This window comes from Streptomyces sp. M41(2017) (genome assembly GCF_002078175.1).
In the GTDB taxonomy this organism is placed as follows: Bacteria; Actinomycetota; Actinomycetes; order Streptomycetales; family Streptomycetaceae; genus Streptomyces.
In genome coordinates, this window is record NZ_MWFK01000001.1 from 2,579,247 (window position 1) to 2,806,292 (window position 227,046).

A 227,046-nucleotide genomic window follows, 5' to 3' on the forward strand; every position below is an offset into this window, starting at 1 on the left:
CGGAGAAGGCCGACCCCGAGCTGCTGGCCACGCTCGACGCCATCGAGATGGTCCGCTACCGCGACATCAACGACGTGACGGACGCGGACATCAACGTGTACGTGGCCACGGGCGTCAAGCCGTAGCCGACGGACACCCGCACCGGACGGAGACCGGGGCGCGAGCTCGCCCCGGTCTCCGTCCGGATGCCGGAATTGACGGGTGTAGACGGCACGTATCCGCCTAGGGTGCGGGCACGAGCGGTCCCGGGGCGACGGGGCCGCCCGCCCGCACCCCGGGAGGGCCGCCGGCCCCCGCGAGGTCTCCGCCAGGACAAGGAGATGTCATCGTGACCGTCATCGAGCCCGCCGCCACGACCGCCCCCGTGCCCCCGCTCGCCGCCCGGGCGACCGCGATCGGAGGCTCACCGGTACGGGACATCCTCGCGGTCACCGCCCGCCCCGAGGTGATCAATTTCGCGGGCGGGCTGCCCGCCCCCGAACTGTTCGACGCGGCCGGTATCGCCGCCGCCTACCGGGACGTCCTCGCCGAGGAAGCCGCACGGGCCCTGCAGTACTCGACGACCGAGGGCGAACCGGTGCTGCGGACGGCCCTCGCCGCGCGGACCGCGGCGCGCGGTCTGCCGACCGGGCCGGACGACGTGCTCGTCACCACCGGTTCGCAGCAGGCGCTGTCGCTGCTCGCCACGGCCCTGCTGGAGCCGGGGGACACCGTTCTCGTCGAAAGCCCCTGCTATCTCGCGGCACTTCAGGCGTTCGCCTTCGCCGGCGCCCGCGTGCTCGCCGTGCCGGGCGACGAGGACGGCATCGACCCCGAGGCACTGGACACCCTGGTCGCCCGGGAGCGGCCGAAGCTCCTCTACACCGTGCCCACCTTCCAGAACCCCACCGGCCGCACCCTCCCCGCCGAGCGCCGCGCCGCCGTCGCCCGCGTCGCCGCCACCCGCGGGCTGTGGATCGTCGAGGACGACCCCTACGGCGAACTGCGCTTCGAGGGCGAGCGTGTTCCGTGGATCGCCTCCCACGAAGGCGCGGGGGACCGGACCGTGCTCCTCGGCTCGTTCTCCAAGGTGATGGCACCCGGGATGCGGCTGGGCTGGCTGCGGGCGCCCGCGGCGCTCCGGCGGGCCTGCGCGGTCGCCAAGCAGGCCGCCGACCTGCACACCCCGACCGTCAACCAGCTCGCCGCCGCCCGGTACCTGGCCGACCAGGACCTCGACGCCCATGTGGCGCGGGTCGCCTCCGTCTACCGCGAGCGGCGCGACGCCATGCTCGCCGGGATCGGCGACGCCCTCCCGGCCGGGTCGACGTGGACCCGGCCCGAGGGCGGCATGTTCCTCTGGGCCCGGCTGCCGGAGCCGTACGACACGACGGCACTGCTCCGCGCGGTCGTGGAGCACGGGGTCGCCTACGTGCCCGGCGCGCCCTTCTACGCGGGCACCCCGGAGACGTCGACGATGCGCCTGTGCTTCGTCACGCAGACCCCGGACGAGATCGCGGAGGGGCTGCGGCGGCTCGCCCCGGGCCTGCGCGGCTGACCCCGGCGGCGGTCACCCCGTCACCGGGGAGGTGCCGGCGGCGCCGGTCAGTCCCACCAGAAGGACCAGACCGGCTCGTTCAGCACCTCCTGCTCGGCATACGTCCGCAGCGCCGTGTGACTGCCCTGTGTGATGTTGTCCGGGCAGAACGCGAAGTGCTCGGCGGCGACCGCCTCGGCCTCCGCCAGGGTCGTCGGCGGCGCCGCCACCGACACCACCAACTGGTCGAAGGTCAGCGCCACCACCCGTATCCCGAAACGGTCCTCCCAGGACCGCAGGACCGCGCACAGGCGCGCCACGTCGTTCTCGTGGTTCAGCGGTCCCGTCCAGCCCAGCGCCGCCGGGATGTCCGCGCTGCGGCGCGCCGGAATGAGCGCGAGACGCGGTTCCTTCAGCCACGAGCCGCGGGCCGCGAGGATCTCCGCGATCTCCGCGGCGCGGGCGTCCGGGTCCGCCTCCGGGACCGTGGCGGCGGCGAGCCCCGGCCAGGACGCTCCGTGCGGCGCGACGACCGCGTCATAGGGCTCCGGCCTGCCGAAGAGGCTCTCCACGACCTCCCGGCTCGCGTAGTCCCCGTCGTCCCCGAGCTCGTCCGCCGCGTACCGCTCCCAGAAGTCGGCCAGCACCTCGTCGGCGTCGTGATCCCCGGCGTACGACATCGCGTCGGGCATCAACTCCCAGCCGCCCGGGCCGTTCTGCGGGCCGCCGACGTCCAGCAGCACCGGCAGCAGGCCGAGCGTGCGGGCGGAGTCGGCCGCGCTCCAGGCTCCGTCGGCCGGCCGCTCCTCGGCATGCCACACCAACGGCTCGTGCCACGTGCCCTCGTGGGTCGCGTCGATCAGTCTTCCGGCGGGGAGGTCGAGCCCGAGGGCGCGCCCGCTCGGGTCTGCCACCAGCCGCGGCAGCGGGTTGGGAAGAGTCGCCATGCCGGTGACTGTAGGGGCCCCCACTGACAACGGGGCCGCTCCGCTCTCCTACTGGGCTGCGGTGAACGCGGCCCAGGCCCGCGCCGACACACGGAGACCGGGCTCCGCCGGGTTCTTGGAGTCCCGCAGGTGAACGGCGGACACTTTGCCGGACTGGGGCCCGGAGTAGGCGACTTCGAGGCACTCGCCCTCGTCGCTGCTGTAGGTCGACTTGAACCAGCGCAGTTCGACGCTCATTGCACTCCCAGCATGTGGTCCAACAGGCCTTTGCTGTCTTCGGTGTTGAGGGCCTGCGTTCGCAGCATCGCATATTTTTGCGAAAGGGCGGACACCTCGCCGGGGTCGGCCACGAGTTGGCTTCCGCGTTGGGTCTCGGCGTAGGCGAGACGCTGATGGTCGTCGGTCTCCAGGAGGATGAAAGGGCCGGCCAGCCCGGCGTGGGCGGGCCGGCCGAACGGCAGGATCTGCAAGGAGACCCCAGGGAGGTCGGAGTCCGCGCGCAGGTGGCGCAGTTGCTCGTCGAAGACCTCCTGCCCGCCGATGCGGTCCATCAGGACGGCCTCCCAGATGACGAAGCTGACGGTGGTGGGGGTCGGGCGGCGCAGCAGCTCCTGCCGGGCTGTGCGGGCGGCTGTTCGCCTTTCGATCTCTACCTCGCTGTACGCGGGGACGCGGCTCCTGAAGACTGCGCGCGCGTAGCTCTCGGTCTGGAGGGACCCTGGAAGGACCGCGTTGGCGTAGAAGCTGAGCGCGGGTGCCGTCCTTTCCAAGTCCAGGTACTCATCGACCCAGCGGGGGACGAGGTCGATCTCAGGCATGTTCTCCACGGCGACGGCCAACACCCCCTTGGTGTCCAGGAAGACGTCCAGCTCCGCAGCCAAGGAGTCCTTCAGAGGGCGCCGCCCCTGCTCGATCGAGGCGATGGTCTCCTCCTGCGCGCCCACGTGACGGCTGAGGGAGGCCTGGCTGTGCCCCGCCGCTCGCCGGAGCGTGGCCAGCATGGCGCCCAGCATCTTCATCGCCGAAGCGTTCTTCTTGTAGTGGCGCCTTGGGCTCACGATGCATCAACTCCGTTGTGAGGGCGACGCATCCCGTACGCATAATCCGTACGGGATAGCACACTGCACCAGTGTGACCACGGAGGGTCACTCTTGTCCCGTGAACGAGACCATCCACCTCCCGCCCCTGCGTGAGCGCTTCTTTCGACGGGACCGGCGGGCCGTGGCCGCTGCCAGGCGGTTCGCCCACGAGACGCTCACCGGATGGGGGCTCGCCGGCACCGAACAGGCCGACGACGTGTTGCTCTGCGTCAGCGAGCTCGCGACCAACGCCCTCGTGCACGCCGTGCCGCCGGGACGGCACTTCCGCGTCTTCCTGCGCTACGACGGCACCGTCCTGCGAGTCGAGGTCCACGACAGCGGGCCGGGCACGCCGAGGATCGCCGACCGGGCCGACGAGGGCGGCCGGGGCCTGCTGCTGGTGGCCGCGTTCGCCGACCGGTGGGGGGTCGACGCGCGCGACCCGGGCAAGGCGGTGTGGTGCGAGTTCGGCGGACGCAAGACCCCAACGCCGTTACGGCCGAAAGAAGTTGATGGTGGGAGGAAATAGTTCGACGGGCGTGTGCGGTGCTGGTTACTTGTGGGGCACGGGTGCCCGGACGGGGTGCCCGCTCTCATGGAGGGGGAGACATCCGTGCCCAGAAGCACTGGATGGAGACGCGTCCTGACCGGCGTCCTGGCGGGGCTGACCGCGACGGTGGGCCTCACCACGGCGCTCGCCGCGCCCGCCGCGGCAGCCACCGGCACGCCGGTGGCGGTGACCAAGTACAGCCACAGCAGCAGACCCGGCGACTACATAGGCCAGGGGACCACCGCGTCGTACACGCCGAAGACGGCGACGGTCAGCGCGGGCGGCTCCGCCGAGTACGTGCGCTTCCGGGTGTCGACCGACGACACCTGGTGGGACGTCGACCTCGCCGCACCGCAGGGGGAGAAGCTCCACCCCGGTGTCTACCGGAACGCCGAGCGCGCGGCGTTCCGCACCGGACGCTCACCGGGACTCGACGTCTCCGGGGACGGGCGCGGCTGCAACGAGGTGTACGGGCAGTTCTCGGTCAACCAGATCGAGACCGACGCCGACGGCACGATCACGGCGCTCGACGCCACGTACACCCAGCACTGTGAGAGCGCGACCGCCCCGGCACTGACCGGGGTCGTCAAGTACCGTGCCTATCCGCTGGGTTACTCCTACACGAGTGACGCCGGGGATTGGATCGGCCAGGGTGTGAGCGCCACCCACACCGGGTCCACCAGCACGTTCTCGCTCAGCGGGGGTGCCGACGGCGTCCGGTACGGCGTCTCCGGCAAGCGTGAGTACTGGTCGGCTTCCATCGCCCCGCCCGTGGGGGAGCGGTTCGAGGTCGGGACGACCTACGCCACGGAGCGCTTCCGTACGGCGGAGGTCGGCGAACTCGACCTGGGCGGGAACGGCCGCGGCTGCAACAGCAGCACCGGTGAGTTCACCGTCGGCAAACTGGCGTTGAACGACGACGGCACCGTGAAGGCGTTCGCCGCGACGTTCGTCCAGCACTGCGAGGGCGGCACCCCCGCGCTCCACGGCACGATCCACTACTACGCCTGACAGGCGGGCCGACAGCCGGACGGCCCCGGCGAGACAGTGGTGTCACCGTCCCGCCGGGGCCGCGAGGTCCGCGCGTCCCGCCCGGGCGTCAGAGCCGCTCGGGCGTCCGGATGCCCAGCAGGGACATGCCCTGGTGGAGGGTCCGGGCCGTCAGGTCGCAGAGGAACAGCCGGTTCTCCGCGACCTCCTGCGCCGGGGCCGGCTTGATGACCGGGCACTGGTCGTAGAACGTCGTGTAGAGCGAGGCCAGCTGGTACAGGTACGCGGCCAGCTTGTGCGGCGCGTACTCCGCGGCGACCTCCTCCAGCGTCTCCCCGAACCTGTCCAGGTGCAGACCCAATGCCCGCTCCGCCGGGGCCAGTTCCAGCTCCGGGTGCGCCACCGGCGTACGGTCGCCCGCCTTGCCGAAGATCGACCGGACCCGGGCGTACGCGTACTGGAGGTACACCGAGGTGTCGCCGTTCAGCGAGACCATCTGGTCCAGGTCGAACTTGTAGTCCCGGACCGCGGAGGTCGACAGGTCCGCGTACTTCACGGCGCCGATACCGACGTACCGGCCGTTCTCCTCGATCTCCGACTCGCTCAGGCCCACCTTCTCGGCCTTCTCCCGCACGACGGCCGTGGCCCGGTCGATCGCCTCGTCCAGCAGGTCGACCAGCCGCACCGTCTCGCCCTCACGGGTCTTGAACGGCTTGCCGTCCTTGCCCAGCACCGTGCCGAACGCCAGCTGGTGCGCCTTCACGTCGTCGTTCAGCCAGCCCGCCCGGCGCGCCGTCTCGAAGACCATCTTGAAGTGCAGGGACTGCCGCGCGTCCACCACGTACAGCAGCGTCGACGCCTTCAGGTTGAACACCCGGTCACGGATCGCCGACAGGTCGGTGGCCGCGTAGCCGTAGCCACCGTCCGACTTCTTCACGATCAGCGGCACCGGGTTGCCGTCCGGGCCCTTCACGTCGTCGAAGAACACGCACAGCGCGCCGTCCGAGCGGACCGCGACGCCCGACTCCTCCAGCAGCCGGCACGTCTCGTCCAGCATGTCGTTGTAGCCGGACTCGCCGACCACGTCCGCGTCCCGGATGTCCATGTCGAGCTTGTCGAAGACCGAGTAGAAGTAGATCTTCGACTCGTCCACGAACTTCTGCCACATGGCCAGCGTCTCCGGCTCGCCCGCCTGGAGGTCCACCACCCGGCGCCGCGCCCGCGTCTTGAACTCCTCGTCGGAGTCGAAGACGGTCCGCGCCGCCTTGTAGAGCCGGTTCAGGTTCGACATGGCCTCCTCGCCGGAGACCTCGCCGCCCTGGTGGTCCAGCTCGTGCGGGTGCTCGATCAGGTACTGGATGAGCATGCCGAACTGGGTGCCCCAGTCGCCGATGTGGTGCCGCCGCACGACGGACTCGCCGGTGAACTCCAGGATCTGCACCACCGCGTCACCGATCACCGCGGACCGCAGGTGTCCGACGTGCATCTCCTTCGCCACGTTCGGCTGGGCGTAGTCGATCACCGTCGTGCCCGGGTGCTCCGCGAGGGGCACACCGAGGCGCGCGCCGTCCGCGTACCGCTCCGCCAGGTTCCGGACGATCGCGCCGTCCGTGACCGTGATGTTCAGGAAGCCGGGTCCGGAGACCTCGATGTCCTTGATCACGTCACCGGACGCCACCTGCGCCACCACCTGCGTCGCCAGGTCGCGCGGGTTCGCCTTCGCCTTCTTCGCGAGGGCCAGGATCCCGTTGGCCTGGAAGTCGGCCCGGTCGCTTCGGCGCAGCAGCGGGTCCGCGGAACCGGCCTCCGGCAGGGCTGCCGAGAGGGCGTCCGCGAGGCGCTGGTGGACGGAAGCGGTGAGGGACGTGACCGAGGCCATGGAGTGGCTGCCGTTCTAGTCGGGTTCCGGGTTCGTGCAGTACAGGAAAGCCAGTATCCCACGCGGTGAAAAGCCGTTTTCGCGGTTGCGGCCCGAGCTGGGAGAATGGTCCCGTCAGCCGTACTGGCGTATGAGAAAGAAGGACGTGCCGATCGTGGCTCAGAGCACCGAGACCACCGACTGGGTCTCCCGTTTCGCGGACGAGGTCATCGAGGAGTCGGAGCGTCGGGCCCCGGGCAAACCCGTCGTCGTCGCGTCCGGCCTCTCCCCCTCCGGCCCGATCCACCTCGGCAACCTCCGCGAGGTCATGACCCCGCACCTGGTCGCCGACGAGGTCCGCCGCCGCGGGTACGCCGTGCGCCACCTGATCTCCTGGGACGACTACGACCGGTACCGCAAGGTCCCGGCCGGCATCGCGGGCATCGACGCGTCCTGGGCCGAGCACATCGGCAAGCCCCTGACCTCCGTCCCCGCCCCGGTCGGCTCGGCGTACCCGAACTGGGCCGAGCACTTCAAGGCCGCGATGACCGAGGCGCTCGCCGAGCTCGGTGTCGAGTACGACGGGATCAGCCAGACCGAGCAGTACACCTCGGGCGCCTACCGCGAGCAGATCCTGTTCGCGATGAAGCACCGCGGTGACATCGACGCCATCCTGGAGCAGTACCGCACCAAGAAGGCCCCCGCCAAGAAGCAGCAGGGCCAGAAGCCCGTCGACGAGGCCGAGCTGGAGGCCGCGGAGGGCTCCGGTGCCGCCGCCGAGGACGACGGCAGCTCGACGTCCGGGTACTACCCGTACAAGCCCTACTGCGGGCAGTGCGGCAAGGACCTCACCACCGTCACGTCCTACGACGACGAAACGACCGAGCTGACCTACACCTGCACCGCCTGCGAGTTCTCCGAGACCGTCCGCCTCAGCGAGTTCAACCGCGGCAAGCTCGTCTGGAAGGTCGACTGGCCCATGCGCTGGGCGCACGAGGGCGTCGTCTTCGAGCCCAGCGGCGTCGACCACTCCTCGCCCGGCTCCAGCTTCCAGGTCGGCGGGCAGATCGTCGGCCTCTTCGGCGGCAAGCAGCCCATCGGCCCCATGTACGCCTTCGTCGGCATCAGCGGCATGGCGAAGATGTCCAGCAGCAAGGGCGGCGTCCCCACCGCGTCGGACGCCCTGCGGATCATGGAGCCGCAGCTGCTGCGCTGGCTGTACGCCCGCCGCCGTCCCAACCAGTCGTTCAAGATCGCCTTCGACCAGGAGATCCAGCGGCTCTACGACGAGTGGGACAAGCTCGCCGGCAAGGTCGCCGACGGCTCGGTGCTGCCCGCCGACGCCGCCGCGTACAGCCGGGCCGTCGGCACCGCGGCCGGGGAACTGCCCCGCACCCCCCGTCCGATGGCCTACCGCACCCTGGCCTCCGTCGCCGACATCACCGCCGGCGCCGAGGACCAGACCCTGCGCATCCTGAGCGAACTCGACCCCGAGAACCCGCTCGCGTCCCTGGACGAGGTCCGGCCCCGGCTCGACAAGGCCGAGACCTGGATCAACACCCAGGTCCCCGCCGAGGAGCGCACCGTCGTCCGCGAGGAGCCCGACGTCGAGCTCATCACGTCCCTCGACGACCAGGGCCGCGAGTCGCTGCGCCTGCTCCTCGACGGACTGGAGCGCAACTGGTCCCTGGACGGCCTCACCCACCTCGTCTACGGCGTTCCCAAGGTCCAGGCCGGCTTCTCCGCCGACGCCACCGCCAAGGAACTCCCCGCCGAGATCAAGGTCGCCCAGCGCACCTTCTTCGCCCGGCTCTACCACCTGCTCGTCGGCCGCGACACCGGGCCGCGTCTGCCCACGCTGCTCCTCGCGGTCGGCCAGGACCGGGTCCGCAAGCTGCTCTCCGCGTAGGGAGTCCGGCTGTACGACGAAGGGGGCGCCCGGTGATCACCGGGCGCCCCCTTCGTCCTGGGCCGTTCGTGGTTACGCGATGTGGTCCTCCTGCAGTTCCGCCGTGTGGCGGTTGGTGAAGCGGTTGACCATCCGCTCCGCCTCGCGCTGCGGGAGCGTGGTGCCGTACGTGGCCTCCACATTGCCCCTGAACTGGCCCGACGTCGGATAGCTGCCGTCTATCGACTTCTTGAAGACCAGGTAGTAGTCGTTCTCGGTCGGCTCCGAGCCGCCGCCCGCACCCATCTCACGGGTACGGCCCGGGCCGGCCGGGATCGGGAACGTGCCGGTGTCCTCCGGAGACGGCTCCGGCGCGGGAGCGTCCGCGGCGACGGGGTCGGGCTGCTCCGCGTACTGCTGCTGAGGGAACGCCTGCTGCTCGAACCGACGCTGCTGCTCGAACCGCCGCTGCTCCTCGTCGTACTGCCGGAACCCGTCGGCCTGCCGGAACCTGTCGGCCTGCCGGAACCCGTCGGCCTGCTGAAACTCCTCGGCCTGCCGGGACGGGTCGGCCTGCTGGAACTGCTCGGCCTGCTGCTCCTCGTACCACTGCTGGTCCGCGTCATCCGGGTCGTACGACGGGTCGTAGCCGCCCTGGTAGGCGACGGCCTGGGGGCTGCGTGAGTGCAGCCACGGATTCTGCGGCTCGGCGTGGCCCTCCACGCGGTCGGGGGACTCGCTCGCCCCGCCGGCGGGAAGCTGCTCCCGGACAGGTGTGGCGTCGCTCTGCACGGCGGGTGCCGCCGGCTCGGGCTCGCGCGCCACCTCCAGCCGCGGCGGGGGCGGCAGCAGCACCGGCTCGATGCCCGCCGCGGCGAGACCCGAGGGGGCCGTCTCCGCGAGGGGGACGCCGTAGCGCGCCAGGCGCAGCGGCATCAGGGACTCCACGGGGGCCTTACGGCGCCAGGCGCGGCCGAAGCGGGAGTGCAGGCGGGCCTGGTAGACGAGGCGGTCCTGCTCCAGCTTGATGACCTGCTCGTAGGAGCGCAGCTCCCACAGCTTCATCCGGCGCCAGAGGAGGAAGGTCGGGACGGGGGAGAGCAGCCAGCGGGTGAGGCGGACGCCCTCCATGTGCTTGTCGGCCGTGATGTCGGCGATCCGGCCGATCGCGTGCCGGGCCGCCTCGACCGAGACCACGAACAGGATCGGGATGACGGCGTGCATGCCGACACCGAGCGGGTCCGGCCAGGCCGCCGCGCCGTTGAAGGCGATCGTGGCGATCGTCAGCAGCCACGCGGTCTGGCGCAGCAGGGGGAACGGGATGCGGATCCAGGTCAGCAGCAGGTCCAGCGCGAGCAGGACGCAGATCCCGGCGTCGATGCCGATCGGGAAGACGTACGAGAAGTTCCCGAACCCCTTCTTGATCGCCAGCTCACGGACCGCCGCGTACGAACCCGCGAAGCCGATCCCGGCGATGACGACCGCACCGGCGACGACCACACCGATGAGTATCTTGTGCATCCGAGTCAGCTGTATGGGCGCGGACACCTGTACTCCCCTCCCCTTGCGTGTTGTTGCGCGCAACAGAGTGGCACATGTGTGCGGCGTCCGGGTGCCCGGCATGGGAGGAGCCCGGTCCCCTCGGGTACCGGGCTCCCGCAACTGTCCAGCTCAGACCGGAAGTTGGGCCTCCGGAAGGATCGTGGTCGGGTCAGCTCTTCGCCGCCGCGGCCTTGGACGCGGACTTCGACGGGGACGCGGAGTCGCTCCCGGAGCCCGCCTTCGCATCACCCTTGGAGTCGTCCTTCGAGTCGCTCTTGTCCGCGCTCTTGGACGGCGAGGCCGACGTCGCGCCGGAGGAGGGCTTCGAGGACGAGCCCTTCGACGGGGACGAACCGGTCGAGCCACCGTCCTTGTTCGCCGCGGACACCGCCGTGACGGCCTCCTTCGCGGCCTTCTCGGCCGCCTTCAGCAGATCACCGGAGTCCGGGGTCTTCTCTCCCGCGAGACCGGCGCCGTTGTAGTCGATCGTGACGACCACGTTCTCCACGCGTGCCACGATCGTCTGCTGCTTGAAGGCGCCTTCCTTCTTCTTCAGGTCGTAGTGCACGGCCGTCGCCTCGTCGCCCGTGCCGGCGACCGGAGCCGCCTTGGCGCCCTTCGCGCCCTCGACGGCCTGCGCCGCCGTGACCTGCTTCTCGAAGTAGGCGTGCGCCTGCTCGTCGCCCGCGCCGCGCGCGTCCGAGTCGAAGCGCAGCAGGGCCACGTTCAGCCAGCGGAACTGCGAGCCCTTCACGCCGTTGTTGTCGAGGCTGCTCCAGTTGCAGTTGCCGCGCTGGGCCGCATCGTCCGATGCGCCCTTCTTGCCCGACTTGCCCGCCTTGGGGACCAGTTCGCCCAGCGTCTTCTTCGACAGCACCGAACACGGCTGCGGAAGCGTCCCGTACGCGGCCGGCTGCACGGCCTCGGCCGTCGGGCTCGCGGACTTCTTCGCGTCCGGTGTCGCGCCGGCGCTCTTCGCGGCGTCGTCCGTGGAGCCGGAGTCCGAGGAACAGCCCGCGGCGACGAGCGCCACCGGGATGGCTGCTGCGCTGACAAGGATGCGGGTGAGTCGCGGTGCTCGGCCTACTCGCTGTACTGGTCGGTGCATGGTTCCTTCACTCGAGGCTCGTGGTACGACCGCACATGGGGCGTGCGGCCGGTCGGGTCCGAGGGGCCACGGTACGCGGTGATCCGCCGGGCCGGTTCCCGTTCGGGCGGTTCGTGCAGGGGTGCCCGAGGGGGTCGCCGAGCCGTCAGCCGTCGAGCTTTCCGGCGAGCACGTCGGCCAGTTTCCGGGCCCTGTCCTGCATTTCCTCGCTGTCGGGGACGCCCCCGGAAGCCGTCGGCTGCTCCGCGTACTCGATCGTCACGATGACGTTCGACGTGCGGAACACCACAGTCACCGTGCGCTGCCGGGCGGTCGAGGAGCCGGCGCTCAGCTTGTCGTCCAGGAACGCCTGGTCCGCCAGGTCGTCGAGGACGCGGGGCTGGAGCGCGGCGGACGTCTGGGTGGGGGAGGCGGAGCCGGACGGCGTGGGCTCGGAGCCGCTTCCGCCGCTGTCGTTGCCCTCGCCGCCGTCGCTGCTGCCGGCGTCACCGCTCGGCGTGCCGGCGTCGCCGCCCGGACTCGACGAGGCGTCGCTGCCGGTGGCCGCGGGCTCGGGAAGGTCCGCCGCCGTCTCCTGGGTGGAGTACAGCTCCTCCGCCTTGTTGTCGTCGCTCACCGTGTTGTCGTAGGACACGACCCGCTCGAAGTCGACGGAGAGATGGTCGGTGGCGGAGGCGGACTCCACCTTCCAACTGCAGCCGTCACGCCGGTCCGTGTCGTACGTGAGGGCCGCCTCGCCCTCGTACGCCTGCTCCTGCTGTGCCGCGTCGGTGAGTTGTCCGATGCCCGGCAGCAGGGCGTCAAGGGTGTCGTGATCGACCGCGCCGCACGCCTCCGGCAGGGTGCGGTACTTGCCCGGCTGGGCCGCGACGGCCGTCGTGCCGGTGTCGCCGCCCTTGGAGTCGATCGGCGAACCCCCGTCGTCCGAAGCGCCGGTGCAGCCCGCCAGCAAAGCCGCGAGGAGCACGGCGGCGCCGGGTACGTACGCCTTCCGCTGCACGGTCAGGCTCCTCTCGACGGTTCCCCGGCGCGCTTCCGCCCGGGTGTCCTGTGGTTATTCGGTTGCCGCACAGGGGCGACCCCTGGAGACAATGTGTATCGCACGCACAGCCGTGGACGCCGGTCCGTTGTCCCATACGTCGACCTAGGCGCCGGTTTTGCGATTAATGACTTCTGTTGGTTCCCGGGGGATTGAGGGCGATATGTCGTACGTAGAGGTGCCGGGTGCGAAGGTTCCCATCCGCATGTGGACCGACCCGGCGTCGGTCGAGGACGTGGCACTCCGTCAGCTCCAGAACGTGGCGACCCTGCCCTGGATCAAGGGGCTCGCCGTCATGCCGGACGTGCACTACGGCAAGGGTGCGACGGTCGGCTCCGTCATCGCGATGCGGGACGCGGTGTGCCCGGCCGCGGTGGGCGTCGACATCGGCTGCGGCATGTCCGCCGTCCGTACGTCCCTCACGGCCAACGACCTGCCGGGCGACCTGTCCCGCCTCCGCTCCAAGATCGAGCAGGCGATCCCGGTCGGCCGCGGCATGCACGACTCCCCGATCACCCCGGACGCCTTCCACGGCCTGCCCACCGCGGGCTGGGACGACTTCTGGGGGCGGTTCGACGGAGTGGCCGATGCGGTCAAGTTCCGTCAGGAGCGGGCGCTGAAGCAGATGGGAACGCTCGGATCCGGAAATCACTACATCGAGCTTTTGTTCGATTCTGATGGCGTCGTGTGGCTCACGCTGCACTCCGGATCCCGGAATATCGGCAAGGAACTGGCCGAGCACCACATCGGCGTGGCCCAGAAGCTCCCGCACAACCACGGGCTTGTCGACCGTGACCTCGCCGTCTTCGTCGCCGATACCCCTCAGATGGCGGCGTACCGCAACGACCTGTTCTGGGCCCAGGAGTACGCGAAGAACAACCGGACGCTCATGATGGCGCTTCTGAAGGACGTGGTCCGTAAGGAGTTCAAGAAGGCGAAGCCGACGTTCGAGCCGGAGATCTCCTGCCACCACAACTATGTCGCGGAGGAGCGGTACGAGGGCATGGACCTGCTCGTCACGCGCAAGGGCGCCATCCGTGCGGGCTCCGGTGAGTACGGGATCATCCCGGGCTCAATGGGCACCAGTTCGTACATCGTCAAGGGTCTCGGCAACGAGAAGGCCTTCAACTCGGCGTCGCACGGTGCCGGTCGGCGCATGAGCCGTAACGCCGCGAAGCGCCGCTTCACGACGAAGGACCTGGAGGAGCAGACGCGAGGCGTGGAGTGCCGTAAGGACTCGGGCGTCGTGGACGAGATCCCGGGCGCCTACAAGCCGATCGAGCAGGTGATGGAGCAGCAGCGGGACCTCGTGGAGGTCGTGGCGAAGTTGAAGCAGTTCATCTGCGTGAAGGGCTGAAGTCGTGGGGCCCTCGCTGCCGGGGGCCCCACGACTCTTCGTCGGTCAGACGGAGTTCGGCCGGACGGTCGGCATCGGTGTTTTGCCGGTGCGGAGCCGCCAGAGCCGGATGTAGCAGCTCTTCTCGGTCCTACCGAGTTCCCTGGCCGCCGCGGCATCGTCGTTCAGTGCCAGCAGCACGCGGTCCTCCGACTCTGTCCAGCGGCGGCGGTCGGGTGCGACGCGCATGTTCGCGGGGCGTGACCACGTGGCCAGAGCGGCGGCGGCAATCCGCTTGCGCTCTAGGGCCAGGCAATCCGTGTAGTACAGGTGGGCGCTCAGCTTCTGGGCCGCTTCCTTCGTGTACAGGATGTTGAAGATGCCGTCGCGGGTGTTGCGCCTGATGGACCGCTCGGCGCCGGTGATCTTGCCCGCGTAGAAACAGAGGTAGGCGCCGACGGCGGTGCTGGCAGTGGTCAGTGAGCAGAAGGGAAATCCTTGGGCCGTGAAGCCCACCGAGCCGTCTGCGTCGATCACTCCTCGGAGATAGTCGCGCGGCGAGAACGGGACCTGGGGAGGCGCGATGCTCGTGGACTTTCGGCCGTACGGCAGCCCGAGTTCGTTGAGCCTGGTCCTGGCTTCGAGGGCGCAGAGGTTCCAGCTGGCGGACTTGTGCGACGCGGCGAAGTTCGTGGTCCGGGTCCGTCCCGTGATGCTGCTGTTGTACGGGGTCAGGCGTTGGAACTCGCGCAGAATTCCCACGTCGCGAGCGCTGAGCTCGACAGTCAGGCGCCCTTTCTGGCCCGTCCCCTTCGAGAGGTGCCCGTCGGCTTACAAGAAGCCGAACATGTAGGCGTACTCGGGGTCTTCGAGGTCCATGAAACCGGTTGTCGTACAGCGGGTTTCGTCCACAGGCCGGGGGACAGCGTTAGGCTCGCGTTCAGCCACGAGGAAGGCTCACTTCCGTGCTGGTCAGGCCCTCGGCCGGGATGGCAGTCCCGGCCGAGGGCCGTCGCTTTCGATGATGCGGCTGAGCCTAGATCGCGAGTTCTGTCCACGTATGGGTGATCGATTCGGTTCATTCTTGTGGGTTACATGAGGGCCTTTCGGCTGTTGTCTTCGATCGGTTCCTCACTTCGCGTGCAGGACCGCGTAGATCATGACGAAGGCGATGATGTGGATGCCGAAGAGGAAGTACGCGAGGTAGTACCAGACGAAGCGTTCGCGTTTCTTCTCCAGGGCGAGGCGGGCCTTCTCGCCCTCGTCCGCGGGGAGCCGGTCCTCGGGTGACGCCGGGGTGGGCATCACTGCTCCCGGTGGACCTTGGTGTTCGACGCCTGGGCGCGGGGGCGGACCACGAGCAGGTCGATGTTGACGTGGCTCGGGCGCGTGACGGCCCACGTGATGGTCTCGGCGACGTCGTCCGCGGTGAGGGGCTCGGCGACACCCGCGTAGACCTTCGCCGCCTTCTCCGTGTCGCCGCCGAAGCGGGTCAGCGCGAACTCGTCCGTCTTCACCATGCCGGGAGCGACCTCGATCACCCGGACCGGCGTGCCGACGATCTCCAGGCGCAGCGTCTCCGCGAGGACGTGCTCGGCGTGCTTGGCGGCGACGTAGCCACCACCCCCCTCGTACGTGCCGTGGCCCGCCGTCGAGGAGAGGACGACGACCGTGCCGTCGCCGCTGGCGGTGAGCGCGGGCAGCAGGGCCTGGGTCACGTTCAGGGTGCCGATGACGTTCGTCTCGTACATCTGGCGCCACTGGGCCGGGTCGCCCGTCGCGATCGGGTCGGCGCCGAGCGCGCCGCCCGCGTTGTTCACCAGCACGCCGATCGTCCTGAACGCCGTCGCGAACTCGTCGACCGCCGCGCGGTCCGTGACATCCAGGGCGTACGCCGTCGCCTGGCCGCCCGCCGCGGAGATCTCCTCCGCGAGCGCCTCGATACGGTCCTTGCGGCGGGCGGTGATCACGACGCGGTAGCCCTCGGCCGCCAGCTGCCGGGCCGTCGCGGCGCCGATTCCGCTGCTGGCGCCGGTGATGACGGCGATACGGGATGCGGCGGCGGGGGTCATACGGCTGCTCCTGCTCCTCGGCGGTGGCTCGCGGGCCGTCGGGCGGCGGCTCGGGCGGGCCGGCTGGTGTCTCCGGCAAGGATAGGTGGGTGCGGGCGGGACGCGGCCGGGGGTGAGGCGGGTCTCAGGCGCCGTTGCGGGGGCCGTACATGATCACGGCCATACCGGCCAGGCAGATCAGGGCGCCGGTGATGTCCCAGCGGTCGGGGCGGTAGCCGTCGGCGACCACGCCCCACGCGAGGGAGCCGGCCACGAAGACGCCGCCGTACGCGGCCAGGATGCGGCCGAACTCGGCGTCCGGCTGAAGGGTGGCGACGAAGCCGTACACGCCGAGGGCCATCACGCCCGCGCCGATCCACAGCCAGCCGCGGTGCTCCCGTACGCCCTGCCAGACCAGCCAGGCCCCGCCGATCTCGAAGAGGGCGGCCAGGACGAACAGGGCGGCGGAGCGGGCGACGAGCATGCGGTCACTCTGACATGCGCGGATGGGGGCGGTGGGGCCGTGGGGTGGCGGTGGCGGTGGGTGCGGGGCACGGGGCCGGTTCCGGGGTGTCACCTGTTGGAGGGCGCCTGGGGCGCGGCCAGGGTGGGATACATCCCGGGACGGTGGGTCGACGACGACTCGATGATCGTGATGGGTTCGTGCCGGCGGAGGAAATGGCCATGTGGTTGATGACTGCGGTGGGTCTGTTGGGTTCGGGGGCTGTGCTGGTCGGAGGCGTGGGAGGGGCGGGAGCCGTGGGAGGCCCGGGGGGTCTCGGGGGTGCGGTGGCTCCTGAGGCCGATCTCGCCTATCACGGGACCGCGTCCATGGCCTCGGGACGGGTCGACGTCCGCCTGACGCCGCGTAACCACGGGCCCGACCCGGTCGACGACGCGACGGTGCGGCTGCGGTGGTCGGCCGCGCTGGGCGACGCCCAGGTGCTGCCGGTCGGGTGCGCCCGGTCGGGCGAGCGGGTGGTGGTGTGCCGGACGGGGGCGCTGCCGGCGGACGGTCCGGGGGAGGAGATCCGGATGACGGTGCGGCTGCGGGAGGTCGCGTCCGAGGTGACGGTGGGGCTGGACACGGTGTGGGGCGGGGGGTCGGTGGACCGGAACCATGCGAATGACCGGCAGCAGGTGTTGGTGCTGGACACGGGGGACGCGTACGCGTTCTAGGCGCGGCGGCGAGGGTGCCTCCGGCTTCGGCTCCGGCTTCGGCTTCGGCTTCGGCTTCGGCTTCGGTCCGGTGGGTGGGTCGGGGCCGTGCCGGTACATCCGCCCGTCGCCGTTGGATCAGACGTGGGTCGAGGGGCGGGAGCTGCTCGATCCGAACGTAAGCGACGGGCATCTGATGTACCGGCACGGCCCCTCGCGTCGGATGCCGGGTGCGGGCAGCGACTCGCCGGGCGCGTCCCTTTCGTCGGATGCCGGGTGCGGGCGTGAATTTCAGCCCCTCCGGCGATTGAGGAGCGGGGTCCGGGGCGGAGCCCCGGGTACGGGTCGGGTAGGGGCGGAGGGGGCGAACGAAGGCTGGTCGCGGTGCCGGAGGCGGGGGGCGGCGTAGGATTTCTGGAAGGCTTGGGAAGGGGCGGGATGGCTGGGGACGGGCGCGAGGGGCTGCTGGGTGAACTGGCGGTCGTGTCGCGGCGGTACATGGCCTCGTACGCCCTGTTCAACCAGGCCCTCGCCGACCACCTCGGCCTGCATCCGACGGACGTGCAGTGTGTGAACCTGCTCAGCCTGGAGGCGGAGCCGGTGACCACCGGCCGGATCGCCGAGATGACGGGGCTGACGACCGGTTCGGCCACGCGCCTGGTGGACCGGCTGGAGAAGGCGGGCTACGTCGTCCGGGAGCGCGACGTGGTGGACCGGCGACGGGTGCTGGTGGCGACCGTGCCGGAGAAGATCGCCGAGTTCGGCCGTATGTGGGACCGGCTGGGCGGCGGTTGGTACGCCCTGTTCGACGGGCTCGACGACGCCGAAGTCGCCCTGATCATCGGGCACATGAGGCGCACGGTCGACTTCAGCGCGCAGCAGGTCGCCCGGCTTCGGGCCGGGGACCTCCAGCAGGACGCGTCGTAGCGCTCGCGGGCCTCGACACCCTCTTGCGACGGCTCGGGGCGCCGGACACGGCCTAGTGATGCTGGTCCTCGGGTGCCTTCAGCGGGAGCAGGCGTACGAGGGGGCAGCACAGCAGGGTGATGGCGGCGACGACGGTGAGGCTCACCGTGGTGGCGTGCGTCTCGCCGCCGCCGGAGTGGAAGTAGACGCTGGTGACGGCGGCGGCTCCGACGGCGTTGGCCAGCTGCTGGACCGCGGCGAGCGAGCCGCCCGCGCTGCCGGCCTCGGCGGGGCCGATGTCGCCGATGGTCACGTCGTAGAGCGAGCCGAAGCAGGCGCCCATGCCCAGCCCGATGACGAACAGGGGCGCCACCAGGGCCCAGCGGCCGGTGCCGGTGCCGGAGGCGGCGACCAGGGCGAGGAGGTGGAGGCTTCCGGCGAGCGTGACGAGGAAGCCGATGAGGACGAGGCGGCGGCCCAGCCGGGCGATCAGCCGGTAGCAGGCGATCGAGGCGATGACGATGCCCGCGGACAGGGGCATGAGGGCGAGTGCGGCGCCCGCGGGGGAGCGGCCGAGGCCCTGCTGGAGGAAGAGCGAGACGACGTAGAGGAGACCGGAGACCGCGGCGAAGAAGACGATGCCGAGGACCAGTCCCGAGGTGAAGCCGCGGTTGCGCAGGAGCGAGGGCCGGATCAGTGGGCTGGGCGCGGTGCGCTGGCGGTGGCAGAACGCCGCGAAGAGCGCGAGACCGGCGAGCGACGCGAGAACGGGGAACGCGGTCCAGCCGTGCGCCGAGCCCTGGATGAGGCCGGTGAGCAGGGCGAGCATGGTGGCGCCGAGGAGTGCGGAGCCGGGGACGTCGACGGTGGTCGTGCGGTCGCCGGTGTCGTGGGGGAGCAGGCGGGCGGCGGCGAGCAGGGCGGCGCCGCCGAGGACGAGGTTGATGAGGAACATCGGGCGCCAGCCGAGTCCGGCGAGGTCCGCGTCGATGAGGAGTCCGGCGAGGATCGGGCCGCCGACGGCGGACAGTCCCATCACGGGTCCGAAGAGGCTGTAGGCCTTGCCGATCTGGGCGCGGGGCCAGGTCGCGCCGAGGATGCCGAAGCCCTGCGGGACGACGAGCGCGCCGAAGGCGCCCTGGACGAGGCGGGCGGCGACGAGGGTGCCCGGTGTCGGGGCGAGGCCGCAGGCGACCGAGGCGGTGGTGAAACCGGCGAGCCCGGTGAGGAAGAGCCGCCGGCGGCCGTACAGGTCGCCGAGCCGTCCGCCGAGCACGAGCAGGACGCCGAGCGCGAGGGCGTAGGAGGCGCCGAGCCACTGGACGAGGGAGGTGCCGCCGCCGAGGTCGTGGGCGATGGTCGGGGCGGCGATGTTCGTGATGGTGCCGTCGAGGAGGTCCAGGACGTCGGCGGCGAGGACGACGCCGAGGATCGCCCAGCGGATGCGGGCGGGTGGATGAGGGGTGCCGTGCAGATCGTTTTCGTCTGCGTCGCGCAATGTCTGTGTCACGCAGATAAATGTCGGGCATGCGGTGGGGTGCGGTCAAGCCGGTTTGCGCGTTCGTGCGGGGAGGGGTGCCGGTGCTTCCGGTGGCCGAGGAATACCTGGGGCGCGGTGACGGTTCGAGGGTATAGTTGAACCGTCAACAACTTGGAGGGTGAGCGACCATGCAGTTCGGGATCTTCAGCGTCGGCGATGTGACTCCGGACCCGACCACGGGCCGGGAGCCGAGCGAGCACGAGCGCATCAAGGCCATGGTCGCCATCGCGCAGAAGGCCGAGGAGGTCGGCCTCGACGTCTTCGCGACCGGCGAGCACCACAACCCGCCGTTCGTCCCGTCGTCCCCGACCACCCTGCTCGGCTACATCGCCGCGCGCACCGAGAAGCTCGTCCTGTCCACGTCCACCACGCTGATCACCACCAACGACCCGGTGAAGATCGCTGAGGACTTCGCGATGCTCCAGCACCTCGCGGACGGACGCGTCGACCTCATGATGGGCCGGGGCAACACCGGTCCCGTCTATCCCTGGTTCGGTCAGGACATCCGGCAGGGCATCAACCTCGCGGTCGAGAACTACGCGCTGCTGCACCGCCTGTGGCGCGAGGACGTCGTGACGTGGGAGGGCAAGTTCCGCACGCCGCTCCAGTCCTTCACCTCGACACCGCGACCGCTGGACGGCGTCGCGCCGTTCGTCTGGCACGGTTCCATCCGCTCGCCGGAGATCGCCGAGCAGGCCGCCTACTACGGCGACGGCTTCTTCCACAACAACATCTTCTGGCCTGCCGACCACACCAAGAAGATGGTCGAGCTCTACCGCGAGCGGTACGCGCACTACGGGCACGGCACCGCCGAACAGGCGATCGTCGGCCTCGGCGGCCAGGTCTTCATGCGGCCCAACTCGCAGGACGCGGTACGGGAGTTCCGGCCGTACTTCGACAACGCGCCGGTGTACGGACACGGGCCGTCGCTGGAGGACTTCACCGAGCAGACCCCGCTGACCGTCGGTTCGCCGCAGCAGGTGATCGAGAAGACGCTGGCGTTCCGCGACTACGCCGGTGACTACCAGCGCCAGCTGTTCCTGATGGACCACGCCGGGCTGCCCCTCAAGACCGTGCTGGAGCAGCTCGACCTCCTCGGTGAGCAGGTCGTGCCGGTGCTGCGCGAGGAGTTCGCCAAGGGGCGGCCGGCCGACGTGCCGGACGCGCCGACCCACGCGGCCCGGGTGGCCGCCGCCCAGGAAGAGGTGACCGTCGCATGAAGCTCGTCGTCGTCTCGGCGGGACTGAGTGTTCCGTCGTCCACCCGGCTGCTGGCCGACCGGCTGGCGGCCGCGACCGCCGGCCGGGCCTCCGGAGCCGTCGACGTCCGCGTGGTCGAACTGCGGGATCTCGCCGTCGAGATCGCGCACAACTTCACCAACGGGTTTCCCGGGCGGGGCCTGTCCGCCGCGATCGACGACGTGACCTCGGCGGACGGGCTGATCGTCGTCACCCCGGTGTTCTCCGCCTCGTACAGCGGGCTGTTCAAGTCCTTCTTCGACGTGCTCGACAAGGACGCCCTCGTGGGCAAGCCCGTGTTGATCGCGGCGACCGGGGGGACCGGGCGGCACTCGCTGGTCCTCGAACACGCGCTGCGGCCGCTGTTCGCCTATCTGCGGGCCGTTGTCGTGCCCACCGGGGTGTACGCGGCTTCGGAGGACTGGGGGGCCGAGGGGTTGGCCGAGCGGATCGAGCGGGCTTCGGGGGAGTTGGCGGTGCTGATGTCCGCCCTTGCGGGTGGGTCGGCGCCCACTGTCCAGGGCCCGGCCGGGACCACTGCCCCGGCTCCGGTCCCGGCCGGCTCGTCCCTCCCTGCTCAGGGGAACGTCGATGCCCGCGAGGACGGGTTCCGGGTGGTCCCGTTCGCCGAGCAGCTCGCGGCGCTGCGGCCGTAGGCGTTTCCTCGCCCCCTCCGCCCCTGCCCGACCCGTACCCGGGGCTCCGCCCCGGACGCCGCTCCTCAAACGCCGGAGGGGCTGAATTTCCCGAGCGCCGGAGGGGCTGAATGATCAGCCCGCAACGACCCGCAGTCGGCACGGCCCCGACCCACCCACCGGACCGCACCGCACCCGAAAACGCGCGCCGCCCCCCGCCTCACGTGTTCGTCGTGAAGCCGATCACCGTGCCGCCTCCGGGGCGGGCGTGGGCGAAGGGGGTGCCTCCGTGGGCTGTGGCGATCTCGCGGACGATGGAGAGGCCGAGGCCCGAGCCGGGGAGGCTGCGGGCGTCGGCGGCGCGGTAGAAGCGGTCGAAGACGCGGACGAGGTCGTCCTCGCCGATGCCGGGACCGCGGTCCAGGACCTCGACGCGCACCGGGCCGGGGCGGCCACCGGTTTCGCCGGGGCGGCCGGTCACCACCACCTCGATCGGTGCCGTGCCGCCGCGGTCGAACTTGGCCGCGTTCTCCACGAGATTGGAGACCGCGCGCTGAAGGGCGGTGGGGCGGCCGTCGACCGTGGTGTCGCCGGTGACGTCGAGGGTGATCTCCCGGCCGGTGCGCCGGCGCGCGACGACCACGGCGTCCTCGGCGAGGTCGGCGAGGTCGAGGCGTCGCACGGGCTCGGTGTCGGACTGGCCGGCGGCGAGGGCGACCAGTTCGTTGACGAGGTCCGTCAGCTCGCGGGACTCCAGGGCGAGATCGGCGACGAGTTCCTCCCGGGCGTCCGGCGGGAGTTCGTCGATCCGGCGGAGCATGGAGATGTTCGTCCGCAGCGAGGTCAGCGGCGTACGCAGCTCGTGGCCCGCGTCCTGGACCAGGCGGCGCTGGTCCTCCTCGGACTGGGCCAGCCGGCCGAGCATCCGGTCGAAGGAGCGCCCGAGCCGGCCCACCTCGTCGTAGCCGGTGACCGGCACCTGGATGCCGAGATGCCCGGTGCGCGCCACGTCCTCGGCGGCCCCGGCGAGCCGCACCAGCCGCCGGGTGATGCGCCGCGCCAGCCACCAGCCGAAGAGCCCGGCGGCGATGACGACGGCCCCGACGAGCAGTACGGTCCGCTGCTGGAGTTCCCGCAGCAGGTCCTCCGTGTCGCTGAACTGCTGGGCGACCTGGACCGCGCCGCGGCCGCCGCCGAGGGAGACGGTCGCGAGCCGGTAGCGGTCGCCGGCGACGTCGACGTCCTTGTGCTCCTCGACCTTTCCGGCGACGGCGTCGTCGGAGACGGCCCGGTCGTGGCGGTCCACGGGCAGGGGCGGGGTGCCGCGGTCGACGACCCTGCCCCCCTCCCCGAGCACCTGCACGTCGGTGCGGCTGGGCCGGATGATGTCGTCGAGCGGGCCGTCGTGGTCGGGGTCGGAGACGGCGAAGTCCTGTGGTTGCAGGGGGTGCGCGCGTACCTGGTCCCGCAGGTCCTGGACGACTTCGGCGAAGACGGTCTGCTGGTCGACGCGCACCAGCCGGGCGGCGGCGTCGTAGCTGAGGAAGCCGACGAGGACGGTGACGGCGGCGGCGACGGCCGCGAAGGAGACGGTGAACACGGCGCGCAGGGAGGACAGCCGCCGCAGCCGTCCGGACGTGCCGGGGAACCGGGATGTCCAGGAGGGTCCCGGCCCGGCGGTGCGGCGCTGCGGGGTCGTGCCGGGCGCCGGGGGTCCTTCGTCCCCGGGGCGGGCCGCCCGGCCGGGCCCCGGGTCCGCCGGACCCGGTGGCACTCAGTCCTCCCGCAGGACGTAGCCGACACCCCGGACGGTGTGGATCAGGGACGGGCTTCCCGGCTCGTCGAGCTTGCGGCGGAGGTAGCCGACGTAGACGGCGAGGTTCTTGGAGCCCGGGCCGAAGTCGTAGCCCCAGATGCGGTCGTAGATCGTGGAGTGGTCGAGGACGATGCCGGCGTTGCGGACGAGGAGTTCGAGGAGTTCGAACTCGGTCCGGGTCAGCTCCAGCTCGCGCTGTCCGCGCCAGACCCGGCGGGCCTGGATGTCCATGCGCAGCCCGGCCACGGAGATCTGTGCGGTGGCGGCGCGCTGCTCGCGCGGCGCGGTGGGCGCGCTCTCGTCGAGGGCGCCGTTGCCGGTGCGGCGCAGCAGTGCGCGCAGCCGGGCGAAGACCTCCTCGACGTCGAACGGTTTGACCACGTAGTCGTCGGCGCCCGCGTCGAGGCCGGCGATGCGGTCTGCGGTCTCGACGAGTGCGGTGAGCATCAGGATCGGGGTGCGGTCGCCCTCGGCCCGCAGGACGCGGCAGACCTGGAGGCCGTCGATGCCGGGCATCATCACGTCGAGGACGAGGACGTCCGGTGGGGTGCGGTGGGCCTGGGCCAGTGCCTCCACCCCGTCGGCGACGGCCGTCACCTGGTAGCCCTCCAGGGTCAGCGCCCTTTCCAGGGCGTGACGGATGGCGCGGTCGTCCTCGGCGAGCAGCACAGTCTGGGGCACCCGGCCAGTCTGCCAAGCATCGGACGGGTGCGGCCTGGCGGGCGGGTCCCGGGGCGGGCTTCTTACCGGCCTCTCACTCCGTCGGGCGGGTCAGCCGACGTGGACGCGGGGGCGGCGGGCGCGGTCGGGTTCGGCCTCGCGGAGCACCTCGCGGGTGACCGGGGCGACCTCCCCCTGGCCGAAGAGGAAGAAGCGCAGGAAGTTGGTGAACGGATTGCCCTCGGTCCATTCGAAGTAGACGTGCGGGATGCAGCCGGTGGTGTCGCGGACGTGCAGGAGCAGGGCGGCGAGCGCGTTGGGGATGGAGGAGGACTCCAGGGTGAGGATGCGGTAGCGGCCGTGCAGCACCTCGCCGCGTACGTTCATGACCGACTCGAACTCGGAGGGGTCGAGGACGGTGACCTCCAGGAAGACGAAGTCCTCCTGGGCGGGCAGGTCGTGGTCGGCGCGGATCTGCTCGATCTTCTCGCGGTACTCGGTGAGGTCGCGGTTGTCGGGTTCGTTGGCGATGAACCGGATGCGCCGGCTCGCGATGTCGCGGATGAACCGTTCGGCCATCGGGTCCACGGTCACGCTGGTGACGCGCAGCTCGAAGGCGCGGGCGAGGCGGGAGAGGAAGGAGACGAGGATGATGCCGGCGATGAAGCAGGCGCCGATCTTGACGCCGTCGGGGCGTTCGATGACGTTGACGACGGTCGTGTAGAGGAAGACCGCCGAGATGACGGCGAAGGCGATGGTCCAGTGTTTCTGGCGGGCCTTGCGGGCGGCGATGGTGACGGCGATGGCCGCGGAGCTGATCAGCACGAGGACGCCGGTGGCGTAGGCGCCGCCCTGGGCGTCGACGTCCGCGTCGAAGATCCAGGTGACGAGGAACGCGATCAGGATGAAGACGATCACCATGGGGCGGACGGCGCGCGCCCAGTGCGGGGCCATGCCGTAGCGGGGGAGGTAGCGCGGCATGAGGTTGAGGAGGCCGGCCATGGCGGAGGCTCCGGCGAACCACAGGATGGCGATGGTGGAGACGTCGTAGACGGTGCCGAAGGCGTTGCCGAGGTACTCGTGGGCCAGGTAGGCGAGGGCGCGGCCGTTGGCCTGGCCGCCCGACTCGAACTCCTTCTCCGGGATCAGCACGGTGGTGATGAAGCTGGTCACGATGAGGAAGACGCTCATGATCACGGCGGCGGTGGTGAGCAGTTTCTTCGTGCCGCGGATGCGTCCCGCCGGGTTCTCCTCGGTGTCGGCGGTGTCGCCCTCGACATGGGGCATGACGGCGACGCCGGTTTCGAAGCCGGAGAGGCCGAGGGCGAGTTTCGGGAAGACGAGCAGGGCGACACCGACCATCGCGAGGACGTTGCCGTGCTCGGCGGTCAGGGCGGTGGACCAGTCGGTGACGACGTGTCCGTGGGTGGCGACCTGCCACAGGCCGGTCACCGCGACCACGACGTTGAGGCCGAGGTAGATGCCGACCAGCACCACGGCGACGCCGATGGCCTCCAGGAAGCCCTTGAGGAAGACGGCGCCGAGCAGGGCGACGAGGGCGAGGGTGATCACCATCTGCTTGTCGTGCAGGACGCTGTTCAGGTGAGGGTTCTCCACCAGGTGGGTGGAGGCGTCGGCCGCCGAGAGGGTGATGGTGATGAGGAAGTCGGTGGCCGCGAACCCGAGCAGGGTGAGGACGAAGAGTTTGCCCTGCCAGAAGGACAGGAGCCGTTCGAGCATCGCGATCGAGCCTTCGCCGTGCGGGCTCTCCTCGGCGACGCGGCGGTAGACCGGCAGTGCGCCCGCGAGGGTGACGACGACGAGCACGACGGTGGCGACGGGGGAGAGCAGGCCGGCGGCGAGGGCGGCGATGCCCGGCTGGTAGCCGAGGGTGGAGAAGTAGTCGACGCCGGTCAGGCACATGACGCGCCACCAGCGTTGGCCCTTGTGGACGGGCGCCGGCGCCGCGGGGCGGGGCAGCTGTCGGCCCTTGCCCTTGCCCATGTCGGACAGGCCTTCCAGCATCCAGGCGCGCAGCCGGCTCGGCGGGGCGTGCTCGGGGCTGGCCATCGGTGGCTCTCCTGACGTACGGCTCGGCGATCGTTTCCGGCCATCGAGGAGACGGCGTCATCAGCGTATGCAGAGAGTGATCCCTGGGCCCACGCCTGCCGGGGGCCTCCGCGTCAAGCTTGCGTTAAGACCCGCCGGTCGCGCATCACGGGGACGCCGCGGGGGCGGTCACGGGCGTCCCTGCCGAGTGGGCTGCGGTGGGACCGGCTCGCCCCGGCGGACCGCACCGGGCGCACGGCCCGTCGGCCGGTTCGCGTGGGCGGAGGAGGTGAGCTGCCAGGGCACGCTCGTCACCATCACGCCCGGGGTGAACAGCAGCCGGCTCTTGAGCCACAGGGCGGACTGGTTGTGCAGGGCGTTCTCCCACCAGTGGCCGACGACGTACTCGGGGATGAAGACGGCGACGACGTCGCGCGGGCTGTCGCGGCGCACCGAGCGCACGTATCCGACGACCGGTCGGGTGATCTCGCGGTAGGGGGAGTCGACGACCTTCAGCGGTACGTCGATGGCGAGCTCGTCCCAGCGCCGGCGCAGCTCGTCCGTGTCCTCCGCGTCGACCGAGACCGTCAGGGCCTCCAGCCGGTCGGGGTGGATGGCGCGGGCGTAGGCGAGGGCCCGCAGGGTCGGTTTGTGGACCTTGGAGACGAGGACGATCGCGAGGACCCGGCCGGGCGGTACGAGTTCGGCGTGCGGGTCGGTCACCGCCAGCTCGGCCGCCGTGGCGTCGTAGTGGCGTCGGATCGCGCGCATCAGCACCCACAGCACGGTGGCGGCGAGGACGGCCAGCCACGCTCCCTGGGTGAACTTGGTGACCAGGACGATGAGCAGGACGATCCCGGTGAACACCGCGCCCACCGCGTTGATGACGCGGGCCGTGTGCTGACGGCGTCGGGCGGCCTGGTCGGGTTCTCCGCGCAGCGCGCGGTTCCAGTGCCGGACCATGCCGAGCTGGGACAGGGTGAAGGAGGTGAACACGCCGAGGATGTACAGGTGGATGAGGCTGGTGACGTTCGCCCGGTAGCCCCACAGCAGCAGGCCGGCGACGATCGCGAGGGCGAGGATGCCGTTGGAGAAGGCCAGTCGGTCGCCCCGGTTGTGCAGCTGGTGGGGCAGGTAGCGGTGCTGGGCGAGGATCGAGGACAGCAGCGGGAAGCCGTTGAAGGCGGTGTTCGCGGCGAGGATCAGGACGAGGGCCGTCACGGCCTGGATGAAGTAGAAGCCGAAGCTGCTCTCGCCGCCGAACACCGCCGCCGCGATCTGTGCGATGACCGTGCGCTGCGTGTAGCCGGCGCAGTCGCTCAGGCCGGTGAGGCGGCAGGAGTCGTCCGTGATGTGCACCTTGGCGACCAGCGCCAGGGTGGTGACCCCGACGAACATGAGGATCGCGAGGCCGCCCATCGCCGCCAGCGTCGAGGCGGCGTTGCGCGACTTGGGCTTGCGGAACGCCGGCACTCCGTTGGAGATCGCCTCCACGCCGGTCAGCGCCGTACAGCCGGAGGAGAACGCGCGCAGCACCAGCATCACCAGGGCGAGGCCCGTCAGATGGGCGTCGGAGGGGGCGGGCCGGATTCCGTAGGCGGCGCTCTCGGCGACCGGCGCGTCCCCGAGGGCGTACCGGATCAGCCCGGTGATCACCATGATCAGGACGCCGCCGATGAACAGGTACGTCGGTGCGGCGAAGGCCCGGCCGGACTCGCGCATCCCGCGCAGGTTGATGGCGGCGAGGACGGCGACGAAGACGAGGGCCATCAGGACGCGCTGATGGGCGAGGGCGGGGATCGCCGAGATGATGTTGTCCACGCCGGAGGCGACGGACACGGCGACCGTCATCACGTAGTCGACCAGCAGGGACGCGGCGACGACCAGACCGGCCGAGGGGCCGAGGTTCGTGGACGCCACCTCGAAGGAGCCGCCCCCGCTCGGGTAGGCGTGCACCACCTGCCGGTACGACAGCACCACCACCGTCAGGAGCACGACCACGGCGCCCGCGATCCAGGGCGTGAAGTGCAGGTACGTCAGGCCGCCGAGGGTGAGGACGAGCAGGATCTCCTGCGTCGCGTAGGCCACGGACGACAGGGGGTCGGAGGCGAAGATGGGCAGGGCGAGCCGTTTGGGCAGCAGGGTCCCGTGCAGCTCGTCGCTGCGCATCGCCCTGCCGATCACGAGCCGTTTGAGCATCCCCGTCACGTTCAGCACGGGCGGAGGGTAAGCCGGGACAGGGGGGTGCGGGCGCTCCCGACACTCAGTCCAGCCCGGACACCTTGAACACCGCCCGTGCGGCCTCGTCGTCGACGCGCTCGCTCAGGCGGCGCAACGCGGTCGCCCCGCAGACGAGGGAGCCGCGCAGCGCGGAGGTGCGGGCGTCGTCGTCGAGGCGGTGCCACAGCGCCGGGTTGGCGACCAGCAGCCGCGGGTCGATCTCGACGCGAGCGCCGGAGGTGTCGCGCAGGACGAGCCGCTGCCCGACCCCGTCCAGGCAGCGCACCGACACCAGGTGGTCGGTGCGGACCCGCCGGGTGCCGAGGAGTCCGCGGGTGCTCAGCCAGCCCTCGCCGACGGCGACGCGGGCCGGGTACAGGACGAGGAGGAGCAGCGCGGCGAGCCCCGTCCACAGCAGGACGCGCGGGCCGGTGAGGGTGCCGGCGGCGCGGTCGATCAGCAGCAGGAGGGCGAGGAGGAGGGCCGAGCAGCGGACCGCGCTGCGCAGGTCCCGGGCCCAGTGGAGGTCGTGCGCCACCTCGGGGGAGGGAGAGGGCTCGGGGGAGCGCTCCTGGGAGGTGTGCGGGGCCGGTGCGGGGGCCCGGTGCGGGGGCAGTCCGACCGCTTCACGCGGATCGTCGCGGCGTTCCATGTCCTCGACGGTAGGCACCCGCGCGGCCGGATTGGGCATGCCTTGACGGGTCTCTGACGTGCCGCCGCGTCAAGGACGTGACAGCGCCCGGGCGCTCGCCGCCTGCCGGCGGGGCGCGGCCCGGCGCGGGTTCCGGGCCGCCCCGTAAGAGACCCGTCAAGGGGACGCCGTGCCCCGTATGGGAGGCGTCAACGGTGGCCGAAACGAGTCGTCGGGGCGGTTTCCTCTAGTCGTCAGTTCGATCCGAACCTCATCTAGGAGCTCACGATGGCCGACGTGGCCTTCGTCGTCACCACGATCGCGGTGTTCGCGCTGGTGGCCCTCGTCGCCAAGGGGGTGACGAAGCTGTGACCGCCGAGAACATCGTCGGCCTGATCGTGGCCGTCGCCCTGCTGGGCTATCTCGTCCTCGCCCTCGTCTTCCCGGAGAGGTTCTGAGCACTGTCATGAGCCCCGTCCTCGCCGGCGTCCTCCAGCTCCTCGCCCTCATAGTGGCGCTGGCCCTCGCCTACCGCCCCCTCGGCGACTACATGGCCCGGGTCTACTCCTCCGACAAGCACCTGCGCGTCGAGAAGTGGATCTACAAGGGCATCGGCGCCAACCCGGACGCCCAGATGCGCTGGCCCGCCTACCTGCGCGGTGTCCTCGCCTTCTCGGCGGTCAGCGTCCTCTTCCTCTACCTGCTGCAGCGGCTCCAGGGCCATCTGCCCGGCTCGCTCGGCTTCGCCGCGATCGACCCGGACCAGGCGTTCAACACCGCCGCGTCCTTCGTGGCGAACACCAACTGGCAGTCGTACTACGGCGAACAGGCCATGGGCCATGTCGTGCAGACCGGCGGCCTCGCGGTGCAGAACTTCCTGTCCGCCTCGGTCGGCATCGCCGTCGCCGTCGCCCTCGTGCGCGGATTCGCCCGGTCCCGCACCGGTGAACTGGGTAATTTCTGGTCGGACCTGGTGCGCGGCACCGTCCGCATCCTGCTGCCGATCTCGGTGATCGCCGCGATCGTGCTCGTCGCGTGCGGCGCCCTCCAGAACTTCTCCGGCATCCACGCGGTCGGCCAGTTCTTCGGCGGCTCGCAGCAGTGGAACGGTGGTGCGGTCGCCTCGCAGGAGGCCATCAAGGAGCTGGGCACCAACGGCGGCGGCTACTTCAACGCCAACAGCGCCCACCCCTTCGAGAACCCCACCCCGTTCACCAACCTCTTCGAGATCTTCCTGATCCTCCTCATCCCGTTCGCCCTGACCCGCACCTTCGGCCGCATGGTCGGCTCACTGCGCCAGGGCTACGCGATCCTCGCCACGATGGTGACCATCTGGATCGGCTTCACCGCGCTGATGATGTGGACCGAATTCGCGCACCACGGACCGGCGTTCGACATCGCTGGCGGGGCCATGGAGGGCAAGGAGACCCGCTTCGGCGTCGGCGGCTCGTCGATCTTCGCGGTGGCCACGACCCTGACGTCGACCGGCGCGGTGGACTCCTTCCACTCCTCCTTCACCGGCCTCGGCGGCGGTATCACCATGCTGGGCATGCAGCTCGGCGAGATCGCCCCCGGTGGTACCGGGTCCGGTCTCTACGGCATGCTCGTCATGGCGATCATCGCGGTGTTCATCGCCGGCCTGATGGTCGGCCGCACCCCCGAGTACCTGGGCAAGAAGATCGGCACCCGCGAGATCAAGTTCGCGGCGATCTACATCCTCGTCACCCCGGCACTCGTGCTGGTCTTCACCGCCGCCGCGATGGCGCTGCCCACCCCGGGCAACTCGATGACCAACAGCGGGGCGCACGGATTCTCCGAGATCCTGTACGCCTACACGTCCGGCGCCAACAACAACGGCTCGGCGTTCGCCGGTCTGAACGCCGACACGCAGTGGTTCAACAGCACCATCGGACTCGCGATGCTGCTCGGCCGCTTCCTGCCCATGGTGTTCGTCCTCGCCCTCGCCGGATCGCTCGCCGAACAGAAACCGGTCCCGGCGACCGCGGGCACCCTGCGCACCGAAAAGCCCCTGTTCACCGGGCTGTTGGTGGGCGCGATCCTGATCATCACCGGTCTGACCTACTTCCCGGCCCTCGCCCTGGGCCCGCTGGCCGAGGGGCTGGCGTCATGACCACTCGTACCGAGAACCAAGAGGACGCGATGTCCACAGCCACTCCGGCCCGGGCGCCGCACAGCGACCTGCCGACCGGCCACCACCAGGACGAGGGAAAGGTCGGCGCCGGCCTGTTCGACCCGAAGCAACTGCTGCGGTCGCTGCCCGACGCCTTCCGCAAGCTGGACCCGCGGATCATGGTCAAGTCGCCCGTGATGTTCGTGGTCCTCATCGGCTCCGTGCTGACCACGGTGTTCTCCTTCAAGGACCCGGGCGACTGGTTCGGCTGGGCGATCAGCGCCTGGCTGTGGCTCACCGTCGTCTTCGCCAACCTCGCGGAGGCGGTGGCCGAGGGGCGCGGCAAGGCGCAGGCCGACACCCTGCGCAAGGCCAAGACCGACACCGTCGCCCGCCGGCTCTCAACCGACGGCCGCACCGAGGAGCGGGTGCCCGGCACCGAGCTGCGCATCGGTGACCTCGTGGTCTGTGAGGCGGGCGACATCATCCCCGGCGACGGTGACGTCGTCGAGGGCGTCGCGTCGGTCGACGAGTCCGCCATCACCGGCGAGTCCGCCCCGGTCATCCGGGAGTCGGGCGGCGACCGCTCGGCCGTCACCGGCGGCACGAAGGTCCTCTCCGACCGCGTCGTCATCAAGATCACGACGAAGCCCGGCGAGACCTTCATCGACCGGATGATCGCCCTCGTCGAGGGCGCCGCACGGCAGAAGACGCCCAACGAGATCGCGCTGAACATCCTCCTCGCGTCCCTCACCATCGTGTTCCTGCTCGCGGTGGCGACCCTGCCGCCCTTCGCCGACTACGCGGGCACCCACCTCACGATGATCGTCCTGGTGGCCCTCCTGGTCTGCCTGATCCCCACCACCATCGGCGCGCTGCTCTCCGCGATCGGCATCGCGGGCATGGACCGGCTGGTGCAGCGCAACGTCCTCGCCATGTCCGGCCGGGCGGTCGAGGCCGCCGGTGACGTGTCGACTCTGCTCCTCGACAAGACCGGCACCATCACCCTCGGCAACCGCCAGGCCGCCGAGTTCGTCCCGGTGACCGGCACCACCGAGGCCGAGGTCGCCGACGCCGCCCAGCTCTCCTCGCTGGCCGACGAGACGCCCGAGGGCCGCTCCGTCGTGGTCCTCGCCAAGGAGAAGTACGGGCTGCGCGAACGCCACCAGGGCGAGCTGTCCGGCGCCGAGTGGATCGCCTTCACCGCCCAGACCCGGATGTCGGGCGTGGACGTCGACGGGCGCAGCATCCGCAAGGGCGCGGCGGGTTCGGTCGTGGCCTGGGTCGAGGAGAGGGGCGGCACGGTGTCCGAGGACGCCGCCGCGCTCACCGACCGGATCGCCGGGGCGGGCGGCACTCCGCTGCTCGTGGCGGTCGAGGACGCGCGCGGCGCCCGTGTCCTGGGCGTCATCCACCTGAAGGACGTCGTCAAGGACGGCATGCGCGAGCGGTTCGACGAACTGCGCCGCATGGGCATCAGGACCGTCATGATCACGGGTGACAACCCGTTGACGGCGAAGGCCATCGCCGACGAGGCGGGCGTCGACGACTTCCTCGCGGAGGCGACGCCCGAGGACAAGATGGCGCTCATCAAGCGGGAGCAGGCGGGCGGCAAGCTCGTCGCGATGACCGGCGACGGCACCAACGACGCGCCCGCCCTCGCACAGGCGGACGTCGGCGTCGCGATGAACACGGGCACGTCGGCCGCGAAGGAGGCCGGCAACATGGTCGACCTCGACTCGAACCCGACCAAGCTCATCGAGATCGTCGAGATCGGCAAGCAACTGCTGATCACCCGGGGCGCGTTGACGACCTTCTCGATCGCCAACGACGTCGCCAAGTACTTCGCGATCATCCCGGCGCTGTTCGCCGCGGTCTACCCGGGCCTGGACAAGCTCAACATCATGCACCTGTCCTCGCCCGACACCGCGATCCTGTCCGCGGTGATCTTCAACGCGCTGATCATCATCGCGCTGGTCCCGCTCGCCCTGCGGGGAGTGCGGTACCGGCCGGTCAGCGCCGACAAGCTGCTGCGGCGCAACCTCGGGATCTACGGCCTCGGCGGGCTGGTCGCGCCCTTCGTCGGCATCAAGCTCATCGACCTGCTCATCTCCCTCGTCCCCGGGCTGTAACTCTCTGAAAGCGTGCTGATCCCATGAACAACTCGGTTACGAACACGGCCCGGTTGCTGGGGGCCGGACTGCGAGCGCTCCTGGTGCTCACCGTGGTGACGGGGGTGATCTACCCGCTCGCCGTCACCGGGGTGGCCCAGGGCCTGTTCCCCGGCAAGGCGAACGGCTCGGAGATCACGGCGAACGGCAAGGTCGTCGGCTCGTCCCTGATCGGCCAGGCCTACAACCTCCCGCTGAAGAAGGGCCAGGAGACCCCGGAGCCCGACCTGAAGTGGTTCCAGGGCCGCCCGCAGAACGGCCTCGGCACCAACAGCGTCAACACTCGGTACAAGCTGATCCTGTCCGGGGCGACCAACCGCTCCGGTGACAACGCCGACCTGATCAAGTGGGTCAAGGACGCCAAGGCAGCCGTCGTCAAGGACAACTCGACCGCGGACTACAAGGTCAAGCCCTCCGACGTACCCGCCGAGGCCGTCACGTCCTCCGGCTCCGGCCTCGACCCGGACATCTCCCCCGCCTACGCGGACCTCCAGGTCCACCGCGTCGCCGACAAGAACGGGCTTCCGGTCGCCCAGGTGGAGAAGCTGGTCGGTGAGCACACCGACGGCCGCACCCTCGGCTTCGTCGGTGAGCCCCGCGTCAACGTGCTCGAACTGAACATCGCGCTGAAGGACCTCATGGCGAAGGGCTGAGCGCCGCGGGCCGGCAGGCCTCACGCACCGGCGGGAGCCGGCGATCCGGGACACCTCCCGCGACCGCCGGCTCCCGCCGCCCGGAGGGTTCGCAGGTCCGGAGGGTTCGCGGGTCCGGAGTCCGGAGGTCCGGAAAAAAGGGGAGGCGTCGTGCCGGACCGCGTTGAAGACTCACCCCCATGACCGAACTCACCACGCCACCCCGTCTCGTGGCGCCCACGCCCGCCGTGCGGGACTCCTACCTCGCCGGTGAACGCGCCGACTGCGCGGCGGAGAACAGGAGCACCGACTCGCTCGACCTGGCTGCGGAGGACTTCGCGGCCTACGTGGAGGAGCGGCGCGGCACACGCACCCGCTGGGGCGTCCCCTCCACCGTCTTCTGGTACGTCTCCGGTACGCACTACCTCGGCAGCCTCGTCGTCCGGCACGAACTGACCCCGGAACTGGCGGAGGTCGGCGGTCATGTCGGCTACCACGTCGTCACTCCCTGGCGGCGCCGGGGCCACGCCACCCGGATGCTCGCCGCGGGCCTCACCGAATGCCGCCGCCTCGGCCTGGACCGCGTCCTGCTGACCTGCGATTCGGACAACGAGGCCTCCCGCCGGGTGATCCGCGCCAACGGTGGCGTCCCCGACGGCCGGATCCGCGGCGAGGACCGCTTCTGGATCGGTGTCGGGGACGCGTGAACGGGAGTCCCGGACGAGAGCCGGCGTCCGGTCGCCCGTCCGTCACACGAGGTGGGCGAAGACCACCAGGTTCTCGGTGTAGTCCTTGGCGGTGCGGTCGTAGTTCCCGGCGCAGGTGATCAGGCGGACCTGGGCGTCGGGGGTGTCGGCGTACACCCGCTCGTCGGGGAAGTCGTCCTTCTCGAAGGTGTCCGAGCTGTCCACGACGAACGTCGCCGTGCGGCCGTCGGACCGCTTGACGCTGAACTTGTCGCCCTTCTTCAGGTCGCTCAGACCGGCGAACACGGCGGCGGAGGTCTTCGTGTCGACATGCCCGGCGATGATCGCCGCACCGCGCTCACCGGGCGAGACACCCTTGGCGTACCAGCCGACCAGGTTCACGTCGTCCGCCGGCGGCGGTTCGAGCCGGCCCGAGTCGTCGATGGTGAGCTCGGTGAACGGCGCGTCCACCTCGATCTTCGGGATGAGCAGCCGCGTCGGCTCGGCACGGGGCAGGTACGTGCCGGACGGGTGGGCCGCCGAGGACGCGGAGGACGACGCGGCGGGGGCCGCCGCCGCGCGGGACGCACCGTTGGTGCCGCTCGCGTCGTCGTGACCGCGGAACATGCTCGTGGCCATGACGATCGCGATGCCCGCGCACCACACGATCCAGGTCAGGCGCCGCCGGGGATTGCGGGTCTCGGCGGGAAAGGACGACCGGGCTGCCATCGGGTACCACCTCATCGGGTCGGGCAGCGGAACGAACAAGGGGCAGTCAGGCACCCCCGGGCGTACGGCGAGCGCGGTGACTGCGGGAGAAGCGGTGGAGCGGACTCGGCGGGAGGAGCGGCGGGGGCGCGCCGCACCGGGCGCGCCCCGTGCGGCCCGGAGCCAGGCGTAGGCAGCAAGGGGGGCTGACGGGAAGCCGGCCGGGCCGCCACGGAGTACGTGGGGTGGCGGCCCGGGCCACTATGTCGTCAGGCATGGTCAGGCCACACCGCCCTCGGCGTTCCTACGGCGCACCACGTAGACGCCCGCGGCCGCGAGACCGAGGACCGCGACACCGCCGGCCGTGACACCCGGCGTGGCGAGCCCGCCGCCACCGGTGTGCATGCCGCCGTGCGGCTTCTCCTCCTCGCCCTTCTCCCACGAGCCCTTGTCGCCCTTGTCCTGCTCGGAGTCCCAGGACTTCTCCTGGTCGGAGCCCGAGGACTCCTTGTCCTTGTAGGTCTCCGGGTCGTACTTCTTGTCGCCCTTGGACGAGTCGTCGGTCTTGACGGCCGTCAGCGCGCCGCCACCGGTGTGCATGCCGCCCTGGGGCTTCTCCTCCTCGTCCTTGCCCTTCTCCCACGAGCCCTTGTCGTGCTCCGAGTCCGAGGACTCCTTGTCGCCCTTGGACCAGTCGCCCGACTCCTTGTCCTTGTCGCCCTTGGACCAGTCGTCGCCGGTGACGGTCGTCAGCGCGCCGCCGCCGGTGTGCATGCCGCCATTCGGCTTCTCGTGCCACGAGCCCTTGTCGTGGTCGGCGTCCTTGTCGTGCTCCTTGCTGTAGGAAGAGGAGGAGTCGTCGTGCTCCTTGGTCGAGGAGGACGAGGAGTCGTGGTCCCAGTCGCCGGCCGTGACGGCGTAGGCGCCGGGGGCGGCGATCGCGAGAGCGGCGGTGGCCGTCGCGGCAGCGAGGAGCATGCGGGCAGATCGCATTGTCGGAGTCCTTCCGTCAGGACCGGGCAGCTGACCTCTTGTCAGCACACGTGAACCCGGCCCGACGTGATCCACCGTCATTCCGATCCACCCGGCCCACCACTCGGGACGCACGCTCGGCCCACTCCCACGGCCGTCCCCGTCGGCCGTCCCGTTCACCCACCCGGGTACGGCCGCCCTTCTCTGACCTGCTCGTTCGACGCGGGCCCCCGGCGTGTCGCGGAGCCCGCGGGGCGCTCTGTGCTTGACCCGATCGGCGGCGACACGTCTGCTCACCGTCCCGGGCGTGGCGCGGACCCGCCCCGTGGCCGATCGCGACGTCGGGATCGGCCACGGGGCGTCAGCTCCCCTCGTCCGGGGCGGACACGGGCGTCGGATCGGGGCGCCCGGGGCGGGTGGGTACGGGCCGTCAGATCCCGACGTCCCGGCGGTTCATGTCCTCCGGTGACTCCCGGCGGACGAGGAGGCGCGCCACGCCGTCGGACACCGCGACCACGGGCGGACGGCCGACCAGGTTGTAGCCCGACGCCATGGAGAGGTGATACGCCCCGGCCGCCGGGACGGCGAGCAGATCACCGGGGCGCACGTCCCCGGGAAGGGCCACCTCGTCGGCCAGGACGTCGCCCGCCTCGCAGTGCCGGCCCACGACGGTGACCAGGCGGGGCGGGGCGCCGGAGGCCCGGCCCACGAGCCGGGGCGCGTACCGGACGCCGTACAGCGCGGGCCGTGGGTTGTCGCTCATGCCGCCGTCGACGGCGACGAACGTGCGGCCGCTGGTGCGCTTCACCGAGAGGACCCGGTAGACGGCGACCCCGGCCGGCCCGACGATGGCCCGACCCGGCTCCAACGTGAGCCGGGGGACGGGCAGTCGGGCGTGGGCGCAGCCCTCCTCCAGTTCGGCGCGGACCCGGCCGGCCAGGGCCGGGACGTTCATGCTGTCCTCGCCGGGGCGGTAGGCGATGGCGTGGCCGCCGCCGATGTCCAGCTGGGGGAGGACAATGCCGTGTTCGTCCCGCACCCGGGCCATGAGCCCGACCAGCCGGCGTACGGCACCGACGTACGGCTTCACCGAACCGATCTGCGAGCCGATGTGGCAGTGCAGGCCGACGAGTTCGAGATGGGGCTGGCCGAGGATCCGGGCGATGGCGTGCCGCGCCGATCCGTCCGTGATCGACAGGCCGAACTTCTGGTCCTCCGTGCCGGTGCGCACCTTGGTGTGCCCGCCGGCGGCGATGCCGGGCACCACCCGCACCATGACCTTCTGCCGGTCACCGTACGGGGTGAGCGCGGCGAGGCGCGCGATCTCCGAGGTGCTGTCCACGACGATGCGTCCGACCCCGAGGCGGAGCGCGGTGCGCAGGTCCTCGGGGCTCTTGGCGTTGCCGTGCAGCACGATCCGTTCCGGCGGGAAGCCCGTGGTGACGGCGAGGGCGAGTTCCCCGGCGGAACAGACGTCGAGGCCGAGGCCCTCCTCCCGTACCCAGTGCGCCATCGCCCGGCACAGGAAGGCCTTCGCCGCGTACACGACGTCGGCGTCGGGGAACGCCGTGCGGTACGTGCGGCAGCGGGACCGGACCTCCTGTTCGTCCAGGACGTAGACCGGGGTGCCGAAGCGGTCGGCGATCTCGGCGAGGGGGACACCGGCGAGGGAGAGGTCGCCGCCGGGGGCGGGACCGGTGGAGCGGGGCCAGACGGTGAGACCGTCGGCGTCCCGCGCGTCGGCCGGGACCTCCGGGGGGAGGGGGGACGCGACGATCGCGGGCAGTTCCTGGATGGACATGACGCCTCCTCAGCCGATCAGCAGGTTCGGACGGACGACGTCTGCCGCGGCGCCGGTCGTACGCGGGTCGGCCACGTGCCGGGGGTGCCACCGACGCCAGGAGTTGTCGCGCTCGCGGACGGTCGCGGCGGCGCGGTCGGCCGCTGGGGCGGAGAGCTGGGGGTCGACGGTGAGGGCGGTGACGCCCAGCGGCGCGGCGAGGGCGCGCAGCGCGGGTTCGGAGAGCCTGATCCAGGCCTGTCCGGCGCCGAGCGCGGCGGTGAGGCGCGCGGCCGAGGTGAACCCGACGGCCGTACGGCCGCCGACGGGGGTGCGGAAGAGGCGGGCCGTGCAGCCCGTGGGCCCCGGCCGGACGGGGACGAAGAGAGGTCCGGAGGATCCCTGCCCGTGACGTCCGGCCGGGAAGGGTTCGGAGGGCTCGGGGTCCTCGGAGGGGTCGAGTGGAGACATGTCCTGCTCCTCGAAGAGGGGGGCGCCGCCCGGCCCGTTCGCCGGACGCCCCGGTGACGCTATGCCCGTCCGGCGGGGGACCGGGCGACTCCCTGACGCATGCTTGACGGCTGACGCCGGGGTCGTTACGGGATGCTGACGGGCGGCTGCGCGCACCGGGCGTTCCGGCTCCGGCTCCTGTCCGGTGAGTGGGTCGGGGCCGTGCCGGTACCTCTGCCCGTCGCCGTTGGATCAGACGTGGGTGAACAGGTGGGACCTGCTCGATCCGGGCGTGAGCGACGGGCATGTGATGTACCGGCACGGCCCCTTCCGCCGGATGCCGGGTGCGGGAAATTCAGCCCCTCCGGCGATTGAGGAGCGGGGTCTGGGGCGGAGCCCCAGGGATGGGTCGGGTAGGGGCGGAGGGGGCGAAAAGGCCGTCCGGCCCCCGGGGTCAGATGGTCCGGCGTCCGGGTGGGGGCGGTCGGTGGTCCGCGGGGCGAGGGGCGTTCAGCGGCTGTCGGCCGTCAGTTCCCGTGCGTCGAGGGGCAGGTGGAGGCCGATCCTCCGCTGGACCGCCGCGAGATCGCTCACCAGGGGAGAGGGCGGCACGGCGAGGACGGGGCAGTCGGCGTGGGCGACGCAGTACCGGGCGACGGAGGGGAGCAGCGCGCGGCGCAGGGGGCCGCGGCCCCCGGTCCCGACCACCAGGAGATCGTCCTCACCGGCGGCGCTCTCCACGAGCGCGGGCCCGGTCGAGCCCTGGACGACCACGGCCTCGAACGGCACCTCGGGCCCGTCGGGTCCGAAGGCCGAGCCGAGCGCGTCGAGGAGCCGCCGGCCGGCGTCCTGACGGAGGTCCTCCAGCGGCAGGGGGCAGACGGCACGCCGGTACGCGTAGGTGCCGCCGGGCGGCTCCCAGGCGAGCACGGCCAGCAGATCGGCGCCGCTGCGGCGGGCCTCGTACGCGGCCCGGTGCAGCGCGGCCAGGCTCCCCGGCGATCCGCTCACCCCGACGACGACGCGTCGCCGCCCGGCATAGGGGCGACCGTCGTCGCCCGCACCGCTCGCCCCGCCCACACCCGCACCCGTGACGCGCACCGTGCTCCTCCCCGTCCCTCTCCGGCGACCGTCCGCCGTACGAACGCCCAGGTATCCGTTGCCCAGGATTCGGCCGGTCTCCCATGGAAGGCGCCGGCGGGACGGGTGTCCGGCGTGTTGACGCCTCCCTGACCCGGCGGACGGCCGCCCTGACGCGCCTCTGACGCCGGCCCGACCGTCGTCCCTCCCACGGCTGGCACACTGGCCGGCTGAACGGCGGGAAGCGGCGGGAAGCGGGGACGGGCGATGGCGAGCGTGCGGGACGGGAACAGGATCACCGTGGTGACGGGCGGCAGCCGGGGGATCGGCGCCGCCGTGTGCCGGCGGCTGGCCGAGGACGGGCACGACGTCGTCATCGGCTACCGGTCCGACGCCGCGGCGGCCGAGACGGTCGCCGAGGAGGTCCGTGCCGCGGGCCGCCGGTGTCTGACCGTGGCGGTCGACACGGCCGACGCCGGCGCGGTCGACCGTCTCTTCGACGCGGCGGCGGCCGAACTCGGTCAGGTCACCGGGCTGGTGAACAACGCCGGGATCAGCGGCCCCAACGGCCGCCTCGCCGACGCCGACCCGGCCGGCATGCGGCAGGCGCTGGAGGTCAACGTCCTCGGCTATCTGCTGTGCGCGCGCCGCGCGGTACGGGAGATGACCGCGGCGGGCGGGGGAGCGATCGTCAACATCTCCTCCGCCGCGGCGACGCTGGGCAGCCCGGGCCAGTACGTCCACTACGCCGCCGCGAAGGCAGCCGTGGACGCGCTGACCATCGGTCTGTCCAAGGAGGTCGCGGCCGACGGCATCCGGGTGAACTGCGTCGCCCCCGGCACGGTCTGGACCGACTTCCACGAGGACCCCGAACGTCCGGCCCGCGTCGCCGCGGCCGTCCCCCTGGGCCGGGCGGGCCGCCCGGACGAGATCTCCGGCGCGGTGTCCTGGCTCCTGTCCCCGGACGCCTCGTACGCGACGGGCGCGGTGCTGAGGGTGGCGGGCGGGCTGTAGAAGAGTCCGTCGTGGCTCACTCGGCCACGGCCCCGGGCATGCGAAAGGCGGGGTTCGGAAACCCCGCCCGTACATCGGTAGGTCTCAGGTCGGATCGGATCGGGTCGATCGGGTCAGGGCCACACCAGGCAGTAGGGCTGGTGGCCCGCCTCGTGGAGGCGGTGGGAGAAGTCCTGCCACTCGTGCAGGAGCTGGTACACGTTGAACGCGTCGCGGGGGCCGCCGCGGTCCGGGACCGTGGACCAGATGAAGGCGGCCGCGCCGACCGCCTCCTCGCCGATGCCGCGAAGCGGGTCGACGACCGTCATGGGGAGCTTGACCACGGCGTAGTCGGGGTGGAGGACGACCAGTTCCAGCGGGGGGACCTTGTGCAGGGGGACACCCTCTATGCCGGTGAGGACCATCGCGGCCATCGTCTCCGGCTTGATCTTGGTGAACATGCCGTTCATCCCGAGCTCGTCGCCGCCGAGCTCCTCGGGGCGCATCGAGATCGGGACCCGGGCCGCCGTCGCGCCGTCCGGAGCGCCGAAGTATTTGTACGTCACCCCCACCCGGCCACCATTCCCGCTTCCCGCCCGCAGCCGCTCCACCGAGCCGTCACCGCGCTCGGGATCGCCCTGCGGTCCCTGTGCCTGTCCTGCCCGTGTGCCGGCCGCTTCCTCCGCCTCGCGTCGGTGCCTTCCCCGCCGGGCACGCCGAGGACCGAGGTCATCGGTCCCCTCGCCCAGTCCGCCACCGCGATGCATATCTCCACCCGACTGCTTTTCTAAGGCGCGCGACCCCCGCCACGCAACCCGATCATCGTGACAGTGACCTCCCCCACGGCCGCACGCCGAAACGTACGCTGAAACACCTGTCCGCGGGATCTTCGCGGCCCCTGAACACCATGGTTCATGTGAGCTGTCCGTCCGTAGCCCCAGTTTCGCAGATGGCCGGGCGAAGGAGGCCGGTTGTCGTACCGGGCTCCTCTCCGTCCCTCCGCGATGGCCGGGATCATTCCTCTCTGGAGCCGTACGTCGGGCCGCTCCCGTCCGTTCACGGTTCCCGGTTCTTCCCCTCCCGGGTCCCCGGAGTCCCTGGCCTACCCTGAGGTAGTCACTAGCCCCCCGGAGTCGGAGACGTCGCAGGTCATGACCGAACTGCCTTATCCCTACGAAGCCCCAGCCTCGCAGTCGCTGTTCGACCGTGCGGCCGCCGTCACCCCTGGTGGCGTGAACTCGCCGGTGCGCGCCTTCCGAGCCGTGGGCGGTACGCCCCGGTTCATGGTGTCCGGCACCGGTCCGTACCTCACCGACGCCGACGGCCGTGAGTACGTCGACCTCGTCTGCTCCTGGGGTCCCATGATCCTCGGGCACTCGCACCCCGAGGTCATCGCCGCCGTCCAGGAGGCCGTCTCCCGCGGTACGTCCTTCGGCACGCCCGGTGAGGGGGAGGTCGCCCTCGCCGAGGAGATCGTCGCCCGCATCGAGCCCGTCGACCAGGTCCGGCTCGTCTCCAGCGGCACCGAGGCGACGATGTCGGCCATCCGGCTCGCCCGCGGGTTCACCCGGCGGGCGAAGGTGATCAAGTTCGCGGGCTGCTACCACGGCCACGTCGACTCGCTGCTCGCCGCGGCGGGCAGCGGCCTCGCCACCTTCGCCCTGCCGGACACCCCCGGTGTCACCGGCGCGCAGGCCGGCGACACCATCGTCCTGCCCTACAACGACCTCGAAGCCGTGCACGCCGCGTTCCACGCGCACCCCGGTGAGATCGCCTGCGTGATCACCGAGGCCTCGCCCGGCAACATGGGCGTCGTGCCGCCCGCGCCCGGGTTCAACCAGGGCCTGAAGGACGCCTGCGCGAAGAACGGCGCCCTGTTCGTCTCCGACGAGGTGATGACCGGCTTCCGTACGAGCAGGGCCGGCTGGTTCGGGATCGACGGTGTGCGCCCCGACCTGATGACCTTCGGCAAGGTGATGGGCGGCGGCTTCCCGGCCGCGGCGTTCGGTGGCCGTGAGGACGTCATGGCGCACCTCGCGCCGGCCGGGCCGGTGTACCAGGCGGGCACGCTCTCCGGTAACCCCGTCGCCACCGCCGCGGGTCTCGCGCAGCTGCGGCTGCTCGACGACGCGGCGTACGACAAGGTCGACGCGGTGTCCGAGCGGATCCGGACGCTGGTGACCGAGGCGCTCGCCAAGGAGGGTGTGACCCACCGTCTGCAGAGCGCCTCGAACATGTTCTCCGTGTTCTTCACGGGACGTGAGGTGCGCGACTACGAGGGTGCGAAGGCGCAGGAGTCCTTCCGCTACACCGCGTTCTTCCACTCGATGCTGGCGCAGGGTGTGTACCTGCCGCCGTCCTCGTTCGAGTCGTGGTTCGTGTCGACGGCCCATGACGACCAGGCGGTTCAGCGGATCGCCGACGCCCTTCCGGCGGCGGCACGGGCAGCGGCGGAGGCCACGGCATGAGCGAGTCCATCGGCACGAACGGCGCCGCCGGCGGTACGGGCGCGGACGACATCACCGTCGTCCACCTGATGCGGCACGGCGAGGTCGCCAACCCGGACGGCGTGCTCTACGGGCGGCTGGCCGGCTACCACCTGTCCGAGCTGGGCCGGCAGATGGCCGACCGGGTGGCCGAGCACCTGGCGCCGCGCGACATCACCCACGTGGTGGCCTCGCCGCTGGAGCGGGCGCAGGAGACGGCCACGCCGATCGCGAAGTCGCACGGTCTCGACCTGGCGACCGACGGGCGGCTCATCGAGGCGGAGAACGTCTTCCAGGGCAAGACCTTCGGGGTCGGGGACGGCGCGCTGCGCAGGCCGGAGAACTGGAAGCACCTCGTCAACCCGTTCAAGCCGTCCTGGGGCGAGCCCTACGTCGACCAGGTCGTGCGGATGATGGGCGCGCTGGACGCGGCCAAGGACGCCGCGCGCGGCCACGAGGCGGTGCTGGTGAGTCATCAGCTGCCGATCTGGATCGTGCGCAGCTATGTGGAGAAGCGGCGGCTGTGGCACGACCCGCGCAAGCGGCAGTGCACGCTCGCCTCCCTGACGACCTTCACCTACCGCGGCGACAAGATCGTGTCCGTGGGCTACAGCGAGCCCGCGCGCGACCTGGTGCCGGCCCATCTGCTCGCGGGCGCCAAGCCGGTGAAGGGCAAGGACAAGGCATTCGGGGCCTGACGGCCAAATGAGCGCATATTCGTAAAATCATATAAATCTGCGCGAGTTATACGGAACCCGCGACTTCATCGTGCCCTCTCATGGGGTGCCAGCTGAGAGCCAGCTGAGAGGGTGCGATGAAACGAGGACCGTATGCGGGACGTCAGCCGGAGGGGAATGATCGGTCTCGGGGCAGGTGCCGCGGCCGCGATGGGACTTGCCGCGTGCGGCACCGCGCAGAAGGACGCCGTGGGTCACGCCGGTGGTTCCCCCACGGCGGGCAGCGGCAGGCCGGGCACCCCGAAGCGGACCGTGCGTCCCATCGGTGACGGTTCCACCGCCTACACGGGCAAGCAGCCGCACCAGCCGGGGCAGCCCGTGCCGCTGGAACCCGGCGAGACCCCGCCGCAGTTCGTGGTCTTCTCCTGGGACGGCGCCGGCGAGGTCGGCACCGGTCTCTTCGAGCGCTTCCTGCAGCTCGCCAAGGAGAACGAGGCGCACATGACGTTCTTCCTCTCCGGGCTGTATCTGCTGCCCGAGTCGAAGAAGCGCCTGTACGACCCGCCCAACAACCCGCGGGGCGCCTCCGACATCGGCTATCTCAACGACGACCACGTCCGGTCCACGCTGAAGCTGGTGCGCCAGGCCTGGCTCGACGGGCACGAGATCGGCACCCACTTCAACGGCCACTTCTGCTCGGGCTCCGGCTCGGTCGGCAACTGGACGCCCCAGCAGTGGCGCAGCGAGATCGCGCAGGCGAAGTCGTTCGTCACCGAGTGGCGCACCAACACGGGCTGGACCGATCTGCCCGCGCTGCCCTTCGACTACGAGAAGGAGCTGATCGGCGCCCGCACCCCGTGTCTGCTCGGCCAGGACAACCTGCTGCCCGCCGCCCGTGAGCTGGGCTGGCGCTACGACGCCTCCTCGCCCGGCGGTGTGCAGCGCTGGCCGCAGAAGAAGGAGGGGCTGTGGGACCTGCCGCTCCAGGCGATCCCCTTCCCCGGGCACCGCTTCGAGGTCCTCTCCATGGACTACAACATCCTCGCCAACCAGTCGATCGCCACCACCCGGGCGCCCTCGTACAACTACCCGGCCTGGCGCACCCAGGCGACCAACTCGTACATCGCCGGGTTCAAGCGGGCATACGAGACGAACCGGGCACCCTTCTTCGTCGGCAACCACTTCGAGGACTGGAACGGCGGCATCTACATGGACGCCGTCGAGAAGGCCTTCACGTACATCGCCCGCGAGAAGAGCAAGGGCGCGGACGTGCGGCTCGTCTCCTTCCGGCAGTTCGTGGACTGGCTGGACGTGCAGCGGCCCGAGGTGCTGGCGAAGCTCCAGTCGATGGACGTCGCCGAACAGCCCGCGGGCGGCTGGAAGTCGTACCTTCGGGGGCAGGCCGCCTGATATGCGGGTTTCCGCCCGCAAGGGGGGTGCGGAAGATCCCCGAAACGGGCATGCGAAACTTTTCACATGAGTGCCGCCTGCCGCGCAGACCAGCGCCCGATCCGCACCCGTCGCCGCGCCGCCCTGCTGACCGCCGGGGCCGCCGTCGCCGCGCTCGTCCTGACCGCGTGCGGGTCGGGCGGCACCAAGGGTGGTGCCGGCGGCAGCGGTTTCGTGGCAGGCAAGGACGGCATCTCGACGGTGGCGAAGAGCGACCGCGTGGCCATCCCCGACCTCTCCGGCAAGACCGTCGACGGCAAGCTGCTCGACGTCGCGGACTACAAGGGCAAGGTCGTCGTCCTGAACGTGTGGGGCTCCTGGTGCCCGCCGTGCCGGGCCGAGGCACCCAACTTCGTGAAGGTCGCCAAGGAGACCGCCGGCCAGGGCGTGCAGTTCGTGGGCATCAACACCCGTGACGCGAACGTGTCGCTGGCGCGGTCCTTCGAGAAGGACAAGGGCGTCACCTACCCCAGCCTGTTCGACCCGACGGGCAAGCTGATGCTCCGCTTCAAGAAGGGCACGCTCAACCCGCAGACGATCCCGTCGACGCTCGTCATCGACCGGGACGGGAAGATCGCGGCCCGCACGCTTCAGGCGCTCAGCGAGGACAAGCTGCGCGAGATGCTCGACCCCGTCCTCGCGGAGAAGTGACCGTCGTGTCCCTCCTCCACTCGTCCACGTACCTCGCCTCGGGTGACCTGAGCAACACGGTCTCCAGCGGGGCCCTGCTGCTCGCCCTGCCCATCGCGGTCCTCGGCGGGCTCGTCTCCTTCTTCTCGCCGTGCGTCCTGCCGCTCGTCCCCGGCTATCTCTCGTACGTCACCGGGGTCAGCGGCACCGACCTGGCGGACAGCAGACGCGGAAGGATGGCCGGCGGCGCGAGTCTGTTCGTGCTCGGCTTCACCGCCGTGTTCGTCTCCGGCGGGGCCCTGTTCGGCTACTTCGGGTCGACGCTGTTCGCGTACCAGGACACGCTGTCCAAGGTCCTCGGCGTCCTCATGATCCTCATGGGTGTCTTCTTCATGGGGATGATGCCCTGGCTGACGCAGCGGGAGTTCCGCTTCCACAAGCGGCCGGTGACGGGCCTGGTCGGGGCCCCGATACTGGGCGCGCTGTTCGGCATCGGCTGGACGCCCTGCATCGGCCCGACCCTCGCCTCCGTGCTGGCCCTCTCCTCGAACGAGGCGAGCGCCGGACGAGGGGCCATACTGACCGTCGCGTACTGCCTCGGTCTCGGCGTGCCCTTCGTGCTCGCCGCCGTCGCCTTCCGCAAGGCGCTCGGCGCGTTCGGCTGGGTCAAGCGCCACTACGTCTGGGTCATGCGGATCGGCGGCACGATGATGATCGTGACCGGCGTGCTCCTGCTCACAGGAGCCTGGGACAGCCTGGTGCAGCAGATGCAGACGTGGTCCAGCGGCTTCACGGTAGGGATCTGATCCATGAGCACGACCGACACCGGCAACACCCGCGACTCCGCCGCGATGCCGGAGGACGACGGCGCGCCGGACCCGGTGAGCCCCAAGCGGCACATCGGGGTGAGCGCCGACGGCGAACTCGGCGAGGCCGGTTCCCAGCTGTCCACCGCTCCCGTCGAGACGGCGATGCCGGGCTCCTTCGGCGGCAGACGCAAGCCCGGCGCGGCCGGCTGGATCGCCTGGACCGGCCGTGAGGTGACCGGCTGGGTCCGCTGGTTCTGGCGGCAGCTCACGTCGATGCGGGTCGCGCTGATCCTGCTCTTCCTGCTGTCGCTCGGCGCGATCCCCGGCTCGCTGATCCCGCAGTCCGGCACCGACGCGGCCAAGGTCCAGGACTTCAAGGACGCGCACAGCCTGCTCGGCCCGGTCTACGAGCGGCTCGGCCTGTTCCACGTGTACAGCTCGGTGTGGTTCTCCGCGATCTACATCCTGCTGTTCGTCTCGCTCATCGGCTGCATCGTGCCCCGCACCTGGCAGTTCGTCGGGCAGCTGCGCGGGCGCCCGCCGGGCGCCCCCAAGCGGCTGAACCGGCTGCCCGCCTACGCGACCTGGCGCACCGACGCCGAGCCCGAGCAGGTCCGCGAGGCCGCGCTCCGGGTGCTCAAGCAGAAGCGGTTCCGCGCGCACGTCGAGAAGGACGCCGTCGCCGCGGAGAAGGGCTACCTGCGCGAGACCGGCAACCTGCTCTTCCACATCGCGCTGATCGTGATGCTCGTCGCCTTCGCCTGGGGCCAGCTCTTCAAGTCCGAGGGCAACAAGCTGATCGTCGAGGGCGACGGCTTCTCGAACACGCTCCTGTCCTACGACGACTTCAAGTCCGGCAACCTCTTCAGCACCGACGACCTGACCCCGTTCAGCTTCGACCTGAAGAAGTTCACCGGCACCTACGAGCGGACCGGCCCCAACAAGGGCACCCCCCGCACGTACCAGGCGGCCGTCGACTACAGCGTCGGTGCCTACGGCAAGGAGAAGAAGACCGTCGTCAAGGTCAACGAGCCGCTCGTGATCGGCGACTCGAAGGTCTATCTCACGGCCCACGGCTACGCGCCCACGGTGACGGTCCGGGACGGCAAGGGCAAGGTCGTCTTCCACGACGCCGTGCCCCTGCTGCCGCTCGACTCGAACGTCACCTCGCAGGGCGCCATCAAGGTGATGGACGGCTACAAGAACGCACGGGGCGCGGGCGAGCAGCTCGGCTTCTCGGCCTTCTTCGTGCCGACCTTCGCCGGCGCGGGCAAGGGCGACATGTTCTCCCAGTTCCCGGCGCTCGACTATCCGGTGCTCGCGCTGAGCGGCTACCACGGCAGCCTCGGCGTCGACGCGGGCCTGCCGCAGAACGTGTACCAGCTCGACACGGCCAACATGAAGCAGTTCAAGGACGCCAAGGGCGACATCCTCAAGAAGCGGCTGCGGCCCGGCGAGACGATGACCCTGCCGAACGGCGCCGGCTCGATCACCTTCGACAAGGACATCAAGGAGTGGGCGAACTTCCAGGTCACCCAGCAGCCCGGCAGTGACTGGGCGCTGGCCGGGGCGTTCGCCGCGATCTTCGGACTCGCCGGCTCGCTGTTCATCCAGCGCCGCCGTGTCTGGGTCCGGGCCACCACCGGCGCCGACGGCGTCACCGTCGTCGAGATGGCCGGGCTCGGCCGCAGCGAGTCCGCGAAGCTTCCCGAGGAGCTCGGCGACCTGGCCGCGCTCGTCCACGCAACCGCGCCCACCAAGCCCGACGATGACGCGGCACCCGCCGACGCCGAAACCCCCGTATCCGCCGCCGAAGGGGCTGAGAAGCAGTGACGCTCGCCACCGCCCACGACCTGGGCGCCGTGACCGATCTGGCCACCGCGACCAACGAACACCTCGCCAACGTCAGCAACACGCTGATCTACTCCGCGATGGCCGTCTACACGCTGGCGTTCTTCGCGTACATCGCCGAGTGGCTCTTCGGCAGCCGCAGCAAGGTCGCGCGCACCGCGAACGCCCTCACCGCGGGAGGCGTGAAGGCGGCCGCCGCACCCGAGGTCGCCGTGCAGACGGCGGGCGGCACCGCCGTCCTGGCGCGGCCCAAGGTCGTCACCCGGTCCGCGACCGGCGCGCGGGACGTGCCCGACGGGCCCGGCGCGCACGGCGGCGACGAACAGGGCGACCTGTACGGCCGGATCGCCGTGTCCCTCACCGTCCTCGCGTGGGCCGTCGAGGCGGCCGGCGTGGTCGCCCGCGCCCTGTCGGTGCGGCGGGCGCCGTGGGGCAACATGTACGAGTTCAACATCACCTTCTCCACCGTGGCCGTCGCGGTGTTCCTCGTGCTGCTCGCCCTGCGGAAGAACGTGCGCTGGCTCGGCCTTCCGCTGGTCACCACGGTCCTGCTCGACCTCGGGCTCGCCGTCACCGTCCTGTACACCGCGAGCGACCAGCTGGTTCCGGCGCTGCACTCGTACTGGCTGTACATCCACGTGTCGACCGCGATCCTGTGCGGCGCCGTCTTCTACGTGGGCGCCGTCGGCACGCTGCTCTACCTGTTCAAGGACAGCTACGAGAACAAGCTCGCGAACGGCGGACAGCCCGGCCGGTTCGCCACCTCCGTCATGGAGCGGCTGCCCGCCTCGTCCTCGCTCGACAAGTTCTCCTACCGGGTGAACGCGGCCGTCTTCCCGCTGTGGACGTTCACGATCATCGCGGGCGCGATCTGGGCGGGCGACGCCTGGGGCCGCTACTGGGGCTGGGACCCCAAGGAGACCTGGGCGTTCATCACGTGGGTTGCGTACGCCTGCTACCTGCACGCGCGGGCCACGGCCGGGTGGAAGGGCCGCAAGGCCGCCTACATCGCCCTGATCGCCTTCGGCTGCTGGCTGTTCAACTACTACGGCGTGAACATCTTCGTCACCGGCAAGCACTCCTACGCGGGCGTCTGACCCGCCCGGACGTGAAGAGGCCGGCCCCGGTGACCTGTGTCACCGGGGCCGGCCTTCGTCGTGGGGAGGGCAGACGGGACTACGAGGGCGGGAGGCACTCCGCCGCCGGGGGTTTTCCCTCCGGCCAGGCGAGGCGCACGAAGCGGGCGTGGCTGTCGGGGGTCAGCTCCACGATCGGGACCGCCTTGTCGTACGGGTTGCCGTGCGCGTCCAGGCAGATCCAGCCGCTCGCCCCGTTCACCCGGAGCTGGCGGCCCTTGACCTGCGGCCACTGCAGGCCGACGTCGGCGAGCGCCGGGACGCGGCCGGTCGGCGAGGCCCCCCGGATGCCGCGCACCGCGAGCCGCATGGCGTCGTACGCGATGATCAACTGGCCGTCGTCGAGGGCGACCTGGCCGAGCGGTCCGACCGGCCCCCGTTCGGCGCTGTCCAGCAGCCGCTGGAGGACGACGGCGTCGGCCTTGCCGCCGCCGGTGCGGGCGTGGTCCTTCAGCCAGGCGTCGGGATGGGCGAGCGCCGTGTAGCGCACCGACAGCTGCGGGTCCTTGAGCGCGGCCGGGTCGAGGTCCTTGTCGCCCGCGAGGTACGAGCCCTCGTCACCGGTGAGGACGGTGAAGCGGCGGTCGGAGCAGCCCCGGGCGCCCAGCGCGTTGATGAACTGGCGCAGCTGGGTGTGCCGGCCGGCGAACAGGACCGTGTCCGTCGCCTTCGGGGTGTTGCACAGGATGGTGGCGATCTGCGCGAAGACGTTGGCGGTGCTGCCCTCCTTGCTGCGGTCGGCGGGCGGGGTGAACGGCTGGGCCTCGTACCGCGCGCCCTTGAGCATCTTCTCGAACGAACCCTGGAGCGTGCGCGTGTAGGGGTCGCCGGTCCGGTCGTAGACGAGGAAGGCGTTGGCGGCGGACACCTTGGCGAAGGAGGCGAGGGCGCGGGCCTCGTCGGTGTTGGTGGGGGAGACGCGGGCGAGGCCCGGGAAGGGGTCCTTGCCGCCCTGTCCGTTGGCCAGGTCGTCGGCGGTGATCGAACTCCCTATCACCGGGATGCCGCGCCGGGTCAGCTCGGCCACCGCCCGCTTGTTGTTCTCGGTGCTCAGCCCGACCCCGGTCACCGCGCGCAGCCGGTCCGCGCTCCTCGTCATGCGCTCCAGCTGGTCGACCGTGTGCCGCCAGGAGGCCCCGGTGGCACCGGGGTTGGCGAGGACGAGCCGTATCTTCGGCTTCAGCCCGGTCGTGTCGTGGTTGGCCTGGTACTGCGCGAGGTAGGCGCCCTGGAGTTCGTGCTGCACGTCGTTCAGGTTGTCCGCGTCGGTGGCGGTGAAGGGTTCGAGCAGGACGACCGTGACGTAACTGCCGGGCGCCAGGCGGTGGTTCTCCCGGTTGATCGCGCGCACGGTGTCGGCGAACCGGGCGCGTCCGAAGGCGTACGTCGTCGAGGAGACGCCCACGCACTCGTCGCGGTCCGGGGGCTGTACGACCCCGGGTGCGCAGGACCGGTTCTCCTTGGTGGCGGTCAGGCCGCCCCAGACGCCGAGGCCCACCCGGGCGGCGGCGAGCGTCAGCGCCACGTACCGGCGGAAGCGGATCTCCCAGACGTCCTCGCGCAGCCACACCCACAGTCGGGCCATCAGCGGCCTCCGTCCTCGTCGCCCGGGATGCGCAGGGGCCGGCCGGCGAGGGCGTCGGCGGGCCAGTCCCGCGAGGCACGCCACAGCAGGGCGTTGCCCGCGGGCCGCAGGTTCGACAGCTGTTCCAGCTCGAACCGCAGCCGTTCGGTGACGCGTGGGTCCGGCAGCACCAGCGGGTCGGTCAGCTGCCACACGGCGTGCAGCAAGCGCCGTACGCGCAGGTGCAGTACGGCGTCGACGCCCTCCGGCGGCCGGTGCGCGGCGTCCGTGCGGCCGAGGGCCACGGCGGCGCGGTGGTCGTGGCCGTCGAAGTCCCGGCCGTCCGGGTCGTGTGCGTGGTAGTAGGGCGCGGAGGCGATGAAGACCAGCGTGGACAGCCAGCCCCGGGTGTCGGTGCGCGGGAAGGTGTCGCGCAGGTGAGCCACCGCGAAGTCCGCCTTTCCGAGGGCGAGTTCGTGGTGCAGCCGGTAGCGGGCGCTGTCCGGGGGTGCCGACTCGCCGGGGTGGTCGGAGTAGTGGTCGACGAGGGCGCGGTGCACCGCCCGCCACTGTTCGTGGTCGGGGTCCGCGTGGTGCAGCCGCAGCAGGAGCAGCGTGCGCAGGAACGGGTCGCCGACGAACTGGCCGTCGGCCGTCGCCCAGCCCTCGGAGGCGAGCCGTTCCTCCAGGTCGAGGACGCCGGAGGCGCCGAAGTCCTCGGGGAGCCGGGACTCCGCGAGCGAGCAGGCCGACGCGCGGTCGTGGGCGGCGGCCAGCACGGTCAGTTCGTCGAGGCGGCCACCGGGCACCAGCCGGGCGAGGAGCTCCTGGTGGGCGGGGCGGCCGGCGTGGTCCTCGTGCGGGGCGACGTCGGCGGTCAGGAGCGCGCCGAGCGAGTCCGCGCCGACGGGCAGGTTCTGTCGGGCCGAGGCCGCCAGCACGGTGATGCCGAGCGGGCTGCCGCAGGTCAGCCGGTGGGTGGCGTGCGGGAGTTGGGCGGGCAGGCCGTCCGGGCCGCCGGTGGTTCCGGTGCCGCCGGTCGCGGTGTCCATGATGTGCAGGGTGTCGTCGGGGGTCAGGGGCGGCAGCGCGACGAGCAGGGCCCGCGAGGACGGCGAGGTGCCGGGCCGCCAGTCGGTCTCGCGCGCGGTGTCGGTCAGGGTGAGCCGGCCCGCGTTCCGCAGGGCCGGGTGTGCGTGGCCCCGGAGCGCGGCGAAGATCACGGCCCGGTCCGCGATGCCGTCGGCGCGGTCGCGCAGCACCGGTTCGAGGAGGCCGAGCCCGGCGGGCTCCTGGACGTTGTCGATCAGCAGGACCGGGCGGCCCCGCCGGTGGGAACGCTGCACGACCCCCGCGTACGCGTCGTCGAGGTCGGCGAGCAGGGCCCGGACCAGATGGCGTTCGGCGTGCCGGCGCGAGTCGCCGCCCGCCCGGAAGTGCCGGGAGAGCAGGATCAGCGCGAGCTTGGGGCTGCCGCCCGCGTTCGGGTAGTCCCGGTACCAGGTGGCGGCCTTGCGCAGCCGGCGGTGGGCGGGTGCGACGCCCTCCGCGAAGGCCTCCAGGGTGGCCTCGATGATGGGTTCCACGACGGGGCCCGTTCCGCTCATCGACGCGACGAGCTTGGAGACGACCTTGCTCACCCAGCGTCCGGCGAACCCCGACAGCCACGAGTCGGTCTCGTTCAGCAGCAGGATCCGCTCCGCCTCCTGCCGGATGCGGGGCACGTCCCGGTTGCTCCAGCCGCCCGCGGCCACGGCGAGGAGGCCCGAGGAGAGGCGCGGGAACGCGATCCTCCCGGCCCCCTTCACCGGTTCGGCGAGCTGTTCCGCGGCCGTGGTGAGCGCTTGGCCGACCGGGGACCAGGACTCCGCGGGGCGATCGGCGGGCGGCGCGGCGAACTGCCGGTCCTCGCCGTCGACCAGGGCGACCGGGGTGTGCCACCGGTAGGCCTCGCGCAGTTCCCGGAGCACGGCGGTCTTGCCGAGCCCCCGGCCGCCGGTGAGCACCACGAAGGGTGGTTCTTCCGCGTGTTCGTACGGTGTGGCGCGCAACTGGTACGGACGCAGTCCGACCAGTCGTGACGCGAGTCCGGGCGGATCGGTGTCGAACAGCGCCCCTCTGCCGTGCAGCCCTGAGTGCACCGCATCTCCCCCTGGTCCGCGGTCCGGTCCGATGTGCTGCTGTGAGGTGTATCAACAACAGTGTAAAAAGGGGGAGTTGATTCGGGATAGGGCACTTGATGACTGTTCGGTTACGAAAACGTTCGGACTGTCAACCGACGGTGATCGAATCGAGCTTCTCCCGCAGGTAGACGTGCGAGTCGACGGGTTCGTACGCGATCCGGCCCACCGGGGCGGGCACCGACTCGACCAGCGTCCCCGGCGTGCATTCGCCGAAGTAGACGAGCGAGATCAGCTCCTCTGCGGGCGCGTCGGAGGGCGGCGGCAGGACGCGGTGCCGCCCCGAGCGCCACCGGTCGCCCGTCCAACGGGCCATCAGGTCGCCGATGTTGACGGTGAACGCGGCCGGGTCGAAGGGCGCGTCCTCCCAGCCGCCCTCGTCCGTGAACACCTGGAGCCCGCCCTTGCCCGCCTGCCGGTCGAGGAGGGTGACCGTACCGAAGTCGGTGTGCGGACCGATCCGGAACTGGCCCGGCTCCGGCGCGCCGACGACGTCCCTCCCCGGATACCAGTTGATGTTGAAGCCGTACGTGGGGTGATCCATGTGCCGGGTGAAGAAGTCCGGTTCGAGGCCGAGCGCCTCACCGAGCAGCGCCAGCAGATGGTTATCCAGCTCGGCCATCCGCGCCAGGTACTCCTCGCACAGGGCCCGCAGCCCGGGGGCCTCGGCGGGCCAGACGTTCGGCGCGTACCATTCGGCGTTCGTCTCCGGGTCGGCGAACGGCTCGTGCGTCGCGAACGTCAGCGACTCCTTCAGGTCCGGCGGGGTCTCGGTGCCCTCCGCGTAGCCGTTGGCCTCGGCACCGGGACCGAGCCAGCCGCGCCCGCCCACTTCGGTGGCGTACCGCTGCTTCGTCGCGGCGGGCAGTGCGAAGAAGGCGCGGGCCTCCTCCCTGATCCGGACGCGCAGCGCGGGGTCCACGCCGTGGCCGGTGACGAGCAGGAAGCCGGCCGTCCGGAGCGCCGCGTCGACGGTCCGGGCGATCGCGGCGCGCGTCTCCGCGTCCCCCGAGAGCCAGGGACGCAGGTCGACGGTCGGGACGCGCGGCGCCGCGGGGGCCTCGGGGTCAGTCACCGATGTCCTCGTTCCACAGGTCGGGGTTGCCCTCGATGAAGTCGCGCATCAGGTCCGTGCACTCGGGATCGTCGAGCAGCACGATCTGCACACCGTGCTCGGCGAGCCAGTCGTGGCCGCCGTGGAAGGTGGCCGCCTCGCCGACGACCACCCGGGAGATGCCGAACTGCCGGACCAGGCCGCTGCAGTACCAGCAGGGCGAGAGGGTGGTCACCATCGTCGTGCCGCGGTACGACCGCTGCCGTCCGGCCGCGCGGAACGCGGCCGTCTCGGCGTGCGTCGAGGGGTCGTCGTCCTGGACGCGGCGGTTGTGGCCCCGGCCGAGCAGGGTGCCGTCCGCGCCGTACAGGGCGGCCCCGATGGGGATGCCGCCCTCGGAGAGCCCGGCGCGGGCCTCCGCCACGGCGGTCGCGAGCCATGCCCGCGCCTGTGCCTGATCGATGCGCTCCATGACCCCACTCTGCGGTGGGCGTCCCCCGAGGGCAACGTGCCCGGGCCGTGGCGCGGTCAGGCGCGGCGGTGGCGGCCGTACTGGCGGGCCAGCGCGTGGAACGCCTCCTTCGGCTCCCAGTGGACCCCGGCGGCCGGATCGCCGGGACGCTTCTCGACGGTCTTCGTGATGCTGTAGCTCGCCATGTCGAGGTCGTGGCGCGGGTCGTGGCGGCGGTGCGGGGCGTCGCGGGTGACGAAGGTGTACGCCATCGCCGCGTACAGGCCCGCCGCCTCGAACGCGGCCAGCACGTCCGTGAGATACGCGGCCTGCGTGCGCTCGCTGCGGACCAGTCCGGCCTTGATCTCCGGCGGGTCCTTTGTGTAATCGACGACGTCCCAGCCCATGCCGCCCTGCTCCGGCGCTCCCTCGAAGGTGCAGCAGCCGAACTCCATGACGGCGACGGGCTTCCCGAAGCGCCGGTACTGCGCGAGGTCGCGGAGGTAGTCCGACGGGCGCCGGAAGAACGAGTAGTAGTCGATGCCCACGAGGTCGAAGAGGCCCCAGTCGACGTCCTCGTCCTGGGCTGCGGCGTACGTCAGCGGCCCGTGGAACACGGACCGGCCCGTCTTCGCCGCCCTCGCGGTGAACCGGTGCAGCCGCCGCGCCATGACGACGGGATCGAAGTTGCCCTTGAGCAGGTTCTCCACCCGTTCCTGGATGTTCGCGCCGGGCACGATGCCGGGGACGTACAGCACGAACTCGCAGCCGACGCTGAGGTGCACCCCGGCGCCCTGGCGGCGCAGTCGCTCCGCGGAGCGGCCCGTCTCCGCGAGGTGGTCGAGGATGTCCCGCTCGGGCACGTCACCGAGCGTCGGTTCGAGCCAGACGTGCAGTCCGCGCTCCGCCGCCTCGGCCGCGGTCGCGGTGAGCCGTCCGACGCCGTCGCCGGTCACCTTGACGGAGTCGGCGTGCAGATCGTGGCCGACGGCGCGCAGGTCCGCGCGCATGTCCCGGACGTTCCAGCCGGTCGCGGGGCTCTCCCCGTCCCCGATCTCGTACACCACGCCCCGGTGGGTGAGCCCGCGCCGGGCGCTCGCCGTCGGCGCCGTCGTGCCCGCCCGCCCCCGTGCCGGCAGCGGTGCCCGGCCTGCGGGTGTCGCCCCCGCCCGTGCCGCCGCTCCGAGGGGCAGCAGGGCGGCCGCGCCCCCGACGGCCGCGGCCGTTCCCAGAAACCGTGCCCGGCTGATCCCCGGCGTCTCCTGCATCCCGCGCCTCCCGGCTCCGCGCCCACCTGCTTCGTCCGGGACCCAGTCTGGAAAGCGAAGGCCCCGGCCCGCGTCCGCCGATGGTCTACGGGGGCACGCCGAAGGGATGAGAGAGGAGGGGACCGGAGGACACTTGGAGGGACGGCCCGCGTCCGAGGGCGGGTCGGCGGACGACCGCCGCGAGCCCGGGACACTCAGGAGTTCTCCGGCCTCCGGGCCAGGATGAAGCCCTGCGCGGTCCGCTCCGGGCCGTATTCCGTCATCTCGGCCTCACGAACCAGCCGGACCGCCTCGGTCAGGCCGGCCTCCGCGAGGAGTTCGGCGACACGGTCGGGCGGGAAGCTGTACACGTCGAGGTCCACGTCGTGGCCGTACGCGTGTTCCAGGAGGATCTGTTCGTCGCCCGCCTTGAAGCCGATGAGCAGGTGTCCGCCGGGAGCGAGCACGCGGCGGAACTCGGCGAACAGCGGCGCCAGTTCCTCCACGGGGATGTGCACGGTGGACGACCAGACGAGCGCTCCGGCGAGCGAGCCGTCGGCGAGGTCGAGGTCCGCCATCGTGCCCACCGAGAACCGCAGGTGGGGGTATGCGGCGCGGGCGACCTCGATCATCCCGGGCGACAGGTCGATCCCGAACGCGTCGAGCCCGAGCCCTTCCAGGTGAATGGTCATCCGGCCAGGACCGCAGCCGAGGTCCCCGACCGGGCCGCCCCCGCCGGCCCGCACCCGCTTCGCGAACTCGGCGAGCATCGCGATCTCCAGGGGCTGGGCGACGTCCCCGCTGAACAGCTTGGCGTAGTCGGCGGCGACGGTGTCGTACGAGGCACGGGTGGCATCCAGGCGAGTGGTCATGGCGCGGAAGACTAGACGGCGCCACTGACAACGCCACCCCAACAGGCCTCCACCCGCGGCCGGTTCGCGTTCGTGGCTCGGGCGCTCACCCGGCGTGCGCCCCCGCCGTCAGTCCGCCACCCTCAGCAGCAGCTTGCCCGTGCTGGTCCGCGCCCCCATCAGCGCATGCGCGTCCCCGGCCTTCTCCAGGTCGAACTCCGCCGTCACCGGCAGGGTCACGGTCCCGTCCGCCACCGTCTCGAACGCACGCTCGGCGATGGCGCGCAGGGCGTCCGGTGCCGTGCGGGCCAGCCCGAGGATGGAGAACCCGGCGACCGACAGGCCGGTCGGGTAGAGCTCCGGCTGGCCCACCGTCCAGGGCGCTTCGGCGTGATGGCGGCGGTCCAGGGCGCCAACCCCGGAGTCAACCGTCCTGTCGTCATGGCGGTCACCCCGCCGGAACTGCGCGGTCCGGCCTTCGCGGTCCTCATCTCGGTCGCAGAGGCGCTCGCCTACGCCCTGTTCAACCTGGGCGCGGGGGCGCTCGGAGACACCATCGGGCTCCAGCAGGTGTTCCTGTGGGTGCTCGTCGTGCTGATGCTCGTCAACGCGGCCTTCTGCGGGGTGTTGCACCGTACGTACGCGCGGGACGTGGCGCGTGCGCTGGAGGGGCACGCGTGATCCGGGCCCGCCGGGAGCCGGTGCGTCCGCTCTCGGTGGCGGACCCCTGCGGGCGGCATCGCATCGGCCCTGCCGATGGCCCCATCGGCAGGACGCCCCAGCAGGGCGTGGCCGCCGCCGGGCCTTCGCTCCTACCGTCGGGGCATGACCTCAGCCACCTCCGCCGGCGCCACCGAGAACAAGGGCGCGGCCCAGCTCACCGCGGCGATGATGCTCTCCGGCACCCTCGGCGTCTTCGTCGTCGAGTCCGGCGCCTCGCCCCTGAACGTCGTCTTCTTCCGCGTCGTGTTCGGAGCCCTCGCCCTCGGCGGCTACGCCCTGGCCCGCGGCTACTTCCGCGGCCACGGCTTCACCCCGCGCACCCTCGGACTCGCCGCGCTCGGCGGGGTGTTCATCGTCCTCAACTGGGTCCTGCTCTTCCAGTCGTACGAGAACACCTCGATCTCCGTCGCCACCGTCGTCTACCACACGCAGCCGTTCTACGTGGTGCTCCTCGGCGCCCTGCTGTTCCGGGAACGGGTCACCGCCGCGAAGGCCGGCTGGATCGTCCTCGCCTTCGCCGGTCTGGTGCTCGTCTCGGGTGTCTCCCCGGCCGACCTCACCCAGGGCGGCGCGTACCTCACCGGCGTCGGCCAGGCCCTCCTCGCGGCGCTCCTGTACGGGCTGTCCACCCTGGTCACCAAGCGCATCACCGGCGTACGGCCGCACCTGATCGCCCTCGTGCAGGTCCTCGTCGGCATCCCGCTGCTGCTGCCCTTCGCCGACCTCGGCGCCCTGCGCGGGACCGGCGCGGACTGGGCCTGGCTGGTCGGCCTCGGGGTGATCCACACCGGGCTGATGTACGTCCTCATGTACGCCGCGTACGCCAAGCTCCCGACCGCGAAGATCGCCGTCCTCGCCTTCACCTACCCGGCCGTCGCCATGGTCATGGAGTGGGCGGTCTACGGCCACCACATCGGGTTCGTCCAGGCGCTCGGCGTCCCGCTGATCGTGACGGCCAGCCTGAAGGTCACGCTTCCCCGGGCGGGCCGGACTCCTCGGACACCAGCTGCCGTGCCCGCTCCACGAACAGCCGAGCGTGCGCCGGAAGCCGCTTCCCGGCCCGCCACGCCAGCTGCGTGCGAAGCGTGAACGGCGGCTCCCAGCCGAGCCGTACGAGCGTGCCCCGCTCCAGTTCCGCGGCGACCGTCACCTCGGGCAGCAACGCGATCCCGAGGCCGGCCGCCGCGGCCTGCTTGGTCGCCTCGATCGTGCCGAACTCCGTGAAGGCGACGGAAGTGCCACCTGGGACAGCCGAGTTGAGTTCCCGCTCGAACAAGTCCCGGTAGGCGCAGCCCGGTTCGGTGGCCAGCAATGACTGGCCCGCGAGTCCGGGCGTGCCGGGTGCCGTGCCGGCGAGCGGATGGCCGGGCGCGGCGACGAGCGCGAGCGGCTCGACGGCGAGGACCGCGGTCTCCAGACCCGCGTGCTCGGTCTCCTCCTCCATGAGGAAGCCGACGTCGTAGATGCCCTGGCGCAGCGCCTGACGGGTCTCGTCGCCGATGGTCGTCCGCAGCGAGAGCCGGACCTTGGGGTGGCGGTGGTGGAAGAGTTCGAGGAGCGGCAGCAGCCGGTAGGAGGTGAGCGACTCCATCGTGCCGACGGTGAGGGTGCCGGAGGGTTCCTCGGCGCCGACGACCGCGGCCCGCGCCTCCTCGGTCAGCTCGATGATCCGCCGGGCGTAGGGCAGCAGCCGCTCGCCCGCCTCGGTGAGCCGGATCCTGCTGCCCAGCCGGTCGAACAGCTCGGTGCCGAGCAAGGTCTCCAGGGCGCGGATCTGACTGGTCACGCTCGACTGCGCGTACGCCAGCTCGGCCGCGGCCCGGGTGAAGCTCAGTACCGTCGCGACCTTCTCGAAGGTCACCAGCAGGCGCAGTTCCATGCTCCGATTCTCACGTCTCCTCGTCGGACCTGCTCTGCTCCTCGCGCCGCTTCAGCTCCTCCTCGCGGCGCCGCAGGTCGGCCTCCCAGTCCTGGAGGAGGGTCTCGTCCCTGCGGCCCTCGTCCTTGCGGCCCTCGTCCTTGCGGTTCTCCGCCTTGAGGGAGTTCAGGAACTCGGGGTTGTCGTCGGGGGCGACGAACCGCGCGCGCTGCCCGCGCGTCACCTCGGAGGAGCCGACGCCACCGACGGGACCCCGCCGGTTGCGGCCCGCGACCAGCCAGGCGACCGGACCGACCAGTACCTCGCCGAAGAGCAGGATGATGATCACCCACACCACCTTGGGCAGGCCCTTGACCTCCTCCTCCGGCGTGTTCAGGCAGTCGATGAAGGCGTAGATCCACAGCGCCAGCACCAGCAGAAACGGCAGATACCTGAGCATGGCCGAACGGTCCCCCAGTGTGCGGTGGCGGGGCGGCACGGGGCCCCGGTGACGGGCACAGGTTAGCGGGTGGCCGATACTTGGACACATGGCTTACGACGATCTTCGCTCCCTGCTCAGGGCCCTGGAACGCGAGGGAGACCTCAAGCGCATCAAGGCCGAGGTGGATCCGTACCTGGAGGTCGGGGAGATCGTCGACCGGGTGCAGAAGGCGGGCGGTCCCGCGCTCCTCTTCGAGAACGTGCGCGGCTCGGCGATGCCGCTCGCGATGAACGTCTTCGGCACCGACCGCCGCCTGCTGAAGGCCCTCGGCCTGAAGTCGTACGCCGACATCTCCGACAAGATCGGCGGACTGCTCCGGCCGGAGCTGCCGCAGGGCTTCGTCGGGGTGCGCGAGGCCTTCGGGAAGCTCGGCGCCATGGCGCACGTGCCGCCGAAGAAGGTCAAGGACGCGCCGGTGCAGGAGGTGGTGCTGCGCGGTGACGACGTCGACCTCGACGCGCTGCCCGCCCTGTTCACCTGGCCCGACGACGGCGGCTCCTTCTTCAACCTGGGCCTCACCCACACCAAGGACCCCGAGTCCGGTATCCGTAACCTCGGCCTGTACCGGCTCCAGCGCCACGACAAGCGCACCATCGGCATGCACTGGCAGATCCACAAGGACAGCCGGAACCACTACCAGGTGGCCGCCCGCCGCGGCGGGCGGCTGCCCGTCGCGATCGCCTTCGGCTGCCCGCCCGCCGTGACGTACGCGTCCACGGCGCCGCTCCCCGGGGACATCGACGAGTACCTCTTCGCCGGGTTCGTCCAGGGCAAGCGGATCGAGATGGTCGACTGCAAGACCGTGCCGCTCCAGGTGCCGGCGAACGCCGAGGTCGTCCTGGAGGGCTGGCTGGAGCCGGGCGAGATGCTGCCCGAGGGCCCCTTCGGCGACCACACCGGGTTCTACACCCCGCAGGAGCCGTTCCCGGCGCTGACCATCGACTGCGTGACGATGCGCAAGCGGCCGCTGCTCCAGTCGATCGTGGTGGGCCGGCCCCCGACGGAGGACGGGCCCCTCGGCCGGGCGACGGAGCGGTTCTTCCTGCCCCTGCTGAAGATCATCGTGCCGGACATCGTGGACTACCACCTGCCGGAGGCGGGCGGCTTCCACAACTGTGCGATCGTCTCGATCGACAAGAAGTACCCGAAGCACGCCCAGAAGGTCATGCACGCCGTCTGGGGTGCCCACATGATGTCCCTGACGAAGCTCATCGTGGTCGTCGACGCGGACTGCGACGTCCACGACCTGCACGAGGTCGCCTGGCGCGCGCTCGGCAACACGGACTACGGCCGCGACCTCACCGTCGTGGAGGGACCGGTCGATCATCTCGACCACGCCTCCTACCAGCAGTTCTGGGGCGGCAAGGCGGGCATCGACGCGACGAAGAAGTGGCCCGAGGAGGGCTACACCCGGGACGGCGGCTGGCCCGAGATGGTGCTGTCCGACCCGGAGACGGCGGCGAAGGTCGACCGCCGCTGGAAGGAGTACGGGCTGTGAGTTCAGCTTCCGCGGCGCTTCCGCAGCCGGGCCGCACCAAGGCCTTCCTGCGGCTCGTCATGATCGAGCACTCGGTGTTCGCGCTGCCCTTCGCGTACATCGCGGCGCTCACCGCGATGTACGAGTGGGACGGGAACATCCACTGGGGGCGGCTGCTGCTGGTCACCGTGGCGATGGTGGGGCTGCGCACGTTCGCGATGGCCGCGAACCGGATCATCGACCGCGAGATCGACGCCCGCAACCCGCGCACGGCCCACCGCGAGCTGGTCACCGGCGCGATGAGCGTGAAGCACGCCTGGACGGGCGCCTTCGTCGCCCTCGTCTTCTTCCTCGGTGCCGCGGCGCTGCTCAACCCGCTGTGCCTCGCGCTCGCGCCGATCGCGGTCATTCCGATGGTCGTCTATCCGTACGGCAAGCGGTTCACGAACTTCCCGCAGGCCATCCTCGGTCTCGCCCAGGCCATGGGCCCGATCGGCGCCTGGATCGCCATCACGGGCACCTGGTCCTGGGACGCCGTGATCCTCGGCCTCGCGGTCGGCGTGTGGATCGGCGGCTTCGACCTGATCTACGCGTGCCAGGACGTCGAGACCGACCGGGAGATCGGCGTGATGTCGGTGCCGGCGCGGTTCGGCATCCCGGCCGCGATCCGCGGCGCGCGCGTCTGCCACGCGGTGACCACGGGCCTGTTCGTCTGGTACGCGCTGGCCACCGGGGCGGGCGCGTTCTTCTGGCTGGGCCTCGTGATCGTCGCGGCCGCCTTCCTCTACGAGCACTCCATCGTGAAGCCGCACGACCTGTCGCGCCTGAACCGTGCCTTCTTCCAGGTCAACGGATTCATCGGCATCGCCCTGTTCGTGTGTGCCCTGCTGGATCTGCTGGTGCGCGGGCTCACGGTCTGAATCCGGGCAGTGGCCGGATAGGCTCGACATCATGAAGCCAGGACAGACGCAGCGCCGGCCTTGGATCGTGGGGGTGTCCGGCGCGTCCGGTACGCCGTACGCGGCGGCGGTGCTGCGTTCGCTGCTGGAAGCGGGGGAGAGCGTCGACCTGGTGGTCAGCAGGGCCTCGCGGCTCACGCTGCTCGACGAGACCGGCCTCCCGTTCCGCGACGCCCACTGGCGGGACGACCTGCGCGCGTGGCTGGCGCGGGGCGCGGACGGCAAGCCCGGCACCTTCACCGGCTTCGAGGAGCACCTCGACGCGGTACGGCACTGGAGCGCCGGCGACCTCGCGGCCGGGCCCTCGTCGGGCTCGTACCCGGTCCAGGGCATGCTGATCGTGCCGGCGTCCACGGCCTGTGTGGCCGGGGTCGCGCTCGGCCTCTCCAAGGACCTGCTCCAGCGGGCCGCGAGCGTCACGCTCAAGGAGCGGCGCAGACTGGTCGTCGCCGTGCGGGAGACCCCGCTGAACGGACAGACCCTGCGGCACCTGGTGGCCCTCGACGACGCGGGCGCGACGGTGGTGCCGGCCTCACCGGCGTTCTACGCGGGCGCCACGCACATCCAGGACCTGGTGGACTTCGTCGCCGGGCGGGTCCTCGACGCGGCGGGCGTCGATCACGACCTGTACCGCCGGTGGAAGGGCGAACTCGGGGGCGGCTCCCGGGGCGACACCACCTGAGGGTCCGCACCACTCGGCGACTTTCAGACTTTCGGACTCTTCGGCACTCTTCGGATTTCTTCAGACCTTTTCAGTGGAAGGCTTCGATCGCATGGACGCGGTGGACAGGCAGCTCATCCAGGCCCTGAGGGAGAACGGCCGGGCCTCGTACGCGGAGCTGGGGCGTCTCGTCGGCCTGTCGGGACCCAGCGTCACCGACCGCATCAACCGGCTGGAGGCGGCCGGTGTCATCACCGGGTACCGCGCGACGGTCGACTCGGCCTCGCTCGGTCTCGGTGTGACCGCCCTGATCGGCATCTCGCTCTCCGACGCGGCCGACCACGAGGACGTGGCCCACCGGCTGCGCGACCTCGGCGAGATCGAGGACTGCTGGTTCATCGCGGGCGACGACTCGTTCATGCTCAAGGTGCGCTCCAGCGACGTCGACGGCCTGGAGAAGACCATCCGGCGTCTGTCGGGCACCAAGGGCGTCTCCCGCACCCGTACGACGATCGTCCTGTCGACGAAGTGGGAGAACCGCGTCGGGGAACTCCCCGAGGAGGAGTGACGCGGGTCGCCCCGCGCGGCCCCTGGTGGGGCCGATCCCGCCCGGAGGCGGGGGAGTACCGTTGGCAGGATTCGTCACAGGGAGAGGTAAACGCATGGATGTCGGGCTCAAGCGCGAGCTGGAGGACAAGGTCCGGGCCGGTGAACGGCTGACCCGCGAGGACGGCATCGCGCTCTACGAGTCGGACGACCTGGCGTGGCTCGGCGGCCTCGCGCACGAGGTGCGTACCCGGAAGAACGGCGACGTCGTCCACTTCAACGTCAACCGTCACCTGAACATGACGAACGTGTGCACCGCGTCCTGCGCGTACTGCTCGTTCCAGCGCAAGCCGGGCGAGAAGGACGCGTACACGATGCGCATCGAGGAGGCCGTCCGGCTCGCCACGGCGATGCGGGGCGAGAACCTCACCGAGCTGCACATCGTCAACGGCCTGCACCCGAATCTCCCGTGGCGGTACTACCCGCGCTCCCTGAGCGAGCTGAAGAAGGCCCTCCCGGAGGTCTCCCTGAAGGCCTTCACGGCCACGGAGATCCACCACTTCGAGACGATCTCGGGGCTGTCCGCCTCGGAGATCCTCGACGAGCTGATCGACGCCGGCCTGGAGTCGCTGACCGGCGGCGGCGCGGAGATCTTCGACTGGGAGGTCCGCCAGCACATCGTGGACCACCGCACCCACTGGGAGGACTGGTCGCGCATCCACCGCCTCGCGCACGAGAAGGGTCTCAAGACCCCGTGCACGATGCTGTACGGGCACATCGAGGAGCCCCGGCACCGCGTGGACCACGTGCTGCGGCTGCGTGAGCTCCAGGACGAGACCGGCGGCTTCCAGGTCTTCATCCCGCTGCGCTACCAGCACGACTTCGTGGACATGAAGGACGGCAAGGTCCGCAACCGCCTCCAGGCCCGCACCCAGATGGCGACCGGCGCCGAGGCGCTGAAGACCTTCGCGGTCTCCCGCCTGCTGTTCGACAACGTCCCGCACGTCAAGGTCTTCTGGGTCATGCACGGTGTGCAGACCGCCCAGCTCGCCCTGCAGCACGGCGCGGACGACATGGACGGCTCGGTCGTCGAGTACAAGATCACGCACGACGCGGACAACTTCGGGACGCCCAACAAGCTGACCCGCGAGGACATCCTCGACCTGATCCGCGACGCCGGGTTCCGCCCGGTCGAGCGGAACACGCGCTACGAGATCATCCGCGAGTACGACGGCCCGGACCCGGAGCGCCGCGAGTCGCCGCAGGCCATGCGGGTCTGACGTGACGCTGCGCTTCGAGCTGGACCCGGCGGTCACCCCCGTCCTGCGGGACGGGGTGATCGCCCTCTGGGCGGACGTCTCGAACGCGGGCGGCTCCGTCGGCTTCGTACCGCCGGTGACCGCCGCGGACGTGCGGCCCGAACTCGTGAAGCACTTCGTCGCCATGGCCGAGGGCCGCACCCGGCTGCTGGTCGGCCGGGACGAGGACGGCGAGGTCGCCGCGACCGCCTTCCTCACGCACAACACCCACCGGCTGATGCGGCACTGGGTGTGGCTCTACACCGTGATGGTGCACCCCCGCCACCAGGGCAGGGGGTACGGCCGGGACCTGCTCGCCGCGGCCGAGGAGGCGGCGGGCTCGCTCGACGGTGTCGAGGCGATCCGGCTGACCTGCCGGGGCGGCGAGGGCCTGGAGCGCTTCTACGCGTCCTGCGGCTACAAGGAGGTCGGCCGGGTGCCCGGCGCGATCCGGGTCGCGCCCGGCGAGGACCGCGACGACATCACCATGCTGCTGTCCCTCGGTCTGCGCGGCTGAGGGCCGATCGACCCCGCTGCAAGATCGACCTCCTGGCGTGCTTCACTGGACGGTGGTCTTTGGGAACGTTCGGAACGGGAAGAGTGGATTGAGATGTTCCGCTACACACTGATGCGCCTCGGTATCTTCGTGGGCTGCCTCGTGGTCGTCTGGGGCCTCGTCTACTCGGGCATCGCCCCCCGCGGTCTCGGCGACTCCAACTACATGTGGGTCGTCCTGCTCGCCCTGGTGATCTCCGCGCCGATCAGTTTCGTCGTCCTGCGCGGCGAGCGCGACCGTGCCTCGGCGCAGGTCGTCGCGCGCGTGGACCGCGCCAGGGCCAACCTGGACCGCAACCGCAGCCAGGAGGACGAGGCCCTCGACGAGGCCTCTCCCGGCGCCCGCAGCCAGACCTCCTGACCCCCGCCCGACAGCGCCGCGTGCCCGGCCGGGGGCGCGGCGGATCGTACGCTTGCCCGCATGGGTGCTGTGAAGAGCAAGCGGATGCCGCGCGCGGTACGCGAACAGCAGATGCTGGACGCCGCCGTACGGACCTTCGGGCAGCGCGGCTACCGGGCCGCGTCGATGGACGAGATCGCCGAACTCGCGGGCGTTTCCAAGCCGTTGGTGTACCTGTACCTGAACTCCAAGGAAGACCTGTTCACCGCGTGCATCCGGCGTGAGGCCAAGGCGCTGACCGCCGCCGTCCGCGCCGGTGTCCGCCAGGGGCTGCCCGCCGACCGCCAACTCTGGGAAGGTCTCGGGGCGTTCTTCACGCACACCGCCGAACACCCTGACGGATGGGCGGTCCTGCATCTCCAGGCCCGTACGCACGGTGAACCCTTCGCGGCCGAGGTGTCCGCGATGCGCGAGGAACTCGTCCTGTTCGTCACGGAGTTGATCGTCGACGCCGCCCGGGAGGCGCACCGCGACCCCTCGCTGCCCGAACGGGAGGTCGCCGGACTGGCCGAGGCCCTGGTCGGCGCCGCCGAGTCGCTCGCCGCCTGGGCCAACGTCACGCCGGGCGTCTCGGCCCGGCAGGCCGCCACCACGCTGATGAACTTCGCCTGGGCGGGCCTCGGTGACCTCATGCGCGACCGGCCGTGGATCCCGCCGCAGGCGTCCGGGCAGTCCTAGGTCCTGCCCGCAAGGCCTCCCCCGCCCGGGGTGACGCTCACACCGAGGCGTGGCCGCCGATGATCAGCTCGACCTCGTCGCCGGTCCTGGTGAACTCCCGGATCAGCCAGGTGCGGCCGTCGACGGTCGTGCCGGCGCCGGTGGTGTACTCCGGGACGGCGAGTACGGGGCCCGCCGGGTCCGCGGTGCGCACCTCGGCCTCCGTGACCACGTCGTCGGAGAAGCGCAGCGCCAGTTCGACCGGCGCCGGGCCGGCGGCGAAGGCGCCGGGGTCCGGGAGCCCCCGGATGCGGCAGCGGGCGCCCGGGAAGAGGTGCGTGTGGTCGCAGACGGCCAGGTGGACGGCTGCTTCGGCCGGTCCGTCGGTGGGCTGGGGCATGACGGACTCCGGAGGTCGCGGGGGCGGCGGGCCCGGGCAGTCTGACCGCAGGGCGGGCGGACCGGGGCCTCGCACGGCCGGGCCGCCTCCCCGGTCACCCGGTCGGCGCCGCGGTGTCCGGCCCACCGCTCGCCTTCGTCCCCGGCGGCAGCGGTCGTACCTCGCCGGTGAGGTGGACGCGGTCGCCGGTGCGGAGTTCGAAGGCGGGGCCCCGGGCGGCGTACGTCACCGTGCCAGGGAGCAGGACCGGCGCCCGGAAGTCCGCCCGTATCTCCACCGCGCTCTGCGGGCCGTACGCGGCGAGGCAGCGGGCGACGGTCCACATGCCGTGCGCGATGGCGCGCGGGAAGCCGAAGAGGCGGGCCGTCAGCGGGTGCAGATGGATCGGGTTGCGGTCGCCGGAGACCGCGCCGTAGCGGCGGCCGACGTCCTGCGCGAGCCGCCACTCGGCCGAAGCGGGCGGGGCCTCGGGCTTCTTGTCCGGCGTTGTTCCGGGCTCCTTCGGCGAGGACGGTCCCGACCCGTCGGGCGCCGGCTCCCGGGCCGCGTCCCCCGGCGTCTCCCCGTGCGCCTTGTGCCGCGCCAGATACGTGCTCCTCGACTCCCACACGAGCCGGCCGTCGGCCCGCGCCTCGGTCAGTACGGTCGCCTCGGTGCCCCGGCGGTGCGGTGCCAGGCCCTCGACCCGCACCGCGAGGTCGTACGCCGCGGTCGCGGTCGGCTCCTCGTACTGGGTGATCCCGATCGACGTGTGCACCAGGCCGAGCAGCGGCAGCGGGAAGTCCCGTCCCGCCATGATCCGCATGGCCAGCGGGAAGGCCAGCACATGGGGATAGGTGACCGGCAGGACGTCCGGCCCGGTCGCGAACCCGCACACCCGCTCGTAGGCGGCGAGGCGGGCGAGGTCGACCCGCACACCCGGCAGTACGAGCCGGGTGGCCGGGACGGGAGCGTCCGGGCGGGGGCGCTTGAACGGGGAGAGCAGGGCTCCGCGCGCCAGCAGCGGGCCGAGGGAGGGCGGCGCGGCGAGGGTCCGGGCCGCGGGCTCGGAACGGGTGGAGGGCTGCGTACGCATCGGAGTCTCCGGGGTGGTGGGAGGTGCGGCTGCCGGTGGACGGAGGGGGAGGGGAGCCCTGGGACACGGCCCAGGTCGTGTCCCGGGGGGTGTCCGCAAAGTCACGTCGTCCGCCCGAAGGGCGGGCCGGGCGTCGCCGGGCAGGCGAGGCTTTGCGGACACCCCCCCTAGGCCCCCAGCAGGCTCTGGCCGCAGACCCGGACGACCTGGCCGTTGACGCCGCCGGACGCGGGGTGCGCGAGCCAGGCGGTGGTCTCGGCGACGTCGACGGGCAGACCGCCCTGGCCGAGGGAGTTCATCCGGCGGCCCGCCTCACGGATGAACAGCGGGACGGCCGCCGTCATCTGCGTCTCGATGAAGCCCGGCGCCACGGCGTTCACGGTGACCCCGTGTTCCGCCGCGGCGTTCGGGGCCAGCGCGCGGACGAGTCCGGCGACGCCGGCCTTGCTCGCGGCGTAGTTCGTCTGGCCCGCGTTCCCCGCGAGCCCGGCGATGGAGGCCGTCGCCACGATCCGGCCGCCGGTCCGCAGGCCGCCCGCCGAGAGCAGCGCGTCCGTGGTGCGCAGCACGCTCGCGAGGTTCACGTCGAGCACCGAACTCCAGCGCTCCGCGGCCATGTTGGCCAGGCGGCGGTCGCGGGTGATCCCCGCGTTGTGGACGAGGACGTCCAGCCCGTCGGAGGGCAGGGCGGCGAGGATCCGCGCTCCCGCGTCGGGGGCGGTGATGTCGAGGGCGAGGGCGGTCGCGCCCAGTCGCCCGGCGACGGATTCGAGTTCGACCGCCGCACCCGGCACGTCCAGGCACACCACGCGGGCCCCGTCCCGCGCCAGCGTGGCCGCCACCGCCTCGCCGATGCCGCGTGCCGCGCCGGTGACGAGCGCGGTGCGCCCGGCGAGGGGAAGGGCCCAGTCCGCGGGCGCGGTCACCTCCGCCCCGCCGCCGATCCCGATCACCTGGCCGCTCACGTAGGCGGACTTGGGGGAGAGGAGGAACCGCAGCGTCGACTCGGCGGCGTTCGCGTCGGTCAGCCGCAGCAGCGTCACCGTGATGCCGCGCCCGATCTCCTTGCCGAGCGAGCGTACGAAGCCCTCCAGGGCCTGCTGGACCGCCGCCTGATGGTGGTCGGCGGTGTCGAGGGGGGCGCCGAGCACGATGACCCGGCCGCTGCGGGCGACCGACCGGACGACGGGGTGCAGGGCGGCGTGCACCTCGGCGAGGGTGTCGATGTCGGTGACACCGGTCGCGTCGAGGACGACGGCGACGGGCCGTTCGCTCCGCGCGCACACCGTGAGACCGGTCCTGCCCAGCACGGCGGCGAGACCGTCCGGCCCGTCCAGCGGGGACTTGCCCGCGCTGAGGTGGAGCAACTCACCGGTGAACGAGGGGTGTTCGGCCGACCAGCGGTGCAGAGCCGTCGGCTGGGGCAGCCCGAGGCGACGGGTCAGGAAGCGGCCCGGCGCGGTGCCGGTGAAGCTCAGATAGCGGTCGGCCATTGTCCAACTCCCCATGCGGACGTTAATTTACTCCAGAGTAAGGTTACCTGGGGTAAGGGTATGTCAGGGCGAGGGGACAGGTCGAGATGAGACAGCACGTTCTCCGGAAGGCGGTCCAGGGATGAGCGAGCGGGACGACACGCGAGCCGGGACGACACCTGCCTCGACCGCGACGAGCACCGCGTCCGGCGCTGACACGGCCGCGTCCGCCGCGCCGCGGGGCCCCGGCCTCGCGCGGACACGCCCCGTCGCCGTCGTCGGCGGGACCCGGATCCCCTTCGCGCGGTCCGACGGCCCCTACGCCACCGCCTCCAACCAGGAGATGCTGACCGCCGCCGTCGACGGACTGGCCGAGCGGTACGGGCTCGACGAGCCGGGCGCGGTCGGGGAGTTGGTGGCCGGTGCCGTCCTCAAGCACAGCCGCGACTTCAACCTCGCCCGCGAGACCGTGCTCGGCTCGAAGCTCGACGCCCGCACCCCCGCGTACGACATCCAGCAGGCCTGCGGCACCGGCCTCCAGGCCGTCATCGCCGCCGCCAACAAGATCACCCTCGGCCAGACCGAGTCGGCCGTCGCGGGCGGCGCGGACACGGCCAGCGACGCCCCCCTCGGCGTGAACGACACCCTGCGCCGCATCCTCCTCGACGTCCGCCGCGCGAAGTCGCCCGGCGCCCGCCTCAAGGCCCTCGCCCGCGTCCGACCCGCACACCTCGTGCCGGACATCCCGCGCAACGCCGAACCGCGCACGGGCCTGTCGATGGGCGAGCACGCCGCCGTCACCGCCCGCGCCTGGGGTGTGCGGCGCGAGGAGCAGGACGAGCTGGCCGCCACCAGTCACCAGCGGCTCGCCGCGGCGTACGACCGGGGTCTGCTGAACGATCTCGTCGTCCCCTTCCGCGGTCTCGACCGGGACCAGAACCTCCGGCCCGGCTCGACGACCGAGAAACTCGCCACGCTCAAGCCGGTGTTCGGCCTCGACGCCCCCGAGCCGACGATGACGGCGGGCAACTCGACGCCGCTCACCGACGGCGCCGCCGTGGTACTGCTCGCGAGCGACGCGTGGGCGACGACGCGCGGGCTGCCCGTCCTCGCCCACCTGACCGCGTACGAGACGGCGGCCGTCGACTTCGTCGAGGGGGACGTGGCGGGCGGCGAGGACGGGCTCCTGATGGCACCCGCGTACGCCGTCCCGCGCATGCTGGAGCGGACCGGACTCGCCCTGTCCGACTTCGACTTCGTCGAGATCCACGAGGCGTTCGCCTCCCAGGTGCTCGCCACCCTCGCCGCCTGGGAGAAGCGCGGCCTCGGCACGGTGGACCGCTCCCGTCTGAACGTGGCGGGCTCCTCACTGGCCACCGGCCACCCCTTCGCCGCCACCGGCGCCCGCATCGTGGCGACCCTGGCGACGCTGCTCGCGGAGCGCAACGCGCCCGGCCGCGGGCTGATCTCCGTGTGCGCCGCCGGAGGGCAGGGGGTGACGGCGATCCTGGAGCGCGGCTGAGGACGGTCCCGGCGCCCCGCCGGCCGGCGTGCACGGGACGCCCGCCGTCGGCCGCGTCCCGGGGAACCTGGTCCGCCCCCGCCCCCGAGGGGACGCCCATCGGTGACCCGCCCTCCGCGAAACGTGGCCCGCGCACCGATGCGCGCCCTCACGGCTACCGCCGGTAACTCGCACCCCGCCCGCCCCAAAGCGCCACAAACCCCACACGCGGGCGCCGTAGCATCCCCGGTCTCACCGGGTTGCCGACCCTGAACCCCCCACTCCCCAGGCCCGTATGAGGTGGCGTGCCCCGCGCTCCTCCGAGCCCACCCGCACCCGCCTTGCACCCGCCCCGGCCGCCCGGCCGACAAGGAGCCGCCTTGTGTCCAGCACGTACGCCCACGACGCCGCCCCACCTCTGCGGGAACCCGAGATCAGGCGGTTCGACGGAGTCGTGCGCGAGGTCGCGGTACCGCCGCTCGTGGGGCAGGTGACGCACGGCTCCCTCGCCGACATCCCCTTCGACAACGCGGCCGCCGCACCGCACGAGCCGGTCCTCAGCCGGAAGACACCCGACGGCGACCGCTGGACCGACGTGACGGCCGCCGAGTACGCCGACCAGGTGCTGGCCGTCGCCAAGGGCCTGATCGCCGAAGGACTCATGCCGGGCGACCGGATCGCCATCATGGCGCGCACGACGTACGAGTGGACGCTCCTCGACTTCGCCGCCTGGGCCGCCGGGCTCGTCACCGTGCCCATCTACCCCACGTCGTCGGTCTTCCAGACCCGCTGGATCCTCCAGGACTCCGGAGCCGTCGCCATCGCCGTGGAGTCCGTGGCCCAGGCCGCGACCCTCGGCCCCGAGCGCGAGCACATCCCGGACCTGCGGCACATGTGGGTCTTCGAGAAGGGACACGTGGAGCGCCTCGCGGAGCTCGGCCGCGACGTCACCGACCAGGAAGTCGCCGTCCGGCGCGGCGTGCTGGGCCCCGACACGCTCGCCACCCTGATCTACACCTCGGGCACCACCGGCCGGCCCAAGGGCTGCGCCCTGACCCACGGCAACTTCTTCGCCGAGGTCGACAACGCGGTGGAACTGCTCTACCCGATCTTCAAGTCCCGCACCCAGGACCCCGCCTCCACCCTCCTCTTCCTCCCCCTCTCGCACGTCTTCGGCCGCATGGTCGCCGTCGCCTGTATGCGCGCCCGGGTGAAACTCGGGCACGCCCCGAGCCTCCAGACCGAGGAACTCCTCGCCGACCTGGCCTCGTTCAAGCCGACCTTCCTGCTGGCCATCCCGTACGTCCTGGAGAAGGTCTACAACACTGGCCGCGCGACGGCCGAGCGGATGGGCCGCGGCTCGTCCTTCGACCGCGCGGCCCGCATCGCCCAGAAGTACGGCGAGGCCGTCGAGGCCCGACAGCACGGCACCGGACCCGGACCGAGCCGCGGACTGCGCACCGCCCGCGCCCTCTACGACCCCCTCGTCTACCGCCGGATCCGCAACGCGCTCGGCGGCCGGGTCCGCTACGCCATCTGCGGCGGCTCCCCGCTCGGCCGCCGCCTCGCCGCCTTCTACGCGGGCGCCGGCATCGAGATCTTCGAGGGGTACGGCCTGACGGAGACGACCGCCGCCGCGACCGTCACGCCCCCGGTCAAACCCCGTCTGGGCACGGTCGGTTGGCCGCTGCCCGGCACCCGGGTGCGGATAGCGGCCGACGGCGAGGTCCTTTTGAGCGGCGAACAGGTCTTCCGCGGCTACTGGGACCCGAACGCGGGCGGTGTCGTCGACGCGGCACCGGACGGCTGGTTCGCGACCGGGGACATAGGTGAACTGGACGACGGCGGTTACCTCACCATCACCGGGCGCAAGAAGGAGATCCTGATCACCGCGGGCGGCAAGAACGTCGCTCCGGCGCCCCTGGAGGACTGGCTCCGCTCCCACCCCCTGATCGCCCAGTGCATGGTGGTCGGCGACCGCCGCCCGTTCGTCTCCGCCCTCATCACACTCGACCCCGAGGGCATCACGCACTGGCGCCGGATGAACGGCAAACACGGGGTGCCACCCGAACTGATCGTGGACGACCCGGAGTTGCTCGCGATCCTCCAGCGGGCGGTCGACGAGGCGAACAAACTCGTCTCCCGCCCCGAGTCCATCCGCCGCTTCACCGTCCTGCCCCGCGACTTCACCGAGGCGGCGGGCCACCTCACCCCCTCGATGAAGCTGCGGCGCGCGGCGATCGCGGGGGACTTCGCCCGGGAGATCGAGGCGATCTACGCCGGGTAGCGGCTAACTCCGGTCCCCGAGGACCCCGCCCGCGAGGAAGGCGGACCAGCTGCCGGGGGACAGCGCGAGCTGCGGCCCGGCGGGGTTCTTGGAGTCCCGGACGCGGACGGCACGGGGGGAGGCGGCGACCTCGACGCACTGGCCGCCCTCGCCACTGCTGTAGCTCGACTTGAACCAGCGGAGCTGCTCTATGTTCATCGTTCTCCCAGCATCTTCTCGATCAGGGCCAGTGACGCATCGGGAGTCAGCGCCTGGGCCCGGATGATTCCATAGCGGGAGGCGAGAATGCGTACCTCTTCTCGCTCGGTGATCAGACGCGGGTAGGCGTGAGCCTCCAGGTAGGCGACCTGCTCCCTGCCTTTGGGGGTCAGCAGGGTGAAGGAGCTGTCCAAGCTCGGGTGTTCATGGCGTCCAGTCGGCATCACCTGCAATTGGACGTTTCGCATGGAACCGATATGGAGCAGCTTGCGCAGCTGCTCCACGTGCACCTCGGCACCGCCAATCGGTCGTTGCAGAACCGCCTCCTCCATGACGAAGCTGCACTCGGGCGGCGGCCAGCGTTCGAAGACCTGCTGTCGGGACAGCCGGTCCGCGACGCGTTGCTGGATGGTTCCCTCGTCCAGGGGTGGGTGCCGTTGCGTGAAGACGGCCCGCGCGTACTCCTCCGTCTGCAACAGGCCCAGCACGCCCATCGTGCTGTAGTCGTAGAGGGAGACTGCCTCGCCCTCCAGTGCGGCATAGCTCCGGTACCACTCGGGGTGCCGGGTACGGGCCTTGCGCATGGCCTTGGTGACGGGGTCGGCGGCCGCGCGGAGGAGGCCGCCCGCCTCCAGGACCTCGTCCGCCCGTTCCAGGAACTCGGGGCGGGTGATCCGGACGCCGCGTTCCATGGCGGAGATGAGGTCGGGTCCGTAGCCGAGGGCCGTGCCCAGTTCCTTCTGGGTCAGCCCGGCGCGCTCCCTGAGGATCTTCAACTGCCTCCCGATCGCGGTGAACAGCTCGGTCGTTCCATCGGCCTGGGCCGGGGTCTCCGCGTCGGTCATGCGCGGCACCGCCTTCGTGGTCACGGTCGACGACTCGTACAGGGCGCGACCGCGTTCGTACGGCTCCACGGCGTCGGGCGGTCGCACCTGGTCAGCGTAGAGACGACCGGCCACGCTCTGTCACGTGAACGCACATATCTCCACCCAGGGAGTCGCCGCGCAGGCGACGGAGTTCTCCCAGCGGCTCAGCTCCACGCGCCGGGGCGCCCGGCTGGCCCGCAGGCTGGCGGTCCAGCAGCTGCACGACTGGGGCGTCCCGCACGGCAGCGGCCTCAGTGATCTGGTCGCCCAGGTCGTCGCCGAGCTGGCGGCGAACGCGGTCACGCACGGCCACGTGCCGGGCCGGGATGTCGAGCTGCGGCTGAGGCTCGCGGACGACGGCACGGTGCGGGTGGAGGTGGCGGACGCGCGAGGGGACCGGCGTCCGGTGACGCCGGGTGCCGGAGGGGACGCGGAGAGCGGCCGGGGCCTGCGGATCGTCGCCGCGCTCAGCACGGCGTGGGGCGTCGAGGACCGGCAGGTCGGGAAGACGGTCTGGGCCGAGCTGAAGGGCGCCGGCTGACCGGCGGGCCACAGGCAGGAGCCCCGCGACCGGCTGGCGCGGGGCTCCTTGGGTACTGCTATCAGGTCCGGATCAAAGCATCGGCTCAGAGAGCCGCGTACTTACATCGGGGTGACGTTCTCCGCCTGCGGGCCCTTCGGACCCTGCGTGACGTCGAAGGAAACCGCCTGGTTCTCTTCGAGAGAGCGGAATCCGCTCGCGTTGATCGCGGAGTAGTGGACGAAGACGTCCGGGCCGCCGCCTTCCTGGGCGATGAAACCAAAGCCCTTTTCGGCGTTGAACCACTTCACGGTTCCGGTAGCCATAAGCCCTCCTTGGGCCCAAAGGGTTGCCCTGCTCCAGAACCTGCGATTGTGTAAACAACTGCATACGTCTGAAAACGACGAGAGCCCGCGGTCACATGCTCCGCAGGCTCTGTACTGCAAGGGAAACCAAACTGCAACTTGCGGGCGAGCCTAGCACGCAGGCAGCCGAAAGCAATAGAGGGAAAGATCACGCCACCGAGAACTTTCGCCCGGACGGACGAGCGGTCTGACGTGCGTTGACTTCGCGGTGTCACAAGGGTTGACACCGGGGAACCGCAGGGTTTCCGCCACCTGTGGCCCACCCTGAAGCCCGCACCGTATCCCATGGGGGCTAGCCTCGCGATGTGGACAATTCTCGCACCCGGCCGCGCGTCGGCCACATCCAGTTCCTGAACTGCCTGCCCCTGTACTGGGGGCTCGCGAGAACGGGCACGCTCCTCGACTTCGAGCTCACCAAGGACACCCCGGAGAAGCTCAGCGAGCAGCTGGTGCGGGGTGATCTCGACATCGGGCCCATCACGCTCGTCGAGTTCCTCAAGCACGCCGACGAGCTGGTCGCCTTCCCGGACATCGCGGTCGGCTGCGACGGCCCCGTGATGTCCTGCGTGATCGTCTCGCAGGTTCCGCTCGACCAGCTGGACGGCGCCCGCGTCGCCCTCGGCTCGACGTCCCGCACGTCCGTCCGGCTCGCGCAGCTGCTGCTCGCCGAGAAGGTCGGCGTCCAGCCGTCGTACTACACCTGCCCGCCCGATCTGAGCCTGATGATGCAGGAGGCCGACGCCGCCGTCCTCATCGGCGACGCGGCGCTGCGGGCCAACCTGCTCGACGGGCCGAAGTACGGGCTCCAGGTGCACGACCTCGGCACGCTGTGGAAGGAGTGGACGGGCCTCCCGTTCGTCTTCGCCGTCTGGGCGGCCCGGCGGGACTACCTGGAGCGCGAGCCGCTCGTGACCCGCAAGGTGCACGAGGCCTTCCTCGCCTCCCGCGACCTGTCGCTCGACGAGGTCTCCAAGGTCGCCGAGCAGGCGGCCCGCTGGGAGGCCTTCGACGAGGCGGTCCTGGAGCAGTACTTCACGACGCTCGACTTCCGCTTCGGCGGTCCTCAGCTGGCGGCCGTCCAGGAGTTCGCGCGTCGCGTCGGCCCGACCACCGGATTCCCGGCGGACGTGGACGTACGGCTTCTCCAGCCCTGAGACACCCACAGTCGGGGGGCTCCGGAGGCGCACGGCACTACGCTGCTGGGCAGTGTGTACGGGGGAGGGGTGATCCGTGGGTGCCATGCAGCCACTCGGCGTCGACGAACCCACTGTCGTGGGGCCCTACCGGCTGCTCGGCCGGCTGGGCTCCGGCGGCATGGGCCGCGTGTATCTGGGCCGCAGCGCGGGCGGACGGACGGTCGCGGTCAAGATCGTGCATCCGCACTTCGCGCTCGACGAGGAGTTCCGGGCCCGCTTCCGGCGCGAGGTCGAGGCGGCGCGACGGGTCGGCGGTGCCTGGACGGCCCCCGTCCTCGACGCGGACCCCGAGGCGCCCGTGCCCTGGGTCGCCACCGGCTATGCGGCCGGCCCCTCCCTGACGGCGGCCGTCGCGGACGGCGGTCCGCTCCCGGTCCACTCCGTGCGCGCGCTCGGCGCCGGGCTGGCCGAGGCCCTCACGGCGGTCCACTCCCTGGGCCTCGTCCACCGTGACGTCAAACCGTCCAACGTGCTGCTGACCCTCGACGGCCCCCTGCTGATCGACTTCGGGATCGCCCGCGCCACCGACGGCACCGCCTCCCTCACCTCGACCGGCGTCTCGGTCGGCTCGCCCGGCTACATGTCCCCCGAGCAGATCCTCGGCAAGGGCGTCACGGGCGCCGCCGACCTCTTCTCCCTCGGCGCCGTCCTCGCGTACGCGGCCACCGGCCGGCCCCCGTTCCCCGGGGACTCGTCCGCCTCCCTCCTTTACATGGTGGTCCACGAGGAGCCCCGACTCGACGCCCTCGACGGCGAGTTGCGCGACCTGGTGGCGGCCTGTCTGGCCAAGTCGCCGACGGACCGGCCCACCCCGGCCGAGGTGGCTGTCCGTCTGGCGCCGCAGGGAGCGGCCCGGCTCGTGACGGCCGGCTGGCTGCCGGGCGCGCTGGTGGAGCAGGTGAGCCGAAGTGCCGTACAGCTGCTGAATCTTGAGGCGACCGGGGCGGGGGAGGCCGCGCCGTCCGGGCTGGTGGGGTTCAGCAGTCCGGCGGTGGGCACCGGCGGCCCCGGGAACACCGGAGGGACGGGTGCGGGGACGGGGGCCGGGAACGGGTTCGGGCCGCCCGGATCCGGTGGGGCGTCTTCGCCGACGCCCGGGTTCGGTCCGCCGCCGCCCGGTTTCGGACCGCCGCCCACGATGCCCCCGTACCTTCCCGGGCAGCGCGAGACGGGAGGCGCGGGGCCCCAGGACGCCGTGCACCGCGACGGGGCGCCGGACACCGGGCCGGTGCCGGACCGGCCGGGCAAGGTCTCGGTCAGTGTCGCCGCGACCAGCGCGCCCGGGACGGACGGCCGGGGCCGGCGGATGAGCTGCACGGTCGCGCTCGCCGTCGCCGGAGCGCTGGCGGCCGTGACCGTCGGCTCGGCGTTCCTCTTCGACCTCCTGCCCGGCGGGGGATCGGACGACCAGGACAGCGCGTCGGGCCCCGCCCCGACCGCGCGGGGGAGCCGGAGCCCGTCCGCCACCTCGGGCCCGTCGTCCGGGGCGACCGCCGCCGAGCCCGCTCCCACGCGGAGCACACCCGGCGCGACCGGGCAGGCGTCCGCGATCCCCGCCGGCTACCTCGGCACCTGGCAGGGCGACGCGCTCGCACTGGAGGGCACCCTGCCGATGGGCACCTTCCGCGTGACCGTCCACCAGGCCGCCGTGGGCCAGGAGTTGGGCACCTTCCGGCAGACCGACCAGATCGGCGGCATCTGCGACGACACCCTCATCCTGAAGAAGGTCACCGCGAAGCAGCTCGTCGCCACGAGCGTCGCCGACCGGTCCAACCGCGACGTCTGCACCACGGGCCGCCACGAGGTCCGCCTCACCCCGGGCCCCGGCACCCTCACCTACGAGACGGACAACGCCGACGCGGGCGACCCGGTGGCCAAGATGACGAAGGTCGGATAGCCGAAGGTCGGATAGCCGAAGGTCGGGTGGACGTGGGCCGAGTGGACGTGGTCGAGCAGGAGACCCGGCGCGGCTTCGGCCTCGCCGATCCGTCCACCGGGCCCAGCCCCCCTCGCTCGTTCCTCACGGCCGGGCCGCGCGCCCGGGCCGCCCGTCGGGTCACATCGGCGTGGTCACCGTCAGCGGTTCGCCGTCGCCGAGGTGCAGCAGGCCCTTGCCGGGGGCGACCGGGCCGCCGACCATGCTGCGGTTCGTGCGGATGCCGATCAGCTCTCCCGCGGACGAGTCCTGCGGTGACAGCAGGATGCCGCGGCGGCCCTTCTTCATCTCCACCTGCCAGCCCGAGAAGCCGCTGCACACGTCCTCCTCGTCACCGGCGATGACCAGGCCGAGGCCGCGTTCGGCGCCGCGCTGCACGATCCGCTTGAAGACCGTCTCGGCGTCGCAGTCCTCCAGGACCTCGCCGTCGTCGACCAGGACCACGATCGGCTCCTCGCGGGACGCCGAGTCGATGGCCTCGCGCAGGTCGTCGCCCTCGATGTCGTCCTCGTCGAACACCTTCAGCACGCCGTCCTCACCGTCCAGTTCACGGAGCGGGGAGGGGCGGGGCGCGGCGACGACCAGCCGGACGCCCTGGGCCAGGTACGAGCGGGCCAGGTTCATCAGCGTCGTGCTGCGGCCCGACTTGGCGGGGCCCGCGATCACGAACGTCGGCACGCCCTGGGACAGGTCCGGGCCGAATCCCATGATGTCGTCGCCGCCGATGCCCACCAGCCCCCACAGCCTGGAGCGGGAGGCGTCCGGGTCGCGCATCTCCCAGGCGTCGGCGAAGGTGATCCGGGTCGGCAGTACGTCGACGCGGAACGGACGCCGGTCGCGCGGCAGTTCCGCGTCCCGCGCGGCGGCGGCCTCACCGATCGCGGACAGCGCCGCGGCCTGCCCCTGGCCCGTCGCGTCCTCGGTGAGCAGCGCGAACTGCGTCTCCGTGCCGTGCTCGTTGCGGTAGCCGCGGCCGGGCGGGATCTCCTCGGGGATCTTGCGGGCGTTGATGCCGATCAGCGAGAAGTCGGAGCGGTCCGCGAGCCGCAGGCCGTACTTGTCCTCGGTGAGCGAGCCGATCCGGGTGGACAGGATCTGCCGGTCGCCCGTCATCACCATGTGCAGGCCGACGCTCGCGCCCTCGCGCATCATCGCGGTCAGCTGGTCGGTGAGGTCACCGTGGTCGTACTCGCCGAGGGTCGGCAGCCAGCCCTCCCAGCGGTCCAGCAGCACCACGATGTGCGGCAGCCGCTCGCCCTCCGGCACCGCCGCCCGCTGCTCGCCGATGTCGGCGAACCCCGCGTCCGCCAGCAGGTCCTGCCTGCGCGTCAGTTCACCCTTGAGGCGGGCGATGAGACGGACCACGCGCTCCGTCTGGTTGCGGCCCACGACGGCACCGCAGTGCGGCAGCCGGGTCAGCGCGTTGAGCGCGCCGTTGCCGCAGTCGATGCCGTACAGGTGGACGTCGGCCGCCGAGTGGGTGCGGGCCAGCGAACCGGCGATCGTGCGCAGGATCTGCGAACGGCCGCTGCGCGGGGCACCACCGATGAGCAGGTGCCCGAAGGAGGCGAAGTCCACCACGACCGGCCTGCGCGCCTGGTCCGCGGGCAGATCCTCCACGCCGTACGCGGCGGGGGCCAGCTTGCCGGGGCCGCCCGCGAACGCGGGCACCGGGACCTCGTCGAGGAGCAGCGTCTCGGACAGCGCCGGCAGCCAGGGGCTGTGCTGCTGCGGGATGCCGAGCACCCGGTTGGCGTCCCGGACGGCGTCGACCAGCACCTTCAGGTCGGTGATCTCCTCCTCCTCGCGCTGCTCGGCCTTCGGCTTGACCAGAGCGGCCCGCCCGAGGTCCGCCCAGTCCAGCGGCCCGGCCCACGGCGCGAGTGCCGCCGGATCGGCGGCACCCGGCCGTCGGCCACCGACGCGGCCCGACTGGAACGGCACCAGCGAGGCGTGCCCGAGCCGTACGTACGCCCGGCCCGGTGTGCTCTTGGAGATGTGCCCGGCCTCGGGGGAGTCGATGACGTCGCTGGACTCCCCGCCGTCGGTCACGCGCAGCGCTATCCGCAGGTTGGTGTTGGCCCGGATCTCCGGCGAGACCACGCCGCTCGGCCGCTGGGTGGCCAGCAGCAGGTGGATGCCGAGCGAGCGGCCCCGCTGGGCGATGTTGACCAGACCCGTCACGAAGTCGGGCAGATCCCGCACCATGGAGGCGAACTCGTCGATGACGATGAGGAGTCGGGGCACGGAGGCGTGCGAGGGGTCGCGGCGGACGAGATCCTGGTAGTCCTCGATGTCCTTGGCGTCGGCCGCGGCGAGGATGTGCTCGCGCCGCTTCAGCTCCGCGCCGAGCGACTCCAGGGCGCGCTCCACGAGATGGGCGTCGAGGTCGGTCACCATGCCGACGGTGTGCGGCAGTTTGACGCAGTCCTTGAACGCCGAGCCGCCCTTGTAGTCGACGAGGACGAACGTCATGTTCTCCGGGGTGTTGGCCACCGCCAGCGACGCCACGATCGTCTGGAGCAGCTCCGACTTGCCGGAGCCCGTCGTACCGGCGATCAGACCGTGCGGCCCGTCCCGCCGCATGTCGATGCCGAACGGACCGTCGTACGACTCACCGATCACGGCCATCGTCGACTGGCCGCCCATCCGCCAGCGCGCGGTGATCGCGTCGCTGCTCGGCGGTTCCAGCTGGAGCACGTCGAGCAGCCGGCTGGCACCGGGCAGGGCCGAGTCCTCGGTCTCGCCGCTGATGTCGCGGAGCGGTGACAGGGCGCGTGCGAGCCGTCCGCACCAGGCCGGCGACACGAAGTCCGGCCGTACGTCCTTGACCCGCGCGATGCCCGTCTGCTGCACGCGCAGCCGCAGTTCGAGGGGCTTGCCGGCGCCGGCGGCGGAGTCGTCGGGCTCGGCCGCGTGCCAGGCGTGGAAGGACGGGAAGCCGCCGGGCGCCGCCGGTGCCGTGGGCGCGGTGCGGGCCGACTGCCGTGCCGACGCGTGCTCCTCGGGCTTCGGCTCCGCGATCACGATGGCCTGGCACTCGCCGGGCAGGAACCGCTCCTCGGCGTCCAGGCAGAGCGCGTACATCGACATGGCCGGGCCCTCGCGCAGCAGCCGCACCACACCGGGCATGGACCGCAGCCGGCGTGAACCGTCCCAGACGACGACGATGTCGGGGTCGCTGAACGACGCCTTGTTGCCGTTCGCGCGGGCGGCCTTCTGGCGGGCGTCGAGGAGCTGGGTCAGCTCGCCGATCCGCGCGCCGACGGTCTCGGCGTCCGTGCCGATCAGCACGTTGGCGTCCTGCGCTCCGGCCGGCCTGCTGTGCGGCAGCCAGCGCACCCAGTCCCAGCTGTCCCGGCCGCTGTTCTCCGTCAGGACGTAGAACTGCACGTCCAGCGGGCTGTGCAGCACCGCGGCCTGCGCGACGGCCCAACGGCCCAGCGCCTGCGCCGAGTCACCAGGTCCGGCGATGCCGACGACGCCGCGCTCGGCGAGCGGCAGGGAGACCGGCGCGTCCTCGATGGTCCAGGTCACCTGGCGCTTGTGCTCGTCCCGCTCGGGGTCGTCGAGCACGACCTCGGACGGCATCCGTCCCGTGCCGACGCGCAGCAACAGGTGGTCGGCGTCGGTGCGGCGCCGCTCCCACAGCCGGGTGCGCGGCCCGGTGCCCAGCGACAGCACGGTCGCCGGGTCCGGTATCGCCTGGCGCCGGTCGAGCCGTTCGGCGACCAGGGCCTCCTGGGCGTCGTTCTCGATCCGCTCCTTGTGCTCCTTGTACTCCTTGACCTGCTTCGCGTGGGACTTGCGCCCCTGCTTCTTGTCCATGAAGTAGTTGCCGAGCATGATGAGCGGGCTCAGCAGAGCCATGATCATGTAGTACCAGCGTCCGAAGACCATCACCATGACGACGGCACTGACCAACGGCGTTAGGGCCATCAGCCAGGGCAACGGCCGCGCCTCGTAGTCCCGTACGGGACTGGGCAGCCGGAACTTCGTCTCCCGCTCCGGCGGATGCAGGCGCGGCGGCCGGTTGTAGTCCAGCCCCGTACCGTCCTCGGACCACTTGAGAGCGGCGTTCGGCGGCGCGTAACGGTCGAGCTGCAGCAGGGTGTTGCCGACGGCGACCTGAGCACCGAGCGGCCAGGTGTCGTCGTCGAGGGAGGCGAACAGCTCCCCGTCGAGCCGTACGCCGTCCTTCCGGTCGGCCCCCTCCGCGGCCCCGCCCGCGCTCGGCTTCTCGCCCGCGCCCGCCCGTTCGCCCGCACCCGCCTTCTCGCCGTGGACGTCGAGACGGCAGGTTCCGTCGGTTGCAACTGACAACGTCAGCGCGCGGGAGGCCAGTTCGGGATCGTCGATACGGATGGAGGAGGCGGGGCCGCTGCCGATGTCGTAGCGGCCGATGCCGAGCCGGTGCACGGCTCCCGCCGCGGGACCGCCGGCCACCCGCAGCTCGACGAGCCCGGTCGGCTCGCCGGGCAGACACCCGGCGGGATCGTGCAGGCTGACGACGGCACCCTCACGGAGCGGAGAGGTGCCGATGGTCGCGCCGGGATCGACGGGATACCCGTCGACGTACGCGACCGGCGCACCACCGCCCGCGGCTCCCTGGTGGTGGCCGAGCGGGATGATCTGCGCGCCACCGCCGTACCCGACGTGTTCGGCCAGTTCCTTGGCGATGTCCCCCACCGAGGACTCCGGATCCGCATCAAGAACGACGTCGGCGGTGGCCCCGCCGAGCGGATCGACGACGGTCAGAGTGAGCCGCACGCTCGTCCTCCCCCAGACACCCGAGGCCGCTTCCGGAACGCGGGCCACAGTGCCCCCGACGATATCCGCTCACCCCTTCCCGCAGGCAACGGGCGGTGTGAGGGAACGACGAAGGCCGCCCACGCACCGTGTCCCGAAGCGGTTCCCGGCCCCGCCCCCGCCGCTCCCTCTGGTGCGGGCTCGTGACAGAACCGGGGTGTGCTCCTGCAAGCGCCATAAGTAAGCTGCATGCTCAATGCGGACGATCGCATCATCCGCACCAGGAGCCACGGGGGTTGGCCCTGCGGCGAGTTGAGTATGGAGGACGCCACATGGCCGGCGGCAAAGACGCAGACATCACTTACGAGAAGATGCGGGGCGCTGCTAAGCGACTGGGCCACGAGAAGGAGAAGATGGAGGACAAGCTCCACGGCCTCGACAGCTACATCGACGGCCTCGTCGCGGACGGCTACACCACGTCCAAGGGCTCGCAGGCCTTCGACGACTCCTTCAAGGAGTTCACCAAGGGCATGAAGGACACCCTTGAGGGCCTCAAGGGCATGGCCAAGTTCCTCGAGGACGCCGCGAAGGCGTACGAGGACCTTGATGATCAGCTGGCCAAGGGTGTCAAGGGCTGACGAAGCCCGGCGTACACGCACAGCTTGAGTGCGATGGGGCACATCCCGTGCCCCATCGCACTGCCGTGTCAGATGTCGGAGTCACGAGACGAGCACGGTGAACTCCACACCTGTCCTGGGGGAATTCTTCAATGGGTGACAAAACCGCGTACGACCTGGATCTGATCAAAGACTGTTCCCGGTCCTTGGGCAAGATCCACCGTGAGTTCGAACACCACGGCAATCCCGCTGACGGCTACAACGATGCTCTCGGGCACGGTGGCCTGAAGGATGCCTTCGGCGACTTCGGCGACACCTGGAAGAAGACGCGCAAGGCGCTCATGAAGGAAATAAAGAAGCTCGCCGAAGCCACGTCGGTCGCTGCTCAGAAGTACGAGGAGATCGACCATGAGCTGGCCAAGGCCATTTCAGGTGCCAAGGGGAAGGGCAGATAGTGAGCAGGCGATCCGGCGACTGGCCGCCTTTGTGGGACGACGATCCGACTCCCGGTGATCCCCACGAAGTCGCCTCACTCGGACGCAAGTTGCGCACCATGGCCGAGATGATCGACGAACAGGCCAGGGTCATCGCGGCGTTGTCGTCCGTGGACGGCTGGGACAGCGACGCGGGACGCGCTTTCAATGAGGTGGCGGACGGCGCGGGCGACCGGCTGAAGAAGGCGTTCGAGCGGTACGACGAGGCGGCGAAGGCGCTGGGGGTGACGGTCGCGGACGGGGAGTCGAAGGAGTTCGCCGGAGAGCTGCACCGTGCTCAGCAGAAGGCCGACAGGGCGCTGGCGGACTACCAGGAGGCCAAGAGCGATCACGATCTCGCGGAGCGGGAGGTGAAAAAGTTCACCGACAAGCACCTCGTCACCGACATTCCCGAGGCGGACAGACCCGAGTACGAACGCTGGAAGAAGAAGCAGAACGAGGCGCTGCACCGGATCGGCCAGGCACGGGGGGACGTCAAGGACGCCCGGGACATCTTCGACGACGCGGGGGACCGCGCGGCCCGGCACATACGGGACGTCGTCCATCACGACGCCGTCAGAGACCCCGGCGGATTCATGAACTGGCTCGCCGACTGGGCGGACACGTTCTCCAACCTGTCGGCGATCCTCTCGGTGCTGGCCGTCGTGTGCGCTTTCGTCCCGCCTCTGCAGTTCCTCGTCCCCATCTTCGCGACGCTCGCCGTCCTCTCCAGCGCGGCCGCCCTGGCAGGCCACGCGTACGACATGTCGGTGCGCGGCGGGAAGGTGAGCTGGCTGAAGCTGGGCACCGACGCGCTGGGCATCCTCCCCGGCCTGGGAGCACTGAAAGGCTTCCGAGCCTTGAGCGGCCTCAAGGGTGTGGCGAAGCTTCGCGCCCTCGGGTCGTTCAGGGGAACCGCGGCCGTGGCCGGCATCGGTCACAACTTCCTCAATGGCCTGAGCGTCACGTTGACCAACAAAGTGCTGGCCAACGGTCTCAAGTTGGGTCAGAAGCTGGGGGCTTCCGGCCTTCCGGAGAAATTCGTGCCGCTGGGCGGCAAGGAGATCACGGCCGCCATCAAGGGGACCGGCCTGGCGAGTGCCCTGCACCGCATGTTCAGCGGAGAGAACGGCGGGACGACCGGCTATCAGCCGCCCGCCAGGACGCCCGACCCGACGCCCCACCCCACACCGAGCCCTTCGCCGGGGCCCTCGCCGAAGCCGTTCCACGCCGCGCTCGCCGCGTAGCGTGACGGAACGAAGGAGAACGGCACATGCGTGACGAAGACGAAGTCGAGCTCGGGGAATGGGAGTTCATCGGACGCCGGGGGACGGATCCCGTCCGGCTCGTTCCCGGTGAGGTGATCGCCGCTGTGCCCGAGGCGCGAAGACTGGCGGAGGAGTCCGGACAGGACGTCTCCTTCGACTATCTGGACGACGGCGCGGTGCTCCGCATGCTGCGCCTTCGGCACGAGGACGAACAGGAGATGTTCACGGCGGGCTTCAGGACCGGGGTGCCCCTCGCGCTCATCGGGTTCGGCGGGGCGGTCTACTGGGGTGGCGTGGCGCAGTACTGGGAGTCGGACCGGGCGCGGCTCGTCTACCTCGCCGCCGCGGGCATCGCCGTTCTGCTTCTGCTGGGCTTCTGGATCCGAGCCGCGGTACGACACTGGGGTGATCCCGCCCGGCAGAATGTCCGTGCGAGAGCGAAGAGGTATCGCGAGGTCGCGCACGTGGCCCGCGACGGAGGGGCCGAGGTTCCCGCGGGCTATCCGCACTACGGCCCGTACCCCTTTGCGGCCACGTACCGGCATGGCGTGGAGGAACGCGGCCGGGACGGGAGGAGTGGGGCGTGACCGTCATATCGGCCGAAGGCGGTATGCGGGAATCGGTGGACCGGAACGGCATCGACATCCGTTGGATCATGCCCGACGGCTTCTTCGAGATCCCGATGGACGCGGAGGATCTGGACGAGACCGCCGACCGCCTGATGGAACTCGCCCGGACCGTGATGCCGGAGGCCGACTTCGCCGTGCAACTGGAGTGGGCCGTCATGCTGGCCGCTCACTACGACTCGTTCGTCGAAGCGGGAGTGCACTACTCGGGGTTCGTCCTCACCGAGGTCGAAGGCACGCGTTGCACGGCCACGGTGACCGTGAGCATGATCGACCTCGATGCCGAGGCCGGCCCCCGTCCCGTGGGGTTCCTGGGCTCGTCCCTGCGACACCTCGGCATCGGACAGGTCAGCGAGATCGATCTGCCGTGCGGTCCCGCCGTCTGCTGCATCGGGGAGCGCCAAGGCAGTCTGGACGGCGGTCTTACGGTGTCGGGCAAGGACGAGGCTCTTCGGACGTCCTTCATCCAGGTCCAGGTGCCGTTGACCAACGGGACCGTCGTGGTACTGGAGATGAGCACGCCCACACCTGAAGGATGGGACGTGTTCTCGTCCATGTTCGCCGGGGTGGCGAAGAGCGTGCGCCTGTTCGACGTGGAGGGCGAGTCGCTGGTGATGCCGGCATGACGACCGGACCGGACGTCTCGGCACCGCCCAAGGACTATCGACTGCTGGTCCCGCGGGAATGGTTCAGGATCGACCTTGGCCATGAGCGGTGGCGCCGAGAGCTGAAGACGTTCGTGGACCGTCAGGCCGAGGGCAAGAGTGTCCCGGCGGAGGTCACCCAGGAAGCCTGGGCGACCCTGCGCAACACGGCTGAAGCCGCCGTGGCCCAGGGCGCGTTGGAGCTCTTTCTGCGGCCGGAACTGCGGGACGGCAGCATCCTGCCCGTGTCGCTCGTGGTGAGTCTGATCCCCACGCCCGGCGCTCCCTCCCCCGACCAGCTCTTCGCTTCCTTCAGCGAGCGGGAGCGCAGTAAGGGGACCGGCGCCGAGGTGTCCACCGTCGTTCTGCCCGCCGGCGAAGCGGTCCGGATTCGCACAGGGACGACCATGGACTGGTACATCCATATGCCAGGGTCCGTCGGCTACCTGGTCCTCGGCTTCGTCGTCCCCCTCACCGGAGTGGACGGCGCGATGGGACGCCTGTGCACCTCGATCGTGGAGTCCCTGCGCTGGATCATGTGAGCCGGGTACCTCTCGGCTCCTCGACTCGGCCGGATGGACTTTGCTTCCGGGACGTCCGCAGAGGCTCGCACTGACGGTCTCTGTACGCCCCCTTTGCTCGTCATTGGTTGCCGCCTCGAAAACGCGTGCAACAGGGTGGGGGACGGCCGCCGTGAGGTGGGTGTGCCGGACGAGGCAGCCGCGGGGGCCGCCGGAAGGCACACGGGGGTGGCAGTGGCGGATCACATCGCGGTGTCCACGTCGGAGTTGCGGGACATCAGCCGCTCCGTCGCGAAGCTCACGTCGCACTTCGAGGGCGCCAAGGACCTGGTCGACTCCTACGACGCGGAGATGGGGTCGGGCGAAGTCGCCGACGCCCTGGACGCGTTCGCGGACGACTGGAAGAAGAAGCGCAAGCAGCTCTGCGACGGTCTGGAATTCCTCGGCAGGACGGCCGGCGAGGCCGCCAAGGCGTACGACGGCCTGGATCAGCACCTCGCCGACGCCCTGCTCAAGTCCCAGTCCGGCAAGGGCGGCAGCGGCACATGAGCGACGACTTCTCCGGCGTCGACTGGCAGACGGCCCGCTACGACGACCGGGAGTTCACCCCGGGCGATCCCTACGAGGTCGCCCGGCTCGGCAAACGCATCGCCGACACCGCCGCCCTCATCGAGGACCAGGCGACCAAGCTGCACAACCTGGTCGACGGGAACGGGTGGGACTCCGACGCGGGCCGCGCGTTCCAGCAGAAGACCGAGGACACCGTCGGGCTGCTGACCGCGTCGCACCACCGGTACGCGGCCGCGGCGGACGCCCTGGGCTCTCGCGTGGGCTCCGCTCCCTCCGACGAGCACCAGCACACCGACTGGGCCACCGCACTCGACCACGCGCAGAACCTCACGCGGGACGCCCTGAGGAAGGCCAAGGCCGCCGACGCCGACCGCAGCCACTGCCAGAAGCAGATCGACCAGCACCCCGGGCCCGACGACCACCCGGACAAGAAGAAGCTGGACAAGCAGAAGGAGTGCGCCGACGGCGACCTGGAGGACGCCAAGACGGCCCTCCGGCGGGCCCTGTCGTACCGGGACACCCAAGCCGGGTACGCCACGTCGGCCATCCACGACGCGGTCGAACACGACGGACTCAAGGACCCCCGGCACCACTGGTGGGACAACTGGAAGGACTGGGTCGCGGACATCGGCCACTGGGCCGGAGTCGCCGCAGCCGTCCTCGGCGTACTGGCCCTCGTCCTGAGCTGGGTACCGGTACTCGGCGAAGTGCTCGCCGCCCTCGCCCTCATCGCCTCGGTCGTGGCCCTGGTCTGCGACACGATCTCCGCCCTCGACGGCAAGGGCACATGGCTCGACGTCGCCATCGACGCCGTCGGCGTCCTGTCCTTCGGCGCCGGCCGCGTCCTCGGCACGACCGCCAAGGAAGCCGCCGTCGCCGCCCGCGGGGCCTCCGCCCTGAAGGACGTGCAACTGGCGAAGGACATGGGCCTGAACCCGGCGGCCGCCCGCGGCCTCGCGGAAGCGCTCAACGGGGTCAAGCCCGGCCAGATCGGCAAGGCACTGGCGGAGGGGCCGGCAGAACTCCTGCCCCGCATGAAGTCGGTGGTCAAGGAGTCCCTGAACGTCAAGGCGTACGTCGACGACATCCGCGTCGCGGCGGGCCGACTCCCCGGCGAGGAAAGTCTGGTGACCGCCGCCGCACCGAAACTGGCGCAGATCTCGGCGTCCTCGTTCAAGAGCATGGCGCAAGCCGGCAAGGCCCTCTACATCGGCAGCCAGACGCTGCCGCTCGCCCTCGGCTGGTCCAACCTGGCGCCCGTCGGCGAGGGCGAGGCGAAGGCCACCGGCCCGAACCTCCTGAGTGGACTCAAGGAGATCCCGGGGATCGGAGCCGGCGGAATCCCCTTCTACAACTGGACCTGGAATGCCGGTGGCTGACGCGAGCGGACGACGCCGGCGACGCTGCGCCTCCCGCACGGAACCACCGGGGCGGGCCACGGAACAGGGAGCCGGTTCGTGACAGGAGAAGACGCCGCGGAGTCCCTCGACGCACTCTTCGCGGGCCTGCCGGAGGACGGGCGGCGAACGCTGGAACAGATCGGCATGGGGCTGCCCGAACTGCGCCGCATGGCCGCGCAGGACGGTGGAATGGTCCGCGTTCGGGGCGTCCTCTCCGAGTTCACCGCCCGCCAGGAAGCACGGCATCCCGGCGACGACGAGGGCCCACCGGAGCGTGCTGCCGTACGCCCCTGGGCGCTGTTGTTCGCGGCGGCCGTCGTGGGGGTGGCCCTGACTGCGCTGGGCACCCTCCTGATCCACGAGACCGCAGTGCTCGTGGGCGTGATCTGCGGCCTGGGTGTTCTCTTCACGGCGTTGCGGACCCGCGCGTCGCGCGGGGGCCTGGCGCTGCGCTGGATCACTGTCGCGGCGTACGCGGCCCTCGTGCTCACCGTCTCCTTCAACACCCAGCAGTGGTACCTGAAGGTCCGGGGAGTCGAGCAGACGGTGACGATCGCCGCACCGCTCCACCAGTGGACGCACGGGACCCGCGAGACGTACTGCCGGGTCCGGCTCGGCGACGGCTCCGTGCACCGGGTACTCGACAACAGGGAGAAGTGCGCCGACCGTGCCGGTCTCGACGGCACGGCCGTCGTCGATCCGGCCGGGCACTACCGGCCCTTCCTGGGGACGAGGTCCGACATCGGCGGCAGGGCGGGCGCCTTCGCCGCGCTGGGTGCCGCCGCCGCTCTGATCCTTGCCCCGGTGGCTGCCGTGGTCCTGGGGCGCCGAAGGCCGCGCACCGGGCACCCGCGAGCGGGGCTGGCAGGCGGAACGAATGCATGACAGTGGGCGAACCGAGCGCGGAGAGCGATCCAACGGGATGACGGGCGACGCGAGACAGGGCACGGCTGCCGACGTGGGACGGAGCACGGCCGGCGACCGGGCCAGGAGCAGGACGGCCACTGACCGGAGCGGTACGACCGGTGCCGAAGAGCCGACACGCGCACCCGGCACCGACGCGGAGACCCACCCGGTACCCCCCTCCGACTACCGCCTCGCCGTCCCCGAGGGCTGGGAACGCGTCCTCCTGGACCCGGAACGCTGGCCGCACCGGATCGACAAGCTCGTCAACCGCGGCCTGCGCAGAACCCGGGCCACCCCCCAGCTGAAGTCCGCGCTCGCGGGACGAATCCAGGCACAGGCCGAAGCGGCCCACGCGAACGGCGGGGTCGAGATGTACCTCGTCGACCAGGTGATCGGCCAGGTCCCGGTGTCCGCCGGTCTCGTCGTGACCCTCCTGCGGCCCCCACCCGGCACCGCTGCCGGGGACCTCTCCGACACCGCTCTCTCACTCGCCGCCGACGGCGCCGACGTCAGCACCGTCGACCTCCCGGCGGGCCCCGCCGTACGCCACCTCTACCGCCGTAGGCCCTCGCCGGACGACCCGGACGGCAACAGGCTCACCGTCACGCACCTCGACGTCCACCTTGCCGTTCCGCACAGCGACCAGCGCCTGCTGCTCTCCTTCTCCACCCCCATGGAGCCGCTGGCGGACGCACTGGTGACGCTCTTCGACTCGATCGCCCGCACCCTCCAGTGGATGGCCTGATGCCCGAGTACGCCGATTCCACCGTCCACATGAAGGCGCCGGACGGCGCCGTGACCCTGCCCGTGCGCGGCGCGGTCGATCTGGACTCCTGGGCGCAGGAGGCCGCCCGTCTCCGGGCCGGCCACGACGCCGACGCACGGTTGACCGAGGTGCTCGCCGTCGAACTGGCCGAGGCGGCGGCCGACGCCCGCACCCGCGCCCCGATCGTCGCGCTCTCGTACGTCCCCGAGCCCCGGCTGGGGGAGTTGGCCCGCGTCGAGCTCTCGGCCCTGGTCGCCGACGAGACGTACCCCGCGGTGACGGTGGACCTCCTGCACCGCTACCTGGCCACACCGACGAGCATCTCGCTCCGGCCGCCCGAGGCCGAGCACCGCACCCTGCCCGTCGGGCCCGCCGTACGCGTCCGGCACGCCTACGTCCAGGAACCCGACCGCGACGGAACGGGCACCGTCCTGGAGACCTGCGCCTACGGCATCTGCCCGGACGAGAAATGGGGCCTCGTCCTGCTCACGTCCTGGCGCGCCCTGGCCCACACGGACGCGCTGTGCGCCCTGACGGACGGCCTGGCGGAGACGGTCACGGTGACGTCGGCTCGGTGAGTCCGGTCAGGACTTCCACTCCCACGAGGACGACGACAGCAGCGAGTCGAACGCCGAACGCTCTGACCGAACGGGCGCGCCGCACGGACTTGGAGAGGACGGTGAAGGTCGGGCCTTCGGGCCACCCGGCCAGGCAGGTCTCTCCTGGGGCGGGACGCCAGGCGGTCATTCGAGTTGCGCCTTCAGCATGCGGCTGAGGCTCGCCTGGAGTGGTCGCCGTCACGATGCCGCGTCAGAGATGTCGGGAGCAGTGTCGCGGAACGACAACGTCCGGAGAACGGCGATCAACAGGTCGCAGAACTCGCCCCAGTACTCGGTGGATGCGGTGTCCAGGGTGAACACCGCGGTGTAGGGACCCGTGGGGAACGGCACCTGAACCTGGATCTGCCCTGTGAGGAGCTGCACCTCGGCACCACTGGCGGTGACCTCCGGCGCCAGCGTCACCTCTCGCATGGTCACGCACGAGACCGCGGGACCGCAAGGGAGGTCGAGCCACCGGGCATCGCGGTGTGGATCACTGCTGAGCGCGGTGAGGATGCCGTGGGCGGCGATCTCGGGATCGTCCTGCTCCGTCTCCACGGCGGCCACTGTCAGAGCGCACTGGACCACACCACCGTCGTCGGTGGAGAAGAGGCCCATCGCCGAGTACGAGACGCCGGTGTGCGCCAACTGCTCCGCGAGCGCCGCGTAGTACGGCGCCGCGGGCGTCCACAGTGCCTCATCGCCGCGGGAGTAGAGCTCTCGTACGAACGACTCGGAGAGGGCGGCACGGTCGTCGGGCGTCGCCGCCAGAGGCAGGCTGAAGAAGCCTTCGGGTGTGGTGAACGAGAGCGGCGGTATGTCGTCGAGCTCGGAGAGGACGGGTATCGCAGGTGTGGACATTGGGGATCGGATTCCCTTCCGGTCAGATGTCGCCCTTGTGGAATCGGGCGTTCTCCCCGTCCGGGTCCATCAACTTGAATGCTTCGCTGCCGATGCCATAGGTGGGATCCACGCGATCGTCGTGCTGGTAGTTGACGTACACGTTGCCGCTCGGCCGCCGGTAGATCAGCAGCGTTCCGCCGGGGTCCTTGCCTGCGAGGAGTTCTTGGACGGCGTGTTGCTGGCCCGGGGTGAGGTCGTCCCGATCCATCAAGGGAAGTGGATTCTCCAAGGCGAGGGTCGCATCGTCGCGGCAGTTGCTGTTCCACCCGGCCAGTCGGCACCAGGATCCGTCGGCGAACGTGATGGTGAAGTCCGTGTCGTACAGACTGAACTTCTTCCGAGCGGCCACTCGGATATTAGATCGCTGGGTCTCCCAGAGGACCTTGTCCCGGGGCCTGTCCCCTTCGTTCTGCAGCCCCAGAACGAGGACCCGCCGGTCCGTGACGGCCAGGTGTGTGTGTTCTGTCCCGGGCCGGCGAGCGGGGTCGAGTTGCCAGGGGAGCGTACGGGCGAGGCCGTCCAGAGGTGCCCACATGACGGGGAAGTCGTCAACCTCGTTCTCCGGCTCCTCCGGGGTTCCGAGGGTTGCTGCGTTCCCTGTGCTGCCCGAGCCGGCCAGGGATTCCAGGACGCCGAGTGTTGCGACGAGCAGCGCGCCTGCTCCGAACTTCGCACCCGTGCGCAACCGGCGTTCCCTCTTGCCACGGAGGGTGAAGTGTGGACCCTCGGGCCAGCCAGGCAGGTCGTTTTGGATGTCGTTCCGCTCGGTGTCCCGGAACCAGCGCATGTCTGCGACGGCGTCGGCAGCGCCCGTGGCGAAGCCCACCGCGACCCGCGCGATCAGTGTCTCGTTCGCGTCCGGTTGCCAGATCGTCATCGGTCTCGAGCCTTAGTGTGCGGTGGCGGATTGATGGAGACGGTTGCCGGGATCGGCGGATTCGCCGCTGTGCAGTCCGATACTGATGCCCTTGGGTAGCACCTTGCCGGCGACATCGATGCCTCTGCCGAGTTTGCTCAGAGGATCGACCGTGAACTTCTCTCCGAGGAGAGCGGCCCCCTTGGTGCCCAGCCACTGCCCCTGGTGGTAACCGGCCTCGGCGAGGCCTGCCAGGCGGTTCATAGTCCCGCTCTCGCTGCTGAGCAGGGCGATGTTCTTGGCGGCGCCCCCCAGAACGATTTTCCTCCCCAGCAGTCCTACGCCGCCCTCGACGACGGTCGCCATTTTCCCGGTGGCCATGAAGTTGAACGAGGATGCGATGGGCGACACGGTGAAGCCCTTGCCGAATTCGGCGATACGTTCCGCGGCCAGGCCCTTCGTGGCCACCTTCGCTCCCTTTCCGAACATCCCGATGCCGGGGAGCAGCCCGATGGCGTCGGTTCCCATCGTCAGCCAGCTGACGTCCGCGCCGCCTGCCATGGCCACTCCGTGTGCCAGGAGGGCCAGTCCGCTGGTCAGGAGGGCCGCAGCGCCGAAGATGGCTCCGAGAGGCTCGAAAGGCAGCGTGATGATGGCGAGGACACCCAGAACGGTGGTGATGTCGCTGAGAACGTCGCCGATCTGCTTGATCAGGTCGGCGTGGTCCGCGACCCAGTCGGCTGTTCCGTTCCAGGCGTCGGCGATGCCGTCCCCGAGCCTGTCCCAGAACCCCGGCTCGTCCGGGGCGATGTCCGCGGCCTTGTCGAGGTCCTTGCTGACGAGCCCCGCGGCCTTCTTGTAGCGGTCTTCGAGGTCGTGGAACTTGGCGATGACGGCGTCGACCTGGCCCGAGGCCTTGCCAAGTGCTTCGCTGCCCTTGCCGTCACCCTTCTGGTCGGCCTTCTGCTGGGCGTCGGCCTTGGCGTCAAGCTTGTCTCCCGCTTCCTTCTCCAGCCGGTCGGCCTCGTCCTGGAAGTCACTCAGCTGCCCCGACCAGCGATGCAGGGCACGTGATGCCTTGTCGAAGGAGTCGTGGCTCTGCTTGATCAGCGGCGTCACATCGGTGGATATGTGCTCGCTGAACGCGATCGCGGTCTTGCCCTTCCAGGCGCCGAGCTCGATCTGCTGCAGCTCCCGCAGGGCGGTCCCCAATTCGCCCGCCAGTCCGCCGAGTTTCTTGGCGAGTTCCTGGGTCTGGTGCACGTCACCGGGGGTCGGGTCCCAGCCTATGTGGGGGAAGGAAGGTCGTCCCATTGCCGCCTCAGTTCCCCTTCTTCTTCGGGGCCTTGAGGGATTCCGCGAGATCCAGGTCCAGCTTCTCGAAGGACTTCCCGATCTTGTCGATCATCTTGATCGCGCCCTGCGTGTGCTTGCCGAGCTGCTTGATCCCGTAACCCCAGTCGTCCGCGAAGTCGTGCACGTCGTCCACGAGACCGCTGTCACCGACGACCGAGCCGTCGGTACCGCGAAGGGTGCGGCGTGCGGCGTCCACGCGGTCGGTGACGGTGGAGAAGGTCTTCCGCAGATCCTCGAAGATCGTTCCTTCGAGCCGCAGGTCACTCACGATGGTCGCCCCCGTTGCGTCCGTGAAGGGATCGCCTGGACAGGTCCGCACAGATCTCGCGGCGGAGGTGTCGGTGGAGCCCGGCACCTTCGGATGTGACGATCACCGCGGCGATCCTACTTACCGGCGTCCGCACGAAAGCAGTGAGGGACAGGGTGCGGTGTTGTTTGGGATGCGTATGGGCCTGAGTTTGCATCGGCTTGGTGATGTGGTGATTAATCCGTGATTCCGGATCGCGAAGCGGGATGCCGTCTCCGACGTGATGTCGAGCCTGCGGCCTCTGGGTGAAAGGCCCCGTCCTCGGAGGTGGGGGGCCCGCTCCATGTGGTCTGCTCAGGGCAGGCCCCCGGGTGCTCCATCAGCGGTTGACGGACTGGATCTCCTGGACGGTCACGTCCTGGGTCGTCCCGAAGGTGCCGTCGGGCAGGTCTCCGCCCGCGCCGCCGCTGCCGGTCCAGTTCACGGCCCAGGTGATGGTCGCCCTGAGCTGGTACGTCCCGTTGCCCGACGAACGCAGGTACTTGATGCCACAGGGCGGCGTCTCGTGGGCCTTGCCCTTGGCGAACGGCGCACCGATCGAGTCGTCGTCGTTCAACTGGCACTCGCCCGATCCCGGGTAGGTCTCGGCGTCGGCGGTACCCGGCTCCAGTTTCAGCGAGACGGGCTTCGCGGTGGTCGTCGCGGAGATGTTGAGCCCGGCGACGTCGAGAGCCGCGGTGACGGAGACCTCTTTGAACGTCGCCTTGTCGAGCCAGGCCCAGGTGGGGAGGTTGACCTTGGTGACGTTCTTGGGGGCGAGGGTGACTTTGGTGTCGGGGAGCGTGAGCCTGTTGTAGGCGAGCTCCGCCAGAATCTGGGGAGTTACGGCATTCTTCACCGGAGGCGTGTCGCCGTTCTCGACCCAGAAGGGCAGCTCGCTACAGGTGAAGGCGGCAGGGTCGTCCAACCGGTTCGGATTCTGCACCGACACCCAGAAGTTTCCCTCGTCGGCTTTGTCGAGGTTGTAGTCCTTGTACTTGCCGTCCTTGTACATGTCCCGGAACTGGCCTGTCGCCGACTTCGCGTAGCTGGGCTGGCGAGGGTCATTGACGATGTCGTCGTATTCGCCTTCGACATGCTTCCGGAAGTCAGCCGCCGACTCCGGCTCGTACCAGCAGGCCGGTGGCGTCCAATTGCCCACCGGTGTGACGTTGCCAGGCCTTGTTCCGCCCGTGCCGGTGCTACCGGAAAAGGTGATACGCGACTCAAGGGTCTTGCCGGACCGGTTGCTCGACGTTTTCACATCGCCGTCGGAAGTGCCGTGGCCTCGGGTCGCGAACGCTGGGCCGGCCTGGAGCGCGCAAACGGCGACCAGGGAGCCGGTGAGCAGCCATCTGCCGAGGTCCTTCACGGCGTGCACTTGGCGTTCCCCCTGTCAGAGACGAGTGCGGTGGTCTGCCAGACGCCGTCCCTGGCCTTCTTCAAGTGCGTGTTGTAGAAGACGTACGCGTCATTGTCCGAGGGCGTCCTGTCGACCTTGCCCGTCTTGTGGTTCTTGTTGAACGCCTTGCTCTCGTCGGTGCAGAACGTGACGCCGGCTTCCGTACTGCCGTAGAGAGTCACCTTCGGATCGAAGTACCGCACTGTCCCCGTGTAGGTGATCCCGTCGTCCACGAAGGACTTGACCCACTGGGCTCCGCTGACGAGGGCATCCCCTTGTCGGTAGAAGGCCAGGGCGGGTTCATCAGGATTGCCCTTGATGATTGCGTAGTTGGTGGCAGTCTGCGCGCGTCCCGCGTCGGCGAGGACGGCGTCCTTCGCCGCGTCACCCGTTTTCCAGTGCTGGAAGTCGTCGATGACATCGGCGGGCAGCGTGATGTTCGGTCGCTTCGCGTCGTCGGACGCGGTCGGACTCGGTGACGGCGAACTCTTTTCGCCCTGATCCGCCCCCGCGATCTTGTCGTTCCCCTTCGAGCTGTCGTCCCCGCTGCCGCAGGCTGTCAGCAGGAGGGCCGCGGTCGCGGCGAACGCGGCAGCAACGGGCAAAGAGCGGCGCTTCACAGTGGACTCCCCGTGAGACATCAGTTCAACCAAGTCAGTCAAGGGCAACGACGGTATCCGTGGGGCTGTTGGTTTCGCCAGGAGGTACCTCCCCGGGGATGGGGATGAACGAGGGCAATTGCTCGCCATCTGAGCGTTTTCCCAGCCCCGGGCGGCCCTCCGTACGTCAACTGCGTGATCCCTCCACAGATCCGCCACGTTCTCGACACGGCACCCGGGCGGAATCCGGAGCCGCCGCCCGGGTGCCGGGCTTCGCCCGTGAGCGTCGCCCCCTTCGCAGGAGTGAGCGCCGGCTACGTCAGAGCGGCCCGCCCCGGCGGCTCGACGCGTACGCCTCCCACCCCCGCCCGATCCCCACCTCGTACCCTGACCCAAGCCGCCGGTCCGAACAGAGTGGCGAGCGTGCGCCGGCTGCGGCGAACGATGAACGACGAACGACCGACCACGACCCCGGGGGACACAGCCATGGCCCGCTATATGGAGACGCTCACCATCGAGCGCGGCGGATTCCGGATCAAGGTGCCGGAGTCGTGGTGGGAGTTCGATGTGCGGCCGGAGTCGCGGGACGACTCCATACGGCGGATGGTCAGCGAACGGATCGACGAACGTCCGGAGTTGGCGCAGTACCGCGACACATACACCGCCTTCCTGCGCAAGGCCGCCGCCGACGCCTGGAAGTCCGGTGCCCTGTACTGCGGCTGCATGGCGGAGTCGTTCGGTGGTGACACCCCGATCACCGGATCGGTCACGGTGTCGATCGTCGGCGGGCGCTCGCAGACCGGCGAGCCCCTCTCCACCGACCCGCAGGTGATCGCCGGCCAACTCGCGGTGCGGGAGGCCAAGAAGGAGGGGGACGCCTGGCGCAAGGTGACGACCGTCGAGATACCCGGCGTCGGTCCCGCCGCGCGGACGTACGGGATCGAGGACATCGCCGTACCGGACGACAGCCTTCAGCGCACGATCCGTGCCGTCCTCATGCAGACGTTCATCCCCGTGCCCGGCCAGGAGGGCAAGGTCGCGCTCGTCGCCGGGAGCAGCCAGGTCCTCGACCTCGCCGACTCCTTCTTCGACATCTTCGACGCCATCACCTCCACCTTCCGCTTCGCGGCGTAACGCCCCGGCCGCCACCTCCGGGTCCGCCCCGGCGTCCCTTCCTCGCCTCGCACGCATCCAGTAACTTCGCTCATGCATACGAGTGTTGTTGGTGTCGTTGGTGGTGTTGCTGTCACGGGGGTTGCGGCATGGCGGGGAATCGGCCGGGTGACTGGCATGTGCTGGATCTGGACAGGGATCCGACGCCGGGTGATCCGGATCGGGTGCGGCATCTGTCGAAGAATCTGCATGACTTCGCCGATGACGTGGGTGATGCGCTGCGTCTGATCAAGGGGATGGCGGCCGAGGACACGGTTCTGCAGTGGGCGGGGAAGTCGGCGAAGGCGTTCCAGGACGAGTTCGCCGGTGTGCCGAAGCAGTTGAAGAAGCTGAAGAAGTCGTACGAGACGGCGGGGGATGCCCTGGCCGCTTACTGGCCGAAGCTGGAGCGGGCGCAGGCGCTGGCGGACAAGGCGCTGGCGAAGGGGCGGGACGCGCAGTCCGATCTGACGTCGGCGAAGTCGCGTCTTTCTTCGGCTGATTCGTGGGTGACGCGGGCGAACAAGGAAGCGGACAAGTACAAGGACGACCCGACCGGCAGCAAGGGCAGCGCTGAGAAGCCGGACGAGGCGAAGGTACGGGCCGCCACGCGGGATGCCCAGCACGCCAAGTCCGCGCACGACAGTGCTCAGTCGGATGTGACGACGGCGAGCAACGCGCTGGACGCGGCGAAGAAGATGGCCGCGGATGCCCGCACGATGCGGGAGGAGGCGGCGCGGGACGCGAAGTCGAAGATCGATGAGGCGTCGGATGCGGGGATTCACAACCGGAAGTGGTGGGAGGAGGTCGGGGACTGGTTCTCCGACAACTGGGACACCATCGTCGCGGTGTGCAAGGTCGTCGTCGCCGTGGTGGGCGTCATCGCGATGATCATCGGGGGGCCGATCCTCGGCGCGATCGTGCTGATCGCGGCCCTGGTCGTCCTGGCGGACACCCTCAACAAATATCGCAAAGGTCAAGCCGGTCTTCTGGACGTCGCCTTCGCCGCCCTGGACTGCATACCCGGCGGCAAGGGCATCACGTCCCTGGGCAAACTCGCCAAAGGCATGAAGACCTTGGGCAAGGGCGGGCTCAAGGCCATGGTCAAGGGCTTCGGGAAGGGGCTGAGAAGAGAAGCCGACGACGCCGTCGCAAGGAGTAAGCCGGCCAAGGGGCGTTGTGAGGGTGGCGACCCCGTAGACATGGTGTCCGGCGAAATGTTCATGGAGCACACCGATGTCCAACTGCCGGCCCTTCTCCCGCTGGTGCTCCGTCGTACACACGTGTCCACCTACACCTCTGGGCAATGGTTCGGTCCTTCGTGGGCGTCAACGCTGGACGAACGACTCGAACTCGACAGCGAGGGAGCGCTGTTCGCCGCCGAGGACGGAATGATTCTCGTGTACCCGGTCCCCTCGCCGGGATCGTCGGTGATGCCGTTGGAGGGACCACGCTGGCCGCTGGACTGGGATGGAGGACCGGATGCACCGCTGCGCGTGACGGATCCGGAGTCCGGTCACGTCCGGCATTTCGCCCCCGTGTCTCAGCCGATCTCCGCCGAGCAGGCCTTCACTCTTCCGTTGGCTGCCGTGTCGGACCGCAACGATCACCGCATTGACATCGACCGCGACCCCTACGGTGCGCCTGTCGCGGTACGTCATTCCGGTGGATACCACGTGGATGTCGACACAGCCGGAGGCCGTGTCGTGAATCTGCGCCTCAAGGATCCGGAAGGGGGAGAGACAGGGACGACGCTTCTCACCTTCGTCTATTCGGACGGCAACCTCACCGAGATCTACAATTCCAGCGGGCTGCCCTACCGGCTCGCCTACGACGACCGAGCACGCATCACCTCGTGGACCGACCGGACCGGGGCCTGGTATCGCTACGAATACGACGAGCAGGATCGATGCACTCGTGGCGAGGGTGTGAGTGGTTTTCTCGACTGCACCATCGCGTACGACACGGACGCTCGGGAGACTCGATTCACCAACTCGTTGGGTCACACAACTCTCCACCGCTACAACGAACTCCTCCAGCGCACGGAAGTCACTGATCCGCTCGGCCGTACCGTGCGGACCGAGTGGGACCGTTACAACCGACAACTGTCCCGAACCGATGAGCTGGGTCGCCGCACCTCGTTCGCGTATGACGCGCGGGGAAACCTCGCCGGCATCACGCGGCCCGACGGCCTGCAGACCTCAATGGAGTACGACGAGCTCAACCTGCCTGTTCACGTCGTGGAGGCGGACGGTGCCGAGTGGCGTCAGGTCTTCGACGAACGCGGTAATCGGCTCAGTGTCACGGATCCGGCGGGTAACACCCAGCGGTACCTCTATGACGAGCGGGGGCGTCGTACAGGATGGGTCGATGCGCTGGGCCATGTCAGCACCACGATGTGCGACGCGTTGGGCCTGTCGATCGCGGAGACGGACGCACTCGGCCACACGACGCACGTGGAGCGGGACGCATTCGGTCGCATAGTCCGCTCCGTCGATGCGGCAGGCAACGTCGAGCGCATGGGATGGACCGTCGAAGGCGCCCCCGCCTGGCGTACGGCTGTCGATGGAAGCCAGGAGAGCTGGCAATGGGACGGCGAAGGAAACCTGGTCGCCCATGTCGATGGGGCTGGAAGTCGGTCCACGACGCGAACGGGCCCATTTCACCAGCCTGTCGTACGTACCGACCCCATGGGTGCCGAGTATCGGTTCACGTACGACACCGAGGTGAATCTGATCAAGGTGACAAATCCGCAGGGCCTGTCGTGGGACTACGTCTACGACGAGACGAACCGGCTCACCACCGAGACGGACTTCGAGGGTCGGACGCTGACGTACACGTACGACGTGGCGGGGCGGTTGGCGTCGCGCACCAACGGTGCCGGAGAGCGGGTCGTTCTGTCGCGGAACGAACTCGGCCGGGTGGTCGAAGAACGGAGCGCAGACGGGAGCAGCACGTTCGCCTACGACCCCATGGGACGTCTCCTCGAAGCTGTCAGTGCCGACTGTCTCCTGGAGCGGGCCTACGACGCCGGCGGGCGCCTGGTGCGGGAGTCGATAGACGGCGCAGTGACGTCCTACACGTTCGATGCCATGGGCCGTCGCATCGAGCGGCGCACCCCGAGCGGGATCGTCTCCACCTGGAGTTACGACGCGGCCGGCAGGCCGGAATCACTGAACGCGGCCGGTCACCGGATGGAGTTCACCTTTGACGCCCTCGGTCGGGAACTGGGACGCGGGCTGGGACCCGGAGCCGACCTGAGGCAGACCTGGAACGCTGTTGGGCGTCTCACAGGTCAGTCCATCGTCGGCATGGGAACTTCATCCGAGACGCCGATTCGGCACCGCTCCTTCAGCTATCGCGCCGACGGTCTTCCATCGGGGATCGACGATCGCACCACGGGACGAAGCGCGTTTGACATGGACCGCGACGGTCGGGTCACAGCCATCCGTGCTCACGACTGGACGGAAACGTACGCGTACGACGACCTCGGGAACATTCAGAGGTCATCCATACCCACCGACAGTCCGGCACGGGCGGAGAGGCAGTACACGGGCAACCGGCTGATCAGGTCCGGTCGTACGACGTACGAGTACGACCGACAGGGGCGGCCCGTAAGAACAGTGAAGCGGTTGCTCAACGGGCAGAGGCAGGTCGCGACGTACGCCTGGGACGCCGAGGACAGACTCACCGCGACCGTCACCCCCGAGGGCACTACGTGGCGCTACCGCTACGACCCCACGGGACGGCGCAGGGGGAAGGCCCGCCTGGCCGCCGACGGTTCGGTGGTTGAGGAACTCCAGTTCACCTGGGACGGCACCAGGGTCGCGGAACAGATCGACGGAACCGGACACGCAACGTCGTGGGACTACTTCTCGGGCACCTATCGACCGCTGACGCAGCTCGACCACGGGCCGTCGCATCGGTCCGCCGGTGCCCCCTCCCGTCAGCGACATGAAGCGAGTGTCCGCTTCCACGCCGTCGTCAGCGACACGGTGGGCACGCCAACCGAACTGGTCGACAGGGACGGGAACGTGGCGTGGCAGCGGAGCAGCACGCTATGGGGCCGGACGAAACAGTCCTCCGTAGAAGGCGACCCGGACTTCTGGCCAGGCCTGGAATGCCCTCTGAGGTTTCCAGGACAGTACGCAGATCCTGAGACCGGCTGGCACTACAACTACGCGCGGTACTACGACCCCGAGAACGCGCGATACGTGAGTCCGGACCCGTTGGGACTCGCTCCGAGCCCCAACAACTACGCGTATGTGTCTCATCCGTTCTTTTTCACGGACCCCTTGGGGCTCATTCGCAACCCCGCAACCGGCCGCTATGCCGTAGATCCGAATGCGCCCGCGACCACCCATAACCGGTCCTCTGAATATCCCCATAATTATTGGGATTCTACTCACGAGGACATGGTCACGCGATTCACCGACGAGGGCCGCGCGGCGGGGGGTTGGCCCGTGGACCGGAATGGCAACCGTGTTCCGAGGGATCAGCTCACCTGGCGCAACAATGCGGGCGAAGTGATTCCGGGAGATTCGACGATCCTGACGTACGACCATAACCCACGAGTTGTGGAGCACTACAACGAGACTGGCTACAACAGTAGTTATGCCGAGCGGGAGACTTGGTACAATGACACAACCGATATGGAGCCCATGACGCGGGCAGATAATGGCCGTGACGGCCAACGGGCGCCGCGGTATCGGCAAGATACCGGACCGAATTATTCGTGCAGGGGTGCTTGAGGGAGGGATCGATGGATCCGGCCGCTATCGTCTCAAATTTTCCGGGCGTCGAGGAGCTGTCGGGGGTGCCGGAGGCGTGGCACTGGTCACCCGTTCCGGGGCTCGATTTCGCAGCTGCGCTCAGTCAAGATCGCCGTACCCTGTTTCAGGTGAACGCGCGCGATTCGTACGATGAGGATTTGGTGAGCTCTCTCCTCGCGGCTGCTCGCGAGTCGGGACCTCTGATCGCGGCAGCAGGTGCTCCACTGGTTGCAATTCCCGGCTTCTCCCATCGGGGTAGAGCGTTCGATATGCTTGGGGTCGCCGGTCCAGGAGTTCATCGGTACCACGAAGTGCAGCAGCCGGAACTCCAGAAAGTGACCTGGGCCGTATTTCCTGGATATGAATGCGAGTTCGCCCACCCCGACAGGTACTCGCTGGAGGACGCACGCGAGAGTTTCATCCGATTTCTCACTCCGGCCAACCTCGAGCGCTCGCCGGCACCGTTCCTCAGGGTGCGTTTCGACAATACCGTGACCAAAGGTGGCACGGATGGGCCGGACGGGGCGTTGGTCGCACCTAAGACGCTCCACCGTGAGCTGGCATTGCTCGACGGTGCTCCTGGAAGTTTCGTCGAGTTCGAGAATTTCCGCGGGCAGAACTTCCGAGTGGAGTGGGACGGGAGCTGGCTTCTTCTCGGAGGTGAAGGGGGAGCGCGCCATCTCGGGCTCGAAGAGCTGCTGCAGTTTGCGGCAGAGGCGTTGAATGGCTGATGTGCGGCTGAGGGTCACCGTCGAGACCGGTGAGACCTGGGACGATCCCGACGAGACCAGGATCCAGCGTCTGTACGCCGGGCTGAATCTGAGGTGCCGGTTTCTGATCATGGAGCGGCCCGCCGAGTGCGACGACGGACAGACGTACATGCAACTGGCCCTCAACGACGACCTCACGATGGTGATCGAGCACAGAGAGGGCGGACCCGAAGCGCACTACCGCGGTGAAGTGCACCTTCCGGCGGAACACGGCGGTGACGAGGTTGTCGCGCCGGTGTTGCTCGGCTGGGCCGCCGGGCGCAGTGGATGGCGTGGTGCTCTGCACTGGGTGCGTTGGGACACGGCCAAGGAGGCTCCGTGGAGTGACCTCCGGGATTGAGCGGGCTGCGCCTGTTTCCAGGTCATCGGGCTCGATGGAGGCCCCGGATCGCCGCCCGCATCGTGGACCGGGGCCGTTTACGGAGGTCGCATGACCGTGCCCCTCTCCCGCCCTGGTGACCCGTCCCCCATGTGGCTGAAACCCCCACCCCCGCCCGCTCCCGCCGTGAGCACCTCGTGCAGGCCTCGTGCACGGTCCGTGACGAGGGGGGCCCGGGGCGGGGTGGGGTGGATTCGCTGGCGCACAGGTCGGAGGGGGGTTCGATCGCCGGGGTCAACGGGGAACCGCGGGGCTGTGGTTGCGCGTCGGTAACGTCGAGTCGGCTGTTCTTCGGGTGTCTTGACGCGCCTTGAGGGGCTTATGTGCGGCTGATACGGTGCCATGGCCTGACACTCGCTCCAGCGTTGGCTATCAGGCCAGGTCGGGCGGTACGTCCCGTAAAGGGACACGGGGGCGAAGTGTCCAGTTTGGCACGTGAATTGGCAGACATTTTCTTGGGTGTACGGGGAGCGGTTGCGTGAAGATCCAAGAGCGTACGGGGGCGGGCAACAACCGTTCCGCCTCGTCGGCTCACCCGGTGACGGGCGACCGTCTTCCCACGCCGCCTCGCGAGCGCAAACCCGCGCTGGCCGCGCTCGCCGTCCTCCTGATCCTCGTCGGCGCCCTCGGCGCCACCATGCTGGTGCTGCGCGCCGGTGACCGCGTCGAGGTCGTGGAGGTGACCAGCGACATCCAGGCCGGTGACTCCGTGGGCAACCACGTGAAGTCGGTGCTGGTCGCGGACGACGCCGGCATCAACTACGTGAAGTGGAAGCAGATCGACGCGCTCAGGGAGCTCAAGGCGAAGTCCACCATCTACGCCGGGACCCTGGTCATCGGTGAGATGTTCTCCAACGGCGCCACCGTTCCCGACGGCAAGGCCTCCGTGGGCGTCTCCCTCAAGGAGGGGCAGTACCCGACGGACATCAAGACCGGCGACACCGTCGCCGTCTACCGGGTCGGTGACGACACCTCCAGCAGCCGGAGTTCGGCCGGCGCGTCCGGATCGAGCTCGTCCGGTGCGGGCGACGGTCCGATCGTCGAGAAGGCCAAGGTCCTTTCCGTGAAGACCAGTTCGGACACGACGATAAGCAGCACCAACCTGCCGGTCACGCTCCTCGTGGACATCGGGGACGCCGCGGCTGTCGCCCAGGCCTCGTCGGCCGGCAAGGTCGCCCTCGTCCTCGTTCCCGGCAACTAGAGGCGAGTGAGTAGACAGTCATGGCGCTCATCGCCCTCGCCGCAGACAAGGGTTCCCCCGGAGTCACCACCGCCGCGGTGGCCCTCTCCGCAGTCTGGCCCCGCCGCGTCCTGCTCGCCGAGACCGACCCGGCCGGCGGCGACCTCGTGTACCGCAGCGCGGCGGCCCACGGCGGCCCGCTGAACCCCAACACCGGCATGCTGTCGATAGCGGCCACCGCGCGTCGTGGGCTCGTCCCCGACCAACTCTGGGACCACGTGCAGCCGTTGAGCGGCGGACTCGAAGTCCTCGTCGGCCTCGGCATGGCCGAGCAGGCGGCCGGACTCGCCGGGCTGTGGCCCACGCTCGGACGGGCCTTCGCCCACCTCGCCGACTCCCCGAACGCGCCCGCCGACGTCATCGCCGACTGCGGCCGGATCAGCGGAGACACCCCGGCCGTCGAACTCTTCCCGCACGCCGCCCTGGTGCTCCTGCTCTCCCGTACCGAGCCCGAGGCCATCGCCCGCGTCCGTGACCGCGCCGCCGCCCTCTCCGCCAAGCTGCACGGCGGCCCGCGCGGCGCCGGGAGTCTGGCCACCCCGCTCATCGGTGTCGTCCTCATCGCCGACCCGGGCGACTCCGCCAAGCTCGTCCACCAGGTCAACGACATGCTCGTGGCCGCGCAGACCGGTGCGCGCGTCGTCGGCACCCTCGCCGACGACCCCGCCGGAGCAGAGCAGCTGGCCGGACGACGGCGCGGACGCCTCGACAAGTCGCTGCTCATCCGCTCGGCCCGCAAGGTCACCGCGGACCTCTACCAGCAGTACGGCGCCGCCTGGTCCGTACCCGCCGAAGGACCCCACGGCTCCCAGGTTCAGCACGGATCCGCGGGTCCGCACGGATCCGCAGGGCCGCACGGTCAGCCCGCCGCCGGAGCCGGGCGATGACCGCGGTCGACCACCAGCTCGTCAAGCGGTTCCGGCAGGACGCCGGTGACCGCATCGCCGAGCAGCGGCGCGAGGACCAGGTCCGCGGCGTCACCCCGATGTCCAACGAGGACGAGCGGCACTACGCGCGCGCCGTCATCGCCCAGATACTCGAGGACCACGCCCGCACCGAGATCAACCTCGGCCGCACCCCGCTCGACGCCGAGACCGAGGAGCAGTACGCGGCCGCCGTGCACGCCGCGCTGTTCGGCGTCGGCCGCCTGCAGCCGCTGCTCGACGACACGGACGTCGAGAACATCGACATCAACGGCCACGACCAGGTCTTCATCGGTTACGCAGACGGCCGGGAGGCCACGGGCGATCCCGTCGCGGAGAACGACGAGGAACTGATCGAGCTGATCCAGATCCTCGGCGCCTACTCGGGCCTGTCGTCCCGGCCCTTCGACTCCGCCAACCCGCAGCTCGACCTGCGGCTCCCGGACGGGTCCCGGCTCTCCGCCGTCATGGACGTCACCCGCCGGCCCGCCCTGTCGATCCGTCGCGCCCGGATGGGCAAGGTCTTCATGTCCGACCTGGTCGGCAACGGCACGCTGGCCCCCGAGGTCGCGCACTTCCTCGCCTGCGCCGTCCGCGCCCGCAAGAACATCATGATCGCGGGAGCGACGAACGCGGGCAAGACGACGCTGCTGCGCGCCCTCGCCAACGAGATCCCGCCGCACGAGCGTCTCATCACCGTCGAACGCGCCCTGGAACTCGGCCTCGACACCTTCGCCGACCTGCACCCGAACGTGGTGGCCTTCGAGGAACGGCTGCCCAACTCGGAGGGCCAAGGCGCCATCACCATGGCCGAGTTGGTGCGCCGTTCGCTCCGCATGAACCCCTCCCGCGTCATCGTCGGTGAAGTGCTCGGCGACGAGATCGTGACCATGCTGAACGCGATGTCGCAGGGCAACGACGGCTCGCTGTCGACGATCCACGCGAACAGCTCCAGCGAAGTCTTCAACCGCATCTCCACGTACGCGCTCCAGGCGAACGAGCGCCTGCCCATCGAGGCGAGCCAGATGCTCATCGCGGGCGCGGTGAACTTCGTCGTCTTCATCCAGCGCCGCAACGAGTACGAGTCCGGCGGCCGGCTCCAGCGCGTGGTGACCTCCGTGCGCGAGGTCAACGGCGTCGACGGCCGGGTGCTGTCCAGCGAGGTGTTCGCCGAGGCCCCCGACGGCCGGATCGTCCCGCACGCGCCCATCGCCTGCCTCGACGAGCTCATCGCGCAGGGCTACCGACTGCCCGGCAGCGGGAACTGGTGACGACGATGACCCTCACGACCACCATCGCGACGTCCGCCGCACCACCCGTCACGACGACCGGGAGCAAGGACATGACGTCCCTCGCGGCGCTCGACTCGCTCGGTTCCATGGGCGGTCTGTTCTCCACGACCGTGCTGTACGCGCTCGGCTGCGGAGTGGCCGTCGGCGGCGGCCTCGCGCTGTTCGCCGTCGCCGTCCGCGGACTTCCGGCCAAGCCGGAGCACGAGAGGCAGAAGGCGACCGAACGGGCCAACGAGCTGATCCGGTTCGTCGGGCAGCGCGGTTCCGTCGCGGCGATCGCCGGGCTCGTCGTCCTCCTCCTCACCCGCTGGGCCGTCGCCGGAATCGCCGCCGGCATCCTCGTCTTCTTCTGGGACAAGCTCTTCGGCGGCGCCTCGGAGGAACGGTCCGCGATGCGCCGCGTGGAGGCCCTCGCCTCCTGGACCGAGTCGCTGCGCGACACCATCGCGGGTGCGGTCGGCCTGGAACAGGCCATCCCCGCCTCGGCCCGCGCCTCCGCCCCCGTCCTGCGCCCGCACCTCGACGCCCTGGTCGACCGGCTGCGCTCGCGCACCCCGCTGCCCGAGGCGCTTCAGCAGCTCGCCGACGAGATCGACGACGCGTCCGCGGACATCATCGTCGCCGCCCTCATCCTCAACGCGAAGCTGCGCGGCCCGGGACTCCGGCAGGTGCTCGGCGCCCTCGCCAAGTCCGCCCGCGAGGAGGTCGACATGCGCCAGCGCGTGATGGCCCAGCGCGCCTCGACGCGGCGCTCCGTCCAGATCGTCGTCGCGGTGTCCATCGCGTTCGTGCTCGGTCTGTCGATCTTCAACCGTGACTTCGTCGAGCCGTACGGAACGGCGGTCGGCCAGCTCGTACTGGCCTGCGTCTGCGGCCTGTTCGCGCTCGGCTTCTGGTGGCTGCGCAAGCTGTCCACCATCGAGACGCCCGAACGGTTCCTGGTGCGCGACGAAGCGTCCGTGCGGTTCGTACGCCCCCGTACGCCGGCTTCTGGTGATGAGGCGGTACGCCGATGAACCTGACCATGCCGATCGTGATCGGCGCCGTGCTCGGCCTGGGCGTCTACGCCCTCGTCCGCGCCCTCATGCCGTCGCGGCGCAGCGCCGTCGCCCAGGTCGCCCGCATCGACGCGATGCGGGCCCGCGGGGCGGCGTACGAGTCCGCGCACCACGGGCAGCAGGACACCGGACGGCTCGCCGGACTGCGTGCCCAAGTGGGCGCGCGGGTCTCCGACTTCTATCTTCAGCAGGGCTGGGAGCAGCGTTCGCTGCGCGCCGATCTGGCCGTCCTGGACCGGAGTTGGGAGAGGTTCCTCGCGACGAAGGTGCTGCTGGGCGCGGCCGGCGTGTTCTTCGGGCCGCTGCTGTTCGCGGTCGTGTGGACGCTCGGCTTCGGCAGGAGCCCGATCATCCCGGTCTGGCTCGCGCTGCTCTTCGCGGTCGTCTTCTTCTTCCTGCCCGACCTGGAGGTACGGCGGGACGCGGTGGACAGGCGGCGTGACCTGCGGCGCGTGATCGGCGCGTACCTGGACCTCGTGTCGATGAGCCTGGCGGGCGGGCGGGGTCTGCCCGAGGCGCTGATGGCCGCGGCCGAGATCTCCGACGGCTGGGCCACGCAGCGCATCCGCAACGCGCTCGCCGACGCCCGGATCACCGGCATCAGCCAGTGGCAGGCGCTCGGTTCGCTCGGTGAGGAACTCGGCGTCGAGGAGCTGAAGGACCTGTCGGCCTCGCTGGCGCTGGTCGCGGACGACGGCGCCAAGGTGCGCGAGTCGCTCGCCTCGCGCGCCGAGACGATGCGGCACCGCGAGCTGTCCGAGATCGAGGGCAGCGCGGGCGAGAAGTCCCAGTCGATGCTCGTGGCCCAACTCCTGCTGTGCGCGGGCTTCCTGGTCTTCCTGATCTTCCCGGCGGCGATGCGCGTGTTCCAGGTCTGACCGTCGAGCGTCCGAACGTCCGCGGTACCGAAAAGCGTCCCACCTCGTCGCAAGCCGACCACCGAAACAACTCCGAGAGGACAACTCACCATGAACGGACGGAACTTCAACACCGGGATCCCGGGGGTGGACTTCCTGATCACCTTCCTCCAGGGACGGGTGCAGCGTGCCCGCTCCGGCGAACTCGACCGGGGTGCGTCCGCGGTCGAGTGGGTCATCATCTCCGCCGTCGTCGTCGCGATCGTCGGCGTCGTCGCCGCGATCATCAACGCCGCGCTGAGCGACGGCGCCAACAAGGTCGGTGACTGCATCAAGGGTGCCGACGCGGGCAAGACCTGCTGAACGCGACGTAGACGGGGATTCGGGTGCGCGCACGTCAAGGGGTACGTCGCTGGGTGCGCCGCAGGGTGGAGGCAGCCTCCGCCCGCGGCGACTCCGGCATGACCGCGATCGAGTTCGTGCTGCTCACTCCGGTGCTCTTCTTCATGATCTTCGCGACGGTGCAGTTCGCGTTGTACTTCTTCGCCGACCACGTGGCGCAGGCGGCGGCGCAGGCGGGTGCCCGCAAGGCCCGCTCGACGGCGGACGCGCAGCCCGGGGCGTGGCGCGGTGACGCGCGGGACGTCGTGGACAGCTACATCCAGCAGCTCGGCCCGCAGCTGGTGCTGTCCCCGGACGTGAAGCTGCTGCAGCCCGACCCGGACACCGTGGGCGTCGAGATCACGGCGAAGATCCCCACGGTCTTCCCCGGCCTGGACCTGACGGTGCACGCGCAGTCGTCGGGCCCGGTGGAACGGTTCGTGGAGGATGAGGGCCCGTGACGGTAGCGAAGCCCGCGCCGGCCGCTCCGCGCGCCCGGGTGACCGGCCCTCGTGACGACCGGGGCCTGTCCACCATCGAGGTGGTGATCCTCGCTCCGGTGATGATCCTGTTCATTTTGGTCCTCGTGGCGTTCGGCCAACTGGTCGACGGACGCGGCGCGTTGGACGGCGCCGCCCGGGACGCGGCGCGGGCCGGATCGATCCAGAAGGACCACGGGACCGCGATGGCCGAGGCGCGCAAGGCGGCCGAGGCGGACCTCGGGGACATCTGCTCGGGGCCGGTCACGGTGACGCAGACCAGCGCGGGGTTCGAACCGGACACGCTCTTCTCGGTCGAGGTGAGCTGCGAGGTGCGGGGTCTCGCGATGATCGGCCTCGACGTCCCGACCACCCTGAAGTCGAGCTTCAGCTCGCCCCTCGACCCGTTCCGGAGGACGGCATGAGGCTGAACTCCGCCGTGCATGACGTGCATGACGTGCGTGACGCACGCGCCGCACGTGCCGCTCGGGTGGGCATGCGGGCCCGCTCCTGGTTCGCGGCACGCAGGGTCCGCCTGGACGACCGGGGCTCGGGGGCGGGCGCGGTCATCATCTTCGCCCTGCTCTTCCTGTCCCTGTCCGCGTTCGTCATCGACGGCGGCATGTCCATCTCCAAGCGGGAACGCGCCGCCGACATCGCCGAGCAGGCCGCCCGCTACGCCGCCCAGGACATCGACCTGGAGTCCCTCTACGACGACCAGAACGGCCCCGCCCCGATCAACGCGCAGAACTGCGACGCCCGCGTGAAGGCCTTCGCCCGGGAGATGGGCATGTCCGGCCGGGACATCGGGTCCACCCACTGCGTGGCCGCGGACGCCGACCAGGTCGAGGTCGAGGTCCAGCTGACCTATTCACCGGTGTTCACGGGCCTGTTCTACGGCGGCGACGTCACGGTGCACGGGCGCGCGGTGGCGGAGAACGAGGTGGGCTGAGACGGCCGTCGGCTACTTGCCGCCCCCGCCCTTCTGGCCGCCGTCCTCCGTCTTCACCCCGTCCTTCACGTCCTTGGCCAGCTTGTCGTCGAGTTTGCGGAACTCGCGGACCACGGCGTCGGACATCTCGGCGAGGGCGTCGAGGGCCTGGCCGATGTCCTCCCGGCCGTCCTCCCAGCCCGACTCGAAGTCGTCCAGGGCGTCGTAGACGGTGTCGTCGCCGAGGTCGTCCTTGTAGCTCTCGAAGAGCTTCTTGGTGTGGTTCAGACGCTTCTTGATGTCCCGCAGCCGACCGCCGTAGTCCTCCAGCTCGCTCAACGGGAGCGCGAGGTCACTCTTGCCGCCACCACCCATGTCGGTCCCCCTCCCGGGTCCTGAGGTATCGGTCAGACGAAGCGGAAGGTGCTGGTCACCGCGTCGAAAATGTCGTGGAACGCCTCGGCCAGGTCCAGCACGGGGCTCGCACCGGAGACGAGAACGATCTGGTCGGTGGTTCCCGGGACGGGGATGTAGGTCTGGGTCAGCACCATACGAAGGGTACGGGTGTCGCCCTGCGCGACGGGTACGTCCTCGACGCCGAAGGTCCTTGCCGCGAGGCCGATTTCGGGGATCTCGACGGTGGTCACCGTGCGCCAGACGTCGCCTTCGCGCCGAGGTGTGATGGTGCGGAGGCTGTCCGCGATGGCCCGGGGGTCGGTGGACAGCGCCGTACCCTGCTTGTCCTTGGCCCCCACGACGGACACGGTGATCGTCGCCGAGAGGGGGACGCCGTCGAAGTTCTCGGCCATGCAGCCCATGTACACGGCCCCGGAGTCGTGCGCGTCCTTGGCCATCCGGCGGAGCATGGCGGCCAGGTCCGACCGGTAGGGAGCGAGCTCCGGGAGCTCACGCACCCGGTCGTCCACGAGCGCCCGAACGGTGGCGTCCCTGCCTTCGGGCCGGATGTCGAACTCCCACCAGGAGTCCGGGACGCCCAGTGCGAAACCCGCCGAGGACTTCGCGTGCACCGCGTCGTCGAAGGTCGACGTCAATTTCCTGTCCCCCTGGGTCCTGCGGCTTCCTGTTTTCCGGCTCGAGTCTACTTTATTTCCATTCCCAGGTCCTGGGTGAAAATCTCCATCAAACGCTGTTCCGGTACCTGCGGAATGCGATATTCGGCATTTCTGACGTGCGTGATGAAGTCCGTAGAGAGGGAGATGTGGTATTTCGCGACGTAGTACGGGAGGTCCTGGCGCCAGAGCCACGTTCCGTCCGTGAAGAGTGATCCGATTCCCGGCAGGGTCGGGGCCTCGGGGTCCAGGACGTCGGGTCCCGCACTCATTTCGCTCCAGATCCCCGTGCCGCCTCTGAGGTAAGCGACGATTTTCTCCTCGTCCGCCTCGCCGGTGGCGTTCACGCGATCACGCATGGGTCCGTCGAGCGGAAATCCCCATCCCGGGGAGAGTTCGGAGAAGAATCCCACGGTTCGAATCATCTGAGCTCCTCGATCGCTTACTGGTCCTGCCACCGGCCGACCCTAGGCCATCGGCAGGAACGTCAGCCAACTTCCGCCGTCCCTGATCGTGGGCACGAACGGTCCTTCGCCGAAGCTGGGTACACCCACCGCGTTCGTGGGCGCCTTGACCGGAACGCCCAGAGAATTGGCCAGGCCCTGAATGGTGTGGGGCTGCGCCACCCCCGAGTGGCAGGTGAGCATCCGGACGGGCCCTCCGTCGTATCCCGGTATCTGCCGGATCGTGTCGAGGACGTGCTGCGGATTGATGGTGTGCCCCCCGGCCGCCTGGCCCGCGCGATTTGCTTCCCCCGCCACCATTCTTCCGTCCGTGGTCCCGTGAATGATGACGTCCTGATATCCGGGCAACCTCTCCGCCACATCGAAGTTCCGAAGGGTGGCGGGGTCGTAACCGATCGCAGTGGCCCCATCCCTGTGGTAGATCGGTATGTCGGACGGCAGGCGATCGCTGGGCGATCTGGTGGGCGGCCCCACGTGCGGTGAGTCCGTCTTCCACCACCTGTTCCTGCCCATCATGCTGAATGACGAGAAGCGCAGGTTCTTCATGCCGCGGATGCTTTCGGCCAGGCCTTTCAGGCCGCCCCCGATTCCCTTCAGCGCGCCGCCGCCCAGTGCGCGCAGCCCACCCGCCTTCCAGAGCTTTCCCATCTTGGCGAGGCTGGTGAAACCCTTGGTCGCCGGGATGCAGTCGAGCACCGCGAAGATGAGATCGCCCCAGCCGGCTTGGCCGTTGAGCATCTTTCTCACCGTGTCGGCCAAGACGATCAGCGCTGCCGCGAAGACGAGCCAGCCGAGCGGGCCGCCCACGATCATCACGATGATGCCGACGATCGTCACGACCCACTTGCACACCGTGACGATCTCGTCCCAGTGGTCGGAGACCCAGTCGAGGGGCTCCTCCCACCAGTGCCGGTTGTGGATACCGGCGTCGGAGGCGTCGTGGAGCTTCTTCACCGTGCGCCGGGCGGCGTCCTCGCGCAGTCCCTTGGCGTGGGCGGCGAGCCTCTTCGCCGCGTCCAGCAGGCCCTGGGCGTCGTCGACGTCCTTCCGGGCGGCGGTCTGCTGCTCCTTGGCGTGCTGGGCGTTGCGGGTGGCACGGCGGACGTCGGCCTCGTCCGGTGGCGGAACGTCCTTGCCCCGGCTCTTGTCCGGGTCGTACGAGTCGGCCTTCGCCGTGGCCGTCCGTACCCAGTCGTCGGCACCCGTCAGGGCCTGCCGGGCGGTGGCGAGCTCGTCCCGGGCCTTGCGGCCGTCGCGCAGCGCCTTGTCCGCCTTCTCCTGTGCGTCGTCCAGGTCGGGCCAGTACGACGTCAGAGCGTCGCCCGCGAGCGTGTAGGACTTCTTGAGCTTCTTCAGCTTGCCGGGAACGTCCTCGAACTCCGACGCGAAGGAGTCCGCCGTCTTCCCGGCCCACTCCAGGACCGCGTCCTCGTTCGCCAGGCCCTTGATGTCCCGGAGGATGTGCGCCACGTCGTCGGCGAAGTCGTGCAGGGAGCCGGCGAGTCTGCGCACCCGCTGCGGGTCGCCCGGTGTCGGGTCCCGGTCCAGGTCGAGTATGTGCCAGTCCGCCGGCCTGTTCGTCACGTGTTCCCCCGTAGCACCTGCAACTTCCGCATCAGTACGTACGCAGGAACGTATCGCGCTGATCGTTTTCGCCGGAACGCCGACGGCGGCTTCGTAGAGGGGTTGTTACGCGCCCGGCGCCGTCACCGATCCGGTGCGTATCGCGTCCAGGAGGTGGCCGATGGGGGCCGGGGTCGTGGTGAGGATCGTGGTGGGGTCGTCGGACTCGCGGAGGTGGAGGGTGCTGGCTGTGGAGGCGAGTTCGACACAGGAGTCGCCGTCGCCCGGGCCGGAGAAGGACGACTTGCGCCAGTTGTGGGGGGTGTTCATCGGTGCCTCACAGCTCCTTCGCCAACCTGTGGATGAAGTCGCGGGACCGTTTGGCGCCCAGCGAAACAGCCTCCACTTTACGGAAAAGCGTTCGATAGGCGTCGAGTTGGGCTTCCGAGTCGATGAAGGCGGCGCCCTGGGGCGCGTCGCGTACGACGGTGTCGAGCTTCGGGACGCGGCCCCCGGCGTACGTCATGGCACTGGTGGCGCCGGCGAAGCCCTCCAGGTCGAAGGGGATCACGCGCAGGGTGACGTGATGCGCTTCGGACAGGTCGAGGAGATGGGTCAACTGAGCCCGGGAGGCGGCCCGGTCGCCGACCATGATGCGCAGCGCCGCCTCGTGGACCACGCCGTCGTAGGGCGTCGGGGCGGGCCCTTTGAGGATCACCCGGCGGTGCATGCGGTGACGGACGCGCAACTCGACGTCCTCGTCGGAAAGTTCCGGCACGCGGTAGGCGAAGACCGCCCGCGCGTAGTCCTCCGTCTGGAGCGGGCCGGGGACGTACAGGAACTGCACCTCGCGGAGGAAGGTGGCGTGGTGCTCCAGTTCCGCGAGATCGAGGAACGGCGTGGGCAGCAGCCCCCGGTACTGCTCCCACCAGCCCCGGATCCGTTCGGTCGCCAGGGCGGCCAGGGCGTCGGTGAACGCCTCGTCCGTGCACGCGTACTGGGCCGTGAGCCGGCGGAGCCGCTTCTCGCTCACCCCGGCGAGGCCCGCCTCGATCTGGCTGATCTGCGCGGGGTTCGCCCCCAGCAGGATGGCCGCCTCCCGCGAGGTGAGGCCCGCTGCCTCGCGCAACCTCCGCAACTCGACCGCCAGACGCGTCTGCCGCGCGGTCACGTGATGCCTCAAGGCCATGGAATGCCTCTCTCAACGCGCGCGCAGGCGGGCCCGGTCGGGCGCTCAGATTACGTGATCGGCAGGCGCTGACCGGGGGACTCGGGCCGACAGGGCTCTCGAGCCACCCGCTGTGCCCGCCCGGCGGATCCGCCGGGTCACACCGAAGTGATCACCGGGTCGCGTCGCCGTCCGTGGCGGTGGGGAGCATGTGAAGGTCCCGTGCGGGGCGGGGGTGGGCGAGGGGTGCAACTCGGGCTTAGCGGGCGGGTCGTGGTGTACCGGTCGGTTCCTTTGTGTGGCCCCCTGGGCGCCCTTCGCCACCCTCCTTAAGATCTCAGTAGGCTCGGTACACCCCCCGACCTCACTGCCTCCTCACACGACCCCGGGACACCCGCCATGGCGCGACGCACCACTTCCAGCTCGACGGGCACCTCGCCGAGTCCGAGGAATCGGACGCCGCAGCCCCTGCCCCGGCGTCGCAGGACGTTCGGGGACTTCCTGAAGGCGCTCGGGGCGTTCGTCGCCCTGCTGGTGCTGCTGGTCGGCGTGCCCGGAGCGCTCGCCGTCAGCGTGGGGTGGCCGCTGCCGCACGGAGCACCCCGGATGGACTGGCTCCAGCGTGAGATCTCCGTCAGTACGTTCATCAACGCGCTGACGGTGATCGTGTGGTTCGCGTGGGCGCAGTTCACCGCCTGCGTGCTCGTCGAGGTGAAGGCCGCGCTGTCGGGCGTCGGGATGCCGGGCCGGGTGCCGGGCGCGGGCCCCAGCCAGTTGCTGGCCCGCCAGCTCGTCGCGGCCCTGCTCCTCGTCGGCGCGGCCGCCGCCAGCTTCACCCCCGGCCTCTCGCAGCTCGGCCAGAGCCTGGAGGGCAACCAGCACGGGTCCGTGGCCGCCGCGCAGCAGACCCCCGGACTGTTCGCGCAGCAGCAGGAGCAGGCCGCCTCCAGCGCCGCCGCCCTCGCCGAGCAGGCCGCCGACGCGGCCGACGCGGCGACCCATGCGGACGGTGCCGGTGCCACCGAGCACGGCGCCACGAAGTACTACCGGATCCAGCCCCCCGAAGGCCGGCACCACGACTCCCTCTGGGAGGTCGCGCAGCGCCACCTCGGCGACGGCCGCCGGTACAAGGAGATCTACCAGCTCAACAAGGACCGTACGCAGCCGGACGGTTCGAAGCTGTCCGAGGCCAGCCTGATCCGGCCCGGCTGGATCCTGGAGATGCCCGGCGACGCCCACGGCGGCGAGCTCGTCGAGATGCCCGACGCGGCGCCCGAGGTCTCCCAGCAGGTCCAGCAGCAGATCCACGACTACGCCAAGACGGGCGACCAGCAGCGGGGCGGCGTCGCCGGCCGGCAGAACGAGCAGGGCGACCGCGACACCGCGCACATCCACGTACCGCGGCAGCGGCCCGCCGGCGAGCAGGAGGCCGGTGGCCGGGAGCGGCACGAACCGGCCGCCGCCGAAGCCGCGCGGGCCTCGCAGGGGGCCGAGGACGGCGGGTTCACCTTCGGTCTGCCGGAGGCACTCGTCGGCGCGCCGCTGCTCGCCGCCGGCCTGCTCGGCGCGCTCGGACGGCGCCGCCGCCAGGCCCTGTGGCAGTCCGCCCTCGGCGCGGTCGGCGGGCGGCGCGGCATGGAGCCGCCGGTCCCCACCGGTTCCGCCGCGGACGCCCAGGACGCGCTCCTCGTCGGCGCGGACCCCGAGGGCGTGCGCCTCCTCGACCTCTCGCTGCGCGGACTCGCGACGGCCCTCGCCGCCGAGTCCCGCCCGCTGCCCACCGTCTACGCGGCCTGGCTCGGCGGCAACGGCGACCTGCACCTCCAGCTCGCCCAGCCCGCGGGCAAGCCGCCCACGCCGTGGCAGCTCGGGCAGGACCAGACGTTCTGGATGCTGGCCCGCGCGGACGCCGAGCAGTACGAGGAGGTCGACACGGCCGCCCCGTACCCGGGCCTCGTCAGCCTCGGCACCATGGACGACTCGCGGCTGCTCCTCAACCTGGAGGCCGTGCCCGGCATCGTCTCCCTGAGCGGCAGCGCGGCCGACCGCGCGGGCGTGTTCGCCTCCGTGGCCGCCGAGTTGGCCACCAACGGCTGGTCCGACCGCATGACGATCACGCTCGTCGGCTTCGGCGAGGACCTCACCCCGCTCGCCCCCAGCCGGCTGCGGCACCTCGACGACGTCGAGGCGCTCGTCGAGACCATGGAGGCGGAGACCCGGCAGCGCCGCGGCGCCCTCGGCGCCGCCGGCCACGACTCCGTCCTCACCGGCCGGACCGGGCCCGCCCAGCACACCCGGTGGGCCCCGCACCTCGTCCTCCTCGCCACCGAGCCCTCCGCCGAGGACGCCGTCACCCTCGCCGAACTGGCCGCCGACGCGGGACGGTTGGGCATCGGCTATCTCGTCGGCACCGAGAGCGGTGATCTGCCGGGCGCCGCCTGGGAGATGGAGATCACCGGCGAGGGCAAACTGCTCGCGCCGCTGCTCGGCCTCGAACTCGACGCGCAGCTCCTGCCGGTGGCCCAGCAGCGGGCGGTCGTGGAACTGTTCGTGGAGGCCGACCCGGAGCGCGACCCCGACGGGCCGACGACCACCCCGCCGTTCCTCGTCGACATCAGCGAACAGGGACGGCCCGCCGTCTACGCGCGGCTCGTCGGCTCGTACGAGATCATCGGCCTGGAGGCTCCCGACGGCGAGCGCAGCCCCCTGCTGCACGAGGCGCTCGCGCTGCTTCTGCTGCACCGCGAAGGCGTGCACCCCCGCGTGCTGTCCGCGGCGCTGTGGCCGCGCGGTGTCACCGAGGACGTGCGCGACGCCCTCGTCGAGCGGCTGCGCGGCTGGCTCGGTGCCGACCCGGACGGCACACCCCGCCTCGGCACCGACGAGGCCGGGCGGCTCACGCTCGCCAAGTCCGTCGTCTCCGACCTCGACGTACTGCGCTCCCTCTACCACGAGGCCACACAGGGCAAGGGGGTCGACAGTCGCGTCGTGCGCGGACGGCTCCTCACCGACGCGCTCGTCCTCGTCCGCGGCCCGCTGCTCGCCGACCGTCCGCAGGGCCGCTACGGCTGGCTCACGCACGAGATCATCGACGCCCAACTTCCGCTGCTCGTCGCGGACATCGGCCTGGCGCTGTCCGCGTTCCACCTGGAGAAGGACCGTGCCGAGAAGGCGATCGAGGCGCTGAACGCCTCGATGAACTCGGCGCCGCGCGACGAGCGCCTGTGGAACGAGCTGCTGCGCGCGACCCACGCCACGGGTGACACCGACCGGCTGAAGCGGCTAGCCGCCGACCTGGTCACCCGCAGCGGCGCGCGAGGCCTGCCTCCCCGCACCGAGGCACTCCTCGACGAGCTGCTTCCCGCGTGGCGCACGGACGGGGCAGCCGTGGGGTGATCCGGTCCCGCCGCGAGGACCGCCCCGCGGAGGGTGCCCGCCCGGATCGCCACCGGACCCGGCCGTGAGGCCGGCCGGACACCGCCGGGCCCCGCGACCGACCTACCGGCTCCGGACGGCCGGCGAGGGAGCCGGGGCCCGTCGCACGGGCGGCCCGGCCCCCGTCGTACGGTCGACGGGCGCGGGCGGACCACCCGGCACCGGTCGTGCGGCCGCCCGGCCCGGCACGGCGGTCACCGGGTCCGCGTGGCGGGTGGGCCCGCCGCCGTACCGACTCTTCCTGGGGGAACGCGTGGATCTCGATCTCTGGGCGGCCGGCGCCGCCGCTCTGTGGGGTGCGGCGGCCGGACTGCTCGTCCCGCGGCCCGCGTACCGCCTCGCCGTCGACCCCGGCGAACCGTGGCGGGACAGCTGCCCCGACGGCCGGACGATCACCGGCCCGGCACGTGGCTGGCTCGGTCCGGCCCGCTCGCAGGGTGCCCCCTACGGTCCCGGCGGCCTCCTCGTCTCCCTCACCACCGCCCTCCTGTGCGCCGGCCTCGCGCTCGCGACCGGCACCCGGCCCGAGCTGGCCGTCTGGCTGCTGCTCGCGCCGCTCGGTGTGCTGCTCGCCGTGGTCGACTTCCGGGTGCAGCGGCTGCCCGACCCGCTGACCCTGCCGTTCGCGGCGGCGGCGCTCGCCCTGCTCGGGGTGGCCGCGGCGCTCCCCGAGCACGCGGGGGAGTGGCCGACGGCCCTGTTCGGGGCGCTCGCGCTCGGCGGCGGCTACTTCGTCCTCTTCCTGGTCAACCCGAACGGCATGGGCTTCGGCGACGTGAAACTGGCCCTGGGCCTCGGCGCCGTCCTCGGCTGGTACGGCTGGAGCACGGTGTTCCTCGGGACCTTCGCCGGGTTCCTGTTCGGCGGGCTGTACGGGCTGGGCCTGGTGATCGCGCGGCGGGCGGGCCGCAAGACGTCGATCCCGTTCGGCCCGTTCCTGATCGCGGGCGCCTACGTGGGGCTCCTGATCGGGGCGTACGCGGCCTGACGTCGGGCCGCCGGGTGTGCTGGCGTAGGCTGGCCGGGTCTGTCCACAACCCTTACGAAAGGGACGCTCCCGGTGACCGAGAAGGCCGACCTCACGTCTGTCACAGCCGTCCTCGACCGTGCCGCCGCGGGTGGACGGATCACTCCGGAAGAGGCGCTCGTCCTCTACCGCGACGCCCCGCTGCACGCGCTCGGCGCGGCCGCGGACGCCGTGCGCCGCCGCAGGTACGCGGGTACCGAGCACATCGCGACGTACATCATCGAGCGCAACATCAACTACACGAACGTGTGCGTCACGGCGTGCAAGTTCTGCGCGTTCTACGCGGCCCCCAAGGACACCGCCAAGGGCTGGACGCGCGACCTCGACGACATCCTGCGCCGCTGCGCGGAGACCGTCGAGCTGGGCGGCACCCAGATCATGTTCCAGGGCGGACACCACCCGGACTACGGCGTCGAGTACTACGAGAAGCACTTCGCCGCGATCAAGGCCGCGTACCCCGAGCTGGTCATCCACTCCCTCGGCGCGTCCGAGGTCGAGCACATGGCCCGCATCTCCAAGGTGAGCGTCGAGGAGGCCATCCAGCGGATCCACGCGGCCGGCCTCGACTCGTTCGCCGGCGCCGGCGCCGAGCTGCTCCCGGCCCGCCCGCGCAAGGCGATCGCCCCGCTCAAGGAGTCCGGCGAGCGCTGGCTGGAGATCATGGAGATCTCGCACGGGCTGGGCGTCGAGTCGACGTCCACCATGCTGATGGGCACCGGCGAGACCAACGCCGAGCGCATCGAGCACCTGCGGATGATCCGTGACGTACAGGACCGGACGGGCGGCTTCCGCGCCTTCATCCCGTACACCTACCAGCCCGAGAACAACCACCTGAAGGGCCGCACGCAGGCGACGCTCTTCGAGTACCTGCGGATGATCGCGATCGCCCGCCTGTTCCTCGACAACGTGGCGCACATCCAGGGTTCCTGGCTGACCACCGGCAAGGAGGTCGGCCAGCTCTCCCTGCACTACGGCGCCGACGACCTCGGCTCGATCATGCTGGAGGAGAACGTCGTCTCCTCCGCCGGCGCGAAGCACCGCTCCAACCGCATGGAGATCATCGACCTCATCCGCAAGGCGGGCCGCGTCCCCGCGCAGCGGACCACGACGTACGAGCACATCGTCGTCCACGACGACCCGGCGAACGACCCGGTCGACGAGCGCGTGATGTCCCACATCTCCTCGACGGCGATCGACGGTGGCACGGCCCACCCCGAGTTGAAGCTACTGGCCTCCAACTGACGCCCCGATGCTGACCCTTCACGCCGCCGAGCGGTCGCCCGAGGCAGCCGTCCTGGTCGACGGAGCGACCCTCGCCGCGGTCGGCCCGTACGAGGAACTGGCCGCCGCCCACCCGAGCGCCCGCGTCCGGCACTGGCCCGGCATCCTGACGCCGGGACTGCTGAACCCGTACGGCCCGGAGATCCTGCAGGCGATGTACCACCCGGACCCGCGCGAGGCCGAGGGCTTCGGCACCGAGCCCATCGGCGGGGAGCGGGCCCGGCGGATCTTCCGCGCCGATCCCGCGCGCGTCGGCGCGAGCGCGCGTCGCGCGGTCCAGCGGCTGCTGGCGCACGGCACGGTGGCGGTGGCCGGCGAGCTCACGTCGCGACCTGTCATCGACGCGGTGCGCCGCGCCGGCCTCGCGATCGGTCGGCGCCCTGACCGGCTCGCCGGCCCGGCGGCGCTGTCCCCGACCCCGCTCATCCTGCTGCCCGGACCGACGCCGGGCGGTCCCGCCCGGTTCGCCGTGTTCGATGTCGCGGACCGTGCCGACCTGGTGAGTCGTGGTGCGGGGACCTGCGTGGCGACCGTGATCGGCGGGCGGCTGGTGTACCGCAGCCGCTGATCACGGCAGGATCGCGCCGGCTCAGCCCGCGAACGCCTCGGCGAAGGCCCCCGAACTCTGCCGCACGCCACTGCAGTCGGTGGCCGCGTCGTCGGCGTGGGCGCCGTCCCCGCACTGCTGGTCCCGGAACGTCGACCACATCGACACCCAGGCGATCCTCTTCTTCTCGGCGAACTCCCTTACCTGCGCGGCGTCGTCGAGGCCGAAGGTCTCGTTGTCCACGTCGTTGACGCCGATCATCGACGTGAGGGCGAGCCCCTGCCAGGCATTCGCCGCCGACAGCCCGAAGACCTTCTGCAGTTGCTTGTGCGCGGCCCCCGCCGACGTGATCGCGTAGTCGCCCATGTCGTCCTTGTACGAACTGCCGTAGTTCATGGTCATGATGTTGACGGTGGAGACCTTCACGGCGTGGTCGTTGGCGGACTCCAGGAGCGCGAGGCTGTCGTCGTCCAGCCCGGACGGCATCACCGGCAGAGTGAACGACACCTTCAGATCGCTCCGTTCCTTCTGGAGCAGCGCGATGGCCTCGGAGCGCAGGGCGACCGAGGCGGAGTCGCCCAGTTGGGCGCCCTCCACGTCGAAGTCGGCCTGGGAGGACCCGGCCCGGTCGAGCGCCTGGCCGTAGGCGTCCGCCAGTTCGCGCGCGCTGTCGCACGTCGACGCCAGTTCCTTGCCGGACGCGCCGCCGAAGGAGACCCGCACCCGTGCACCGGACTTCTTGAGCGCGGCGATCCGGGACGTCACGGCCGCGTCGCCGATGGCGTACGTGCCGTTCCACTTCGGCGTGCAGGTGCTGCCGTCCGCGATCACGAAGGCCAGGTTGTACGTCGTCGGGGAGCCCGCCGCGTCCGTCGCGCCGGGCGTCGTGGCGCTCACATAGGGCGCGTACGACGTGCTCGACCCCGACGAGGCCGCGGAGGCGGACGAGTCGGTCCCGGGAGTCCGCGCGGGCGCCGCGTCCGTGGTGCCGGCGTCACCCGAGGAGCACCCCGCGCAGGCCAGGGCGACCGCGCAGACGAGCCCCGCGGCCGGCCTCAGGAAATTCCTCATTGCGCACGCACCCGCTCTCGTGATGTCTCGCTCAAGACGGAAACAAACGGTCGTTTCCTGATAGGGAATGTGTCACACCCGGACCGTATTGCCGAATGGGCGTCATTCATCGGTATTGCCGTGGGGGAGGGCGGGCGAGGGGGATCGAAGAAGTGATGTAAAGGTTCATATCGGGCGTATGAAAGGTGCATTTCTCCTGCATTGGGCGTTCTTGAGCTGCGTGGATGCCGAGGGATTGCCGTCATGTCTCCCCGGTCTCATGGAGAAAATACAGCTTGGGCTGTCTCTCATGGGTCGTTCACACGGAAAGCAGAGTTTTCGCCACAAGGAGCCGTCCTAATGTCGGGGAAATGCAATCCGAGTCCGCCATCGAAAACCGTGCCCAGGGGCGTGGCCGGCGCCGCGCACGCGGCAGTGGGGCCGTGGACGGCCCCGTGTTCGTCGACAACTCCGGACGCCGTGCCCGCCTGCTGCGCAGAGTCGGCCTCGTGGTCGGCGCCGGGTGTCTCGGCTACGCCACCGTGCTCGGTATGGCCTTCATGGGCTGGGGCACCTCACTGACCCCGTCCTCCCTGCTCCCCTTCGACGCCGCCCGGGCCGGCTCCGCCCCGGGCGGCGGGGGACCGGGCGCGGGCCGGGGCGGCGCGGCTCCCACCGGCACCCCCACCGGACTCCCCAGCGGCGCGCCGACCGGCCTCCCCGACGGGGCCCCCGCCGGAGCCGTCACCGACGCCGCGCCCCCGGGCGCCTCCGCGTCCTTGCCCGCCCCCACCTCGACCGCCGGGGCGTCCGCCTCCACCGGCGCCAACTGACAGGCACGCACCCACTTTCATGACCACGACGACGCCCGCACGCGGCCGTCGGCGCGCCCCCTCCAGGATGGAGCGGGCCGCCGGACGGGCCGCGGCGTTCCAGAAACCACGAGTCGTCCTCGCCCTGCTGCTCCTGCTGGCACTCACCAGCGTGATGCTGCTCGACGGCTACCTGCGCTCCGAGATCGGCAACGACGCCCGGGTCCGCGACGGCGCCGCCTACGACAAGGTCCCCAGCAGGATCCTCGACGGCGGACCGCTCCTCACCTTCGACCACGGCACCGCCAGGACCCAGTCCGTGCCGGACAGGACGATCGTGCTCACCTTCGACGACGGACCGACCGCGACCTGGACACCCCAGGTCCTGAAGGTGCTGGAGGAGAACGACGTCGACGCCACCTTCTTCATGGTCGGCTCGATGATCTCCCGCTATCCCGGCGTGGTGAAGTCGCTGGTGGAGCAGGGCAACGAGGTCGGCATCCACACCTTCACCCACGTCGATCTCTCCTATCAGAGCGCCGCCCGCCTGCAACGGGAGCTGAAGCAGACGCAGTTGGCCCTCGCGGGCGCGGCCGGTGTCACCACCACGCTGTTCCGGGCCCCGTACTCCTCGGAGATCGACGCCGTCGACAACTACAGCTGGCCCGTCTACCAGGAGATCGGCGACCTCGGCTACACGAGCGTCTTCGTGGACACCGACAGCGACGACTGGAAGAAGCCGGGCGTCTCGAAGATCGTCCGATGGGCGACGCCGAAGAAGAACAAGGGCGCCATCGTCCTGATGCACGACGCGGGCGGCGACCGGTCGCAGACGATCAGCGCGCTCGGCACGTACATCAAGAAGATGAAGGCGAAGGGCTACACCTTCACCACCGTCAGCGGAGCCCAGGCGATGCTGAACGGGAACCGGTCCGGCGGGGGCCGGCAGTCCGGCTCGGCGGGTGCGGGTGCGGGTGCCGGGGCCGGAGGTACCGGCGCGGCACAGGCCGCCCAGCACCAGGCCGCCGGGGCGACCCTCTACGAGGGCAGGGCGCTGGTCTACGCCGTCGCGGTCGCCGAGTGGGTGGTGCCCGCGCTGTCCTGGTTCCTCCTCGTCGTCGGCGTCGCCGTCATGGGCCGTTTCGGGATGATGCTGGTCCTCGCCCGCCGTCACCACCGGCAGCGCAACCGCGGGCGCGGCAAGGGCGGCAGAGGCGGCGGCAGGTTCGGCTGGGGGCCCGCGGTCACCCGTCCGGTGAGCGTGATCGTGCCCGCGTACAACGAGAAGGAGTGCATCGCCAACACGCTGAGATCACTGGCGAGGAGCACCCATCCGGTTGAGATCGTCGTGGTGGACGACGGCTCCGACGACAACACGGCCGAGATCGCCGAGTCGCTCGGCATGCCCAACGTCCGGGTCGTCCGGCAGGAGAACGCGGGCAAGCCGGCCGCGCTCAACAACGGAGTCCGCAACGCCCGTCACGACATCGTCGTGATGATGGACGGGGACACCGTCTTCGAACCCGACGCCGTGCACCACCTCGTGCAGCCCTTCGCCGATCCGGAGATCGGGGCCGTCGCGGGCAACGCCAAGGTCGGCAACCGCACCACCCTGATCGGCGCCTGGCAGCACATCGAGTACGTGATGGGCTTCAACCTCGACCGCAGGATGTACGACCTGCTGCGGTGCATGCCCACCATCCCGGGTGCGATCGGCGCGTTCCGCCGCGACGCGGTCCTCGGCGTCGGCGGGATGAGCGAGGACACCCTCGCCGAGGACACCGACATCACGATCGCCCTGCACCGCGCGGGCTGGCGGGTCGTCTACCAGGAGCACGCCAAGGCCTGGACGGAGGCGCCCGGTTCGCTCAGGCAGCTGTGGTCGCAGCGCTACCGCTGGAGCTACGGCACCATGCAGGCGCTGTGGAAGCACCGCACGTCCCTGACGGACACGGGGCCTTCGGGGCGCTTCGGCCGCGTCGGCATGCCTCTGGTCGTCCTCTTCCAGATCGTCACGCCGGTCTTCGCGCCGCTCATCGACGTGTTCACCGGCTATTCGATGGTCTTCGTGGACTTCCGGGCCGCGCTCCTCGCCTGGCTGGCCGTCCTCGCCGTCCAACTCGTCTGCGCCGCCTACGCGTTCCGGCTCGACCGGGAGAGGTACCGCTACCTCGCGATGCTCCCGCTCCAGCAACTCGCCTACCGCCAGATGATGTACCTGGTCCTGATCCACTCCTGCGTCACGGCCCTGACCGGCGGACGGCTGCGCTGGCAGAAGCTCAAGCGCACCGGCGAGGTCGGCACCCCGGCGGGAGCGGGCCGATGAGCCGGCGGCGACAGGCGGTGACGACCGCGGAACCCGCTCCCGAGGCCCGGCCGAGAGGCGGGCATCGCGCCGGCCGGAAGCATGGCCCGCCGGCCGCACGGGACCGCTACTTCGACTTCCTGCGCGCGATCGCCCTGGTACGCGTCGTGGCCTACCACACGTTCGGGTGGGCCTGGGCGGGTCTGGTCCTCCCCTCCATGGGGATCATGTTCGGTCTGGCCGGCACGCTCATGGCGAAGTCGCTGGAGCGGCCCGCGCCCCAGGTCGTGAGGAGCCGGCTGCGCAGACTGCTGCCCCCCTTCTGGCTCTGGGGCGCCTTCGTGGTCCTGGCGATGCTGGTCCACGGCTGGATGCCGGGCTGGGAGATCGTCTACTGGATCGTGCCGTTCGGCGATCCGCCGGGCAACGCGTGGGGCGAGCAGGCCTGGGAGATCCTCTGGTACTTGCGGACCTACCTGTGGTTCGTCCTGCTCTCTCCGCTGCTGCTGCGGATCTTCCGGCTCGCCCCGGTCCCCGTGCTCGTCCTGTCCCTCGCCCCGGTCCTGGTCCTGACCTTCCTCCGGGAAGCGCCGGACAACCGGTTCGGCAGCGCTCTGTGGGACCTGGCGACGTACCTCTGCTGCTGGCTCCTCGGCTTCGCGCACCGCGACGGGGTGCTGCGGCGGCTGCGGCCGGCCGCGGTGGTCGTGGCCTCGTCGGCGGCCCTCGCGTACGGCGGCTGGTTCGCCTTCGCGCACCGGGCGGAGTACGGCACCTACGACCTCGACGAGATCCCCCTCGCCCAGGCCTTCTGGTCGGCGGGTCTCGTGACCCTGCTCCTGTACGTCAAGGCGGCCCGAGGCGTCGACTTCGCGTGGCTGGCGCGGTTTCGCCGGATCGACCGCACGGTGACGATCTTCAACGGGCGCGCGGTGACGATCTATCTCTGGCACGAGATCGCCCTGATCCTGGCCGTCCCCCTGATCGACGGGTTCTGGAAGGTCCCTGCCTTCGAGGCGTGGCTGCCGTTGGAGAGCCAGTGGTTCCTGTTCGCCGTCGGCTGGGTCCTGATCTGGCTCGCGATCGTCCTGTTCGGCTGGGTCGAGGACGTGGCGGCGAGGAAGAGGCCGCGGCTGCTGCCGTGACGGGGTCCGTCCCGGTGCTCCGGGAATGGCGGAGAGGGCGCTCGTCCCGGGGCCCGGTGTCGCGGGCGCCGATCCCGAAGGGGTGCGGGTGAGGGACGTACGGCCGGGCGCCGCCGAGTCGTCCGGCCCGTACTGCCACAATGGGACGGTGACCCGCGCATCCCTGGACAAGCAGCCGCACGAAGTCGCCTCGATGTTCGACGACGTGGCGGAACGGTACGACCTGACGAACGACCTGCTGTCGCTCGGCCAGGACCGGGTGTGGCGCAAGGAGGTCGCCAAGGCGGTCGACGCGCGCCCCGCGCAGAAGATCCTGGACCTGGCGGCGGGCACGGCGACCTCGTCCCTGCCCTTCGCCCGCAGCGGCGCGTACGTCGTCCCCTGCGACTTCTCGCTCGGCATGCTCCGGGTCGGCAAGCGCAACCACCCCTGGCTGCCGCTGACCGCCGGTGACGCCACGAAGCTGCCGTTCAAGGACGACACCTTCGACGCCGTCACGATCTCCTTCGGACTGCGCAACGTCCAGGACACCGACACCGCCCTCGGCGAGCTGTACCGCGTGACCAAGCCGGGCGGCCGCGTCGTGATCTGCGAGTTCTCGCACCCCACCTGGGCGCCGTTCCGCACGGTCTACACCGAGTACCTCATGCGCGCGCTGCCCCCGGTCGCCCGCGCCGTCTCCTCGAACCCCGAGGCGTACGTCTATCTCGCCGAGTCCATCCGCGCCTGGCCGACCCAGCCGGAGCTGGCCGAGCGGCTGCGCAAGGCGGGCTGGTCGAAGACGGCGTGGCGCAACCTCTCCGGCGGCATCGTGGCCCTCCACCGCGGCTTCAAGCAGGCCTGAGCGACCCGGGCGACTCCCTCCGGGGGCGGCCCGGTCGGCGCAGTGCCGTCAGCCGAGGACCTCGAACGGGTCCCCGGGGCGGTCGAGTTCGCGCCGCATCCCGCCCGACGGCGGACGCGGCGGCCTCGGCTCGCGCACCCCCGCGCCACCCTCCGCGTCCCCGAGGTCGAACCACACGGTGACGACCGCCCCACGCGGAACCTCCGCGCCGGGCTGCGGAAACTGCCGTACGACGTAGTCGACGACCGTCGACGGGAAGTCGGGCCGGTCGGGTGCGGCGAGCAGCACACCGCGCGCCTCGGCCGTCTCCCGCGCGTCCACGGCCATCAGGCCCACCAGCCGCGGCACGCGCACTTCGGGTGTTCCGGGTGTCCTGTGCACAGACGTCACCCCCAGCGGTACCGGCAGGGTATGCCCCGTCCGTGCCGTTCCGGAAGGAGCGGGAGAGCGCGGGAAGGCCGCTCGACGGCCGTCCGGGAGGGCCGTCCTCAGAGCGCCAGCCGGTAGCGGTGTCCCTCCGCCTTGGAGGCCGGGACGGTGAACCGCTCCGCCAGCTCCATGCCGAGCCGTCTCGTCACCGCGATGGAACGGGCGTTGCGCGCGTTGACCATCGCGACCACGTCCTTGACGCCCGCCGAGCGGACCCGCTCCAGGGTGGTCAACGCGGCCGCCGTGACGTACCCCTTGCCCCAGTGCTCCCGTCCGAGCCGCCAGCCGATCTCGATCTGCCCGGCCGGCCCCCACGCGTGCGGCCACGGCTGGGCGCCGGTGAAGCCCAGCACCTCGCCCTCCCCGTCGACCATCGTCCACAGACAGAACCCGTGCTCAGCGTCGTGCCGCCGCTGCCGGGCCGTGAGTTCCTCGTACACGGACAGCTCGGCCGGGCGGCCTCCGTGGAACTCCATGACGTCCGGGTCGGCGAAGACCCGGTGCCACGCGTGGGCGTCCTCGTCGGTGGGGACCCGCAGTCGTACGTCGGGGAGAGCTCGGTTCACGGGGCAGCCCTTCGGGTGGTGATCGGTACCGCTGCATAGACTGCCCATGTCCAGTGCCCGTCGGCACGTTGATTTCGAGCCTTGGGGAGACCCCGCCGTGACCGAGCCCCAACCCCTCTCCGAAAACACCGCCGACGTCATCGTCGTCGGGGCCGGGCCAGCCGGTTCCACCACCGCCTACTACCTGGCGAAGGCGGGGCTCGACGTCCTGCTCCTGGAGAAGACCGCCTTCCCGCGCGAGAAGGTCTGCGGCGACGGACTGACCCCGCGCGCCACCAAGCAGCTCGTTTCGATGGGCATCGACATCTCCGAGGAGGCCGGCTGGCTCCGCAACAAGGGGCTGCGCATCATCGGCGGCGGCGTCCGGCTCCAGCTGGACTGGCCGGATCTCGCCTCCTTCCCGGACTACGGACTCGTCCGGAAGCGGGACGACTTCGACGAGCAGCTGGCGCGGCAGGCGCAGAAGGCGGGCGCCCGGCTGCACGAGCGCTGCAACGTCGGTGCCCCGATCGTCGACGACCGCACCGGCCGCATCACCGGCGTGCACGCGAAGCTCGGCGACGCGGACTCCAAGGAGAAGCGGGAGGTGACCTTCCACGCCCCGCTGGTGGTGGCCGCCGACGGCAACTCCACCCGCCTGTCCCTCGCGATGGGCCTGCACCGCCGGGAGGACCGCCCGATGGGCGTCGCGGTGCGTACGTACTTCACCTCGCCGCGTCACGAGGACGACTACCTGGAGTCCTGGCTGGAGCTGTGGGACCGCCGGGGTGCCGAGGACCGGCTGCTGCCCGGCTACGGCTGGATCTTCGGCATGGGCGACGGCACGTCGAACGTGGGTCTCGGTGTCCTCAACACCTCCGACTCCTTCAAGGAGCTGGACTGGCGCGAGGTCCTGAAGGCCTGGTGCGCCTCGATGCCGGAGGACTGGGGCTACACCCCGGAGAACATGACCGGCCCGATCCGCGGCGCCGCCCTGCCGATGGCCTTCAACCGCCAGCCGCACTACACCAAGGGTCTGTTGCTGGTCGGCGACGCCGGCGGCCTGGTGAACCCCTTCAACGGCGAGGGCATCGCCTACGCCATGGAGTCCGGCCAGATCGCCGCCGACGTGATCGTGCAGGCCCATGCGCGCGCCACCCCGGGCCAGCGCGAACTCGCCCTCCAGCGCTACCCGCGCGTCCTCAAGGAGACCTACGGCGGCTACTACACCCTCGGCCGCGCCTTCGTGAAGCTCATCGGCAACCCGAAGGTCATGAAGATCGCCACCCAGCGCGGCCTGACCCACCCGATGCTGATGAAGTTCACGCTGAAGATGCTCGCGAACCTCACCGACCCCACCGGCGGCGACGCCGCGGACCGCATCATCAACGGCCTCTCGAAGGTGGCCCCCAAGGCCTGACCCGGCGTCCGACCGACCTGACACACAGCACGGACACCACGAGCGGCGGCCCGATCGAACGGGCCGCCGCTCGCCGCGTCAGCCCCGACCGCCGGTCATCCCCCGGCTGCCCGTCAGTTCGGACTCCTTGACGGCCCGGCGTGCCAGGACCTCGTCGCGCCGCTCGGCCACCTGCCGCAGGGCGTCCTTCCGCTCGCGCCGGGCGAGACGGTCCAGATAGACGCGGCCGTCGACATGGTCGCTCTCGTGCGCGAGACACCGCGCGAAGTACCCGGTCCCCTCGATGACCAGAGCGTTTCCGTCCTTGTCGACGCCGCGTACGACGGCACGGTCGGGCCGTGGCACGTCCACGACGGCCCCGGGAACGGACAGACACCCCTCACCCTCGTCCAGCAGTCGCCGGCCGGAGGGCGCGAGGCGTTCCAGGACGGGGTTGGCGATGTGGCCGACATGCCGGTTCCCGTCGTCGTCCGGGCAGTCGTAGACGAAGAGACGCAGGTCGACACCGACCTGGTTCGCGGCCAGACCGGCGCCGTCGGCGACGTACATGGTCAGGAACATGTCGTCGATGAGTGCGGCGAGATCGGGACCGAACTCGGTCACGTCCCGGCACGGCCGGTGCAGGACCTCCTCACCGACCTCGGTGATCCTCCGGACCGAGCCCCGGCGGGCCTCCGGCGTGAGCGGGGGATACGAGCCGACGGGACTTCCCTGGACGAACACACGGGGCATCGCTGTCTCCTTCGGGTGCGCGGACACCGCGGCCGACGGCGGTCCGCCGACTCACCCGGCGCCGGAGCCACTCTCCCGCAGAGACGGAGCACGCCGTGCCCGAACGGGGTGAAGAGCCCGACGGGCCCCCGGACAACCCGAAGGACCGCCTCCCGTGAGGGAAGCGGTCCGCCGAAGGTCACCCGTGGGTCAGAGCACGCGCACCGCGCCCGTCGCCGGGTAGCCCGAGAGGTCCTGGATCACGACGCCCTTGGAGGGGTTGGCCGCGTCGAGGTACTGCCCGCCACCGATGTACACACCGACGTGGTACGCCGAGCCGGCCGAGCCCCAGTACAGGATGTCGCCGACCTGGACGTCGGACAGCGAAACCGGCGTACCGGACGTCGACTGGGATTCCGAGACGCGCGGCAGGTCGACGCCGACCTGCTTGAACGCCGCCTGCACCAGACCCGAGCAGTCCCACGCGTTGGGTCCGGTGCCGCCCATGACGTACGCGTCACCGACCTGAGCCTTCAGGAAGGCGACGACGGTCGCGACACTGCCGCTGGCCGGAGCGGAGACGTTCGTCGAGGTGGACGAACCGGCGGAAGCGGACAGAACGGTGCGCTCCGAGGAACGCGAGACGGCCTCGGCCGCCGCGGCCTTCCGTGCGGCCTCGGCCTTCTTCTTGGCCTCCGCCTTCTTCTTGGCGTCGGCCAGGTCGGCCTTGGCCTGCTTGGCGGCCTTGGCGGCGGCCGCGTCGCGCTCCGCCTGGAGCTCGTAGTTGGCCGCGGTCTGCTGGGTGGCGTCCGCGGACTGCGCGACCTGCGTGGCCAGGTCGGCCGTCAGGGTCGGCAGTTCGAGCGTCTGCGTGACGGGCTCGGCAGCGTTCGCCGAACCAGCCGCCCCGGCCACGGCCAGGGTGCTGAGAACGCCACCGGCAACTCCGGCGCGCATCGCGAGCGACGACGCGTTGCGACGGGGCTTCCGGTGGCTTCGTATGTGAGCGGTGTGGGACATGGGTACAAGCGGTACCAGGGGCTCCTCCATACCTTCAAGAAACGTGTGGTGCGCCACAGTTGTTCAATCGACGGCCGAATTCACCGCGCGTCACTCTTTATTGACGCCGTAACGGGCATTGCGGACACCGTCCACCGAGCCCGTGATCATGGCCTTTCAGTAATACGTCCGAATTGCCCGCGACCTACCATCGGTTGAGGCCGATGGCCAAGCCCGGTTTATCTGACTCACAGGTAGATGTGGCGCAGGTCACGGAACGGTCTCCGGGCCGGTCGCGTCCCGCGCGTGCGGCGGGCTTCCCCCCCGCTCGTGAACGCGTGCACGCGTCCACACCCGTCCCCTCGCCTCCCCCGAATGTGAACGGCGTCCTCTATCAAGGCCACCCGTCCAGCACCAATTTGCATGCAGAGGAAGTCTCTTGATATGGAGACGCCGCCCCGGACCTGCGGTGACGAGCGGAAATGTCACCTCTGGTGATCGACCGGACGCTTCGGGTGTGAAGATCACCGCTCATCCGACTTCATGATCGTTCGTCAGGTGGTGGAGATCACAAAGCTTGTGCAATACCCCGTGTCGCAGATCACAGACCGCCGGGCATAAGATGCGAGGCAGTTGGGCTTGTGACCTGCTTCACATGTCCGCGATCTTCGCCGGGACGGGTGGAGTTCGCGGCACTGACGAGGCAGGGACTCAAGCCCTGGAACCGCCACCAGTCAGTGCCGACTGAGAGGAGCGAGGAGCGTGAACGCGTATGCGCCGATCCTCGTACTGGGAGCCCTCGGGGCAGGCTTTGCGATCTTCTCCGTGGTCATGGCCACGCTGATCGGTCCGAAGCGGTACAACCGCGCGAAGCTCGAGGCCTACGAATGCGGCATCGAGCCGACCCCCACGCCGGCCGGCGGCGGGCGCTTTCCCATCAAGTACTACCTGACGGCGATGCTCTTCATCGTCTTCGACATCGAGATCGTCTTCCTCTACCCCTGGGCCGTCACCTTCGACGCCCTGGGTGTTTTCGGGCTCGTGGAGATGCTGCTCTTCGTGCTCACCGTCTTCGTGGCGTACGCGTACGTATGGCGGCGCGGCGGCCTGGAATGGGACTGAGGGGCCTTTAAGACATGGGACTCGAAGAAAAGCTGCCGAGCGGTTTCCTGCTGACCACGGTCGAGCAGGCCGCGGGCTGGGTGCGCAAGGCGTCCGTCTTCCCCGCGACGTTCGGACTCGCCTGCTGTGCCATCGAGATGATGACGACCGGCGCCGGGCGATACGACCTGGCGCGCTTCGGTATGGAGGTCTTCCGCGGGTCGCCCCGCCAGGCCGACCTGATGATCGTGGCCGGCCGGGTCAGCCAGAAGATGGCGCCGGTGCTGCGACAGGTCTATGACCAGATGCCCAATCCCAAGTGGGTGATTTCCATGGGGGTTTGTGCTTCATCAGGCGGAATGTTCAACAACTACGCCATTGTGCAGGGTGTCGACCACATCGTCCCGGTCGACATCTATTTGCCCGGATGCCCGCCGCGGCCCGAGATGCTGATCGACGCGATTCTCAAGCTGCACCAGAAGATCCAGACCTCCAAGCTCGGCGTCAACGCCGAGGAGGCGGCCCGCGAGGCGGAGGAAGCGGCGCTCAAGGCGCTCCCCACCATCGAGATGAAGGGCCTGCTGCGGTGAGCGACGCGAACGGCAACGGGGTCAACCCCGAAAAGGACCTCAGCGCCTCCAACCTCCCCGGCCAGCGAGGCGACCAGGGCGAGGAGATCCGCGTCCAGCGCGGCATGTTCGGCGCCAACAACGGCGGCGACACCTCCGGCTACGGCGGCCTGGTCCGCTCGATCCGGCTCCCCGGCTCGACCAACCGCCCTTACGGCGGCTGGTTCGACGAGGTGGCCGACGAGCTGGAGGGCGCCCTGGAGGAGCAGGGACTCGTCCCCGGGAACGTCATCGACAAGACGGTCGTCGACCGGGACGAGATCACCTTCCACATCGAACGCGAGCACCTGGTCCGCGTCGCGCAGACCCTGCGCGACGACCCGGCGCTCCGCTTCGAGCTGTGCACCGGCGTCTCCGGGATCCACTACCCGCACGACAAGGGCCGCGAGCTGCACGCCGTCTACCACCTGCGCTCGATCACCCACAACCGGCTGATCCGCCTGGAGGTCAGCGCTCCCGACGCGGACCCGCACGTCCCCTCCCTCGTCGCCGTCTACCCGACGAACGACTGGCACGAGCGCGAGACGTACGACTTCTTCGGGCTGATCTTCGACGGCCACCCTGCGCTGACGCGGATCATGATGCCGGACGACTGGCAGGGCTTCCCGCAGCGCAAGGACTACCCCCTCGGCGGCGTCGCCGTCGAGTACAAGGGCGCCCAGATCCCGGCTCCGGACCAGCGGAGGTCGTACTCATGAGCACGCAGACCCCTTCAGGGGCATCAGCCGCTTCGGCCCGCGAGACGACCGAGGGCACCGTATATACGGTCACCGGCGGCGACTGGGACGAGATCGCCCAGTCCGCGGCCAAGTCCGACGACGAGCGCATCATCGTCAACATGGGACCGCAGCACCCGTCGACCCACGGTGTGCTCCGGCTCATCCTGGAGATCGACGGCGAGACGGTCACCGAGGCCCGCTGCGGCATCGGCTACCTCCACACCGGCATCGAGAAGAACCTCGAGTTCCGCACGTGGACCCAGGGCACCACGTTCGTGACGCGCATGGACTACCTGACGCCGTTCTTCAACGAGACGGCCTACTGTCTCGGCGTCGAGAAGCTCCTCGGGATCACCGACCAGATCCCCGACCGCGCCTCGATCATCCGCGTGCTCCTCATGGAGCTGAACCGGCTCTCCTCCCACCTGGTGTGCATCGCCACCGGCGGCATGGAGCTGGGCGCCACGACGATCATGATCTACGGCTTCCGTGATCGTGAACTCATTCTCGACATCTACGAGCTGATCACCGGCCTGCGGATGAACCACGCGTACATCCGCCCCGGCGGACTCGCCCAGGACCTGCCGCCCGGCGCGGTGGACCAGATCCGCGAGTTCGTGAAGAAGATGAAGAAGAACCTCCCCGAGTACGACAAGCTCGCCACCGGGAACCCCATCTTCAAGGCCCGGATGCAGGACGTCGGCTATCTCGACCTGGCCGGCTGCATGGCCCTCGGCGCCACCGGCCCGGTCCTGCGCTCGGCGGGCCTGCCGCACGACCTGCGCAAGTCCCAGCCCTACTGCGGCTACGAGACCTACGACTTCGAGGTTCCGACCGCCGACACCTGCGACTCCTACGGGCGCTTCCTGATCCGCCTGGAGGAGATGCGCCAGTCGCTGCTGATCGTCGAGCAGTGCCTGGACCGGCTGCAGCCCGGCCCGGTCATGGTCGCCGACAAGAAGATCGCCTGGCCCGCCCAGCTCGCGCTCGGCCCCGACGGTCTCGGCAACTCGCTCGACCACATCAAGAAGATCATGGGCACCTCCATGGAGGCCCTGATCCACCACTTCAAGCTGGTGACCGAGGGCTTCCGCGTACCGCCGGGACAGGCGTACGTCGCGGTCGAGTCGCCCAAGGGCGAGCTCGGGGTGCACGTCGCCTCCGACGGAGGCACCCGCCCCTACCGGGTCCACTTCCGCGACCCGTCCTTCACCAACCTGCAGGCCATGGCGGCGATGTGCGAGGGCGGCCAGGTCGCCGACGTCATCGTCGCCGTCGCGTCCATCGACCCCGTGATGGGAGGCGTCGACCGGTGACCACCACCCCCGAGGGCGTCAGCCTGGGCATGCCCCAACTGCCCGCGCCCGACTACCCGGACGACGTCCGAGCCCGGCTGGAGGCGGACGCGCGCGAGATCATCGCCCGCTACCCCGACTCCCGCTCCGCCCTCCTTCCGTTGCTGCATCTCGTGCAGTCGCAGGAGGGTCACGTCACGCGCACCGGACAGCGGTTCTGCGCGGAGGTGCTCGGCCTGACGACCGCCGAGGTCAACGCGGTCGCGACCTTCTACTCGATGTACCGGCGCAAGCCGAGCGGCGACTACCAGGTGGGTGTCTGCACCAACACCCTCTGCGCCGTGATGGGCGGCGACGCCATCTTCGAGGCCCTCCAGGACCACCTCGGAGTGGGCAACGGGGAGACCACCGGCGACGGCAAGGTCACCCTTGAGCACATCGAGTGCAACGCGGCCTGCGACTTCGCCCCGGTCGTGATGGTCAACTGGGAGTTCTTCGACAACCAGACCGTGGACTCGGCCAAGCGCCTCGTCGACGACCTGCGCACCGGAGCGGACGTCGAACCGACCCGCGGCGCACGGCTGTGCACCTTCAAGGACACCGCCCGGATCCTGGCCGGCTTCCCCGACGAGCGCGAGGGCGCCGTGGAGGCCGGCGGCAGCGCGGGCCACGCCTCACTGGTCGGCCTGCGGCTGGCCAAGGGGGAGAGCGGCCCCGCGCGCGTGGTGCATCCGCGCGGCGGAGAGGCACCCCGGGAGAGGACCTCCGAGGACCGGACGCCGCCGGAGCAGCCGCCCGCCGGACACCAGAGTTCGCACGACGCGCCGCAGGACACGGCGGCCTCCGACCCGAGCCATCCGGCGGGTCCGGTCGCAGAGGAGGGGGAGTGATGACCTTGGCAGCAGAGATCAACGAAACCAGTCCCGAAAAGCTGCTCGCACCCGTGCTGTCGGCCTTCTGGGACGAGGACAGGTCCTGGTCGCTGGACGTCTACAAGAGGCACGAGGGGTACGAGGGCCTGCGCAAGGCACTCGCCATGTCGCCGGACGACCTGATCGCCTATGTCAAGGACTCCGGACTGCGCGGCCGCGGGGGCGCCGGATTCCCCACCGGAATGAAATGGCAGTTCATTCCGCAGGGAGACGGTAAACCGCACTATCTAGTTGTCAACGCCGACGAGTCGGAGCCGGGAACCTGCAAGGACATCCCGCTCCTCTTCGCGAACCCGCACAGCCTCATCGAGGGCATTGTGATCGCGTGTTACGCCATCAGGTCTTCGCATGCGTTCATCTATCTGCGGGGTGAAGTCGTCCCCGTACTGCGGCGGTTGCACGAAGCCGTACGCGAGGCGTACGAGGCGGGCTACCTCGGCGAGAACATCCTGGGCAGCGGACTCGACCTCCAGGTCACCGTGCACGCGGGCGCGGGCGCGTACATCTGCGGTGAAGAGACCGCCCTGCTCGACTCGCTCGAAGGCCGCCGTGGACAACCGCGGCTCCGACCCCCTTTCCCTGCTGTCGCGGGACTCTATGCGTGCCCGACTGTTGTGAATAACGTCGAATCCATCGCGTCAGTTCCCGCAATTCTCCAAAAGGGCAAGGAATGGTTCAAGTCGATGGGCAGCGAGAAGTCTCCGGGCTTCACGCTCTACTCGCTCAGCGGCCATGTCACCAGCCCGGGTCAGTACGAGGCCCCGCTCGGCATCACGCTGCGCCAACTCCTCGACATGAGCGGCGGGATGCGCGCAGGCCACCGGTTGAAGTTCTGGACGCCGGGCGGCTCCTCGACCCCGATGTTCACCGACGAGCACCTCGACGTCCCTCTTGACTACGAAGGGGTGGGCGCCGCGGGTTCCATGCTCGGCACGAAAGCACTCCAGTGCTTCGACGAGACGACCTGCGTCGTCCGCGCCGTCACCCGCTGGACCGAGTTCTACGCCCACGAGTCCTGCGGCAAGTGCACGCCCTGCCGCGAAGGCACCTACTGGCTGGTGCAGTTGCTGCGCGACATCGAGGCCGGCAAGGGCGTCATGTCCGACCTGGACAAGCTCAACGACATCGCCGACAACATCAACGGCAAGTCCTTCTGCGCCCTCGGCGACGGTGCCGCCTCGCCGATCTTCTCCTCGCTCAAGTACTTCCGTGACGAGTACGAGCAGCACATCACGGGCCGCGGCTGCCCCTTCGACCCCGCCAGGTCGACGGCCTGGGCCGACAAGCACACGGAGGTGAACGCATGACAGTGACCACCAGCGCTCCCTCCGGAGGCGGGGAAGCGGCGGTCCCCCCGGAGGACCTCGTCGCGCTGACGATCGACGGCGTGGAGATCAGCGTGCCCAAGGGCACCCTGGTCATCCGGGCCGCGGAACAGCTCGGCATCGAGATCCCCCGGTTCTGTGACCACCCGCTCCTCGACCCGGCCGGCGCCTGCCGCCAGTGCATCGTCGAGGTCGAGGGCCAGCGCAAGCCGATGGCGTCCTGCACGATCACCTGCACCGACGGGATGGTCGTCAAGACGCAGCTCACCTCACCGGTCGCCGAGAAGGCGCAGCACGGTGTGATGGAGCTGCTGCTCATCAACCACCCGCTGGACTGTCCGGTCTGCGACAAGGGCGGCGAGTGCCCCCTGCAGAACCAGGCGATGTCGCACGGCAACGCCGAGTCACGCTTCGAGGGCCGCAAGCGGACCTACGAGAAGCCGGTCCCGATCTCCACGCAGGTCCTGCTCGACCGCGAGCGGTGCGTGCTCTGCGCCCGCTGCACCCGCTTCTCCAACCAGATCGCGGGCGACCCGATGATCGAGCTGGTCGAGCGGGGCGCGCTCCAGCAGGTCGGCACCGGTGACGGCGACCCCTTCGAGTCGTACTTCTCCGGGAACACGATCCAGATCTGCCCGGTGGGCGCGCTGACGTCGGCGGCGTACCGGTTCCGCTCGCGCCCCTTCGACCTCATCTCCTCGCCGTCGGTGTGCGAGCACTGCTCCGGCGGCTGCGCGACGCGCACCGACCACCGGCGCGGCAAGGTCATGCGGCGCCTCGCCGCCGCCGACCCCGAGGTCAACGAGGAGTGGATCTGCGACAAGGGGCGGTTCGGGTTCCGGTACGCGCAGCAGCGCGACCGTCTCGACACCCCTCTGGTGCGCAACGCCGAGGGTGTCCTGGAGCCGGCGTCCTGGCCGGAGGCACTGGAGGCGGCGGCGCAGGGGCTGACGGCGGCCCGCGGCCGGACCGGTGTGCTGACCGGTGGCCGGCTCACCGTCGAGGACGCCTACGCGTACAGCAAGTTCGCGCGCGTGGCCCTCGACACGAACGACGTCGACTTCCGCGCGCGTGTGCACAGCTCCGAGGAGGCCGACTTCCTGGCATCCCGGGTCGCCGGACGCGGACGGGACCTCGACGGTACGGGCGTCACCTACACGCTGCTGGAGAAGGCGCCCGCCGTTCTGCTGGTGGGCTTCGAGTCCGAGGAGGAGGCGCCCGGCGTCTTCCTGCGGCTGCGCAAGGCGTGGCGGGGGCACGGTCAGAAGACCTACGCTCTCGCCACCCATGCCACCCCGGGTCTGGCGAAGGCGGGCGGCACCCTGCTGCCGGCCGCGCCGGGCACCGAGACCGAGTGGCTGGACGCGCTCGCGAGCGGTGTCGGTCTCGAAGGAGACGGTGCGACGGCCGCCGAGGCGCTGCGTGCCGAGGGCGCGGTGATCGCCGTCGGTGAGCGGCTGGCCGCCGTGGCGGGCGGTCTCACCGCCGTCGTACGGGCCGCCTCCGCCGTCGGCGCCCGGCTGGTGTGGATTCCGCGCCGGGCGGGCGAGCGGGGCGCGATCGAGGCGGGCGCGCTGCCGTCGCTCCTGCCGGGCGGACGCCCGGCCACCGACCCGCGCGCGCGTGAGGAGGTCGCGGTCGCCTGGGGCGTCTCCGAACTCCCGCACCGCTACGGCCGCGACACCGGCCAGATCGTCGAGGCCGCCGCGGGAGGCGAACTGCGCGCCCTGGTGGTCGCCGGTGTGGAGGTCGCCGACCTTCCCGACCCGGCGCGCGCGCGTGAGGCCCTCGCCGAGGTGGGCTTCCTGGTCTCGCTCGAACTGCGGCCCAGTGAGGTCACCGACCACGCGGACGTCGTCCTGCCGGTCGCCGCGGTCGCCGAGAAGTCCGGCAGCTTCCTCAACTGGGAGGGCCGGGTTCGTTCCTTCGGGGCGGCTCTCAAGCCCGAGCAGGTGACCCGCAATCTCTCGCCCACCGACGCGCGTGTGCTGCACATGCTCGCCGACGCCATGGACGTCCACCTGGGACTGCCGGACCTGCGGACGGCGCGAGCCGAACTGGACCGGCTCGGTGCCTGGGGCGGGGCGCGTGCCTCCGAACCCCGGGAGACCGGAGCGCAGTTGCCGCGTCCGGCCGCCGGTGAGGCCGTGCTGGCCGGGCACCGGCTGCTCCTCGACCAGGGGCTCCTGCAACAGGGTGACGACGCGCTCGCCGGGACCCGGCACGCCGCCCACGCGCGCGTGTCGGCCGCCACGGCCGCCGAGGCCGGCGTCAAGAACGGCGATCTCCTCGCCGTGACGGGCCCCGTCGGAGTCGTCGAACTCCCGCTCCAGATCAGCGAGATGCCCGACCGGGTGGTCTGGCTCCCGCTGAACTCGACCGGCGGGGGCGTCGCCTCCGACACCGGGGCGCTGCCCGGCGCACTCGTCCGCATCGGCCCGGCGACCATCGCCGCCGAGGCCCCCAAGGAGGTGGAGGCATGACGCCGTACCTCGCCGCTGAAGACCTCTCGATGTTCGGCCGGGACCCCTGGTGGCTGGTCGTCGTCAAGGCGGTGTTCTGCTTCGCCTTCCTGATGGTGACCGTGCTGTTCTCCATCGTGTGGGAGCGCAAGGTCGTCGCCTGGATGCAGCTGCGCATCGGACCCAACCGGCACGGTCCGTGGGGGATGCTCCAGTCGCTCGCCGACGGCGTCAAGCTGATGCTGAAGGAAGACGTCATCGTCAAACGCGCGGACAAGGTGGTCTACGTCCTCGCACCGATCGTCGCCGCCATCCCGGCGTTCATGGCGATCGCGGTGATCCCCTTCGGGCCCGCAGACAACCAGGTCTCGATCTTCGGCCAGCGCACCACGATGCAGCTCACCGACCTCCCGATCGCGATGCTCTTCATCCTCGCGGTGGCCTCGGTGGGCATCTACGGGATCGTGCTCGCCGGGTGGAGCTCCGGATCGACCTATCCGCTGCTGGGCGGCCTGCGGTCCTGCGCGCAGATGATCTCGTACGAGATCGCCATGGGCGCCGCGTTCGCCTCGGTGTTCCTGTACTCCGGGTCGATGTCGACCTCGACGATCGTCGAGCAGCAGCACGACCGCTGGTACATCCTGCTGCTGCCGGTGTCGTTCATCATCTACGTCATCACGATGGTGGGGGAGACCAACCGGGCCCCGTTCGACATGCCGGAGTCCGAGGGCGACCTCGTCGGCGGCTTCAACACCGAGTACTCGTCCATCAAGTTCGCGCTGTTCATGCTCGCCGAGTACGTGAACATGGTGACGGTCTCCGCCGTCTCGACGACGCTCTTCCTGGGCGGCTGGCGGGCCCCGTGGCCGATCAGCACCTTCTGGGAGGGCGCCAACCACGGCTGGTGGCCGATGCTCTGGTTCGTGGTGAAGGTGCAGCTGCTGCTGTTCTTCTTCATCTGGCTGCGCGGCACGCTGCCGCGTGTGCGCTACGACCAGTTGATGAAGCTGGGCTGGAAGGTCCTCATCCCGGTCTCCGTGGTCTGGCTGATGCTCGTCGCGACCGTCCGGACGCTGCGCAACGAGAACTACGACTTCGCGGACATCGCCCTGTACGTGGGCGGAGGCGTCCTCGTCCTGCTGTTGCTGTCGTTCGCGGCGGACATCTTCCGCGACAAGCAGAAGGCCGAGGACGTACCCGCCGAACCCGCCGCCTTCGACCCGATGGCGGGCGGGTTCCCCGTGCCGCCGCTGCCCGGGCAGGAGCTGCCGCCGGTACCGCGGCGCAGCCCGCGCCGGGAGCGGGAGTTGATTGTCAGTGGCGGGCCCGATACTGCGAGTGACGGATCGATCGCCGGATCTCGTGACGGAAAGGAGGGGTCCGATGGCTGAGGAGCCGAAGGAGACCAAACCGGGTTTCCAGAACCCCGTCGCCGGTTTCGGCGTGACCTTCAAGGCCATGTTCAAGAAGCGGCTGACCGAGCAGTACCCGGAGCAGCAGAAGACCACAGCGCCTCGGTTCCACGGCCGGCACCAGCTCAACCGTCATCCGGACGGCCTGGAGAAGTGCGTCGGCTGCGAGCTGTGCGCCTGGGCCTGCCCCGCGGACGCCATCTATGTGGAGGGCGCGGACAACACCGAGGAGGAGCGCTACTCCCCGGGTGAGCGGTACGGCCGCGTCTACCAGATCAACTACGCCCGCTGCATCCTGTGCGGCCTGTGCATCGAGGCGTGCCCCACGCGCGCGCTGACGATGACGAACGAGTTCGAGCTCGCGGACAGCAGCCGCGCCAACCTCATCTACACCAAGGAGCAGCTGCTCGCCGGTCTGGAGGAGGGCATGGTCGACTCGCCGCACTCGATCTTCCCGGGCACGGACGAGCAGGACTACTACCGGGGCCTGGTGACCGAGGCGGCACCCGGCACGGAGCGACAGGTGGCCGTCTCCAAGGGCGAGTTCCACCCGGCGGGAGGCCCCTCGGCGGACTCCGCGGAGAGCTCCTCGGGCGCACCGGCCGAGAAGGGGGCGGAGGCATGAGCGAGCTGGCCGCGTACGCGACCTCCACCGGTGAGGCCTTCCAGTTCTGGGTCCTCGGTACGGTCGCGGTGATCGGCGCCCTGTGCACCGTCTTCATGAGGAAGGCCGTGCACAGCGCGCTGTGCCTCGCCGGGACCATGATCATCCTGGCGGTGTTCTACCTCGCCAACGGCGCGTACTTCCTGGGCATCGTCCAGATCGTCGTCTACACCGGCGCGATCATGATGCTGTTCCTCTTCGTCGTCATGCTCGTCGGTGTCACCGCGGCGGACTCCCTGAAGGAGACCATCAAGGGCCAGCGCTGGCTGGCCCTGGTCTGCGGACTCGGATTCGGCGTCCTGCTGTTCGCCGGGATCGGCAACGCGTCCGTCAAGGACTTCGACGGCCTGGCGAAGGCGAACGCGAACGGCAACGTGGAGGGCCTCGCCGCCCTCATCTTCACGAAGTACGTGTTCGCCTTCGAGATCACCGGCGCCCTGCTCATCACGGCCGCCGTCGGCGCCATGGTGCTGACGCACCGTGAGCGCACCGAGCGTCCCAAGACGCAGCGCGAGCTGTCCGAGCAGCGCGTCCGCGAGGGCAGGCACGTACCCCCGCTGCCGGCCCCCGGTGTCTACGCCCGGCACAACGCGGTGGACATCGCCGGCCTGCTCCCGGACGGCACGCCGTCCGAGCTGACCGTCATGAAGACGCTGCGCGACCGCGGGCAGGTCCGTGACGTGTCGACCGAGGCGCTCAGCGACCTGAAGGCGCTGGAACAGCGCGCCGAGGAGCGCCTGGAGCGCACGAAGACGGAGGAGGCGTCCAAGTGAATCCGGTCAACTACCTCTATCTCGCCGCCCTTTTGTTCACGATCGGCGCCACCGGTGTGCTGATCAGGCGGAACGCGATCGTGGTGTTCATGTGCGTCGAGCTGATGCTGAACGCCTGCAACCTCGCGTTCGTCGCCTTCTCCCGCCTGCACGGCAATCTCGACGGCCAGATCTTCGCCTTCTTCACGATGGTCGTCGCCGCCGCGGAGGTCGTGGTCGGGCTCGCGATCATCGTGTCGCTGTTCCGTTCCCGCCACTCGGCCTCGGTCGACGACGCCAGCCTGATGAAGCTGTAAGGGGTCGCTGAATCGTGGAGAACCTGATTGCGCTGCTCGTCGCGGCGCCTCTGCTCGGAGCGGCCGTACTGCTGTGCGGCGGCCGGCGGCTGGACGCCGTCGGCCACTGGATCGGCACCGCGCTCGCGGCGGCCTCCTTCGTGATCGGCGCCGTGCTCTTCGCCGACATGCTGGGGAAGGGCGCCGAGGACCGGTCCCTGACCCAGCACCTGTTCACCTGGATCCCCGTCGGGGGCTTCCGCGCGGACGTCGGCTTCCAGCTCGACCAGCTGTCGATGACGTTCGTGCTGCTGATCACCGGCGTCGGCTCGCTCATCCACCTGTACTCGATCGGGTACATGGAGCACGACGAGCGCCGCCGCCGTTTCTTCGGCTATCTGAACCTGTTCCTCGCGGCGATGCTGCTGCTCGTCCTCGCCGACAACTACCTGTTGCTGTACGTCGGCTGGGAGGGCGTCGGTCTCGCCTCGTACCTGCTGATCGGCTTCTGGCAGCACAAGCCCAGCGCCGCCACCGCCGCGAAGAAGGCCTTCCTGGTCAACCGCGTCGGCGACATGGGCCTGTCCATCGCCATCATGCTGATGTTCACGACCTTCGGGACCTTCGCCTTCGGGCCGGTGCTCGGCACCGAGGAGCACCCGGGCCTGGTCGGGGACGCCAGTGAGGGCAAGCTCACCGCTGTCGCCCTGATGCTGCTCCTCGCGGCCTGCGGCAAGTCGGCGCAGGTGCCGCTGCAGTCCTGGCTCGGGGACGCGATGGAGGGCCCGACCCCGGTCTCGGCCCTCATCCACGCCGCGACCATGGTGACCGCCGGCGTGTACCTGATCGTGCGTTCCGCCAACGTCTTCAACGCGGCGCCCGACGCCCAGCTCGTCGTCACCGTGGTGGGCGGGGTCACCCTCCTGTTCGGTGCGATCGTCGGTTGCGCGAAGGACGACATCAAGAAGGCGCTGGCCGGCTCGACCATGTCGCAGATCGGCTACATGGTGCTCGCCGCCGGCCTCGGCCCCATCGGCTACGTCTTCGCGATCATGCACCTGGTGACCCACGGCTTCTTCAAGGCCGGGCTCTTCCTCGGCGCCGGTTCGGTCATGCACGGCATGAACGACGAGGTGGACATGCGGAAGTTCGGCGGTCTGCGGAAGTACATGCCGGTCACGTTCGTGACGTTCGGCCTCGGCTACCTCGCGATCATCGGCTTCCCTGGCCTGTCCGGCTTCTTCTCCAAGGACAAGATCATCGAGGCGGCCTTCGCCAAGGGCGGCACCGAGGGCTGGATCCTCGGCAGCGTGGCCCTGCTGGGCGCCGCGATCACCGCGTACTACATGACGCGCGTGATGATCATGACGTTCTTCGGGGAGAAGCGCTGGCAGCCCGACGCGGACGGCCACGAGCCGCACCCGCACGAGTCGCCCCGTTCCATGACGATCCCCATGATCGTGCTGGCCTTCGGGTCGGTCTTCGCGGGTGGTTTCTTCAGCATCGGCGACCGCTTCCTGCACTGGCTGGAGCCGGTCACCGGGCACTCCGAGGGCGACTCGCCCGTCAGTGCCCTCACGGTCACGGTGGCCACGATGGTGCTGCTGGTCGTCGGCGCGGGTATCGCCTACCTCCAGTACGGCCGCAGCTCCGTCCCGGTCGTCGCCCCGCGCGGCTCCGTACTGACCCGGGCGGCCCGACGCGACCTGTACCAGGACGACTTCAACCACGTCGTGCTGGTGCGCGGCGGTGAGCACCTCACCCGCTCCCTGGTGTACGTCGACCACACGCTGGTCGACGGGGTCGTCAACGGAACGGCAGCCTCGGTGGGCGGCCTCTCCGGGCGGCTGCGCAAGCTGCAGAACGGCTATGCGCGCAGTTACGCGGTCTCGATGTTCGGCGGTGCGGCCATCCTCGTCGCCGCGACCCTGCTGATGAGGGCGGTCTGATACCGATGTCCTTTCCTCTGCTGACAGCGACGGCGGTGCTCCCGGCCCTCGGGGCGATCGCCACGGCCGCCGTGCCGGCCGCACGGCGCGTCGCCGCCAAGTGGCTCGCGCTGGTGGTCTCCCTGGGCACCCTGGCCCTCGCCGTGGTCGCCCTGGTGCGCTTCGACCCGGGCGGTGACCGTTACCAGCTCACCGAATCGCACGCCTGGATCGCGGACTTCGGGGTGCGGTACGAGCTGGGTGTGGACGGCATCGGGGTGGCGCTCGTCGCGCTGACCGCGCTGCTGATGCCGTTCGTGATCCTGGCGGGCTGGCACGACGCCGACCCGCAGGAGACCGGCAACAAGCGGTGGCGGCCGACGCAGGGCTTCTTCGCCCTGATCCTGGCCGTCGAGGCGATGGTGATCATCTCCTTCGAGGCCACCGACGTCTTCCTCTTCTACATCTTCTTCGAAGCCATGCTCATCCCGATGTACTTCCTCATCGGCGGCTTCGGGGACCGTGCCCACGAGCACGGCGACGAGGCGGCGGCGACCCAACGTTCGTACGCCGCGGTGAAGTTCCTCCTCTACAACCTCGTCGGCGGCCTCATCATGCTGGCCGCGGTGATCGGGCTGTACGTGGTGGCGGGGAACTTCTCGCTCCAGGAGATCGTCCAGGCCCGGGCCGACGGGTCGCTGCACATGGCGACCAGCACCGAGCGGTGGCTGTTCCTCGGCTTCTTCTTCGCCTTCGCGGTGAAGGCGCCGCTGTGGCCGCTGCACACCTGGCTGCCCAACGCCATGGGTGAGGCCACCGCCCCGGTCGCGGTGCTGATCACGGCGGTCGTCGACAAGGTGGGCACCTTCGCGATGCTCCGCTTCTGCCTCCAGCTCTTCCCGGAGGCCAGCAAGTGGGCGACGCCCGTGATCCTCGTCCTGGCGCTGATCAGCATCATCTACGGTGCGCTGCTCGCGGTCGGACAGCGGGACATCAAGCGGCTGGTCGCGTACGCGTCGATCTCGCACTTCGGCTTCATCATCCTGGGCATCTTCGCGATGACCACCCAGGGCCAGTCGGGCGCGACGCTCTACATGGTCAACCACGGGATCTCGACGGCCGCCCTGATGCTGGTGGCCGGCTTCCTGATCTCGCGGCGTGGTTCGCGTCTCATCGCCGACTACGGAGGGGTGCAGAAGGTCGCCCCGGTGCTCGCGGGCACGTTCCTGATCGGCGGTCTCGCGACTCTCTCGCTCCCCGGGCTCGCGCCCTTCGTGAGTGAATTCCTGGTCCTGGTGGGCACGTTCACGCGCTATCCGGTCGTCGGCATCATCGCCACCTTCGGCATCGTGCTCGCCGCGCTCTACACCCTCGTCCTGTACCAGCGGACGATGACGGGCCCGGTCAAGGCGGAGGTCGCCGAGATGCCGGACCTCAGGGTGCGCGAGCTCCTGGTGGTCGCCCCGCTGATCGCACTGCTGATCTTCCTGGGCGTCTATCCGAAGCCGGTCACCGACATCGTCAACCCGGCGGTCAAGCAGACCATGTCAGACGTACACAAGACGGACCCCCAGCCCGAGGTGGAGGCGGCCAAGTGAGCGCATCAGCCGTCCACAGCCTGTGGACAACGGCGGCAGTCGCGGCCGATCCGATCCCCAAGATCAACGCACCGAAGATCGAATACGGGCAATTGTCCCCCGTCCTGATCATTCTCGGCGCCGCGATCATCGGGGTCCTGGTCGAGGCCTTCGTGCCGCGCAAGTCCCGCTACTACGCACAACTGTTCGTCTCTGTCGTCGCACTAGCCGCCGCGTTCGCCGCGGTGGTGGCGCTCGCGGCCGGCGGATACGGCACCACCAAGGCGCACATCGCCGCGATGGGAGCCGTCGCGGTCGACGGACCGGCCCTGTTCCTCCAGGGCACGATCCTGCTGGTCGGACTGCTCGGTGTGTTCACCTTCGCCGAGCGGCGCCTCGACCCCGAGGCGCACGGCAACCGCGTCGACTCCTTCGCCGCGCAGGCCGCGTCCGTGCCGGGCAGCGACAGCGAGAAGGCGGCCGTGAAGGCCGGGTTCACCACCACCGAGGTGTTCCCGCTGCTGCTCTTCGCGATCAGCGGCATGCTGGTCTTCCCGGCGGCCAACGACCTGCTGACGCTGTTCATCGCGCTGGAGGTCTTCTCGCTCCCGCTGTACCTGCTCTGCGCCCTGGCCCGCCGCAAGCGGCTCATGTCGCAGGAGGCGGCCGTGAAGTACTTCCTTCTCGGCGCCTTCGCCTCCGCGTTCACCCTCTTCGGCATCGCCCTGCTGTACGGCTACGCCGGCTCCGTGTCGTACGCGACGATCTCGCAGGTCGTCGACGGCACGATCACCAGCGTCGACCCGGCCCTCGCCGGCACCATGGGCAACGACGTCCTGCTGCTCATCGGCACCGCCCTGATCGTCATGGGGCTGCTCTTCAAGGTCGGCGCGGTGCCCTTCCACATGTGGACACCGGACGTCTACCAGGGAGCGCCGACCCCGGTCACCGGCTTCATGGCGGCGGCGACGAAGGTCGCCGCGTTCGGCGCGCTGCTGCGTCTGCTGTACGTCGTCCTGCCGGGCCTGCGCTGGGACTGGCGGCCGGTCATGTGGGCGGTGGCGATCGTCACCATGCTGGGCGGCGCGATCGTCGCGATCACCCAGACCGACATCAAGCGGCTGCTGGCGTACTCGTCGATCGCGCACGCGGGATTCATCCTCGCGGGTGTCATCGCGACCTCGCCCGACGGCGTCTCCTCGGTGCTCTTCTACCTGGGCGCGTACTCGTTCGTCACGGTCGGCGCCTTCGCGGTCGTCACCCTCGTCCGGGACGCGGGAGGCGAGGCCACGCACCTGTCCAAGTGGGCGGGGCTCGGCCGCAGGTCACCGTTGGTGGCCGCGGTGTTCGCGATCTTCCTGCTCGCCTTCGCCGGCATTCCGCTGACCTCCGGGTTCGCCGGAAAGTTCGCCGTGTTCAAGGCGGCGGCGGAGGGCGGCGCGGGCGCGCTGGTCGTGGTCGGTGTGATCTCGTCGGCGATCGCCGCGTTCTTCTACATCCGCGTGATCGTGCTGATGTTCTTCAGCGAGCCGAAGCCCGAGGGGCCGACGGTCGCCGTGCCGTCGCCGCTGACCATGACCGCCATCGCGGTGGGCGTGGTGGTCACGCTGGTCCTGGGTGTGGCGCCGCAGTACTTCCTGGACCTGGCCGGTCAGGCCGGGGTCTTCGTGCGCTGAACACCTCGTCGCACGGGCCGGGCCCCGCTCCCCCTCCGGGAGCGGGGCCCGGCCCGTTCCCGTGGGCCCCGTGAGGCGGGCAGCCCCCGGGTCGAGTGCGCAGGCGGCCCGATTCCGCGGCGGGCGTCGGTCGCGGGCCGCACAAGTTCCGACGCCTTCTGACGCCTTCCGGCGTCTTTCGAGGCATTCCGACGCTTTTCGCTGCGTAGGGAAGTCGGGCGGTCGCAGCCTGTGGACAACTCTCGGACTGTCGGCGCGGACCCCTATCGTGGACGCAGTGGTCGAGGCGCGACGTACGGGGGACAGGACGATGGGCGGGACGGGTGTGATGACCGGAGCGGACGCGACGGAGACGCTGGGCGAGAGCGAGGCACTGGCCACCCTCCACCGGGTCTTCGGGTACGACGCCTTCCGCGGCGAGCAGGAAGCGATCATCGAGCACGTGGTGGCGGGCGGTGACGCCGTCGTGCTGATGCCGACCGGTGGCGGCAAGTCCCTCTGCTACCAGATTCCGTCCCTGGTCAGGCCAGGTACGGGCATTGTGGTCTCGCCGCTCATCGCGCTCATGCAGGACCAGGTGGACGCGCTGCGGGCCCTGGGCGTGCGTGCCGGGTTCATGAACTCCACGCAGGACTTCGACGAGCGGCGCGTGGTCGAGGCCGAGTTCCTGGCCGGGGAGCTCGACCTGCTCTACCTCGCCCCGGAGCGACTGCGCCTGGAATCCACGCTGGATCTGATCTCCCGGGGCAAGGTCTCCCTCTTCGCGATCGACGAGGCGCACTGTGTCGCACAGTGGGGCCACGACTTCCGCCCGGACTATCTGGCGCTGTCCCTGCTCGGCGAGCGCTGGCCGGACGTCCCGCGGCTCGCGCTGACGGCCACGGCCACCCGCGCGACGCACAAGGAGATCACCCAGCGCCTGGGCATGCCCGCGGCCCGCCACTTCGAGGCGAGCTTCGACCGGCCGAACATCCAGTACCGGATCGTCCCCAAGGCCGACCCCAGGAAGCAGTTGCTGTCCTTCCTGCGCGAGGAGCACGCGGGCGACGCGGGCATCGTCTACTGCCTCTCGCGCAACTCCGTCGACAAGACGGCCGAGTTCCTCTCGCGCAACGGCATCGAGGCGGTGCCGTACCACGCGGGCCTGGACGCGGGGACCCGTGCCGCCCACCAGTCGCGCTTCCTGCGGGAGGAGGGACTCGTGGTGGTGGCCACGATCGCCTTCGGCATGGGCATCGACAAGCCGGACGTACGGTTCGTCGCCCACCTCGACCTGCCGAAGTCGGTGGAGGGCTACTACCAGGAGACGGGCCGTGCCGGCCGGGACGGCCTGCCGTCCACGGCGTGGATGGCGTACGGCCTGCAGGACGTGGTCCAGCAGCGCAAGATGATCCAGGGCTCGGAGGGGGACGAGGCGTTCCGCCGGCGGGCCGCCTCCCACCTGGACGCGATGCTCGCCCTGTGCGAGACGGCGCAGTGCCGGCGCTCCCAGCTCCTCGCCTACTTCGGCCAGGACCCGAACACCCCGGCGTGCGGGAACTGCGACACCTGCCTGACGCCCCCGGAGACCTGGGACGGCACGGTCGCCGCGCAGAAGCTGCTGTCCACCGTGGTGCGCCTCCAGCGGGAGCGGGGGCAGAAGTTCGGCGCGGGGCAGATCGTCGACATCCTGCTCGGCCGGCGGACCGCCAAGGTGATCCAGTTCGACCACGACCAACTGTCCGTGTTCGGGATCGGCGAGGAGCTGGCCGAGGCCGAATGGCGCGGAGTCGCGAGACAGTTGCTGGCCCAGGGCCTGATCGCGGTCGAGGGCGAGTACGGCACGCTGGTGCTGACCGACGCCAGCGGGACCGTCCTGCGGCGCGAGCGGGACGTGCCGCTGCGCAAGGAGCCGCCGAAGCCGGTGGTCTCCCGGTCGTCCGGCTCCAAGGGCGAGCGGAAGGCCAAGGCCGCCGCCGCGGCGGCGGAGCTGCCGGCCGAGCTCGTGCCGGCCTTCGAGGCGCTGCGTGCCTGGCGCGCCGAGCAGGCACGCGAGCAGGGCGTCCCGGCGTACGTCATCTTCCACGACGCCACGCTGCGGGAGATCGCCACGCTGTGGCCCACCTCGGCGAGAGACCTGGGCACCATCAGCGGGGTGGGCGAGAAGAAGCTCGCCACGTACGGGGAGGGCGTGATCGAGGTGCTGGCCTCACTGGGCGGCGGCGCACCGACACAGTCATCCGCGCAGACACCCGCGCCGAGAGCCGTCCCGGCGCAGGCGTCGGCCACGTCGGCTCCTGCTCCCGCGGCCGACCACGGACCCGACCCGGACTGGCCCGAGCTGGATCAGGAGCCCGAGCCCGAGGACTGGATGTAGCGCGCCCGGCCCCTGGGCCGGGGCCGGGCGCGCGCACGCCGGTGGAGACATCGCCGGGTGCAACCGGCCGGTCCGCGGCCGGACGCGCCGGCGGTTGCACAGGTCGTCGGGTTCGCCGTCGGACGCGCCGGCGGGTCGGCGCCGGCCGGTCCCCCAACGGGTCACGGTGGCCAGGGCCCTGGCCACCGTGACAGGGACTCCCCGTGACAGGGACTCCCCGTGACAGGGACTCCCCGTGACAGGGACTCCCCGTGACAGGGGCTCCCCGTGACAGGGAATCCCCGTGGAGGGGAGATCCCGTCGAGGGGCGGCCCGTTACGGGGTGACGGCCGGGGTGATGCGGCCCCGGACCTCGCCCAGGCCCACCCGGGTGCCGCCCGGGCCCGGCGCCCACGCGGTCAGGGTGACCTCGTCGCCGTCCTCCAGGAACGTGCGCTTGCCGTCGGGGAGTTCGAGAGCGTCGCGGCCGTTCCAGGTGAGTTCGAGCAGGGAGCCGCGTTCCGCGTCGGAGGGGCCGCTGACGGTTCCGGAGCCGTACAGGTCGCCGGTGCGCAGGGAGGCGCCGTTGACCGTCATGTGCGCCAGTTGCTGGGCGGCCGTCCAGTACATGGTGGAGAAGGGCGGCTCGGAGACGACGTGGCCGTTGACGGCGACGGAGATCCGCAGGTCGTAGCCGCCCGGGTCCTCGGAGGCGTCGTCGAGGTAGGGGAGGAGGGGGTGCGTGCGGGCCGGGGGCGCCACACGGGCCTCGTCGAGGGCGTCGAGCGGGGTGATCCAGGCGGACACCGACGTGGCGAAGGACTTGCCGAGGAACGGGCCGAGGGGGACGTACTCCCAGGCCTGCAGGTCGCGGGCCGACCAGTCGTTGAGGAGGCAGAGCCCGAAGACGTGGTCGCGGTAGTCGCCGAGCCCCACGGGCCGGCCCATCTCGGTGGGGGTGCCGACGACGAAGCCGACCTCCGCCTCGATGTCCAGACGGACCGACGGACCGAAGACGGGGACGGCGTCCGCGGGGGCCTTGCGCTGGCCCGAGGGGCGTACGACGTCCGTGCCGGAGACCACGACCGTGCCCGAGCGGCCGTGGTAGCCGATCGGCAGGTGCTTCCAGTTGGGCGTGAGGGAGTCGGCGGCGTCGGGACGGAAGATCTGGCCGACGTTCCGGGCGTGGTTCTCGGAGGCGTAGAAGTCGACGTAGTCCGCGACGGTGAAGGGGAGGTGGAGCGTCACCTCGGAGAGGTGACGGAAGTGGGGAGCGAGCGTCTCCCGGTGGGCCGGCACGGTCACCCAGGCCGTCAGCGCGCGCCGGACGTCGGACCAGGCGGTGCGGCCGGCGGCGAGCAGCGGGTCCAGCGTCGGCTGCGCGAGCAGCCCGGCATACGGGGAGCCGAGCGCACGGGCGGCGGCACCCGCGTCCAGCACATGGTCGCCGAGGCGCACGCCCACGCGCCGCTCGGCGGCACCTGCCGCGCCGGTCGGGGAGAACACGCCGTACGGGAGGTTGTGCGGGCCGAAGGGATCGCCCTCGGGGACATCGAAGGGGGGCATCGGTAGGTGCCTCGCTTTCGGATTCGTACGCGCCATGTGATCCATGCGTTCCACGCGTTTCCTGTGGTCGGGGCACACGTTACGGGGGAGGGGGCCCGCAGCGGCAGTGTCTAAAGAGTTTGCAATGTCCGAATTGGTCTTGTCGGACTGGGTAATTCCGGCTTAGCGTCCTTTGGGGGACACGGACGGGGTGGGTCCGGTCCGTAGGGGGGACATGTGGGGGGACGCATGGCCAGGAGTTCCAGTGGCGTGCCGGTTGACGCCGACCGTGAAGTCCCGGGCCTGATAGTCAAGTTCGGCGACTATCCGCTGCACCACGGCGGGGTGGGAGCCATCCGGAGCCTGGGCCGGCTGGGCATACCCATGTACGCCATCACCGAGGACCGGTACACGCCGGCCGCCAGTTCGCGCTATCTGCGGCGCGCGTTCGTGTGGCCGACCACGGGGACGGAGGAACCCGAGCAGCTCGTCGAGGGGCTGTTGCGCGTCGGCCGGCGCATCGGGCGACCCACCGTCCTCGTCCCGACCGACGAGGAGGCCGCGGTACTGATCGCCGAGCACCAGGAGGAGTTGGCCCACCGCTTCCTCTTCCCGCGGGTGGACGCCAAGCTGCCGCGTCGGCTCGCCAGCAAGCAGGGGCTGCACGAACTGTGCGTGGAGCACGGCATCCCCAGCCCCGCCGCGGCCTTCCCGCAGTCGTACGAGGAGATCGAGGCGTTCGCCGAGAAGGCGCGCTTCCCGCTCGTCGCCAAGAACCGTGAGGCGTTCGTGCGACGTAGCCGGCCGGCGGTGCACGGGACGACCCGGATCGCGACCCGGGAACGGCTGCTGGCCCTCGCCCGGGACTGGGGGCCGCAGCCCGGCGTGATCCTCCAGGAGTACCTGCCGAGGGAGGACGCGGAAGACTGGATCGTGCACGGCTGCTTCGACGCGGACTCGACGCCGCTCGCGATGTTCACCGGCGTCAAGGTCCGTTCCTGGCCGCCGCACGCGGGCATGACGGCGAACGCGTACGTCGTGGACAATCCGGAACTCGCGGACATCGCCGCACGTTTCATCAAACAGATCGGCTTCACCGGAGTCATCGATCTCGACCTGCGTTTCGACCGCCGCGACGGTCAGTACAAACTGCTCGACTTCAACCCGCGCATGGGCGCCCAGTTCCGGCTCTTCGAGAGCGAGTCGGGGATCGACGTCGTCCGTGCCCTGCATCTGAGCCTGACCGGCCGTCCTGTTCCGGAGGGGGAACAGCGTGCCGGCCACCGGTACATCGTGGAGAACATCGACCTGCCGGCTCTGCTCGCCTACCGGCGCAGTGGTTACACGACACCGCACGCGCCGGCCCGCGCGAGCGGTACGGAGCTGGCCTGGCTCGCGGGTGACGACCTGCGGCCGTTCTTCACGATGCTCGCGCGCTTCGTGCGGCCGGGCGCGAGGCATCTGTACCACCTGTGGCGGACCAACCGCCGCGGCAGCACCAGCAGTTCCACCGCGAAGTAGGCGTAGTGCGTCCTGGGGAGGGACTTCGTGATTCATCCGGTAGCAGTCATCGGCGCGGGGCCGTACGGACTGTCCACCGCCGCCCATCTGCGGGCGCGGGGCATTCCGGTGCGGGTCTTCGGCGAGCCCATGGTGAGCTGGCGCGACCACATGCCCGAGGGAATGCTCCTCAAGTCGACTCCGGCCGCCTCGAACATCGACGCCCCCCAGCCGGGGCACACCCTCGGTGACTACTGCGCGGCGGCGGGGATACCGCGCCTGGTCACGGACGAGGACATCATCCCGGTCGAGACCTTCATCGCGTACGGGGAGTGGTTCCGGCAGAAGCTCGTGCCCGGGCTGGAGCAGGTGCGGGTCGTCTCGGTCGACCGCGGGAGCGGCCCCGACGCGGCCGGGTCCGGGGGGTTCGACATCAAGCTGGACTCGGGGGAGTCGTTCACCGCCCGCGCGGTCGTCGTCGCCACCGGGCTGTCGGGACTGGCCCACCTGCCTCCGGAGTTGGCCGGGGCGGCGGCGGACGGTCCCACGCCCTCCGGCCCGGTCTCGCACAGCTCGCAACACCACGACCTGCGCCGGTTCTCCGGCAAGGAGCTGATCGTCGTCGGGGCCGGCCAGTCGGCACTGGAGACGGCGGCACTGGCGGCGGAGGCGGGCGCGCAGGTCCGTGTCGTGTCCCGGGGGAAGGGGGCGGTCGACTTCGGTGCGCCTCCGTGGGACCAGCCGAAGCTGCGGCCGGAATCGCCGTTCGGCCGCGCCTGGTCCCTGTGGGCGCTGAGCTACTACCCGCAGCCCTACCGCCATCTGCCCGCCGAGGCCCGGCACTACCTGGTGCGCCGCGTACTAGGGCCCCTCGGCGCCTGGTGGCTCAGGGACCGCTTCGAGGGCAAGGTCGGCGTTCGTGAGGTGGAGCGGATCGTCAGCGCGGCGGCCACCGACGGAAAACCCGTCCTCACGGTGCGCACCCATGGGGGCCGGGTCGAGGAACTCACCGCCGATCACGTCATGGCGGCGACCGGCTATCGCGTCGACATCGCGGCGATGGACTTCCTCGGGCATGAGCTCCGGGCAGGGCTGGCCGCCAGCCGCGGCACGCCGAGGCTGGGCGCCGGGTACCGCTCCTCGCTGCCGGGGCTGTACTTCACGGGCCTGCCGGCGGCGTCCTCGTACGGTCCGGTGATGCGCTTCGTGTGCGGCACGGAGTTCGCCTCCCCGCGGCTCGCCAGGCATCTGGCGGCCGCGCACGGGTGAGCCGTCGGACCCCTCGCCCCCCGGGCAACTCGTGGGTCAGGACTCCTCCTTGAGGGTCCAGGCGCCCGAGTTGTCCGGTGGGGCGGGCCGGACGGTCCAGCGGGAGAGGTCGCCGTCCGTCTCCGGGGCGCCCGAGGGCAGCATGCCCAGGGAGTCGGGTTCGAAGTAGAGGTGGTGCGCCCAGAACTCCGGGAGTTCATGGCCGAGGAGGTCCTCACCCATGGGCGCGAGATCCTCGCCCACATGGCGTTCGTTGACGCGCGCGACGGCCTCCGCGCGGGAGACGCCGAAGCGGGTCACGAGCACGTCCGCCATCTCGCGGAAGTAGGCGAGCCACTCCGCGTCCAGGTCGATCAGGAACTCCTCGGTCCGCGGGGCGTTCTCGAAGACCGCGGCGGTCTGCCAGACCATGAAGTCCTCGATCATCCCGGGCGGGTTGGCGGCCCGGGTGGCCTTGACCTCCCAGCCCGGACTGTCCATGTCGAAGACGACGACCGGCAGGGCGCGGCCGAAGACCTCCGTGAGGGTTCCGTCGGCGTGGAGGCGCCGGGCGAGGTCGACGCAGTCGGCGTGGAACTGGAGCCGCAGCATCTCGGAGGCGAGGTCCAGCTCGTCCTCCTCGTCCTCCGGCAGGTCCATGCCGAGGAAGTCGTAGTCACCCTCGAACCAGATCCCCTGCTCCTTGGCCGCCTCCACGAACAGGGGCCCGCCGGCGGGGTCTTCGGGGACGTTGCCCAGCATCTCGAATCCGTCGAGCAGCCAGAGGGCGTAGTTCCAGCGCGCCTCACCGGGGTCCTGCGGGGAGGTCTCCTTCGCGTACTGGGTCTCGGTGTTGTAGCCGATGGCCACGTACGGGTGGCGCTCGTCGCCGTCGACGCGCCACACGCGGAGGGACAGCGCGTAGATCTCGGGCCGCAGGGCCTCCGGGAAGCGCCGGACGACGGCTTCGGCGGCGGTGCGCAGGTGGTCCCGGAAGCGGTCCCCCGCGGGGGAGGCGTCGTGGCGCGGCCGTGCGGGCCGTCGTGCGGTGGGCTCGGACGTCATGGATCTCCCCGGTTTCTCGAAGTCGGTTCCCCGCCGGTGACTTCTGGCGTCCCCGCCGTGGCGGGTGCCCCGCGGAGTCGGCCTCGCCGGGCCCGTACCCCGACCCCGGCGCCGGTGATCGTAGCCCCGGATCAGGGAGTTGAGCCGTTGTGATCGGTCCTGCACGGGAAAGTCCGTCTGGGCGGAAGCGGGCCCTGCGTGATCCCAACCGGTCGCAACGCGCCTGCCACCGTACGGCGAACGGCGTTGCTGACGGGATACCGGACGTCGTCCGGTTCACGCCGGGCCGATGTGTCGTTCGATCCGTATTCTTCGGATCATGGCCGCTCCGACTGCATATTCACTCATCGCCACTGACCTGGACGGAACGCTGCTGCGCGGCGACGACACGCTCTCCGACCGGTCACGGGCCGCGTTGGCGAAGGTGACCGCGTCGGGCGCGCAGCACCTGGTGGTGACGGGCCGTCCCGCACCGCGCGTTCGACCGCTGCTCGACGACCTCGGCGGTGCGGGGCTGGCGGTGTGCGGTCAGGGCGCTCAGCTGTACGACGCGGGGACGGACCGGCTGCTGTGGTCGGTGACCCTGGACAGGGAGTTGGCGGAGACGGCGCTCGGAAAGATCGAGGCGGAGGTCGGTCTGCTGTACGCGGCGGTGGACCAGGACGGCGTGGACGGGCTGACGCTCATCGAGCCGGGCTATGTGATGCCGCACCCCACGCTTCCGGCGGTGCGGGTGCGGCGGCGGGACGACCTCTGGGCGCAGCCGATCAGCAAGGTGCTGCTCCGCCACCCCACCATGTCCGACGACGAGTTGGCCTCGACGTCGCGGGGAGTGGTCGGTTCGCTGGCGACGGTCACCATGTCGGGGCCGGGTACCGTCGAACTCCAGCCATGCGGGGTGACCAAGGCCACCGGTCTCGCGCTCGCCGCGACGCACCTCGGCCTCACCCCGTCGGCGACGCTGGCCTTCGGTGACATGCCCAATGACATCCCGATGTTCGACTGGGCCGCCCACGGGGTCGCGATGGCCAACGCCCATCCGGAACTGAAGGCGGTGGCGGACGAGGTCACGCTGTCGAACGAGGACGACGGGATCGCGGTGGTCCTGGAACGGATCTTCGGGTTCTAGGGCGTGTCCGCGACCTCGCGGACACGCCCTAGAACCCGAAGAGCAGGCCGGGCGATGCCCGGCCCCCGGAACACGAGCCGGCCCGGGGCGTCCGCCGATGCCCCGGGCCGTGCCCTTCGTACTGCTGGTGGGACCGCCCCGCACACCCGGTCCGTCACCGTCCCGCGAGGCCCGGTCGTTCACAGCCGACAGAGCGGTCCGTCACCACCGGCGGCCTCGAAGGTGCCGCCGGCAGGTGCCGTGCGGGAGGCGCGGGTGCGCCGGTGCGCCGGTGCGATCAGTAGGCGCCGTTGACGTTGTCGATCGAGCCGTACTTGTCGGCGGCGTAGTTGCAGGCGGCCGTGATGTTGGCGACCGGGTCGTAGGGGTCCATCGACGTGCCGGCCACGTGGTAGGCCTGGAACGTCGGGTCGATGACCTGAAGGAGGCCCTTCGAGGGGATGCCCGCGGCCGCGTTGGAGTCCCAGTTGTTGATGGCCTGGGGGTTGCCGGAGGACTCGCGCATCACGTTGCGGTAGATGCCGTCGTAGCTGCCCGGAATGCCCGCCTTGCCCATGATGTCCAGGGACTGCTTGATCCAGCCGTCCAGGTTGTTGGCGTACGTGGTGGCGGACGCCTGGGTGGCGGTGGTCTTGGCGGCCGTGGCGGCCTTCGCCGGAGCCTTCCCGGTCTTCGTGCCGACCGTCAGGGTGAGGCCCGTGCGCAGGTGGGCGGGGTTGTCGCCGATGACAGCGCGGTTCGCCGCGTACAGCTTCTGCCAGCCGCCGCTCGACGGGTACTTCTTCGCGATCTTGGTCAGGGTGTCACCGGCGACCACCTTGTAGGTGACGAGCGAGACGTTCGGGACGGTCGCGGTCTTGGCGACCTGGGGGGTCGCGGCGTGGGCGCCGGTCGCGCTCATGAGCGGGAGGGCGAGGGCGAGCGCGCCCGTTCCGGCGGCGATCACACCGCGGGTGATGAAGGTGGTACGGCCGTGACGCTGCGTTCCTGCGGGCATGACGAAATGTCCTCTCCGACGCCTGCGAGGTGAGCTGTCGGGTTCGGGCGGGAGATGCCCGGTCGCGCTGGTGGGCGCGGCTTCACCCCGAGCCGTTCCGGTCTCCCGGATCGGCGGCTTACCTGTGGTTCCCCCGCTCCTGCCGTGCGTGGGTGGGTGGGTTACCGGGCGACGGCAGGATTAGGCGATCCGCCCGGTGCGACGAGAACGTATGCGACTGCACATGTCGGGAACAAGGCCTGATGTGGCGGTGAAGATCGCTTTTGCCTGTTTAGAGCGAGGGCAATACGTCCGATTAGGCCGGAATTGAATCCTCAACTTCCCTTTGGCAAAGGGGTCGGCAAGAGGTGGACGGGGGGTGATCCACTGGTCCGCGCGTGACCCAATTCACGCGCCGAGGGGTCACCAAGGCGGCATGCCGGGCAAGTCGGGCATTACGCCACTCCGCTGTGCGGCGCGGGGAGTTCTCGGACGCACGCCGGGAGGGCCCCGCCGGGTGCGGGAGGGGCGGGGTGCGGGAAGGTGGCGCCGGAGCGGGCGCCGGAGCGGGCGCCGGCGAAAGCTGCGGCTTGGGCTCGGAGTTGACGGCTTCTCGTCGGCCGGCAGGTGACATCACGGCGCGATCCGGGCGAGATCCGGACGCGAGCCGGGCGGATGCCGGGCGGATGTCGGAGGTGGTGAGCCGGACGGAGGCGGCCGGTCAACTGCCGCCCCTGCCAGGCTTGTTCAGCCCGCGGTGCGCGGGATGCGCTTCTCCCAGGTCCGGTGGAAGACGACCTCGTCGCCGTCCCGGCAGACGACCTCGTTGGACGTGATGAAGTCCCGCGCGTCGCAGGTGATGGCCGATGTCGTCTCGACGCGGGCGTCCCAGGGAAGGTCGGGGCGGTGCAGCCGGACCGACCAGGTGGAGCGGGCGCGGGCGGAGAGCGGGTCCCTCTCGTCGATCTCGTACGTCTCCCGCGCCTCCTCCGTGAACTCCAGACCGTCGGGATACACGCGGGTGCCGCCGTAGCGGGGGTCCACGTCGAGCCGCCAGGTGCCCGCGGCCACGTCACGCAGGACCAGGCGCTCCGGGCGCGGCTCGTCGAGCGTCACCGGGACCACCACGCCGAGCGGCTCGGCCTCCTCCGCCTCCCCGAAGCCGATGGAGGGGTCCGACTCCTGTGTCCGTACGGGGAGTTCCAGGCTGCTGCCCGCCGGGTCCAGCGTGAAGCCGGCCTCGGAGCCGGGCTGCGGCCAGACCCAGGGCCAGTACGCCGAGGAGACGCTCAGGCGGATGCGGTGGCCCGGGGGGAACGCGTAGCCGATGCCGTTCAGCTCGAACTCCACGTCCTCCGTGGTCCCCGGCTCCCAGGGAACCGCCTGGTCGCGGCCCCGGCGTGCCGACAGGTTGAGGACGCCCCGGGTGACGAGGGTGGAGGCGCCGTCGGGGCCCACGTCGCACAGCCGGGCGATCACCTGGCCCCGGGCGGACGCCGACGTCAGCCGCAGCCGGACCCGGGGGCGGCCCAACACCCACGTCTCCTGCGGCACTTCGAACTCGAAACAGACGGACCGGGCGTCCTCCTCGCGCTGGTCCGGCGGCAGGTCCGCGTCGTTCCCGAACGGGAAGAAACGGCCCGCGTCGACCCCCGTGTGCTGCGGGGAGCGCACCAGGCGCGGAGCGCCCTGGAACGCGTACGGGACGGGGGTGACCGACGGCGAGGGCCACGTCGGGTCGCCGACCCAGCGGCCCGGCAGCTCCGCGTAGACCGTCGCCGGAGGATGCGCGTCCATGACGTAGGAGCGCAGGAGGGGGACGGCGAGCGCGCCCGAGTCCTCGTCCTTGAGCCAGTGGTCCCACCAGCGGAGCGTCTCCTGGAGGAAGCCGATGGCCGGTCCCGGCGGCAGGCCCCGGTCGGGGTACTGGTGGGACCAGGGGCCGATGAGACCGCGGACGCGGTCCGGCGGCAGGTTCTCGACCAGGCGCAGCACCGTGTCGCGGTACGGGTCGTGCCAGCCGCCGACCGCGAGGACCGCCGCGCGGATCGAGCCGTAGTCCTCGCAGGCGCTGCCGTGCCGCCAGTAGGCGTCCCGGGTCTGGTGCGCCAGCCAGGTGTGGATGAACGGGTCGACGGCCTCCAGTCGCTCGGTCCACATGTCGCGCCACATCACCTCACCCACGTGCACCGGGTCCGGCGGGCGGGCGACGAAGGCGAGCATGGTGGCCGCCCAGGCGTGCATGTCGACGGCGAGGACGGAACCACCCGTGTAGTGCACGTCGTTGTCATAGCGGTCGTCCGTCGAGCAGACCGTGACGACCGCCTTGAGCGGCTCGGGCGCGAGGGCCGCGATCTGGAGGGAGTTGAAGCCGCCCCAGGAGATCCCGAACATGCCGACCCGGCCGGTGCACCACGGCTGGGCGGCCAGCCACTCCACCACGGCGACCCCGTCGGCCAGCTCGGTCTCGGAGTACTCGTCGCCCGGCATGCCCTCCGAGTTGCCGTGGCCGCGCACGTCGACGCGGACGGAGGCGTAGCCGTGCCCGGCGTACCAGGGATGGCGCTGCCAGTCGCGCGGTGCCGTCCAGTCGGTCAGCCGGTACGGGAGGTACTCCAGGAGCGCCGGTACGGGCTCTTCCGTCACCGGCCGCCAGATCCGGGCGTACAGCCGGGTGCCGTCCGGGAGCGGGACGAGGACGTCCTCGTGAACGGTCTCGTAGGGGAAGGACGTACGGATGCGCATGCGGGTCACCTCAGTGGACGGGATGCATCGTGCGGCGGAGCCAGGGGGCGGCGGCCATCACGGCGAGGCCCGCGGCCACCGCGATCGCGCCGTTGACGCCGAAGTACGCGGGTTTGGAGACGTCGTCGTAGAACTTCACCGTCTGGGCCTGGATGCCGTTGGCGAGCGCGAGGGACAGGAACCAGAGGGACATCGTCTGGCTGGAGAAGGCGACCGGAGCGAGCTTGGTGGTCGCGGACAGGCCGGACGTCTCCAGGAGGACGTCACCGAGGCCGAGCAGCAGATAGGAGCCGACGATCCACCAGACCGACATGAGGTAGTCGTCCCCGCTGTGGCCGGAGGTCGGCAGCACGATGAGCAGGAACGACAGACCGCCGAGCACGACCCCGAGGGCGATCTTGTTCGAGGCGTGCGGCTGACGGGTGCCCATCCGCATCCAGACGGCGGCCACCACCGGCGCGAGGGCCACCTCGAAGGCACCCAGAGCGGAGGCGTACCAGCCGGCCGGGAAGTCGAAGCCGAAGATCGTCGACTCGGCGTTCGACGAGGCCAGCAGGATCATCGTGGAGTACGCCTGGAAGAGGATGAAGTTGAAGACGGTCGAGGCGAGGAAGAGGACCACGTAGGGGCGCAGCCTGCCGCGTTCCTCGGACGTCACCCGGGGGCTGGTGAACATCACCCAGAAATAGACGATGGGCAGGATCACCGAGATGACGGTCAGCAGGTCGACGAAGCGGTCCATGGTCAGCCAGCCGACGGAGGCGAGGAGCACGGCGAGGACCGCGACGGCCAGCAGGCCGAGGACGATCCCGCGGACGGCGCGGCGCATGGCGTCCGGCGCGAGGGCGAATTCCGCCGCGCGGGTGCGCCCGGCCAGGTGACGGCGGCCCGCCACGTACTGGATCAGGCCGAAGGTCATGCCGACCGCCGCCGCCGAGAAGCCCCAGTGCCAGCCCTCGTGGTCGCCGAGCCAGGCGGTGATCAGGGGGCCGGCGAAGGCGCCGATGTTGATCGCCATGTAGTAGAGGGCGAAACCGGCGTCGCGGCGCTCGTCGTCGGTCCGGTAGAGCTTGCCGACCATGGTGGCGACGTTCGGCTTGAGCAGGCCGGTGCCCGCGCTGATCAGGCCGAGGCCCGCCCAGGTCGCGGCGGCCGCCGGGATCGCCATGGCGTAGTGGCCGCAGGCGATCAGGATGCCGCCCCACAGGACCGCGCGGTACGCGCCGAGCATCCGGTCGGCGAGCCAGCCCCCGGCGACGGAGACCAGGTAGACGAGCGTTCCGTACGCCGCCGAGACCGAGGCGGCGGTGCCCGGCGCCATGCCGAGCCCGCCGTGGGACACGGTGTCGGCGAAGTAGAGGACGAGGATCGCCTGCATGCCGAGGAACGAGAAGCGCTCCCAGACCTCCAGGCCGGAGAGCGTCAGGAGCCCCCTGGGCTGGCCGAAGAAGGCGGTGTCGTCGGCCGGGGGAGGGCCGGGCTCGGCTTCCACGGAGCTGCGGGACACTGCCACCCTCTTCCGCGTACCTCGGACTCGGTACATGTCGTCGTATGTCAGCTCGTATCAACTGATCATGAACATACCGTCGGCCTCCGGATACTGCCCGGGAGGAGGGGTACTCGCGGAGCGAGGCGGACGGGGGTGTTGCGTGTGCCCTACAGGTGTCATCCCGCGTACGTCCTGGCGGAGTCGACTCGGCCGGGGGACGGTGGGCGCTCGTGGTGATCGAAACGTGACCGGATACGCTGACTTGAGTGATGGCAGCGACACATCGACAAACCGTGTCATCGACCGAATGATCGACCGAGTTCGCCATGTGATCGTCAGCAGACAGGAGAACCTCTCGTGACCGTCGTCGGGCCGTTCGGGCTGAGCGTGCGGGACCAGGCTCTCGAAGCCGATGTCCAGGCCGGATTGGCGGCTGTCGAGGAGGGTTTGCTCGAAGCCACCAAGAGCGAGGTCCCCTTCATCACGGAAGCCGCCCAGCACCTCGTGCGTGCCGGGGGAAAGCGGTTCAGGCCGCTGCTCGTGATGCTCGCCGCGCAGTTCGGTGATCCCTACGCGCCGGGTGTCGTGCCCTCGGCCGTGGTCGTCGAGCTGACCCATCTCGCCACGCTGTACCACGACGACGTGATGGACGAGGCCGAGGTCAGGCGCGGTGTCGACAGCGCGAACGCCCGCTGGGGCAACTCGGTGGCCGTCCTCACCGGAGACTTCCTCTTCGCCCGCGCCTCGTACATCCTGGCCGACCTCGGGCCCGACGCGGTCCGCATCCAGGCCGAGGCGTTCGAGCGCCTGGTGACCGGCCAGATCCTGGAGACCGCTGGTCCGCGCGACGGCCGGGACCCGGTCGATCACTACCTCGACGTGCTGAGCGGCAAGACCGGCTCGCTGGTCGCCGTCGCGTGCCGCTTCGGCGCGATGATGTCCGGCGCCGACGAGACGGTCGTCGACGTGCTGACGCAGTACGGCGAGCGCCTCGGCGTCGCCTTCCAGCTCGCGGACGACGTCCTCGACATCGCCTCCGAGTCGCACGAGTCGGGCAAGACCCCGGGAACCGACCTGCGTGAGGGCATCCCCACGCTGCCGGTGCTGCGGCTGCGCGAGCGCGCGGAGCGGCTGGGCCTCGCCGAGGACATCGCGCTGTGCGAGCTGCTGGACTCCGACCTCACGGACGACGCGCGGCACGCCGAGGCCTTGACCCGGCTGCGGGAGCACCCCGCGCTGGAGCAGGCCCGCCGGGACACCGTGCGGTACGCGGAGGACGCGCGCTCCGCGCTGGCCCCGCTGCCCGAGTGCGACGCCAAGGCCGCTCTGGTCGAGCTGGCGGACGCCGTGGTGCACCGGGCCGGCTGACCGGCCCGCCTGCCTGTCGTCCGAGCCGGCACGGGCGTTCCCGGCGGTCCTTCCGGGCCGTCGGTGCCCCGCCGTGCCGAGAGGGCGGCGCCCGCCCCGGTACGACCCCTACGGGTCGGGGCAGGCGCCGCCCTTTCGTGTCATACCGCAGGACTACGCGGAGTTGATTCCGCGGGCTGACGCTTCCATCGCGCCGATTTGGTCATATGGAGAGCACCACTCCTCACCGGTTCGGGTGAGAATGGCGGCTTAGGGGTGGAGCAGGGGCAGGACCACAGAGCCGCCGCCGACGACGGAGGTAAGGCACACATGGCACCGTACGAAACCGACGACAGCGCGAAGGCCGCCGACGAGGCCGACGACGTGCGGGCCGGGCGACACAGGGCCGCGCGGTACGTCGTTCCGGTCGCGGTGGTGGGGGTGGCGGCGGCGACCATCGGGCTCGTCCCCGCACTCGCCTCGTCCGGAGACCCCGACCTGCCGAAGGTCACCGCGCAGCAACTCATCGAGAAGATCGCCAAGTCGGACGTCCAGCAGCTGTCCGGCACGGTCAAGATCACCACCGACCTCGGACTGCCCGACCTGGGCGGCCTGGCGGGCGGCTTCGCGTCCGGCGCCGTCAAGGGCGACGGCGGCTCCTCCGCCGACCCGCAGTCCAAGCTCATGGAGCTGGCCTCCGGCACGCACACGCTGCGCGTCGCCGCCGACGGACCCGAGAAGGGCAAGGTCTCCCTCCTCGACAACGCCTCCGAGTACAGCGTCATCCACAACGGCAAGGACGTGTGGGGGTACGACAGCAAGTCGAACGAGGTCTACCACGCGACCGCCCCCGAGTCCGCGGGCGCGAAGGGCAAGGCGCCGCACGACGTGCCGGCCACTCCCAAGGACCTCGCCGACGAGGCCCTCAAGTCCGTGGACGACACGACGTCCGTGACCGTCGACGGCACCGCGCAGGTCGCGGGCCGCGACGCGTACAAGCTGGTCGTCAAGCCCCGGCAGTCCGGCTCGACGGTCGGCGCGATCAGCATCGCGGTGGACGCGAAGACCGGGCTGCCGCTGAAGTTCACGCTGACCCCGGCGAGCGGTGGCGCGGCCGTCGTGGACGCGGGCTTCACCAAGGTCGACTTCTCCCGGCCCGCCGCGTCGACGTTCGCCTTCACCCCGCCGAAGGGCGCGAAGGTCACCGAGGGCGACGACCACGAGAGCGCCGGGAAGACGCCGGGGCACCGGGGTCCGGACAAGGCGTCCCCCAAGGGCGACGAGTCGCTCCGCAAGGGTGACAAGGATCTGGCCGGCCTCGACGGAGTGAAGACCATCGGCAAGGGCTGGAGCACCATCGCGGAGTTCGACACGGGCGGCAAGGGCATGCCCTCCGGCACGAAGGGCTCGTCCGGCAACAGTGACGTCGACGGCTTCCTGAACTCCCTCGGCGACCACGTCACCGGAAAGTTCGGCTCGGGCACGGTCTTCTCCACCCGCCTGGTCAACGCGCTGATCACGGACGACGGCAAGGTGTACGCCGGTGCCGTCACCAAGGCCGCGCTGGTGAAGGCGGCCGACGCGGCCCACTGATTCCCGCAGGCACGCCGAACCGAGGGAGCCCATGCAGGAGCTGTCCGCCGCCGAGCCCGATCCGGCGAACGCCGCGCGCGGCGCCGCGTCCGACGACGACGCCGTGATCGCGACGCGCTCACTGAGCAAGCGCTACCGCGGCGGACAGCTCGCCGTGGACGGTCTGGACCTGACCGTCCCGGCGGGCAGCGTCTTCGGCTTCCTCGGGCCGAACGGCTCGGGCAAGACCACCACCATCCGCATGCTGATGGGCCTGATCGAGCCGACCTCGGGCACGGCCCGTGTCCTGGGGCAGCCCATGCCCCGGGCCACGCGGGCCGTGCTCCCGCACGTCGGGGCCCTGATCGAGGGCCCCGCGCTGTACGGCTTCCTCTCCGGGCGGGACAACCTCCTGCGGTACGACGCCGCCGACCCGGCGGCCGACCCCCGCACCCGGCGGGCCCGCGTCGCCGCCGCCCTCGACCGGGTCGGGCTGACCGCGGCGGGCGCCAAGAAGGCGAAGGCGTACTCCCTGGGCATGAAGCAGCGGCTCGGGCTCGCGGCCGCGCTGCTCCAGCCGCGCCGCCTGCTCGTCCTGGACGAACCGACCAACGGCCTCGATCCGCAGGGCATGCGCGAGATCCGCTCCCTGGTCAGGGAACTGGCCTCCGACGGCACGACCGTCTTCCTCTCCTCGCACCTCCTCGACGAGATCGAGCAGGTCTGCACCCACGCCGCCGTGATGGCGCGGGGCCGGCTCATCACCCAGGGCGCCGTCGCCGATCTCGCGGCGGGCGCACGCGGGCGGCTGGTCGTGACCACCCCGGACGGGGGCGACGCGGCCCGGGTGCTCAAGGAGCAGGGCGTGACGGATCTCGTCATGACGGAGACGGGCGTGACCGCCGAACCACCGGACCGCGAACTCGCCGACCTGAACGCCGCGTTGGTCACGGCGGGTGTCCGGGTCCGCGGCTTCGGGATCGAACGGGCCTCGCTGGAGGACGCCTACGTGGCACTGACGGGGGAGGGCTTCGATGTCGCGGGCTGAGAGCGTTCCGGAGACGGGCCGCACCGGGGAGGGTGCCGACGTGGCGACGGACACGGCACCGGTCGGGCCGGCCATCCCCGGGACGGGCGCGTCGGCCATCCCCGGGACGGGCGTGCCGGCCACCCCCGGGACGGGCGCGCCGGCCACCCCCGGGACGGGCGGGCCGGACACGACGCCGCCCGGCCCCGCCGCCTCCGCGGCACGCAGCCCGCGGTCCGGCCGGAAACCGAACCCCCTCTGGACCCTCGGTCTCTTCCGCAGCGAGCTGGTCACCACCTTCCGGCGCTGGCGGACGATCGCCCTGCTCGGCGTCCTCGCGGCCGTGCCGATCCTCATCGGGGTGGCGATCCGGATCGAGACGAGCGACGGGTCGTCCGCGGGCGGAGGCGGCGGCGAGGGCCCCGCGTTCATCGCGCAGATCACCAACAACGGCCTGTTCCTGGTGTTCACGGCGCTGGCCGCGACCCTCCCCTTCTTCCTGCCGATGGCGGTCGGGGTCATCGCGGGCGACGCGATCGCCGGCGAGGCCAACGCGGGCACCCTGCGCTATCTCCTCGTCGCGCCCGCGGGCCGCACCCGGCTGCTCCTCACCAAGTACGCGACCACGATGACGTTCTGCCTGGTCGCGACCCTGGTCGTGGCGGTGTCCGCGCTCACGGTGGGCGCACTGCTGTTCCCACTGGGCGAGCTGACCACCATCTCCGGCACCCGCATCGGCTTCACCGAGGGTCTCGGCCGGGCGCTGCTCATCGCCCTCGCCGTCGCCGCGTCACTGATCGGCGTCGCCGCGCTCGGCCTGTTCGTCTCGACCCTCACCAACAGCGGCATCGCGGCCATGGCGACGACGGTCGGCCTGCTCATCACCGTCCAGATCCTCGACCAGATCCCGCAGCTGCACGCGCTCCAGCCGTACTTCTTCTCCCACTACTGGCTGTCCTTCGCCGACCTCATGCGCGACCCGGTCTACTGGGACGACCTGACCCGCAACCTCGGCCTCCAGGCGCTGTACGCGGCCGTGTTCGGTTCGGCTGCCTGGGCGCGCTTCACGGCCAAGGACATCACCGCCTGACGGCGCCCGGACGCGGGGCGCTCATCCCTCGTACGGGAAGCGGGCGAGCGGTGGTTCCTGCGCGAAGAAGGTCTTCGCCCGGGCCAGGGCGTCGGCGTCGTTCAGTACGTCGCCGCGCCGGCTGCCGTTGCCGAGCAGGACACCGCCGAACCGCATCCCCATGTAGGCGGCCGAGTTGTTCAGCGTGCCCACCAGCGGATCGGCGACCGCCTGCTCCTCGTGCGCGAGGGCGGTGACACCCCACAGGGTGCGCCCGGCGAGGGTCTCCTTGAAGTCGATGCCGGGCGTGCGGAGCCAGCCCGACCAGTAGTCCAGGTAGCGCTTGGTGAGGCCGGACACCGAGTACCAGTACAGCGGCGAGGCGATCACGATGTCGGTGGCCGCGAGCGTGGCGTCCAGGAGCAGCCCCGGGACGGTGCCGGTGGGGGGACGGACGTGGTCGCTGTCGCGGCGCAGGTCCACGAAGTCGGGGAGAGCGTGATCGGCCAGATTCAGCCAGCGCTGCCCCACGTCCGGCGGCAGTTGCTCGGCGGCCTTGCGGGCCAGCAGCTCGGTGTTGCCCTCGGCGCGGCTGCTGCCCAGCACGAACAGGAAATTCCGGGTCATGGCTCCCCCTGGGGTACGCGCCACGGAACGCGACGCGGCGACTGCATGCGTGGACAATATATGCGCACGCATCTAGTTGTCCAGGGTGCCCGACCTGCCCTGGGACGAGCCTGTGACGTCGTGGTGACCTGGGAAACAAGGGGGATCGGGGAGACTCGACTCCGGGCGGCGCCGACCGGGCCGGGGAGCGGCGGGAGCTGATCGTGGGACGGCGGAGCCGCTCGGCCGGTCCGCACCTCCACCCCACGGCGTGAAGAGCGGCCGTCCGCGGATCCGGAACCCCTGCGGGGACCGAAGGGTGGGGGAGGCGAGGATGAGGACCACGCGTACGGGAGCGACCGGGTGGCGTAGCGGGGGTGTGCGTACCCGCCGCCGAGCGGGTACGAGCACAGGGACCACGGTCACGGCCGCGATCCCGTCCCGCGGCGGCCCGCATCCACTCCGCCGGCCCGTGTCCACCGCGTCGACGGCGGACGCGCCGCACCCGCCGTCACCGCCCCGTTCCTCGTCCCCGCACCCGATCCCGTCCTCGCCCCCGACCACCCCTTCGTGAGGGAACCGATGTCTCGACTCAGCCGCGATCAGCAGCGAGAACCTCAGCGGCAGTACCCGGCGGCCGGTGCCGGGGGGCAGCCGGCCACCGGGGAGACCCCGATCGAGGTGCGCGTACCGGCGACGTCCGCCGCCCCGGCGTCCGCCGAGGCCGCCTCCGTGGTGGCGACGGCCGACGGAAGGCCGATCGTGGCCAAGCCGGGGGAGCCGGTGCAGGCCGCGATCCTCAGGCACCTCCACCGTCTCGCGCTGGCCGTCGGCCACCCCGTCCTCGCCAGCGTGCACGACGAGCGCATCGGCTTCGTCGTACCGCTCCAGGTGTCCGCCGACGGCTCCAGTCGTTACACGGGAGAGCCGGTACGGACGTCGGCGCGCCCGGAAGGGACGCCGCCGCGTCCGGAAGCGGCGCCGTCGGCCCCACAGTCGGCGCCCGCATCCGCATCCGCACCCGCATCCGCACCTGAACCCGCATCCGCACCGGCACCCGTGAGGGCGCCCGAGCCCGTCGAACCGACCCAGCCTGTCGAGCCGACCCAGCCCGCCGAAACGGTGAAGCCCGTGACCTCCGCCCCGTCCACCGTGGTCCTGCGCAAGATGCGGCCGCAGCCGCACGTCGAGCCGGACGCCGATCCCCAGCCGGAGTTCCTGCCCCTGCCCGGCGGTGGGGTGACCCAGGTGCTGAGGTCGGCGCCGGCACCGGTGCCCGCTCCACTGGGGCGGTTCGGCCCGGCACCGGTGATGGACCCCGTCGTCGAGCCGCCGTCCGCTCCCGCGCCGAAGCCTTCGGCCCCGGCGACGGAGGCGCTGTCCCTGCTCGCATCCGAGCGGGAACCGGACCCGAAGCCCGCTCCCGTGCGCGGCTTCGACGCGGTGGCCGAGGCCGTGCTCGCGCCGGACCCGGACACCTCGGACCCGGGGCGGGGCACGACGGCGTTCTACGCAGAGCCCGTCGCCCGGATCAACGAGGCCGTGAAGATGGGCCGTATCGACGAGGCCGCGGGGACGGCGGAACGCACGGTCGCGGCAGCGGCACAGGCGCTCGGCGATGATCACCCCGAAGTGCTGAAGCTGCGCGAACTGACCGCCTACATCGCCTACTTGGCGGGTGACGCGCTGAGGTCGTTCCACCTCTCGCTCGATCTGGCACGGGTGCGGCGGCGGCAGCGGGACGCGGAGGGCGCGTACGGCAACGTGCAGAGCGCGGCCACCGCCTGGCGGGCCGTGCGCGATCCGCTCCAGGGCCTGCACCTCGGGCGGGACCTGATCGGGGTCTGGGCCGAACTCGCCGCCGACGGCGGTCCGGCGGCCGACGACATCGGGCAGTTGGAGTCCGCCCGCACCCGTATGGGGCGCCTCACCGAGCGCGCCCGCTCCCTGTGAACGACCCTTCCCGGCCGGCCCGCGGCTCCCGGGGCGAGTGGCGGCGGCGCATCAGGGGGAGGTAGGGGGAAGAAGCAGACCCACGGGAACCGGTGGCGGAAGGGGATCAGCCGATGGGGAGGCGATCGGGAAAGCGGAGAGTGCCCGGCGGGCGACGAGCCGAGAGGTCCGCCGACGAGCTCGGGAACAGGCCCGCACCCGCGCCGCAGCAACCCGCTCCCACCCCTTCCACGAGCGGCGCAGCCCGCACGTCCGGCGCGCTCCTCTCTCCGGTGCTCGACCGCGCCCGGGTCACCGCCGCGTACAGCCGCTCACCGCTGTCCCACGGCGCCCCCACCGGGACGGCACCGCGCCCCCGCGTGGTGGTGAGCGTCAATGAGCTGACCGGCATGATGAGTTGGAGCACGGTCCAGTCGCCGGCGTCCGACCCCTCGGGCCGTCCGGGCGGCGGGACCGCACCCGGCCGCGGTTCGGCGCCCGGCCCCCGCACGCCGAACGCGCAGGGCGCCGCGCCCATCCCGACGAACCCGGCGGACGTACGCGCCGCCGTGAACGTCTCCGTCGCGTCGCTCCCGCCCGCACAGCTGCGGCGTCACCTGGCGGTGGTCGCGGCGCTCCGCTCCCACGTCGCGACCGATCTGGCGGTCGGCGGGAAGCTGCCGCCGACGGTGGCGTCCCACCTGCGCCTGGGGCCGGCCCCGGCGTCCGCGCGGGCACTGAACGAGGAACGCGTCGAGACGACCCGGGAAATGACCCGCAGGCCGCCCGTCACCCGACGGGCATCCGCCCCGTCACCGACCCGGGCCCACCACCGCTGAGGACGGGGCCCGTACGGCCCCTCAGTGCACGCAGAACTCGTTCCCCTCGGGGTCCGCCATCACCACCCACGCGCCGGACGGTTCCTTCACGTCCCGCAGGACGGCCGCCCCCAGCGCACGCAGCCGCTCGACCTCGTCGTCACGGCGTCCCTCGCCGGGGTGCAGGTCGAGGTGGAGGCGGTTCTTGCCCGTCTTGGGTTCGGGGACCCGCTGGAAGAGGATCCGCCGCCCGAGACCGGTGCCGCGCTCGGTGTCGTAGGGGTCGTCGGGGTGCCGTACGGCGATCAGGTCCCGGAAGGCCGGGCGGCCGTGGAAGTCGACGGTGGCCTCGGCCGGGAGGGCGCCCAGACCGAGCAACTGCTCGATGAGGGCGCTGTTGTCCTCGGCCGTGTACCCCAGCGCGGCGGACCAGAAGTCGGCCTGGGCGTGGGGATCGGCGGCGTCGATGACGAGTTTCCAGTGGACGGGTACGGGAGTCGGCGTCATGCCTTCACTTATACGCACCCATCACGCCCCTCGCGCGTGAAGCGGGGTTTCGCCCCCTCGGCCCTGTCCCTGGGGCTGCGCCCGGACCCGGCTCCTCAAGCGTCGGAGGGCCGCACGGCCGCGTCACGCACCCGGCCGCACGGGACCCGCCACCACCATCCGGCGCCGGGCGCAGCGCTACGCGCGCTCCGGTACGACGGGGACCGCCGGCTCTCCGGCGGTCCCGGCCCGGGCCGAATCCCGCAGTGCCAGCGCCCCGCGCCGGGCCGTCCGCAGCGCGTCGAACGTCAGCAGTGACAGGGCGACCCAGACGAGCGCGAACCCGGCCCACCGCTCGGCGGGCATGGCCTCGTGGAAGTAGAAGATGCCGAGGAGGAACTGGAAGACGGGCGCCAGGTACTGGAGGAGGCCGAGCGTGGACAGCGGCACGCGGATCGCGGCGGCGCCGAAGCAGACGAGGGGGATCGCGGTGACCACGCCGGTCGCCGCGAGCAGCGCCGCGTGCCCCGCGCCCTCCGTACCGAAGGTCGCGTCACCCCGTGACCCCAGCCAGAGCAGGTACGCCACGGCCGGAAGGAACTGGATCGCCGTCTCGGCGGCGAGCGACTCGATGCCGCCGAGGTTGACCTTCTTCTTCGCGAGGCCGTACGTGGCGAAGGAGAAGGCGAGGCAGAGGGAGATCCACGGCGGCCGGCCGTACCCGATGGTCAGGACGACGACGGCGGCGAGGCCGACCCCGACGGCGGCCCACTGCACCGGACGCAGCCGTTCCTTGAGGAGCAGCACGCCCATCGCGATGGTCACGAGGGGGTTGATGAAGTAGCCGAGCGAGGCCTCGACCACGTGTCCGGAGTTCACCGCCCAGATGTAGACGCCCCAGTTGACGGTGATGACCGCGGACGCGACGGTGACGAGGCCCAGCTTGCGCGGCTGCCGCAGCAGCTCGCCCGCCCAGGCCCACCGTCGCATGACGAGGAGCGCGGCACCGACGACGACCAGCGACCACGCCATCCGGTGGGCGAGGATCTCGGCCGCTCCGGCCGGTTTGAGCAACGGCCAGAAGAGGGGGACGAGCCCCCACATGCCGTATGCGGCGAAGCCGTTCAGCAGACCTATGTGCTGCTCGCCCCTCGGCTTCCCGGCCACCGGCAACTCCTTCTCGCGCGCGCTACGGACGCCCACCGCGCCCCCACCGCCCGGCCGGTCCCGAGCCGTCGGAACCCTGCGTGCGGCCTCCAAGAAGGTAGCGCCGCACACCGCCGCCTGTCATGCCCGTATCGCCATACGGTCATGACAGGCAGCGGCGTGGCCCCCGCACCCGGAGTCCGGGGGCCGAGGCCGGCTGGCGTACCGCCGGATCCCGCCCGCGGCTCCGGCCGGACCGGTCCTCGGTCCTGCGGGATCAGCCCTTGAGCCCGGCGGCGACGGCCTCCGCGAGCGGGGTGGTCGGACGCCCGGTCAGCCGCGACAGATCGCCGCTGGTGGCGGCCAGCTCGCCCTTCTCGATGGAGGACTCGACACCCGTGAGGATCCCGGCCAGGACCTCGGGCAGTCCGGCGCCGGTCAGGATGCCGGTGAAGGCCTCCGGGGAGACCGGGCGGTAGACGATCTCCTTGCCGGTCTGCCGGCTCAGCTCGGCGGCGTACTCGACGAATCCCCACGCCTCGTCGCCGCTCAGCTCGTACGTCGCGTTCTCGTGGCCCTCGCCGGTCAGCACCGCGACCGCGGCGGCGGCGTAGTCGGCGCGCGACGCGGAGGCGATCCGGCCGTCACCGGCGGCCTGCACGACGGCGTTGTGCTCCAGGACGGGGGCGAGGTTCTCGGTGTAGTTCTCGTGGTACCAGCCGTTGCGCAGCAGCGTGTAGGGCACTCCGGAGGCGAGGAGGACCTCCTCGGTGGCGCGGTGGTCGTCGGCGAGGGCGGCGGTGAGGTCGCCGGGGGCGCTCGTGTAGGCGAGCAGGGCGACACCGGCCGCCTTGGCGGCGTCGATGACGACCTGGTGCTGTCCGACGCGGCCCTTGTCGAACTCGTTGCCCGAGATCAGCAGCACCTTGTCGCCGGCCGAGAAGAGGCCGTCGAAGGTGGCGGGCGCGTTGTAGTCGGCGACCGCGAGCCGTACGCCCCGGGCCGCGAGGTCGGAGGCCTTGGCCTCGTCGCGTACGACGGCGGTGATCTGCTCGGCCGGGACCTTCTCCAGCAGCTGCTCGACGACGTGACGGCCGAGGTGTCCGGTGGCTCCGGTGACGACAATGCTCATGACGTGCATCTCCTTGTGGGGTGCGGATGACACTCACCATAGGAGGTGCGCTAACTGTTGGATAGTACCCACCTTGAAGTAAGGTACTGGCATGACAGTAAGCGGCAAGACGGCGGAGGGGTACGACGCCGGTGAGGCGATGTGCCCCTACCGCCTGGTCCTGGAACACGTCACGAGTCGGTGGGGCGTCCTCGTCCTGATCGAGCTGCTGGAGCGCCCGTACCGGTTCAGCGAGCTGCGCCGGGCGGTGGGCCGGGTCGGCCGGCCCGTCAGCGAGAAGATGCTGACCCAGACCTTGCAGACCCTGGAGCGGGACGGGCTGGTCCACCGTGACGCGAAGCCGGTGATCCCGCCGCGCGTCGACTACTCACTCACCGAGCTGGGCCGCGAGGCCGCGGAGCAGGTGCGGGGACTCGCGATGTGGACCAAGAAGCGCATGGCCGACGTCGAGCAGTCCCGCACCGCGTACGACGAGACCCGGGCGCTCAGGGCCCGGGTCTCCTCGTAACGGCGAACGGCGAACGGCGAACGCGAACGGCGAACGGCCAACCGTGCGCAGCGCACCGCGAACCGTGAACCGCGCGGCCCGGCCGAGGGAATCGGCCGAGCCGCGGTCCGGCCGGGAGCCTCAGCCGACGACGGTCCAGGTGTCGCCGCCGGCGAGCAGTGCCGCGAGGTCTCCCTTGCCGTTCTGCTCGATGGCCGCGTCCAGCTGGTCCGCCATCTGCGTGTCGTAGACCGGCCGTTCGACCGAGCGGAGCACACCGATGGGGGTGTGGTGCAGGGTGTCGGGGTCGGCGAGGCGGGACAGCGCGAACGCGGTGGTGGGGCTGGGGGAGTGGGCGTCGTGGACGAGGATCTGCGCCCGGTTGTCGTCCGTGACCGCCACGACCTTCAGGTCGCCGGTGGCGGGGTCGCGGACGACGCCCTTGGACTGGTCGGTGCCGAAGGTGATGGGCCGGCCGTGTTCGAGGCGGATGACGGCTTCCTCGGCCTGTTGCTTGTCCTTGAGGACCTCGAAGGCGCCGTCGTTGAAGATGTTGCAGTTCTGGTAGATCTCCACCAGCGCGGTGCCCGGGTGGGCGGCGGCCTGGCGCAGGACGTCGGTGAGGTGCTTGCGGTCGGAGTCGACCGTGCGGGCCACGAACGAGGCCTCCGCGCCGATCGCCAGGGACACCGGGTTGAACGGCGCGTCGAGCGAGCCCATCGGCGTCGACTTGGTGATCTTCCCGACCTCGGAGGTCGGCGAGTACTGCCCCTTGGTCAGGCCGTAGATCCGGTTGTTGAACAGCAGGATCTTCAGGTTCACGTTGCGGCGCAGGGCATGGATGAGGTGGTTGCCGCCGATGGACAGCGCGTCGCCGTCCCCGGTGACCACCCACACGGACAGATCCCGGCGCGAGGAGGCCAGTCCGGTGGCGATCGCGGGAGCACGCCCGTGGATCGAGTGCATCCCGTAGGTGTTCATGTAGTACGGGAACCGCGAGGAGCAGCCGATCCCGGAGACGAAGACGATGTTCTCCTTCGCCAGCCCCAGCTCCGGCATGAACCCCTGCACGGCCGCCAGGATCGCGTAGTCACCGCAACCCGGGCACCAGCGCACCTCCTGATCGGACTTGAAGTCCTTCATGGACTGTCTGGCCTCGGCCTTGGGGACGAGTGAAAGCGCCTCGATCGTGCCCGTGCCTTCCGTGGACGTCTCAGCCATCGATGGCCTCCTTGAGCGCGGTGGCGAGCTGCTCAGCCTTGAACGGCATGCCGTTGACCTGGTTGTACGAGTGGGCGTCCACCAGGTACTTGGCCCGGATCAGGGTGGCGAGCTGCCCGAGGTTCATCTCCGGGATCACCACCTTGTCGTAACGCCCCAGCACCTCGCCCAGGTTGTGCGGGAAGGGGTTGAGGTGGCGCAGATGGGCCTGCGCGATGGGAACGCCCGCGGCACGCAGTCGGCGCACGGCCGCGGTGATGGGCCCGTAGGTGGAACCCCAGCCCAGGACAAGGGTGTCGGCGGCCTCGTCGGTGCCCGCGGTGGGGTCGTCGACGTCGAGGTCGGGGACCTGGATGCCGTCGATCTTGGCCTGCCGGGTGCGGACCATGAACTCGTGGTTGGCGGGATCGTAGGAGATGTTCCCGCTGCCGTCCTGCTTCTCGATCCCGCCGATCCGGTGCTCGAGCCCCGGCGTCCCCGGGACCGCCCAGGGACGGGCCAGCGTCTGCGGGTCACGCTTGTACGGCCAGAAGACTTCGGTGCCGTCGTCCAGGGTGTGGTTCGGACCCTGCGCGAACTGGACCCGTAGATCCGGGAGTTCGTCCACCTCGGGGACCCGCCACGGCTCGCTGCCGTTGGCGAGGTAGCCGTCGGAGAGGAGCAGTACGGGCGTCCGGTAGGCCAGGGCGATCCGCGCGGCCTCCATCGCCGCGTCGAAGCAGTCGGCCGGCGTCATGGGCGCGACGATCGGGACCGGGGCCTCGCCGTTGCGGCCGTACATCGCCTGCAACAGGTCGGCCTGCTCCGTCTTGGTCGGCAGACCCGTGGACGGCCCACCCCGCTGGATGTCGATGACCAGCAACGGCAGTTCGAGCGAGACGGCCAGCCCGATCGTCTCCGACTTCAGCGCCACACCCGGCCCCGACGTCGTCGTGACCGCCAGCGAACCACCGAAGGCGGCCCCCAACGCGGCCCCGATCCCCGCGATCTCGTCCTCCGCCTGGAACGTGCGCACCCCGAAATTCTTGTGCCGGCTCAACTCATGCAGGATGTCCGAAGCCGGAGTGATCGGATACGAACCCAGATACAACGGCAGATCCGCCTGCCGGGACGCCGCGATCAGACCGTACGACAGCGCCAGATTCCCCGAGATGTTGCGGTACGTACCCGTCGGGAACGTCTGCGCCGCCGGAGCCACCTCGTAGGAGACCGCGAAATCCTCCGTCGTCTCCCCGAAATTCCAACCCGCCCTGAACGCCGCCAGGTTCGCCGCCGCGATCTCAGGCTTCTTCGCGAACTTCGCCGCCAGGAACTTCTCCGTACCCTCCGTCGGCCGGTTGTACATCCACGACAACAACCCCAGCGCGAACATGTTCTTGCTCCGCTCGGCCTCCTTGCGCGAGAGGTCGAACTCCTTCAGCGCCTCCACCGTCATCGTCGTCAACGGCACCGGATGCACGCTGTACCCATCGAGCGAACCGTCCTCCAGCGGACTGGTCGCATACCCGACCTTCTGCATCGCCCGCTTCGTGAACTCGTCCGTGTTCACGATGATCTCCGCACCCCGTGGCACATCCGCCATGTTCGCCTTCAACGCGGCCGGATTCATCGCCACCAGCACATTCGGCGCGTCACCCGGGGTGAGGATGTCGTGGTCGGCGAAGTGCAGTTGAAAAGAAGAAACGCCCGGCAGGGTTCCTGCGGGCGCGCGAATCTCGGCCGGGAAGTTCGGCAGCGTCGAGAGGTCGTTGCCGAACGAGGCCGTCTCCGAAGTGAAACGGTCACCGGTGAGCTGCATCCCGTCACCCGAGTCCCCCGCGAACCGGATGATGACCCGGTCGAGCCGGCGGACGTCCTTCGTCCCCACCGGTTTGCGCTGTTCTCCCACGAGGGCTTCGTCGGCCTGCTCCGTTGGGCTACTGACCTGGCTCGTCACTGAACTGGACCTCCTTTGAGGCGGCTGTCCGGGCGGGGTCCTGCCGTAGACCCTTCCCTTTTCAACCCTACGTCCGTAAGGGTCGCCTTCCTTCGGCCATTCGCATGATGGACACCATTTTGAGACGGCCTGACGCCCTGACTTGTCATGATTTCCCCGCCCTCGGTTCTCTCCCCGAACGACGCTCCCGGTCTGCCTCCTGGTTCTGTCCGACAACTGACACAGTGTCAGATGGTCAGGAGTTCAGATAGGTCAGAACGGCCAGAACACGCCGGTGGTCCCCGTCGCTCGGGGACAGGCCGAGCTTCAGGAAGATGTTGCTGACGTGCTTCTCGACCGCCCCGTCGCTCACCACCAGCTGGCGCGCGACGGCGGAGTTGGTCCGGCCCTCGGCCATCAGCCCCAGCACTTCCCGCTCCCGCGGCGTCAGTCCGGCCAGCACGTCCTGCTTGCGGCTGCGGCCCAGCAACTGCGCCACGACCTCCGGGTCGAGTGCGGTACCCCCCTGGGCCACCCGCACCACGGCGTCCACGAACTCGCGCACCTCGGCGACCCGGTCCTTGAGCAGATAACCGACGCCACGACTGGAACCGGCCAGCAGTTCGGTGGCGTACCGCTCCTCCACGTACTGTGACAACACGAGCACACCGAGTCCGGGATGCGCCTTGCGCAGCTGCACGGCCGCCCGCACGCCCTCGTCGGTGTGCGTCGGCGGCATCCGTACGTCGGCCACCACGACGTCCGGCAGCGCGCCCTGCGCCGCGAACTCCGCCATGGTCTTGATCAGCGCCTCGCCGTCCCCGACCCCCGCCACCACGTCGTGCCCCCGGTCGGTCAGCAACCGGGTCAGGCCCTCCCTGAGCAGCACTGAATCCTCGGCGATGACGACCCGCACCCTGTCCTCCACGATTCTTCGGCCCCCCAGAGCCCGCCCCGGGCCGTCCCCGGACCCGCCGGGTTCGTCCCCGCTCGTACGACAGCGTTCGTACGACTGACCCCAGCATTCCAGCATTCCGATCGGGGCGCGCCCGGGCGGCGTGAATACGCCAGGGGTCTGTGGAGGTGTGGTTCCGGAGGGGGGTGGAGGGTGATGCAGCAGACCGGCCGGCGGTTCCGGACGGCTGGGTCGCGCGCCGGTCCGGTGGTGCCGGAGCGTACGCGCGGGTGTGGCGGGGCCTCTCGGCCCCGCCCGGTCGGTCGGTCCCGCCGGGCCGTGACCGCCCCGTGGTGGGGCGGCGGCCCGCAGGGGCGGTTCAGCCCCGCCAGGGCAGTTCCGCCGTGATCCGCGTCGGGCCGGCCACCGGCGAGTCCACGACGAGGATCCCGTCGACCGCGTCGAGCCGTTCCGCGAGTCCCGCGAGGCCCGAACCCGAGGAGGCGTCGGCCCCGCCCACTCCGTTGTCCACGACCTGGAGCATCAGCCGGTTCTCGACCCGCCACACGTCCACGCTCGCCCGGGTCGCCCGGGAGTGCTTGCTGATGTTCTGGAGCAGTTCGGAGACGGTGAAGTAGGCGATGCCCTCGATGGCGGGCATCGGCCTGGACGGCAGGTCGACCTCCACCCGCACCGGCACCGTGCACCGCGAGGCCACGGAGGACAGTGCGGCGTCGAGGCCCCGGTCGGTCAGCACCGCCGGGTGGATGCCGCGCGCGAGGTCCCGCAGCTCCTGGAGGGCCGTCTTCACCTCACCGTGCGCCGCGCCCACCATCCGCGCGGCGGCCTCCGGGTCCTCGGTCAGCTTCTCCTTGGCGAGCCCCAGGTCCATCGCCAGCGCGACGAGCCGGGCCTGCGCCCCGTCGTGCAGATCGCGTTCGATGCGCCGCAGGTCGGCCGCCGCGGTGTCGACGACCGCCCCCCGGTCGGACTCCAGCTCCACCACACGGGTCGCCAGCCGCGACGGGCCGAGCAGCCCGCGCACCATCAGCCGGTCCACGCTCGTCAGCGCCCGCACGATCCACGGGGTCGCCATCGTGAACAGCAGCCCGAGCAGCGCGGTCATCGTGATCTCGAACGGGTTGTCCAGGTACACGGAGTGCGTACCGTCGCCGTACAGCTGGAGGCCGCCCTGGCCCGCGTACATCGGGAAGACCCAGAACCACAGCGGATACGTGAGCAGCGCCCACCCGTACAACCAGAAGCTCAGCGCCACCGTGAAGGAGAACACCGCCCACGGGAACTGGACCACCGCGTACAGCAGGTGCCGCCACGAGGCACCGCTCCTGAGCACCGCGCCCATCCACGCCATCGGGCCCTGCTTGCGCACCCGCAGCGGCTCGGGGTCGGCCACCTCGACATCCAGCAGCCCGCGTGCCCGCGCCCGCTCCAGCGAGCCGAAGCCGCGGCAGCCGGCCAGCGCGGCGGCGAGCACCGGGACGCCCAGGAAGGTGATGAGCAGACCCGCGCCCAGCGACACCATGGTGACGGCGAACGTGAACATGAGGATGCCGAGCGGCAGACCCAGCATCACGTAGCCGAACTCCCGCCAGCTGCGGGCCTCGATCGGTGCCCGGAGCGGGGCCGGAAGCCGGTGTCGCCGCTCGCCGGCACCCGCCCCGTCGAATCCGGGCCCGCTCCGGTGCCCGTATCCGTTTCCGTACTCCGTGGCCATCGGTCCGTCCGTTTCTCTCGTCGCGTCCTGCGCCTCGACTCGTTCCGCGCGTCGGCTCGTACCCCTACTCTGCTGTCCGCGCGGCCCGCGGACCATGGAGCGGGTCGGCGTCTCGGCCCGGGGGTTTTCCCTACCTATGGCCACCCGCCCCTCCGGTACCGGCCGGACGCCGGTCCCTCCAGCACCGGACCCGCGGCCGGTCCTCCCGTACGCGGGACCTACGGCCGCCTCCCCGTACCGGCCGGACGCCGAAGGCCGCACGGTGGTTCACCGTGCGGCCTTCGGTCCGGGGCGCGTACGTGCCGTTGCCCCTCGTTATCGTGCGGGCCCGTCCTCGCGTGCCCGCCACGGGAGTTCGGCCGTGACGACCGTCGGGCCGCCCTCCGGCGAGTCGACGACGAACAGGCCGTCCACCGCCCCCAGCCGGTCGGCGAGCCCCGCCATGCCCGTGCCGCCGTCGAGGCCCGCGCCGCCGTGGCCGTCGTCGCTGACCTGGATGAGCAGACGGTCGTCCGACCGCCAGACGTCGACGGACGCCGAGCGCGCACCACTGTGCTTGCTGACGTTCTGGAGCAGCTCGGAGACGGTGAAGTAGGCGATGCCCTCGATGGCCGCCGCCGGCCGCGCCTCCAGGTCGGCCGTCACCTTCACCGGCACCGTGCACCGCGAGGCCACGGAGGACAGGGCCGCGTCCAGACCCCGGTCCGTGAGGACCGCCGGGTGGATACCGCGGGCCAGATCGCGCAGCTCCTGCAGAGCGAGCTTCACCTCGCCGTGCGCCTCGTCGACCATCACGGCCGCCGCGTCGGGATCCTCCAGCAGCTTCTCCTTGGCCAGACCGAGTCCCATCGCCAGCGCGACGAGCCGGGCCTGTGCCCCGTCGTGCAGATCGCGTTCGATGCGCCGCAGATCGGCGGCCGCCGCGTCCACCACCACTCCGCGGTCGGACTCCAGCTCGGCGATGCGCTTCTCCAGCGCGTCGTCGGGCGACAGCAGTCCGCGCACCAGCGCCCGGTCCACGTTCGTCAGCCCCCGTGCCAGGAACGGCAGCACCGGCCACAGCACGAACAGCGACACCAGCGTGATGGTGAAGGTGGCGATGCCCCACGGCAGCCTTATGAAGTCGTAGAGCGTGGCCCGCCAGGCCACCGGGTCCTTCAGGCTCGACCACAGCCAGCCGAAGAGACCGGTGCGCCGCACCGGCAGCGGGCTCGGCTCGTCGATCCGCAGCCCCAACAGCCGCCGTGCCCGCGCCCGCTCCGCCTTGCCCAACTGCCGCGAACCGCGCAGTCCGCCCGCGAGCAGCGGCAGCCCGATCACCGTGACCGCCAGCCCGGCACCGGTGGCCAGCATCGTCACCACGTACACGAAGCCGACGAGCGAGGCCGGCAGGTTCAGCAGGAGATGCGCGATCTCCTTCCAGGTCTGCCGGTCCAGGGCGAAGCGCGCGGGAGGCAGCCGGTCGCCGTCGGACGGTCCGTCCGACGGACCGGTGGGCGTGATGCGTTCGGTCATATCCGCTAGCCTGCCCGGCGGCGCGCCGCCGCGCCATGAGGTGGGCCGCCGCGATGCACTGGGGATAACCCCACCCTCAGGGGTGACGGCGGGGCGGGACGCGCGAGGCCGGCGGGGAGCCGTTCACACCATGAGACGTGAACGCGTGCCCGGTGGTCGGGGGATGGCCGAGGTGTGACGGGCTGCTTACGCTCTCTTTAGCAGGCCCTAGACTCCCGTCCGTACAGATCGTCGAACACGGCGCATCACCGACTGCGCGACGGCGCACGGCGGGGCGCAACGAGGTCAGGGAGTGAGGGGCTGACGTGCCGGAACCGACCGTTGTCACGGCGACCGGGTCCGTCGTCGCGGCGGACTACTTCCAGTCGTACTCGGTCGTCGGACTGCTCGCCGTCGTCGGCGTGCTCTTCGTCGCCGTCGCGTTCGGGGCCGGCCGCCTGCTGCGGCCCGTGGTCCCCACCCCCGAGAAACTCCTGACGTACGAGTGCGGCGTCGACCCCGTCGGCGAGGGCTGGGCCCACACCCAGGTCCGCTACTACGTGTACGCGTTCCTCTACGTCATCTTCGCCGTCGACTCGATCTTCCTGTTCCCCTGGGCCACGGTCTTCGCCGCTCCCGGCTACGGCGCCGCCACGCTCGTCGAGATGTTCATCTTCCTCGGCTTCCTCGCCGTGGGCCTGCTGTACGCATACAAGAAGGGCGTCCTCACATGGACGTGACCCCCTCCGCCCCGGAACCGGTCCTGCTGCCCGAGCCCAAGCGGCTCGGCGCGCTCGCCCGGCTCGCCCCCGAGCCGATGAAGGTGGTCCTCAACTGGGGCCGCCGCTACTCGCTCTGGGTCTTCAACTTCGGCCTCGCCTGCTGCGCGATCGAGTTCATCGCCGCGTCGATGGCCCGGCACGACTTCATCCGGCTCGGCGTCATCCCCTTCGCGCCCGGCCCCCGCCAGGCGGACCTGATGGTGGTGTCCGGCACGGTCACCGACAAGATGGCCCCCGCCGTCAAGCGCCTGTACGAGCAGATGCCCGAGCCGAAGTACGTCATCTCCTTCGGCGCCTGCTCCAACTGCGGCGGTCCCTACTGGGACTCCTACTCCGTCACCAAGGGCGTCGACCAGATCATCCCCGTCGACGTGTACGTCCCCGGGTGCCCGCCCCGCCCCGAGGCGCTGCTCCAGGGCATCCTCAAGCTCCAGGAGAAGATCGCCCGGGAGTCGCTGGGGGAGCGGTACGGCACGGCCCGGCCGTCCGCCGCCGCCCTGCAGAGCGGCCTGGTGAAGCCCCCCGTCCCCGCGAGCGCGGCGCCGCAGCCGCCCGAGGCGGAGGAGGGCCGTACCTCCTCACCGGCCCAAGAGGCGTCACCGTCCGCGACCGATGCTCCCGCTCCCGATCCCGCTCCCCGTTCGGGCGAGGAGGACCGATGACCGTCGGCTGGCTCCCCGCCCCCGCCGAGGAACTCTTCGGCCCCGACGCCACGGCCGAGGAGTCCTACGAGGTCCTCACCGTCGACGTACCGCCCACGGCCTGGATCACGGCCCTCGAAACGGCCCGTGACACCCTCGGCTGCACCTACTTCGACTGGCTGAGCGCCGTCGACGAGCCCGGTACCGGCTTCCGCGTCAGCGCCCACGTCGTGGCCCTGTCCCCGGTCCGCCGTCTCCTCGTCCGTACGACCGTCCCGCACACCGGTCCGGTCCTCCCGTCGGCCGTCTCCGTCTACGCGGGCGCCGGCTGGCACGAGCGCGAGACCCACGAGATGTTCGGCGTGGAGTTCGAGGGGCACCCCGGCCTCGACCCCCTGCTGCTGCCGGAGGGCTTCGAGGGCCACCCCCTCCGCAAGGACTTCGTCCTGGCCGCCCGCGTCGCCAAGGCCTGGCCCGGCGCGAAGGAACCGGGCGAGTCCGAGCACGGCGGCCCGAAGCGCCGCCAGATACTCCCGCCCGGTGTCCCCGACCCCAATGAGTGGGGTCCGCTCAAGGGCCAGCTCCCCCCGGCACCGTCCCGTCCCGCCCGCGGCGCGGCCCGCGCGGCGGGGGACCGCCCGGTCCGCAGGACCCGCACGGCGGCCGAGGGCTCGGCCGGCCAGACAGCGCCGGGTCCCGGAGCGGGCGCCGGCCCGCAGACGGCGGGCGCCGGCACGGTCGCGGGTGCGGCTCCCGAGGGTGCGGCTCGCGCAGCCGCAGGTGCGGCCCCAGCCGGTGAGGGTGCCGCCTCCGGCGCCGAGACGGCCCGCCCGGGCCGGCCGGCCCGCCGCACCCGCAGCGCCGGGCAGGGATCGGCGAGCCAGCGGGCGGCCGAGACGGTGACGCCGGCGGAGGCGGGGCCCACGGATGCCGGGGAGTCGGCTTCCGGTCCGAGCGCTCCGTCCGGGGACACGCCTCAGGCCGAGCCGACCCCTCCGGAGGCTCACACGGCCCCGGCAGCCGACGCGCCCTGGCACCAACCGAAGCCCGCGTTCGAGGACGAGAAGCCGAAGCAAGCGCCGAAGCAGGGGTCGAGGCAGGGGCCGAAGACGGCGGGGCAGCAGGGGGCAGAGCCCGAGCCCGCGTCCGAGCCCGAGCCTGCGTCTGAGCCCGCGTCCGAGCCCGCGTCCGATGCTGGGCCGCTCCCCGAGCCCGGCGTCCAGTCTGGGCCGACGGCCGAGCCCGAGCCCGCGTCCGATGGTGGGCCGAAGCGCGAGCCCGAGCCCGGCGTCCAGCCCGGCCCGACGGCCGACACGGCGTCCGGCGCCGAGCCCGATGCCGAGTCCGGTTCCGGTTCCGGTACTCATCCGGCGCGTGGTCCGGAGTCCGGAGCGGCCTCGGACCCTGACCGGGACTCTGGGGCGGACCGTGACTTTGGGGCGGACCATGACTCTGGGTCGGACCGTGACTCTGGGGCGGACCGTGACTCCGGGGCGGACCGGGACTCCGGGTCGGACCCTGACTCTGAGCCCGACCGTGACTCTGAGCCCGACCGTGACTCCGGGTCGGACCGTGACCCTGGGGCGGACCGGGACTCCGGGCCGGACCCTGACTCTGAGCCCGACCGTGACTCTGCGTCGGACCGTGACTCTGGGCCGGACCGGGACTCTGCGTCCGACCGGGGCTCTGCGTCGGACCGCGCGCCCGAACCAGCTCCTGAGCCATCCCCCGCACCAGCCCCCGAGGCCGCGCCCACCCGAAGCTCCGACGACGACCCCTCAGGAGGACCGCAGTGAACGACGCTCTCGACGTCGCCCTCCGCCTGATCGTCGTCTTCGTCGTGTTCCTGACGTTCCCCCTGATCGTCGGTCAGACCGAGCACAAGGTGATGGCCCACATGCAGGGCCGCCTCGGCCCGATGTACGCGGGCGGGTTCCACGGCTGGGCCCAACTGGTCGCGGACGGCGTCAAGTTCGCGCAGAAGGAGGACATCGTCCCGGCGGAGGCGGACCGCCGCGTCTTCCAGCTCGCGCCCGCCGTGGCCCTCCTCCCGTACCTCCTGGTCCTCCTCGCGATCCCCATCGGTCCCGGGGAGGGCGCGGTCGGCGAGGTCGTCGACGCGGGCATCTTCTTCGTCCTCGCCGTGATGGGCGTGGGTGTCCTCGGCTCGCTCATGGCGGGCTGGGCCTCCGCCAACAAGTTCTCCCTCCTCGGCGGCCTGCGCACCGCCGCGCAACTCCTCGCCTACGAACTCCCCATGCTCCTGACGGCCGCCTCGGTCGCGATGGCAGCCGGCACGGTGTCGCTGCCGGGGATCGTGGACGCCTTCCACTGGTGGTGGCTGCCCTGGCAGATCGTCGGCGCGATCGTGTTCTTCGTCGCCGGCCTCGCCGAACTCCAGCGGCCCCCCTTCGACATGCCCGTCGCCGACTCCGAGATCATCTTCGGCGCGTACACCGAGTACACCGGCCTGCGCTTCGCCCTGTTCCTGCTCGCCGAGTACGCCGGAATCGTCGTCCTGTGCGGGCTGACCACCGTCCTCTTCCTGGGCGGCTGGCACGGCCCCTGGGGTGCCGACGGCCTCGGCTGGGTGTGGACGCTGCTGAAGACCGCGATCCTCGCCTTCGTCGTCATCTGGCTCCGCGTCACCTACCCCCGCCTGCGCGAGGACCAGCTCCAGAAACTCTCCTGGACCCTCCTCGTCCCCCTCTCCCTCGCCCAGATCGCCCTCACCGGCATCGTCAAGGTGGTGATCGCCTAACCATGGCCGAGCCCCTCCCGCCCACCCGTTCCCGCATCCCCGGCTCCGGCCTCGCCAAGGGTCTGGCCGTCACCCTCCGCACGATGACGAAGAAGACCGTCACCGCGCAGTACCCCGACGCCCAGCCCGAACTCCCGCCCCGCACCCGCGGCGTCATCGGCCTCTTCGAGGAGAACTGCACGGTCTGCATGCTGTGCGCCCGCGAGTGCCCGGACTGGTGCATCTACATCGACTCCCACAAGGAGACGGTGCCGCCCGCCGCCCCCGGTGGCCGCGAGCGCAGCCGCAACGTCCTCGACCGCTTCGCCATCGACTTCTCCCTGTGCATGTACTGCGGTATCTGCATCGAGGTCTGTCCTTTCGACGCGCTGTTCTGGTCCCCGGAGTTCGAGTACGCGGAGACCGACATCCACGAACTCACCCACGAGCGCGACAAGCTCCGCGAGTGGATGTGGACCGTCCCGGCCCCGCCCGCCCTCGACCCCGCCGCCGAGGAACCCAAGGAGATCGCCGCGGCCCGCAAGACCGCCGACAAACTCGCCGCCGAGCAGGCAGCGCGGGCGGAGGCAGCGGAAGCGGAGGCAGCGGAAGCAGAGGCGCCGACCGCCCCGCCCGGACAACCGGAGCCCCCGGCCGCACCGCCCTCCGGTCCTCAGGAGGGCCAGTCGTGACCTTCGCAGCAGCCACCGCCACGGTGGCCCGCGCGACCACCACCGTCGCCGCCGGACATCACGGCTTCCTGTCCCCGACAGGCGTCGAGATCGCCTTCGTCCTCGTCGGCCTGGTCACCTTCGGCGCCGCGCTCGTCTCCGTCACCACCAGGCAACTGGTGCACGCCGCCCTCTGGCTGGTCGTGGCGCTCGGCGGTCTGGCCGTCGAATACCTGCTGCTGACGGCCGAGTTCATCGCCTGGGTGCAGGTCCTCATCTACGTCGGTTCCGTCGTCGTCCTCCTCCTCTTCGGCCTGATGCTCACCAAGGCCCCCATCGGGCGCTCCCCGGACGCCGACTCGGGCAACCGCTGGGCGGCCCTCACCGTCGCGGTCGCCGCGACCGGCGCCCTCGTCTGGGTCGTCGTCGACGCCTTCCGCACGACCTGGGTCGACCTGAACGGTCCCGCCGCCGGCTCCACCGAGGTCACCGGCGCGAGCCTCTTCCAGAACTGGGTCCTCCCCTTCGAAGCCCTCTCCGTCCTCCTCCTCGCCGCCCTGGTCGGCGCGATCGTCCTCTCCCGCAAGGCGAAGACGGAGACGAACGCCGGCACGGCCACGGGCGCGACGGCAGGACCGCGCGTCCCCGGCGGCCGCAACGGCACGGAACACGAAGACAAGCAGGGGGCCCGCTGATGCACCTCGCCTATCCCGCCGTGCTGGCAGCCCTCCTGTTCGGCACCGGCCTGTACGGAGTCCTCGCACGGCGCAACGCGATCCTGGTCCTGATGTCGGTCGAGCTCATGCTCAACGCCGTCAACCTGAACCTCGTCGCCTTCGACGTGTGGCTGTCCAAGGCGGCCCGCGACACCCTGCACTCCGGCCAGGCCCTCACCCTGTTCACCATCGCCATCGCCGCCGCCGAGATCGGCATCGGCCTGGCGATCGTCCTGTCCGTGTACCGCAACCGCGGCACCTCGGACATCGACAAGCTCCGCGACACCGCCGAGGGACACGACCCCGGCAGCGACGACTCCGACAGCGACGCCCCCGTGGCCGAGAAGGCTGAGGCCACCGCGTGACCACGACCACCCTCGCCGTCCTCGTCCCCCTCCTGCCGTTCCTGGGCGCCGCCGCCGGCCTCCTCCTGGGCCGCACGTCGCCCGGATTCGTCCGGCCGCTCGCCGTCCTGCCCCCGCTCGCGTCACTCGTCCTCGCCGTGACCGTCGCCGTCCGCCAAGGCGGCGGGCAGGCCATCGACGCGCACACCGAACTCACCCCGACCGGCTCCGTCCCCATCGAGCTGTCCCTGCACATCGACGGCTTCGCCGCCCTCGTCGCCGTCCTCGTCGGCGTCGTCGCCACCTGCGTGCAGATCTACTCGACGGGCTACCTGCGCGACGACCCGCGCTACCCCTCGTACGCCGCTCTCGTCTCCCTCTTCACCTCCGCGATGCTGCTCGTCGTCTACTCCGGCGACCTGATGGTGCTCCTGGTCGGCTGGGAGATCATGGGCATCTGCTCGTACTTCCTCGTCGGCCACTACTGGGAGACCCCGGAGGCGCGCGCCGCCTCCCTCAAGGCCTTCCTGGTCACCAAACTCGGCGACGTCCCCTTCCTCATCGGTCTGTTCGCGCTGGCCACCGACGCCGGCTCCTTCCGCATCACCTCGGTCCTCGGCACCGTCGCGAGCGGCGGACTGCACCACCCGACGCTGGTCGCCCTGCTCCTCCTCGCCGGCGTCGCGGGCAAGTCGGCGCTGTTCCCGCTGCACACCTGGCTGCCCGACGCGATGGCGGGCCCCACCCCCGTCTCCGCGCTGATCCACGCCGCGACGATGGTCGCCGCCGGCATCTACTTCGTCGCCCGGCTCCTTCCCGTCTTCCAGGCCTCCTCGGCCGCGATGGTCGTCCTCGCCGTCATGGCCGGCGTCACGATGGCCGGGTCCGGCCTCGCCGCGCTCGCCCAGGACGACATCAAGCGGGTCCTCGCCTACTCGACGATCGGCCAGCTCGGCTACATGGCCGGCGCCCTCGCCGTCGGCGACCGCGGTGCCGCCGTCTTCCACCTCCTCGCGCACGGCGCCTTCAAGGCGCTGCTGTTCCTCGCCGCCGGTGTCGTCATCCACGCCTCCGGCACCAACTCGCTCGCCGTCATGTCCCGTATGAAGGGCCTGCGCAACCGCGTGCCCGACGCGTACTGGACGATGACCGTGGCCCTCCTCGCGCTCGCCGCCATCCCGCCCTTCAGCGGTTTCTTCTCCAAGGAGGCCGTCCTCGGCGCCGCCGAGCACGTCGCCACCGGCCACACCGAGCACGCTCCCGGCGCCGCGGGCTGGATCGTCCTGATCACCGGCATGGTCACCGCCGTCCTCACCGCCGCCTACGCCACCCGGCTGTGGCTCCTCGCCTTCCACGGACGGGGAACCGAGGCCCCCGACCACGGCAGGCAGCCGGTCACCATGACCGCCGTCCTGTGGGTGCTCGCCGTGCCCTCGCTCGCCTTCGGCCTCACCTACGGGCCGCTCCCCGACTGGTTCGACGGCCGCGACCTGACGCCCGTGCTCACCACCTCGGTGCTCGGCACCGGCCTCGCCCTGGTCGGCGTGGTCATCACCTACGGGGCCTGGCGGCACACCACCGCGATGGCGCTCCGCGTCCCGCTGGGTGCGGTCGCGGCCCACCCCGACGCCGATGCCGGACTGGTCGAGGCCGAGGCCATCGCCAGCCACGAACCCGCGTTCGGAGACGTGGCCTACGTGCCCGACCCCGCGGACCCTGGCAGGCTGCTGCTCGGCCCGCTGCACCGCCACGCGGCCGTCGGCTTCCACCTCGACGCCGTGTACCACGCGCTGTTCGTCCGCCCGGTCCAGGCCGGAGCCCAGCTCGTCCGGTTCCTCGACCGCGAGGTCGTCGACACGTACGTACGCGGCGCGGGCGCCCTACCCCGCTGGCTCGGCGCCGCCGTACGGCGGGCGCAGACCGGCAACGTGCAGACCTATGTGAGCGCGCTGCTCGCCGGCACCGTCGTCCTGGTGGTCGCCGCCGTCCTCGTCGCCACGGGAGCGTGAGCAGGCGTGATCGATATCAGTGAGTCCGTGATGCAGGTTCTTCTCGCGTTGATCGTCGTCGGGCCGCTCATCGGGGCCGCCGCGGCCCTGCTGCCGGCCCCGCCCGGACTGAAGGGGAAGTCGCCCGAGCAGGCGGTGCTGCGGCACGGCGTCGTCGTCACCGGTGTCGTCCTCATCGCCGCGATCGTCCTCGCGCTCGGCTTCGACCACGACCACCCGTCGAAGATGCAGGCCACGACGGACATCAGCTGGATCCCCGCACTCGACGTGCGGATCCACCTCGGCATCGACGGCATCTCCCTCCCCCTTCTGGTGCTGACCGCGCTGCTGACCTTCCTGTGCGCGCTGTACTCCTACTTCAAGATGCCCGCGGGCCCGACCCCGAAGGCATTCGTCGCGCTGCTGCTCGTCCTCGAGACCGGCACCCTCGCGACCTTCGCCGTCCTCGACCTGCTGCTGTTCTTTCTCGCGTTCGAGATGGTGCTCATCCCGATGTACTTCCTCATCGCACGGTGGGGAGGTGCCCAACGTCAGGCCGCGGCCTGGAAGTTCATCCTCTACACCCTGCTCGGCTCGGTCGTCATGCTGCTCGGCCTGCTCCTGATCGGAATCAGGGCGGGCACATTCGACATGGTGGCACTCGCCACTGACAACGGCCGATCGCTGAGCACATCCGTGCAGGTCATCGCCGTTCTGGCGATCGGGATCGGACTCGCGGTCAAGACGCCGATGTGGCCGCTGCACAGCTGGCTGCCGGACGCCCACACCGCCGCGCCGACCGTCGGCTCGGTCCTGCTGGCCGGCGTCATGCTGAAGATGGGCACGTACGGGTTCGTGCGGATCCTGCTGCCCATCACCCCGGACGGCTTCCGCACCTTCGCCCCCTACCTCGCGGCCCTCGCGGTGGTCGGGATCATCTACGGTTCGCTGGCCTGCCTGGCCCTCGCCAAGCAGGGCGCGAAGGGCGACCTCAAGCGGCTCATCGCCTACTCCTCCGTCGGCCACATGGGCTTCGTCCTGCTCGGCATCTCGACCATGACGCCGACCGGCGTGAACGGCGCGCTGTTCGCCAACATCGCCCACGGCCTCATCACCGGCCTCCTCTTCTTCCTGGTCGGAGCACTGAAGGACCGCACGGGCACCACGGACCTCGACACCCTCGCCGACCGGACCGGCGCCGCGCTGTACGGCAAGGCCCCGCGCCTCGGCGGCCTGCTCGCGTTCGCCGCCGTCGCCTCGCTCGGGCTGCCCGGCCTCGCCGGATTCTGGGGCGAGATGCTGGCGCTGTTCGGCGCGTTCAAGCCCGCCGAGGCCCTCAGCAGGCCCGCCTATCTGACCTTCATGGCGATCGCCGCGTTCGGCACCCTGCTCACCGCCGCTTACATGCTCGTGGTGGTGCGCCGCGTCTGTATGGGCCCGGTCGCCCAGGAGACGCCGAAACTCGCCGACGTGCAGACCTACGAGTTCGCCGCCTGGACGCCGCTCGTCGCCCTCACCGTCGTCGCCGGCCTGTGGCCCCGGGCCCTCCTCGGCCTGACCGACCCGGCCGTACAGCAGCTCCTCGCAGGAGGCACCCGATGAGTTCCCTGGTCCAGTCCGTCGACTGGCTCGCCATCGCGCCGCCCACCCTCGCGGCGGTCGTCGCACTCGTCGTGCTCGTCGCCGACCTCTTCCTCGGTGAAGCCCGCAAGGCCGTACTGGGCTGGGTCTCGGTGGCGGGCCTCGCCGCGTCCGCGCTGCTGCTGCTGCCCCTCCTCGACGGCGACCGTGCCACGTTCTGCCTGACCGGTGACGCGGACGCCTGCAGCTACGTCGCGGACCGCTTCACCCTGGTCGTCCAGCTCCTGGTCCTCGGCGGCGCGCTCCTCGCGGCCCTGCTCTCCGTCACCGCCCTCAAGGACGCCGACAAGGAACTCCCCGAGGGGGAGTACTGGTTCCTGCTGCTCTCCTCGGCCGCGGGCGCCGCCCTGCTCCCCGCCTCCCGCGACCTCGCCACTCTCATCGTCGCCCTGGAGGTCGCCTCCCTGCCCGCCTTCGCCCTCGTCGGCATCCGGCGGGGCGACAGGAAGTCCTCGGAAGCGGCCCTGAAGTTCTTCCTGTCGTCGGTCACCGCGACCGCGGTCAGCCTGATGGGCGTCAGCTTCGTCTACGCCACGACGGGCACCCTCCACCTCACCCGGATCGCCGACCGGATCCAGCACGTCGACGGACAGTTCCACACCCTCGCCCAGACGGGCGTCGTCCTCACCCTCGTCGGCTTCGCGTTCAAGACGGCCGCGGTGCCCTTCCACTTCTGGGTGCCCGACACCTACGTGGGTGCGCCTCTGCCGATCGCCGCCTACCTGTCCGTCGTCGGCAAGGCGGTCGGCTTCTCCGGGCTGATCCTCGTCACCGTCATCGCGTTCCCGTCGTACGCCGACGTCTGGGGCCCGGCGATGGCCGCGCTCGCCGCCCTCACCATGACGGTCGGCAACGTAGGGGCCCTGCGGCAGCGCTCCACGCGCGCGTACAGCGCGGTCCGGCTGCTCGCCTGGTCCTCCGTCGGACAGGCCGGCTACCTCCTGGTGCCGATCGCGTCCGCGGCCTACTCCAAGGACGCGCAGAAGGCCATCGGCTCCACGGTCGCCTACGCCCTCATGTACGCCGCCGTGAACCTCGGCGCCTTCGCGGTCGCCGCCCTGGTGGCCCGTACGAGCCCGCTCAACCGCATCAGCGACTACCGCGGCCTCTACGCGAGGAACCCGCTCACCGCGCTGGTGCTCGGCTTCTTCCTGCTCTGCCTCGCCGGTCTGCCGCCGGGCATCATCGGCCTCTTCGCCAAGGTGACCGTCTTCTCGGCGGTCGTCGACGCCGGGCTCGGCTGGCTGGCCGTCGTCATGGCCGTCAACGTGGTGATCGCGCTCTTCTACTACCTCCAGTGGACGACGCTCCTCTTCCGCGCCCCCGAGGGCGAGCCGGGCACCCACCGCGTCCCGGCCCCGCTGACGGCCGCGATCGCTCTGACGGCCGTACTGGGCGTCGCCCTTTCCGGTGCGCCCCAGCTGATCCTGCGCTTCTCGGAGACGGGCCTCTTCTAGAACCGGAGACCGTCGCTCCGACCGGCCCGCCCGGGCACGCCGCTCCCGGCCCGATCCGACCCCGTTCCCGGCCTCTCCGCGCGCTTCACGCGCGCGTGGAGCACCGCCCGGATCACCCGCACGGCCCACCCGCCGGGCCGCGCGCACAAGGGAACTAGACCCTCCCGTCTGGCGTTGACCAGTACGGGAGGGTCCACTGAAGAGTGGAAGCAGAGCAGTAAGCAAGCAAAGGGTTCCCCTGCCGCACCACTTGGAGGGCGTACCGTGCACCGCCGGCACAACGGGCTCAGGACAGCCGTACTCCTCGGGGGACTGTCCGCACTCATCATCGTCATCGGCAGCTTCTTCGGGCGTACCGGCCTGATCGTCGCGCTGGTCATCGCGCTCGGGACGAACGCGTACGCCTACTGGAACAGCGACAAGCTGGCCCTGCGCGCGATGCGGGCACGCCCGGTGAGCGAGTTCGAGGCCCCCGCCCTGTACCGCATGGTCCGCGACCTCTCCACGCAGGCCCGCCAGCCCATGCCGCGGCTGTACATCTCGCCGACGGAAGCGCCGAACGCCTTCGCGACGGGCCGCAACCCGCGCAACGCGGCCGTGTGCTGCACCGAGGGGATCCTGCGGATCCTGGACGAGCGCGAGCTGCGCGGCGTCATCGGACACGAGCTCAGCCACGTCTACAACCGCGACATCCTGATCTCGTCCGTGGCCGGTGCTCTCGCCTCCGTGATCATGTTCCTCGTCAATTTCGCCTGGCTGATCCCGATCGGCCGCTCCAACGACGACGACGGCCCCGGCATCCTCGGCATGCTCCTGGTCATGATTCTGGGACCGCTCGCCGCCTCCCTCATCCAGCTCGCCATCAGCCGCTCCAGGGAGTACGAGGCGGACGCGTCCGGCGCCCAGCTCACCGGCGACCCCCTCGCCCTCGCGAGCGCGCTGCGCAAGCTCGACGCCGGCACCAAGCAGCTGCCCCTGCCTCCCGAGCCGCGCATCGAGACCGCGAGCCACATGATGATCGCGAACCCCTTCCGTCCGGGACAGGGAATGTCCAAGATGTTCTCGACGCATCCGCCGATGGCGGAGCGCATCGCCCGGCTCGAGCAGATGGCAGGTCGACAGCAATGAGAACGATTCTGAACGTCATCTGGCTGATCCTGAGCGGCTTCTGGCTGTTCCTCGGGTACCTGGCCGCGGGCGTCATCCTCTGCATCACCATCATCGGCATCCCGTTCGGCATCGCCGCCTTCCGCATCGGCATCTACGCGCTGTGGCCGTTCGGCTATACGACGGTGGAGCGCCATGACGCGGGCGCCCCGTCCTGCGTGGGCAACGTCCTGTGGCTGGTCCTCGCCGGCTGGTGGCTGGCCCTGACCCACATCGTGACGGGCATCGCCATGTGCCTCACGATCATCGGCATCCCGTTCGGCATCGCCAACTTCAAGCTCATCCCGGTCTCGCTGTTCCCGCTGGGCCGCGAGATCGTGCGCACGGACGAGCCGTTCGCGGCGCGCTAGCGCATGACCGCGGGGGAGGAGCCGCCGAAGTACCGGCTGGTGCCGTACGAGGCCGAGGCCGCACCGTGCGGCACGGAGGCTCCAGGCGAGCCCTGGGCGCTGTGCGCCGACGCCGAGGGCCTCTTCGGCGCCCCGCTCCCGCCCTCCCGCCGGACGTACGAACTGCTGGGATGCGCGCCCCAGGGCGACCTGATGAAAGCCCTCCCACACGCGCGTGTGCGCCGTACCGCTCCGCTCGGCACCCTCCGCCTGGAGGGCCTCGACCGGACGGGCGAGCGTGCCGGCCCCTGGGCCTGGTGCCTGGAGGACGTCCGCGTTCTCGGCGACCGTCCCCGCGTCGACGATCCGTCTCTGGCCGACATCACCGTCGAGGCGTCCGAGTCCGAGTCCGCGGAGAACGCCACGGAGAGCCCCCGACGGCCGCCCCGCTCACCCGGCTACCTCCTCCTCGGCGCCGACGGGGAGCCCTGGGGAACCTGCCGGGACCTCGCGCACATCCGCCTCGGCCCCGAGCCGGCGGAAGCGCCGATACGACTGCTCGGCTGCTCGCCGGGCGGCGCCCTCCGGGCCGCTCTGGACGCCGGGGACGAGGACCTGGGCCACGGCCGGTTGCTGCGCCTCGACGTCCACGGCAGCACGGTCCAGCAGGCCGTCGAGGGCGAGGTGACGGCCTGGATCCCGTCGGCGCGCGGCCAGGGCTTGGTCGACCTCGCTCTGGACCCCTGGTCGGAGCGCCCGCCACCCGGAGCCGCCGAGGTCTGGGACCTGTGGTGGGAGGGACGTCCGTCCACCCCCGGCCGCTGGGCCCGCTGCGGCCCCGAAGCCCGCTCCTGCTGGCTCGACACGGCCCGTCACCACCACGCCCGCGGCGCCCCGTCCGCACCCGACGGAACCACCATCCATCTCGACGGCCGCCACATCACCGACCACCCCGGCTTCCACTGCGCGCTCGGCGAAGCGGTCAACGGCCCCGGCGGCTACTTCGGCCGGAGCCTGGACACGCTCGGCGCCTGCCTGCGCGGAGAGCGGGGTGCGCGACGGCCCTTCACCCTCGTCTGGCATGCGTCGGCCGTCGCCCGCAGCTGCCTCGGCACCACCCCGCACACCGACTTCGGCCGCATCCCGCCCACCGATCACCACCCGCCGGCCTTCGAGGAACTGCTCGCGTTCCTGGGGGAAAAAGGGGTCGATGTCCGTCTCGACTGAGGGTTGTCCACAGGCTGCCCGATTGTCAGCGGCGCGCTGCATGATGAACCCATGACCGAAATCGAGCAGTTGCTGGCACGGGTCGCCACGGAGGCCCGCAACACCCGTCCCTGGGGCTGGCCTTCGCTCCCCGCGCCCGTGGACACGGCCGAGGTCGCCCGCGCCGAAGCCGTCCTGGGCTTCCCGCTGCCCGCACTGCTCGCCTCGCTCTACCTGCGGATAGGGGACGGCGGATTCGGCCCGGAATACGGCCTGTTGCCTCTCCTGGAAGGCCCGCCGTCGGGTGAGCCGGCCGTCGTCCCGCAGTACCTGGCCAGTCGGCGGAGCGGCCGCAAGGACCCCGAGTGGCCCTGGCCCGAGGGCGTGCTGCCGATATCCCACTGGGGCTGCGGCATGTACGCGTGCGTGGACTGCCAGGACCCCGACGGGGCCGTCCTGCTGTACGAGCCGAACGCCGACGAGGCGGACCACGCCTGGTACGTCGACGCACCGGACCTCGCGACCTGGCTGCGCACATGGCTCGACGGCACGGGTTGGTACGAGGAGTCCAACGACGGCGGGGACCTCCAGCCCTGGACCGCGTTCTCGCAGCGCACGACACCAGCCGGGACGCCCTGACCCACGGCTCCGTACCGCACCACGCTCGACGCAGCGAGGACGAAGCCGCCGGCGGCCGACGGCATCCTCGGGCCGGGCCCGACCTCGAAGCAGGGGCGGTCGCCCGGCGCCCCGGGCCGGTCAGCGCGAGCGCGAGGTCGCCCACAGACGTACGCCGTAGACAGCCGCCCCGACCGCCAGCACACCCGCGCCCACCACCACCGACACCGCGGGCAGGGCGACCGCCAGCGTCAGGCACCCCACGAGACCCAGCACCGGCACGACCCGCGACACGAGAGTCGAACGCACCGTCCATGCGGACGCGTTGGCGACCGCGTAGTAGGCCAGGACACCGAAGGAGGAGAAGCCGATCGCACCGCGTACGTCCACGGTCGCCGCGAGCACCGCGACGACCGCGCCCACGGCCAGTTCCGCCCGGTGCGGGACCTGGAAGCGGGGATGCACGGCGGCCAGCGCACCGGGCAGATGACGGTCACGAGCCATGGCCAGCGTGGTCCGCGAGACGCCGAGGATCAGCGCGAGAAGTGAGCCGAGCGCGGCCACCGCGGCCCCCACCCGCACGACCGGCACGAGCCCGGACAGCCCCGCCGCCCGTACGGCGTCCACGAGCGGCGCCTCCGCGCGCCCCAGCCCGCCCGGCCCGAGCACGGAAAGGACAGCGACCGAGACCGCCGCGTACACCGCGAGCGTGATGCCGAGGGCCAGCGGGATCGCGCGCGGAATGGTGCGCCCCGGGTCCCGCACCTCCTCGCCGAGCGTCGCGATCCGCGCGTACCCGGCGAAGGCGAAGAACAGCAGACCGGCCGCCTCGAGCACGCCTCCCGGGCCGGACGACAACCCGATGCCGAGCCGCCCGGCGTCGGAGGCGCCCGAGCCGAGACACCCCACGACCACGGAAGCGAGGACACCCAGGACCACCGCCACGATCACCCGGGTCAGCCAGGCCGACTTCTGCAGACCGCCGTAGTTCACGGCGGTCAGCGCGACCACGGCCGCCACCCCCACCGCGTGGGCCTGCGCCGGCCAGACGTACGCGCCCACCGTCAACGCCATGGCGGCGCAGGAGGCCGTCTTGCCGACGACGAACGACCAGCCCGCCAGATAGCCCCAGAAGGCCCCGAGCCGCTCACGCCCGTAGACGTACGTGCCTCCCGAGGCGGGGTACAGGGCAGCGAGGCGGGCCGAGGACATCGCGTTGCAGTAGGCGACGACGGCGGCGATCGCGAGACCGAGCAGTAGCCCTGGGCCCGCCGCGCGCGCCGCCGGACCGAGCGCGGCGAAGATCCCGGCGCCGATCATCGAGCCGAGCCCGATGACCACGGCGTCACCCAGGCCGAGGGTTCGGCGCAACGCGGCGCTGGGCTGAGGCATGCGCCGCACCTTACTGATCTCCGCAACCGAAAAGAGCCGTGTCCACGTCTTGTTCATCGACACGGCACCGGCGGGACGCAGAGGTCACCCGCAGCGTGGACGGACAGGACGAGCAGCTCACTGCCGGACCGAATTCACAGGTTCGGGACAGCGTGGCTGCGGCACGGAGGGGCAGGTTCAGGGCATGGGCATCATCAGCTGGATCATTCTGGGGCTGCTGGCAGGCGCCGTGGCCAAGCTCCTGCTCCCGGGCCGCGACCCGGGAGGGTTCATCGGCACGACCCTCATCGGTGTGGCGGGCGCGTTCATCGGCGGCTGGATATCGGCCCGCTGGCTGGACCACCCCATCAGCAAGCACTTCTACGACGGTGCCACCTGGGCGGCCGCCATCGGCGGTTCGCTCGTGCTGCTGATCATCTACCGGGTCCTCTTCGGCAACTCGCGCGACTGAGCCGCGCGGCGGTTCCGCCGGAGACCGCGACCGGGCGACGAGACGGGTGGGCACCCAGGGGGTGCCCACCCTTCTCGTGACGCCACCGGCGCATGGCGCGCCCGCCGAACCGCGGGCGCGCCCCCGGCTCGCAGGGGACGTTCCCGTCCGTCCTACCGGTAGTTCACGTACTGCAGCGCGAAGTCGAAGTCCTTGCCCTTGAGGAGGGCCTGGACGGCCTGCAGGTCGTCACGGCTCTTCGAGCTGACACGCAGCTCGTCGCCCTGCACCTGGGCCTTCACGCCCTTCGGACCCTCGTCACGAATGATCTTCGCGACCTTCTTCGCGTTGTCCTGGGAGATGCCCTCCTCGATGGACGAGAAGATCTTGTACTCCTTGCCGGAGAGCTGCGGCTCACCGGCGTCCAGCGCCTTCAGTGAGATACCGCGCTTGATCAGCTTGGTCTCGAACACGTCGAGGATCGCCTTCACGCGCTCCTCGGAGTTCGCCTCCATGAGGATCTTCTCGCCGGACCAGGAGATGGAGGCGCCGACGTTCTTGAAGTCGTAGCGCTGCGAGATCTCCTTGGCGGTCTGGTTGAGGGCGTTGTCGACCTCCTGCCGCTCGACCTTCGAGACGATGTCGAAACTGGAGTCGGCCATGTCCTGTGGCTCCTTGTATCGGGGTGCGTGGGGGCGGCCGTCGAGCCCGGCGTAGGCCCCGGCCGCATCCGCATAAGCCTAGCCACCCCCTTCCCTCCAAGGCTCGATCAATCGGGTGGCGAAGCACCCCCGGGCATCGGGTATCGTTTACGTCGTTGCCACGGAGCACCGCCCAAAAGCGGGGTTCAGGCAGCAAACCTGGCGGTGTGCCCGAGCGGCCAAAGGGAGCAGACTGTAAATCTGCCGGCTTAGCCTTCCGTGGTTCGAATCCACGCGCCGCCACATGAAGGTGAACCCCCTCCGATCTGCGGAAACGTAGATCAGAGGGGGTTTCCTTTTGCTCGAACACCGAGGTTAGCGCAAAGCCCCAAAAGCGAGGCTTGTCTCACTCTGTCTCGGGTGTCGTCCGTCCCTGATCAGCGTGTGTCCCCCAGACGTCCCCCGGGGGACGCGGCGTCTCCCTCCCATTCCCGCAGGCCAGCCTCGATCTGACGGTTCGCGCGGTCCTGCGCCTGTGCCAGAACCTTCGCGTAGACCCGGAGCAACACCGCCACAGAGTGGCCGGCCCTGCGGGCAACCTCCATCGGGTCGACCCCAGAGAAGAGCCAGAAAGACACGCCTGCGCACCGGAGGTCGTACGGGCGCCGGGCGAGCGGTGAGGCCAGCTCGGTGGGGGACAGGGTCTCGCTCCGGGCCTCTGCCCAGACTTCGCCATAGCCTGTGTCCTGGATCACACCTCCGCGGCTCGTGCGGAAGAGCCGGCCGTCCGGGGCCGCGCCGTAACGCGTGATGTGCCAGCGGAGCATGGCCACGAAGTGCGGAGGGACGGGTACCACCCGCGAGTCTCGGGCCGCCCGCGCCTTCAGGTGACGGTTCTGGTGGGCGCGGTCGTCGTCCGTCCAGCCGTGGCCGGCATGGACGATGCCGCCGCGGAGCGTGAGCCGCCCCCACCCGCGCTTGGGCAGATGGCACTGCGACGCGGTCAGGCCGACTGCCTCAGCCGGCCTCATGGCGGCGTAGTACAGGCACCCGAAGAAGGCCTCCAGGTGGGCTCCGCGGGCGCCTTGGGCGCGTACGCCGGCGAGTAGCTCCCGGATCTGCCGAGGGTTGGCGACGCTCGCGGGGTCGACTTCTTCCGTGGACTTTGGGGACGTCCATTTCACTGTGGTCAGCGGGTTCACGGGAACGCTGAAGTATCGGCGCTCCACGGCGAGACCGAGGACGTCGCTGAGGCATGCTCGCTTGCGGTTCGCGGTGCGTCCGGCTGCGGAGGAACCATCGAGCAGCGTCGACAGCGCATCGAGAGCCAATCGCAGCGTCTCAGGTTCTTCGAGTGCGGAGACGGGCAGGGAGTTCTTCTCCAGCCAGCGCAGTGCGTCGGCGACTTCGGCCGGGTGCTCCTGATTCCAGCGCTTCTTGTTGTACGCCCATCCGTACAGAGCGGCGCGGAGCGCGCGGGCCGGTGGCTGGCCCACGGTCGACTTCACCAGCGCGGGCGTGATCGTGGCCAGGGCGTCCGCGTCGTTGCGGCGGGACTTGGCCGGAAGGCGGTCCCACCTGCGATCGATGTACGCGCGGGTGTGCTCGTACCAGGTCACGGAGCCTTTGAGCGCGCGGAGTTCGGTGACGGGCAGCCCCGTCTCTTCGTCGAACTGGTTGCCCTTGCGCAGGGCGGTCATCAGTTCTGTGCGTCGCCCGTCTGCTTGGGCTTTCACGGTGTAGCTCTTCGAGTGCTTCTGTGTGCCGACCAACCAGCGAACTCGGTAGGGCTTCGGGCGGTCGCGCCGGGTCTCGATGCTGTAGATGCGCACGTCGAACGTGAGGTGCATGACTCTCCGGGAAGGACAGAGCCCGCCCCCGGAGGGGCGGGCACCACGGGATGACTTGTCAGGCTGTGCGCTGGGCGCAGCTCTCCCACCACGCGTCGAGGTCGACGCGACTTATACGGACTTGGCCGTTGGGGAGACGGTGGATACGGGGGCCTTGGCCGCGTGCCTCCATGCGGTAGAAGGCGGGGCGACTGATGCCGATCTCTTCGAGGACTTCGGGGAGTTTGAGCATCTGGGGGCGTGCCACGGTGGGCTCCTTCGAGGCTCGGGTCATAGCGGGTGCTGTGTGTCCGAGGTTCGGATTTCTGCGTCACGGCGTCACGTGCGTCATTCAGGCCTTTGACCTGCGTTTTTGCGTGACGTGGGATGGATCGGGTGCGTCACCGCTGCGTCACGGCTTCGTCGTCTGTGACACGGGTGCGTGACGCAGGTGACGCACGATGACGCAGACATTCGGCTCTGCGTCACGCCTGTTTCGGCAGCTCAGGGGCCGTTTTCCGTCGGCTGTGACGCAGGTGACGCAGAGTCTTCCTACTTAGGAAAAGAGAGGGAGTGGTGTCTGTTGTTGTGCGCGGCTCAGGACGTGAAGAAGGGGCCGCTGCGCGGCGCGTCCTTGGGGTGGTGCTCCGCACCGAACAGCAAGAGGAGCACGCGTTGCCGTGTCGCGGCGGGTGCTCCTCTTGCCGTTGTGCGGTGACCTTGTGATCAGAACGCGGATTCTTGCTGCGGGCCTGGTGCCAGGGCGGGTTCGGTGAGTTCGATGTAGCGGGCTTCGCGGGTGCGGCCCCAGTCGACGTTCAGGCCGCGGGCGGCGAGGGTGGGCTGAAGACGCTTGAGGCGGTCGGAGAGCACCTTTCCGGTCGTCGGCCAGCCCTTCGGGAGCGGGCGGCAGTCCTCGCCGCTGTAGAGGCGCGTGAGGAGGTGCAGCCACTCGGCTGAAGTCATCCGCTGTTGCTCCCCGGGCTGCATGTCGGCCGCGTACTGAAGCACGGTCTGGGCGAGGAGGTCACCCTCGATCACGTCGTCGTTCAGATCGTCCAGACCGGCCCGGTAGGCGGGCAGGGCCCCGAGACCCATCGCGGCGTCGAGTTGCGCGCACAGGTGCGCGAAGTCCGCCATGCGCAGATCTGTTGGCGTCTCCGCGGTAGCCGCGCGGACGGTGACGGTCAGGTCGAGCAGCGAGCCGAGCACGACGGGCAGGACCTGCGCGTACTCCGTCCACAGCTCCGCTTCGGTGCGCCGCACCTTCGGCCGCTCCAGCCGCAGAGGCAGGAGACGTTCGGCGAGGTCGGGCCGGATAACGCCAACGTCGATGCCGGTCAGCAGGAGAGGGCGCCGGTAGCGGGCGCGGAAGACGTCCCCGTCGGTGAACAGGGCCCGCTTGACGGACTCGGCTCCCGTGACGATGCAGCACATGGCATCGGACAGGTCCGGGGTCATATGAGAGAGGTTGTCCAGCGCCGTGACCCAACCGGCGGCCACAGCCGCGATCAGGTTGTCCTCATCCTTCGGTGCTCGCCGCAGGTCGCTGCTCATGCCCTCGATGATGCGGATGAGCATCCGGCCGGCGGTCGATTTCCCCGCACCCTGCGGTCCGGTCAGGAACGGGGCGGGGACGGGGACGGAGGGTTCCAGGCAACCGACCAGCCAGGCCATGGCCAGGCATTCGGTTTCGGCGTTGACGAAGTTGCACAGGCGGAACAGCAGGTCGATGCCTTTGCCGTCGGTGTTCTTCTCCGGCAGGGGGAGTTCGCCGGTGAGCTGGGTGCGCCGCCAGCACACCTCACGCGGGTCAGGGACGCGGATGTCCCATCCCGTGGGGTGGATGCGCACCGACTGCCCGTCGGCCCGGCCCAAGTCGAGCCAGGTGGCGCCGTCGAAGCCGGGGGCGACACGGATGTGCACGTTCTGCGTGTTCTCGGTGAGTGCGAGTGCTTCGATCAAGTCCAGCGCCTCCTTGAGGGCAGTGCCGTTGAACACGCCGATCCCGTCCTTGAACAGGCCGACCATGAGTTCCTGGCGGTGGCTCCCGGAGGTTCCCTGGGAGCGGATGGGGCGGGCGACGGGGTGGCCGTTCTTCTGGGCGTAGACGGTGCCGTCGGCGGTGCGGAAGTAGCGGAACCGCTCTTGCGCGTACGTGGCGATGACTTCGCGGGCCGGGTTCTTGTCGTCCTCGGACATGGCTACAGTCCCAGCCTCGTGCGGGCGTTGGTCCAGGCGTCGGTGCAGTGCCGGGCGCTCTCGCCCTTGGCCTGCGCGGCGGCGAACAGGCGCGTGATGTGGTCCTCGGTGAGGCAGCCGCACTGGCCGTGCGTCGAGAGCACGGCCAGGAACGCGGCGTACACAGCCGAGTGAACGCCGCTGGACGCCCCGTTGATGCGCTCCACAGCCATCGTGACGCCGCGTTCCAGGAACGCTGGCGTGCGGTGCCTGCACACGCCGTCTACAGCGCGGGTGGGCAGCGCGTCGATGCCCGGGGCCTGGTAGGCGGTGGGCGCCTTCACAGTCAGCGCCCGCACGGCATCCGGCAACGCGGCGATCACTCCGGAGCCGGAGCCGCGCCAACGGGCGTAGGCCATCATCGACTTGATGTCGACGCCATCGCGGACGCCGTTCGCGGAGGTCATGGTGCCCCGGTAGATCCAGTGTTGTCCGCGCGTCGTGGTGACGGTGCGGGTGGCCGGCAGTGTGGTGCGGGCCCAGGCGACGGCGTCGGCGTGGTCGAGGTCGACCACGGTGAGCCCGGCCCCGCCCGGGTGATAGGCGATGCCCGCCGCCTCCCGCCACGCCGCCCCCCACTGCGGCGAGTTGAGGGTCCACGGGTCGATGGTGGCGGCGGCCCAGCCGTGGCACGGCGCGGTGCAGGTGCAGGGGCCGGGGGTCTTCATGTGGGGGCGCCCGCCGCACGCGGTGTACAGGCAGGCGGGGCAGTTGGCGAAGGGCACCTTGCCCTTGCGCAAGGGCAGGACGGGCAGGCCGTCGGCCGCGAGACGCAGGGCGGTGGTGAGGTGGTCTCGCCGGATCAGGGCGGGATGGGTCATGCTGGGGTATCTCCTGCTCTTACGAGGGATGGGAGAGACCGGGGTGGGCGCGGCTTGTGGAGAGACGGCGCCCGCCCCGGGCGTGTTCTACGCGATGTCGAGGGCGAGTTGTCCGGCAGGCTCCGCGTCGGCGGCCACGCCGAGGGAGAGCAAGGTGCGGTAGGCCAGTTCGGCCTGGTGGATGACGACGCCGTTGCCCAGGATCTTGAGCTGGTCGGAGCGCGACAGGCCCAGCTGCGGGTCGGTGACCCAGCCGGGATCGGCGCCCATCATCCATTCCACGAACGCCGGCGACAGGCGCCGGTTGCCCTTGGTGCCCGGCTCCGTCGGCTCAGGGGCCGTACGGCCCAGGACGCGTTCCCAGCGCTCGATCGCGGGCCCGTAGTCGGTGCCGTTGGTGGCCACCCACCGGCCGTCCAGGCGCACGGCCTGGCCGGGCAGGTAGTAGTTGCCCGCGCTGTCACGCTGGTTGGGCCCGCCGTGCGGCCCGTCGGACGCTTTCGGGGTGGGCAGCAGGTTCACCACGACCTCGTTCAGCGGCCGGGAATTGGTACCGAGCAGGTTGGAGGCTCCGGACTTCCAGTCCCGCGCGGCGGGAGTGGGCAGCAGGGTGACGGCGGTTCGCAGGTTCATACCGCCCTGCCGCTTGACGGACAGGCCGGGGCCGCCGGTGCCGTCGGCGGCGGCCGGGGTGGGCAGAAGCCTCAGTCCCCGGTCGGGGGAAGCAAGAACACCACTTCGTCCTCCAGCGTGGGCCCGTGCCCCCCGGCTTTGCGCTTGTCCGGGTGCTGCGGGCCCCCGTTGCGGCCGAGCTGTGAGGTAGGGGTCTTCAGCAGCGGGATACGCGACGGCGAACCAGCGGTCCCGGCGGTGGCAGGCTCCGACTTCGGGATCTCCAGCGCGTAGGCACATCCATCGCGCGTCGTACCCGATCGCGGCCAGGTCGGCGGCGACGACGTCGAGCCCGCGGGAGCGGAGTGCGGCGACGTTCTCCAGGAAGACGAGTCGGGGTCGAAGTACGCGAACGGCGTGGGCGATGGTTTTCCAGAGTCCGGAGCGGTCACCGGCGATCCCTCCCCGAGGTCCGGCGTTGCTGATGTCCTGGCAGGGAAAGCCGGCGGTCAGCGCGGCCGGGCGGGGTCCGGTGCTCAGGCTGTCCCAGTCGATGGCGGTGATGTCGCCGAGGTTGTGGGCGTGGGGCAGGCGGGCTGCCAGCAGCCGGGAGGCTGCGGGGTCCTTCTCCGCGACCATGACGGTCGGCAGACCGGTGACCGCGTGCACGGCCTGGTCGAGCGCGGCGGAACCGGTGCAGAAGCTGACGTTGCCGTCCTCGATCGATGCGGCGGGTTGGGTCATGCTGGGGTATCTCCTGCTCTTACGAGGGATGGGAGAGACCGGGGCAGGCGCGGCTTGTGGAGAGACGGCGCCCGCCCCGGGCGTAGCTAGCTGTAGAAGCGGTTGCGCTTGATCACGGCCTTGCGAATGTTGACCGTGCTGCCCTTGCCTCCGCTGATGGCGCGAGCGGGGGCACGCAGGGCGAGGACGATGACCGCCGCCCATACGAGGGCCCCGCCGCTGATCCCGGCGGCGGCGCTGACGATCTCGCCGACGCCGTAGCCGACGCCGGCCGCGAGGGCTCCGCCCCCGAGGCCGGCGCCCATGAACCTTTGGGCGATCGGGTCGAGGAGCGGGAGCGGGGTCAGGTCGCGCGGCTCGGGTGCGAGGAGCGGGGCGGGGGCGAGGTGCTTGGGCATGGGGACCATGCGCCCGTAGGCGTCGGGCACCCACACCACCAGCTGACGCTCCCCGTACGGGTCGACCGGCATCGCCGGGCCGGGGGTGTACAGGTCGAGGAGCTGGGGGTGGTGGATGGCCACGGCGCCCTTGGCGGGTTCGTGGGCGAGGCGTTCGTTCACGGTCGTTCCCTTCCAGGTCAGTTGGGCAATGCGTGGACGATGGCGGTCATGAAGCTGTTGATCGTTGTGGCAGCGCCGGTGCTGGCGACGTAGAAGCCGAACAGCGCGGCCACGAGCGCGGTGCCGTAGCTCTTGTTGGACCGCAGGATCAGCGCAAGGAACATGCCGAAGAGCAGGACGAGCGAGATGGTGACGGCCATGGGTCAGCCCTTCTTCGCGAACGGACGGGCGGCGGGCTTGGCGGTGTCGGTCTGGCCCTCGCGGTAGATGCGCAGCCAGAGGTTGTACAGGCGGCGGCCGACGCGCAGGCGCTTGCCGTAGCCGTGGCAGCGGCGGCAGTCCTTGCCCCGTTTGGCCCGGCCCTTGCGGTCGTGCTTGATGGCGTGGCCCATGCCATGGCAGCGGCGGCAGTCGCCGTACGGGCTGCCCGCACACACGCTGATGTAACAGAGAGTTATGAGGAGTGGGCAGGTGCTAGCGACGATGAAGGGGGTCATGGGGTGCCCTCCAGGGCGGCTTTCGGGGATTCCCGCAGGTGAGGTGCTAGATGCGAGTTCCCAGATCAGGTGGGGAACAGGGTGCTAGCAGGGCTGCTAGGTCTAGCACCGGTGGGGTGCTAGACCTAGCAGCGGTCCGCGTCAGCCCTTGCCGGGCTTTCCGTCACGCTCAGTGATGGCGGCGACGATGTCGGCGCGGGCGATGCCGCGCCGGGTGGTGCCCTTGCCCTTGTCGCTTGTGGCCCATACGTCCTGCACCGTGATGCCGTGCGGGCGCAGATTTTTGGCGACCGTCTCGGCCTTCCATCCGGCGTAGACCTCGGGGCGCAGGTCGGCGAGTCGGGTGGCGACCTTCTCGTTCCACACCTTGTCCTCATCGACGGCCACGACCTTCAGCACGTCGGCGAGAAGGTCGAAGCCGGCGGCTTCGGTCTCGGGAAGCTGGCCGATGGCGTGGCCGGTGACGTTTCCGTACTCCTCGCGCATCTGCCGGGCCCGCGCGACGACCTGTTCGGCGCCTACCGCGTCCACGAACGCGGAGGCGACGATGCGCGGGTCATCTCCTTCACCGGCCATCCAGCAGATGCCGCGGTCGGTGCGGGAGAACATCGTGGCGCGGTATCCGGCCTTGTACATCGAGGTGCCGAGCACCATGTCGTTGGCCGGCTGCGCCATGACCTTCAGGCAGAACCGCAGCACCGCGTTCGCGGAGATGCCCGTGGGCAGCGACTTAGCGTCGGGACGCTGGGTGCCGAACAGCATCGTCATACCCAGCGCCGGACCGCGCTTGCCCAGATCGGTGCAGATCTCTTCGATCTCGGCGCCGTACTTCTCGTGCTCGAAGGGGACCTGGCACTCATCGAACCCGGCCACGATCGGGTGCAGGCGAAGCGCCTTGTCGTTGGCCAGCTCCGGGGTCACCTTCGACTCCGGGCACCGCGAGCGAGGCAGCGACTTGATGACCTTCGCCCGCCGCCGCAGCTCCGCGCGCAGTTCACGCAGGGCGTTGAGGACGTATTCGATGTCCTCGTCCTCATCGCCCGCGCGGTAGCGGTGGCAGACGGGTTCGAGGGCGCCGAAGTCGCCGGTGCCCTTGAAGTCGAACGCGTGGACTTCCGCGCGCGGGTCGAGGGCGGCGATGAGCAGGAACAGCCGCATCAGGAACGTCTTGCCCATGCGCGGAATCGACCCGACGATGACCGACGCGAACATCAGGGTCACCGATACGTCGCCCATGCGCTGGTCGTTGCCGAACACGACCGGCTTGAACAGGTCGACCACACCTGACTTCAGCAGCGGCCAGGCGGGCTTGGTCGTCTCGTTCATCGGCTTGTCCCCGACCCACAGCACAAGCCGTCCCTCGTGCTCGGTCGGGTCGGCCGACGGCCACACGCAGCCGACCTTGCGCCGCAGGCCGGAGGCGAGCGACTTGCGGGCCTCCATGATGTCCTCCGGGGTGACGCCCCACGGCAGATCGAGGTCGGCGCGGTAGCCGGGCCCGTCGCGGGTGATTTCGGAGGTGAACCGCATCCCGTTCATGTCGCCGCCCTTCTTGATGGCGGCGGTCAGCTTCGGGTTGCCGATGTTGTCCAGCGCCCGGAGCACGATCGAGCTGGTCAGCTTCTCCAGCTCGGTCTTCAAAACGGCCCGGCCGATCACGGGCTCATCGGCCTTCCCGCCCTTGAACCCGGCGACCAGCACCGCAGCCGACGCGAACAGCGTCAGCCATCCCGGCGCGAGCACGTAGCAGGCCATCGCGAGCGGCACCCCGATGAGGCCGGCAACGGCCATGACCAGCATGCGCAGCCGCACACGGCGGTCACGCTGGCGGGACAGCTTCAGGTACTCGCCGGTGTTCTCGTGCTCCACCTCGTAGGAGCGCAGCGGGGCCGCTTCGGCGTCCCACACCCACCGGTTGGTCTGTGAGATCAGCCGGGCCGCACCCGTGGGTGCGTCCATGGTCAGGCGCAGCGTGTACCAGGGGGTGCGGATGCCGTGATACGCCGTGGCGTAGAAGGCGTTGCCGGTGGCGCGCTGGGCGGTGGAGACGAAACCGGGCTTGGACTTCAGCCAGGACGGCAGGATCGGCTTGCGCTTGTACGTCGTGATCCCGGTGCCCGGCAGGGTCGACGGGTCGGCCGGACGCGGGCGGGTCGAGTCGTCCGACTCGTCGTCGCCGGTGTCGGCCGACGGGTCGACGGTACGGACGGCCGACTCACCGACAGTCGAGTCGGGCGACTCGGCACCGGTGCGGTCGGCCGACCCGGCGCGGGCGTTGCGGGCCTTGTCGAGGTCGACCACCTCGCCGGCGCGGTCGGTGTTCATCTGGGCTTCGAGGTGCTCGAAGAACTCGTGATTCTCGTCGGGGTGATTCACTGAGCTTCCCTTCAGGGATGGAGGGTTGGCGGGCCCGGCCGACGCTGTGAGAGGTAGACGGCCGGGCCTGTGCATGGAGCATCAGCCCGGATGCCGGGCAGCAGGGCACGCAAAGTGCGTGGCTTGTTCAGGCGGCGCGCTGTTCTTCGGGGTAGGCGCAGGGCACGCACATGCCGAGCGAGCCCGGAATGACGTATCCGGCATCGCGCCGGCAGACGGGACAGGTGCGGCGAGCGCGCATCGCCTTGGCGAGCGCGGCCCTCTTGCCCGGAGTCATCGGACGCACCGGCTTGGCGCGGTCGACGTGGTAGAGGTAGGCGACCAGCGGGCCGCGTCGGTAGCGCGGACGCAGCACCTGCGCGGCCACCTCCTGACCACCCGGCCGCAAGCCGAGCGCCCGGAGCTGGCGGCGGGTGGCGAGCCCGGTCGGGGCGTAGCGCCATGGGTAGGTCGGTATGCCGAACTGGCCGCCCGACGGGCAGTAGCACTTGGCGAGCGTCAGCGCCGACATCAGGCAGCCATCCCGACCGCGGGGGGCGCGGTGCGGGCACCGCGGCGCCCGGAGCGTCGCCCGGCGACGGTGGCGAAGATCCTGCCGAGCCCGGCCCGCTTCAGCCCGGATCGGGCCTGCTTGGCCGCGTACATCGACTCATCGGCCCGCCGCAGCAGCCCTGACAGGTCCTCGCCCGGGAAGTCCGCGGCGTGGACCCAGCCGAGCGACACCGTGGTGTGCACGTCCGGGTTCTGCCCGTCGACCGGCCGGGCGAGGATCCCGTGCAGCACCGTGAGCAGGTCGGCGGCGGCGCCGTGCTCATCGATCAGGACGGCGGCGAACTCATCGCCCCCGAGGCGCCCCGCTACCCCCTTGCGGCCCACGTGGTGGGCGAGCCGGTCGGCGGTGGCCTTCAGCAGCAGGTCACCGGCAGCGTGGCCGTGGGTGTCGTTGATCTGCTTGAACCGGTCCACATCCGCCAGCAGCACGACGGCGCGCGGGTCCTTCAGCAGGACCGTGGCGCGGTGGGTGAAGGCGTCGCGGGTGCGCAGCCCGGTGAGCGGGTCACGCCGGGCGACGTGAAGGCGCCGGCCAAGCCAGTGCACATGCGTGGCCCACCCGGCGGCCAGCGGGGCGGAGGCGCCGAGAACGTCTAACAGGGTGCTCATGCCGCCACCTCCCTGACCGTCTCGCCGTCGTTCTCAGCGGGAGTGTCGAGGGCGTGCAACGGCTGGTTGGCGCGCTCCGCGGTGAGGATGTCGCGCACCTCGCGCGCCTGCTTGGCCCCGCAGCGCAGACCCTTGCGCAGCGCTTCGGCGTTGATATCCGCGTCCGACCACGAACCGGTCAACTCCCGCGCCTGCGACGACAGCTCATTGAGCGTGCGACGCGCTGGCGCCTTGGCCGGGCGGCGGCGGGGCGCGGACGACTTGCGCGGTGCGGGGGCGGGTGCCGGTGCCGGTGTCTCGGGCTTCGGCTCCTCGGCCTGTTCGGGCTGGGCGGTCACTGGTTCGGTGCCGGGGGCGAGTTCACCGAGCTTGAGCAGGACGCGGGCCCGCCGTGGCGTCTTCGAACGCCACAACCGGCCGTGCTCTTCGCGCAGGTCGGCGCGGGCCAACTGCCGTTCCCGCTCGCGGGTGAGGGCGTCGGCGTAAGAGGTGATCTCCCACAGCGTCATCCCCCGCCACAGCGTGAACGTCGGCCACGGAGCCAGCAGCCACCGTGTCCAGCGGATCTTGTCCATGCGCCGGCCGGTGACCGCGCCGATCCGAACGGCGTAGATGTGCGCGCCGATCTCGGAGAACACCACCCACAGCAGCGGCATCGTGCCGTGCGCGAGCTTGGCCCACATCCCCCGCCCTGAGGCGATGTTCAACCCGCAGGTGACCAGGGTGAGCAGCCACGGCACGAACCGCACCCACGCCAACCCCATGTCCATGCGGACCAGCAGCAGGTTGGCGACGGTGAACACCGGAATGGCCACGTCGATACCGACGGGCAGCATCCACGGATCGGTGAACCCCCACCGCAGCGCCGCCGAAGAGACGGCGTCGAAGGAGGCGAGGAAGCCGAGCGAGCCGACGCCGGCCGCAGCTGCGGCGCCGACACCAGCCAGCCCGAGTTCCGGGCGCGTCAGCGGGGGGACCGCCGGACGCTCGCTGATCGTGGCAGTCATGCCGCCACCCCCTTGCGCGCCGAACGGCGGCGGGCAACCGGGCGGGCCAGTGACACGACGTTGAACAGTTCCGCCGCGTGGTCCTCGATCGCGGCGGCGGCGACGCGAATCACGTCATCCGGCATACCGGGGTCGTCCGCGAGGATGTCGCGGGCCGCGTCCAGACGGGCCGCGCGCTCCATCTCGCTCTCACCCTCAACACCCAGCCACAGTTCGACCGGGGTGCCCAGGGCAAGTTCGATGAAGTCATTGCTGGTCACGGCCTGACGGCCGTTGATGTACGAACGCATGACGGAACTCCTGATTACAGAGGGATGGGAGAGACCAGGGCGGGCGCGGCTTGTGGAGAGACGACGCCCGCCCCGGGGCGGAATGGGTGAGCGCCTCGGCCGGGAGTCGAACCCGGCCTACGACCATCAAGGCGACTTGCGCTGAACCGTGCGCGGGATAGGACCCGTGCACGCCCGCTCACTTGCAGAGGTGGGGCGGGATTCCCTCGGACCCCATCGACCACCGGTGTGCAGGTGGCTGGGGCCGCACGCTGTTGAGTTCTCAAGACGCCCGCTGGGGGCGCACAGTCACTCCTTGGTGAGCGCGGTAACCCCAGTTCAGGGATCCCGTCCTCACGGGACTCACCAAGAGCTTTCGTGCAGGTCAAGCAGTCGTGCGCGATGGTCCGAGCAAGAGGAACATGTAATACGTGTTCCTCATCATGCAGAGAGGGTTTCGCTCCGTCAAGCCCTTCGGCTTTTGTGTCTTTGCGAGCCGCTCGCTGCGATGTACCTACAGATTGGCGTCATCTGCGGAGACGATCGACTCCGCACATGTACGACCCGTGCACGACCTCGGTACGGTGAAGTCGTACCAAGTCGTCCCGTGCGAGGGGGAGTTCGGCATGGCCAACGAGAAGCTTCGCGGAGCGATCGTTGAGAGCGGCCTGACGCTCGATCAAGTAGCGCAGCGACTCGGAGTGTCAGCGAAGACGGTGGAGCGCTGGATCAACGAACCAAACCGCAAGCCCTACCGGCGCTTCCAGTACGCCACGGCCTCGCTCCTTCAGTGCGAGGTCTCTTACCTCTGGCCCGAAGAGCGCACGTCGTCAGAGATCACCGAGGCTGGGAACGCTGAGCTGATCAAGCTGTACCCGCACCGGTCCGTCGTTCCCAACCGCATTTGGCCCCAGCTCTACGCGCAGGCCAAAGAGTCGTTCGACGTTCTCGTGTACTCGGGTTTTTGGCTCACAGAGGACGCAGCGTTCCACCGAGTCGTGAAGGAGAAGTCAGCGGCCGGCACCCGTATCCGCTTCATGCTCGGAGACCCGGACAGTCCCGCGGTAGCGGTGCGCGGTGAGGATGAGGGGATCGGGCCAGCCATGGCCAGCAAGATTCGGAACGCCCTCATCAACTACAGCTCGCTCTTCGGACTTCCCGGAGTGGAGTTCCGGCTCCACGGCACCACGCTCTACAACTCGCTCTACCGGGCAGACAACGAGATGCTCGCCAACGGCCACCTGTACGGGGTAGGCGCGTACATGGCCCCTGTCCTGCACCTTCAGCGTGTGCCCGGGGGAGAGCTGTTCGACGCATACGCTGAAAGCATCGAACGAGTCTGGGAAGCGGCCAGGCCCATCTCCTCGCCCGCCGACTGCGGAGGTCTGCACGCATGAGCCGTATCGACTACTTCCGGGACCCCAACGCGCCAAAGGCGAACTCGGTGGTCCCCTCCGTCACGGCAGTCGTCCGCGACGACACGGGGCGACTTCTGCTCATTCACAAGACCGACAACAACCTGTGGGCACTCCCCGGAGGCGGTCACGACATCGGCGAACGCATCGGCGATACCGTCGTTCGGGAAGTGCTTGAGGAGACGGGAATCACGGTCGAGATTGACAGCGTCTCTGGCCTCTACACCGACCCTCAGCACGTCCTCGCGTACGACGACGGAGAGGTCCGTCAGCAGTTCTCAATCTGCTTCCGAGCGCACCCCACGGGCGGCACTCTGCGTACGAGCAGCGAATCCAAAGAGGTCCGCTGGGTCGACCCAGCGGACCTCGATGACCTGGACATCCATCCGTCCATGCGGCTGCGCATCACACACGGCCTGGACGAGACGCGCCAAGAGCCTTACATCGGCTGATCTGCGGTCTGCGCCTGGACGAGGCGCCCCTCCACACGTCGCGAGGCTGCGTGGATCTCCGGCGCGGCGCGTTGGATGAAGCGGCCGACGATCGTCTCCGGCCCATACCGCTGCACGATTTCGTTGAGGCGGTCGGTCGGCGCGGTGTGCGTGCCGTCCGGGGTCGTCGTCATGTCGCAGAAGAGCAAGGCGTCCACAAGGTCGGGGCGCTCAAGCTTGAACTCGCTCTCCAGCTCGTGCCGGAGCCCCCGCTCCTCCGCCTCCAGCAAGGCACAGGAGTGGTGCGCCACGAGACGGACGACCCGTTCATCTACCCCTTCCTGACCACGGAGGAAGCGGGCCCCGTCGAGCGGATGGAATCCGGTGAGCGCGATCTCCGGCGAGTACCCGATGTCATGCAGCACGGCTGCCGCTTCGAGAAGTTCCGCGTCGTCGCCAAGAATCGGAGCCAGAGAGCGGGCGCGCTTCGCGACACCAAGGGAATGCGCCCACCTTCGGGGCAGCGGCTCGGCCAGCATCGATTCAGAGAGCGAGTACGCCCACTCAGTCAGTCCCATGGTGACCAAGGCTACGGCCCTACGGCAGGACTTGGGAGAGCACGCACTGTGCGTCCCTTGCCGTGAACGGTGGCGAGCAAGCCCGTCCCCTCCATGTACGCGAGCCCTCGGCGGACAGCCGTACGCGATACGCCGAATCGCTCGCACAGCCTCGCCTCCGACGGATACGCATCTCCGACGGCCAGCGAGTCCTCTTCGATCACCGCCACCATCCGTTCAACGAGTGAGCGGCGGTCACCGCCTTGGGACACGCGCCACCCGATGCCCGGCGCTGATTCCAGCACTCCTTCAGCCTCCAGCGTCTTGAGCGATCGGCGGATCGTGTTCCGCGCTACGCCGTGCTCACGCATGAGGTCCGCCTCGGACGGCAAACCGCTCCCGTGCCTGCCGCCCTCGATCTCCTGCCGGAGTGCTTCCGCAATGACCAGGTAGGTTCCGCGCGGACTGGCCTCTGTCACTTGGGCTCCCCTCGGCTCACTATCTCGCTCCCTGCCAGCCTCCCACGGCCGTCCGGCATCACGTCATGGCCGTTCAGGAGGTCGGGACCCGCCTGGCCGCTCCACCTCAGATTCCGTCTCATTCAGCTCCGTTCGTCCACGTTCACGTCCATACGCAGTGCGGGTTTGTCTGTGGGAGGTGCAGGGTCACTCGGTCGCGCGTCGGTCATGGCGCAGCGCGGTAGTCACTCTCCTGCGAGTTGGCAGACGTGCACCGCATGGGCCCGAAGGTCCCTACCTGCCACATTCTGCGGATGCCACCTTGGCTTCTGGCGCCCGCAAGCGCTGCGCGGACCGAATCTAGAAATTAGTGGTATGCGTCTCGAGACGAGCCGAGGGGGAGTATGCATGTGTGGGGGCGATGACGTCCGCCTTCGGCAGGCGTCATCGTGACGCCGGATCACTGAGTTGCGCAGCGCTCGCCGTCTGCAGCCCTGAGTGGGGTAGCAGCGCGTGTGAACAAGGGGGGCATTATGGCAGTGCCGAACGCTATCCGATGGGTGGATATTGACCCGGCCAAGATTGAAGACGTTATTGCCGTCCTGATCAGTCGTCTTCATCCTGAGACGCAACGGATCGATGGTTCAGGCGGGGATGGCGGAAGAGATGTCCAGTTGCCTTTGGATAGCGGCTTGGTGATCTATGAAATCAAGAGCTTCACGGGCCGGTTGAATGATTCGCGGAGGAGGCAGATTAAGCGATCTTTGCGTGCAGCTTCTTCTCATAATCCGCGCCACTGGCACTTGATTATGCCCCTCGATCTGACACCGAATGAGCTGGAGTGGTACAACGACCTTAAGGACGACTACCCGTTTGTGAGCAATTTTACGCGCGGGCGGACGTGGCTGGACTCGGAGATGGCGCTTCGGCCTGAAATTGCTCGATACTACATCGGCGACAGCAACTCCGAGATCGTGAACTACCTCCGGGATATTAGTAGAGAGGAGGCGGTACTTGCGAATGGATTCCCTGATGCGGTCGCACGAATTAAGCGACTGATCTTGCAGTTGAATGAAATCGATCCGCATTACGTGTTTGGCTTTCATGTTGATCCGGAAGGTAACGTAAAACCTGAGGTTCGACCGCGATACGCGGGTGCGGAGCTCGATAGACCCTTCGTCATCAAAGCGGTCTTCGTTTTCCCTGAAACTCCCGAGGGGCGGGCGGCAAAAGCTGGCTTCAGAGATGCCCTCGACTATGGAGTTCCGGCGGAGCTTCCAGAAGAATTCGTCAAGTCGGTGGAAATTGATGCTCCTGCAGGCATGGGTGGGAAGTGGAGCGGAGGCACCTTCTTTCTGGAGTCCGTGGCCGAGCCAGGATCTGAAGGGGTGCGGTACTCGGCAGTGGTCGCGGATGGGCAGGGGCGTCCGCTTGCTGCCATTCCGCTGATCCTCGCAAGGAGGTTCCGAGGGGAGAAGGGGGCGCAAGTCGAGTTCAATGACATGACGAACTTCTTCACGATTCGTTCTCGCCTCAACGTGCTAGAAAAAACCGCTGTCCACACTTTCAGTTTCGAGCACAGGGGAGGCGTCCTGCCTTCGGCTTTGCTGCCTACCCTGCGATTCCTTGTCAATATCAAGGTTGGCAACCAGTGGGGGCTGGCTGTCAATGATGAAGTGACGCAACTGAATTTGCTGACTGATTCTTTCATTTCGGATCTCGCGGACTATGGGCGCTATATTTCCGTTCTGGCGAAGCTGCAGGAATACACCGGCTTCTCTTTCCCGATTCCGGACATCTTGTCGCCTGAAGATGGCGAACGGCTTAAGCGCGCCAACTACCTAATTAGCGGGAAAGATCTCGTTTCGAAATGGGATCACGCTCGGATTACTTTCACGCGGGAAGGGGTGGAGCGGTGGCGTGTCACGACAGGTTCTGGGCCTGGGCAGATTTTGATGCGTGAGGATTTTTACACTGAGATCTGTGGAAATCGAATCTATGTTGGGCAAGTGCAAAAGCATATTGCTTCGGTGAAAGCTGATGAATTGCCAGACACTGGGGGGGCATCTGACGAGGACACCTTTCCCGTGGATCTTTCGCCGGCGGGTGACGCAACCATGACGACCAAGCTTCTTCCCCGGGAGGAAGAATTCTGAGCCGCTTCAGGCCCCGTGAGTCAAAGGCGCACGCGTTGCCTGGGAACGGCTTCCCCGCAGCGTCGGAGCACCTGGCCGACTGGCACTGGCGGGAGCGCCGGTCTCGGGACGATCCCTACGTCACGCGCGCAGCGGCTCTGGGAACGATTCCCCCGGGTGTCCCCCCAGGAGGGGGTGCAGCGTAAAGAGGCCTGCTGGGAAGGCTCTCGCGGAGCCCTGTGTAAGTCTGCCAAGACACTTGAGCAGAACGGATCTGCCAGAGTGAGGGCGTCGCCGATCCCGGCGTTGCGAACCAGGGTCGTCCGGTATGAGTCCTCTGGCATGCGTGATTTCCGCCGGGCGATGGGGCTGTGGCTGAGCGGTTTGGAGGCCACGGCTGGCCGTGCCGCGATTGGGGCGCCTACTGTTGGCCGTCCTGCAACCAGGACAGAAGTCGCAGCGACCGTTCGAGGGACGCCTGATGTATGTCGGGACGTGCCGCTGCCAGCTTGCGGTAGGCGGTGACGGCTTCCTCGGTGGCGGTCAGTGCGTCCTCATGCCGCCCCAGCCCGCCCAGCTGGATGGCGAGGTTGTACAGACTGCCGGCGAGGTCGGGCAGGAAAGCGTCGGGACGTGCCGCGGCCAGCTTGCGGTAGGCGGTGACGGCTTCCTCGATGGCGGTCAGTGCGTCCTCACGCCGCCCCAGCTCCCTCAGATCGCCGGAGAGGTTGTTCAGACTGCCAGCGAGGTCGGACAGGAAGGCGTCGGGACGCGTTGCGGCCAGTTCCCGGCAGATGGTGACGGCTTCCTCGATGGCGGTCAGTGCGTCCTCATGCCGCCCCAGCCCGCCCAGCTGGATGGCGAGGTTGGTCAGACTGCTGGCGAGGTCGGACAGGAAGGCGTCGGGACGTGCCGCTGCCAGCTTGCGGTAGGCGGTGACGGCTTCCTCGATGGCGGTCAGTGCGTCCTCATGCCGCCCCAGCCCGCCCAGATCGGCGGAGAGGTTGTTCAGACTGCCGGCGAGGTCGGGGAGGAAGGCGTCGGGACGGGTTGTGGCCAGTTCCCGGCGGATGGTGACGGCTTCGTTGCTGGCGGTCAGTGCGTCCTCATGCTGCCCCAGCTGCCACAGCTGGATGGCGAGGTTGTTCAGACTGCTGGCGAGGTTGGGCAGGAAGGCGTCGGGATGTGCCGTGGCCAGCTTGCGGTTGGCGGTGACGGCTTCTTCGATGGCGGTCAGTGCGTCCTCATGCTGCCCCAGCTCCCCCAGCTGGACGGAGAGGTTGTTCAGACTGCCGGCGAGGTCGGGGAGGAAGGCGTCGGGACGGGTTGTGGCCAGTTCCCGGCGGATGGTGACGGCTTCGTTGCTGGCGGTCAGTGCGTCCTCATGCTGCCCCAGCTGCCACAGCCGGACGGCGAGGTTGTTCAGACTGCCGGCGAGGTTGGGCAGGAAGGCGTCGGGATGTGCCGTGGCCAGCTTGCGGTAGGCGGTGACGGCTTCTTCGATGGCGGTCAGTGCGTCCTCATGCTGCCCCAGCTCCCCCAGCCGGACGGCGAGGTTATTCAGACTCGCGGCGAGGCCGGGCAGGAAGGCACCGGAATTGGTAACGGTCCGGGCGCGGTAGTGGTCAGTGAGTCGCTGAGCGAGGTGGGCGGCAGTCTCGGCGAGGTTGTGGCTCGTGTCTGGAAACCGGTTGGCGAGTTGCCGCAGGGTGTCGATGGTGGTGTCGGGAGCATCGGTAATCTGCTTCAGGGCGTGCAGGAGCGGTGTGGGGGTTTCGGTCTGAGTCGCGACGTCGATTACTGCCGGCACCAGGGTGTCGGAGTGGCGAACGCACAGTTCGGTGAGCAGGTGGGCAAGTGTGCCGCGCAGGGGTAGGTGGGTTGCGGCCCGCGTGGACACGGTCAGCAACTGTCGGGCCTGGGCCTCGGTAGCCTCGGGCAGGAGGCGGTCGGGCAGGTTGGGGTGGGCCAGCAGGTGGCGGCCGGTGAAGCGTTCGGCGAGCCGGTCCGGCCGGAGGCTCTCCCATACGCTGTCATCAGCCGGGGGATACAGCTCTGTGATCCAGCGGTGCACGTTGTTGCGACGGTCCTCGCTCTGATCCGACAGTCCAGGAACCCTGGCGAGCAGTCTGTCAGCTTGTTGCCGGTCGGGCGCTCCGAGCAGGAATGCGGCAGCCAGAGCATGAGAAAGGGTGTCCATGGTGAGTACCGGATGAAGGGCGCGCGCGACGGCGGAGTTCTCCCAGTAGCGCCGCTCGTGGCGCAGCAGTCGGTCTTCCACGCCCGAAGCGGGTCTGGGATTTGTTGCGGCGTCGGGTGGTTGGGCGGTGTCGAGCAGGTCGGCCAGGGCGGTCATGTGCAAGGTCAGCGCCGTGCTCATGCCTTCTCTGTTGATCGCGGCTGCTGAGACGTTCTCGATGAGCTGGTGGGCCAGGGCTGGCCAGTCGTGGTGGTGCCAGCCGTGGACAGAGGGGAGGTGCCCGGCGAAGCTGCCGGCGGCCTCCCGGTAGCCGTCCAGCCGGTTCCCAGACTTCGATTCCAGGGCACCCAGATGCGTGACGGGCGTGCCGTCCAGCAGTTCTTCGGCTGCCGGGGTCTTGTCTTGGAGGGTCTGCCACCAGTCGCCCGCGGTACGGGCCAGCAGCAGCACTTTCACTGCGGTGCCGGCGCCCGTGCCGATGCCGTGCCGGGCCAGGGCCTGGCAGAGGTCGGTGAGCTGGCTGGTGCGGGTCTCGGCGTAGTCCACGACGATCAGTGCAGGCGCCGTCGCTGAGGCCACCACGTCCAGGGAGCCGTCTGCGGCGTCGGCGCGCAGCCACAGGACGGCCCACGGCTTCTGGCGGGCGAGCAGGGTGGCCAAGTGGTGGGCGAGGCGGGTCTTGCCCTGCCCGCCCGGGCCGTGGATCAGCCACGCTCCGAAGCCCGGCAGGCCGGCCCACGCGCGCAGTTGGGTGAGCAGGTCCTCGCGTCCGCGGAACGGGACGACCGCCCGCCGGGCCCTCAGCAGCGCAGCGGGCGATGAAACCGTTTGGGCGCCGGTGGCGTTGAGCGTGTCGGTGTGGTCCGCCAGCCCCTGCCACTCAACCGGCTCCATCCCGGTGCCCGCCTCCGGGCCATGCAGGGCCAGCGTGTCGCGGAAAGCCTGGTCGTGAAACAGCACATACAACGGAACGGCATGCAAGCTGGCGTGGGCCAGTCCGGCCAGGTCAGCAGAGATCACCCCGGTGAGCAGGTCCCCGCAGAAGACAGCCGCGCCGGACAGGCCACCCCACGGGCTCCCGTCGGTGGACTGGGGCGGGTGCTCGGTAAGGGTGACGACGTGCCGGTTGTCGACACGGCCGGTGACCGGATTTATCGTGCCGGTGGCCTGCCACAGCTCCACCGGCCTACCGGACCGCTGGACCATGTCCGGTACACCCACGGTCTGGCACGTGGACCCAGGCAGGCTGGTGACCAGCCTGCCCCAGCGGATCGCAGAACTCTTGAGCGGTTGCCAGGCCGGGTCGTCGATCAGGAGCAGGGCGGCATCGTCCCGGCCGCCGGGCGTGCCCCGCCACACCACCTTCGCTGCGTACCGCGCCGCGTGGCCCGGCTGGAAGAACTCGGCTGACTCACCCAGGGCTGGGACGACGTGAGCTGAGGTCAGCACTAGGTGGTCACTGATCACATAGCCCGACCCTTGCCCGTCGGCACCGTCGACGGCCACCACACGCTCGCGATTCATCCCCGCCCCTATACACCCCACGCACAGGCCAAGCCCAGAATGAGGTCAATCCTCGATCCGGGCCTCGACATTTCCCGGACCCTGCTGCCGGCCCGCGCTGCCGTGAATGAGCAGATCCCCGCCCCCCGGCTTCTTCGGGGTCAAGGCGATCTTCACCCGGTGCGTACGGCCCCGCGCCACCCCTGTCTCTGCCTCCGCGGACACCACCCAAGCCTTGAATCCGGCCTTCACCTTCGCGTCAGCCCGCAACTCAACCGCGAACTCCATCTCTACCGGACCGACTTGGAAAGCCAGATCCGGTCCCGCACCCCGCGCCGCGGCCTCCAGCAGCTCATCCCGCAACGCTGCCACCGCATCCGCCAGCTCAATCTCCATATGTTCGCACCCTCCCGACTGGGCAGCCCGGCGCCAACGGCCACACCGCCGCATCACGCCCCGCAGGGCATTGCACGGATAGAGGGACCACCATCCCACCGCATCAGTTCCACCCGTCACCCAAACGGAGTGGATGGTGCCAGTGACGCCGCACAGACCGCATGCAGGGGAGAACGGGCTGACCTTCATCGCTCAGGGCGGCCGCCGGGCCCCCAGATGTCCCCCAGCGGGGCCAAGAGCGAGAGGAAGGCATGCTCAGGCCGCGCGGAACCAGCCCGCTGTAAATCTGCCGGCTTAGCCTTCCGTGGTTCGAATCCACGCGCCGCCACATGAAGGTGAACCCCCTCCGATCTGCGGAAACGCGGATCGGAGGGGGTTTCTTCATGTCGGGGTGAGGAGAGGGGCGCGTCGCCCCGATGAAGTCCGTCCCGCCGCCCGGTCGAGGGGTCGCTCCCCGCTTCCAAGGGTCCCCCTCCGGGTCCGTTGCGCGACCGTGACGGGAGTGCCGAACAACGGGCAGGGTGGCTGTCATGTTTCGGTCATGGGGTGCGCTCGTCACGGTCTACGACTCCGAGGGCCAGTTCGTCGCGACCGGCACACCCGGCACGGGTGCCTACGACGACGCGGCGGCGTGCACGTTCCCGGTCATCGTGCGGACCGTGCCGGACGCCTCGAAGTCGTAGGGCGTGCGCGTCGGTTGGCACCCGCGTAAGGACATCACCAACGAGGTCGCGCGCACGGGCGAGCCGGTCCAGCTCCTCGAATGACGCAGCGGCGGTCGGAGGTTCTCGCGTGCGCCCGGGACACCCGCGCCGTGGCCCCTGGCAGAGTGCCCGGCCCGTCGACCCCTCGCAGGGTGCTCAGAGGCCCTCGGACGCGTCAGAACAGCGGCAGTTGGCCGGGGAAGTCCGGGACCGCGTAGCCGTCCAGGGTGGGCTGGGCCGCGCCGAGTTGGGCCTGCCGGCGTGAACCGGGGCACGAGACCAGCTCGCCGCTCTCCCGCCCGCCGGGCGGATCGTGCCGAGCGAACCGGCCCGCGACGACCGCGATCTCCCGGCGGCACTCGGGGCAGTGTCTACGACGCGATGACATGCCATCAGTGTGCCCCGCGCCCGCCGGGTCGTGTCGGACGGCATGGGTGACACGTCCCGCCGCACGGTCCGAACGACAGGCCCTAGTTCCCGGCCACCGACTTCACCGCCACCGAGATCGGTGTCGAGCCTCCGATCGCCTCCAGGGTCAGACCGGCCGTCGCCGAGGTGTCCACCAGCTCGGCGAGGATCGCGGCGACGTCGTCACGGGGGATCATGCCGCGCCCCGTGGACGCCTCCAGCCGTACCAGGCCGGTGCCGGCGTCGTCGATCAGGCTGCCGGGGCGCAGGATCGTCCAGTCCAGGCCCTTACGGCCGCGGATGTACGCGTCGGCTTCGCCCTTGGCCCGCAGATACGCGTCGAAGATCTCGTCACCGGGGTGGTCCGCGTCGGCGCCCATCGAGGAGACGACCACGTGGCGCCGTACACCCGCGAGCTCCGCGGCGTCCGCGAACAGGATGGCCGCGCCCTTGTCCACCGTCTCCTTGCGGTCCACCCCGCTGCCCGGGCCCGCGCCCGCCGCGAAGACGGCCGCGTCCGCTCCGCGCAGGTGTGCCGCGACATCCTCCACCGACGCCGACTCCAGGTCGCACAGGGCCGGCTCGGCGCCCGTCGCCCGCAGATCGTCGCTCTGCTCGGCGTGGCGGATGAGCCCCACGACCTCGTCGCCGCGCGCGGAGAGCAGCCGCTCCAGCCGCAGCGCGATCTGACCATGACCTCCAGCGATGACAATGCGCATGTCTCCGACCGTACGCCCGGACGGACCCGTTCGCCGCACAACCCTGTGGACAACTCATGCGTCACATGGGTGATCACTGTGGACGCACCGGGTGCGCCAGGTGCGCCGGATCCATCAGGTGCGCCGGTCGGCCCGCACGGGCCGATGGCCCGGTGCGGCGGACCCACGGTGGTCACGTCGAGAACGACGGAACACGCGAACGAAGGATGACGGGCGGCCCCGCCCGGCGTCGTAGAGGAGACCACCATCACCGCCATACGCAAGACCGTGACCGCGGCCGGCTGCACCGTCGCCCTCCTCGCCACGGCGGCCGCCTGCGGCACGGTCGAGAACCTCACCGCCGGTCAGAAGGTGGACCACGCGGTCGACCGGCTCGGCGAACAGAAGTCCCTCTCCTTCCGGTTGGACCTGGACGCCGACGCATCCGCGATCAGCGCGCTGGGCGGCGACGCCGACCCGGACGAGGCGCTGCCGCCCGAGGTCGCGAAGGCCCTGAGCACGCTGCACGTCGATGTCTCGGTCAAGTCGAGGAAGCCGCTGGCGGATTCGGGCGAGAAGGACCTTCTCGGAACGGGCCTGAAGGTCTCGGGAGCGGACGGCGTCCTGGCCGAGTTCCGCTTCGTCGGCGACTTCACGTACTACCGCGCCGACATGAAGGCCCTCGGCAGGACGATGGGCTTCCCCCTGCCGTCCGCCGACGACCTCCCTCCGGGCGAGAAGGAGATGAGGAAGGTCTTCGAGGGCGACTGGGTGAAGATCGACACCAAGGCCCTGGAAGATGCGCAGAAGTCCGCGGGCGGCCCCAAGGGTGCCGGCGGCTCGGGTGACATCGACGCCAGGACGCAGAAGAAGATCCTGGACGCGGTCGGCGCGGTCGTCGGCCGCAAGGTCACCTTCCGTACCGAGGAAGGAGCCGACGGCGTCGAGCACGTCGTCGCCACGGGCAACTTCCGCGATCTGGTCACCGGCGTCGTCGCCAGACTCCGGCCGCTCCAGGGCGACCTTCCGGCGGGCATGGAACTCCCCACCGCCAAGGACCTCAAGGACGCCCCGGACAAGAAGGTCTCCGCCGACTTCACCCTGAAGAACGGCGACCTCCGGCAGATCAGGATCGACCTCGCCGCTCTCGCGGACGGCCCCAAGGGCACCAGACTCCCCCTCGTCCTGAAGTTCGCCGAGGCCGGAGACATCCGTGCGCCGAAGGGAGCCACGGAACTCCCGCCGGGCACGTTTCCCGGCGTCGGCCCCGGAGTACTGGGCGGCGGCGTGCTCGGCGGCGGCGAACTCTAGAGGGCCCGCGCGAGCCGACCCTGCATTGGCCGACTCCGCGCGAACCCCGGCAACCCGCTCCACCCGCGCAAGCGGAGTCCGTCGACTCGCTCAACCTGCCCGAGCCGAGCCCGCACCGCGACAGCCCCGCCCTCGTCCCACCGGCCTCCAGCCCACCGCCTCCAGCCCACCGCCTCGGCAAAGCCTCCGAAGGCCGGTGGGCCGGTGAGCCGGTGGGCCGGTGGGCGAGTCGTCCGGCGTCCGGTTGGTCGGAGTCCCGCCTCGGGGTGGACCGGATCGGCATGGGGCCGGATCGGCCGGATCGTGTTTCTACGAGAGCCCCCCGCGCCCCTGTCGCGGCAGGTCGAGCCCCGACGCGGACGCCGAGTTGCAGTACTCGCGCACCGCGCTGGTCCGCGCCACCACGCGCCCCCGGTGCACGACGATCCGGCTGTACGCGAGGGACAGCACCCCGTCGAGCCGGTCCCCCCGCACGGCCAGCAACTCGGCCGGGAACCCCGCCTCCACACGCACCTCCGGCAGCCCGAGAGCGGCCCGGGCGGCGCAACTCACCGCCTCGTAGGCGTCCTCGGGGCGCAGGCCGTGGAGGGAGGCCAGCAAGTAGGCGGCCTCCAGGGGGTCGCCACGGCCCACCGGGTTGGACACGTCCCGCAGGGCGCCGCTGCCGGCCGCCACGCGCACCCCGGCCGACCGCAGCAGCCGTACGGGAGCGGTGGCGCGGACATCGGCCGAGGCGCATCCCCCCTGCGGCAGACAGACCACCGTCACGCCGGCCGCGGCGAGTTGGTCCGCGGCGCGGGACGCCACCTCGGTCGGCAGCCCGCCGAGTCCGCCGCACGGTCCGAGCGTCACGCCCGGACGCAGCCCGCCCGCCATGGCCGCGAGCCGGGCGAGCCGCGCAGGGTCGGCGGCGTCCGTGTGCAGGTCGACCGGGCAGCCGTGTTCGGAGGCGAGCTCCAGGACCGCCTCCACGTACCCGGTGGGATCGGGGTCGGCGTCCGGGCAGCCGCCCACCACGGAAGCGCCCATCTTCAGGGCGTCCCGCAGCATCGCGAGCCCGTCGGCCCCGGCCGCCCCGGTCAGCAGCCGGGGCATCGCCACCGTGGTCAGTTCGGCGAGGCCCCGCAGCGACCGCCGTACCTGGAGGACCGCCGCCAGCGCGTCCAGCCCCTGTACGTCGCCGACGCGCACGTGGGAGCGCAACGCCGTGGCGCCGTGCCCCAGTTGCAGCAGGGCGGCCTCGGTGGCCCGGCGCTGGATCTCCTGGTCGTCGTAGGCGAGCGGGCCGTCGCCGTCGGCCGTCAGGGCGGTGTCGCTGTGCGCGTGGGCCTCCGCGGGCGCCGGCAGGAGGAGGAAGCCGTCCAGGTCCACCTTCGCGGCGAGGGCCCCGGAGGCGCCCGCCAGGCTTCCGGCGGTCCCGACCGCCTCGATCCGTCCGCCGCCCAGCCGTACGTCCACGGACCGGCCGTCGGTGAGGCGCGCTCCGCACAGCAGCAGCGCTGAGGTGTCGGTCTGTCCCGACGAGGAGGGGGGCGGCTGCTGCTGTCGGTCGGGCATCGCGCTCCTGGGCTCGAGGGCGGCTGCGGGAGGGACGGCTGCGGAACGAGGGGACACAAGATCACGCAGCGTGAGTCGAGCCTAGGGTGGCGACCCGTCAACGTCGGGGAGGAGCGCAATAGTCGTACCGGTGTGGCCCGTCGGTGCCTGGTCGACCAGGCAGCGCCGCACCGGACCGGACCTGGGAGGGAGTCCGGCGACACGGCGCGGGTGACGGGAACGGCGGGGCTCCGGCTGCGCCGGGACGGCCTCGGGAGACCTCGTCACACCCTCGTCACCGCGTGTGATCCGTGGGCCGCCAGGGGTGCTTGAGAGGTCCCGGGAACGGCCGGGCGAACAGCGGGGAACAGGCCGGGGCGGGTGCCGCGAAACGGATTTGGGCGATCGGCGGGCGACCGTGTAATGTCTTCATCGCTCGCCCCAATAGCTCAGTCGGTAGAGCGTCTCCATGGTAAGGAGAAGGTCTACGGTTCGATTCCGTATTGGGGCTCTGGTGTGAGAGGTTCCCGTCGCAAGGCGGGGGCCGATCTCATCAAAGCGGTGTAGCTCAGTCGGTAGAGCAAGCGGCTCATAATCGCTGTGTCACCGGTTCAAGTCCGGTCACCGCTACTGACAGTAGCCGATTGCGGGGTCGGTCCTTCGATCGGCTACTCTTCTATGCATTAATGTCCCATCCGTTCGTCAAGGAGCACTCCTGTGGCTGCCACCGACGTCCGCCCGAAGATCACGCTGGCCTGCGTGGAGTGCAAGGAGCGGAACTACATCACCAAGAAGAACCGGCGTAACAACCCGGACCGACTGGAGATGAAGAAGCACTGCCCGCGTTGCAACGCGCACACCGCGCACCGCGAAACGCGATAATTCAGGCTCGTACACGAGGCCGTCCCCTTCGCGGGGGGCGGCCTCGCGTCGTTGTGCAGCCGTGTCCGGCACGGATCCGGGGCACCGGAGTCCGCGGCGGCCCGGCCCTTCCGGGTCCGCGGTGGACCCGGCGTCATACAGCGAAGACAACCAGGAGGTGCCGAGCCCATGGCGCTCGACCAGTCCTTCGTGGGGCGGTCCTACCCGCCCACCGACCCCTACGAGGTCGGCCGGGAGAAGATCCGCGAGTTCGCGGAGGCCGTCGGCGACGGTAACCCCGCGTACACGGACCCCGAGGCCGCGCGAGCGCTCGGTCACCCTGACGTGATCGCCCCGCCGACCTTCGTGTTCGCCATCACGTTCAAGGCCGCCGGGCAGGTCGTCCAGGACCCGCAACTGGGCCTCGACTACAGCCGGGTGGTGCACGGTGACCAGAAGTTCGCGTACACCCGGCCCGTGCGGGCCGGCGACCGGCTGACGGTCACCTCGACCATCGAGTCGATCAAGTCCCTCGCGGGCAACGACATCCTGGACATCCGTGGCGAGGTCCACGACGAGGCGGGCGAGCACGTCGTGACAGCGGTCACGAAGCTTGTGGCGCGCGCGGCGGAGGTGGGCTGACATGGCGGCGAAGATCTCTTACGCGGACGTCGAGGTCGGCACCGAGCTGCCGGCCGGGACCTTCCCCGTGACCCGTGCCACGCTCGTCCAGTACGCGGGCGCCTCCGGGGACTTCAATCCGATCCACTGGAACGAGAAGTTCGCCGTCGAGGTGGGTCTCCCCGACGTGATCGCGCACGGCATGTTCACCATGGCCGAGGCCGTCCGCGTCGTCACCGACTGGGTCGGCGACCCCGGCGCGGTCGTCGAGTACGGCGTGCGGTTCACCAAGCCCGTCGTCGTCCCGAACGACGACAAGGGCGCCACCATCGAGGTCAGCGCCAAGATCGGCGCCAAGCTCGACGACAACACCGTGCGCGTCGACCTCACGGCGACGAGCGCGGGCCAGAAGGTCCTCGGGATGTCCCGCGCGGTCGTACGACTGGCCTGAGCGGCAACCCGCGGCGCAAGGCCGAGGCCCGCTTAGAGGCCGGGGTAAGGGGCGTCCGCCCATGGCGGACGCCCCTTACCTGTCTCCGGCAGCCACCGGTTCCCCGTCTCTTGACGTAGTTAGTGATTGAGTACTAACTTAGCCGCATGGTCAGGATGAGCGCAGAAGAGAGGCGCGAGAGCGTCGTCCGCGCGGCGATGAGCGAGTTCGCGCGGGGCGGTTACTACGGCACCTCCACCGAGGCGATCGCCAAGCGCGTGGGTGTCTCGCAGCCGTATCTCTTCCGGCTCTTCCCGGGCAAGAAGGCGATCTTCCTAGCGGCCGCCGAGCGGTGCATGGACCTCGCGCGGCAGACGATGGAGGAGGCCTCCGAAGGCCTGGAGGGCGAGGAAGCCCTGCACTCCATGGCGAACGCCTATGTGAAGGTCATCGCGGAGCACCCGGAGCGGCTGCTCATGCAGATGCAGATGTACGTCGCGGTGGCGGCGGCCGAGGAGGCCGGCGACCACGAGCTCGGCGAAGCGGTGCGGGCCGGCTGGATGCGGCTGTGGGACACGGTGCACGTGCCGCTCGGCGCGCAGGTCGACGACACGGCGACCTTCATGGCGTACGGCATGCTCATCAACTGCCTGGTGTCGATGGGGTTCCCGCCCGAGCACCGGGTCTGGGAAGGGCTGTATCCGTCGGCGCGGGTCACGGGTCGGCTGGAGAAGTAGGGCCGGGGGAGGGCGGAGTTCCGCACCTCTTTCTGCCCGCTGAAGTTAGTCATCAATAACTAACCAATGATCCACATCATCCTCTGGGGGAGCGATGACACAGCGGACGGCACGGACGGACCGGAACGGACCGGCGGAGCAGGACCGATCGGCGGAGCAGGACGGGCAGGCGGAGCAGGGCGGACCGACGGATCAGGGCGGGCCCGGCGGTCCGGCCGGGACATCGACGACGAAGACGTCCGGGACGCCGGACAAGCGGCGCGGCGGCGCCGGCTGGGCCCTAGTCATCACCAGCG

General features: G+C 70.4%; 212 protein-coding genes, 3 tRNA genes, 2 pseudogenes and 1 riboswitch (2 of these 218 running past the window's edge). Of the genes and pseudogenes, 124 read left to right on the top strand and 93 right to left on the bottom strand.

The window, feature by feature from the left end; genetic code table 11:
• Window positions 1–125: the 3' end of an SAM-dependent methyltransferase gene (locus tag B0675_RS11290; protein ID WP_081218681.1), read on the top strand. The gene continues 778 nt to the left of window position 1, outside the view; only the last 125 of its 903 coding nucleotides appear in the window; the start codon falls outside the window, past its left edge; it ends in the stop codon at window positions 123–125.
• A 203-nt stretch (window positions 126–328) separates the two neighbouring features.
• Window positions 329–1,537, top strand: a complete 1,209-nt coding sequence (locus tag B0675_RS11295; protein ID WP_081218682.1) for a PLP-dependent aminotransferase family protein — start codon at window positions 329–331, stop codon at window positions 1,535–1,537.
• A gap of 47 nt (window positions 1,538–1,584) precedes the next feature.
• On the opposite strand, the gene B0675_RS11300 is transcribed toward B0675_RS11295, so the two are convergent.
• From B0675_RS11300 to B0675_RS11310, 3 genes are read right to left on the bottom strand one after another with little or no spacing between them, the layout of a single operon-like run.
• Window positions 1,585–2,463, bottom strand: a complete 879-nt coding sequence (locus B0675_RS11300; RefSeq protein ID WP_081218683.1) for a DUF4253 domain-containing protein — start codon at window positions 2,461–2,463, stop codon at window positions 1,585–1,587.
• Window positions 2,464–2,511: 48 nt separating this feature from the next.
• Window positions 2,512–2,700, bottom strand: a complete 189-nt coding sequence (locus B0675_RS11305) for a DUF397 domain-containing protein (protein WP_081218684.1) — start codon at window positions 2,698–2,700, stop codon at window positions 2,512–2,514.
• Window positions 2,697–3,521 carry a helix-turn-helix transcriptional regulator gene (locus B0675_RS11310; RefSeq protein ID WP_347108610.1) on the bottom strand — a complete coding sequence of 275 codons (825 nt, stop codon included), beginning with the start codon at window positions 3,519–3,521 and terminating at the stop codon, window positions 2,697–2,699. The genes B0675_RS11305 and B0675_RS11310 overlap by 4 nt, the downstream gene beginning before the upstream one ends.
• Window positions 3,522–3,621: 100 nt before the next feature.
• On the opposite strand from B0675_RS11310, the gene B0675_RS11315 reads away from it, so the two are divergent.
• Together B0675_RS11315 and B0675_RS11320 are read left to right on the top strand one after the other, a co-directional pair.
• On the top strand, window positions 3,622–4,071 hold the full coding sequence (locus B0675_RS11315; RefSeq protein ID WP_081218686.1) for an ATP-binding protein: 450 nt from the start codon (window positions 3,622–3,624) through the stop codon (window positions 4,069–4,071).
• Window positions 4,072–4,155: 84 nt separating this feature from the next.
• Window positions 4,156–5,103 carry a hypothetical protein gene (locus B0675_RS11320; RefSeq protein WP_241539756.1) on the top strand — a complete coding sequence of 316 codons (948 nt, stop codon included), beginning with the start codon at window positions 4,156–4,158 and terminating at the stop codon, window positions 5,101–5,103.
• Between the two features lie 88 nt (window positions 5,104–5,191).
• On the opposite strand, the gene argS is transcribed toward B0675_RS11320, so the two are convergent.
• On the bottom strand, window positions 5,192–6,961 hold the full coding sequence (gene argS / locus B0675_RS11325) for an arginine--tRNA ligase (RefSeq protein WP_081218687.1): 1,770 nt from the start codon (window positions 6,959–6,961) through the stop codon (window positions 5,192–5,194).
• A 145-nt stretch (window positions 6,962–7,106) separates the two neighbouring features.
• Between argS and lysS the strand changes: the two genes are divergently transcribed.
• Window positions 7,107–8,849: a lysine--tRNA ligase gene (lysS, locus tag B0675_RS11330; protein ID WP_081221726.1), complete on the top strand. Its 1,743-nt coding sequence runs from the start codon at window positions 7,107–7,109 to the stop codon at window positions 8,847–8,849.
• Between the two features lie 72 nt (window positions 8,850–8,921).
• Here lysS and B0675_RS11335 read toward each other — a convergent pair whose 3' ends face one another.
• The 3 genes from B0675_RS11335 to B0675_RS11345 form a co-directional block, all read right to left on the bottom strand.
• Window positions 8,922–10,349: a DUF2637 domain-containing protein gene (locus B0675_RS11335; protein WP_081218688.1), complete on the bottom strand. Its 1,428-nt coding sequence runs from the start codon at window positions 10,347–10,349 to the stop codon at window positions 8,922–8,924.
• A gap of 190 nt (window positions 10,350–10,539) precedes the next feature.
• Window positions 10,540–11,478, bottom strand: coding sequence for a DUF3558 family protein (locus tag B0675_RS11340; protein WP_081218689.1), 939 nt, complete (start codon window positions 11,476–11,478; stop codon window positions 10,540–10,542).
• A 145-nt stretch (window positions 11,479–11,623) separates the two neighbouring features.
• Window positions 11,624–12,478 (bottom strand): hypothetical protein, encoded by an 855-nt coding sequence (locus B0675_RS11345; protein ID WP_081218690.1) that lies wholly within the window; start codon window positions 12,476–12,478, stop codon window positions 11,624–11,626.
• A 202-nt stretch (window positions 12,479–12,680) separates the two neighbouring features.
• Here B0675_RS11345 and B0675_RS11350 point away from each other — a divergent pair, with 202 nt between their 5' ends.
• On the top strand, window positions 12,681–13,874 hold the full coding sequence (locus B0675_RS11350; RefSeq protein ID WP_081218691.1) for an RtcB family protein: 1,194 nt from the start codon (window positions 12,681–12,683) through the stop codon (window positions 13,872–13,874).
• Window positions 13,875–13,919: 45 nt separating this feature from the next.
• Here B0675_RS11350 and B0675_RS11355 read toward each other — a convergent pair whose 3' ends face one another.
• From B0675_RS11355 to B0675_RS11365, 4 genes are all read right to left on the bottom strand, one after another.
• Window positions 13,920–14,615 carry a hypothetical protein gene (locus B0675_RS11355; RefSeq protein ID WP_347108615.1) on the bottom strand — a complete coding sequence of 232 codons (696 nt, stop codon included), beginning with the start codon at window positions 14,613–14,615 and terminating at the stop codon, window positions 13,920–13,922.
• Between the two features lie 369 nt (window positions 14,616–14,984).
• Window positions 14,985–15,158 (bottom strand): hypothetical protein, encoded by a 174-nt coding sequence (locus tag B0675_RS41350; protein WP_179165281.1) that lies wholly within the window; start codon window positions 15,156–15,158, stop codon window positions 14,985–14,987.
• Window positions 15,158–15,925, bottom strand: a complete 768-nt coding sequence (locus B0675_RS11360) for an SDR family NAD(P)-dependent oxidoreductase (protein ID WP_081218692.1) — start codon at window positions 15,923–15,925, stop codon at window positions 15,158–15,160. Before B0675_RS11360 ends, B0675_RS41350 begins: the two co-directional genes overlap by 1 nt.
• A 124-nt stretch (window positions 15,926–16,049) precedes the next feature.
• Window positions 16,050–16,388 carry a YnfA family protein gene (locus tag B0675_RS11365; RefSeq protein ID WP_081218693.1) on the bottom strand — a complete coding sequence of 113 codons (339 nt, stop codon included), beginning with the start codon at window positions 16,386–16,388 and terminating at the stop codon, window positions 16,050–16,052.
• A 209-nt stretch (window positions 16,389–16,597) separates the two neighbouring features.
• Between B0675_RS11365 and B0675_RS11370 the strand changes: the two genes are divergently transcribed.
• The gene (locus tag B0675_RS11370; RefSeq protein WP_081221727.1) at window positions 16,598–17,083 is read left to right on the top strand and encodes a hypothetical protein; all 486 of its coding nucleotides are present in this window, start codon (window positions 16,598–16,600) and stop codon (window positions 17,081–17,083) included.
• A 417-nt stretch (window positions 17,084–17,500) separates the two neighbouring features.
• Window positions 17,501–17,989: a MarR family transcriptional regulator gene (locus tag B0675_RS11375; protein WP_081218694.1), complete on the top strand. Its 489-nt coding sequence runs from the start codon at window positions 17,501–17,503 to the stop codon at window positions 17,987–17,989.
• Between the two features lie 52 nt (window positions 17,990–18,041).
• Here the strand turns inward: B0675_RS11375 and B0675_RS11380 are convergent, their stop codons facing one another.
• Window positions 18,042–19,478 (bottom strand): MFS transporter, encoded by a 1,437-nt coding sequence (locus B0675_RS11380; RefSeq protein ID WP_081218695.1) that lies wholly within the window; start codon window positions 19,476–19,478, stop codon window positions 18,042–18,044.
• Window positions 19,479–19,636: 158 nt separating this feature from the next.
• Here B0675_RS11380 and B0675_RS11385 point away from each other — a divergent pair, with 158 nt between their 5' ends.
• Both B0675_RS11385 and B0675_RS11390 read left to right on the top strand, forming a co-directional pair.
• The gene (locus tag B0675_RS11385; protein ID WP_081218696.1) at window positions 19,637–20,728 is read left to right on the top strand and encodes an LLM class flavin-dependent oxidoreductase; all 1,092 of its coding nucleotides are present in this window, start codon (window positions 19,637–19,639) and stop codon (window positions 20,726–20,728) included.
• The gene (locus B0675_RS11390; protein WP_081218697.1) at window positions 20,725–21,402 is read left to right on the top strand and encodes an FMN reductase; all 678 of its coding nucleotides are present in this window, start codon (window positions 20,725–20,727) and stop codon (window positions 21,400–21,402) included. The genes B0675_RS11385 and B0675_RS11390 overlap by 4 nt, the downstream gene beginning before the upstream one ends.
• Window positions 21,403–21,601: 199 nt before the next feature.
• Here B0675_RS11390 and B0675_RS11395 read toward each other — a convergent pair whose 3' ends face one another.
• The 5 genes from B0675_RS11395 to B0675_RS11415 form a co-directional block, all read right to left on the bottom strand.
• Window positions 21,602–23,008: a HAMP domain-containing sensor histidine kinase gene (locus tag B0675_RS11395; RefSeq protein WP_241539927.1), complete on the bottom strand. Its 1,407-nt coding sequence runs from the start codon at window positions 23,006–23,008 to the stop codon at window positions 21,602–21,604.
• 147 nt (window positions 23,009–23,155) lie between these two features.
• Window positions 23,156–23,878, bottom strand: a complete 723-nt coding sequence (locus B0675_RS11400) for a response regulator transcription factor (RefSeq protein ID WP_081218698.1) — start codon at window positions 23,876–23,878, stop codon at window positions 23,156–23,158.
• Window positions 23,879–23,968: 90 nt separating this feature from the next.
• Complete coding sequence (locus tag B0675_RS11405) at window positions 23,969–25,927, bottom strand: APC family permease (RefSeq protein WP_081218699.1); 1,959 nt, start codon at window positions 25,925–25,927, stop codon at window positions 23,969–23,971.
• Window positions 25,928–26,095: 168 nt separating this feature from the next.
• Window positions 26,096–28,105 (bottom strand): APC family permease, encoded by a 2,010-nt coding sequence (locus tag B0675_RS11410; protein WP_179165396.1) that lies wholly within the window; start codon window positions 28,103–28,105, stop codon window positions 26,096–26,098.
• Between the two features lie 64 nt (window positions 28,106–28,169).
• The gene (locus tag B0675_RS11415; protein WP_241539757.1) at window positions 28,170–28,778 is read right to left on the bottom strand and encodes a hypothetical protein; all 609 of its coding nucleotides are present in this window, start codon (window positions 28,776–28,778) and stop codon (window positions 28,170–28,172) included.
• Between the two features lie 347 nt (window positions 28,779–29,125).
• Between B0675_RS11415 and kdpF the strand changes: the two genes are divergently transcribed.
• From kdpF to B0675_RS11440, 5 genes are all read left to right on the top strand, one after another.
• Window positions 29,126–29,215 (top strand): K(+)-transporting ATPase subunit F, encoded by a 90-nt coding sequence (gene kdpF, locus B0675_RS11420; RefSeq protein WP_055544543.1) that lies wholly within the window; start codon window positions 29,126–29,128, stop codon window positions 29,213–29,215.
• Between the two features lie 8 nt (window positions 29,216–29,223).
• Entirely contained in the window at window positions 29,224–30,888 is a 1,665-nt protein-coding gene (gene kdpA / locus B0675_RS11425) for a potassium-transporting ATPase subunit KdpA (protein WP_081218701.1), read from the top strand.
• Entirely contained in the window at window positions 30,885–33,020 is a 2,136-nt protein-coding gene (gene kdpB / locus B0675_RS11430; protein ID WP_179165282.1) for a potassium-transporting ATPase subunit KdpB, read from the top strand. Before kdpA ends, kdpB begins: the two co-directional genes overlap by 4 nt.
• A gap of 23 nt (window positions 33,021–33,043) precedes the next feature.
• A complete protein-coding gene (locus tag B0675_RS11435; RefSeq protein ID WP_081218703.1) occupies window positions 33,044–33,712 on the top strand; it encodes a potassium-transporting ATPase subunit C in 669 nt (222 codons plus the stop codon).
• A gap of 179 nt (window positions 33,713–33,891) precedes the next feature.
• Entirely contained in the window at window positions 33,892–34,398 is a 507-nt protein-coding gene (locus B0675_RS11440) for a GNAT family N-acetyltransferase (RefSeq protein ID WP_081218704.1), read from the top strand.
• Between the two features lie 42 nt (window positions 34,399–34,440).
• On the opposite strand, the gene B0675_RS11445 is transcribed toward B0675_RS11440, so the two are convergent.
• The 5 genes from B0675_RS11445 to B0675_RS11465 form a co-directional block, all read right to left on the bottom strand.
• A complete protein-coding gene (locus B0675_RS11445) occupies window positions 34,441–35,106 on the bottom strand; it encodes a class F sortase (protein ID WP_107482610.1) in 666 nt (221 codons plus the stop codon).
• A gap of 258 nt (window positions 35,107–35,364) precedes the next feature.
• Window positions 35,365–36,078 (bottom strand): hypothetical protein, encoded by a 714-nt coding sequence (locus B0675_RS11450; protein WP_081218705.1) that lies wholly within the window; start codon window positions 36,076–36,078, stop codon window positions 35,365–35,367.
• A 409-nt stretch (window positions 36,079–36,487) separates the two neighbouring features.
• Window positions 36,488–37,858 (bottom strand): diaminopimelate decarboxylase, encoded by a 1,371-nt coding sequence (gene lysA / locus B0675_RS11455; protein WP_081218706.1) that lies wholly within the window; start codon window positions 37,856–37,858, stop codon window positions 36,488–36,490.
• Between the two features lie 9 nt (window positions 37,859–37,867).
• A complete protein-coding gene (locus B0675_RS11460; protein WP_081218707.1) occupies window positions 37,868–38,308 on the bottom strand; it encodes an SAV_915 family protein in 441 nt (146 codons plus the stop codon).
• A gap of 489 nt (window positions 38,309–38,797) precedes the next feature.
• Complete coding sequence (locus B0675_RS11465) at window positions 38,798–39,367, bottom strand: universal stress protein (protein WP_081221731.1); 570 nt, start codon at window positions 39,365–39,367, stop codon at window positions 38,798–38,800.
• Window positions 39,368–39,634: 267 nt separating this feature from the next.
• Here B0675_RS11465 and B0675_RS11470 point away from each other — a divergent pair, with 267 nt between their 5' ends.
• Entirely contained in the window at window positions 39,635–40,381 is a 747-nt protein-coding gene (locus B0675_RS11470) for an SDR family oxidoreductase (RefSeq protein WP_081218708.1), read from the top strand.
• Between the two features lie 113 nt (window positions 40,382–40,494).
• Here the strand turns inward: B0675_RS11470 and B0675_RS11475 are convergent, their stop codons facing one another.
• On the bottom strand, window positions 40,495–41,127 hold the full coding sequence (locus B0675_RS11475) for a hypothetical protein (RefSeq protein WP_107482611.1): 633 nt from the start codon (window positions 41,125–41,127) through the stop codon (window positions 40,495–40,497).
• A gap of 384 nt (window positions 41,128–41,511) precedes the next feature.
• On the opposite strand from B0675_RS11475, the gene hemL reads away from it, so the two are divergent.
• The 7 genes from hemL (at window position 41,512) to ccsB (ending at window position 49,359) form a co-directional block, all read left to right on the top strand.
• Window positions 41,512–42,828 carry a glutamate-1-semialdehyde 2,1-aminomutase gene (gene hemL / locus B0675_RS11485; RefSeq protein WP_081218710.1) on the top strand — a complete coding sequence of 439 codons (1,317 nt, stop codon included), beginning with the start codon at window positions 41,512–41,514 and terminating at the stop codon, window positions 42,826–42,828.
• Entirely contained in the window at window positions 42,825–43,544 is a 720-nt protein-coding gene (locus B0675_RS11490; protein WP_081218711.1) for a histidine phosphatase family protein, read from the top strand. Before hemL ends, B0675_RS11490 begins: the two co-directional genes overlap by 4 nt.
• 132 nt (window positions 43,545–43,676) lie before the next feature.
• The gene (locus tag B0675_RS11495) at window positions 43,677–44,933 is read left to right on the top strand and encodes a hypothetical protein (RefSeq protein ID WP_107482612.1); all 1,257 of its coding nucleotides are present in this window, start codon (window positions 43,677–43,679) and stop codon (window positions 44,931–44,933) included.
• Between the two features lie 66 nt (window positions 44,934–44,999).
• Complete coding sequence (locus tag B0675_RS11500; RefSeq protein WP_081218713.1) at window positions 45,000–45,623, top strand: TlpA disulfide reductase family protein; 624 nt, start codon at window positions 45,000–45,002, stop codon at window positions 45,621–45,623.
• 5 nt (window positions 45,624–45,628) lie between these two features.
• Complete coding sequence (locus B0675_RS11505) at window positions 45,629–46,408, top strand: cytochrome c biogenesis protein CcdA (RefSeq protein WP_081221732.1); 780 nt, start codon at window positions 45,629–45,631, stop codon at window positions 46,406–46,408.
• Between the two features lie 3 nt (window positions 46,409–46,411).
• Complete coding sequence (locus B0675_RS11510) at window positions 46,412–48,244, top strand: cytochrome c biogenesis protein ResB (protein ID WP_081218714.1); 1,833 nt, start codon at window positions 46,412–46,414, stop codon at window positions 48,242–48,244.
• Window positions 48,241–49,359, top strand: a complete 1,119-nt coding sequence (gene ccsB, locus B0675_RS11515; protein WP_081218715.1) for a c-type cytochrome biogenesis protein CcsB — start codon at window positions 48,241–48,243, stop codon at window positions 49,357–49,359. The genes B0675_RS11510 and ccsB overlap by 4 nt, the downstream gene beginning before the upstream one ends.
• Window positions 49,360–49,438: 79 nt before the next feature.
• On the opposite strand, the gene B0675_RS11520 is transcribed toward ccsB, so the two are convergent.
• From B0675_RS11520 to B0675_RS11550, 7 genes and pseudogenes are all read right to left on the bottom strand, one after another.
• Window positions 49,439–50,983, bottom strand: coding sequence for a hypothetical protein (locus B0675_RS11520; RefSeq protein WP_081218716.1), 1,545 nt, complete (start codon window positions 50,981–50,983; stop codon window positions 49,439–49,441).
• Window positions 50,983–53,103 carry a hypothetical protein gene (locus B0675_RS11525; RefSeq protein WP_081218717.1) on the bottom strand — a complete coding sequence of 707 codons (2,121 nt, stop codon included), beginning with the start codon at window positions 53,101–53,103 and terminating at the stop codon, window positions 50,983–50,985. The genes B0675_RS11520 and B0675_RS11525 overlap by 1 nt, the downstream gene beginning before the upstream one ends.
• 130 nt (window positions 53,104–53,233) lie before the next feature.
• Window positions 53,234–54,217: a 2-oxoglutarate and iron-dependent oxygenase domain-containing protein gene (locus B0675_RS11530; RefSeq protein ID WP_081218718.1), complete on the bottom strand. Its 984-nt coding sequence runs from the start codon at window positions 54,215–54,217 to the stop codon at window positions 53,234–53,236.
• Complete coding sequence (locus B0675_RS11535) at window positions 54,210–54,668, bottom strand: nucleoside deaminase (RefSeq protein WP_081218719.1); 459 nt, start codon at window positions 54,666–54,668, stop codon at window positions 54,210–54,212. The genes B0675_RS11530 and B0675_RS11535 overlap by 8 nt, the downstream gene beginning before the upstream one ends.
• A gap of 56 nt (window positions 54,669–54,724) precedes the next feature.
• Complete coding sequence (locus B0675_RS11540) at window positions 54,725–55,915, bottom strand: abortive phage infection protein (protein WP_081218720.1); 1,191 nt, start codon at window positions 55,913–55,915, stop codon at window positions 54,725–54,727.
• A gap of 194 nt (window positions 55,916–56,109) precedes the next feature.
• Complete coding sequence (locus B0675_RS11545; RefSeq protein WP_081218721.1) at window positions 56,110–56,766, bottom strand: class I SAM-dependent methyltransferase; 657 nt, start codon at window positions 56,764–56,766, stop codon at window positions 56,110–56,112.
• Between the two features lie 108 nt (window positions 56,767–56,874).
• Window positions 56,875–57,126: pseudogene (locus B0675_RS11550) on the bottom strand (zinc-binding dehydrogenase); the annotation flags it as partial.
• Between the two features lie 12 nt (window positions 57,127–57,138).
• Between B0675_RS11550 and B0675_RS41355 the strand changes: the two are divergent.
• Both B0675_RS41355 and B0675_RS11555 read left to right on the top strand, forming a co-directional pair.
• Window positions 57,139–57,426 carry a hypothetical protein gene (locus B0675_RS41355; protein WP_179165202.1) on the top strand — a complete coding sequence of 96 codons (288 nt, stop codon included), beginning with the start codon at window positions 57,139–57,141 and terminating at the stop codon, window positions 57,424–57,426.
• Between the two features lie 144 nt (window positions 57,427–57,570).
• Window positions 57,571–58,557 (top strand): DMT family transporter, encoded by a 987-nt coding sequence (locus tag B0675_RS11555; RefSeq protein WP_081218722.1) that lies wholly within the window; start codon window positions 57,571–57,573, stop codon window positions 58,555–58,557.
• On the opposite strand, the pseudogene B0675_RS11560 reads toward B0675_RS11555, so the two are convergent.
• Together B0675_RS11560 and B0675_RS11565 are read right to left on the bottom strand one after the other, a co-directional pair.
• A pseudogene (locus B0675_RS11560) lies at window positions 58,454–59,347 on the bottom strand (LysR family transcriptional regulator); the annotation flags it as partial. The gene B0675_RS11555 and the pseudogene B0675_RS11560 sit on opposite strands and share 104 nt — an antisense overlap.
• A 10-nt stretch (window positions 59,348–59,357) precedes the next feature.
• Window positions 59,358–59,786 (bottom strand): PLD nuclease N-terminal domain-containing protein, encoded by a 429-nt coding sequence (locus tag B0675_RS11565; RefSeq protein ID WP_081218723.1) that lies wholly within the window; start codon window positions 59,784–59,786, stop codon window positions 59,358–59,360.
• An 88-nt stretch (window positions 59,787–59,874) separates the two neighbouring features.
• Between B0675_RS11565 and B0675_RS11570 the strand changes: the two genes are divergently transcribed.
• The 8 genes from B0675_RS11570 (at window position 59,875) to B0675_RS11605 (ending at window position 66,402) form a co-directional block, all read left to right on the top strand.
• The gene (locus tag B0675_RS11570; protein WP_081218724.1) at window positions 59,875–61,326 is read left to right on the top strand and encodes a menaquinone biosynthesis decarboxylase; all 1,452 of its coding nucleotides are present in this window, start codon (window positions 59,875–59,877) and stop codon (window positions 61,324–61,326) included.
• Window positions 61,323–62,225, top strand: coding sequence for a menaquinone biosynthesis prenyltransferase MqnP (mqnP, locus tag B0675_RS11575; protein WP_081218725.1), 903 nt, complete (start codon window positions 61,323–61,325; stop codon window positions 62,223–62,225). The genes B0675_RS11570 and mqnP overlap by 4 nt, the downstream gene beginning before the upstream one ends.
• A 31-nt stretch (window positions 62,226–62,256) precedes the next feature.
• Window positions 62,257–62,946: a UbiX family flavin prenyltransferase gene (locus B0675_RS11580; RefSeq protein ID WP_081218726.1), complete on the top strand. Its 690-nt coding sequence runs from the start codon at window positions 62,257–62,259 to the stop codon at window positions 62,944–62,946.
• Window positions 62,947–63,037: 91 nt separating this feature from the next.
• Window positions 63,038–63,493, top strand: a complete 456-nt coding sequence (locus tag B0675_RS11585) for an Lrp/AsnC family transcriptional regulator (protein ID WP_081218727.1) — start codon at window positions 63,038–63,040, stop codon at window positions 63,491–63,493.
• A 94-nt stretch (window positions 63,494–63,587) separates the two neighbouring features.
• Window positions 63,588–64,751, top strand: a complete 1,164-nt coding sequence (gene mqnE / locus B0675_RS11590) for an aminofutalosine synthase MqnE (RefSeq protein WP_081218728.1) — start codon at window positions 63,588–63,590, stop codon at window positions 64,749–64,751.
• 1 nt (window position 64,752) lies between these two features.
• Window positions 64,753–65,286, top strand: a complete 534-nt coding sequence (locus B0675_RS11595) for a GNAT family N-acetyltransferase (protein WP_081218729.1) — start codon at window positions 64,753–64,755, stop codon at window positions 65,284–65,286.
• 93 nt (window positions 65,287–65,379) lie between these two features.
• Complete coding sequence (locus B0675_RS11600; protein WP_081218730.1) at window positions 65,380–65,685, top strand: DUF4229 domain-containing protein; 306 nt, start codon at window positions 65,380–65,382, stop codon at window positions 65,683–65,685.
• A gap of 60 nt (window positions 65,686–65,745) precedes the next feature.
• On the top strand, window positions 65,746–66,402 hold the full coding sequence (locus B0675_RS11605; RefSeq protein ID WP_081218731.1) for a TetR/AcrR family transcriptional regulator: 657 nt from the start codon (window positions 65,746–65,748) through the stop codon (window positions 66,400–66,402).
• Window positions 66,403–66,439: 37 nt separating this feature from the next.
• Here the strand turns inward: B0675_RS11605 and B0675_RS11610 are convergent, their stop codons facing one another.
• The 3 genes from B0675_RS11610 to B0675_RS11620 form a co-directional block, all read right to left on the bottom strand.
• Window positions 66,440–66,781 carry a hypothetical protein gene (locus B0675_RS11610; protein ID WP_081218732.1) on the bottom strand — a complete coding sequence of 114 codons (342 nt, stop codon included), beginning with the start codon at window positions 66,779–66,781 and terminating at the stop codon, window positions 66,440–66,442.
• Between the two features lie 94 nt (window positions 66,782–66,875).
• The gene (locus tag B0675_RS11615) at window positions 66,876–67,856 is read right to left on the bottom strand and encodes a MaoC/PaaZ C-terminal domain-containing protein (RefSeq protein ID WP_081218733.1); all 981 of its coding nucleotides are present in this window, start codon (window positions 67,854–67,856) and stop codon (window positions 66,876–66,878) included.
• Window positions 67,857–68,023: 167 nt separating this feature from the next.
• On the bottom strand, window positions 68,024–69,349 hold the full coding sequence (locus tag B0675_RS11620; RefSeq protein WP_081218734.1) for a 3-oxoacyl-ACP reductase: 1,326 nt from the start codon (window positions 69,347–69,349) through the stop codon (window positions 68,024–68,026).
• Between the two features lie 121 nt (window positions 69,350–69,470).
• Between B0675_RS11620 and B0675_RS11625 the strand changes: the two genes are divergently transcribed.
• Together B0675_RS11625 and B0675_RS11630 are read left to right on the top strand one after the other, a co-directional pair.
• Entirely contained in the window at window positions 69,471–70,850 is a 1,380-nt protein-coding gene (locus tag B0675_RS11625) for an acetyl-CoA C-acetyltransferase (RefSeq protein WP_081218735.1), read from the top strand.
• Between the two features lie 361 nt (window positions 70,851–71,211).
• Window positions 71,212–73,116 (top strand): AMP-dependent synthetase/ligase, encoded by a 1,905-nt coding sequence (locus B0675_RS11630; protein WP_241539758.1) that lies wholly within the window; start codon window positions 71,212–71,214, stop codon window positions 73,114–73,116.
• Between the two features lie 3 nt (window positions 73,117–73,119).
• Here B0675_RS11630 and B0675_RS11635 read toward each other — a convergent pair whose 3' ends face one another.
• The gene (locus B0675_RS11635) at window positions 73,120–73,314 is read right to left on the bottom strand and encodes a DUF397 domain-containing protein (protein WP_081218737.1); all 195 of its coding nucleotides are present in this window, start codon (window positions 73,312–73,314) and stop codon (window positions 73,120–73,122) included.
• Entirely contained in the window at window positions 73,311–74,159 is an 849-nt protein-coding gene (locus B0675_RS11640; protein WP_081221733.1) for a helix-turn-helix transcriptional regulator, read from the bottom strand. Before B0675_RS11640 ends, B0675_RS11635 begins: the two co-directional genes overlap by 4 nt.
• Window positions 74,160–74,283: 124 nt before the next feature.
• On the opposite strand from B0675_RS11640, the gene B0675_RS11645 reads away from it, so the two are divergent.
• Complete coding sequence (locus B0675_RS11645) at window positions 74,284–74,721, top strand: ATP-binding protein (RefSeq protein ID WP_081218738.1); 438 nt, start codon at window positions 74,284–74,286, stop codon at window positions 74,719–74,721.
• A 101-nt stretch (window positions 74,722–74,822) separates the two neighbouring features.
• Here the strand turns inward: B0675_RS11645 and B0675_RS11650 are convergent, their stop codons facing one another.
• On the bottom strand, window positions 74,823–75,026 hold the full coding sequence (locus B0675_RS11650) for a cold-shock protein (protein WP_067282429.1): 204 nt from the start codon (window positions 75,024–75,026) through the stop codon (window positions 74,823–74,825).
• A 344-nt stretch (window positions 75,027–75,370) separates the two neighbouring features.
• Here B0675_RS11650 and B0675_RS11655 point away from each other — a divergent pair, with 344 nt between their 5' ends.
• Window positions 75,371–76,219, top strand: a complete 849-nt coding sequence (locus B0675_RS11655) for a menaquinone biosynthesis protein (RefSeq protein WP_081218739.1) — start codon at window positions 75,371–75,373, stop codon at window positions 76,217–76,219.
• Window positions 76,220–76,304: 85 nt separating this feature from the next.
• A complete protein-coding gene (locus B0675_RS11660) occupies window positions 76,305–78,158 on the top strand; it encodes a serine/threonine-protein kinase (RefSeq protein WP_081218740.1) in 1,854 nt (617 codons plus the stop codon).
• 159 nt (window positions 78,159–78,317) lie between these two features.
• Here the strand turns inward: B0675_RS11660 and B0675_RS11665 are convergent, their stop codons facing one another.
• A complete protein-coding gene (locus B0675_RS11665) occupies window positions 78,318–82,967 on the bottom strand; it encodes an FtsK/SpoIIIE domain-containing protein (protein ID WP_081218741.1) in 4,650 nt (1,549 codons plus the stop codon).
• Between the two features lie 311 nt (window positions 82,968–83,278).
• On the opposite strand from B0675_RS11665, the gene B0675_RS11670 reads away from it, so the two are divergent.
• The 11 genes from B0675_RS11670 to B0675_RS11720 all read left to right on the top strand — a co-directional run bounded on the left by B0675_RS11670 (window position 83,279) and on the right by B0675_RS11720 (window position 91,315).
• Window positions 83,279–83,584, top strand: coding sequence for a WXG100 family type VII secretion target (locus B0675_RS11670; RefSeq protein ID WP_081218742.1), 306 nt, complete (start codon window positions 83,279–83,281; stop codon window positions 83,582–83,584).
• 131 nt (window positions 83,585–83,715) lie between these two features.
• Window positions 83,716–84,018 carry a hypothetical protein gene (locus B0675_RS11675; RefSeq protein WP_081218743.1) on the top strand — a complete coding sequence of 101 codons (303 nt, stop codon included), beginning with the start codon at window positions 83,716–83,718 and terminating at the stop codon, window positions 84,016–84,018.
• Complete coding sequence (locus tag B0675_RS11680; RefSeq protein ID WP_081218744.1) at window positions 84,018–85,283, top strand: putative T7SS-secreted protein; 1,266 nt, start codon at window positions 84,018–84,020, stop codon at window positions 85,281–85,283. Before B0675_RS11675 ends, B0675_RS11680 begins: the two co-directional genes overlap by 1 nt.
• A gap of 26 nt (window positions 85,284–85,309) precedes the next feature.
• A complete protein-coding gene (locus B0675_RS11685) occupies window positions 85,310–85,891 on the top strand; it encodes a hypothetical protein (RefSeq protein WP_081218745.1) in 582 nt (193 codons plus the stop codon).
• Entirely contained in the window at window positions 85,888–86,556 is a 669-nt protein-coding gene (locus B0675_RS11690) for a hypothetical protein (RefSeq protein ID WP_241539760.1), read from the top strand. The genes B0675_RS11685 and B0675_RS11690 overlap by 4 nt, the downstream gene beginning before the upstream one ends.
• Window positions 86,553–87,116: a hypothetical protein gene (locus B0675_RS11695; RefSeq protein WP_081218746.1), complete on the top strand. Its 564-nt coding sequence runs from the start codon at window positions 86,553–86,555 to the stop codon at window positions 87,114–87,116. The genes B0675_RS11690 and B0675_RS11695 overlap by 4 nt, the downstream gene beginning before the upstream one ends.
• A gap of 213 nt (window positions 87,117–87,329) precedes the next feature.
• Entirely contained in the window at window positions 87,330–87,644 is a 315-nt protein-coding gene (locus B0675_RS11700) for a hypothetical protein (RefSeq protein ID WP_081218747.1), read from the top strand.
• Window positions 87,641–89,044 (top strand): hypothetical protein, encoded by a 1,404-nt coding sequence (locus B0675_RS11705; protein ID WP_081218748.1) that lies wholly within the window; start codon window positions 87,641–87,643, stop codon window positions 89,042–89,044. The genes B0675_RS11700 and B0675_RS11705 overlap by 4 nt, the downstream gene beginning before the upstream one ends.
• 78 nt (window positions 89,045–89,122) lie before the next feature.
• Window positions 89,123–89,950 carry a hypothetical protein gene (locus B0675_RS11710; protein WP_081218749.1) on the top strand — a complete coding sequence of 276 codons (828 nt, stop codon included), beginning with the start codon at window positions 89,123–89,125 and terminating at the stop codon, window positions 89,948–89,950.
• A 73-nt stretch (window positions 89,951–90,023) separates the two neighbouring features.
• Entirely contained in the window at window positions 90,024–90,716 is a 693-nt protein-coding gene (locus B0675_RS11715; RefSeq protein ID WP_143661061.1) for a hypothetical protein, read from the top strand.
• Window positions 90,716–91,315, top strand: coding sequence for a hypothetical protein (locus B0675_RS11720; RefSeq protein WP_081218751.1), 600 nt, complete (start codon window positions 90,716–90,718; stop codon window positions 91,313–91,315). The genes B0675_RS11715 and B0675_RS11720 overlap by 1 nt, the downstream gene beginning before the upstream one ends.
• On the opposite strand, the gene B0675_RS40975 is transcribed toward B0675_RS11720, so the two are convergent.
• The 7 genes from B0675_RS40975 to B0675_RS11750 form a co-directional block, all read right to left on the bottom strand.
• Entirely contained in the window at window positions 91,293–91,484 is a 192-nt protein-coding gene (locus tag B0675_RS40975) for a hypothetical protein (RefSeq protein WP_143661062.1), read from the bottom strand. The two genes, B0675_RS11720 and B0675_RS40975, sit on opposite strands and share 23 nt — an antisense overlap.
• 50 nt (window positions 91,485–91,534) lie before the next feature.
• The gene (locus B0675_RS11725) at window positions 91,535–92,197 is read right to left on the bottom strand and encodes a hypothetical protein (RefSeq protein WP_081218752.1); all 663 of its coding nucleotides are present in this window, start codon (window positions 92,195–92,197) and stop codon (window positions 91,535–91,537) included.
• Between the two features lie 22 nt (window positions 92,198–92,219).
• Complete coding sequence (locus B0675_RS11730; RefSeq protein ID WP_081218753.1) at window positions 92,220–93,116, bottom strand: hypothetical protein; 897 nt, start codon at window positions 93,114–93,116, stop codon at window positions 92,220–92,222.
• A 12-nt stretch (window positions 93,117–93,128) separates the two neighbouring features.
• A complete protein-coding gene (locus tag B0675_RS11735) occupies window positions 93,129–94,409 on the bottom strand; it encodes a hypothetical protein (protein ID WP_081218754.1) in 1,281 nt (426 codons plus the stop codon).
• Between the two features lie 7 nt (window positions 94,410–94,416).
• Complete coding sequence (locus B0675_RS11740; RefSeq protein WP_081218755.1) at window positions 94,417–94,719, bottom strand: hypothetical protein; 303 nt, start codon at window positions 94,717–94,719, stop codon at window positions 94,417–94,419.
• A 358-nt stretch (window positions 94,720–95,077) separates the two neighbouring features.
• Window positions 95,078–95,899 (bottom strand): hypothetical protein, encoded by an 822-nt coding sequence (locus B0675_RS11745; protein WP_347108645.1) that lies wholly within the window; start codon window positions 95,897–95,899, stop codon window positions 95,078–95,080.
• A gap of 206 nt (window positions 95,900–96,105) precedes the next feature.
• Window positions 96,106–96,759, bottom strand: a complete 654-nt coding sequence (locus tag B0675_RS11750) for a hypothetical protein (protein ID WP_081218756.1) — start codon at window positions 96,757–96,759, stop codon at window positions 96,106–96,108.
• Between the two features lie 465 nt (window positions 96,760–97,224).
• Between B0675_RS11750 and B0675_RS11755 the strand changes: the two genes are divergently transcribed.
• The 13 genes from B0675_RS11755 (at window position 97,225) to B0675_RS11815 (ending at window position 110,993) form a co-directional block, all read left to right on the top strand.
• Complete coding sequence (locus tag B0675_RS11755) at window positions 97,225–97,872, top strand: hypothetical protein (protein WP_081218757.1); 648 nt, start codon at window positions 97,225–97,227, stop codon at window positions 97,870–97,872.
• Window positions 97,873–98,030: 158 nt separating this feature from the next.
• The gene (locus tag B0675_RS11760; RefSeq protein WP_241539761.1) at window positions 98,031–102,641 is read left to right on the top strand and encodes a DUF6531 domain-containing protein; all 4,611 of its coding nucleotides are present in this window, start codon (window positions 98,031–98,033) and stop codon (window positions 102,639–102,641) included.
• An 11-nt stretch (window positions 102,642–102,652) separates the two neighbouring features.
• On the top strand, window positions 102,653–103,393 hold the full coding sequence (locus tag B0675_RS40980; RefSeq protein ID WP_143661063.1) for a hypothetical protein: 741 nt from the start codon (window positions 102,653–102,655) through the stop codon (window positions 103,391–103,393).
• Window positions 103,386–103,772 carry a hypothetical protein gene (locus B0675_RS11770; RefSeq protein ID WP_081218760.1) on the top strand — a complete coding sequence of 129 codons (387 nt, stop codon included), beginning with the start codon at window positions 103,386–103,388 and terminating at the stop codon, window positions 103,770–103,772. The genes B0675_RS40980 and B0675_RS11770 overlap by 8 nt, the downstream gene beginning before the upstream one ends.
• Window positions 103,773–104,289: 517 nt before the next feature.
• A complete protein-coding gene (locus tag B0675_RS11775) occupies window positions 104,290–105,012 on the top strand; it encodes a hypothetical protein (protein ID WP_081218761.1) in 723 nt (240 codons plus the stop codon).
• 20 nt (window positions 105,013–105,032) lie between these two features.
• The gene (locus B0675_RS11780) at window positions 105,033–105,938 is read left to right on the top strand and encodes a hypothetical protein (RefSeq protein WP_081218762.1); all 906 of its coding nucleotides are present in this window, start codon (window positions 105,033–105,035) and stop codon (window positions 105,936–105,938) included.
• Window positions 105,935–107,245: an ATPase, T2SS/T4P/T4SS family gene (locus tag B0675_RS11785; protein ID WP_081218763.1), complete on the top strand. Its 1,311-nt coding sequence runs from the start codon at window positions 105,935–105,937 to the stop codon at window positions 107,243–107,245. The genes B0675_RS11780 and B0675_RS11785 overlap by 4 nt, the downstream gene beginning before the upstream one ends.
• Window positions 107,246–107,352: 107 nt before the next feature.
• A complete protein-coding gene (locus tag B0675_RS11790) occupies window positions 107,353–108,282 on the top strand; it encodes a type II secretion system F family protein (RefSeq protein WP_081221736.1) in 930 nt (309 codons plus the stop codon).
• Complete coding sequence (locus B0675_RS11795) at window positions 108,279–109,202, top strand: type II secretion system F family protein (protein ID WP_081218764.1); 924 nt, start codon at window positions 108,279–108,281, stop codon at window positions 109,200–109,202. Before B0675_RS11790 ends, B0675_RS11795 begins: the two co-directional genes overlap by 4 nt.
• A gap of 90 nt (window positions 109,203–109,292) precedes the next feature.
• On the top strand, window positions 109,293–109,544 hold the full coding sequence (locus tag B0675_RS11800) for a hypothetical protein (RefSeq protein ID WP_081218765.1): 252 nt from the start codon (window positions 109,293–109,295) through the stop codon (window positions 109,542–109,544).
• Window positions 109,545–109,642: 98 nt separating this feature from the next.
• Window positions 109,643–110,023 carry a TadE family protein gene (locus tag B0675_RS11805; protein WP_081218766.1) on the top strand — a complete coding sequence of 127 codons (381 nt, stop codon included), beginning with the start codon at window positions 109,643–109,645 and terminating at the stop codon, window positions 110,021–110,023.
• 38 nt (window positions 110,024–110,061) lie between these two features.
• Window positions 110,062–110,466 (top strand): TadE/TadG family type IV pilus assembly protein, encoded by a 405-nt coding sequence (locus B0675_RS11810; protein ID WP_241539929.1) that lies wholly within the window; start codon window positions 110,062–110,064, stop codon window positions 110,464–110,466.
• 71 nt (window positions 110,467–110,537) lie between these two features.
• Window positions 110,538–110,993 carry a pilus assembly protein TadG-related protein gene (locus B0675_RS11815; RefSeq protein WP_081221737.1) on the top strand — a complete coding sequence of 152 codons (456 nt, stop codon included), beginning with the start codon at window positions 110,538–110,540 and terminating at the stop codon, window positions 110,991–110,993.
• Window positions 110,994–111,005: 12 nt separating this feature from the next.
• Here the strand turns inward: B0675_RS11815 and B0675_RS11820 are convergent, their stop codons facing one another.
• The 6 genes from B0675_RS11820 to B0675_RS11845 form a co-directional block, all read right to left on the bottom strand.
• A complete protein-coding gene (locus B0675_RS11820; RefSeq protein WP_081218768.1) occupies window positions 111,006–111,347 on the bottom strand; it encodes a hypothetical protein in 342 nt (113 codons plus the stop codon).
• Between the two features lie 32 nt (window positions 111,348–111,379).
• Window positions 111,380–112,024, bottom strand: a complete 645-nt coding sequence (locus B0675_RS11825; RefSeq protein WP_081218769.1) for a hypothetical protein — start codon at window positions 112,022–112,024, stop codon at window positions 111,380–111,382.
• Window positions 112,025–112,071: 47 nt separating this feature from the next.
• On the bottom strand, window positions 112,072–112,467 hold the full coding sequence (locus tag B0675_RS41360; RefSeq protein WP_241539762.1) for a hypothetical protein: 396 nt from the start codon (window positions 112,465–112,467) through the stop codon (window positions 112,072–112,074).
• 42 nt (window positions 112,468–112,509) lie between these two features.
• On the bottom strand, window positions 112,510–114,090 hold the full coding sequence (locus tag B0675_RS11835) for a putative T7SS-secreted protein (protein WP_081218771.1): 1,581 nt from the start codon (window positions 114,088–114,090) through the stop codon (window positions 112,510–112,512).
• A gap of 105 nt (window positions 114,091–114,195) precedes the next feature.
• On the bottom strand, window positions 114,196–114,399 hold the full coding sequence (locus tag B0675_RS11840; protein ID WP_081218772.1) for a DUF397 domain-containing protein: 204 nt from the start codon (window positions 114,397–114,399) through the stop codon (window positions 114,196–114,198).
• A gap of 7 nt (window positions 114,400–114,406) precedes the next feature.
• Window positions 114,407–115,258 carry a helix-turn-helix transcriptional regulator gene (locus B0675_RS11845; protein ID WP_081218773.1) on the bottom strand — a complete coding sequence of 284 codons (852 nt, stop codon included), beginning with the start codon at window positions 115,256–115,258 and terminating at the stop codon, window positions 114,407–114,409.
• 378 nt (window positions 115,259–115,636) lie between these two features.
• Between B0675_RS11845 and B0675_RS11850 the strand changes: the two genes are divergently transcribed.
• From B0675_RS11850 to B0675_RS11865, 4 genes are all read left to right on the top strand, one after another.
• Entirely contained in the window at window positions 115,637–118,633 is a 2,997-nt protein-coding gene (locus tag B0675_RS11850) for a BTAD domain-containing putative transcriptional regulator (protein WP_081218774.1), read from the top strand.
• Window positions 118,634–118,925: 292 nt separating this feature from the next.
• Window positions 118,926–119,660, top strand: coding sequence for an A24 family peptidase (locus B0675_RS11855; protein ID WP_081221738.1), 735 nt, complete (start codon window positions 118,926–118,928; stop codon window positions 119,658–119,660).
• A gap of 72 nt (window positions 119,661–119,732) precedes the next feature.
• A complete protein-coding gene (mqnC, locus tag B0675_RS11860) occupies window positions 119,733–120,941 on the top strand; it encodes a cyclic dehypoxanthinyl futalosine synthase (RefSeq protein ID WP_081218775.1) in 1,209 nt (402 codons plus the stop codon).
• Between the two features lie 7 nt (window positions 120,942–120,948).
• Window positions 120,949–121,548 carry a hypothetical protein gene (locus tag B0675_RS11865; RefSeq protein WP_081218776.1) on the top strand — a complete coding sequence of 200 codons (600 nt, stop codon included), beginning with the start codon at window positions 120,949–120,951 and terminating at the stop codon, window positions 121,546–121,548.
• 21 nt (window positions 121,549–121,569) lie between these two features.
• Here the strand turns inward: B0675_RS11865 and B0675_RS11870 are convergent, their stop codons facing one another.
• Window positions 121,570–122,598 (bottom strand): chitinase, encoded by a 1,029-nt coding sequence (locus tag B0675_RS11870; RefSeq protein ID WP_081218777.1) that lies wholly within the window; start codon window positions 122,596–122,598, stop codon window positions 121,570–121,572.
• A 350-nt stretch (window positions 122,599–122,948) separates the two neighbouring features.
• Here B0675_RS11870 and B0675_RS11875 point away from each other — a divergent pair, with 350 nt between their 5' ends.
• From B0675_RS11875 to B0675_RS11890, 4 genes are all read left to right on the top strand, one after another.
• A complete protein-coding gene (locus B0675_RS11875) occupies window positions 122,949–123,410 on the top strand; it encodes a hypothetical protein (protein WP_081218778.1) in 462 nt (153 codons plus the stop codon).
• Window positions 123,411–123,429: 19 nt separating this feature from the next.
• Window positions 123,430–125,715, top strand: coding sequence for a glycosyltransferase (locus B0675_RS11880; RefSeq protein ID WP_081218779.1), 2,286 nt, complete (start codon window positions 123,430–123,432; stop codon window positions 125,713–125,715).
• A complete protein-coding gene (locus B0675_RS11885) occupies window positions 125,712–126,839 on the top strand; it encodes an acyltransferase (protein WP_081218780.1) in 1,128 nt (375 codons plus the stop codon). The genes B0675_RS11880 and B0675_RS11885 overlap by 4 nt, the downstream gene beginning before the upstream one ends.
• A 148-nt stretch (window positions 126,840–126,987) precedes the next feature.
• Window positions 126,988–127,683 (top strand): demethylmenaquinone methyltransferase, encoded by a 696-nt coding sequence (locus B0675_RS11890; RefSeq protein ID WP_081221739.1) that lies wholly within the window; start codon window positions 126,988–126,990, stop codon window positions 127,681–127,683.
• A 48-nt stretch (window positions 127,684–127,731) separates the two neighbouring features.
• Here B0675_RS11890 and B0675_RS11895 read toward each other — a convergent pair whose 3' ends face one another.
• Window positions 127,732–128,064, bottom strand: coding sequence for a PASTA domain-containing protein (locus B0675_RS11895; protein WP_107482613.1), 333 nt, complete (start codon window positions 128,062–128,064; stop codon window positions 127,732–127,734).
• A 107-nt stretch (window positions 128,065–128,171) separates the two neighbouring features.
• Complete coding sequence (locus B0675_RS11900; RefSeq protein WP_081218782.1) at window positions 128,172–128,678, bottom strand: GNAT family N-acetyltransferase; 507 nt, start codon at window positions 128,676–128,678, stop codon at window positions 128,172–128,174.
• Window positions 128,679–128,775: 97 nt separating this feature from the next.
• Here B0675_RS11900 and B0675_RS11905 point away from each other — a divergent pair, with 97 nt between their 5' ends.
• Window positions 128,776–130,077, top strand: a complete 1,302-nt coding sequence (locus B0675_RS11905) for a geranylgeranyl reductase family protein (protein ID WP_081218783.1) — start codon at window positions 128,776–128,778, stop codon at window positions 130,075–130,077.
• Window positions 130,078–130,155: 78 nt separating this feature from the next.
• Here B0675_RS11905 and def read toward each other — a convergent pair whose 3' ends face one another.
• On the bottom strand, window positions 130,156–130,809 hold the full coding sequence (gene def / locus B0675_RS11910) for a peptide deformylase (RefSeq protein ID WP_081218784.1): 654 nt from the start codon (window positions 130,807–130,809) through the stop codon (window positions 130,156–130,158).
• A 189-nt stretch (window positions 130,810–130,998) separates the two neighbouring features.
• Window positions 130,999–131,838 carry a C40 family peptidase gene (locus B0675_RS11915; RefSeq protein WP_081218785.1) on the bottom strand — a complete coding sequence of 280 codons (840 nt, stop codon included), beginning with the start codon at window positions 131,836–131,838 and terminating at the stop codon, window positions 130,999–131,001.
• Between the two features lie 711 nt (window positions 131,839–132,549).
• On the opposite strand from B0675_RS11915, the gene B0675_RS11920 reads away from it, so the two are divergent.
• The 15 genes from B0675_RS11920 to recQ all read left to right on the top strand — a co-directional run bounded on the left by B0675_RS11920 (window position 132,550) and on the right by recQ (window position 150,911).
• The gene (locus B0675_RS11920) at window positions 132,550–132,909 is read left to right on the top strand and encodes an NADH-quinone oxidoreductase subunit A (protein ID WP_007383963.1); all 360 of its coding nucleotides are present in this window, start codon (window positions 132,550–132,552) and stop codon (window positions 132,907–132,909) included.
• 14 nt (window positions 132,910–132,923) lie between these two features.
• Entirely contained in the window at window positions 132,924–133,478 is a 555-nt protein-coding gene (locus B0675_RS11925) for an NADH-quinone oxidoreductase subunit B (protein WP_053743379.1), read from the top strand.
• Window positions 133,475–134,215 (top strand): NADH-quinone oxidoreductase subunit C, encoded by a 741-nt coding sequence (locus B0675_RS11930; protein WP_081218786.1) that lies wholly within the window; start codon window positions 133,475–133,477, stop codon window positions 134,213–134,215. Before B0675_RS11925 ends, B0675_RS11930 begins: the two co-directional genes overlap by 4 nt.
• Window positions 134,212–135,552, top strand: a complete 1,341-nt coding sequence (locus tag B0675_RS11935; protein ID WP_081218787.1) for an NADH-quinone oxidoreductase subunit D — start codon at window positions 134,212–134,214, stop codon at window positions 135,550–135,552. Before B0675_RS11930 ends, B0675_RS11935 begins: the two co-directional genes overlap by 4 nt.
• A gap of 29 nt (window positions 135,553–135,581) precedes the next feature.
• Window positions 135,582–136,421 carry an NADH-quinone oxidoreductase subunit NuoE gene (gene nuoE, locus B0675_RS11940; protein ID WP_081221740.1) on the top strand — a complete coding sequence of 280 codons (840 nt, stop codon included), beginning with the start codon at window positions 135,582–135,584 and terminating at the stop codon, window positions 136,419–136,421.
• Entirely contained in the window at window positions 136,421–137,770 is a 1,350-nt protein-coding gene (gene nuoF / locus B0675_RS11945; RefSeq protein ID WP_081218788.1) for an NADH-quinone oxidoreductase subunit NuoF, read from the top strand. Before nuoE ends, nuoF begins: the two co-directional genes overlap by 1 nt.
• Entirely contained in the window at window positions 137,767–140,271 is a 2,505-nt protein-coding gene (locus B0675_RS11950; protein WP_081218789.1) for an NADH-quinone oxidoreductase subunit G, read from the top strand. Before nuoF ends, B0675_RS11950 begins: the two co-directional genes overlap by 4 nt.
• Window positions 140,268–141,641, top strand: coding sequence for an NADH-quinone oxidoreductase subunit NuoH (gene nuoH / locus B0675_RS11955; RefSeq protein WP_081218790.1), 1,374 nt, complete (start codon window positions 140,268–140,270; stop codon window positions 141,639–141,641). The genes B0675_RS11950 and nuoH overlap by 4 nt, the downstream gene beginning before the upstream one ends.
• Window positions 141,634–142,287, top strand: coding sequence for an NADH-quinone oxidoreductase subunit NuoI (gene nuoI / locus B0675_RS11960; RefSeq protein ID WP_081218791.1), 654 nt, complete (start codon window positions 141,634–141,636; stop codon window positions 142,285–142,287). Before nuoH ends, nuoI begins: the two co-directional genes overlap by 8 nt.
• The gene (locus tag B0675_RS11965; protein WP_081218792.1) at window positions 142,284–143,099 is read left to right on the top strand and encodes an NADH-quinone oxidoreductase subunit J; all 816 of its coding nucleotides are present in this window, start codon (window positions 142,284–142,286) and stop codon (window positions 143,097–143,099) included. The genes nuoI and B0675_RS11965 overlap by 4 nt, the downstream gene beginning before the upstream one ends.
• Window positions 143,096–143,395 carry an NADH-quinone oxidoreductase subunit NuoK gene (gene nuoK / locus B0675_RS11970; protein WP_081218793.1) on the top strand — a complete coding sequence of 100 codons (300 nt, stop codon included), beginning with the start codon at window positions 143,096–143,098 and terminating at the stop codon, window positions 143,393–143,395. Before B0675_RS11965 ends, nuoK (B0675_RS11970) begins: the two co-directional genes overlap by 4 nt.
• A gap of 14 nt (window positions 143,396–143,409) precedes the next feature.
• The gene (nuoL, locus tag B0675_RS11975) at window positions 143,410–145,323 is read left to right on the top strand and encodes an NADH-quinone oxidoreductase subunit L (protein WP_081218794.1); all 1,914 of its coding nucleotides are present in this window, start codon (window positions 143,410–143,412) and stop codon (window positions 145,321–145,323) included.
• 5 nt (window positions 145,324–145,328) lie between these two features.
• The gene (locus tag B0675_RS11980; RefSeq protein ID WP_081218795.1) at window positions 145,329–146,900 is read left to right on the top strand and encodes an NADH-quinone oxidoreductase subunit M; all 1,572 of its coding nucleotides are present in this window, start codon (window positions 145,329–145,331) and stop codon (window positions 146,898–146,900) included.
• Window positions 146,897–148,555 carry an NADH-quinone oxidoreductase subunit NuoN gene (gene nuoN / locus B0675_RS11985; protein WP_081218796.1) on the top strand — a complete coding sequence of 553 codons (1,659 nt, stop codon included), beginning with the start codon at window positions 146,897–146,899 and terminating at the stop codon, window positions 148,553–148,555. Before B0675_RS11980 ends, nuoN begins: the two co-directional genes overlap by 4 nt.
• Before the next feature lie 310 nt (window positions 148,556–148,865).
• A complete protein-coding gene (recQ, locus tag B0675_RS11990) occupies window positions 148,866–150,911 on the top strand; it encodes a DNA helicase RecQ (protein WP_081218797.1) in 2,046 nt (681 codons plus the stop codon).
• A 315-nt stretch (window positions 150,912–151,226) separates the two neighbouring features.
• On the opposite strand, the gene fahA is transcribed toward recQ, so the two are convergent.
• The gene (gene fahA / locus B0675_RS11995) at window positions 151,227–152,456 is read right to left on the bottom strand and encodes a fumarylacetoacetase (protein WP_081218798.1); all 1,230 of its coding nucleotides are present in this window, start codon (window positions 152,454–152,456) and stop codon (window positions 151,227–151,229) included.
• A gap of 228 nt (window positions 152,457–152,684) precedes the next feature.
• On the opposite strand from fahA, the gene B0675_RS12000 reads away from it, so the two are divergent.
• Entirely contained in the window at window positions 152,685–153,956 is a 1,272-nt protein-coding gene (locus B0675_RS12000; protein ID WP_081218799.1) for an ATP-grasp domain-containing protein, read from the top strand.
• 27 nt (window positions 153,957–153,983) lie between these two features.
• Entirely contained in the window at window positions 153,984–155,204 is a 1,221-nt protein-coding gene (locus B0675_RS12005; RefSeq protein ID WP_081218800.1) for an FAD-dependent oxidoreductase, read from the top strand.
• Window positions 155,205–155,240: 36 nt separating this feature from the next.
• On the opposite strand, the gene B0675_RS41930 is transcribed toward B0675_RS12005, so the two are convergent.
• Window positions 155,241–156,248, bottom strand: coding sequence for a hypothetical protein (locus tag B0675_RS41930; protein ID WP_241539763.1), 1,008 nt, complete (start codon window positions 156,246–156,248; stop codon window positions 155,241–155,243).
• A gap of 319 nt (window positions 156,249–156,567) precedes the next feature.
• On the opposite strand from B0675_RS41930, the gene B0675_RS12015 reads away from it, so the two are divergent.
• Window positions 156,568–157,377: a Cof-type HAD-IIB family hydrolase gene (locus B0675_RS12015; RefSeq protein ID WP_081218801.1), complete on the top strand. Its 810-nt coding sequence runs from the start codon at window positions 156,568–156,570 to the stop codon at window positions 157,375–157,377.
• A gap of 277 nt (window positions 157,378–157,654) precedes the next feature.
• On the opposite strand, the gene B0675_RS12020 is transcribed toward B0675_RS12015, so the two are convergent.
• From B0675_RS12020 to B0675_RS12030, 3 genes are all read right to left on the bottom strand, one after another.
• The gene (locus tag B0675_RS12020; RefSeq protein WP_081218802.1) at window positions 157,655–158,374 is read right to left on the bottom strand and encodes a LysM peptidoglycan-binding domain-containing protein; all 720 of its coding nucleotides are present in this window, start codon (window positions 158,372–158,374) and stop codon (window positions 157,655–157,657) included.
• A gap of 4 nt (window positions 158,375–158,378) precedes the next feature.
• A riboswitch (cyclic di-AMP (ydaO/yuaA leader) is annotated at window positions 158,379–158,539 on the bottom strand.
• 561 nt (window positions 158,540–159,100) lie between these two features.
• Window positions 159,101–161,098 carry a CocE/NonD family hydrolase gene (locus B0675_RS12025; RefSeq protein WP_081221742.1) on the bottom strand — a complete coding sequence of 666 codons (1,998 nt, stop codon included), beginning with the start codon at window positions 161,096–161,098 and terminating at the stop codon, window positions 159,101–159,103.
• Window positions 161,099–161,108: 10 nt separating this feature from the next.
• A complete protein-coding gene (locus B0675_RS12030; RefSeq protein ID WP_081218803.1) occupies window positions 161,109–162,605 on the bottom strand; it encodes a peptide MFS transporter in 1,497 nt (498 codons plus the stop codon).
• A 339-nt stretch (window positions 162,606–162,944) separates the two neighbouring features.
• Here B0675_RS12030 and B0675_RS12035 point away from each other — a divergent pair, with 339 nt between their 5' ends.
• The 4 genes from B0675_RS12035 to B0675_RS12050 all read left to right on the top strand — a co-directional run bounded on the left by B0675_RS12035 (window position 162,945) and on the right by B0675_RS12050 (window position 167,623).
• The gene (locus B0675_RS12035; protein WP_081218804.1) at window positions 162,945–163,955 is read left to right on the top strand and encodes a polyprenyl synthetase family protein; all 1,011 of its coding nucleotides are present in this window, start codon (window positions 162,945–162,947) and stop codon (window positions 163,953–163,955) included.
• 309 nt (window positions 163,956–164,264) lie between these two features.
• Window positions 164,265–165,527 (top strand): DUF2092 domain-containing protein, encoded by a 1,263-nt coding sequence (locus B0675_RS12040; RefSeq protein WP_081218805.1) that lies wholly within the window; start codon window positions 164,265–164,267, stop codon window positions 165,525–165,527.
• A 31-nt stretch (window positions 165,528–165,558) separates the two neighbouring features.
• Entirely contained in the window at window positions 165,559–166,554 is a 996-nt protein-coding gene (locus B0675_RS12045) for an ABC transporter ATP-binding protein (RefSeq protein WP_081218806.1), read from the top strand.
• Entirely contained in the window at window positions 166,541–167,623 is a 1,083-nt protein-coding gene (locus B0675_RS12050; protein ID WP_241539764.1) for an ABC transporter permease, read from the top strand. Before B0675_RS12045 ends, B0675_RS12050 begins: the two co-directional genes overlap by 14 nt.
• 21 nt (window positions 167,624–167,644) lie before the next feature.
• Here B0675_RS12050 and B0675_RS12055 read toward each other — a convergent pair whose 3' ends face one another.
• On the bottom strand, window positions 167,645–168,229 hold the full coding sequence (locus B0675_RS12055) for an NAD(P)H-dependent oxidoreductase (protein WP_081218807.1): 585 nt from the start codon (window positions 168,227–168,229) through the stop codon (window positions 167,645–167,647).
• Between the two features lie 561 nt (window positions 168,230–168,790).
• Here B0675_RS12055 and B0675_RS12060 point away from each other — a divergent pair.
• A complete protein-coding gene (locus tag B0675_RS12060; RefSeq protein WP_081218808.1) occupies window positions 168,791–170,161 on the top strand; it encodes a tetratricopeptide repeat protein in 1,371 nt (456 codons plus the stop codon).
• A gap of 272 nt (window positions 170,162–170,433) precedes the next feature.
• The gene (locus tag B0675_RS12065) at window positions 170,434–170,979 is read left to right on the top strand and encodes a hypothetical protein (RefSeq protein WP_081218809.1); all 546 of its coding nucleotides are present in this window, start codon (window positions 170,434–170,436) and stop codon (window positions 170,977–170,979) included.
• Between the two features lie 21 nt (window positions 170,980–171,000).
• Here B0675_RS12065 and B0675_RS12070 read toward each other — a convergent pair whose 3' ends face one another.
• The 3 genes from B0675_RS12070 to B0675_RS12080 all read right to left on the bottom strand — a co-directional run bounded on the left by B0675_RS12070 (window position 171,001) and on the right by B0675_RS12080 (window position 173,722).
• Window positions 171,001–171,465, bottom strand: a complete 465-nt coding sequence (locus tag B0675_RS12070) for a VOC family protein (protein ID WP_081218810.1) — start codon at window positions 171,463–171,465, stop codon at window positions 171,001–171,003.
• A gap of 177 nt (window positions 171,466–171,642) precedes the next feature.
• Entirely contained in the window at window positions 171,643–172,611 is a 969-nt protein-coding gene (gene rarD, locus B0675_RS12075) for an EamA family transporter RarD (protein WP_081218811.1), read from the bottom strand.
• Window positions 172,612–172,867: 256 nt separating this feature from the next.
• Window positions 172,868–173,722 (bottom strand): SDR family oxidoreductase, encoded by an 855-nt coding sequence (locus B0675_RS12080; RefSeq protein WP_081221744.1) that lies wholly within the window; start codon window positions 173,720–173,722, stop codon window positions 172,868–172,870.
• 91 nt (window positions 173,723–173,813) lie between these two features.
• On the opposite strand from B0675_RS12080, the gene B0675_RS12085 reads away from it, so the two are divergent.
• Window positions 173,814–174,230 carry a helix-turn-helix domain-containing protein gene (locus B0675_RS12085; protein WP_081218812.1) on the top strand — a complete coding sequence of 139 codons (417 nt, stop codon included), beginning with the start codon at window positions 173,814–173,816 and terminating at the stop codon, window positions 174,228–174,230.
• Between the two features lie 120 nt (window positions 174,231–174,350).
• Here B0675_RS12085 and B0675_RS12090 read toward each other — a convergent pair whose 3' ends face one another.
• From B0675_RS12090 to B0675_RS12110, 5 genes are all read right to left on the bottom strand, one after another.
• On the bottom strand, window positions 174,351–175,430 hold the full coding sequence (locus B0675_RS12090) for a 2-oxoacid:ferredoxin oxidoreductase subunit beta (RefSeq protein ID WP_081218813.1): 1,080 nt from the start codon (window positions 175,428–175,430) through the stop codon (window positions 174,351–174,353).
• A complete protein-coding gene (locus tag B0675_RS12095; protein WP_081218814.1) occupies window positions 175,423–177,366 on the bottom strand; it encodes a 2-oxoacid:acceptor oxidoreductase subunit alpha in 1,944 nt (647 codons plus the stop codon). The genes B0675_RS12090 and B0675_RS12095 overlap by 8 nt, the downstream gene beginning before the upstream one ends.
• 235 nt (window positions 177,367–177,601) lie before the next feature.
• Window positions 177,602–178,261, bottom strand: a complete 660-nt coding sequence (locus B0675_RS12100) for a response regulator transcription factor (RefSeq protein WP_277625246.1) — start codon at window positions 178,259–178,261, stop codon at window positions 177,602–177,604.
• A 358-nt stretch (window positions 178,262–178,619) separates the two neighbouring features.
• On the bottom strand, window positions 178,620–179,975 hold the full coding sequence (locus B0675_RS12105; RefSeq protein WP_081218816.1) for a sensor histidine kinase: 1,356 nt from the start codon (window positions 179,973–179,975) through the stop codon (window positions 178,620–178,622).
• Between the two features lie 315 nt (window positions 179,976–180,290).
• A complete protein-coding gene (locus tag B0675_RS12110; RefSeq protein ID WP_081218817.1) occupies window positions 180,291–181,490 on the bottom strand; it encodes a sensor histidine kinase in 1,200 nt (399 codons plus the stop codon).
• 305 nt (window positions 181,491–181,795) lie between these two features.
• On the opposite strand from B0675_RS12110, the gene B0675_RS12115 reads away from it, so the two are divergent.
• The 14 genes from B0675_RS12115 to B0675_RS12180 all read left to right on the top strand — a co-directional run bounded on the left by B0675_RS12115 (window position 181,796) and on the right by B0675_RS12180 (window position 195,790).
• A complete protein-coding gene (locus B0675_RS12115; protein WP_081218818.1) occupies window positions 181,796–182,209 on the top strand; it encodes an NADH-quinone oxidoreductase subunit A in 414 nt (137 codons plus the stop codon).
• Window positions 182,200–182,913: an NADH-quinone oxidoreductase subunit B gene (locus B0675_RS12120; protein ID WP_081218819.1), complete on the top strand. Its 714-nt coding sequence runs from the start codon at window positions 182,200–182,202 to the stop codon at window positions 182,911–182,913. Before B0675_RS12115 ends, B0675_RS12120 begins: the two co-directional genes overlap by 10 nt.
• On the top strand, window positions 182,910–184,688 hold the full coding sequence (locus B0675_RS12125) for an NADH-quinone oxidoreductase subunit C (protein WP_081218820.1): 1,779 nt from the start codon (window positions 182,910–182,912) through the stop codon (window positions 184,686–184,688). Before B0675_RS12120 ends, B0675_RS12125 begins: the two co-directional genes overlap by 4 nt.
• Complete coding sequence (locus B0675_RS12130) at window positions 184,685–185,653, top strand: complex I subunit 1 family protein (protein ID WP_081218821.1); 969 nt, start codon at window positions 184,685–184,687, stop codon at window positions 185,651–185,653. Before B0675_RS12125 ends, B0675_RS12130 begins: the two co-directional genes overlap by 4 nt.
• Before the next feature lie 2 nt (window positions 185,654–185,655).
• On the top strand, window positions 185,656–186,324 hold the full coding sequence (locus tag B0675_RS12135; RefSeq protein ID WP_081218822.1) for an NADH-quinone oxidoreductase subunit I: 669 nt from the start codon (window positions 185,656–185,658) through the stop codon (window positions 186,322–186,324).
• A complete protein-coding gene (locus B0675_RS12140; RefSeq protein WP_081218823.1) occupies window positions 186,321–186,998 on the top strand; it encodes an NADH-quinone oxidoreductase subunit J in 678 nt (225 codons plus the stop codon). Before B0675_RS12135 ends, B0675_RS12140 begins: the two co-directional genes overlap by 4 nt.
• On the top strand, window positions 186,998–187,384 hold the full coding sequence (gene nuoK, locus B0675_RS12145; RefSeq protein ID WP_081218824.1) for an NADH-quinone oxidoreductase subunit NuoK: 387 nt from the start codon (window positions 186,998–187,000) through the stop codon (window positions 187,382–187,384). Before B0675_RS12140 ends, nuoK (B0675_RS12145) begins: the two co-directional genes overlap by 1 nt.
• Window positions 187,381–189,372, top strand: coding sequence for an NADH-quinone oxidoreductase subunit L (locus B0675_RS12150; protein ID WP_081218825.1), 1,992 nt, complete (start codon window positions 187,381–187,383; stop codon window positions 189,370–189,372). The genes nuoK (B0675_RS12145) and B0675_RS12150 overlap by 4 nt, the downstream gene beginning before the upstream one ends.
• 6 nt (window positions 189,373–189,378) lie before the next feature.
• Window positions 189,379–190,953: an NADH-quinone oxidoreductase subunit M gene (locus B0675_RS12155; protein WP_081218826.1), complete on the top strand. Its 1,575-nt coding sequence runs from the start codon at window positions 189,379–189,381 to the stop codon at window positions 190,951–190,953.
• Window positions 190,950–192,449 carry an NADH-quinone oxidoreductase subunit N gene (locus B0675_RS12160; protein ID WP_081218827.1) on the top strand — a complete coding sequence of 500 codons (1,500 nt, stop codon included), beginning with the start codon at window positions 190,950–190,952 and terminating at the stop codon, window positions 192,447–192,449. Before B0675_RS12155 ends, B0675_RS12160 begins: the two co-directional genes overlap by 4 nt.
• 264 nt (window positions 192,450–192,713) lie before the next feature.
• Window positions 192,714–193,577 carry a zinc metalloprotease HtpX gene (gene htpX / locus B0675_RS12165; RefSeq protein WP_081218828.1) on the top strand — a complete coding sequence of 288 codons (864 nt, stop codon included), beginning with the start codon at window positions 192,714–192,716 and terminating at the stop codon, window positions 193,575–193,577.
• Window positions 193,574–193,966: a YccF domain-containing protein gene (locus B0675_RS12170; protein ID WP_081218829.1), complete on the top strand. Its 393-nt coding sequence runs from the start codon at window positions 193,574–193,576 to the stop codon at window positions 193,964–193,966. Before htpX ends, B0675_RS12170 begins: the two co-directional genes overlap by 4 nt.
• Before the next feature lie 3 nt (window positions 193,967–193,969).
• Window positions 193,970–195,172, top strand: a complete 1,203-nt coding sequence (locus B0675_RS12175; RefSeq protein WP_081218830.1) for a barstar family protein — start codon at window positions 193,970–193,972, stop codon at window positions 195,170–195,172.
• 51 nt (window positions 195,173–195,223) lie between these two features.
• A complete protein-coding gene (locus B0675_RS12180; protein WP_081218831.1) occupies window positions 195,224–195,790 on the top strand; it encodes an SMI1/KNR4 family protein in 567 nt (188 codons plus the stop codon).
• A gap of 120 nt (window positions 195,791–195,910) precedes the next feature.
• Here B0675_RS12180 and B0675_RS12185 read toward each other — a convergent pair whose 3' ends face one another.
• On the bottom strand, window positions 195,911–197,161 hold the full coding sequence (locus B0675_RS12185) for an APC family permease (RefSeq protein WP_081218832.1): 1,251 nt from the start codon (window positions 197,159–197,161) through the stop codon (window positions 195,911–195,913).
• A gap of 184 nt (window positions 197,162–197,345) precedes the next feature.
• On the opposite strand from B0675_RS12185, the gene B0675_RS12190 reads away from it, so the two are divergent.
• Window positions 197,346–197,612 carry a GlsB/YeaQ/YmgE family stress response membrane protein gene (locus B0675_RS12190; protein ID WP_081218833.1) on the top strand — a complete coding sequence of 89 codons (267 nt, stop codon included), beginning with the start codon at window positions 197,346–197,348 and terminating at the stop codon, window positions 197,610–197,612.
• A 152-nt stretch (window positions 197,613–197,764) separates the two neighbouring features.
• On the opposite strand, the gene B0675_RS12195 is transcribed toward B0675_RS12190, so the two are convergent.
• Window positions 197,765–198,253: a YajQ family cyclic di-GMP-binding protein gene (locus B0675_RS12195; protein ID WP_081218834.1), complete on the bottom strand. Its 489-nt coding sequence runs from the start codon at window positions 198,251–198,253 to the stop codon at window positions 197,765–197,767.
• Between the two features lie 200 nt (window positions 198,254–198,453).
• Between B0675_RS12195 and B0675_RS12200 the strand changes: the two genes are divergently transcribed.
• Window positions 198,454–198,535, top strand: a tRNA-Tyr gene (locus B0675_RS12200).
• Window positions 198,536–198,669: 134 nt separating this feature from the next.
• Here the strand turns inward: B0675_RS12200 and B0675_RS12205 are convergent.
• The 13 genes from B0675_RS12205 to B0675_RS12265 form a co-directional block, all read right to left on the bottom strand.
• The gene (locus tag B0675_RS12205; protein ID WP_081218835.1) at window positions 198,670–200,082 is read right to left on the bottom strand and encodes a site-specific integrase; all 1,413 of its coding nucleotides are present in this window, start codon (window positions 200,080–200,082) and stop codon (window positions 198,670–198,672) included.
• Between the two features lie 58 nt (window positions 200,083–200,140).
• Window positions 200,141–200,329 (bottom strand): helix-turn-helix domain-containing protein, encoded by a 189-nt coding sequence (locus tag B0675_RS12210; protein ID WP_107482614.1) that lies wholly within the window; start codon window positions 200,327–200,329, stop codon window positions 200,141–200,143.
• Between the two features lie 458 nt (window positions 200,330–200,787).
• The gene (locus B0675_RS12215; RefSeq protein ID WP_081218837.1) at window positions 200,788–202,263 is read right to left on the bottom strand and encodes an ATP-binding protein; all 1,476 of its coding nucleotides are present in this window, start codon (window positions 202,261–202,263) and stop codon (window positions 200,788–200,790) included.
• A gap of 2 nt (window positions 202,264–202,265) precedes the next feature.
• Window positions 202,266–203,123, bottom strand: a complete 858-nt coding sequence (locus B0675_RS12220; RefSeq protein ID WP_081218838.1) for a bifunctional DNA primase/polymerase — start codon at window positions 203,121–203,123, stop codon at window positions 202,266–202,268.
• Between the two features lie 87 nt (window positions 203,124–203,210).
• A complete protein-coding gene (locus tag B0675_RS12225; protein WP_081218839.1) occupies window positions 203,211–204,479 on the bottom strand; it encodes a DNA cytosine methyltransferase in 1,269 nt (422 codons plus the stop codon).
• Between the two features lie 86 nt (window positions 204,480–204,565).
• The gene (locus B0675_RS12230; RefSeq protein WP_081218840.1) at window positions 204,566–205,039 is read right to left on the bottom strand and encodes a hypothetical protein; all 474 of its coding nucleotides are present in this window, start codon (window positions 205,037–205,039) and stop codon (window positions 204,566–204,568) included.
• 17 nt (window positions 205,040–205,056) lie between these two features.
• Window positions 205,057–205,239, bottom strand: coding sequence for a hypothetical protein (locus tag B0675_RS12235; protein ID WP_081218841.1), 183 nt, complete (start codon window positions 205,237–205,239; stop codon window positions 205,057–205,059).
• A 3-nt stretch (window positions 205,240–205,242) separates the two neighbouring features.
• Window positions 205,243–205,431: a hypothetical protein gene (locus B0675_RS42545; RefSeq protein ID WP_347108682.1), complete on the bottom strand. Its 189-nt coding sequence runs from the start codon at window positions 205,429–205,431 to the stop codon at window positions 205,243–205,245.
• 246 nt (window positions 205,432–205,677) lie between these two features.
• Window positions 205,678–207,912, bottom strand: a complete 2,235-nt coding sequence (locus tag B0675_RS12245; protein WP_081218843.1) for a cell division protein FtsK — start codon at window positions 207,910–207,912, stop codon at window positions 205,678–205,680.
• Between the two features lie 127 nt (window positions 207,913–208,039).
• The gene (locus tag B0675_RS12250) at window positions 208,040–208,423 is read right to left on the bottom strand and encodes an RRQRL motif-containing zinc-binding protein (RefSeq protein ID WP_081218844.1); all 384 of its coding nucleotides are present in this window, start codon (window positions 208,421–208,423) and stop codon (window positions 208,040–208,042) included.
• Window positions 208,423–209,073 (bottom strand): GGDEF domain-containing protein, encoded by a 651-nt coding sequence (locus tag B0675_RS12255; protein WP_081218845.1) that lies wholly within the window; start codon window positions 209,071–209,073, stop codon window positions 208,423–208,425. The genes B0675_RS12250 and B0675_RS12255 overlap by 1 nt, the downstream gene beginning before the upstream one ends.
• The gene (locus B0675_RS12260) at window positions 209,070–210,080 is read right to left on the bottom strand and encodes a DUF2637 domain-containing protein (RefSeq protein ID WP_081218846.1); all 1,011 of its coding nucleotides are present in this window, start codon (window positions 210,078–210,080) and stop codon (window positions 209,070–209,072) included. The genes B0675_RS12255 and B0675_RS12260 overlap by 4 nt, the downstream gene beginning before the upstream one ends.
• Window positions 210,077–210,370 (bottom strand): hypothetical protein, encoded by a 294-nt coding sequence (locus B0675_RS12265; RefSeq protein ID WP_081218847.1) that lies wholly within the window; start codon window positions 210,368–210,370, stop codon window positions 210,077–210,079. Before B0675_RS12265 ends, B0675_RS12260 begins: the two co-directional genes overlap by 4 nt.
• A 605-nt stretch (window positions 210,371–210,975) precedes the next feature.
• Between B0675_RS12265 and B0675_RS12270 the strand changes: the two genes are divergently transcribed.
• Both B0675_RS12270 and B0675_RS12275 read left to right on the top strand, forming a co-directional pair.
• On the top strand, window positions 210,976–211,746 hold the full coding sequence (locus B0675_RS12270) for a helix-turn-helix transcriptional regulator (RefSeq protein WP_081221745.1): 771 nt from the start codon (window positions 210,976–210,978) through the stop codon (window positions 211,744–211,746).
• Window positions 211,743–212,216 carry an NUDIX domain-containing protein gene (locus B0675_RS12275; protein WP_081218848.1) on the top strand — a complete coding sequence of 158 codons (474 nt, stop codon included), beginning with the start codon at window positions 211,743–211,745 and terminating at the stop codon, window positions 212,214–212,216. Before B0675_RS12270 ends, B0675_RS12275 begins: the two co-directional genes overlap by 4 nt.
• Here B0675_RS12275 and B0675_RS12280 read toward each other — a convergent pair.
• Both B0675_RS12280 and B0675_RS12285 read right to left on the bottom strand, forming a co-directional pair.
• The gene (locus B0675_RS12280; RefSeq protein ID WP_179165283.1) at window positions 212,204–212,773 is read right to left on the bottom strand and encodes an HD domain-containing protein; all 570 of its coding nucleotides are present in this window, start codon (window positions 212,771–212,773) and stop codon (window positions 212,204–212,206) included. The genes B0675_RS12275 and B0675_RS12280 overlap by 13 nt on opposite strands.
• An 11-nt stretch (window positions 212,774–212,784) precedes the next feature.
• Window positions 212,785–213,231, bottom strand: coding sequence for a GntR family transcriptional regulator (locus tag B0675_RS12285; RefSeq protein WP_081218850.1), 447 nt, complete (start codon window positions 213,229–213,231; stop codon window positions 212,785–212,787).
• A gap of 512 nt (window positions 213,232–213,743) precedes the next feature.
• Between B0675_RS12285 and B0675_RS40985 the strand changes: the two genes are divergently transcribed.
• Entirely contained in the window at window positions 213,744–215,366 is a 1,623-nt protein-coding gene (locus B0675_RS40985; RefSeq protein WP_143661064.1) for a hypothetical protein, read from the top strand.
• A gap of 400 nt (window positions 215,367–215,766) precedes the next feature.
• Here B0675_RS40985 and B0675_RS12290 read toward each other — a convergent pair whose 3' ends face one another.
• Both B0675_RS12290 and B0675_RS12295 read right to left on the bottom strand, forming a co-directional pair.
• Window positions 215,767–219,069 (bottom strand): tetratricopeptide repeat protein, encoded by a 3,303-nt coding sequence (locus B0675_RS12290; RefSeq protein WP_241539765.1) that lies wholly within the window; start codon window positions 219,067–219,069, stop codon window positions 215,767–215,769.
• Window positions 219,070–219,114: 45 nt separating this feature from the next.
• Window positions 219,115–219,444, bottom strand: coding sequence for a trypco2 family protein (locus tag B0675_RS12295; protein WP_081218852.1), 330 nt, complete (start codon window positions 219,442–219,444; stop codon window positions 219,115–219,117).
• 530 nt (window positions 219,445–219,974) lie between these two features.
• On the opposite strand from B0675_RS12295, the gene B0675_RS41365 reads away from it, so the two are divergent.
• Window positions 219,975–220,127, top strand: coding sequence for a hypothetical protein (locus B0675_RS41365; protein WP_179165284.1), 153 nt, complete (start codon window positions 219,975–219,977; stop codon window positions 220,125–220,127).
• A 196-nt stretch (window positions 220,128–220,323) separates the two neighbouring features.
• Here the strand turns inward: B0675_RS41365 and B0675_RS12300 are convergent, their stop codons facing one another.
• Both B0675_RS12300 and B0675_RS12305 read right to left on the bottom strand, forming a co-directional pair.
• Window positions 220,324–220,536: a hypothetical protein gene (locus B0675_RS12300; protein ID WP_081218853.1), complete on the bottom strand. Its 213-nt coding sequence runs from the start codon at window positions 220,534–220,536 to the stop codon at window positions 220,324–220,326.
• Between the two features lie 82 nt (window positions 220,537–220,618).
• The gene (locus B0675_RS12305; protein WP_179165285.1) at window positions 220,619–221,275 is read right to left on the bottom strand and encodes an SDR family oxidoreductase; all 657 of its coding nucleotides are present in this window, start codon (window positions 221,273–221,275) and stop codon (window positions 220,619–220,621) included.
• Between the two features lie 267 nt (window positions 221,276–221,542).
• Here B0675_RS12305 and B0675_RS12310 point away from each other — a divergent pair, with 267 nt between their 5' ends.
• The gene (locus tag B0675_RS12310) at window positions 221,543–222,565 is read left to right on the top strand and encodes a hypothetical protein (protein ID WP_081218855.1); all 1,023 of its coding nucleotides are present in this window, start codon (window positions 221,543–221,545) and stop codon (window positions 222,563–222,565) included.
• A 309-nt stretch (window positions 222,566–222,874) separates the two neighbouring features.
• Here B0675_RS12310 and B0675_RS12315 read toward each other — a convergent pair whose 3' ends face one another.
• The gene (locus B0675_RS12315) at window positions 222,875–224,122 is read right to left on the bottom strand and encodes an amidohydrolase family protein (RefSeq protein WP_081218856.1); all 1,248 of its coding nucleotides are present in this window, start codon (window positions 224,120–224,122) and stop codon (window positions 222,875–222,877) included.
• Between the two features lie 417 nt (window positions 224,123–224,539).
• Between B0675_RS12315 and B0675_RS12320 the strand changes: the two genes are divergently transcribed.
• The 7 genes from B0675_RS12320 to B0675_RS12350 all read left to right on the top strand — a co-directional run.
• Window positions 224,540–224,612: transfer RNA gene (locus B0675_RS12320), tRNA-Thr, on the top strand.
• Between the two features lie 46 nt (window positions 224,613–224,658).
• Window positions 224,659–224,731 (top strand) — tRNA-Met (locus B0675_RS12325).
• Window positions 224,732–224,818: 87 nt separating this feature from the next.
• The gene (gene rpmG, locus B0675_RS12330; RefSeq protein ID WP_003948671.1) at window positions 224,819–224,983 is read left to right on the top strand and encodes a 50S ribosomal protein L33; all 165 of its coding nucleotides are present in this window, start codon (window positions 224,819–224,821) and stop codon (window positions 224,981–224,983) included.
• 168 nt (window positions 224,984–225,151) lie between these two features.
• The gene (locus B0675_RS12335) at window positions 225,152–225,604 is read left to right on the top strand and encodes a MaoC family dehydratase N-terminal domain-containing protein (protein WP_081218857.1); all 453 of its coding nucleotides are present in this window, start codon (window positions 225,152–225,154) and stop codon (window positions 225,602–225,604) included.
• A gap of 1 nt (window position 225,605) precedes the next feature.
• Complete coding sequence (locus B0675_RS12340; RefSeq protein WP_081218858.1) at window positions 225,606–226,034, top strand: MaoC family dehydratase; 429 nt, start codon at window positions 225,606–225,608, stop codon at window positions 226,032–226,034.
• Window positions 226,035–226,180: 146 nt separating this feature from the next.
• Window positions 226,181–226,750 (top strand): TetR/AcrR family transcriptional regulator, encoded by a 570-nt coding sequence (locus B0675_RS12345; protein ID WP_179165286.1) that lies wholly within the window; start codon window positions 226,181–226,183, stop codon window positions 226,748–226,750.
• Window positions 226,751–226,844: 94 nt separating this feature from the next.
• A protein-coding gene (locus tag B0675_RS12350; protein ID WP_241539766.1) for an MFS transporter crosses the window boundary here: on the top strand, window positions 226,845–227,046 show its beginning. 1,439 nt of this gene lie beyond the right edge of the window; the window shows 202 of its 1,641 coding nt (coding positions 1–202); it begins with the start codon at window positions 226,845–226,847; its stop codon lies off the right edge, out of view.

What these genes read in the sequence shown, in the direction of transcription:
- B0675_RS11300 (WP_081218683.1), bottom strand. Translation starts at nt 2,463, where the DNA reads ATGGCGACTCTTCCCAACCCGCTGCCGCGGCTGGTGGCAGACCCGAGC.
- B0675_RS11305 (WP_081218684.1), bottom strand. Translation starts at nt 2,700, where the DNA reads ATGAGCGTCGAACTGCGCTGGTTCAAGTCGACCTACAGCAGCGACGAG.
- argS (WP_081218687.1), bottom strand. Translation starts at nt 6,961, where the DNA reads ATGGCCTCGGTCACGTCCCTCACCGCTTCCGTCCACCAGCGCCTCGCG.
- B0675_RS11335 (WP_081218688.1), bottom strand. Translation starts at nt 10,349, where the DNA reads ATGCACAAGATACTCATCGGTGTGGTCGTCGCCGGTGCGGTCGTCATC.
- B0675_RS11340 (WP_081218689.1), bottom strand. Translation starts at nt 11,478, where the DNA reads ATGCACCGACCAGTACAGCGAGTAGGCCGAGCACCGCGACTCACCCGC.
- B0675_RS11350 (WP_081218691.1), top strand. Translation starts at nt 12,681, where the DNA reads ATGTCGTACGTAGAGGTGCCGGGTGCGAAGGTTCCCATCCGCATGTGG.
- B0675_RS41350 (WP_179165281.1), bottom strand. Translation starts at nt 15,158, where the DNA reads ATGCCCACCCCGGCGTCACCCGAGGACCGGCTCCCCGCGGACGAGGGC.
- B0675_RS11360 (WP_081218692.1), bottom strand. Translation starts at nt 15,925, where the DNA reads ATGACCCCCGCCGCCGCATCCCGTATCGCCGTCATCACCGGCGCCAGC.
- B0675_RS11365 (WP_081218693.1), bottom strand. Translation starts at nt 16,388, where the DNA reads ATGCTCGTCGCCCGCTCCGCCGCCCTGTTCGTCCTGGCCGCCCTCTTC.
- B0675_RS11370 (WP_081221727.1), top strand. Translation starts at nt 16,598, where the DNA reads ATGACTGCGGTGGGTCTGTTGGGTTCGGGGGCTGTGCTGGTCGGAGGC.
- B0675_RS11375 (WP_081218694.1), top strand. Translation starts at nt 17,501, where the DNA reads ATGGCTGGGGACGGGCGCGAGGGGCTGCTGGGTGAACTGGCGGTCGTG.
- B0675_RS11385 (WP_081218696.1), top strand. Translation starts at nt 19,637, where the DNA reads ATGCAGTTCGGGATCTTCAGCGTCGGCGATGTGACTCCGGACCCGACC.
- B0675_RS11390 (WP_081218697.1), top strand. Translation starts at nt 20,725, where the DNA reads ATGAAGCTCGTCGTCGTCTCGGCGGGACTGAGTGTTCCGTCGTCCACC.
- B0675_RS11405 (WP_081218699.1), bottom strand. Translation starts at nt 25,927, where the DNA reads ATGGCCAGCCCCGAGCACGCCCCGCCGAGCCGGCTGCGCGCCTGGATG.
- B0675_RS11410 (WP_179165396.1), bottom strand. Translation starts at nt 28,105, where the DNA reads ATGCTCAAACGGCTCGTGATCGGCAGGGCGATGCGCAGCGACGAGCTG.
- B0675_RS11415 (WP_241539757.1), bottom strand. Translation starts at nt 28,778, where the DNA reads ATGGAACGCCGCGACGATCCGCGTGAAGCGGTCGGACTGCCCCCGCAC.
- kdpA (WP_081218701.1), top strand. Translation starts at nt 29,224, where the DNA reads ATGAGCCCCGTCCTCGCCGGCGTCCTCCAGCTCCTCGCCCTCATAGTG.
- kdpB (WP_179165282.1), top strand. Translation starts at nt 30,885, where the DNA reads ATGACCACTCGTACCGAGAACCAAGAGGACGCGATGTCCACAGCCACT.
- B0675_RS11435 (WP_081218703.1), top strand. Translation starts at nt 33,044, where the DNA reads ATGAACAACTCGGTTACGAACACGGCCCGGTTGCTGGGGGCCGGACTG.
- B0675_RS11440 (WP_081218704.1), top strand. Translation starts at nt 33,892, where the DNA reads ATGACCGAACTCACCACGCCACCCCGTCTCGTGGCGCCCACGCCCGCC.
- B0675_RS11445 (WP_107482610.1), bottom strand. Translation starts at nt 35,106, where the DNA reads ATGGCAGCCCGGTCGTCCTTTCCCGCCGAGACCCGCAATCCCCGGCGG.
- B0675_RS11450 (WP_081218705.1), bottom strand. Translation starts at nt 36,078, where the DNA reads ATGCGATCTGCCCGCATGCTCCTCGCTGCCGCGACGGCCACCGCCGCT.
- lysA (WP_081218706.1), bottom strand. Translation starts at nt 37,858, where the DNA reads ATGTCCATCCAGGAACTGCCCGCGATCGTCGCGTCCCCCCTCCCCCCG.
- B0675_RS11460 (WP_081218707.1), bottom strand. Translation starts at nt 38,308, where the DNA reads ATGTCTCCACTCGACCCCTCCGAGGACCCCGAGCCCTCCGAACCCTTC.
- B0675_RS11470 (WP_081218708.1), top strand. Translation starts at nt 39,635, where the DNA reads ATGGCGAGCGTGCGGGACGGGAACAGGATCACCGTGGTGACGGGCGGC.
- B0675_RS11475 (WP_107482611.1), bottom strand. Translation starts at nt 41,127, where the DNA reads ATGCATCGCGGTGGCGGACTGGGCGAGGGGACCGATGACCTCGGTCCT.
- hemL (WP_081218710.1), top strand. Translation starts at nt 41,512, where the DNA reads ATGACCGAACTGCCTTATCCCTACGAAGCCCCAGCCTCGCAGTCGCTG.
- B0675_RS11490 (WP_081218711.1), top strand. Translation starts at nt 42,825, where the DNA reads ATGAGCGAGTCCATCGGCACGAACGGCGCCGCCGGCGGTACGGGCGCG.
- B0675_RS11495 (WP_107482612.1), top strand. Translation starts at nt 43,677, where the DNA reads ATGCGGGACGTCAGCCGGAGGGGAATGATCGGTCTCGGGGCAGGTGCC.
- B0675_RS11500 (WP_081218713.1), top strand. Translation starts at nt 45,000, where the DNA reads ATGAGTGCCGCCTGCCGCGCAGACCAGCGCCCGATCCGCACCCGTCGC.
- B0675_RS11510 (WP_081218714.1), top strand. Translation starts at nt 46,412, where the DNA reads ATGAGCACGACCGACACCGGCAACACCCGCGACTCCGCCGCGATGCCG.
- B0675_RS11520 (WP_081218716.1), bottom strand. Translation starts at nt 50,983, where the DNA reads ATGGCCCGACTGTGGGTGTGGCTGCGCGAGGACGTCTGGGAGATCCGC.
- B0675_RS11535 (WP_081218719.1), bottom strand. Translation starts at nt 54,668, where the DNA reads ATGGAGCGCATCGATCAGGCACAGGCGCGGGCATGGCTCGCGACCGCC.
- B0675_RS11540 (WP_081218720.1), bottom strand. Translation starts at nt 55,915, where the DNA reads ATGCAGGAGACGCCGGGGATCAGCCGGGCACGGTTTCTGGGAACGGCC.
- B0675_RS11545 (WP_081218721.1), bottom strand. Translation starts at nt 56,766, where the DNA reads ATGACCACTCGCCTGGATGCCACCCGTGCCTCGTACGACACCGTCGCC.
- B0675_RS41355 (WP_179165202.1), top strand. Translation starts at nt 57,139, where the DNA reads ATGGCGGCGGTCCAGGGCGCCAACCCCGGAGTCAACCGTCCTGTCGTC.
- B0675_RS11555 (WP_081218722.1), top strand. Translation starts at nt 57,571, where the DNA reads ATGACCTCAGCCACCTCCGCCGGCGCCACCGAGAACAAGGGCGCGGCC.
- B0675_RS11565 (WP_081218723.1), bottom strand. Translation starts at nt 59,786, where the DNA reads ATGCTCAGGTATCTGCCGTTTCTGCTGGTGCTGGCGCTGTGGATCTAC.
- B0675_RS11570 (WP_081218724.1), top strand. Translation starts at nt 59,875, where the DNA reads ATGGCTTACGACGATCTTCGCTCCCTGCTCAGGGCCCTGGAACGCGAG.
- B0675_RS11580 (WP_081218726.1), top strand. Translation starts at nt 62,257, where the DNA reads ATGAAGCCAGGACAGACGCAGCGCCGGCCTTGGATCGTGGGGGTGTCC.
- B0675_RS11585 (WP_081218727.1), top strand. Translation starts at nt 63,038, where the DNA reads ATGGACGCGGTGGACAGGCAGCTCATCCAGGCCCTGAGGGAGAACGGC.
- mqnE (WP_081218728.1), top strand. Translation starts at nt 63,588, where the DNA reads ATGGATGTCGGGCTCAAGCGCGAGCTGGAGGACAAGGTCCGGGCCGGT.
- B0675_RS11600 (WP_081218730.1), top strand. Translation starts at nt 65,380, where the DNA reads ATGTTCCGCTACACACTGATGCGCCTCGGTATCTTCGTGGGCTGCCTC.
- B0675_RS11605 (WP_081218731.1), top strand. Translation starts at nt 65,746, where the DNA reads ATGGGTGCTGTGAAGAGCAAGCGGATGCCGCGCGCGGTACGCGAACAG.
- B0675_RS11610 (WP_081218732.1), bottom strand. Translation starts at nt 66,781, where the DNA reads ATGCCCCAGCCCACCGACGGACCGGCCGAAGCAGCCGTCCACCTGGCC.
- B0675_RS11615 (WP_081218733.1), bottom strand. Translation starts at nt 67,856, where the DNA reads ATGCGTACGCAGCCCTCCACCCGTTCCGAGCCCGCGGCCCGGACCCTC.
- B0675_RS11620 (WP_081218734.1), bottom strand. Translation starts at nt 69,349, where the DNA reads ATGGCCGACCGCTATCTGAGCTTCACCGGCACCGCGCCGGGCCGCTTC.
- B0675_RS11625 (WP_081218735.1), top strand. Translation starts at nt 69,471, where the DNA reads ATGAGCGAGCGGGACGACACGCGAGCCGGGACGACACCTGCCTCGACC.
- B0675_RS11635 (WP_081218737.1), bottom strand. Translation starts at nt 73,314, where the DNA reads ATGAACATAGAGCAGCTCCGCTGGTTCAAGTCGAGCTACAGCAGTGGC.
- B0675_RS11640 (WP_081221733.1), bottom strand. Translation starts at nt 74,159, where the DNA reads ATGACCGACGCGGAGACCCCGGCCCAGGCCGATGGAACGACCGAGCTG.
- B0675_RS11650 (WP_067282429.1), bottom strand. Translation starts at nt 75,026, where the DNA reads ATGGCTACCGGAACCGTGAAGTGGTTCAACGCCGAAAAGGGCTTTGGT.
- B0675_RS11660 (WP_081218740.1), top strand. Translation starts at nt 76,305, where the DNA reads ATGCAGCCACTCGGCGTCGACGAACCCACTGTCGTGGGGCCCTACCGG.
- B0675_RS11670 (WP_081218742.1), top strand. Translation starts at nt 83,279, where the DNA reads ATGGCCGGCGGCAAAGACGCAGACATCACTTACGAGAAGATGCGGGGC.
- B0675_RS11675 (WP_081218743.1), top strand. Translation starts at nt 83,716, where the DNA reads ATGGGTGACAAAACCGCGTACGACCTGGATCTGATCAAAGACTGTTCC.
- B0675_RS11685 (WP_081218745.1), top strand. Translation starts at nt 85,310, where the DNA reads ATGCGTGACGAAGACGAAGTCGAGCTCGGGGAATGGGAGTTCATCGGA.
- B0675_RS11695 (WP_081218746.1), top strand. Translation starts at nt 86,553, where the DNA reads ATGACGACCGGACCGGACGTCTCGGCACCGCCCAAGGACTATCGACTG.
- B0675_RS11705 (WP_081218748.1), top strand. Translation starts at nt 87,641, where the DNA reads ATGAGCGACGACTTCTCCGGCGTCGACTGGCAGACGGCCCGCTACGAC.
- B0675_RS11720 (WP_081218751.1), top strand. Translation starts at nt 90,716, where the DNA reads ATGCCCGAGTACGCCGATTCCACCGTCCACATGAAGGCGCCGGACGGC.
- B0675_RS40975 (WP_143661062.1), bottom strand. Translation starts at nt 91,484, where the DNA reads ATGACCGCCTGGCGTCCCGCCCCAGGAGAGACCTGCCTGGCCGGGTGG.
- B0675_RS11725 (WP_081218752.1), bottom strand. Translation starts at nt 92,197, where the DNA reads ATGTCCACACCTGCGATACCCGTCCTCTCCGAGCTCGACGACATACCG.
- B0675_RS11730 (WP_081218753.1), bottom strand. Translation starts at nt 93,116, where the DNA reads ATGACGATCTGGCAACCGGACGCGAACGAGACACTGATCGCGCGGGTC.
- B0675_RS11735 (WP_081218754.1), bottom strand. Translation starts at nt 94,409, where the DNA reads ATGGGACGACCTTCCTTCCCCCACATAGGCTGGGACCCGACCCCCGGT.
- B0675_RS11755 (WP_081218757.1), top strand. Translation starts at nt 97,225, where the DNA reads ATGGCCCGCTATATGGAGACGCTCACCATCGAGCGCGGCGGATTCCGG.
- B0675_RS40980 (WP_143661063.1), top strand. Translation starts at nt 102,653, where the DNA reads ATGGATCCGGCCGCTATCGTCTCAAATTTTCCGGGCGTCGAGGAGCTG.
- B0675_RS11770 (WP_081218760.1), top strand. Translation starts at nt 103,386, where the DNA reads ATGGCTGATGTGCGGCTGAGGGTCACCGTCGAGACCGGTGAGACCTGG.
- B0675_RS11780 (WP_081218762.1), top strand. Translation starts at nt 105,033, where the DNA reads ATGGCGCTCATCGCCCTCGCCGCAGACAAGGGTTCCCCCGGAGTCACC.
- B0675_RS11785 (WP_081218763.1), top strand. Translation starts at nt 105,935, where the DNA reads ATGACCGCGGTCGACCACCAGCTCGTCAAGCGGTTCCGGCAGGACGCC.
- B0675_RS11790 (WP_081221736.1), top strand. Translation starts at nt 107,353, where the DNA reads ATGGGCGGTCTGTTCTCCACGACCGTGCTGTACGCGCTCGGCTGCGGA.
- B0675_RS11795 (WP_081218764.1), top strand. Translation starts at nt 108,279, where the DNA reads ATGAACCTGACCATGCCGATCGTGATCGGCGCCGTGCTCGGCCTGGGC.
- B0675_RS11800 (WP_081218765.1), top strand. Translation starts at nt 109,293, where the DNA reads ATGAACGGACGGAACTTCAACACCGGGATCCCGGGGGTGGACTTCCTG.
- B0675_RS11805 (WP_081218766.1), top strand. Translation starts at nt 109,643, where the DNA reads ATGACCGCGATCGAGTTCGTGCTGCTCACTCCGGTGCTCTTCTTCATG.
- B0675_RS11815 (WP_081221737.1), top strand. Translation starts at nt 110,538, where the DNA reads ATGCGGGCCCGCTCCTGGTTCGCGGCACGCAGGGTCCGCCTGGACGAC.
- B0675_RS11820 (WP_081218768.1), bottom strand. Translation starts at nt 111,347, where the DNA reads ATGGGTGGTGGCGGCAAGAGTGACCTCGCGCTCCCGTTGAGCGAGCTG.
- B0675_RS41360 (WP_241539762.1), bottom strand. Translation starts at nt 112,467, where the DNA reads ATGATTCGAACCGTGGGATTCTTCTCCGAACTCTCCCCGGGATGGGGA.
- B0675_RS11840 (WP_081218772.1), bottom strand. Translation starts at nt 114,399, where the DNA reads ATGAACACCCCCCACAACTGGCGCAAGTCGTCCTTCTCCGGCCCGGGC.
- B0675_RS11845 (WP_081218773.1), bottom strand. Translation starts at nt 115,258, where the DNA reads ATGGCCTTGAGGCATCACGTGACCGCGCGGCAGACGCGTCTGGCGGTC.
- B0675_RS11850 (WP_081218774.1), top strand. Translation starts at nt 115,637, where the DNA reads ATGGCGCGACGCACCACTTCCAGCTCGACGGGCACCTCGCCGAGTCCG.
- B0675_RS11865 (WP_081218776.1), top strand. Translation starts at nt 120,949, where the DNA reads ATGCTGACCCTTCACGCCGCCGAGCGGTCGCCCGAGGCAGCCGTCCTG.
- B0675_RS11870 (WP_081218777.1), bottom strand. Translation starts at nt 122,598, where the DNA reads ATGAGGAATTTCCTGAGGCCGGCCGCGGGGCTCGTCTGCGCGGTCGCC.
- B0675_RS11875 (WP_081218778.1), top strand. Translation starts at nt 122,949, where the DNA reads ATGCAATCCGAGTCCGCCATCGAAAACCGTGCCCAGGGGCGTGGCCGG.
- B0675_RS11880 (WP_081218779.1), top strand. Translation starts at nt 123,430, where the DNA reads ATGACCACGACGACGCCCGCACGCGGCCGTCGGCGCGCCCCCTCCAGG.
- B0675_RS11885 (WP_081218780.1), top strand. Translation starts at nt 125,712, where the DNA reads ATGAGCCGGCGGCGACAGGCGGTGACGACCGCGGAACCCGCTCCCGAG.
- def (WP_081218784.1), bottom strand. Translation starts at nt 130,809, where the DNA reads ATGCCCCGTGTGTTCGTCCAGGGAAGTCCCGTCGGCTCGTATCCCCCG.
- B0675_RS11915 (WP_081218785.1), bottom strand. Translation starts at nt 131,838, where the DNA reads ATGGAGGAGCCCCTGGTACCGCTTGTACCCATGTCCCACACCGCTCAC.
- B0675_RS11925 (WP_053743379.1), top strand. Translation starts at nt 132,924, where the DNA reads ATGGGACTCGAAGAAAAGCTGCCGAGCGGTTTCCTGCTGACCACGGTC.
- B0675_RS11935 (WP_081218787.1), top strand. Translation starts at nt 134,212, where the DNA reads ATGAGCACGCAGACCCCTTCAGGGGCATCAGCCGCTTCGGCCCGCGAG.
- nuoE (WP_081221740.1), top strand. Translation starts at nt 135,582, where the DNA reads ATGCCCCAACTGCCCGCGCCCGACTACCCGGACGACGTCCGAGCCCGG.
- nuoF (WP_081218788.1), top strand. Translation starts at nt 136,421, where the DNA reads ATGACCTTGGCAGCAGAGATCAACGAAACCAGTCCCGAAAAGCTGCTC.
- B0675_RS11950 (WP_081218789.1), top strand. Translation starts at nt 137,767, where the DNA reads ATGACAGTGACCACCAGCGCTCCCTCCGGAGGCGGGGAAGCGGCGGTC.
- nuoH (WP_081218790.1), top strand. Translation starts at nt 140,268, where the DNA reads ATGACGCCGTACCTCGCCGCTGAAGACCTCTCGATGTTCGGCCGGGAC.
- nuoI (WP_081218791.1), top strand. Translation starts at nt 141,634, where the DNA reads ATGGCTGAGGAGCCGAAGGAGACCAAACCGGGTTTCCAGAACCCCGTC.
- B0675_RS11965 (WP_081218792.1), top strand. Translation starts at nt 142,284, where the DNA reads ATGAGCGAGCTGGCCGCGTACGCGACCTCCACCGGTGAGGCCTTCCAG.
- B0675_RS11980 (WP_081218795.1), top strand. Translation starts at nt 145,329, where the DNA reads ATGTCCTTTCCTCTGCTGACAGCGACGGCGGTGCTCCCGGCCCTCGGG.
- recQ (WP_081218797.1), top strand. Translation starts at nt 148,866, where the DNA reads ATGGGCGGGACGGGTGTGATGACCGGAGCGGACGCGACGGAGACGCTG.
- fahA (WP_081218798.1), bottom strand. Translation starts at nt 152,456, where the DNA reads ATGCCCCCCTTCGATGTCCCCGAGGGCGATCCCTTCGGCCCGCACAAC.
- B0675_RS12000 (WP_081218799.1), top strand. Translation starts at nt 152,685, where the DNA reads ATGGCCAGGAGTTCCAGTGGCGTGCCGGTTGACGCCGACCGTGAAGTC.
- B0675_RS41930 (WP_241539763.1), bottom strand. Translation starts at nt 156,248, where the DNA reads ATGACGTCCGAGCCCACCGCACGACGGCCCGCACGGCCGCGCCACGAC.
- B0675_RS12015 (WP_081218801.1), top strand. Translation starts at nt 156,568, where the DNA reads ATGGCCGCTCCGACTGCATATTCACTCATCGCCACTGACCTGGACGGA.
- B0675_RS12020 (WP_081218802.1), bottom strand. Translation starts at nt 158,374, where the DNA reads ATGCCCGCAGGAACGCAGCGTCACGGCCGTACCACCTTCATCACCCGC.
- B0675_RS12025 (WP_081221742.1), bottom strand. Translation starts at nt 161,098, where the DNA reads ATGCGCATCCGTACGTCCTTCCCCTACGAGACCGTTCACGAGGACGTC.
- B0675_RS12040 (WP_081218805.1), top strand. Translation starts at nt 164,265, where the DNA reads ATGGCACCGTACGAAACCGACGACAGCGCGAAGGCCGCCGACGAGGCC.
- B0675_RS12045 (WP_081218806.1), top strand. Translation starts at nt 165,559, where the DNA reads ATGCAGGAGCTGTCCGCCGCCGAGCCCGATCCGGCGAACGCCGCGCGC.
- B0675_RS12050 (WP_241539764.1), top strand. Translation starts at nt 166,541, where the DNA reads ATGTCGCGGGCTGAGAGCGTTCCGGAGACGGGCCGCACCGGGGAGGGT.
- B0675_RS12055 (WP_081218807.1), bottom strand. Translation starts at nt 168,229, where the DNA reads ATGACCCGGAATTTCCTGTTCGTGCTGGGCAGCAGCCGCGCCGAGGGC.
- B0675_RS12060 (WP_081218808.1), top strand. Translation starts at nt 168,791, where the DNA reads ATGTCTCGACTCAGCCGCGATCAGCAGCGAGAACCTCAGCGGCAGTAC.
- B0675_RS12070 (WP_081218810.1), bottom strand. Translation starts at nt 171,465, where the DNA reads ATGACGCCGACTCCCGTACCCGTCCACTGGAAACTCGTCATCGACGCC.
- B0675_RS12080 (WP_081221744.1), bottom strand. Translation starts at nt 173,722, where the DNA reads ATGAGCATTGTCGTCACCGGAGCCACCGGACACCTCGGCCGTCACGTC.
- B0675_RS12085 (WP_081218812.1), top strand. Translation starts at nt 173,814, where the DNA reads ATGACAGTAAGCGGCAAGACGGCGGAGGGGTACGACGCCGGTGAGGCG.
- B0675_RS12090 (WP_081218813.1), bottom strand. Translation starts at nt 175,430, where the DNA reads ATGGCTGAGACGTCCACGGAAGGCACGGGCACGATCGAGGCGCTTTCA.
- B0675_RS12105 (WP_081218816.1), bottom strand. Translation starts at nt 179,975, where the DNA reads ATGGCCACGGAGTACGGAAACGGATACGGGCACCGGAGCGGGCCCGGA.
- B0675_RS12110 (WP_081218817.1), bottom strand. Translation starts at nt 181,490, where the DNA reads ATGACCGAACGCATCACGCCCACCGGTCCGTCGGACGGACCGTCCGAC.
- B0675_RS12120 (WP_081218819.1), top strand. Translation starts at nt 182,200, where the DNA reads ATGGACGTGACCCCCTCCGCCCCGGAACCGGTCCTGCTGCCCGAGCCC.
- B0675_RS12125 (WP_081218820.1), top strand. Translation starts at nt 182,910, where the DNA reads ATGACCGTCGGCTGGCTCCCCGCCCCCGCCGAGGAACTCTTCGGCCCC.
- B0675_RS12135 (WP_081218822.1), top strand. Translation starts at nt 185,656, where the DNA reads ATGGCCGAGCCCCTCCCGCCCACCCGTTCCCGCATCCCCGGCTCCGGC.
- nuoK (WP_081218824.1), top strand. Translation starts at nt 186,998, where the DNA reads ATGCACCTCGCCTATCCCGCCGTGCTGGCAGCCCTCCTGTTCGGCACC.
- B0675_RS12160 (WP_081218827.1), top strand. Translation starts at nt 190,950, where the DNA reads ATGAGTTCCCTGGTCCAGTCCGTCGACTGGCTCGCCATCGCGCCGCCC.
- B0675_RS12170 (WP_081218829.1), top strand. Translation starts at nt 193,574, where the DNA reads ATGAGAACGATTCTGAACGTCATCTGGCTGATCCTGAGCGGCTTCTGG.
- B0675_RS12175 (WP_081218830.1), top strand. Translation starts at nt 193,970, where the DNA reads ATGACCGCGGGGGAGGAGCCGCCGAAGTACCGGCTGGTGCCGTACGAG.
- B0675_RS12180 (WP_081218831.1), top strand. Translation starts at nt 195,224, where the DNA reads ATGACCGAAATCGAGCAGTTGCTGGCACGGGTCGCCACGGAGGCCCGC.
- B0675_RS12185 (WP_081218832.1), bottom strand. Translation starts at nt 197,161, where the DNA reads ATGCCTCAGCCCAGCGCCGCGTTGCGCCGAACCCTCGGCCTGGGTGAC.
- B0675_RS12190 (WP_081218833.1), top strand. Translation starts at nt 197,346, where the DNA reads ATGGGCATCATCAGCTGGATCATTCTGGGGCTGCTGGCAGGCGCCGTG.
- B0675_RS12195 (WP_081218834.1), bottom strand. Translation starts at nt 198,253, where the DNA reads ATGGCCGACTCCAGTTTCGACATCGTCTCGAAGGTCGAGCGGCAGGAG.
- B0675_RS12205 (WP_081218835.1), bottom strand. Translation starts at nt 200,082, where the DNA reads ATGCACCTCACGTTCGACGTGCGCATCTACAGCATCGAGACCCGGCGC.
- B0675_RS12215 (WP_081218837.1), bottom strand. Translation starts at nt 202,263, where the DNA reads ATGTCCGAGGACGACAAGAACCCGGCCCGCGAAGTCATCGCCACGTAC.
- B0675_RS12220 (WP_081218838.1), bottom strand. Translation starts at nt 203,123, where the DNA reads ATGACCCATCCCGCCCTGATCCGGCGAGACCACCTCACCACCGCCCTG.
- B0675_RS12225 (WP_081218839.1), bottom strand. Translation starts at nt 204,479, where the DNA reads ATGACCCAACCCGCCGCATCGATCGAGGACGGCAACGTCAGCTTCTGC.
- B0675_RS12235 (WP_081218841.1), bottom strand. Translation starts at nt 205,239, where the DNA reads ATGGCCGTCACCATCTCGCTCGTCCTGCTCTTCGGCATGTTCCTTGCG.
- B0675_RS42545 (WP_347108682.1), bottom strand. Translation starts at nt 205,431, where the DNA reads ATGGGCCACGCCATCAAGCACGACCGCAAGGGCCGGGCCAAACGGGGC.
- B0675_RS12250 (WP_081218844.1), bottom strand. Translation starts at nt 208,423, where the DNA reads ATGTCGGCGCTGACGCTCGCCAAGTGCTACTGCCCGTCGGGCGGCCAG.
- B0675_RS12255 (WP_081218845.1), bottom strand. Translation starts at nt 209,073, where the DNA reads ATGAGCACCCTGTTAGACGTTCTCGGCGCCTCCGCCCCGCTGGCCGCC.
- B0675_RS12260 (WP_081218846.1), bottom strand. Translation starts at nt 210,080, where the DNA reads ATGACTGCCACGATCAGCGAGCGTCCGGCGGTCCCCCCGCTGACGCGC.
- B0675_RS12265 (WP_081218847.1), bottom strand. Translation starts at nt 210,370, where the DNA reads ATGCGTTCGTACATCAACGGCCGTCAGGCCGTGACCAGCAATGACTTC.
- B0675_RS12270 (WP_081221745.1), top strand. Translation starts at nt 210,976, where the DNA reads ATGGCCAACGAGAAGCTTCGCGGAGCGATCGTTGAGAGCGGCCTGACG.
- B0675_RS12275 (WP_081218848.1), top strand. Translation starts at nt 211,743, where the DNA reads ATGAGCCGTATCGACTACTTCCGGGACCCCAACGCGCCAAAGGCGAAC.
- B0675_RS12280 (WP_179165283.1), bottom strand. Translation starts at nt 212,773, where the DNA reads ATGGGACTGACTGAGTGGGCGTACTCGCTCTCTGAATCGATGCTGGCC.
- B0675_RS40985 (WP_143661064.1), top strand. Translation starts at nt 213,744, where the DNA reads ATGGCAGTGCCGAACGCTATCCGATGGGTGGATATTGACCCGGCCAAG.
- B0675_RS12290 (WP_241539765.1), bottom strand. Translation starts at nt 219,069, where the DNA reads ATGAATCGCGAGCGTGTGGTGGCCGTCGACGGTGCCGACGGGCAAGGG.
- B0675_RS12295 (WP_081218852.1), bottom strand. Translation starts at nt 219,444, where the DNA reads ATGGAGATTGAGCTGGCGGATGCGGTGGCAGCGTTGCGGGATGAGCTG.
- B0675_RS41365 (WP_179165284.1), top strand. Translation starts at nt 219,975, where the DNA reads ATGTTTCGGTCATGGGGTGCGCTCGTCACGGTCTACGACTCCGAGGGC.
- B0675_RS12300 (WP_081218853.1), bottom strand. Translation starts at nt 220,536, where the DNA reads ATGTCATCGCGTCGTAGACACTGCCCCGAGTGCCGCCGGGAGATCGCG.
- B0675_RS12305 (WP_179165285.1), bottom strand. Translation starts at nt 221,275, where the DNA reads ATGCGCATTGTCATCGCTGGAGGTCATGGTCAGATCGCGCTGCGGCTG.
- B0675_RS12315 (WP_081218856.1), bottom strand. Translation starts at nt 224,122, where the DNA reads ATGCCCGACCGACAGCAGCAGCCGCCCCCCTCCTCGTCGGGACAGACC.
- B0675_RS12335 (WP_081218857.1), top strand. Translation starts at nt 225,152, where the DNA reads ATGGCGCTCGACCAGTCCTTCGTGGGGCGGTCCTACCCGCCCACCGAC.
- B0675_RS12340 (WP_081218858.1), top strand. Translation starts at nt 225,606, where the DNA reads ATGGCGGCGAAGATCTCTTACGCGGACGTCGAGGTCGGCACCGAGCTG.
- B0675_RS12345 (WP_179165286.1), top strand. Translation starts at nt 226,181, where the DNA reads ATGGTCAGGATGAGCGCAGAAGAGAGGCGCGAGAGCGTCGTCCGCGCG.